Annotated in this window: 218 protein-coding genes and 2 tRNA genes (1 of these 220 only partly in view); 110 read left to right on the plus strand and 110 right to left on the minus strand. The window is 62.7% G+C overall.

What is annotated here, in order from left to right:
• Window positions 1-390: 390 nt before the first annotated feature.
• From BM413_RS05235 to BM413_RS05245, 3 genes are all read right to left on the minus strand, one after another.
• Complete coding sequence (locus BM413_RS05235; protein WP_091911155.1) at window positions 391-1,251, minus strand: C40 family peptidase; 861 nt, start codon at window positions 1,249-1,251, stop codon at window positions 391-393.
• Complete coding sequence (locus tag BM413_RS05240; protein WP_091911157.1) at window positions 1,248-1,598, minus strand: MarR family transcriptional regulator; 351 nt, start codon at window positions 1,596-1,598, stop codon at window positions 1,248-1,250. Before BM413_RS05240 ends, BM413_RS05235 begins: the two co-directional genes overlap by 4 nt.
• Window positions 1,599-1,665: 67 nt before the next feature.
• Window positions 1,666-3,039, minus strand: coding sequence for a leucyl aminopeptidase family protein (locus BM413_RS05245; protein ID WP_091911158.1), 1,374 nt, complete (start codon window positions 3,037-3,039; stop codon window positions 1,666-1,668).
• A gap of 130 nt (window positions 3,040-3,169) precedes the next feature.
• On the opposite strand from BM413_RS05245, the gene BM413_RS05250 reads away from it, so the two are divergent.
• Window positions 3,170-3,991 (plus strand): tetratricopeptide repeat protein, encoded by an 822-nt coding sequence (locus BM413_RS05250; RefSeq protein WP_091911160.1) that lies wholly within the window; start codon window positions 3,170-3,172, stop codon window positions 3,989-3,991.
• Between the two features lie 72 nt (window positions 3,992-4,063).
• Here the strand turns inward: BM413_RS05250 and BM413_RS05255 are convergent, their stop codons facing one another.
• From BM413_RS05255 to BM413_RS05295, 9 genes are all read right to left on the minus strand, one after another.
• Window positions 4,064-5,053: a type II secretion system F family protein gene (locus BM413_RS05255; RefSeq protein WP_091911161.1), complete on the minus strand. Its 990-nt coding sequence runs from the start codon at window positions 5,051-5,053 to the stop codon at window positions 4,064-4,066.
• A gap of 6 nt (window positions 5,054-5,059) precedes the next feature.
• Window positions 5,060-6,073, minus strand: a complete 1,014-nt coding sequence (locus tag BM413_RS05260) for a type II secretion system F family protein (RefSeq protein WP_091911163.1) — start codon at window positions 6,071-6,073, stop codon at window positions 5,060-5,062.
• Between the two features lie 14 nt (window positions 6,074-6,087).
• On the minus strand, window positions 6,088-7,575 hold the full coding sequence (locus tag BM413_RS05265) for a TadA family conjugal transfer-associated ATPase (protein ID WP_091911164.1): 1,488 nt from the start codon (window positions 7,573-7,575) through the stop codon (window positions 6,088-6,090).
• Window positions 7,576-7,603: 28 nt separating this feature from the next.
• Window positions 7,604-8,884 carry a CpaE/TadZ family protein gene (locus tag BM413_RS05270; RefSeq protein ID WP_175544263.1) on the minus strand — a complete coding sequence of 427 codons (1,281 nt, stop codon included), beginning with the start codon at window positions 8,882-8,884 and terminating at the stop codon, window positions 7,604-7,606.
• Window positions 8,885-8,907: 23 nt separating this feature from the next.
• Window positions 8,908-9,645 (minus strand): CpaD family pilus assembly protein, encoded by a 738-nt coding sequence (locus tag BM413_RS05275; protein WP_091911167.1) that lies wholly within the window; start codon window positions 9,643-9,645, stop codon window positions 8,908-8,910.
• A gap of 15 nt (window positions 9,646-9,660) precedes the next feature.
• Window positions 9,661-11,142, minus strand: a complete 1,482-nt coding sequence (locus tag BM413_RS05280) for a type II and III secretion system protein family protein (protein WP_091911703.1) — start codon at window positions 11,140-11,142, stop codon at window positions 9,661-9,663.
• 74 nt (window positions 11,143-11,216) lie between these two features.
• Window positions 11,217-12,029, minus strand: coding sequence for a Flp pilus assembly protein CpaB (gene cpaB / locus BM413_RS05285; protein ID WP_091911169.1), 813 nt, complete (start codon window positions 12,027-12,029; stop codon window positions 11,217-11,219).
• 191 nt (window positions 12,030-12,220) lie between these two features.
• Window positions 12,221-12,742, minus strand: coding sequence for an A24 family peptidase (locus BM413_RS05290; RefSeq protein ID WP_091911172.1), 522 nt, complete (start codon window positions 12,740-12,742; stop codon window positions 12,221-12,223).
• A 147-nt stretch (window positions 12,743-12,889) separates the two neighbouring features.
• Entirely contained in the window at window positions 12,890-13,060 is a 171-nt protein-coding gene (locus BM413_RS05295) for a Flp family type IVb pilin (protein ID WP_091911174.1), read from the minus strand.
• A 338-nt stretch (window positions 13,061-13,398) separates the two neighbouring features.
• Between BM413_RS05295 and BM413_RS05300 the strand changes: the two genes are divergently transcribed.
• From BM413_RS05300 to BM413_RS05360, 13 genes are all read left to right on the plus strand, one after another.
• Window positions 13,399-13,833 (plus strand): pilus assembly protein N-terminal domain-containing protein, encoded by a 435-nt coding sequence (locus tag BM413_RS05300; protein WP_091911176.1) that lies wholly within the window; start codon window positions 13,399-13,401, stop codon window positions 13,831-13,833.
• A gap of 165 nt (window positions 13,834-13,998) precedes the next feature.
• Entirely contained in the window at window positions 13,999-14,607 is a 609-nt protein-coding gene (locus BM413_RS05305) for a TadE/TadG family type IV pilus assembly protein (protein WP_091911178.1), read from the plus strand.
• Between the two features lie 52 nt (window positions 14,608-14,659).
• Window positions 14,660-15,286 (plus strand): TadE/TadG family type IV pilus assembly protein, encoded by a 627-nt coding sequence (locus BM413_RS05310; RefSeq protein WP_091911706.1) that lies wholly within the window; start codon window positions 14,660-14,662, stop codon window positions 15,284-15,286.
• 107 nt (window positions 15,287-15,393) lie between these two features.
• A complete protein-coding gene (mutM, locus tag BM413_RS05315) occupies window positions 15,394-16,284 on the plus strand; it encodes a bifunctional DNA-formamidopyrimidine glycosylase/DNA-(apurinic or apyrimidinic site) lyase (protein ID WP_091911708.1) in 891 nt (296 codons plus the stop codon).
• Between the two features lie 57 nt (window positions 16,285-16,341).
• On the plus strand, window positions 16,342-17,115 hold the full coding sequence (locus BM413_RS05320; RefSeq protein WP_091911180.1) for an enoyl-CoA hydratase: 774 nt from the start codon (window positions 16,342-16,344) through the stop codon (window positions 17,113-17,115).
• A 167-nt stretch (window positions 17,116-17,282) separates the two neighbouring features.
• Complete coding sequence (rpsT, locus tag BM413_RS05325) at window positions 17,283-17,549, plus strand: 30S ribosomal protein S20 (protein ID WP_091911182.1); 267 nt, start codon at window positions 17,283-17,285, stop codon at window positions 17,547-17,549.
• Between the two features lie 828 nt (window positions 17,550-18,377).
• Window positions 18,378-19,913: a chromosomal replication initiator protein DnaA gene (gene dnaA, locus BM413_RS05330; RefSeq protein ID WP_091911184.1), complete on the plus strand. Its 1,536-nt coding sequence runs from the start codon at window positions 18,378-18,380 to the stop codon at window positions 19,911-19,913.
• Window positions 19,914-20,122: 209 nt separating this feature from the next.
• Entirely contained in the window at window positions 20,123-21,241 is a 1,119-nt protein-coding gene (gene dnaN, locus BM413_RS05335) for a DNA polymerase III subunit beta (RefSeq protein WP_091911186.1), read from the plus strand.
• A gap of 43 nt (window positions 21,242-21,284) precedes the next feature.
• Entirely contained in the window at window positions 21,285-22,427 is a 1,143-nt protein-coding gene (recF, locus tag BM413_RS05340; protein ID WP_091911188.1) for a DNA replication/repair protein RecF, read from the plus strand.
• A gap of 31 nt (window positions 22,428-22,458) precedes the next feature.
• Window positions 22,459-23,226 (plus strand): molybdopterin-synthase adenylyltransferase MoeB, encoded by a 768-nt coding sequence (locus tag BM413_RS05345; RefSeq protein WP_091911710.1) that lies wholly within the window; start codon window positions 22,459-22,461, stop codon window positions 23,224-23,226.
• On the plus strand, window positions 23,223-23,714 hold the full coding sequence (locus tag BM413_RS05350; RefSeq protein WP_091911191.1) for a GNAT family N-acetyltransferase: 492 nt from the start codon (window positions 23,223-23,225) through the stop codon (window positions 23,712-23,714). Before BM413_RS05345 ends, BM413_RS05350 begins: the two co-directional genes overlap by 4 nt.
• On the plus strand, window positions 23,711-24,964 hold the full coding sequence (locus BM413_RS05355; protein ID WP_091911193.1) for an aconitase X: 1,254 nt from the start codon (window positions 23,711-23,713) through the stop codon (window positions 24,962-24,964). Before BM413_RS05350 ends, BM413_RS05355 begins: the two co-directional genes overlap by 4 nt.
• Complete coding sequence (locus BM413_RS05360; protein WP_091911195.1) at window positions 24,961-25,377, plus strand: aconitase X swivel domain-containing protein; 417 nt, start codon at window positions 24,961-24,963, stop codon at window positions 25,375-25,377. The genes BM413_RS05355 and BM413_RS05360 overlap by 4 nt, the downstream gene beginning before the upstream one ends.
• A 5-nt stretch (window positions 25,378-25,382) precedes the next feature.
• On the opposite strand, the gene BM413_RS05365 is transcribed toward BM413_RS05360, so the two are convergent.
• Complete coding sequence (locus BM413_RS05365) at window positions 25,383-26,384, minus strand: 2-hydroxyacid dehydrogenase (protein WP_091911197.1); 1,002 nt, start codon at window positions 26,382-26,384, stop codon at window positions 25,383-25,385.
• A gap of 167 nt (window positions 26,385-26,551) precedes the next feature.
• Between BM413_RS05365 and BM413_RS05370 the strand changes: the two genes are divergently transcribed.
• Entirely contained in the window at window positions 26,552-27,115 is a 564-nt protein-coding gene (locus tag BM413_RS05370) for an SH3 domain-containing protein (RefSeq protein WP_091911712.1), read from the plus strand.
• A gap of 3 nt (window positions 27,116-27,118) precedes the next feature.
• Here the strand turns inward: BM413_RS05370 and BM413_RS05375 are convergent, their stop codons facing one another.
• Window positions 27,119-27,496: a DUF4260 domain-containing protein gene (locus BM413_RS05375; RefSeq protein ID WP_348272886.1), complete on the minus strand. Its 378-nt coding sequence runs from the start codon at window positions 27,494-27,496 to the stop codon at window positions 27,119-27,121.
• Between the two features lie 7 nt (window positions 27,497-27,503).
• Entirely contained in the window at window positions 27,504-27,932 is a 429-nt protein-coding gene (gene irrA / locus BM413_RS05380; protein WP_091911198.1) for an iron response transcriptional regulator IrrA, read from the minus strand.
• A gap of 238 nt (window positions 27,933-28,170) precedes the next feature.
• On the opposite strand from irrA, the gene fabA reads away from it, so the two are divergent.
• The 4 genes from fabA to BM413_RS05400 all read left to right on the plus strand — a co-directional run bounded on the left by fabA (window position 28,171) and on the right by BM413_RS05400 (window position 32,392).
• Window positions 28,171-28,686 carry a 3-hydroxyacyl-[acyl-carrier-protein] dehydratase FabA gene (fabA, locus tag BM413_RS05385; protein WP_091911200.1) on the plus strand — a complete coding sequence of 172 codons (516 nt, stop codon included), beginning with the start codon at window positions 28,171-28,173 and terminating at the stop codon, window positions 28,684-28,686.
• Window positions 28,687-28,716: 30 nt separating this feature from the next.
• Window positions 28,717-29,940: a beta-ketoacyl-ACP synthase I gene (fabB, locus tag BM413_RS05390; protein WP_091911202.1), complete on the plus strand. Its 1,224-nt coding sequence runs from the start codon at window positions 28,717-28,719 to the stop codon at window positions 29,938-29,940.
• A 13-nt stretch (window positions 29,941-29,953) separates the two neighbouring features.
• On the plus strand, window positions 29,954-30,766 hold the full coding sequence (gene fabI / locus BM413_RS05395) for an enoyl-ACP reductase FabI (protein ID WP_091911203.1): 813 nt from the start codon (window positions 29,954-29,956) through the stop codon (window positions 30,764-30,766).
• Window positions 30,767-30,856: 90 nt separating this feature from the next.
• Window positions 30,857-32,392, plus strand: coding sequence for a putative bifunctional diguanylate cyclase/phosphodiesterase (locus tag BM413_RS05400; protein WP_091911205.1), 1,536 nt, complete (start codon window positions 30,857-30,859; stop codon window positions 32,390-32,392).
• A 22-nt stretch (window positions 32,393-32,414) separates the two neighbouring features.
• Here the strand turns inward: BM413_RS05400 and BM413_RS05405 are convergent, their stop codons facing one another.
• The 10 genes from BM413_RS05405 to rimP form a co-directional block, all read right to left on the minus strand.
• The gene (locus BM413_RS05405; RefSeq protein WP_091911208.1) at window positions 32,415-33,434 is read right to left on the minus strand and encodes a class I SAM-dependent methyltransferase; all 1,020 of its coding nucleotides are present in this window, start codon (window positions 33,432-33,434) and stop codon (window positions 32,415-32,417) included.
• A 93-nt stretch (window positions 33,435-33,527) separates the two neighbouring features.
• Window positions 33,528-35,675, minus strand: a complete 2,148-nt coding sequence (gene pnp, locus BM413_RS05410) for a polyribonucleotide nucleotidyltransferase (protein ID WP_091911210.1) — start codon at window positions 35,673-35,675, stop codon at window positions 33,528-33,530.
• Window positions 35,676-35,998: 323 nt separating this feature from the next.
• Window positions 35,999-36,268, minus strand: a complete 270-nt coding sequence (gene rpsO / locus BM413_RS05415) for a 30S ribosomal protein S15 (RefSeq protein WP_091911211.1) — start codon at window positions 36,266-36,268, stop codon at window positions 35,999-36,001.
• A 163-nt stretch (window positions 36,269-36,431) separates the two neighbouring features.
• Complete coding sequence (gene truB / locus BM413_RS05420; protein WP_091911213.1) at window positions 36,432-37,379, minus strand: tRNA pseudouridine(55) synthase TruB; 948 nt, start codon at window positions 37,377-37,379, stop codon at window positions 36,432-36,434.
• Entirely contained in the window at window positions 37,379-37,786 is a 408-nt protein-coding gene (rbfA, locus tag BM413_RS05425; protein ID WP_091911214.1) for a 30S ribosome-binding factor RbfA, read from the minus strand. Before rbfA ends, truB begins: the two co-directional genes overlap by 1 nt.
• A gap of 8 nt (window positions 37,787-37,794) precedes the next feature.
• Entirely contained in the window at window positions 37,795-38,433 is a 639-nt protein-coding gene (locus BM413_RS05430) for a YcxB family protein (protein ID WP_091911216.1), read from the minus strand.
• Between the two features lie 88 nt (window positions 38,434-38,521).
• Complete coding sequence (gene infB / locus BM413_RS05435; RefSeq protein WP_091911218.1) at window positions 38,522-41,140, minus strand: translation initiation factor IF-2; 2,619 nt, start codon at window positions 41,138-41,140, stop codon at window positions 38,522-38,524.
• Window positions 41,137-41,787, minus strand: a complete 651-nt coding sequence (locus BM413_RS05440) for an RNA-binding protein (RefSeq protein ID WP_091911220.1) — start codon at window positions 41,785-41,787, stop codon at window positions 41,137-41,139. Before BM413_RS05440 ends, infB begins: the two co-directional genes overlap by 4 nt.
• A 38-nt stretch (window positions 41,788-41,825) precedes the next feature.
• Window positions 41,826-43,418, minus strand: a complete 1,593-nt coding sequence (gene nusA / locus BM413_RS05445; protein ID WP_091911716.1) for a transcription termination factor NusA — start codon at window positions 43,416-43,418, stop codon at window positions 41,826-41,828.
• A 42-nt stretch (window positions 43,419-43,460) separates the two neighbouring features.
• On the minus strand, window positions 43,461-44,090 hold the full coding sequence (gene rimP / locus BM413_RS05450; RefSeq protein ID WP_091911222.1) for a ribosome maturation factor RimP: 630 nt from the start codon (window positions 44,088-44,090) through the stop codon (window positions 43,461-43,463).
• Window positions 44,091-44,380: 290 nt separating this feature from the next.
• Between rimP and BM413_RS33005 the strand changes: the two genes are divergently transcribed.
• Window positions 44,381-44,545: a hypothetical protein gene (locus tag BM413_RS33005; protein WP_162931527.1), complete on the plus strand. Its 165-nt coding sequence runs from the start codon at window positions 44,381-44,383 to the stop codon at window positions 44,543-44,545.
• 31 nt (window positions 44,546-44,576) lie between these two features.
• Here the strand turns inward: BM413_RS33005 and BM413_RS05455 are convergent, their stop codons facing one another.
• From BM413_RS05455 to BM413_RS05470, 4 genes are all read right to left on the minus strand, one after another.
• Window positions 44,577-46,094, minus strand: coding sequence for a tripartite tricarboxylate transporter permease (locus tag BM413_RS05455; protein WP_091911224.1), 1,518 nt, complete (start codon window positions 46,092-46,094; stop codon window positions 44,577-44,579).
• Window positions 46,095-46,105: 11 nt separating this feature from the next.
• Window positions 46,106-46,597, minus strand: coding sequence for a tripartite tricarboxylate transporter TctB family protein (locus tag BM413_RS05460; protein ID WP_091911226.1), 492 nt, complete (start codon window positions 46,595-46,597; stop codon window positions 46,106-46,108).
• The gene (locus tag BM413_RS05465; RefSeq protein ID WP_091911228.1) at window positions 46,594-47,538 is read right to left on the minus strand and encodes a Bug family tripartite tricarboxylate transporter substrate binding protein; all 945 of its coding nucleotides are present in this window, start codon (window positions 47,536-47,538) and stop codon (window positions 46,594-46,596) included. The genes BM413_RS05460 and BM413_RS05465 overlap by 4 nt, the downstream gene beginning before the upstream one ends.
• 329 nt (window positions 47,539-47,867) lie before the next feature.
• Window positions 47,868-48,938 (minus strand): ABC transporter substrate-binding protein, encoded by a 1,071-nt coding sequence (locus tag BM413_RS05470; protein WP_091911230.1) that lies wholly within the window; start codon window positions 48,936-48,938, stop codon window positions 47,868-47,870.
• Between the two features lie 80 nt (window positions 48,939-49,018).
• Here BM413_RS05470 and BM413_RS05475 point away from each other — a divergent pair, with 80 nt between their 5' ends.
• Window positions 49,019-49,693, plus strand: a complete 675-nt coding sequence (locus BM413_RS05475) for a response regulator transcription factor (protein WP_091911232.1) — start codon at window positions 49,019-49,021, stop codon at window positions 49,691-49,693.
• Window positions 49,693-51,099 (plus strand): sensor histidine kinase, encoded by a 1,407-nt coding sequence (locus tag BM413_RS05480; RefSeq protein WP_091911234.1) that lies wholly within the window; start codon window positions 49,693-49,695, stop codon window positions 51,097-51,099. Before BM413_RS05475 ends, BM413_RS05480 begins: the two co-directional genes overlap by 1 nt.
• Here the strand turns inward: BM413_RS05480 and BM413_RS05485 are convergent.
• The 16 genes from BM413_RS05485 to BM413_RS05560 form a co-directional block, all read right to left on the minus strand.
• The gene (locus BM413_RS05485) at window positions 51,089-51,790 is read right to left on the minus strand and encodes a tRNA (guanine(46)-N(7))-methyltransferase TrmB (RefSeq protein ID WP_091911235.1); all 702 of its coding nucleotides are present in this window, start codon (window positions 51,788-51,790) and stop codon (window positions 51,089-51,091) included. The genes BM413_RS05480 and BM413_RS05485 overlap by 11 nt on opposite strands.
• Window positions 51,791-51,810: 20 nt before the next feature.
• Window positions 51,811-53,094, minus strand: coding sequence for a methionine adenosyltransferase (gene metK / locus BM413_RS05490; RefSeq protein WP_091911237.1), 1,284 nt, complete (start codon window positions 53,092-53,094; stop codon window positions 51,811-51,813).
• Window positions 53,095-53,235: 141 nt separating this feature from the next.
• Window positions 53,236-53,658 (minus strand): helix-turn-helix domain-containing protein, encoded by a 423-nt coding sequence (locus BM413_RS05495; RefSeq protein WP_175544256.1) that lies wholly within the window; start codon window positions 53,656-53,658, stop codon window positions 53,236-53,238.
• Window positions 53,659-53,791: 133 nt separating this feature from the next.
• Window positions 53,792-55,384: an apolipoprotein N-acyltransferase gene (gene lnt / locus BM413_RS05500; RefSeq protein WP_091911239.1), complete on the minus strand. Its 1,593-nt coding sequence runs from the start codon at window positions 55,382-55,384 to the stop codon at window positions 53,792-53,794.
• 175 nt (window positions 55,385-55,559) lie between these two features.
• Window positions 55,560-56,636: a hemolysin family protein gene (locus tag BM413_RS05505; RefSeq protein WP_091911720.1), complete on the minus strand. Its 1,077-nt coding sequence runs from the start codon at window positions 56,634-56,636 to the stop codon at window positions 55,560-55,562.
• 27 nt (window positions 56,637-56,663) lie between these two features.
• Complete coding sequence (ybeY, locus tag BM413_RS05510; protein ID WP_091911241.1) at window positions 56,664-57,170, minus strand: rRNA maturation RNase YbeY; 507 nt, start codon at window positions 57,168-57,170, stop codon at window positions 56,664-56,666.
• A gap of 17 nt (window positions 57,171-57,187) precedes the next feature.
• Entirely contained in the window at window positions 57,188-58,183 is a 996-nt protein-coding gene (locus BM413_RS05515) for a PhoH family protein (RefSeq protein ID WP_091911722.1), read from the minus strand.
• 74 nt (window positions 58,184-58,257) lie between these two features.
• On the minus strand, window positions 58,258-59,655 hold the full coding sequence (miaB, locus tag BM413_RS05520; RefSeq protein ID WP_091911243.1) for a tRNA (N6-isopentenyl adenosine(37)-C2)-methylthiotransferase MiaB: 1,398 nt from the start codon (window positions 59,653-59,655) through the stop codon (window positions 58,258-58,260).
• Window positions 59,656-59,703: 48 nt separating this feature from the next.
• Complete coding sequence (locus BM413_RS05525) at window positions 59,704-60,534, minus strand: lyso-ornithine lipid O-acyltransferase (RefSeq protein WP_091911245.1); 831 nt, start codon at window positions 60,532-60,534, stop codon at window positions 59,704-59,706.
• A 7-nt stretch (window positions 60,535-60,541) separates the two neighbouring features.
• On the minus strand, window positions 60,542-61,036 hold the full coding sequence (locus BM413_RS05530; protein WP_091911247.1) for a GNAT family N-acetyltransferase: 495 nt from the start codon (window positions 61,034-61,036) through the stop codon (window positions 60,542-60,544).
• Window positions 61,036-61,713: a tRNA (adenosine(37)-N6)-threonylcarbamoyltransferase complex dimerization subunit type 1 TsaB gene (tsaB, locus tag BM413_RS05535; protein WP_091911249.1), complete on the minus strand. Its 678-nt coding sequence runs from the start codon at window positions 61,711-61,713 to the stop codon at window positions 61,036-61,038. The genes BM413_RS05530 and tsaB overlap by 1 nt, the downstream gene beginning before the upstream one ends.
• 270 nt (window positions 61,714-61,983) lie before the next feature.
• Entirely contained in the window at window positions 61,984-64,176 is a 2,193-nt protein-coding gene (locus BM413_RS05545; protein WP_091911250.1) for a malate synthase G, read from the minus strand.
• Between the two features lie 147 nt (window positions 64,177-64,323).
• Window positions 64,324-66,339 (minus strand): hydantoinase/oxoprolinase N-terminal domain-containing protein, encoded by a 2,016-nt coding sequence (locus BM413_RS05550; RefSeq protein WP_091911253.1) that lies wholly within the window; start codon window positions 66,337-66,339, stop codon window positions 64,324-64,326.
• A 103-nt stretch (window positions 66,340-66,442) separates the two neighbouring features.
• Window positions 66,443-66,991: a hypothetical protein gene (locus BM413_RS05555; RefSeq protein WP_091911255.1), complete on the minus strand. Its 549-nt coding sequence runs from the start codon at window positions 66,989-66,991 to the stop codon at window positions 66,443-66,445.
• A gap of 546 nt (window positions 66,992-67,537) precedes the next feature.
• Window positions 67,538-67,693, minus strand: a complete 156-nt coding sequence (locus BM413_RS33010) for a hypothetical protein (protein WP_175544257.1) — start codon at window positions 67,691-67,693, stop codon at window positions 67,538-67,540.
• A gap of 59 nt (window positions 67,694-67,752) precedes the next feature.
• Window positions 67,753-69,801, minus strand: coding sequence for a helix-turn-helix domain-containing protein (locus BM413_RS05560; RefSeq protein ID WP_091911257.1), 2,049 nt, complete (start codon window positions 69,799-69,801; stop codon window positions 67,753-67,755).
• Window positions 69,802-70,144: 343 nt separating this feature from the next.
• Between BM413_RS05560 and BM413_RS33015 the strand changes: the two genes are divergently transcribed.
• Window positions 70,145-70,348: a hypothetical protein gene (locus BM413_RS33015; RefSeq protein WP_091911259.1), complete on the plus strand. Its 204-nt coding sequence runs from the start codon at window positions 70,145-70,147 to the stop codon at window positions 70,346-70,348.
• Between the two features lie 21 nt (window positions 70,349-70,369).
• On the opposite strand, the gene lepA is transcribed toward BM413_RS33015, so the two are convergent.
• The 7 genes from lepA to BM413_RS05600 form a co-directional block, all read right to left on the minus strand.
• Entirely contained in the window at window positions 70,370-72,178 is a 1,809-nt protein-coding gene (gene lepA, locus BM413_RS05570) for a translation elongation factor 4 (protein ID WP_091911261.1), read from the minus strand.
• Window positions 72,179-72,231: 53 nt separating this feature from the next.
• On the minus strand, window positions 72,232-73,239 hold the full coding sequence (locus tag BM413_RS05575) for a cytochrome d ubiquinol oxidase subunit II (protein ID WP_091911263.1): 1,008 nt from the start codon (window positions 73,237-73,239) through the stop codon (window positions 72,232-72,234).
• A gap of 4 nt (window positions 73,240-73,243) precedes the next feature.
• On the minus strand, window positions 73,244-74,608 hold the full coding sequence (locus BM413_RS05580) for a cytochrome ubiquinol oxidase subunit I (RefSeq protein WP_091911265.1): 1,365 nt from the start codon (window positions 74,606-74,608) through the stop codon (window positions 73,244-73,246).
• A gap of 122 nt (window positions 74,609-74,730) precedes the next feature.
• Entirely contained in the window at window positions 74,731-75,696 is a 966-nt protein-coding gene (gene dmeF, locus BM413_RS05585) for a CDF family Co(II)/Ni(II) efflux transporter DmeF (RefSeq protein WP_091911267.1), read from the minus strand.
• 10 nt (window positions 75,697-75,706) lie between these two features.
• The gene (locus BM413_RS05590; protein WP_091911269.1) at window positions 75,707-75,973 is read right to left on the minus strand and encodes a metal-sensing transcriptional repressor; all 267 of its coding nucleotides are present in this window, start codon (window positions 75,971-75,973) and stop codon (window positions 75,707-75,709) included.
• 63 nt (window positions 75,974-76,036) lie between these two features.
• On the minus strand, window positions 76,037-76,222 hold the full coding sequence (locus BM413_RS05595) for a hypothetical protein (protein WP_091911271.1): 186 nt from the start codon (window positions 76,220-76,222) through the stop codon (window positions 76,037-76,039).
• Window positions 76,223-76,560: 338 nt separating this feature from the next.
• Window positions 76,561-77,601, minus strand: a complete 1,041-nt coding sequence (locus tag BM413_RS05600) for a phosphatidylglycerol lysyltransferase domain-containing protein (RefSeq protein WP_091911273.1) — start codon at window positions 77,599-77,601, stop codon at window positions 76,561-76,563.
• A gap of 162 nt (window positions 77,602-77,763) precedes the next feature.
• Between BM413_RS05600 and BM413_RS05605 the strand changes: the two genes are divergently transcribed.
• Window positions 77,764-78,906, plus strand: a complete 1,143-nt coding sequence (locus BM413_RS05605; RefSeq protein WP_091911275.1) for a flavin-containing monooxygenase — start codon at window positions 77,764-77,766, stop codon at window positions 78,904-78,906.
• A gap of 165 nt (window positions 78,907-79,071) precedes the next feature.
• Here BM413_RS05605 and BM413_RS05610 read toward each other — a convergent pair whose 3' ends face one another.
• Window positions 79,072-79,776: an SDR family oxidoreductase gene (locus BM413_RS05610; RefSeq protein WP_091911276.1), complete on the minus strand. Its 705-nt coding sequence runs from the start codon at window positions 79,774-79,776 to the stop codon at window positions 79,072-79,074.
• A gap of 257 nt (window positions 79,777-80,033) precedes the next feature.
• On the opposite strand from BM413_RS05610, the gene BM413_RS05615 reads away from it, so the two are divergent.
• Entirely contained in the window at window positions 80,034-80,372 is a 339-nt protein-coding gene (locus tag BM413_RS05615; protein ID WP_091911726.1) for a hypothetical protein, read from the plus strand.
• An 88-nt stretch (window positions 80,373-80,460) separates the two neighbouring features.
• On the opposite strand, the gene BM413_RS05620 is transcribed toward BM413_RS05615, so the two are convergent.
• On the minus strand, window positions 80,461-82,452 hold the full coding sequence (locus BM413_RS05620; RefSeq protein ID WP_091911278.1) for a PhoX family protein: 1,992 nt from the start codon (window positions 82,450-82,452) through the stop codon (window positions 80,461-80,463).
• Between the two features lie 246 nt (window positions 82,453-82,698).
• Here BM413_RS05620 and BM413_RS05625 point away from each other — a divergent pair, with 246 nt between their 5' ends.
• From BM413_RS05625 to BM413_RS05650, 6 genes are all read left to right on the plus strand, one after another.
• Entirely contained in the window at window positions 82,699-83,412 is a 714-nt protein-coding gene (locus tag BM413_RS05625) for a phosphatase PAP2 family protein (protein ID WP_091911280.1), read from the plus strand.
• Window positions 83,413-83,499: 87 nt separating this feature from the next.
• Window positions 83,500-83,775 carry a helix-turn-helix domain-containing protein gene (locus BM413_RS05630; RefSeq protein WP_091911282.1) on the plus strand — a complete coding sequence of 92 codons (276 nt, stop codon included), beginning with the start codon at window positions 83,500-83,502 and terminating at the stop codon, window positions 83,773-83,775.
• Window positions 83,776-83,885: 110 nt separating this feature from the next.
• The gene (locus BM413_RS05635) at window positions 83,886-85,634 is read left to right on the plus strand and encodes a SulP family inorganic anion transporter (RefSeq protein ID WP_091911284.1); all 1,749 of its coding nucleotides are present in this window, start codon (window positions 83,886-83,888) and stop codon (window positions 85,632-85,634) included.
• A 129-nt stretch (window positions 85,635-85,763) separates the two neighbouring features.
• Window positions 85,764-86,504, plus strand: coding sequence for an adenylate/guanylate cyclase domain-containing protein (locus BM413_RS05640; RefSeq protein ID WP_091911286.1), 741 nt, complete (start codon window positions 85,764-85,766; stop codon window positions 86,502-86,504).
• 26 nt (window positions 86,505-86,530) lie between these two features.
• Window positions 86,531-86,905 (plus strand): GFA family protein, encoded by a 375-nt coding sequence (locus BM413_RS05645; RefSeq protein ID WP_091911288.1) that lies wholly within the window; start codon window positions 86,531-86,533, stop codon window positions 86,903-86,905.
• A 140-nt stretch (window positions 86,906-87,045) separates the two neighbouring features.
• The gene (locus BM413_RS05650) at window positions 87,046-87,786 is read left to right on the plus strand and encodes a DUF899 domain-containing protein (protein ID WP_091911290.1); all 741 of its coding nucleotides are present in this window, start codon (window positions 87,046-87,048) and stop codon (window positions 87,784-87,786) included.
• A 228-nt stretch (window positions 87,787-88,014) separates the two neighbouring features.
• Here the strand turns inward: BM413_RS05650 and BM413_RS05655 are convergent, their stop codons facing one another.
• Window positions 88,015-88,821 carry an undecaprenyl-diphosphate phosphatase gene (locus tag BM413_RS05655; protein WP_091911292.1) on the minus strand — a complete coding sequence of 269 codons (807 nt, stop codon included), beginning with the start codon at window positions 88,819-88,821 and terminating at the stop codon, window positions 88,015-88,017.
• A 186-nt stretch (window positions 88,822-89,007) separates the two neighbouring features.
• Here BM413_RS05655 and BM413_RS05660 point away from each other — a divergent pair, with 186 nt between their 5' ends.
• The 10 genes from BM413_RS05660 to BM413_RS05705 all read left to right on the plus strand — a co-directional run bounded on the left by BM413_RS05660 (window position 89,008) and on the right by BM413_RS05705 (window position 98,278).
• On the plus strand, window positions 89,008-89,700 hold the full coding sequence (locus BM413_RS05660; protein ID WP_091911294.1) for a glutathione S-transferase family protein: 693 nt from the start codon (window positions 89,008-89,010) through the stop codon (window positions 89,698-89,700).
• Entirely contained in the window at window positions 89,681-90,871 is a 1,191-nt protein-coding gene (queG, locus tag BM413_RS05665; protein ID WP_091911296.1) for a tRNA epoxyqueuosine(34) reductase QueG, read from the plus strand. Before BM413_RS05660 ends, queG begins: the two co-directional genes overlap by 20 nt.
• Window positions 90,868-91,773: an SDR family oxidoreductase gene (locus BM413_RS05670; protein WP_091911298.1), complete on the plus strand. Its 906-nt coding sequence runs from the start codon at window positions 90,868-90,870 to the stop codon at window positions 91,771-91,773. Before queG ends, BM413_RS05670 begins: the two co-directional genes overlap by 4 nt.
• A gap of 110 nt (window positions 91,774-91,883) precedes the next feature.
• Window positions 91,884-92,963, plus strand: a complete 1,080-nt coding sequence (gene mepA, locus BM413_RS05675; protein ID WP_175544258.1) for a penicillin-insensitive murein endopeptidase — start codon at window positions 91,884-91,886, stop codon at window positions 92,961-92,963.
• 92 nt (window positions 92,964-93,055) lie between these two features.
• Window positions 93,056-93,463 carry a methylglyoxal synthase gene (locus tag BM413_RS05680; RefSeq protein WP_091911302.1) on the plus strand — a complete coding sequence of 136 codons (408 nt, stop codon included), beginning with the start codon at window positions 93,056-93,058 and terminating at the stop codon, window positions 93,461-93,463.
• Entirely contained in the window at window positions 93,464-94,492 is a 1,029-nt protein-coding gene (locus BM413_RS05685; RefSeq protein WP_091911304.1) for a glucokinase, read from the plus strand.
• 141 nt (window positions 94,493-94,633) lie between these two features.
• The gene (locus BM413_RS05690; protein WP_091911306.1) at window positions 94,634-96,496 is read left to right on the plus strand and encodes an ABC transporter ATP-binding protein; all 1,863 of its coding nucleotides are present in this window, start codon (window positions 94,634-94,636) and stop codon (window positions 96,494-96,496) included.
• The gene (dapB, locus tag BM413_RS05695) at window positions 96,493-97,305 is read left to right on the plus strand and encodes a 4-hydroxy-tetrahydrodipicolinate reductase (RefSeq protein ID WP_091911308.1); all 813 of its coding nucleotides are present in this window, start codon (window positions 96,493-96,495) and stop codon (window positions 97,303-97,305) included. The genes BM413_RS05690 and dapB overlap by 4 nt, the downstream gene beginning before the upstream one ends.
• Window positions 97,306-97,344: 39 nt before the next feature.
• Window positions 97,345-97,965 carry a 2,3-bisphosphoglycerate-dependent phosphoglycerate mutase gene (locus tag BM413_RS05700; protein WP_091911310.1) on the plus strand — a complete coding sequence of 207 codons (621 nt, stop codon included), beginning with the start codon at window positions 97,345-97,347 and terminating at the stop codon, window positions 97,963-97,965.
• 228 nt (window positions 97,966-98,193) lie between these two features.
• Window positions 98,194-98,278, plus strand: a tRNA-Leu gene (locus BM413_RS05705).
• Window positions 98,279-98,371: 93 nt separating this feature from the next.
• Here the strand turns inward: BM413_RS05705 and BM413_RS05710 are convergent.
• The 5 genes from BM413_RS05710 to BM413_RS05725 all read right to left on the minus strand — a co-directional run bounded on the left by BM413_RS05710 (window position 98,372) and on the right by BM413_RS05725 (window position 102,821).
• Window positions 98,372-98,809 carry a VOC family protein gene (locus BM413_RS05710; RefSeq protein ID WP_091911312.1) on the minus strand — a complete coding sequence of 146 codons (438 nt, stop codon included), beginning with the start codon at window positions 98,807-98,809 and terminating at the stop codon, window positions 98,372-98,374.
• Window positions 98,810-99,299: 490 nt separating this feature from the next.
• Window positions 99,300-100,790, minus strand: coding sequence for a calcium-binding protein (locus BM413_RS05715; RefSeq protein ID WP_348272889.1), 1,491 nt, complete (start codon window positions 100,788-100,790; stop codon window positions 99,300-99,302).
• Between the two features lie 497 nt (window positions 100,791-101,287).
• Window positions 101,288-101,431, minus strand: a complete 144-nt coding sequence (locus BM413_RS33020) for a hypothetical protein (RefSeq protein WP_162931530.1) — start codon at window positions 101,429-101,431, stop codon at window positions 101,288-101,290.
• A gap of 109 nt (window positions 101,432-101,540) precedes the next feature.
• Window positions 101,541-101,750 (minus strand): hypothetical protein, encoded by a 210-nt coding sequence (locus tag BM413_RS05720; protein ID WP_091911314.1) that lies wholly within the window; start codon window positions 101,748-101,750, stop codon window positions 101,541-101,543.
• Between the two features lie 180 nt (window positions 101,751-101,930).
• On the minus strand, window positions 101,931-102,821 hold the full coding sequence (locus tag BM413_RS05725) for a GntR family transcriptional regulator (protein WP_091911316.1): 891 nt from the start codon (window positions 102,819-102,821) through the stop codon (window positions 101,931-101,933).
• 119 nt (window positions 102,822-102,940) lie between these two features.
• Here BM413_RS05725 and BM413_RS05730 point away from each other — a divergent pair, with 119 nt between their 5' ends.
• The 10 genes from BM413_RS05730 to BM413_RS05775 all read left to right on the plus strand — a co-directional run bounded on the left by BM413_RS05730 (window position 102,941) and on the right by BM413_RS05775 (window position 113,855).
• A complete protein-coding gene (locus tag BM413_RS05730; protein ID WP_244537778.1) occupies window positions 102,941-104,077 on the plus strand; it encodes a mannitol dehydrogenase family protein in 1,137 nt (378 codons plus the stop codon).
• The gene (locus tag BM413_RS05735; protein ID WP_091911318.1) at window positions 104,074-105,579 is read left to right on the plus strand and encodes a UxaA family hydrolase; all 1,506 of its coding nucleotides are present in this window, start codon (window positions 104,074-104,076) and stop codon (window positions 105,577-105,579) included. Before BM413_RS05730 ends, BM413_RS05735 begins: the two co-directional genes overlap by 4 nt.
• Before the next feature lie 56 nt (window positions 105,580-105,635).
• Window positions 105,636-106,652 carry an aldo/keto reductase gene (locus BM413_RS05740; RefSeq protein WP_091911319.1) on the plus strand — a complete coding sequence of 339 codons (1,017 nt, stop codon included), beginning with the start codon at window positions 105,636-105,638 and terminating at the stop codon, window positions 106,650-106,652.
• Window positions 106,653-106,719: 67 nt separating this feature from the next.
• On the plus strand, window positions 106,720-107,169 hold the full coding sequence (locus BM413_RS05745; RefSeq protein WP_091911321.1) for an RbsD/FucU family protein: 450 nt from the start codon (window positions 106,720-106,722) through the stop codon (window positions 107,167-107,169).
• A 279-nt stretch (window positions 107,170-107,448) separates the two neighbouring features.
• A complete protein-coding gene (locus tag BM413_RS05750; RefSeq protein ID WP_091911323.1) occupies window positions 107,449-108,444 on the plus strand; it encodes an ABC transporter substrate-binding protein in 996 nt (331 codons plus the stop codon).
• A gap of 210 nt (window positions 108,445-108,654) precedes the next feature.
• Window positions 108,655-110,190 carry a sugar ABC transporter ATP-binding protein gene (locus tag BM413_RS05755; protein ID WP_091911325.1) on the plus strand — a complete coding sequence of 512 codons (1,536 nt, stop codon included), beginning with the start codon at window positions 108,655-108,657 and terminating at the stop codon, window positions 110,188-110,190.
• A 36-nt stretch (window positions 110,191-110,226) separates the two neighbouring features.
• Entirely contained in the window at window positions 110,227-111,198 is a 972-nt protein-coding gene (locus tag BM413_RS05760; protein WP_091911327.1) for an ABC transporter permease, read from the plus strand.
• A gap of 28 nt (window positions 111,199-111,226) precedes the next feature.
• Window positions 111,227-112,246 (plus strand): zinc-binding alcohol dehydrogenase family protein, encoded by a 1,020-nt coding sequence (locus BM413_RS05765; protein ID WP_091911329.1) that lies wholly within the window; start codon window positions 111,227-111,229, stop codon window positions 112,244-112,246.
• Window positions 112,247-112,267: 21 nt separating this feature from the next.
• The gene (locus tag BM413_RS05770; protein ID WP_348272887.1) at window positions 112,268-113,092 is read left to right on the plus strand and encodes an amidohydrolase family protein; all 825 of its coding nucleotides are present in this window, start codon (window positions 112,268-112,270) and stop codon (window positions 113,090-113,092) included.
• Window positions 113,093-113,207: 115 nt separating this feature from the next.
• Entirely contained in the window at window positions 113,208-113,855 is a 648-nt protein-coding gene (locus BM413_RS05775; protein WP_091911332.1) for a 5-formyltetrahydrofolate cyclo-ligase, read from the plus strand.
• Window positions 113,856-113,876: 21 nt separating this feature from the next.
• Here the strand turns inward: BM413_RS05775 and hutC are convergent, their stop codons facing one another.
• Together hutC and BM413_RS05785 are read right to left on the minus strand one after the other, a co-directional pair.
• Entirely contained in the window at window positions 113,877-114,611 is a 735-nt protein-coding gene (gene hutC, locus BM413_RS05780) for a histidine utilization repressor (RefSeq protein WP_091911334.1), read from the minus strand.
• 27 nt (window positions 114,612-114,638) lie between these two features.
• On the minus strand, window positions 114,639-115,991 hold the full coding sequence (locus BM413_RS05785; RefSeq protein ID WP_091911336.1) for a formimidoylglutamate deiminase: 1,353 nt from the start codon (window positions 115,989-115,991) through the stop codon (window positions 114,639-114,641).
• Window positions 115,992-116,092: 101 nt separating this feature from the next.
• On the opposite strand from BM413_RS05785, the gene hutI reads away from it, so the two are divergent.
• The 10 genes from hutI to BM413_RS05835 all read left to right on the plus strand — a co-directional run bounded on the left by hutI (window position 116,093) and on the right by BM413_RS05835 (window position 128,377).
• Window positions 116,093-117,328 (plus strand): imidazolonepropionase, encoded by a 1,236-nt coding sequence (hutI, locus tag BM413_RS05790; RefSeq protein WP_091911732.1) that lies wholly within the window; start codon window positions 116,093-116,095, stop codon window positions 117,326-117,328.
• 135 nt (window positions 117,329-117,463) lie between these two features.
• Entirely contained in the window at window positions 117,464-119,008 is a 1,545-nt protein-coding gene (gene hutH / locus BM413_RS05795) for a histidine ammonia-lyase (protein ID WP_091911337.1), read from the plus strand.
• Window positions 119,005-119,823 carry an N-formylglutamate deformylase gene (hutG, locus tag BM413_RS05800; RefSeq protein ID WP_091911339.1) on the plus strand — a complete coding sequence of 273 codons (819 nt, stop codon included), beginning with the start codon at window positions 119,005-119,007 and terminating at the stop codon, window positions 119,821-119,823. The genes hutH and hutG overlap by 4 nt, the downstream gene beginning before the upstream one ends.
• Before the next feature lie 26 nt (window positions 119,824-119,849).
• A complete protein-coding gene (gene hutU, locus BM413_RS05805) occupies window positions 119,850-121,526 on the plus strand; it encodes a urocanate hydratase (protein ID WP_091911341.1) in 1,677 nt (558 codons plus the stop codon).
• Complete coding sequence (locus tag BM413_RS05810; protein ID WP_091911343.1) at window positions 121,526-122,104, plus strand: HutD/Ves family protein; 579 nt, start codon at window positions 121,526-121,528, stop codon at window positions 122,102-122,104. Before hutU ends, BM413_RS05810 begins: the two co-directional genes overlap by 1 nt.
• 265 nt (window positions 122,105-122,369) lie before the next feature.
• Complete coding sequence (locus tag BM413_RS05815; protein WP_091911345.1) at window positions 122,370-122,621, plus strand: hypothetical protein; 252 nt, start codon at window positions 122,370-122,372, stop codon at window positions 122,619-122,621.
• Between the two features lie 138 nt (window positions 122,622-122,759).
• The gene (locus BM413_RS05820) at window positions 122,760-124,514 is read left to right on the plus strand and encodes an ABC transporter permease (protein WP_091911347.1); all 1,755 of its coding nucleotides are present in this window, start codon (window positions 122,760-122,762) and stop codon (window positions 124,512-124,514) included.
• Between the two features lie 26 nt (window positions 124,515-124,540).
• The gene (locus BM413_RS05825) at window positions 124,541-125,863 is read left to right on the plus strand and encodes an ABC transporter ATP-binding protein (RefSeq protein WP_091911349.1); all 1,323 of its coding nucleotides are present in this window, start codon (window positions 124,541-124,543) and stop codon (window positions 125,861-125,863) included.
• 153 nt (window positions 125,864-126,016) lie between these two features.
• Window positions 126,017-127,750 carry a SulP family inorganic anion transporter gene (locus tag BM413_RS05830; RefSeq protein ID WP_091911351.1) on the plus strand — a complete coding sequence of 578 codons (1,734 nt, stop codon included), beginning with the start codon at window positions 126,017-126,019 and terminating at the stop codon, window positions 127,748-127,750.
• Window positions 127,751-127,762: 12 nt separating this feature from the next.
• Window positions 127,763-128,377 carry a ParB-like protein gene (locus BM413_RS05835; RefSeq protein WP_091911734.1) on the plus strand — a complete coding sequence of 205 codons (615 nt, stop codon included), beginning with the start codon at window positions 127,763-127,765 and terminating at the stop codon, window positions 128,375-128,377.
• Here the strand turns inward: BM413_RS05835 and BM413_RS05840 are convergent.
• Window positions 128,374-129,276: a LysR family transcriptional regulator gene (locus BM413_RS05840; RefSeq protein WP_091911353.1), complete on the minus strand. Its 903-nt coding sequence runs from the start codon at window positions 129,274-129,276 to the stop codon at window positions 128,374-128,376. The two genes, BM413_RS05835 and BM413_RS05840, sit on opposite strands and share 4 nt — an antisense overlap.
• A gap of 106 nt (window positions 129,277-129,382) precedes the next feature.
• On the opposite strand from BM413_RS05840, the gene BM413_RS05845 reads away from it, so the two are divergent.
• On the plus strand, window positions 129,383-130,570 hold the full coding sequence (locus BM413_RS05845) for an MFS transporter (protein ID WP_091911355.1): 1,188 nt from the start codon (window positions 129,383-129,385) through the stop codon (window positions 130,568-130,570).
• Between the two features lie 24 nt (window positions 130,571-130,594).
• Here the strand turns inward: BM413_RS05845 and BM413_RS05850 are convergent, their stop codons facing one another.
• The 4 genes from BM413_RS05850 to BM413_RS05865 form a co-directional block, all read right to left on the minus strand.
• The gene (locus BM413_RS05850) at window positions 130,595-131,065 is read right to left on the minus strand and encodes a CAP domain-containing protein (protein WP_091911357.1); all 471 of its coding nucleotides are present in this window, start codon (window positions 131,063-131,065) and stop codon (window positions 130,595-130,597) included.
• A 120-nt stretch (window positions 131,066-131,185) separates the two neighbouring features.
• A complete protein-coding gene (locus BM413_RS05855; RefSeq protein WP_091911359.1) occupies window positions 131,186-134,248 on the minus strand; it encodes an efflux RND transporter permease subunit in 3,063 nt (1,020 codons plus the stop codon).
• Window positions 134,245-135,327 (minus strand): efflux RND transporter periplasmic adaptor subunit, encoded by a 1,083-nt coding sequence (locus BM413_RS05860; RefSeq protein WP_091911361.1) that lies wholly within the window; start codon window positions 135,325-135,327, stop codon window positions 134,245-134,247. The genes BM413_RS05855 and BM413_RS05860 overlap by 4 nt, the downstream gene beginning before the upstream one ends.
• The gene (locus BM413_RS05865; RefSeq protein ID WP_091911363.1) at window positions 135,324-136,427 is read right to left on the minus strand and encodes an efflux RND transporter periplasmic adaptor subunit; all 1,104 of its coding nucleotides are present in this window, start codon (window positions 136,425-136,427) and stop codon (window positions 135,324-135,326) included. The genes BM413_RS05860 and BM413_RS05865 overlap by 4 nt, the downstream gene beginning before the upstream one ends.
• A 280-nt stretch (window positions 136,428-136,707) precedes the next feature.
• On the opposite strand from BM413_RS05865, the gene panB reads away from it, so the two are divergent.
• The 6 genes from panB to BM413_RS05895 all read left to right on the plus strand — a co-directional run bounded on the left by panB (window position 136,708) and on the right by BM413_RS05895 (window position 140,509).
• On the plus strand, window positions 136,708-137,553 hold the full coding sequence (gene panB / locus BM413_RS05870) for a 3-methyl-2-oxobutanoate hydroxymethyltransferase (protein ID WP_091911364.1): 846 nt from the start codon (window positions 136,708-136,710) through the stop codon (window positions 137,551-137,553).
• Entirely contained in the window at window positions 137,550-138,401 is an 852-nt protein-coding gene (panC, locus tag BM413_RS05875; RefSeq protein WP_091911366.1) for a pantoate--beta-alanine ligase, read from the plus strand. Before panB ends, panC begins: the two co-directional genes overlap by 4 nt.
• Window positions 138,402-138,555: 154 nt before the next feature.
• Window positions 138,556-138,780: a hypothetical protein gene (locus tag BM413_RS05880; protein WP_091911368.1), complete on the plus strand. Its 225-nt coding sequence runs from the start codon at window positions 138,556-138,558 to the stop codon at window positions 138,778-138,780.
• A 109-nt stretch (window positions 138,781-138,889) separates the two neighbouring features.
• Entirely contained in the window at window positions 138,890-139,123 is a 234-nt protein-coding gene (locus tag BM413_RS05885) for a hypothetical protein (protein WP_091911370.1), read from the plus strand.
• A 35-nt stretch (window positions 139,124-139,158) separates the two neighbouring features.
• Window positions 139,159-140,052 carry a hypothetical protein gene (locus BM413_RS33545; protein ID WP_244537779.1) on the plus strand — a complete coding sequence of 298 codons (894 nt, stop codon included), beginning with the start codon at window positions 139,159-139,161 and terminating at the stop codon, window positions 140,050-140,052.
• Entirely contained in the window at window positions 140,033-140,509 is a 477-nt protein-coding gene (locus BM413_RS05895; protein ID WP_091911371.1) for a hypothetical protein, read from the plus strand. The genes BM413_RS33545 and BM413_RS05895 overlap by 20 nt, the downstream gene beginning before the upstream one ends.
• A 19-nt stretch (window positions 140,510-140,528) precedes the next feature.
• On the opposite strand, the gene BM413_RS05900 is transcribed toward BM413_RS05895, so the two are convergent.
• From BM413_RS05900 to BM413_RS05920, 5 genes are all read right to left on the minus strand, one after another.
• On the minus strand, window positions 140,529-141,314 hold the full coding sequence (locus BM413_RS05900; RefSeq protein WP_244537781.1) for an SDR family oxidoreductase: 786 nt from the start codon (window positions 141,312-141,314) through the stop codon (window positions 140,529-140,531).
• A gap of 11 nt (window positions 141,315-141,325) precedes the next feature.
• Window positions 141,326-142,090 (minus strand): SDR family oxidoreductase, encoded by a 765-nt coding sequence (locus tag BM413_RS05905; RefSeq protein ID WP_091911374.1) that lies wholly within the window; start codon window positions 142,088-142,090, stop codon window positions 141,326-141,328.
• Between the two features lie 128 nt (window positions 142,091-142,218).
• Entirely contained in the window at window positions 142,219-143,727 is a 1,509-nt protein-coding gene (locus tag BM413_RS05910; RefSeq protein ID WP_091911376.1) for a sugar ABC transporter ATP-binding protein, read from the minus strand.
• A gap of 18 nt (window positions 143,728-143,745) precedes the next feature.
• Entirely contained in the window at window positions 143,746-144,684 is a 939-nt protein-coding gene (locus tag BM413_RS05915; RefSeq protein ID WP_091911378.1) for a sugar ABC transporter substrate-binding protein, read from the minus strand.
• A 75-nt stretch (window positions 144,685-144,759) separates the two neighbouring features.
• Window positions 144,760-145,776 (minus strand): ABC transporter permease, encoded by a 1,017-nt coding sequence (locus tag BM413_RS05920; protein WP_091911380.1) that lies wholly within the window; start codon window positions 145,774-145,776, stop codon window positions 144,760-144,762.
• A 280-nt stretch (window positions 145,777-146,056) separates the two neighbouring features.
• On the opposite strand from BM413_RS05920, the gene BM413_RS05925 reads away from it, so the two are divergent.
• On the plus strand, window positions 146,057-147,019 hold the full coding sequence (locus tag BM413_RS05925) for a sugar-binding transcriptional regulator (RefSeq protein ID WP_091911382.1): 963 nt from the start codon (window positions 146,057-146,059) through the stop codon (window positions 147,017-147,019).
• On the opposite strand, the gene BM413_RS05930 is transcribed toward BM413_RS05925, so the two are convergent.
• From BM413_RS05930 to BM413_RS05970, 9 genes are all read right to left on the minus strand, one after another.
• Complete coding sequence (locus BM413_RS05930; RefSeq protein ID WP_091911384.1) at window positions 147,016-148,512, minus strand: xylulokinase; 1,497 nt, start codon at window positions 148,510-148,512, stop codon at window positions 147,016-147,018. The genes BM413_RS05925 and BM413_RS05930 overlap by 4 nt on opposite strands.
• A 7-nt stretch (window positions 148,513-148,519) precedes the next feature.
• Entirely contained in the window at window positions 148,520-149,845 is a 1,326-nt protein-coding gene (locus BM413_RS05935) for an NAD(P)H-dependent oxidoreductase (RefSeq protein WP_091911386.1), read from the minus strand.
• 163 nt (window positions 149,846-150,008) lie between these two features.
• Window positions 150,009-151,376, minus strand: a complete 1,368-nt coding sequence (locus BM413_RS05940; protein ID WP_091911387.1) for an FGGY-family carbohydrate kinase — start codon at window positions 151,374-151,376, stop codon at window positions 150,009-150,011.
• Between the two features lie 3 nt (window positions 151,377-151,379).
• Window positions 151,380-151,697 (minus strand): L-rhamnose mutarotase, encoded by a 318-nt coding sequence (gene rhaM / locus BM413_RS05945; protein WP_091911389.1) that lies wholly within the window; start codon window positions 151,695-151,697, stop codon window positions 151,380-151,382.
• Window positions 151,697-152,704 carry an ABC transporter permease gene (locus BM413_RS05950; RefSeq protein ID WP_091911391.1) on the minus strand — a complete coding sequence of 336 codons (1,008 nt, stop codon included), beginning with the start codon at window positions 152,702-152,704 and terminating at the stop codon, window positions 151,697-151,699. Before BM413_RS05950 ends, rhaM begins: the two co-directional genes overlap by 1 nt.
• Entirely contained in the window at window positions 152,701-153,678 is a 978-nt protein-coding gene (locus BM413_RS05955; RefSeq protein ID WP_091911393.1) for an ABC transporter permease, read from the minus strand. The genes BM413_RS05950 and BM413_RS05955 overlap by 4 nt, the downstream gene beginning before the upstream one ends.
• Complete coding sequence (locus BM413_RS05960) at window positions 153,675-155,231, minus strand: sugar ABC transporter ATP-binding protein (protein ID WP_091911395.1); 1,557 nt, start codon at window positions 155,229-155,231, stop codon at window positions 153,675-153,677. The genes BM413_RS05955 and BM413_RS05960 overlap by 4 nt, the downstream gene beginning before the upstream one ends.
• A gap of 254 nt (window positions 155,232-155,485) precedes the next feature.
• Window positions 155,486-156,481 carry a rhamnose ABC transporter substrate-binding protein gene (rhaS, locus tag BM413_RS05965; RefSeq protein WP_091911397.1) on the minus strand — a complete coding sequence of 332 codons (996 nt, stop codon included), beginning with the start codon at window positions 156,479-156,481 and terminating at the stop codon, window positions 155,486-155,488.
• Between the two features lie 53 nt (window positions 156,482-156,534).
• Window positions 156,535-157,344, minus strand: a complete 810-nt coding sequence (locus tag BM413_RS05970) for a DeoR/GlpR family DNA-binding transcription regulator (RefSeq protein WP_091911399.1) — start codon at window positions 157,342-157,344, stop codon at window positions 156,535-156,537.
• A gap of 185 nt (window positions 157,345-157,529) precedes the next feature.
• On the opposite strand from BM413_RS05970, the gene BM413_RS05975 reads away from it, so the two are divergent.
• Window positions 157,530-159,632: a bifunctional rhamnulose-1-phosphate aldolase/short-chain dehydrogenase gene (locus BM413_RS05975; RefSeq protein ID WP_091911401.1), complete on the plus strand. Its 2,103-nt coding sequence runs from the start codon at window positions 157,530-157,532 to the stop codon at window positions 159,630-159,632.
• A 181-nt stretch (window positions 159,633-159,813) separates the two neighbouring features.
• Entirely contained in the window at window positions 159,814-161,106 is a 1,293-nt protein-coding gene (rhaI, locus tag BM413_RS05980) for an L-rhamnose catabolism isomerase (RefSeq protein WP_091911403.1), read from the plus strand.
• A 22-nt stretch (window positions 161,107-161,128) separates the two neighbouring features.
• Here rhaI and BM413_RS05985 read toward each other — a convergent pair whose 3' ends face one another.
• Together BM413_RS05985 and BM413_RS05990 are read right to left on the minus strand one after the other, a co-directional pair.
• Window positions 161,129-162,124 (minus strand): acrylyl-CoA reductase (NADPH), encoded by a 996-nt coding sequence (locus BM413_RS05985; protein WP_091911405.1) that lies wholly within the window; start codon window positions 162,122-162,124, stop codon window positions 161,129-161,131.
• A 46-nt stretch (window positions 162,125-162,170) separates the two neighbouring features.
• Complete coding sequence (locus BM413_RS05990; RefSeq protein ID WP_091911406.1) at window positions 162,171-162,920, minus strand: FadR/GntR family transcriptional regulator; 750 nt, start codon at window positions 162,918-162,920, stop codon at window positions 162,171-162,173.
• A gap of 244 nt (window positions 162,921-163,164) precedes the next feature.
• On the opposite strand from BM413_RS05990, the gene BM413_RS05995 reads away from it, so the two are divergent.
• Together BM413_RS05995 and BM413_RS06000 are read left to right on the plus strand one after the other, a co-directional pair.
• Window positions 163,165-164,568 (plus strand): FAD-binding oxidoreductase, encoded by a 1,404-nt coding sequence (locus BM413_RS05995; RefSeq protein ID WP_091911408.1) that lies wholly within the window; start codon window positions 163,165-163,167, stop codon window positions 164,566-164,568.
• Between the two features lie 11 nt (window positions 164,569-164,579).
• Window positions 164,580-168,056, plus strand: coding sequence for an indolepyruvate ferredoxin oxidoreductase family protein (locus BM413_RS06000; protein ID WP_091911410.1), 3,477 nt, complete (start codon window positions 164,580-164,582; stop codon window positions 168,054-168,056).
• Between the two features lie 630 nt (window positions 168,057-168,686).
• Here BM413_RS06000 and BM413_RS06005 read toward each other — a convergent pair.
• From BM413_RS06005 to BM413_RS06020, 4 genes are all read right to left on the minus strand, one after another.
• Window positions 168,687-170,795, minus strand: coding sequence for an acetate--CoA ligase family protein (locus BM413_RS06005; protein ID WP_244537782.1), 2,109 nt, complete (start codon window positions 170,793-170,795; stop codon window positions 168,687-168,689).
• 248 nt (window positions 170,796-171,043) lie between these two features.
• Window positions 171,044-171,862, minus strand: coding sequence for an enoyl-CoA hydratase/isomerase family protein (locus BM413_RS06010; RefSeq protein WP_091911413.1), 819 nt, complete (start codon window positions 171,860-171,862; stop codon window positions 171,044-171,046).
• Between the two features lie 66 nt (window positions 171,863-171,928).
• Window positions 171,929-172,858 carry a pseudouridine-5'-phosphate glycosidase gene (locus tag BM413_RS06015; protein ID WP_091911415.1) on the minus strand — a complete coding sequence of 310 codons (930 nt, stop codon included), beginning with the start codon at window positions 172,856-172,858 and terminating at the stop codon, window positions 171,929-171,931.
• Window positions 172,859-172,871: 13 nt separating this feature from the next.
• Window positions 172,872-173,981: a carbohydrate kinase gene (locus BM413_RS06020; protein ID WP_091911417.1), complete on the minus strand. Its 1,110-nt coding sequence runs from the start codon at window positions 173,979-173,981 to the stop codon at window positions 172,872-172,874.
• A gap of 283 nt (window positions 173,982-174,264) precedes the next feature.
• On the opposite strand from BM413_RS06020, the gene BM413_RS06025 reads away from it, so the two are divergent.
• The 7 genes from BM413_RS06025 to BM413_RS06055 all read left to right on the plus strand — a co-directional run bounded on the left by BM413_RS06025 (window position 174,265) and on the right by BM413_RS06055 (window position 181,042).
• A complete protein-coding gene (locus BM413_RS06025; protein ID WP_091911419.1) occupies window positions 174,265-175,230 on the plus strand; it encodes an isopenicillin N synthase family dioxygenase in 966 nt (321 codons plus the stop codon).
• Between the two features lie 89 nt (window positions 175,231-175,319).
• Window positions 175,320-176,357: an ABC transporter substrate-binding protein gene (locus BM413_RS06030; RefSeq protein ID WP_091911738.1), complete on the plus strand. Its 1,038-nt coding sequence runs from the start codon at window positions 175,320-175,322 to the stop codon at window positions 176,355-176,357.
• A gap of 115 nt (window positions 176,358-176,472) precedes the next feature.
• Window positions 176,473-177,531 (plus strand): ABC transporter ATP-binding protein, encoded by a 1,059-nt coding sequence (locus BM413_RS06035; RefSeq protein WP_091911421.1) that lies wholly within the window; start codon window positions 176,473-176,475, stop codon window positions 177,529-177,531.
• The gene (locus BM413_RS06040) at window positions 177,528-178,388 is read left to right on the plus strand and encodes an ABC transporter permease (RefSeq protein WP_091911423.1); all 861 of its coding nucleotides are present in this window, start codon (window positions 177,528-177,530) and stop codon (window positions 178,386-178,388) included. The genes BM413_RS06035 and BM413_RS06040 overlap by 4 nt, the downstream gene beginning before the upstream one ends.
• A gap of 1 nt (window position 178,389) precedes the next feature.
• Window positions 178,390-179,172, plus strand: a complete 783-nt coding sequence (locus BM413_RS06045; RefSeq protein ID WP_091911425.1) for an ABC transporter permease — start codon at window positions 178,390-178,392, stop codon at window positions 179,170-179,172.
• Between the two features lie 299 nt (window positions 179,173-179,471).
• Entirely contained in the window at window positions 179,472-179,651 is a 180-nt protein-coding gene (locus tag BM413_RS06050) for a hypothetical protein (protein WP_119813757.1), read from the plus strand.
• Window positions 179,652-179,764: 113 nt separating this feature from the next.
• On the plus strand, window positions 179,765-181,042 hold the full coding sequence (locus tag BM413_RS06055; RefSeq protein WP_091911428.1) for a hypothetical protein: 1,278 nt from the start codon (window positions 179,765-179,767) through the stop codon (window positions 181,040-181,042).
• Here BM413_RS06055 and BM413_RS06060 read toward each other — a convergent pair whose 3' ends face one another.
• The 12 genes from BM413_RS06060 to BM413_RS06115 all read right to left on the minus strand — a co-directional run bounded on the left by BM413_RS06060 (window position 181,043) and on the right by BM413_RS06115 (window position 194,850).
• Entirely contained in the window at window positions 181,043-181,618 is a 576-nt protein-coding gene (locus BM413_RS06060) for a hypothetical protein (protein ID WP_139238556.1), read from the minus strand.
• 11 nt (window positions 181,619-181,629) lie between these two features.
• A complete protein-coding gene (locus tag BM413_RS06065; RefSeq protein WP_091911432.1) occupies window positions 181,630-182,208 on the minus strand; it encodes a hypothetical protein in 579 nt (192 codons plus the stop codon).
• Entirely contained in the window at window positions 182,205-182,792 is a 588-nt protein-coding gene (locus BM413_RS06070) for a hypothetical protein (protein ID WP_091911434.1), read from the minus strand. The genes BM413_RS06065 and BM413_RS06070 overlap by 4 nt, the downstream gene beginning before the upstream one ends.
• A 122-nt stretch (window positions 182,793-182,914) precedes the next feature.
• On the minus strand, window positions 182,915-184,027 hold the full coding sequence (locus tag BM413_RS06075) for an SAM-dependent methyltransferase (protein ID WP_091911435.1): 1,113 nt from the start codon (window positions 184,025-184,027) through the stop codon (window positions 182,915-182,917).
• A complete protein-coding gene (locus BM413_RS06080; protein WP_091911437.1) occupies window positions 183,999-186,665 on the minus strand; it encodes a nitrate reductase in 2,667 nt (888 codons plus the stop codon). The genes BM413_RS06075 and BM413_RS06080 overlap by 29 nt, the downstream gene beginning before the upstream one ends.
• Before the next feature lie 3 nt (window positions 186,666-186,668).
• Window positions 186,669-186,998: a nitrite reductase small subunit NirD gene (nirD, locus tag BM413_RS06085; protein WP_091911439.1), complete on the minus strand. Its 330-nt coding sequence runs from the start codon at window positions 186,996-186,998 to the stop codon at window positions 186,669-186,671.
• Between the two features lie 130 nt (window positions 186,999-187,128).
• Entirely contained in the window at window positions 187,129-189,579 is a 2,451-nt protein-coding gene (gene nirB, locus BM413_RS06090; protein WP_091911441.1) for a nitrite reductase large subunit NirB, read from the minus strand.
• 4 nt (window positions 189,580-189,583) lie between these two features.
• Complete coding sequence (locus tag BM413_RS06095) at window positions 189,584-190,381, minus strand: ABC transporter ATP-binding protein (RefSeq protein WP_091911442.1); 798 nt, start codon at window positions 190,379-190,381, stop codon at window positions 189,584-189,586.
• A gap of 9 nt (window positions 190,382-190,390) precedes the next feature.
• A complete protein-coding gene (ntrB, locus tag BM413_RS06100; RefSeq protein ID WP_091911444.1) occupies window positions 190,391-191,284 on the minus strand; it encodes a nitrate ABC transporter permease in 894 nt (297 codons plus the stop codon).
• Between the two features lie 53 nt (window positions 191,285-191,337).
• Window positions 191,338-192,654, minus strand: coding sequence for a CmpA/NrtA family ABC transporter substrate-binding protein (locus BM413_RS06105; RefSeq protein ID WP_091911445.1), 1,317 nt, complete (start codon window positions 192,652-192,654; stop codon window positions 191,338-191,340).
• 355 nt (window positions 192,655-193,009) lie between these two features.
• Window positions 193,010-194,248: a CmpA/NrtA family ABC transporter substrate-binding protein gene (locus BM413_RS06110; RefSeq protein WP_175544259.1), complete on the minus strand. Its 1,239-nt coding sequence runs from the start codon at window positions 194,246-194,248 to the stop codon at window positions 193,010-193,012.
• A 2-nt stretch (window positions 194,249-194,250) separates the two neighbouring features.
• Window positions 194,251-194,850: an ANTAR domain-containing response regulator gene (locus BM413_RS06115; protein WP_091911448.1), complete on the minus strand. Its 600-nt coding sequence runs from the start codon at window positions 194,848-194,850 to the stop codon at window positions 194,251-194,253.
• 32 nt (window positions 194,851-194,882) lie between these two features.
• Here BM413_RS06115 and BM413_RS06120 point away from each other — a divergent pair, with 32 nt between their 5' ends.
• On the plus strand, window positions 194,883-195,974 hold the full coding sequence (locus BM413_RS06120; RefSeq protein ID WP_091911449.1) for a sensor domain-containing diguanylate cyclase: 1,092 nt from the start codon (window positions 194,883-194,885) through the stop codon (window positions 195,972-195,974).
• A 141-nt stretch (window positions 195,975-196,115) separates the two neighbouring features.
• On the opposite strand, the gene BM413_RS06125 is transcribed toward BM413_RS06120, so the two are convergent.
• Window positions 196,116-196,192: transfer RNA gene (locus tag BM413_RS06125), tRNA-Arg, on the minus strand.
• A 290-nt stretch (window positions 196,193-196,482) separates the two neighbouring features.
• Between BM413_RS06125 and BM413_RS06130 the strand changes: the two genes are divergently transcribed.
• Genes BM413_RS06130 through BM413_RS06145 form a run of 4 tightly spaced genes read left to right on the plus strand, consistent with a single transcriptional unit; the run spans window position 196,483 to window position 199,121 of the window.
• Complete coding sequence (locus tag BM413_RS06130) at window positions 196,483-197,127, plus strand: lysophospholipid acyltransferase family protein (protein WP_091911450.1); 645 nt, start codon at window positions 196,483-196,485, stop codon at window positions 197,125-197,127.
• Window positions 197,124-198,071 (plus strand): phosphatidate cytidylyltransferase, encoded by a 948-nt coding sequence (locus BM413_RS06135; RefSeq protein WP_091911451.1) that lies wholly within the window; start codon window positions 197,124-197,126, stop codon window positions 198,069-198,071. Before BM413_RS06130 ends, BM413_RS06135 begins: the two co-directional genes overlap by 4 nt.
• The gene (locus BM413_RS06140; protein ID WP_091911740.1) at window positions 198,071-198,475 is read left to right on the plus strand and encodes a hypothetical protein; all 405 of its coding nucleotides are present in this window, start codon (window positions 198,071-198,073) and stop codon (window positions 198,473-198,475) included. The genes BM413_RS06135 and BM413_RS06140 overlap by 1 nt, the downstream gene beginning before the upstream one ends.
• Window positions 198,414-199,121, plus strand: coding sequence for a CDP-alcohol phosphatidyltransferase family protein (locus BM413_RS06145; protein ID WP_091911453.1), 708 nt, complete (start codon window positions 198,414-198,416; stop codon window positions 199,119-199,121). The genes BM413_RS06140 and BM413_RS06145 overlap by 62 nt, the downstream gene beginning before the upstream one ends.
• Window positions 199,122-199,133: 12 nt before the next feature.
• Here BM413_RS06145 and BM413_RS06150 read toward each other — a convergent pair whose 3' ends face one another.
• Window positions 199,134-199,976, minus strand: coding sequence for a D-alanyl-D-alanine carboxypeptidase family protein (locus BM413_RS06150; protein ID WP_091911455.1), 843 nt, complete (start codon window positions 199,974-199,976; stop codon window positions 199,134-199,136).
• 240 nt (window positions 199,977-200,216) lie between these two features.
• Between BM413_RS06150 and BM413_RS06155 the strand changes: the two genes are divergently transcribed.
• Entirely contained in the window at window positions 200,217-200,825 is a 609-nt protein-coding gene (locus BM413_RS06155; protein ID WP_091911741.1) for a nucleoside triphosphate hydrolase, read from the plus strand.
• An 81-nt stretch (window positions 200,826-200,906) separates the two neighbouring features.
• Window positions 200,907-201,515: a histone gene (locus tag BM413_RS06160; protein ID WP_139238557.1), complete on the plus strand. Its 609-nt coding sequence runs from the start codon at window positions 200,907-200,909 to the stop codon at window positions 201,513-201,515.
• A gap of 94 nt (window positions 201,516-201,609) precedes the next feature.
• Here the strand turns inward: BM413_RS06160 and BM413_RS06165 are convergent, their stop codons facing one another.
• From BM413_RS06165 to BM413_RS06175, 3 genes are all read right to left on the minus strand, one after another.
• Window positions 201,610-202,314: a glutathione S-transferase N-terminal domain-containing protein gene (locus BM413_RS06165; protein WP_091911459.1), complete on the minus strand. Its 705-nt coding sequence runs from the start codon at window positions 202,312-202,314 to the stop codon at window positions 201,610-201,612.
• 104 nt (window positions 202,315-202,418) lie between these two features.
• Window positions 202,419-203,630 (minus strand): beta-ketoacyl-[acyl-carrier-protein] synthase family protein, encoded by a 1,212-nt coding sequence (locus tag BM413_RS06170; protein WP_091911460.1) that lies wholly within the window; start codon window positions 203,628-203,630, stop codon window positions 202,419-202,421.
• 1 nt (window position 203,631) lies between these two features.
• On the minus strand, window positions 203,632-203,886 hold the full coding sequence (locus BM413_RS06175) for an acyl carrier protein (RefSeq protein WP_091911462.1): 255 nt from the start codon (window positions 203,884-203,886) through the stop codon (window positions 203,632-203,634).
• 219 nt (window positions 203,887-204,105) lie between these two features.
• On the opposite strand from BM413_RS06175, the gene BM413_RS06180 reads away from it, so the two are divergent.
• The 5 genes from BM413_RS06180 to BM413_RS06200 are packed head-to-tail and all read left to right on the plus strand — an operon-like array spanning window position 204,106 to window position 206,498.
• Window positions 204,106-204,945, plus strand: coding sequence for an urease accessory protein UreD (locus BM413_RS06180; RefSeq protein WP_091911463.1), 840 nt, complete (start codon window positions 204,106-204,108; stop codon window positions 204,943-204,945).
• Window positions 204,946-204,961: 16 nt separating this feature from the next.
• Complete coding sequence (locus tag BM413_RS06185) at window positions 204,962-205,264, plus strand: urease subunit gamma (RefSeq protein WP_091911465.1); 303 nt, start codon at window positions 204,962-204,964, stop codon at window positions 205,262-205,264.
• Window positions 205,265-205,285: 21 nt separating this feature from the next.
• Window positions 205,286-205,543 carry a DUF1272 domain-containing protein gene (locus BM413_RS06190; protein ID WP_091911467.1) on the plus strand — a complete coding sequence of 86 codons (258 nt, stop codon included), beginning with the start codon at window positions 205,286-205,288 and terminating at the stop codon, window positions 205,541-205,543.
• 32 nt (window positions 205,544-205,575) lie between these two features.
• Entirely contained in the window at window positions 205,576-206,181 is a 606-nt protein-coding gene (locus BM413_RS06195; RefSeq protein ID WP_091911743.1) for a HupE/UreJ family protein, read from the plus strand.
• Between the two features lie 11 nt (window positions 206,182-206,192).
• Window positions 206,193-206,498 carry an urease subunit beta gene (locus BM413_RS06200; RefSeq protein WP_091911468.1) on the plus strand — a complete coding sequence of 102 codons (306 nt, stop codon included), beginning with the start codon at window positions 206,193-206,195 and terminating at the stop codon, window positions 206,496-206,498.
• Window positions 206,499-206,547: 49 nt separating this feature from the next.
• Here the strand turns inward: BM413_RS06200 and BM413_RS06205 are convergent, their stop codons facing one another.
• Both BM413_RS06205 and BM413_RS06210 read right to left on the minus strand, forming a co-directional pair.
• Window positions 206,548-207,039, minus strand: a complete 492-nt coding sequence (locus BM413_RS06205) for a hypothetical protein (RefSeq protein WP_091911745.1) — start codon at window positions 207,037-207,039, stop codon at window positions 206,548-206,550.
• Window positions 207,040-207,261: 222 nt separating this feature from the next.
• The gene (locus BM413_RS06210) at window positions 207,262-207,639 is read right to left on the minus strand and encodes a hypothetical protein (protein WP_091911470.1); all 378 of its coding nucleotides are present in this window, start codon (window positions 207,637-207,639) and stop codon (window positions 207,262-207,264) included.
• 167 nt (window positions 207,640-207,806) lie between these two features.
• Between BM413_RS06210 and ureC the strand changes: the two genes are divergently transcribed.
• From ureC to BM413_RS06255, 9 genes are all read left to right on the plus strand, one after another.
• Window positions 207,807-209,516, plus strand: a complete 1,710-nt coding sequence (gene ureC / locus BM413_RS06215) for an urease subunit alpha (RefSeq protein WP_091911471.1) — start codon at window positions 207,807-207,809, stop codon at window positions 209,514-209,516.
• Between the two features lie 230 nt (window positions 209,517-209,746).
• Complete coding sequence (locus BM413_RS06220) at window positions 209,747-210,541, plus strand: PhzF family phenazine biosynthesis protein (RefSeq protein WP_091911473.1); 795 nt, start codon at window positions 209,747-209,749, stop codon at window positions 210,539-210,541.
• A gap of 215 nt (window positions 210,542-210,756) precedes the next feature.
• Window positions 210,757-211,302 carry a peroxiredoxin gene (locus BM413_RS06225; protein WP_091911474.1) on the plus strand — a complete coding sequence of 182 codons (546 nt, stop codon included), beginning with the start codon at window positions 210,757-210,759 and terminating at the stop codon, window positions 211,300-211,302.
• A gap of 126 nt (window positions 211,303-211,428) precedes the next feature.
• Window positions 211,429-212,022 carry a hypothetical protein gene (locus BM413_RS06230; RefSeq protein WP_091911476.1) on the plus strand — a complete coding sequence of 198 codons (594 nt, stop codon included), beginning with the start codon at window positions 211,429-211,431 and terminating at the stop codon, window positions 212,020-212,022.
• A 44-nt stretch (window positions 212,023-212,066) separates the two neighbouring features.
• Window positions 212,067-212,672 (plus strand): glutathione S-transferase family protein, encoded by a 606-nt coding sequence (locus BM413_RS06235; protein ID WP_091911746.1) that lies wholly within the window; start codon window positions 212,067-212,069, stop codon window positions 212,670-212,672.
• Window positions 212,669-213,220 carry an urease accessory protein UreE gene (locus BM413_RS06240; protein WP_091911477.1) on the plus strand — a complete coding sequence of 184 codons (552 nt, stop codon included), beginning with the start codon at window positions 212,669-212,671 and terminating at the stop codon, window positions 213,218-213,220. Before BM413_RS06235 ends, BM413_RS06240 begins: the two co-directional genes overlap by 4 nt.
• Window positions 213,171-213,884 (plus strand): urease accessory protein UreF, encoded by a 714-nt coding sequence (locus BM413_RS06245; protein WP_175544264.1) that lies wholly within the window; start codon window positions 213,171-213,173, stop codon window positions 213,882-213,884. The genes BM413_RS06240 and BM413_RS06245 overlap by 50 nt, the downstream gene beginning before the upstream one ends.
• A gap of 14 nt (window positions 213,885-213,898) precedes the next feature.
• Window positions 213,899-214,537 carry an urease accessory protein UreG gene (gene ureG / locus BM413_RS06250; protein WP_091911479.1) on the plus strand — a complete coding sequence of 213 codons (639 nt, stop codon included), beginning with the start codon at window positions 213,899-213,901 and terminating at the stop codon, window positions 214,535-214,537.
• A 73-nt stretch (window positions 214,538-214,610) separates the two neighbouring features.
• Entirely contained in the window at window positions 214,611-215,378 is a 768-nt protein-coding gene (locus tag BM413_RS06255; RefSeq protein ID WP_091911481.1) for a class II aldolase and adducin N-terminal domain-containing protein, read from the plus strand.
• A 257-nt stretch (window positions 215,379-215,635) separates the two neighbouring features.
• On the opposite strand, the gene BM413_RS06260 is transcribed toward BM413_RS06255, so the two are convergent.
• Entirely contained in the window at window positions 215,636-216,271 is a 636-nt protein-coding gene (locus BM413_RS06260; RefSeq protein ID WP_091911750.1) for an HAD family hydrolase, read from the minus strand.
• A 232-nt stretch (window positions 216,272-216,503) separates the two neighbouring features.
• Here BM413_RS06260 and BM413_RS06265 point away from each other — a divergent pair, with 232 nt between their 5' ends.
• Window positions 216,504-217,460 (plus strand): sugar-binding transcriptional regulator, encoded by a 957-nt coding sequence (locus BM413_RS06265; RefSeq protein WP_091911752.1) that lies wholly within the window; start codon window positions 216,504-216,506, stop codon window positions 217,458-217,460.
• Between the two features lie 15 nt (window positions 217,461-217,475).
• Here BM413_RS06265 and BM413_RS06270 read toward each other — a convergent pair whose 3' ends face one another.
• Window positions 217,476-218,177, minus strand: coding sequence for a helix-turn-helix transcriptional regulator (locus BM413_RS06270; RefSeq protein WP_091911483.1), 702 nt, complete (start codon window positions 218,175-218,177; stop codon window positions 217,476-217,478).
• A gap of 134 nt (window positions 218,178-218,311) precedes the next feature.
• Between BM413_RS06270 and BM413_RS06275 the strand changes: the two genes are divergently transcribed.
• Complete coding sequence (locus tag BM413_RS06275) at window positions 218,312-218,947, plus strand: LysE family translocator (RefSeq protein WP_091911485.1); 636 nt, start codon at window positions 218,312-218,314, stop codon at window positions 218,945-218,947.
• A 33-nt stretch (window positions 218,948-218,980) separates the two neighbouring features.
• Here the strand turns inward: BM413_RS06275 and BM413_RS06280 are convergent, their stop codons facing one another.
• The gene (locus BM413_RS06280; protein ID WP_091911487.1) at window positions 218,981-219,169 is read right to left on the minus strand and encodes a hypothetical protein; all 189 of its coding nucleotides are present in this window, start codon (window positions 219,167-219,169) and stop codon (window positions 218,981-218,983) included.
• Window positions 219,170-219,288: 119 nt separating this feature from the next.
• On the opposite strand from BM413_RS06280, the gene gcvA reads away from it, so the two are divergent.
• Window positions 219,289-220,194, plus strand: coding sequence for a transcriptional regulator GcvA (gene gcvA / locus BM413_RS06285; protein ID WP_091911489.1), 906 nt, complete (start codon window positions 219,289-219,291; stop codon window positions 220,192-220,194).
• A 4-nt stretch (window positions 220,195-220,198) separates the two neighbouring features.
• Here gcvA and BM413_RS06290 read toward each other — a convergent pair whose 3' ends face one another.
• Entirely contained in the window at window positions 220,199-221,629 is a 1,431-nt protein-coding gene (locus BM413_RS06290) for an adenylate/guanylate cyclase domain-containing protein (RefSeq protein WP_091911491.1), read from the minus strand.
• 410 nt (window positions 221,630-222,039) lie between these two features.
• Between BM413_RS06290 and BM413_RS06295 the strand changes: the two genes are divergently transcribed.
• From BM413_RS06295 to BM413_RS06320, 6 genes are all read left to right on the plus strand, one after another.
• Window positions 222,040-223,350, plus strand: a complete 1,311-nt coding sequence (locus BM413_RS06295; protein WP_091911493.1) for an ABC transporter substrate-binding protein — start codon at window positions 222,040-222,042, stop codon at window positions 223,348-223,350.
• A gap of 200 nt (window positions 223,351-223,550) precedes the next feature.
• Window positions 223,551-224,423 carry a carbohydrate ABC transporter permease gene (locus tag BM413_RS06300; protein ID WP_091911495.1) on the plus strand — a complete coding sequence of 291 codons (873 nt, stop codon included), beginning with the start codon at window positions 223,551-223,553 and terminating at the stop codon, window positions 224,421-224,423.
• A 9-nt stretch (window positions 224,424-224,432) separates the two neighbouring features.
• On the plus strand, window positions 224,433-225,257 hold the full coding sequence (locus BM413_RS06305; protein WP_091911496.1) for a carbohydrate ABC transporter permease: 825 nt from the start codon (window positions 224,433-224,435) through the stop codon (window positions 225,255-225,257).
• A 30-nt stretch (window positions 225,258-225,287) separates the two neighbouring features.
• On the plus strand, window positions 225,288-226,286 hold the full coding sequence (locus BM413_RS06310) for an ABC transporter ATP-binding protein (protein ID WP_091911498.1): 999 nt from the start codon (window positions 225,288-225,290) through the stop codon (window positions 226,284-226,286).
• Entirely contained in the window at window positions 226,283-227,059 is a 777-nt protein-coding gene (locus tag BM413_RS06315) for an L-iditol 2-dehydrogenase (protein WP_091911499.1), read from the plus strand. Before BM413_RS06310 ends, BM413_RS06315 begins: the two co-directional genes overlap by 4 nt.
• A 192-nt stretch (window positions 227,060-227,251) precedes the next feature.
• Window positions 227,252-228,519, plus strand: the 5' portion of a protein-coding gene (locus BM413_RS06320; protein WP_091911501.1) for a mannitol dehydrogenase family protein. 211 nt of this gene lie beyond the right edge of the window; the window shows 1,268 of its 1,479 coding nt (coding positions 1-1,268); the start codon lies at window positions 227,252-227,254; its stop codon lies off the right edge, out of view.

Consider the following 228,519-nt stretch of genomic DNA (forward strand, 5'->3'; position numbering starts at 1 on the left):
CGGGACAGACACCGAGACGGGCGGTCGAAAGATCGCAGAAAAATACAAAAGATGAGCGAGATTTCGGCCGCCCGTCTTTCCCGATCTTTGACAATGGCCAGACTGCGATGCAGGGCGTGGCGATGAACAGGTGCGTCCTTCGAGGCTCGCTTCGCTCGCACCTCAGGATGAGGGAGGGTGTGCCGGCAGAAGCCTACATTCTGAAATGCACTTACACCTCAGGATCAGGATCATGGGCGCTAACCTCCCTCATCCTGAGGTGCGATCCTGAGCTTGTCGAAGGGGAGCCTCGAAGGACGCACCGGAATGCACCCAGGGACAGGGCGTGGCGATGATGAAATGCGCCTCTCCTTCTCCCCTTGTGGGAGAAGGAAGGGTGCAGCCTCAGCCCTACGGCCTTCTGAATCCCGTCGGCCCGCCATAGAGATAGCCGATGCGGGCGATGGCTTCTTTGAGTCCCTCGCGCGAAACCATCATGGTGTGGCCGTTGGCGTGGATCATGTTCTCCGTGTCGGTCATGATGGCGACGTGGCCCTTCCAGAAGACTAGGTCGCCGCGCCGCAGGCCCGAAAAATCCGGCCCGACGTCAAGCGGTTCGCCGAGCCCCGCCGCCTGCATGTCGGAATCGCGCAGCACGTCCCTGCCTGTCATGCGCATGGCCAGCTGGACAAGGCCCGAGCAATCGATGCCGAAGCCGGACACGCCGCCCCAGAGATAGGGCGTGCCGATGAACATCTCGGCGACGCTGACATAGTCGGCGGCAAATTCGCCGATCGGGCGCAGGTGGCCGGCGATCATCGCCTCGCCCGACGCCAGCACCGAATAGACCGTGCCGCGCGTTTCGGCGGCCCCGGTGACCGTCACCGTCGATCCCATCGACAGGTCGGCGGTACGGGGGAAGCGCAGGTCCGGCCCCGGATAGACGAAGGTTCGCGCTACCGAAACGATATGCGTCGGCACGGCGTCGCGAGAAATCAGGGCCGTATCGGTGACGTAACCGACATAGCCGTCGCGCTTGGCCTGCACCCAGGCCCAGCCCTCGGTCTCCTCGAACACCGTAACATCGTCGCCAAGCAGCAGTTGCGTGTTGACGCCGGCGTCCGGCCGCGGCGCCTTGCGCATATCGGCAACCGGCACCGCGATACGCGCCGGCCGACCGGAAACGAAGCGCTCGGCCGAAACCTCGCCCCGCAGCCGGGCATCGGCAAGATCGGCACGGAAGGCATGCAGGCGGGCATCGTGGGCGGTCAAAGCGGCAACTCCATTGCTTTGGCAATGATAGCATCGCCCAGCCGCTCGACATAGAGCGCGCCCTCGACCGTGCGCTTGATCAGCACGTTGCGCTTGTCGAGTTCGTCGCGGTGGCGCGACACCAGCTTCATCGCGCCCATCGTGTCGAGGGCGCGGGTGATCACCGGCTTGGTGACGTTGAGCTTGGTGGCAAGGCCACGCACCGTGTGCGGCGGCGGATCGAGATAGATCGTCAAAAGGATCGCCGCCTGGCGCACGGTCAGATCAGGCGCGTCGTCGCGCACTTCGGAGAGCATGACCTGCTGCCAAAGCCGCAAAGCCTGGCTGGGACGCAAATGGACTGACATCGCGCCAGCATGAGGCCAAAACGTTTCGGTTCCGTTTCAGCCCGGCAAGAAGCGGCTCTGTTCCGGCTCAGCCGTAGCGATCCGAAATCACCTTCTCCAGCGCGCGAATCGCCTGCGCCTCGCCGCCTGCCGGGCCATAGGACCGGTCAGCCGGGTTCCAGGCGTAGATGTCGAAATGCGCCCAGCTTGCCGCCTTCTCAACGAAGCGCTGGAGGAACAGGGCCGCCGTGATCGAGCCGGCGAAACCGTCGGCGGTGACGTTGTTGATGTCGGCGACCTTGGACGACAGCTTGGCATCGTAGGGCTTCCACAGCGGCATGCGCCACAGCGGGTCCTCGACGGAGAGAGCGGCAGCGGCAAGATCGGCGGCAAGCGCATCGTCGCCGGTGTAGAAGGGTGGCAGATCCGGCCCGAGCGCGACGCGAGCAGCGCCCGTCAGTGTCGCCATGTCGATCAGAAGCTGCGGCTCTTCTTCGTCGGCCAGCGCCAGCGCATCGGCCAGCACCAGCCGGCCTTCGGCGTCGGTGTTGCCGATCTCCACCGTGATGCCCTTGCGGCTGGTCAGGATGTCGCTGGGCCGGAAGGCATTGGCCGAAATGGCGTTTTCGACGGCGGGGATGAGCACACGCAGGCGAACCTTCAAGCCGGCACTCATGATCATCGAGGCAAGGCCGAGCACGTTGGCGGCACCGCCCATGTCCTTCTTCATCAGCAGCATGCCGCTCGAAGGCTTGATGTCGAGGCCGCCGGTGTCGAAGCAGACGCCCTTGCCAACCAGCGTCACCTTGGGTGCATTCTTCTCGCCCCAGACGATGTCGATCAGGCGCGGCGCTTCCGCCGAGGCGCGCCCAACAGCGTGGATCATCGGGAAATTCTGCTTCAGCAGATCATCACCCTTGATGACCTCGATCTTTGCCTTGTGCTTCTTGGCCAGCTTGCGCGCGGCAGCCTCCAGCGCGTCCGGTCCCATGTCGTTGGTCGGCGTGTTGACCAGATCGCGGGTCAGGAAGACACCGTCTGCAATGCGGCTGACCTGTTCGAGGTCGGCCCCGGCGGGGAGTGAAAATCGCAACTCCTTGCCCGGCTTCTTGCCGTAGCGGGTGAAGACATAGCCGCCGAGAACGAGCGCGAGCGACGCAAGCGCCGGATTGCCGGGCGAAGCCGCAAAATGCCAGTCGCCTTCCGGCAGCGCCTTGGCAAGCGCGCCGATGGCGAGCGCGCCGTTGCCGTCATCCGCCTTGCCGAGGCCGAACAGCGCACCGGCGATAGCACCATCAGCACCGGGCAGCACCAGCATGCGGCCGGCCTCGCCCGAGAACCCGTTATGCTTGGCCCAGGCACTGGCCGCCGGATCAAGGCCTGCGGCTTCAAGCTCGCCCTTGGCGACGAGGTGGACGGGGTTCGAGTGCTTCAGCTTTTTCTCGGTGAGGTCGAGCGGCATGCGTGGTTCCTTGACTGTTCGACGGCGGCGCGAGCGGTTTTTTAACCGTCCGTTAGGGTTAACAGAATATTTCTCCAGAGGGGAAAGATGGCCGAAGCGTGGCCATCGATACGGATGGAGACGTGAGCCGATGTTGACCAATCACTCGCCGAACGCAACCGGGAAAAGGCTGGCGACGGCCGCTTTGCTTCTGGCACTCGCTGCAAGTGTCGCCGGCTGCGCCACCGACAGGATGACGACCGGCTCGGTGTCGCGCGCCTCCGGCAAGTCGGTCGACACCATGTCGTCAACCGAGCTTGGTTATGCCTCGGCCTCTCTCGGCCAAGCCTACACCAAGAACGTCAACGACAAGACCACGGCCCTGCGTTACGCCAGCGTGCTGCAGATGAACGGCCAGTCGGATCAGGCTTTGGCCGTCATGCGCAAGCTCGCCATCGCGCTGCCCAGGGACCGCGACGTGCTGGCCGCTTATGGCAAGGCGCTCGCCTCCGTCGGCCAGTTCGAACCGGCGCTGGACGCCGTGCGCCGCGCGCAGACGCCGGAATATCCCGACTGGAAGCTGGTTTCGGCGGAAGGTGCGATCCTCGACCAGCTCGGCCAGTCCGACCAGGCGCGCCAGCTCTATCGCAAGGCGATGGACCTGAAGCCGAACGAACCGTCGATCCTGTCCAACCTCGGCATGTCCTACGTGCTGTCCGGCGATCTCAAGACCGCCGAGACCTATATGCGTTCGGCATCCTCCGCGCCCGGCGCCGACAGCCGCGTGCGCCAGAACCTCGCTCTCGTCGTCGGCCTCCAGGGCCGCTTCCAGGAAGCCGAGCAGATCGCCCAGCAGGAACTGTCGCCCGAGCAGGCGCAGGCCAACGTCGCCTATCTGCGCAACATGCTGGCGCAGCAGAACGCCTGGAACCAGATCAAGAACGAAGACAAGAAGAAGCCGTCGACGAACTGAGCCGCGACGTCCAAACCGCCTTGCAAAGACCGCGCAGCATCTGTGCGGTCTTTAGTTTTTAGTGCGGAGTTTTCAGAAGATGCCGCGCTCGCTGACCTGAATGCCGGCGGGGCCGAGGATGACGGCAAACAGCACCGGAAGGAAGAAAAGGATCATCGGCACGGTGAGCTTCGGCGGCAGGGCTGCCGCTTTCTTTTCGGCGGCGTTCATGCGCATGTCGCGGCTTTCGCTGGCCAGAACACGCAGGGCGTGAGCGATCGGCGTACCGTAGCGCTCGGCCTGGATCAGCGCCTGTGACACCGACTTGACCGATTCAAGACCCGAGCGGCTGGCGAGGTTTTCATAGGCCTGCCTGCGTTCCTGAAGGTAGGAAAGCTCGGCATTGGTTAGGATCAGTTCCTCGGCCAGTTCCACCGACTGCGTACCGATCTCGTCGGCCACGCGGCGGATCGCGGCCTCGATGGACATGCCGGATTCGACGCAGATCAGCATCAGGTCGAGTGCGTCCGGCCATGCCATCTGGATCGACTTCTTGCGCTTGGTGGCGCGGTTGTTGACGTAAAGGATCGGCGCGTAGAAGCCGGCATAGGCCACCAGAATGCACACGAACAGCTTCACGAAAGGTGGCTGATCCGGCAGACCGCCGAGAACGAGAATATAGACGCCGGCCATTATGAAGCCGACAAATGGAAGGACCAGCCGGAAGAACAGGAACTTGGTCAGAGGATTTTGACCGCGGAAGCCGGCGATCTTCAGCTTGTTCAGCGTGCCCTCATCAACCAGAGCGCGCTTGAGATCCAGCCGCTCTACGATGTTGCGCATGCCGATCGACTGTTCTTCACGCAAGCCCTTGCGGCGGCGATCGGCTTCGGCGGCAAGGCGCATGCGCTGCTTGGCACGCAGTTCGTCGCGCTCCAGCGCCACGGACTTCATGCGCGACTTCAGCGTATTGCCGCTCAGCGCCGGCAGTGCGGTGAAAATGGTCGCAAATACCGCAACCCCCACCAGCAGGGCGATGAGGAAGGACGGATCGGTGAGGGCCTTGACGACTTGGTCGGTCATATCAGTCTAAACCTCGAAATCCATCATCTTGCGCATTACGAAAATGCCGATCGACATCCAGAAACCGGAAACACCCAGAATGAGATGGCCAGTGCTCGTGGTGAAGAGCGGCATGATATAGGCCGGGCTCGACAGGTAGACGAGGAAGGCGACGATAAACGGCAAGGCGCCGATAATGACGGCCGACGCCTTGGCTTCCATGGACAGCGCCTGCACCTTAGCCTTCATTTTCTTGCGGTCGCGCAGAACCTTCGAAAGGTTGCCCAGCGCTTCCGACAGATTGCCGCCGGCCTGGCTCTGGATCTGGATGACGATGCCGAAGAAGCCTGCTTCCGGACAGGGCATGGTTTCGCCCATGCGCAATGCGGCGTCGGGGATGGACAGGCCGACCTGCTGCGCCTCGACGATGCGGCGGAACTCGGTCTTTACCGGTTCCGGCGATTCATTGGCGATGAGGCGAATGCCGTCATTGAGCGGCAGGCCGGACTTGACTGCGCGGACGATAACGTCGAGCGCGTTGGGAAATTCATTCAGAAACGCCTTGACCCGGCGCGCCCGCAGGAAGGAAACGAACCAGCGCGGAACACCGAACGCACCGGCAAGCAGTGCGCCGGGCAGGACGAAAAGCGGAGCGCCAAGCATGTAGGTGGCGATGGTCAGCACAAGGCCGCAGATCACCGAATAGACATAGAACCTCTCGACCGTGACCTGCAGCCCCGCCTGCCGCAACTGGATGCGCAAAGGCGGCTTCTTGGTATTCTTGTTGTTGGCTTTCTGCTTTTCGTCGAGTTCCTTGAGCGAGTCCTGGACGGATTTGCGGCGCTTGGCGGCTTCGCTCACCCGATCCCGCGCAGCTTTCACGACAGACCGATCGGTCTCGGCGGCCTTGATTGTGTCGAGCCGCTTGCCGACATTCTTCTCGTTTTCGATCGACTTGAACAGAAAGGCATAAGCGACCGCGCCGGCGCTGACGCCGGCCAGAAGGATGAAGATCAATACGGTGCTGTCTATGCCGAACATGCGGTTTTCGTCTTTCAGTCAGCCCGCTTTTCCATGGCTTCCAATGCAGTTGCCAGGCGCTGCTCCTCGCCGTAATAGCGCGCGCGATCCCAGAAATGCGGGCGCCCGATTCCCGTCGAGACATGCTCGCCGAGCAGCCGTCCCGAGGCGTCCTCGCCCTTGATGTTGTAGAGGATCAGATCCTGCGTGATGATGACATCGCCTTCCATGCCGATCACTTCGGTAACGTGGGTGATACGGCGCGAACCGTCGCGCAGGCGGGCAGCCTGGATGATGATATCGACCGAGCCGACGACGATTTCGCGCACGGTCTTCTGCGGCAGCGTATAGCCGCCCATGGCGATCATCGATTCGATACGGTTGAGGCATTCTCGCGGCGAATTGGAGTGGATCGTGCCCATCGAGCCGTCATGGCCGGTGTTCATCGCCTGCAGGAGATCGAAGACCTCCGGTCCGCGCACTTCGCCGACGATGATGCGTTCGGGCCGCATGCGCAGGCAGTTCTTGACCAGGTCGCGCATGGTCACCTCGCCCTCGCCTTCGAGGTTCGGCGGGCGGGTTTCAAGGCGCACGACATGCGGCTGCTGCAATTGAAGCTCCGCCGAATCCTCGCAGGTGATGACGCGCTCGTCGCGATCGACATAGTTGGTGAGGCAATTGAGCAGCGTCGTCTTGCCGGAGCCGGTGCCGCCCGAAATGATGACATTGCAGCGGACGCGGCCGATGATCTTCAAGACCTCCGCGCCTTCCGGCGAGATCGCTCCGAAGCGAACGAGCTGGTCGAGGGTAAGCTTGTCCTTCTTGAACTTGCGGATGGTGAGCGCGGTGCCGTCGATGGACAGCGGCGGCGCGATGACGTTGACGCGCGAGCCGTCGGGAAGGCGCGCATCGCAGATCGGCGAGCTCTCGTCCACGCGACGGCCGACCTGGCTGACGATGCGCTGGCAGATGTTGAGAAGCTGCTGGTTGTCGCGGAAACGAATGCCCGTCTGCTCGACCTTGCCGTTGACTTCGATGAAGACCTGCTTGGCGCCGTTGACCATGATGTCGGCAATGTCGTCGCGGGCCAGAAGCGGCTCCAGCGGACCATAGCCCAGAACGTCGTTGCAGATGTCCTCGAGCAGCTCTTCCTGCTCGGAAATCGACATCGCGAAGTTCTTGATCGCGATGATATCGTTGACGATATCGCGGATTTCCTCGCGCGCGCTGTCGGGATCGAGCTTGGCCAGCTGCGACAGGTCGATCGTGTCGATCAGCGCGGAAAAGACCTGCGACTTGGTATCGTAGTAGCTCTCGCTGCGTTCGCGTGGCGCCTTGCGCGGCTCGGGCGCAAGTGGCGGCGCTTCGACCGGGCGGCGCGCCGGTGCGGCAGGCGTCCGTGCCTCGACGACAGGTGGCGGCGGAGCGGCAAGGATGACGCCAGCCGACGGCGCCACCGCTGCAGGTGGGCGGAACTCGGGCTTGGCCCGGCTTCCATCTTCATTGCCTCTTTTACCGAACATGCTCGACTACCGATCCGCTGCCTGACGATTATTTCTTGCGCTTGAGCCTGCCGAGAAGGCCCCCCAGACCGGCTTTTTTCCTGGACTTGATCTCGCTTCTGCCGGTCAGGACATGGGACATGTCGTTGATGATCTGCACGATCGGATTTTTTGCGTCCATCTCGCCGAGCATCCGGCCATTGTTGGAAGCGTTTCCGAAGAGCAGCGGATCAAAGGGAATGACGGCCATCGGCGTGATGCCGAGCGGCTCAGCGAAATCCGACGCCGAGATCTCCGGCCGTTTCGGCACACCTGCCTGATTGAGAACGAGCTTCGGCGGCCCGTCATTGGGGCGAAGCTTCTTCAGCATGTCGATAAGGTTCTTGGTGTTGCGCAGATTGGCCAGTTCCGGCGTCGCCGTGATGACGATATCGTCGGCCTTCATCAGCGTGTTCTTCGACCAGCCGCTCCAGATATGGGGAACGTCGAGCACCAGCAGCGGCGCGCTGCGTTGTGCGGTATCGATGATCTGGGCAAAAGCTTCCGGATCGAAATCATAGACGCGGTCGAGCGTGGACGGTGCTGCGAGAAGCGAAAGCCGCTCGGCGCATTGCGCCAGCAGGCGATCGAGATAGACCTCGTCGATGCGCTCGGGTGCGAAGACCGCTTCGGCGATGCCTTGTGCCGGGTCCTGATCGAAATTGATGTTGGCGGTGCCGAAGGCGAGGTCGAGATCGGCCACCATAACTTCCGAGCTGAACAGCGTCGACATGCTCCAGGCGATGTTGTGCGCAATGGTCGAGGAGCCGACACCGCCCTTGGCGCCGATAAAGGCGATGGAGCGTCCGATAGGCTCGGCTTCGGGATCGACGAACAGCGAGGAGATGACGCTGACGATGTCGACCATGGAGATCGGAGCGACGACATATTCGGAAATGCCCGACCGGATCAGCTCGCGATAGAGCCCGACATCGTTGTAGTGGCCGATGATCACGACCTTGGAACTTGGGTCGCAATATTCCGAAAGCTCCTGCAGCGATTGCAGCAATGCCTTGGGCTCGCTGCGCGATTCCAGGATGATGAGGTTGGGCGTCGGGGCCGTCTGGTAGAACTCGATAGCCGTCGCCACGCCACCCATGTGAACTTTGAGATGGGCCTTGGCCATGCGGCGATCCTCGCCGGCGCGCTCGATCGGGCCTGCGATGCTGTCGGTTTCGCAAAAGGCCTGGATCGAGATGCGCGGAACCGGCCGCATCGCGCTCATGGCGGCCACGTCCTGCTGAGCAGCGTCGCCACCGTCGGCGTTGGTGTCGTAAGCCAGGTTGTTCATGACCATTTTTCTTTCCAAGACCCTTACTGGCTGTATTCCACTTCGGAGTTTCTCAGGAACTCGTTCGAAATATCCCTGTCGCGATAGACATCGATCACATTGCCCCGATTTGCGGCGTCGATTTCGCTCGGCTGGCGCGGCCCGAGAAGATCGGCCGGATTGGCGATCTGCGCGGCGAGATTGTTCTGATAGGAGCAGCCGAAATTCGCGTAGTGCTTGTTATCGCTGGTATCAGCAATGTCGGCAGGCCAGCGACCACAAGGACCGGTCTGGGCCTGCATCGCCGTGTAGGTCACCCGTATCGGCGCGGAGGCCTCCATCGAAGAGGGCTGATAGGGCGAAACGATGATGCGGCTTTCATGAACACCTCTAGACCGCGCGAAGCGTGCGAAGTCTCGTGCAGCATCAGTGGCTGCCACTGCATTCGGCGTTCCGGAAGGGGTCAAAATGGTGAGAACGGGTGCTGCACTCCGGTCATAATTGGCCAGGAACCCCTGCAGAGCCACACGCTGAACACGCGTCATGCCGCGCTCGCTGGCGCCGACGGGCAAGTCGAGCACCTGCTCCTTCTCGGCAATCACGATCGGATGGTTGGTGCGGTAGTCGTCCGGGATTGCGCCGACGGTAATGCTGTCGCGCTTGGCGGCACAGCCGGCAAGCAGCGCGACCGCGATCGCGGCGAGCACCGGTCGCACTATCCACGCGCGGCGAGGGTGTCCGGCTTCAGCGGCGCTGCTGGTATCAAACGTTGCCTTTTCCATGCCCCGTTTCCCCGATCATTTGTAAATGTAGCCGACGACGCCGTGATAGCGGCCGTTCGGTCTGTTGGTCTGCATGGTGCCGTAAACGCGATTGACCTTGCCGAGGAACATCCCGGCGCCGTCGCTGGCGGCATTGAAATTGTCATCCGGCTTAGCCAGCGCGTTGCGGGCAACCGGCTTGGAAAGATAGGGCGTGATGATGATGACGAGTTCGGTCTCGTTGCGCACGAAATCCCGGCTGCGGAACAAGGTGCCGAGCACCGGGATCTTTGACAGTCCGGGCAGTCCGTTTACCGCCTGGCGGATGTCGTCGCGAACCAGACCAGCGATCATCATCGAGCCGCCGGAAGGCAATTCGACGGTCGTGTCGGCAAGGCGCTTGCGTATGGAAAGCATGTTGGTTCCAACCAGGCTGCCCGCACCTTCGAGTTGGGCCGAGCCCTCGGTGGTCGGCTCGGAAACCGAGGTTCGAACCTTCAGGCTGATGCGGCCCGGCGAAAGCACCACCGGCTGGAATTCAAGTCCAATGCCGTATTCCATCTTGTCGATCTGGTAGACGGTTTCGCCGGTCTTGTTGTCGTCAGAAACCTGATTGGTCCGGCCGGTCACAAGGTTGAACTCGCCGCCGACCTTGAAGGTCGCCTTTTCGCCGGAAACCGCCGTCAGGGTCGGTTCGGCAAGTGTCTTCATCACGCCCGACTGTTCCATCGCGTTGATGTAGGCGTCCAGCATCGACCCGCCGATCGAAAATCCGCCTTGAGAAAGCGGCTTGCCAAGGCCGTATGAGTTGTCGCCCAGAGCGCTCCAGCTGATGCCGTTGCTGCTTCCGCCGGCGATCATGTTGACGCCGAGCTGCTTCATGACATTGCGGCTGACTTCGGCCACCGTGACCTTCAGCGTGACCTGATCCTCGCCGATGATCTGGAGGAGGTTGACGATCTTGCTGACGCGGCGTTCGGAGTCCGGATTGTTGATGTCGACGCCGCCGTAGGTGGAGCCGCCCGTCGCCGTTTGCGCATACTGGCCGGTCGTGGCTTCACCGCCCGAGACGAAAATCCCGGCAAGCTCGGCCGCGCGCTTTGCGTCCAGCGGCGTTTCGACGGTGCCGGTGAGGACGACGTTGTCGTTTATCAGTTCGACCTTGATCTCTGAGCCGGGAATGAAGCGCTTGATGTAATCTTCGAGACCGGCAACGTCGCGTTCGACTGCAAGCTCCAGGCTGACGATCTGTTCGCCGTTCGCGCCGAAGACGAAGATGTTGGTTTCGCCGACTGCCTTGCCGAAGAGATAGATGCGGCGTGCGGTGCGGGTGACGGCATCGGCGACCGCCGGGTTCGCAACGAGAATGTCATAAGCATCGGCTGGCAGGTCGATGACGATCGACTTGTTGAGGCCGAGCTTGACCCGCTGGTTTTCGCGCGTGGAAGATCCGACCTGCGCCTTGCCCGCTGCCTGGGCAACCACGACGCCTTCCAGGCCCGCAGTGCCGAACAGCATCGCAAAGCTCGTGGCCAGCGTGACCGCGTGCCTCAAGGCACGCGTTCCAATGGCGGGATTTGACTTGCTCGAGCTCATTTCCTGGCTCCCACTTCGGTCACTTCGCCCGACTTGATCAGGCGTATGGTGCCGCGCCGACCATTTCCCGAAACGAGGTAGTCGGCCTCGTCGCCCGCTTTTTCCTGCGCATCGGCAACCGAGCGCAGGGAAAGGGTCAGCCGATCCGCCATCTGCTGGGCGACCGTTATGATCTCGGCCTGCTGCGGGGTCAGTTCGAGCGTTGCGGTCTCGCCAACCTTCACGCGCCGGCCTTCCTCGTCTTCCTGGATAGCCTGGTCGATCGCCAGGATCTTGATGTTCCTGAGGATGGTCTCGGTGATGAAGCCGGAGCCGGAATTGCTGGCGTCGGCGCGGCGGGTCATGATCACGTCGACGAAATCGTTGGGCAGAATGAAGCCGCCAGCCGAGGTATCGGCTGCGATGCGTGTGGCGATGGCGCGGGTGCCGGACGGCAGGATTGACGACATGAAGCTCTGGCCTTCGCCGACCAGCTTGGAGCGCCGCAGCGGCTCGCCGCTATACATGGCGACACGCGCCAGGGACGCCTTCAGCTTGTCGAGGGCGTCAGGCTCGGCTGCGCGTGTCACGAAGTTGGCATTGACGTTGTCAGCCGGCCAGGATTGCCAGGAAAGACGATCGCCCACCACCTCGCCCATCGGCACGTCGCCGGACAGGACCAGCACGTCGGCAAGCTGGATTGCAGGCTGCTGCGGGCCGGATTCGACCGCGATTTCCTGCGGCGGCGTCGCCATGTTCTTGGCAACGTAACCCGCGCCGCCTGCAGCGGCGACCGCCACGCTCAATATAATCAGTCTGGATGCAACCATTCGTCCAAACCTCGCCCTTTGCAACCCTCATAGCCAAGGCGGAGATTGCACAGCCAATCGTCAAATTAAGGTTAATGGATTGCTTATGGTCGTGATTAATTTAGTGTTTACGCAAGTAAGAGCTCTGGGCACAAACACTCCGTGCAACGGATTGTTTCGAGCCGTTGCGTCAGACAGTAGGTACAGGGAATTTACTTTGCGGCGAGCTGCCCCAACGCCCAGACCATCAGCGGGGAGCCCGGATAGGCAATCAGCCCGCCAAGCCCAAGCGCAATGCCGTAGGGGACGCCGACCGACTTATCGGCAAAGTTTCGCAGGAACATGTTCCTGGAACTGAACAGAGCCAATCCCGAGGCCCGGAAGCTCAGTATGGCTATCGTCAGCAAGCCGCCTAGAAAGGCGGATATGACGAGATATTCGACGAGATGCGTGCTCAGGCCCATCCACAAAGCGGTCGCAGCCAGCAGTTTCGCGTCGCCGCCGCCCATCCCACCCAAGGCAAACAGGCCAAAGGTTACCAACAACACGATCCCACCCGCGGCAAAGTGCAGCCCATAGGCCGACCAGTCCATGCCCGTCAGCGGCGCAACGATTGCAAAGATGACCACGAGAACGATCGACACCGTGTTGGCGATCGTCATCGACAGCATGTCGGAGATTGCCGCGAAGAGCATGCAGAAAGGAAAGACGACGAAGATCAGTGCTTCAAGCATCGGCGCCACGCACGAAGTGAGTAAAACGGTCGAAACTCATCTTAAGCCGGTCCGATTAAGGATTGGTGAGTTGAGCGTCCGGCCGAAAACAAAAAGGCCGCCAATGCGGCGGCCCTTTCGTGCATTGAAATGCAGTCTTGATGCAGCTCAGGCGCCGTTCAGCGTCGAAGCGATGCTGTTGAACTTCGCGCTGATGGTGTTGCCGAGTGCGCCGGCGCCAGCCATGATGGCGAGAGCGATAAGGGCGGCGATCAGACCGTATTCGATAGCGGTCGCGCCGGATTCGTCTTTTACGAAACGTGCAAAGATCTTGGACATATAAGAGCTCCTACTCCACGTGTTACAGCACTTCCGTCAATTTTTCTGGTGCATTGATCGGATGATCACAATCTAGCGAGCAGCTCTTTCCATCGACTTAACAAACAGCCTTACCGAATTCTTTCCAGCTTCAGACAAGTTGTGTGGTTAATCACACGCTAAAGCTCAAAAGGCTCAAAAGCCGCGTAATGACCGGCATTTCGCGATGTCCGGGAGTTTTCGAAGGCATCAAGGCATCGCCCCGGTGCCCGTACAGCAGGTGTTGTTGCAACCATTTAACCGTTGGTTCACCAATATCGTTCATTTTCCGTTGAAGACTTCATTCACCGGAGCGCCGCATGGCCAGGTCGCAGTCATACATTTGTGTTGCCGGCGCTCTTGCCGGGCTGGTCGCCGCGATAGCCCTTGCCACGCCGGCACAGGCGGGCGCGGGCATAGAAGTCATCATGAACCAGGCCAAGATCGTCAAACTGTCCCGCCCGGCCGACACCATCGTCGTCGGCAACCCGGCGATTGCCGATGCGTCGGTTCAGGATTCCACCACCATCGTGCTTACCGGCAAAGGTTTCGGCGTCACCAATCTGGTCGTGCTCGACCAGCAGGGCAGCCCGATCGTCGACGAGCAGGTTACGGTCGGCCGCCACGACGCTTCCTCCGTGCGGATATATCGGCGTGCCGACGTGCAGACGCTTTCCTGCACGCCTTACTGCGAGAGTTCCTACAAGAGCGAAGCCGAGCGGACATCGGAAGTGGAGATGAGCTCCGGCCAATAAGGCCCGACCTCAGCATCAATTTCCATTTCGGGATATTGCCGCGACCGGCATGGTTTCTGCCCGGTAAACAAGCCCCCGCGAAATTTATACGTCATCCAAACCGGGCCTCAACGGATTTGCGTTAGGGTCTTTCCGATAGCAGATGGAAATCGGCGGGGAACGGGCATGAAAGACAACTCCGAAGCGGGGAGCGGCCCAGGTCGTGCAAGACGTCGCGGCGTCTTCGGGCGGTTCTGCCGTGACCGGAGCGGCGCGACCGCGATCGAGTTCGCGATGCTCGTCATCCCGTTTTCATTGCTTGTCTTTGCTATCCTGGAGAGCTGCATCGCCTTTGCGGCCCAGCAGGTCATTTCCAACGCCACCGACGACGTCGCACGGCAATTGCGCACCGGCCAGATCAGACCGGGCGTCGGAGCGGATAAGCTGGATGAAGCCAAGCTCAAGACATTGCTCTGCGACCGCATCAAGATCATGGTGGCCAAGGACTGCCCGGGCCTCGTTGTCGATCTGCGCAAATATGACACTTTCGCCGATGCGGCTGCTGCAGGTTTCAAGATCGTCAACAAGGAAATCGTCCTGACGAAGAATGGCGTAGCCGACCCGACGACGTTTTCCGTAGATCCGGGCGCATCGAAAACCAAGAACATGCTGCGCGTCTTCTACAAATGGCCGGTCATTACAGATTTCCTGCGGGCCTCGATGTCCAACCTCAGCGATGGCAAGACGCTGCAGTTCGCCACCGTGACTTGGCAGAACGAGCCTTTCAACGACTGAGCACGAGATGACGGGAAACGGTTCCAGTCAAATGAAGGGGCAAGGAATGTTCATGGGTGCGGGGGCACATTCAGTTCTGGCAAGGCTTTGCCGCAAGGCGGCAGGCCTTTGTTCGGATCGACGGGGACTGGCTGCGGTGGAGTTTGCGCTCATCGCGCCGTTGCTTCTGTCGATGTATTTCGTGACCATGGAAGTGTCGCAAGGCATCGAGGCCAACAAGAAGGTCGGACGCATCGGCAGCATGGTCGCCGACCTCGTCACACAGCAGACTTCGGTGACAAAATCGGTGCTGGAATCGATCATGCAGATCGGCCAGTCGAGCATCCAGCCCTACAACCGTTCGAAGCCGAAGATCATCGTGACCGCAATCGAAATCACGGACGAAGACTCCCCAAAGGTGCTTGTCGCGTGGTCGCGGCAGATGATCGATGGTGCCTTTTCCGAGCCATACCCGCCCAAGCCGGCGAAACAAGAGACCACGGTCCCGGCCGAACTCAAGATCAGGAATACGTTCCTTGTTCGGGTCGAAAGCGACCTCGGCTATAAACCACTCATCGTCTGGACGGCGGAGCAAAAGCCCGTGCTTGGCCTCGCGGCCGCCTTCGACGGCATCTCGATGAGCGAAACCTACTACCTGCGGCCTCGCATAACCAAGACCATCACCTGCACCGACTGCTGATCCGCGGCGTGGGTCTTTATCCCACGATAAAATGCCCTGGTGTTTCCGAATTGCCATTGCGCAAGAGCGCCCCTATGTCTTGCGGGTAACCTCGGTGATTGCACAACATGCCTGAACTGCCTGAAGTAGAAACGGTCCGGCGCGGACTGCAGCCGGTTCTGGAAGGCGCGCGCATCGTCAGCGTAGAGATGCGGCGGCCGAACCTGCGCTATCCATTCCCGGAGCGCTTCGCCGAACGACTGCAGGGCCGGACGGTAACCGCGCTCGGCAGGCGGGCGAAATACCTGACTGCCCATATAGAAGACGGCCCGGTCCTCATCTGCCATCTCGGCATGTCCGGTTCGTTCCGGATCGAGACGGACGGCGATCTCGATATACCCGGCGTCTTCCATCATGAGCGTTCCAAGGCTTCCGCGCATGATCACGTCGTCTTCAACCTGACCACGTCGAAAGGCGACCCGGCCCGCATCGTTTTCAACGATCCCCGGCGCTTCGGCTTCATGCTTTTTGCCGAAGGCCTGGCTGAAGACCATCCGATGCTGGCCGGCCTCGGCGTAGAGCCCACCGGGAACGCGCTGGATGGCAAGCTGCTTGCCGATCTGTTTCGGGACAAGAAAACGCCGCTGAAGGCAGCCCTTCTGGACCAGCGCCTTATCGCAGGGCTCGGCAACATATACGTCTCTGAAGCGCTGTGGCGCGCCGGCTTGTCTCCCCTGAGGGCTGCCGGAACGATTGCCGTGCGCGGCAAGAAAGCCGCCGAGACAAGCGAAAAGCTGGCCGATGCGATCCGTTCGGTGATCGCCGATGCGATCGCGGCCGGCGGCTCCTCGCTTCGCGACTATGTCCACACCGACGGATCACTGGGCTACTTCCAGCATTCCTTTTCAGTCTACGACCGGGAAGGTGTCGCCTGCCCGACGCCTGGATGTGCCGGACATATCGAACGGGTTGTGCAGAGCGGCAGGTCCACCTTCTATTGCCCCTCCTGCCAGCGCTAGGTAAATCGGTACAAGGCCGTCTTCGGCTATCCGAAACAACCAGGAGGACTTCGCCAGATGGCTTATGAAACGATCGTCGTCGAAACGCGCGGCAAGGTCGGTCTTATCACGCTGAACAGGCCCAAGGCATTGAATGCGCTGAACACGCAAGTGCTGACCGAGTTGCTCGCGGCAAGCCAGGCATTCGAGGAAAATCCCAGGATCGGAGCCATCGTCGTCACCGGTTCCGAAAAGGCTTTCGCCGCCGGCGCCGACATCAAGGAGATGCAGTCCAAAAGCTACATCGACGCCTATATGGAGGACTTCTTTTCCGGCTGGGAGGCTTTCACCCGCATCCGCAAGCCGGTTATTGCCGCAGTGTCGGGCTACGCCCTGGGCGGCGGCTGCGAGCTTGCGATGATGTGCGACTTCATCATTGCCGGCGACAATGCCAAATTCGGCCAGCCCGAGATCACGCTCGGCGTCATGCCTGGCATGGGCGGTTCCCAGCGGCTGACGCGTTTCGTCGGCAAATCCAAGGCGATGGACATGTGCCTTACCGGCCGCATGATGGACGCGGCAGAGGCTGAGCGTTCGGGCCTAGTATCGCGGGTGGTGCCGGCAGGCGAGCTTCTGGAAGAGGCGCTGAAAGCCGCGACGAAGGTTGCGGATTTCTCGCTGCCGGCCGTCATGATGGCCAAGGAAGCCGTCAATCGTTCCTATGAAACGACGCTGTCGGAAGGCCTTCGTTTCGAGCGCCGGCTGTTCCATTCGATGTTCGCGCTCGACGACCAGAAGGAAGGCATGGCGGCGTTCGCAGAAAAGCGCACGGCTAACTTCAAGAACCGTTGAGCGAGTGCGTGTCGCGGTCCGCAAAATCAGAGTCGAAACTGCGTTGACTGGCGAGAAAAGCTGCACTATAAGCCGCACCAACCGAGGTGGCCCCGTGGCTGCCCGATTGTTTTTTGCGCTCTGAGAATATTCTCCAGACGCTTTCACTGAGACACGAGAGAGGCATCATGGCCAATACATCCTCGGCCAAAAAGGCAACGCGTAAGATCGCCCGCCGCGCCGCGGTCAACAAGAACCGCCGGTCGCGCGTTCGCACCTACGTCCGCAAGGTCGAAGAGGCACTGGCCGCTGGCGACAAGACGGCAGCCGAAGCCGCCTTCCTGGCCGCACAGCCGGAGTTGATGCGCGCCGCCACCAAGGGCGTCCTGCACAAGAATACCGCATCGCGGAAAGTTTCCCGCCTTGCACAGCGGCTGAAGACGCTTTCTGCCTAACAGCCATTGTTAGCATCGAATATCGAAACCCGGCCTAACCCGCCGGGTTTTTTCGTTTGCCGAACAACGGTTTGGAAAATCCATTCAGCAATGCCCCAGGGTAAGCTTTGGCAAGACGGAAATACTTTGCCGGCATATGCGCCTTTTCTTATGTTCAGGATCGGTGTTAGCGCCCGCAGCAAAAAATGCCCTGTCACAAATTATTGTTTTTTATCATAAGCTTACAGATGGTCATCCACAGCTTGTTCACGAGGGCGCCGGGCGCCGGTGAACAATTAGCTGTCAAGGGAAATATTTAAAATATTTTCCCAACAAGGGCCGAAATTCGTATGCGCCGGAAAAGGGATTGAATCGAAAGACTTTTGTCGATTCTCGCCTGCGAGCGGGGATGTGAGTCAAGCGTTTCCCTGATCAGATTCGTTAAAAAAGGGTTAGATGCGGCCTTGCCCTGTCCACAGCGTTTTTTGTAATGTCGCTTCATCAAAAGGGACGGGCCAACGGCCTGAAAGACCTAGCTGGAAATCTGAGGATTTTGGCGCAGACGAGTGTCTGCGGACGCGTATGGTTTGTCCTTTTGGACGTGAATAGCGAGTGGGGTAAGGCAGATTAAAACTGTGGAATTGCGTTCTGGCGTGTGCGCCGGAAAGGTTTTGTTTTGCCGCTTTGATTAAAGCGGCGGTCGCAGTTAATTGCGGCCTGCGTGTTTGAGTAGGCACGGTGCCAAGTGCGGTGGCAACGGTGTTTGAGTGTGGACTGCCATAGAGGGGGGTGCGGAATTACGCGTTCTCGGCAGGCCGAGTGAGTATGGAAGACGAGGGATTGTGAAAAATGCATAGCGGCATCGAGAAGGAAGCCAAATCTGGCTTTCTGTTTCCAGCAAATGTGATCGAGGGGAACGACATGGCGGCTTCAGGCGGCGCGGAGAAGGCATTCGACCGGGTCAAGGCACAACTGAAGGCACGCCTGGGAAGCGAAGTCTATTCGAGCTGGTTCGGCCGTATGAAGCTGACGGAGGCATCCAAGGGCCTGGTGCGGATCTCCGTGCCCACGGCCTTCCTGCGGTCTTGGATCAACAGCCACTATCTCGACCTCATCGCTGAGCTCTGGAAGCAGGAAGACCCTGAAATCCTGAAGATCGACATCGTCGTGCGCACGGCGACGCGGCTTGCCCCGATTTCCGACGAAATCGAACAGTCAACGGCACGCAAGCCCGTCCGGCAGACGCACAGCGCCCTTTCGAATGGCACGACCGTCAGCGCACCCGGAATGGAGCGCTCGGCCTCGCCCCGCCCGCATACGGCGGACACCGATTTCCGCCAGAGCGTGCTCGGCTCACCGCTTGATGCGCGTTATACGTTCCAGTCCTTCATAGAGGGCCCGTCCAATCGCGTGGCGCTCGCGGCATCACGCGCAGTTGCTGAATCGACATCGCGTTTCAACCCGCTCTTCCTTCACGCCACCGTCGGCCTCGGCAAGACCCACCTTTTGCAGGCGATTGCGGCCGAGTCGCTGAAGCAGAACCCGAAATCCCGCGTGGTCTATCTCACCGCCGAGTATTTCATGTGGCGCTTCGCAACGGCGATCCGCGACAACAACGCCCTGACCCTCAAGGAGCAGCTGCGCGACATCGACCTGCTCATCATCGACGACATGCAGTTCCTGCAGGGCAAGTCGATCCAGCATGAATTCTGCCACCTTATCAACATGCTGCTGGACAGCGCCAAGCAGGTCGTCGTTGCTGCCGACCGGCCGCCGGCAGAACTGGAATCGCTCGAGCCGCGCGTTCGCTCGCGCCTCAATGGCGGTGTGGCGCTCGAAATGTCGGCGCCCGACTACGGCATGCGACTCGGCATGCTTCAGTCGCGGCTGGCCAGCGCCAAGACAGACGATGCAAACCTGCATATCGACGAAGAGGTTCTGTCCCATGTCGCCCGCACCGTCACCGGCAGCGGCCGCGAGCTGGAAGGCGCCTTCAACCAGCTTCTCTTCCGTCAATCCTTCGAGCCGCAGATCAGCATTGAGCGGATCGACGAGATTCTCGGCCATATCTACCGCTCGGGCGAGCCGAAGCGGGTGCGTATCGAGGACATCCAGAGGATCGTCGCGCGCCACTACAACGTGTCGAAGACCGAGCTTCTGTCGAACCGCCGCACGCGCACCATCGTCAAGCCGCGCCAGATCGCCATGTATCTGGCAAAGGTAATGACGCCGCGCTCGCTGCCCGAAATCGGGCGGCGCTTCGGCGGGCGTGATCACACCACCGTCCTTCATGCAGTGCGCAAGATCGAGGACCTCTCCGGCGGCGACAACACGCTGGCGCAGGAACTCGAATTGCTCCGCCGGCTCATTACCGACCAGGCCTGAACAGGACAAATTGGCCGCTTTGCACAGGCGGCCACCTGTCGCAGCAAGGTTATCCCCAAAAAGCCCGCGGAACTGCTTTTGAGCAGCGTCGCGGGCTTGCCTTTCGCGACTTTTTCCTGTCAGTTTGACCGAAATCCGGCCCTGTTGGGACTTTCGCGGGAATCCGAGCCCGGAATTCCGTTTCTTCATTCAAGCGAGCTTGTTTCGTCATGCGTGTTATCCTGGAACGCTCAAACCTCCTGAAGTCTCTCAACCACGTTCACCGCGTGGTGGAACGGCGCAACACGATACCGATTCTGTCGAACGTGCTGTTGAGCGCTGACGGGGCGAGCCTGGAAATGAAGGCCACCGACCTTGACCTCGAGGTGACGGAAGCCACTGCTGCAAAGGTCGAGCAAGGCGGTGCAACGACGGTTCCGGCGCATCTTCTCTATGATATCGTGCGCAAATTGCCCGATGGCGCTGAGGTCATGCTGAAGACCGACGAAGACGGAAATGCGATGTCCGTCATCTCCGGGCGTTCAAGCTTCCGCCTGCAGTGCCTGCCGCAATCGGACTTCCCCGAACTCTCGGCCGGCTCTTTCTCGCATATCTTCCGCCTCGAATCGGCTGCCATGAAGGGCCTGATCGAGAAGACCCAATTCGCCATCTCCACCGAGGAGACGCGCTACTATCTCAACGGCATTTACTTCCACGCCATCGAATCCGCTGGAAAGCTGAAGCTGCGCTCCGTCGCGACCGACGGCCACCGCCTCGCGCGCGCCGAAATGGATGCGCCAGCGGGTTCGGAAGGCATGCCGGGCATCATCATCCCGCGCAAGACCGTCAGCGAATTGCAGAAACTGGTCGACGACCCGGACGTTGCCGTGACCACCGAACTGTCCGACACGAAGATCCGTTTCACCATCGGCAGCGTGATTTTGACGTCGAAGCTGATCGACGGAACCTTCCCGGACTACCAGCGCGTCATCCCGACCGGAAACGACAAGAAGCTGGTCATCGACCGCGAAAGCTTTGCCCGCGCGGTCGATCGCGTCTCGACGATCTCGTCCGAGCGCGGACGTGCCGTGAAACTCTCGATTTCGGAAGGCCAGGTGACGCTCGCCGTCAACAATCCGGATTCGGGCAGCGCCACCGAAGAGCTCGCGGCCGATTATTCGTCGGACCCGATCGAGATCGGCTTCAATGCGAAGTACCTTCTCGACGTGGCGGCCCAGCTTTCAGGCAGCGAAGCACGGTTCATGCTGGCCGATGCCGGCTCCCCCACGCTGATCCACGATATGTCCGATGAGGATGCGCTCTACGTGCTCATGCCGATGCGCGTCTAGCAGCGCGGCGGCTGAAACCGGGTCGGCAGGCAGGTAGACGGATTTGACGTCGACCCACATAAGTAAGCTAACGCTTACGAATTTCCGCAATTACGCCGCGCTTTCGCTCGATCTCAGACCGGGCGCGGTGGTTTTTACCGGCGATAACGGCGCAGGCAAGACCAACCTGCTGGAAGCTATCTCCTTCCTCACACCCGGCCGCGGCTTGCGCCGTGCGCCTTATGGTGACGTTGCGCGCGAGGGCAGCGAGAGCGGCTTCACCGTCCATGCCCGTGTCGAGGGGGAAAACGGCGAGGCGGAAATCGGCACCGGGACGGCAGGCAGCGATGCACCCGGAGAAGCGGGACGGCGCGTGCGCATCAATGGCGCCAATGCAAAATCGGCCGAGGACATGCTCGAATGGCTGCGCGTGATCTGGCTGACACCGGCCATGGATGCGCTGTTCACCGGTCCCGCCGGAGATCGCCGGCGCTTCCTTGACCGTCTCGTGCTGGCGATCGATGCCAGCCATGGCCAGCGCGCGCTGGATTACGAGAAAGCGATGCGCGGCCGAAACCGGCTTCTGTCGGAGGAATCGCGCGACCGCGGCTGGTTCGAGGCGATCGAGACGCAGATGGCCGAAACCGGCGTCGCGATTGCTGCCGCGCGCGCCGAGATGGTGCGCCTGCTGGCCGCCATGATCGAGAAACTGCCGGCGACCGGCCCCTTTCCGCAGGCCGATATCAGCCTTGCCGGCACACTGGAAAACCAGATCGGCCTGCAGCCTGCCGTCGAAATCGAAGAGAATTTTCGCCGCATGCTGGCCGATGGCCGTGAGCGCGATCGCGCCGCCGGCCGCACGTTGGAAGGGCCGCATCGCAGCGACCTGATCGTCAGCCACCGGCCCAAGGCAATGCCCGCAGAGCTCTGTTCGACCGGCGAGCAGAAGGCCTTGCTTGTCGGCATCATTATTTCGCATGCGCGGCTTTGCGGAGAAATGTCCGGCACTGTGCCGATCTTGTTGCTGGACGAGATCGCCGCGCATCTTGATGCCGGACGGCGGGCCGCGCTGTTTGCGATCCTAGAAGAACTGGATTGCCAGGCCTTTATGACCGGCACGGAAGCAGCACTTTTTTCGAGCCTGCGCGGCAAGGCACAGTTTCTGACCGTCGATCATGGCTCGGTGCACCCGACGGAAGACGCCTGACAAGCTGATTGCCGGCCGATATGATCGCCTCATGAACGTTTCCAGCCCGCCCCCACTTAACGACGAAGAACTCGAACGCTACGCGCGGCATATCGTGCTGCCGGAGATCGGCGGCGCGGGTCAGCAGAAGCTGAAGCGCGCGCGCGTGCTGGTCATCGGCGCCGGGGGGCTGGGGGCGCCCGTGCTGCAATATCTGGCGGCCGCAGGCGTCGGCACGCTCGGCATCGTCGACGACGACACGGTCTCACTCTCCAACCTGCAAAGACAGGTCATTCACGATACCGGGGCGATCGGGATATCGAAGCTGGACAGTGCGAAGTCATCACTCCATCGCATCAACCCGAATGTTAGCGTTGAATTACACAATCTTCGCATGACCGAGGAAAACGCACCGAGCCTCGTTGCCGGTTACGATATGGTCGCAGACGGGTCCGACAATTTCGAGACGCGTTATGCGGTTGCCGATGCCTGCGCGGCGACAGGCCGGCCGCTGGTCCATGCCGCTGTCGGGCGGTTCGACGGCTCTATCACCGTGCTGAAACCCTTCGAGACCAACGCAAAGGGCGTGCAAAACCCGAGTTACCGCGACCTCTTCCCCGAAGCGCCGCCGGCGGGGCTGGTGCCATCCTGCGCCGAGGCAGGCATCGTCGGCGCGCTGACAGGCGTGATCGGCACGCTGCAGGCGATGGAGGTGATCAAGCTCATCACCGGGATCGGCGAACCACTTGTCGGACGGCTGCTGCTTTACGACGCGCTCGCCGCGCGCTTCGAAACCATGCGCTACAAGAGGCCTGCATGACCGGGCACGCGGATGAATTGACCATCGAGCGGATTTCGCCGGATTTTCAGGACTGGGACGAATTGCTGGCGCTTATCCTGAACGCCTTCGCTTACATGAACGGCGTCATCGACCCGCCCTCTTCGGCACTGGCGCTGACACCGGAAAGCCTGCGTGCGAAGGCAGCGCAGGAAACCGTCTTTCTTGCCACTAACGGCGAGCGGTTGCTGGGCTGCATCTTCGTGGCGGAGAAGACGGATCACTTCTATGTCGGCAAGCTTGCGGTCGATCCGGCAGCGCAGGGAAAGGGCATCGGCAGGCGCCTGCTCGAAACTGCCGAGCAGCACGCCCGGAAACACGGCAAGGCCACGATCGAGTTGCAGACACGCATAGAGCTGACCGGCAACCACAAAGCCTTTCAGCAACTGGGTTTCCAGGAAACTGCGCGCACGGCCCATCCCGGCTATAGCCACCCAACCTCCCTGACCATGCGAAAGGCGCTGGCTTGAGTCTCCAACTCTCCGATGCGGAGCGCGAACTTGCCGCAGGCAGCGATGGTCGCGCCATGGCCATGCGCATCGTCGTCGAGAGCGCCCGCTTGCTCGGCGCGCCGCGCCTTATCCCGGTAGCCTCGACCCACATCGACGGCGCGCTTTATCACGGCGATTCCGGCACGCTTTTTGCGGAAAAGCTTGTCGAAGGCGGCGCAAAGGTGGCGGTGCGCTCGACGTTGAATGTCGGAGCGCTCGACCTGATGGGCTGCTCGCGGGTGCGGCTGGAAGAGCCGGCGCGTGGCATGGCACGGCGCATGATGGACGCCTACCGCAAGCTCGGCTGCGAACAGAGCTGGACGTGCGCGCCCTACCAGGCCGGGCACCGGCCGGCCCTCGGCTCCGATGTGGCCTGGGGCGAGTCCAATGCCGTCGTGTTCTGCAACTCCGTGCTCGGCGCGCGCACGAACCGCTATGGTGATTTTCTCGACATCGCCTGCGCCATCACCGGAAGAGCACCGGATTACGGCCTGCACCGGCCGGAAAACCGGCGAGCAACGCTTGCGTTCGATGTGTCCGCTTTGCCCGCCGCCTTCCTCGCCTCCGAAATCGCCTGGCCGGTTCTCGGCAGTCTTTATGGTCGCGAAGTCGGGAACGCCGTCGGTGTTGTGACCGGCGTATCGAAGCACCCCGGCGAGGATGCACTGAAGGCCTTTGGTGCCGCAGCCGCATCCTCCGGCGCAGTGGGTCTGTTTCATATCGCCGGCGTCACGCCCGAAGCGCCTGATCTGGCAGCCGCACTCCACGACGAAGCACCGGAAACGACGATCATTGTGACACCGGAGATGGCTCTGGATGCTCAACGACGACTATCGACAACGGAAGCCGCAAGCTCGATCGACGCCGTCGCCATCGGCAGCCCTCATCTATCCCTGTCCGAATTCGCAGCATTGGAGAGGCTGGTTGCGGGACGCCGGCTGGCGATACCCGTCTACGCCTGCACCGGACGGCATGTTCTCTCCGAATTGGAAAAGAACGGACAACGCAAGGCACTGGAAGCCTGTGGCGTCGTCATTGTTGCCGATACATGCGTGGTCGTCACGCCCATCCTGCCGGAATTGCGGAATGGTGTCCTGATGACCAATTCTGGAAAATTCGCCCAGTATGCGCCGGGCAATACCGGCTATGCAGTGCTTTACGGCTCGCTTGCAGACTGCGTTGAAAGTGCCGTCATAGGTAAGCCAATACCTACGGAATTAGCATCGTGAGTGCGCTGCAAGGCGACATTCTTGTTGCGGGCGATGCCGGCAAGGGTGAGGCACTGGTACTTACCGCGCCGATCTCTTTCTGGGGCGGCGTCGATCCGAAAACGGGGAAAATTGCGGATGTCCGTCATCCGCAACACGGCATGACGATTTCGGGCAAAGTGCTTTGCCTGCCCGGAACGATCGGCTCATCATCAGCCTCCGCGGTGCTTATGGAACTCGTGCACAACGGCCACGCACCTGCAGCGCTCGTTCTTCACGAACCCGATGCGATCCTGCTTCTCGGATTGATCGTCGCCCGCGAAATGGGCTGGCAGACGCCGATCGCAGTGAAACTTGACCGGGAAGGTTTCGACGCTTTCGCCAGCCGCTTTGTCGAGATTTCCGAAGAAGGCGCAATCACCGCCCTGCCCTAAGCGTATCAGACCCGGTTCGGCAGTACCCGGTCCGGCGGGCGATGGCCGTCGATGAAGGTGCGGATGTTGATGATGACCTTCTCGCCCATGTCGATGCGGCCTTCTATCGTCGCTGAGCCCATATGGGGCAGGATGACGACCTTGCCCTTGGCGGCGAGCTTGACCAGCTTGGGATTGACCGCCGGCTCATGCTCGAAGACGTCGAGGCCGGCGCCGGCAAGTTTCCCATCCTGCAGCAGCTTGACCAAAGCGTCCTCGTCGATCAGGTCGCCGCGCGCCGTATTGACCAGATAGGCCGAGGGCTGCAGCAGAGCGAGGCGGCGCGCCGACAGAAGATGGAAGGTCGCCGGCGTCGAGGGGCAATTGACCGAAATGATGTCCATGCGGGCAAGCATCTGGTCGAGGCTTTCCCAATAGGTCGCTTCCAGCTCGTCCTCGACGCTTTTCAGCACGCGGTTGCGGTTGTGATAGTGAATCGACAGGCCGAAGGCCTTGGCGCGGCGCGCTACCGCTGTGCCTATACGGCCCATGCCGACGATGCCGAGGCGCTTGCCCCAGATACGGCGGCCGAGCATCCAGGTCGGCGACCAGCCGGCCCATTTCGTCCCGTTCTCAAGCACATTGGCGCCTTCAGCCAAACGCCGCGGCACCGCCAGCATCAGCGCCATCGTCATGTCGGCGGTGTCTTCGGTCAGCACATTGGGCGTGTTGGTGACGGTGATTCCTTTTTTCGCCGCAGCCGCCACATCGATCTTGTCTACCCCGTTGCCGAAATTGGCGATCAGCTTGAGCTTTTCGCCGGCCTGCTCGATGAGTGCAGCGTCAATGCGGTCGGTCACCGTCGGCACCAGCACGTCCGCCTCTTTCACCGCCGCGACCAGCTCCGGTTGGCTCATCGGGCGGTCTTCGAGGTTCAGCCGCGCGTCGAAAAGCTCGCGCATGCGGGTTTCCACCTGATCCGGAAGCTTGCGCGTGATCACCACGAGGGGCTTCTTTTTAGCGGCCATTGTTTCCTCGAATCCGGATCCTGTTGAGACCTCTTTAACCAAGACGAGCGAAACTGAAAACCAGTCTTGGCGAGACTGACTGTGTATCAAGCAGTGTCGTCGAAGACAAAGAAAAAGGGCGCGGCCGCCAATGAGTGAGGTGCCGCAGAGCTTGCAAAGGAATGGCAGTGTTTGGGTTCGTGTCGCTTCGTATGTCGTTTGGTGCAGCCGTGCTCGGCCTCGCCCTCGTCTCGACGGGGGCCTTGATAACGGCTGGCCAGGCCGCAGCACCCGGCCAGGAGATCACCAGGGGGCCGAGCGGCCTGCCTTTGCCGCGCTTCGTCAGCCTAAAGTCGGGCAAGGTCAATTCGCGCATAGGCCCCGGCCTGAATTATGGCGTGGACTGGCTCTATATGAAGCCCGGCCTGCCGATGGAGATCATTCAGGAATACGACACATGGCGCCGGGTGCGCGATGCCGAGGGCTCGGAAGGCTGGATCAACCAGTCGCTGCTGTCCGGCCGGCGCACGGCGATAGCCGCACCATGGCAGCGCGGCAAGGATGCCAGGATCTCACTCATGGCCAAGCCGGACAACGAGGCGCGAGCGGTTGCCATCATCGAGCCGGGCGTGGTCGGAACGATCAAGTCCTGCAATGGCGATTGGTGCGAAATGACCTTCGACGGTCATACCGGCTGGATCAACCAGACGCAGGTCTGGGGCGCCTATCCCGGCGAGCAGGTCAAGGATTAGAGGTCAGGATTTATCGTGGCCAATGCGGCCAAGATGCGTGTCCTGAAAACCGGTCGCGAGCTTCAGCCCATAACCGAGCGCCCTGTCTATGGCGATATGGGCGATCCAGATGAACGCGATCTGCGTGACCAGGGCATGGCCGGCGGATAGGCCGATCGCCAGCATCACCAGCGGCCAGACCAGGACATGCAGCATGTTGTAGGCGAAGGCGCCGAAGCGCGGCCCTGCCAGATAACCCAGCATCGCAAGATCAGGCGCCAGAATCAGCAGCACAAAGAGCGGCCAAGAGCCGCCGGCAAAGGCATAGGCCGCTATCGCTCCAACAGCGACGGCAATCCATTCCGCTCTTACTATGAGATCAACGGGCCGCAACGAGCCCATGCGCGGGTCAGCCGCCCCGCTTGGGACGAAGGCGCACGACGATATCGACGTTGGCGATTTCCATGCCTTCGGGCGGTTCGGGCAGGTTTAGCACCTTCACCGGACCAGATGCGATGTCGAAGACCTTGTTCTCGCCTTCGATGAAGAAGTGATGATGGTCCGAGGTGTTGGTGTCGAAATAGGTCTTTGCACCTTCGACAGCCAGAATGCGGAGCAGGCCAGCCTCGGTGAACTGATGAAGAGCATTGTAGACGGTCGCCAGCGACACCGGCACGCCGGCTGCAACGGCTTCTTCGTGCAGTTCCTCAGCGGAGAGATGACGGTCGCCCTTGGCGAAAAGCAGATTGGCGAGCGCGACACGCTGCCGCGTCGGGCGCAGACCCGCCTCGCGTACACGTTCGTCGACTGCAATCTTGTTCGGGACGGTCAAATCCATCAATCCGCCAAATCCAATTCATCTCATCTTGAAATTCACCACACGATTTTCGCGTGATAAAAGCCATACGTTCCTTGACATATATTCTGTCGGGGCAAACCGATCAATAGGCGCACATTGACCCAGGGAGACCGGCAGGCTAATCGCAAACGGCGGTTTCCGAGCGGAAACAGACTGTGTTAGTGAACTAGGACAAGCGGAGCGGAAGCTCCCGGAAGTCATACGGGGACGAGATTTCATGGCGGTTGCAAAATCCAGCTACGAATATGAGGAACTGCTCGCCTGCGCTCGCGGCGAACTGTTCGGGCCAGGAAACGCGCAGCTGCCGGCCCCGCCGATGCTGATGTTCGATCGGATCACCGAAATTTCCGAAACGGGCGGCGAGTTCGACAAGGGCTTCGTGCGCGCCGAACTCGATATCAAGCCGGACCTGTGGTTCTTCCCCTGCCACTTCATCGGCAATCCCGTCATGCCCGGTTGCCTCGGCCTCGATGCCATGTGGCAGTTGACCGGGTTCTTCCTCGGCTGGCTCGGCGAGCCAGGCAAGGGCATGGCGCTGTCCACCGGCGAGGTCAAGTTCAAGGGCATGGTGACGCCGAAGGTCAAAAAGGTCGAATACGGCATCGATTTCAAGCGTGTCATGCGCGGCCGGCTGGTGCTCGGCACGGCCGATGGCTGGCTAAAGGCCGACGGCGAGACTATCTACAGGGCAACGGACCTGCGGGTCGGTCTCGCCAAGCAGGAAGCAGCCTGACCGCGGGCACGCAGTCACGAAGGAGTACTTATGAGACGCGTCGTTGTCACGGGCCTTGGAATCGTATCGTCCATCGGAAACAATGCCGAGGAGGTCCAGGCCTCGCTGCATGATGCCAAATCCGGCATCAGTTTCTCCGATTCTTTCGCCGAACACGGCTTCCGCTGTCAGGTCTGGGGCGCGCCAACGCTCGACACCACCGAGCTCGTCGACCGTCGTGCCGCGCGTTTCCTGTCGCAGGGCGGCATGTGGAATCATGTGGCCATGAAGCAGGCGATTGCCGACAGCGGCCTTGAAGAGACCGACATATCCGGCAACCCACGCACCGGCATCATCATGGGCTCCGGCGGACCTTCGACGAAAACCATCGTGGAAGCATCGGAAATTACGCTGAAGAACAGCAGCCCGAAGCGCATCGGACCCTTCGCCGTGCCAAAGGCCATGTCCTCGACCGCCTCGGCGACGCTCGCAACCTGGTTCAAGATTCACGGCGTCAACTATTCGATCTCGTCGGCCTGCTCGACGTCGGCGCATTGCATCGGCAACGCTGCCGAGATGATCCAGTGGGGCAAGCAGGACGTCATGTTCGCCGGTGGCCATGAAGATCTGGACTGGACCATGTCGAACCTGTTCGACGCGATGGGCGCAATGTCTTCCAAGTTCAACGACCGCGCATCCGTTGCCTCGCGCGCCTATGACGTGAACCGCGACGGTTTCGTCATTGCCGGCGGTGCCGGTGTGCTGGTTCTGGAAGAACTGGAGCGCGCAAAGGCGCGCGGCGCCAAGATCTACTGCGAACTGGTCGGCTACGGTGCCACGTCCGACGGCTACGACATGGTCGCCCCGTCCGGCGAAGGCGCGATACGCTGCATGAAGCAGGCGCTGGCGACGGTTTCTGCTCCGGTCGACTATATCAACACGCACGGCACATCGACGCCGGTCGGCGATTCCAAGGAGATGGGTGCCATCCGCGAGACGTTCGGCGATAAAATCCCGAACATCACCTCGACCAAGTCTCTTACCGGCCACTCGCTGGGGGCTGCCGGCGTGCAGGAATCGATCTATTCGATCCTGATGATGCAGGGCGGCTTCATCGGCGAGAGCGCTCATATCGAAGAACTCGACCCGGAATTCGAAGGCATGCCGATCGTGCGCAAGCGCATCGACAACGCCAAGATCGACACGGTGCTGTCGAACTCGTTCGGCTTCGGCGGCACAAACGCCACGCTCGTTTTCCAGCGTCACAACGGCTAAGGATATTCTTCCGATGGAAGGTTTGATGAAGGGCAAGCGCGGCCTCGTCATGGGCGTCGCCAACGATCACTCTATTGCCTGGGGTATAGCCAAGCAGCTCTCCGCCCATGGCGCGGAGATGGCATTCACCTATCAGGGCGAGGCTTTCGGCCGCCGCGTGAAGCCGCTGGCCGAAAAGGTCAACGCTTCTCTGGTGCTGCCCTGCGATGTCGAGGACAGCGCATCCATCGCGTCGGTTTTCGAGACGCTGGGCAATGAATGGGGCGGCATCGACTTCATCGTGCACGCCATCGGTTTTTCCGACAAGAACGAGCTGAAAGGCCTCTACGCCAACACGACGCGCGAAAACTTCGTCCGCACCATGGTGATCTCCTGCTATTCGTTCACCGAGGTTGCGCGCCATGCCGCCGGCCTGATGAAGGAAGGCGGCTCGATGATCACGCTGACCTACGCCGGCTCGACCCGCGTCATGCCGAACTACAACGTCATGGGCGTCGCCAAGGCCGGCTTGGAGGCCAGCGTGCGCTATCTCGCCGACGATTACGGGCCGCGCGGCATTCGCGTGAATGCGATTTCGGCCGGACCTGTGCGCACGCTCGCCGGCGCAGGCATTGCCGATGCGCGGCACATGTTTTCCTACCAGCAACGCAATTCGCCGCTGCGCCGCACCGTCACCATCGACGAGGTCGGCGGCTCGGCGCTCTATCTCCTGTCGGACCTGTCGTCGGGCGTCACCGGCGAAATCCACTATGTCGATTCCGGCTACCACATCGTCTCGATGCCGACCCTTGAGGAACTGAAGCAGTCGGACGGCGGCAGCGAATAATTCCGGTTTCCTGTAAAATTAAACAGTTTAAGCGAAACCGATTTTAAGGGGATGTGTGCGAAAAGGCCCTGTAACTTAGGGACTTAGTGCATGCCAGCGGCCACAGATCCGAACCGCAGCCCGGTTTTCCGGCTCATTACCATTGCCGCCTCCGGCATGGGCAGCTTCATGCTGGGGATCTGGGGCCTGAAATTCGGCTTCGGTGACGGCCTCGCCGGCATGAATGCCGAAATGGTCATGGCCATCATCGCAGCACTCTGTGCACTGGCTGCCGCCGGATCGGCGATGTCCTTCTATGCCGGCGTCGATGAATCGGCCAGCTATGTCTACAATGAGACGCAATTCGACAAACTGACCGGCCTGCACGCCCGCACCGCCATGATGAGCAGGATCGGCGAAGCGGCGTCTTCCACGGTGAAGAGCGGAAAGCCGGTCTTCCTTATCGATATCGACATCGATCGCTTCAAGCAGATCAACGATTCGATCGGCTACAGCCAGGGTGACGAGCTTATCAAGCGCTTCACCGAGCGCTTGAAGACCAATCTTCCGCGCGGCGTGGTGATCGGCAGGATCGGTGCCGGCGAATTCGCCATCCTCTACCCGGACCGTCCCGGCGTGATGTCGGTGGAAAAGCTGGTCGAGATGATGATCGATCGGCTGATGGAGCCCTATCACCTGAAAACGCATCTCCAGTCGATCAATCTCTCGGTTGGCATCGTTGCCCTGCCGAAAGACGGGCTGGACCCAGCGGTCATCCTGCGCCGGTCAAACCTTGCCCTTCAGCATTCGCGCGCCAGCGGCATCGGCAGCTGGTCGGTGTTCCACCCGGATATGGGCCTCGTGGCAGACCATCGCCAATGGGTCGAGGCCGAACTCCAGATCGCGTTCGACCGCGGCGATTTCGATCTCCACTACCAGCCGCAACTCGACCTTCCGACCGGGCGTATCGTCGGCTACGAAGCGCTCATCCGCTGGAAGCATCCCGAGCGTGGGATGATCCCGCCGATGGAATTCATCCCCATCGCAGAAGAGACGGGCATGATCGTGCCCATAGGCGAATGGGTTCTGCGCAGGGCCTGCAGCGACGCGCGGCATCTTCCAGATGATTGCTTCGTCGCGGTGAATATCTCGCCGGTCCAGTTCATGACCAAGGATTTCGTCGGCACCGTCCAGTCCGTGATGGAAAGCACGGGGATCAAGCCGCAGCGGCTTGAGCTGGAGGTCACCGAAACGGCGATGATGCAGGATCGCGACCGCGCCGGCGTCATCCTCAAGCAGCTTTCCGAGATGGGCATCTCGGTTGCCGTCGATGATTTCGGCACCGGCTATTCCAATCTCAGCTACCTGATGGATTTCCCCTTCGACAAGCTGAAGATCGATCGTTCCTTCGTCAGCCGCATCGACACGGAAAACAGCTCGGGCGCGGTCGTTTCGACGATCGTAGGACTGTCCCGCGCTCTGGGCGTGCGCACCATCGCCGAAGGCGTGGAAACCGAAAGCCAGGCAACCCTTCTGCGGGCTGCCGGCTGCGAGGTGGTTCAGGGCTATCTGTTCGGACGCCCGGCACCGCTGAAGATCGTCGGCGGCGGCAAGCTCGGCGTCGTCAGCGAGCGGCACGTCGCATAAGGCGGTATCCGCCTGCCAATCTTCAACGGCGTGCGCCAAGCACCTTGAACATGCCCGTGCGACAAATTTCTTCCTGCATCGAGAAAGCTTCCGACAGCGTCTTTTCATAAGGAAGCTGCCGATTGGCGACCATCAGCAATCGTCCGCCGGGCTTCAGCGCAGCCGCAGCAGCGCGGATCATGCCCTGCCCGATATCCGGCTCGGCGGTCCGGCGCTGATGAAAGGGCGGGTTCATGACGATCAGGTCGTAACGATGGGCCACCTGCTCGGCAGAGAGGTCGTGCCAGAAGAAACGCGGTGTAAGCCCTTCTCTGCTCGCGACATTGCGCCTGGCTGCCTCCAGTGAGGCAGAATCTGCCTCGTAAAGGTCGAGCGTCGATATCTTGGGGTAGCGAGCTGCGAGTTCGGCCGCGATGTAACCCCAACCGGCGCAGAAATCGGCAACGGCGCCTGTGATCTTTTTGGGCAGGTTCTCGACCAACAGCCTCGAGCCCACATCGATCTCGCCTGCCGAAAACATGCCGGGGGCGGTGTGGAAGCGCCCGTCCACGATCGTTTCGCCATTGCCTGCGCGCAGCAACTCGACTGCCTGCGCCACATCCGCAGGCCGGCGGAACCAGAATGCCACGCCATGGTGCTTTGGAGCATGTCCGTCGATGGAAACGATCTCGTCCAGCCGCTTGCGCAGGCTGGCGATACCGTCGTCCTTGCTGCCGGCAACCACGATCAGCCCATCAACGTGAACGCGCTCAAGGGCGTCAGCAACCAGCAACTCGTTCGCACCGCGATGACGGCCGCAGAGCACCAGCGCCGCATCGAAGTTTTCGCCTTCCGCACGCGGCGAAACGGTGTAGCCGCCAGCTTCCAGACCCCGAACATAGGGGCGAAATCCCTGCACCATCGACAGATCGGCGTCAAGGTCTTCGGGCCGCTGAGACCCTGGCTCGGCGCCGAGAAACAGCACCCTTTCGCCCTTGCCCGGTGCTGCGAGCAGCTCCGCCTCAAAGGGATGGAAAAGGGTCTTCAGTGCATCTCGGGACATGGCCTGCCTTGATATCGTGAGCGGGGCGTCAACGGCAAAAGAAAACGGGCGCGACCTTGCGGCGCGCCCGTCTCGTTTGAATTATCGCGTCGATCAGGCGGCGTTTTCTTCGCCGTCAGCCTTCTTGTCACGCGCGATTTCCTTGCCGGTTTCCTGGTCGACGACCTTCATCGACAGGCGAACCTTGCCGCGCTCGTCAAAGCCCATGAGCTTGACGAAGACCTTCTGGCCTTCCTTGACGACGTCCGACGTCTTGGCGACGCGGTCGTTGGCAAGCTGCGAGATGTGAACCAGGCCATCCTTGGGGCCGAAGAAGTTCACGAAAGCGCCGAAATCGGCGGTCTTGACGACCGTGCCTTCGTAGATCTCGCCGACTTCCGGCTCGGCTACGATGGTGTGGATCCACTTCTTGGCCGCCTCGATCTCCTTGGCGTTCGACGAAGCGATCTTCACCGTGCCGTCGTCCTCGATGTTGATCTTGGCGCCGGTCTTTTCCACGATCTCGCGGATGACCTTGCCGCCGGAGCCGATGACGTCACGGATCTTGTCGGTCGGGATGTGCATGACCTCGATACGCGGCGCGAACTCGCCGAGTTCCGAACGGCCCTCGGTGATGGCCTTGGACATCTCGCCCAGGATGTGCAGGCGGCCGTCCTTGGCCTGGCCGAGAGCGACCTTCATGATCTCTTCGGTGATGCCGTCGATCTTGATGTCCATCTGCAGTGCGGTGATGCCGCCCTGCGTGCCGGCCACCTTGAAATCCATGTCGCCGAGGTGATCCTCGTCGCCAAGAATGTCGGAGAGAACGGCGAAGCGCTCGCCTTCCTTGATCAGGCCCATGGCAATGCCGGCAACCGGCTTGGCCAGCGGAACGCCGGCATCCATGAGCGCCAGCGAAGTGCCGCAGACGGTCGCCATCGAGGACGAACCGTTGGACTCGGTGATTTCCGAGACGACGCGCAGCGTGTAGGGGAACTGCTCGGCAGCCGGCAGCATCGGGCGAATGGCGCGCCAGGCGAGCTTGCCGTGGCCGATTTCGCGGCGGCCGGGCGAACCCATGCGGCCGGTTTCACCGACGGAATAGGGCGGGAAGTTGTAATGGAGAAGGAACTTCTCCTTGTACATGCCCGTCAGCGAGTCGACATACTGCTCGTCTTCGCCGGTACCCAGCGTGGCAACCACGATCGCCTGGGTCTCGCCGCGGGTGAACAGCGACGAACCATGGGTACGCGGCAGCACGCCGACTTCCGACACGATCTGGCGAACGGTCGAGAGGTCACGGCCGTCGATGCGCGAACCGGTGTCGAGGATGTTCCAGCGCACGATCTTGGCCTGGAGTTCCTTGAACACCGTTGCGACCTGCTCGGAGGAATACTTCGCTTCCTCGCCCTCGGCCGGAGCGAACGCAGCCTTGACCTTGGCCTTGGCGGCGTCGACAGCGGCGTAACGGGCCTGCTTGTCGATGATCTTGTAAGCTTCGCGCAGATCGCCTTCGACGATCTTCAGCATCTCGGCTTCGAGATCGGCATAGCTCGGCGAGGTGAAATCGCGGGGGTCCTTGGCGGCAACTTCAGCGAGCTTGATGATCGCGTCGATGACCGGCTGGAAGCCCTTGTGGCCGAACATGACGGCGCCGAGCATGATGTCTTCGGACAGTTCCTTGGCTTCGGACTCGACCATCAGAACGGCGTCGCCGGTGCCGGCAACGACGAGGTCGAGCAGCGATTCAGGCATCTCGTCGACATGCGGGTTGAGCTTGTATTCGCCGTTGATGTAGCCGACGCGCGCGCCGCCGATCGGGCCCATGAAGGGCACGCCCGAGAGCGTCAAGGCAGCGGAGGTGGCGACGATCGACAGGATGTCCGGATCGTTCTCGAGATCGTGCTGGACGACGGTGACGACAACCTGGGTGTCGTTCTTGTAGCCGTCAGCGAAAAGCGGGCGGATCGGGCGGTCGATGAGGCGGGAAACCAGGGTTTCCTTCTCGCTCGGACGGCCTTCACGCTTGAAATAGCCGCCCGGGATCTTGCCGGCGGCATAGGTCTTTTCCTGGTAGTTGACGGTCAGCGGGAAGAAGTCGAAGCCCGGCTTCGGCTCTTTCGCGGAGACGACGGTGGCCAGCACCATGGTCTCGCCGTAGGTGGCGAGCACTGCGCCGTCAGCCTGACGGGCGATCTTGCCGGTTTCGAGGATGAGCGGGCGTCCTGCCCACTCGATTTCCACTCTGTGTTGTTTGAACATGTCTTGTCCTTCAAATGCGGAAAGGCGGCGCAATGCATGCGCGCAGCGTTTCCTGGCTTGTTTCAGACGAGCCACGGGCAAGACAACGGGAGGTCTGGATTAACGGCGTTCGACAACGCCCCAGGCATCCTGCAATCCTGCCCCATGACTGGTCCCATGGGTGGTCTCGGCGCTGCCCTCTGCTGCAGCCGAAACCCTGCTTTGGCATCTGATCTGCCGGACAGGCGCAAGGCCCTCGGCATCTGGATGCATGGACCTGCAGTGGGCAGGCCCGAATAAGAAGACCGGCGAACTTTCAGGACGAAAATCCGCCGGTCAGGAGTTTAGCGACGCAGGCCGAGCTTCTCGATCAGCGTCTGGTAGCGGGCCTCATCCTTGCCCTTGAGATAATCAAGGAGGCTGCGGCGCTGCGAAACCAGGGCCAGAAGACCACGGCGGGAATGGTTATCCTTCTTGTGGTCCTTGAAGTGCTCGGTCAGGTTCTTGATCCGCTCCGAGAGGATCGCTACCTGGACTTCCGGCGAACCGGTGTCACCCTTGGCGGTAGCGAATTCGGAAAGCAATTCGGTCTTGCGTTCAGCAGTAATCGACATCGTGTTTTTCCTTTCAATTTGAGGAAACGGGACGCCCACGGCCGGGATGTCGTCCAGCAGGGGCCGGTGTACATGGCGCAATCTTGCGCGATGCTGCGGCGCATATAGTGCAAAAAGCCGATAAAGGCCATAGCGAATCGAAAACCGGCAAAAAGTCGGTCTTTTAACCCGCAAACACCCGCTTCGGCTTGAACATACCAGCTTCGATCGCGCCGATCGCCACCAGTTTGCCACGTGCGGTGGCACAGGCTTCCTCGGCTTCCACGGGCGCATCGCGGCCGCGAATGATGACCGGGTTGCCTAGCCTTATCTTGGCCGCCGCATCGTCGGTGATCGCCACTTGCGGCAGGCATTCGAGTGCAGCGCCGGTGTCAACGATATAGGCGTCGATCGCAGCGTAGCTCAGTACCACCTCTTCCCCTTCCCGCGCCTGCGGGACCGCGGCTTCCAGCTGTTCCAGCGTGACCAGATCCTCGGCTGTAAAAGGATCGACTTCGGTGCGCCGAAGCGTTGCTATATGGCCGAAGCATTCGAGATCGCGGCCCATGTCGCGGGCCAGCGAGCGCACATAGGTTCCCTTGCCGCATTCGATTTCGAAGACCGAATTGCCTTCCTGCGTGGTTTCGATCAGTTCCAGCCGTCCGATTTCGATTTCCCGGGCAGGAATGTCAACCGTCTCGCCTTCGCGCGCCAGATCATAGGCGCGCTCGCCGGCGATCTTGATCGCCGAGAACTGTGGCGGTGTCTGCATGATCACGCCGGTGTATTTCGGCAGCAGTGCCAGGATTTCAGCTTCGGACGGGCGCTTTTCGGAGGTCTTCGTCACCGGGCCTTCGAGATCGTCGGTCGAGCGCTCCTCGCCCCAGGCAACCGTGAAACGGTAGACCTTGGCGCCGTCCTGAACGTAAGGCACCGTCTTGGTCGCCTCGCCGAGCGCGATCGGCAGCATGCCGGAGGCCAGCGGGTCGAGCGTGCCGGCATGACCGGCTTTTTCCGCCTGGAACAGCCATTTGATCTTGGAGACCGCTTCGGTCGAGCCCATGCCGATCGGCTTGTCGAACACCAGCCAGCCGGAAATCGGCCGGCCCTTCTTCTTGCCCCTGCGCCCCACTATTCCTGCTCCTTGTCGTCGTCGGCTTCCAGATCCCGCACGACCACCGGCGATTTCAGAAGTTCATTGATCTTGGCGAAATTGTCGTAGCTCGTATCGAGCCGGAACCGGAATTCCGGCATGTATTTCATCTGCCGCAGGGCCGACGAGACACGTCCGCGAATGAAGCGCGCATGCTTGTTGAGCGTTTCGATCACCGCCGCGTCGTCGCGCGCGCCAAGCGGCGAAACGAAGGCCGTCGCGATCTTCAAATCCGGCGACATGCGCACTTCCGAGATCGATATCACCGTCGTCTCGATGACGGGGTCCAGTATCTCGCCACGCTGCAGCGTCTCGGACAGTGCATGGCGCACCTGTTCGCCGACGCGAAGCTGGCGCTGGGAGGGGCCGCTGGTTTGTTTGCTCATATCGTCTCTCAATCCGGAAGGTTGACTCGGCCATTCGCACCGAGGCGAGCCAGAACAGGTGGTGATGCTATCGGGCGACCGGACCATTTCAGCACGCTGTCGCGAAAGGTCCGCCGCTCTTCGTCCGAGATGAATATCCGGGCCGGCCAAGGATGGGCAAATGTCTTGGAAAGCCAGAAATAGAAGGTTCCCGCTTCCTCCTCGAGAGCATAGAGCGAGTTCCACGGACAACTCACCGTCTGACCCACGACCGTATAGCTGATCCCGTTCTCATCGACCGTCGCCTCGATCGGCTTGCCGAGCACGCCCATCTTCGTTAGCCGCCGGCGGTAGATACCCCGCAGCAAGCGGCGCATCGGCTGTAAAAGCAGGATCGTCAGCAACACACCTGCAATCACGCTTGCGACGACATAAATGGCGAATATGACGACGTCGCCAGCGCGCCATTTGTCGAAATTCAGGAACAGAGCACCGAACAGTACAATCAAAGCCATCGCGCCGACGGTCGGCCATAACGGCAGAAGTTGGCGCGTCGTGTACTGGATATCAAGATGATCATCCAGCTCCAACTCGAACGTCTTGTGAAAGCCGGATTGCGCAGCCGCGGGCCAGATTTTCGGAACGGAGGTACGGGACGGCCCGGACATACTATAAACCTAGCCGTTGCGGGGTGGGACCGCATCACGGTTGCAGCAAAGAGAGCGGCCGAAGCCGCCCTCCAGTTTCCATCAGCCTTTACAGCGTCCGGGTCACCATCTCGACGCGGAAGCACTCGATGACGTCGCCCTGGCGCATGTCTTCGTAGTTCTGGAAGGCCATGCCGCATTCCTGGCCGACCGGAACCTCGGATACTTCGTCCTTGAAACGCTTCAGCGTCTTCAGCGTGCCTTCGTGGATGACGACATCGTCGCGGATCAGGCGTACGCCGGCACCGCGCTCGACCTTGCCTTCCGTGACACGGCAACCGGCGACCTTGCCGGTCTTCGTGATGTTGAAGACTTCCAGGATTTCCGCATTGCCGATGAAGGTTTCGCGGCGTTCCGGCGACAGCAGACCCGACATGGCCGCCTTAACGTCATCCACGAGATTGTAGATGATGTTGTAGTAGCGGATGTCGATGCCGGCCTGCTCGGCCGCCTGACGGGCCTGAGGGTTTGCACGCACGTTGAAGCCGATCATGGCAGCACCGGACGTCTCGGCGAGCGACACGTCGCTTTCCGTGATGCCACCGGCGCCTGCATGAACGATGCGGGCACGGACTTCGTCGGTGCCCAGCTTGTCGAGTGCTGCGATGATCGCCTCGACGGAACCCTGCACGTCGGCCTTGATGACCAGCGGGAACTCCTTGAGACCACTCGACTGCAGCTGCGACATCATATGTTCGAGCGAGCCGCGCTGGCCGACATGGCGGGCAGCCGCCTTGTCGCGTGCAAGACGCTGGCGGTACTCGGTGATCTCGCGCGCCTTGGCTTCGTTGGTCACGACGGCAAAGCGGTCACCTGCCTGCGGCGTACCCTGGAGACCCAGGATTTCAACCGGAGTAGCCGGCAGCGCTTCCTTGACGTGCTCGCCATGATCGTCGACGAGGGCGCGCACACGGCCCCACTCGTTGCCGGCCACGACGATGTCGCCGACCAGCAGCGTACCGGTCTGCACCAGAACGGTAGCCACCGAACCACGGCCCTTGTCGAGCTTGGCTTCTATGACGACACCTTCCGCGGTACGGTTCGCGTTGGCCTTGAGGTCGAGCAGTTCGGCCTGCAGCAGGATCGCTTCGAGCAGCTTGTCGAGATTGGTGCCCTTGGTCGCCGAAACCTCGACGTCCAGAACTTCACCGCCCATCGATTCCACGAAAACCTCGTGCTGCAGAAGCTGCGTGCGCACCTTCTGCGGATCGGCTGACGGCTTGTCGATCTTGTTGATCGCCACGATGATCGGAACACCGGCCGCTTTGGCGTGGCTGATGGACTCGATGGTCTGCGGCATCACGCTGTCGTCGGCAGCGACCACCAGGATGGCAATGTCGGTGGCCTGCGCACCGCGGGCACGCATTGCCGTGAAGGCGGCGTGGCCGGGCGTGTCGATGAAGGTGATCTTCTGACCGTTCTTCTCGACCTGATAGGCGCCGATATGCTGGGTGATGCCGCCGGCTTCGCCGGAAACGACATTGGCATTGCGGATCGCATCGAGAAGCGAGGTCTTGCCGTGGTCGACGTGACCCATGATGGTGACGACCGGCGAACGCGACTCCATGTCCTCGGGACGGTCGGCAACGTCGAACAGGCCTTCTTCAATGTCGGATTCAGCGACGCGGCGAACCGTGTGGCCAAATTCGGCAGCGATGAGTTCGGCCGTATCAGCGTCGATCACGTCGCCCGGCTTCAGGATCTGGCCCTGCTTCATGAAGTACTTGACCACATCCACGGCGCGCTCGGACATACGCTGAGCGAGTTCCTGAATGGTGATGGTTTCAGGCAGCACCACTTCGCGCACAATTTTCTCGCGCGGTTCCTGATGCATGGCGCGCTTGAACTTTTCCTGACGGCGGCGCATCGACGACAGCGAACGACCGCGGCTGTCTTCGTCTGAAGTAGCGCTGCTGAGCGTCAGCTTGCCGCGACGGCGATCTTCCTCGCCCTTGGTCTTTGCCGGGCGGGCGACTTCAGGCGTTACGATCCGCTTGATCGGAACGGCGCTGCGCGGGGAAGCCACGCTCTTGCTCTTGGCTTCCGGTTCATCAGCTACCAGGTCGGCGTGCTGAGGCGCACGGCGGCGTGCTTCTTCCTCGGCGCGACGGCGGGCTTCGGCCTCCGTCTGGAGACGAGCCTCTTCCTCGGCCTGACGGCGAGCCGATTCATCGCGCTCACGGCGGCGACGCTCTTCTTCTTCCTGACGGCGCTTGGTTTCTTCCAGGGCGCGCTGGCGATCTTCGATCTCGCGGGCCTTGGAGCCCTCGAGCGCACGGCGGCGCGCTTCCATCTCGCTGCTCGACAGCTCGTTCAGAACCATGCCGGAACGCTCAGCCACAACCGGAGCGGGCGCAGGCGCGGGAGCGGGTGCCGGCGCAGGTGCGGCAACGGGCTTCGGCGCTTCCTGCACCACCGGTGCTGCTACTGCGACGGGCGCAGGCGCGGGCGCCGGCTTCGGCGTGAACACCGAGGCAACGGTCGGCTCCGGCTTGTCGCCAGGCATCGAGAATTTGCGCTTCTTGGTTTCGACGACGACGGCCTTGGTGCGCCCGTGCGAGAAGTTCTGCCGCACGGTGCCCTGCTCCACGCCTGGGCGCTTCAGCGTCAAGGTCTTCTTCGTGTTGACGCTCAACGTGTTGTCGTCACCCGATTTCGTATCGCTCATTCCATATCCTCTGCGGCTTCATCTTCGTCAGCAATTGCCGCAAACATTGCCCGGTCATCCGGGGATCCGCCCCGGTATCGGTCAAGCGCAACCATGCGCTTCAGCACCGCTTTTCCCGCGTCTTCCGCAAGAACGGCAGCATGTATCACATTTGTGCCCCCTAATGCCAAACTCAAATCGGCTTCCGAGAAAAGTTTGTAGGCATAGATTTCGGGGCCGCCGGCATAGGCGGTGGCGCGGCGTGCCTGGGTAATCTTGCGAAGGCCGTCTTCCGATGCTTCCACTGCGTGAAGAACGAGAAGCGCCTTGCCGCTGCGCACCGCACTTTCGACCTTTGTCGCGCCGAGTGCAATGGCACCAGCCTTGCGGGCCAGTCCGAGGACACCGAGGACAGATTTTGCCAGAAGCATATCCACCATCGCGCCAAGATCAGGCGAAACGGTGACTTCCTTCTTGAAGGCGCGGGCAAAGCTGTTCTTTGCCGCAGCCTTGTCCACATGTAGGCGGTCGCCGGTCACCCAGCAACCGCGCCCTGGAAGATTTCTTTTCAGATCGGGAACGACAGCAGAGTCCGGCCCGACAACGAAACGGATCAGTTCATCCGGCTCGGCGGTCTTGCGCGTGACGATGCAGGTGCGATCGTTCATCTCGTCGTGGGTCAGGTCCCGTGCGATGCGTGTTCACCTCACGCACCAGCGGCTTCGGCAGTCGCTTCCTCAGCAACTGCTTCGTCCTCTGTGATCCAACCGGCCTTCAGGCGTGCAGCCAGGACCATCTGTTCAGCGTCGGTGCGCGAAATGGCGTAAGTGGCGAGAACGCCCGGGAAGAACTTGGTCTCGCCGTCCTTGCGTTCCTTCCAGCCGACGAGATCGTCGACCGCGTAACCGGCAAAGTCCTCGATCGTCTTCACGCCATCCTCGCCGAGCGTCACCAGCATTGCGGTGGTGATGCCCGGGATTTCGCGCAGTTCGTCCTCGACGCCCAGAGCGCGACGCTTGTCGTCGTGCTCGGCTTCGATCTTCTCGAGATATTCGCGCGCGCGGGTCTGGATCTCGCTGGCGGTATCCTCGTCAAAGCCGTCAATCGAGGAAATCTCGTCGGCATCGACATAGGCCACTTCCTCGACGCTGGTGAAGCCTTCGGAGGCCAGCACCTGGCCGACCATCTCGTCGACATCCAGCGCTTCCATGAAGAGGTTCGAGCGCTCGACAAATTCCTTCTGGCGACGCTCGGATTCTTCCTGCTCGGTCAGGATGTCGATATCCCAGCCGGTGAGCTGCGAAGCAAGGCGAACGTTCTGGCCGCGGCGGCCGATGGCCAGCGAAAGCTGGTCGTCGGGCACAACGACTTCGATGCGCTCTGCGTCCTCATCGAGAACAACCTTGGCGACTTCAGCCGGCTGCAAGGCGTTGACGATGAAGGAAGCGGCCGAAGGCGACCACGGAATGATGTCGATCTTCTCACCCTGCAATTCGCCGACAACGGCCTGGACGCGCGAACCGCGCATACCAACGCAGGCGCCGACCGGATCGATCGATGAGTCACGCGAAATGACGGCGATCTTGGCGCGGGAACCCGGATCGCGGGCCACCGACTTGATCTCGATGATGCCGTCATAGATTTCCGGCACTTCCATGGTGAAGAGCTTGGCCATGAATTGCGGGTGCGTACGCGACAGGAAAATCTGCGGGCCGCGCTGCTCGCGGCGCACGTCGTAGACATAGGCGCGGACGCGGTCGCCATACTTATAGTTTTCGCGGGGGATCAGCTCGTCGCGGCGGATGATCGCTTCGCCACGGCCGAGATCGACGATGACGTTGCCATATTCAACGCGCTTGACCGTGCCGTTGACGATCTCGCCGATGCGATCCTTGTATTCGTCGAACTGACGATCACGCTCGGCCTCGCGCACCTTCTGTACGATGACCTGCTTGGCCGACTGCGCGGCGATACGGCCGAAATCCATCGGCGGGAGCTGCTCGGCAATGAAATCGCCGACCTGTGCGTCGGGATTGCGCTCGCGCGCCGAGGAGAGCGCGATCTGAGTCGCGTAGTCATCGACCTTTTCCACGACTTCCATCAGACGCTGCAGCTTCATCTCGCCGGTGTTCGGGTTGATGTCGGCGCGGATGTTGGTTTCCTGGCCGTAGCGCGAGCGCGCGGCCTTCTGGATCGCGTCGGCCATGGCGGCGATCACGATTGATTTGTCGATCGACTTTTCACGCGCAACCGCATCGGCGATCTGCAGCAGCTCAAGCCTGTTCGCACTGACTACCATCTTCGTCTCCCTGAACAATGCCGGCGTCGACCGGCTGCTCAATCACTCTTCTGTTTCGATCTCGTCTTCCGCGTCGTCTTCATCTTCGCCGCGGTTTTTCTTGGCTTCCTTGCGGGCCCTGTTGTCCTTGCTCAGTGCATCCCGGATCAGGTCGTCTGTCAGGATCAGGCGGGCGTCGGCAATCGTTTCGAACGGTATGCGCACGCTGGGCTCGTCGCCGTAAGCAGGCTGGTCGCGCTCTATAAGAACGCTTTCGTCGTCGGCCTCTGCGATCTTGCCGCGAAAACGCTTGCGGTCTGCGACCAGGATCGACGTTTCCATCTTCACGAGATGACCGACCCAGGCGGAGAAATCCGACTTGCGCACCAGCGGGCGATCGATGCCCGGCGATGACACTTCCAGATGATAGGCCTTATCGATCGGATCGTCGACATCAAGCGCGGGAGAAACCGCGCGGCTGACCTCTTCGCAGTCCTCGACTGTCATGGTGCCGTCTTCGCGTTCAGCCATGATCTGCAGCGTCAGGCCGTTCTGGCCCGAGAGGCGCACACGCACGAGCCGAAAGCCGATTGCACGCAATACCGGTGCAATGATCGATGCCACACGCGCATCGACACCGCTTTCGCGGATGATGCGATCGTCGCCTGCTATGCTGGATATCTCTTCCGTCATTCCCTGTCCGAGGCTGGGCCAGGTAACAAAAAAGAGCGGGACCGGGTGGACCCACTCTTCGTCATACCGACCAAGAATTTGAATGGGATATAGCCCATTGGCCAGCCGGTTTCAAGTCCACGACGGAATGCTCAGCCGCACATCCTGTCGGACTACTGATTTTCCAAGGATGCGCGGCACGCATGGCTCGCATGCAGGAAACCATCTGTCAGAAATATCAATGAGTTCCTATATATGCTGCATCGCAACAGAAAATTTGTTGCGATGCACAACTCGAAAGGAAGCTTTCAATGACCAAGCGAAGCACAATTTCGGTGATGAGCGATCTGTTCAGCGTATTCGGTAGCGCCGTGGCCGTGTCCCGTGCCGTCGATAACCGCAGGATGCCGAGCGAACATCACCTCCGCAATCTCGGCATCAACCCCGAGTCCTTCAAGAACATCCGGCACTTCTAAAGCCGGAAGTTGATGATGAGACGAGGATCTATCAATCCTCGTCGGCGGCAAGCTGCGAAAGCACCTTGCCTCGCCCGCGTGCCCGCATCACCAGCGGCACGATCACGGCAGCAGCTGCAAGCGTCAGCAGCACGATCGAAATAGGCGAGTGCACAAGCACCGTCAGATCGCCCTGACTGATCGCCAGAGCACGGCGCAATTGCTGCTCGGCCAATGGCCCCAGGATCAAGCCCACGACGACCGGTGCGATCGGATAGCCGAACTGGCGCAGCAGATAGCCCAGAATACCGAACGCCAGCAGCATTCCCAGTTCGAACACCGACGGGTTGGCGCCTATGGTGCCGAGCGTCGCGAAGACCAGAATGCCGGCATAGAGCCAATGGCGCGGGATCGACAGAAGCCTGACCCACAGGCCGATCAGCGGCAGGTTCAGCACCAGCAGCATGAAATTGGCCACCAGCAGGCTGGCGATCAGGCCCCAGACCAGCGACGAATTGTTGGCGAACAGCAACGGCCCCGGCTGCAAGCCGAATTGTTGGAAGCCCGCCAGCATGATTGCCGCAGTCGCCGTCGTCGGCAGGCCGAGCGTCAGCAGTGGCACCAGCGTACCGGCGGCAGAGGCATTGTTGGCCGCTTCCGGCCCGGCAACGCCTTCGATCGCGCCATGGCCGAATTCTTCCGGCTTCCGGGCAAGCTGCTTTTCCACCGAATAGGACAGGAAGGTGCCGATCTCGGCGCCGCCGGCCGGCATGGCACCAATCGGGAAGCCGATCGCCGTGCCGCGCAGCCATGGCTTCCACGACCGCGACCAATCCTCTTTGTTCATCCAGACGGAGCCCTTCACCGGCTCAATGCGCTCGTCGCCGCTGCTGCGTGACGCCGCGACAGTCAATGTTTCACCGATCGCAAAGAGCGCGACCGCCAGCGTCGTCACCTCGATACCGTCGAGCAGATCAGGAATGCCGAAGGCAAGCCGCGCCTGCCCCGTCTGCAGGTCGATGCCGATCAGGCCGAGCGCGAGGCCGATGAAGAGGGCCGTCAGGCCACGCAGGGACGACTCGCCGAAGGCGGCCGAAACGGTCATGAAGGCCAGCACCATCAGCGCGAAATATTCGGCCGGGCCGAAGGACAGCGCGAATTTGACGATAAAGGGCGCGATAAGCGCCAGCCCGATCGTGGCGATGAGACCGGCAACGAAGGAGCCGATGGCAGCCGTCGCCAGCGCCGGCCCGCCCCTGCCCTTGCGGGCCATCTTGTTGCCTTCCAGCGCGGTGACGATAGAGGCGCTTTCGCCCGGCGTGTTGAGCAGGATCGACGTGGTCGAGCCGCCATACATGCCGCCGTAATAGATGCCCGCGAACATGATCAGCGAGCCGGCCGGATCGAGCTTGTAGGTGACGGGCAGAAGCAGCGCCACGGTCAGCGCCGGACCGATGCCCGGCAGCACGCCGACGGCAGTGCCCAGCGTCACGCCGATCAGCGCGTAAAGAAGATTCATCGGCTCCAGCGCGACCAGGAACCCTTGTGCCAAAAGGCCGAACGTATCCATGCTCTAACCCCTTAGCCTAAAATGAGCCGCTCGAGCGGACCGGCGGGCAGCGACAGTTGCAGCCCCTTGGAGAAGATGAACCAGACGACGAAGGACAGGACGATGCCGATCGGGATCGTCATCCATAGCGGTCCACGACCGAAGCCGCGCGCAGTGGCGGCAAACAGCAGGCCGGTGGCGATGGAAAAGCCTACGAACTTTAGAAGCAGCATCTGTGCGGCAAGGCCACCGACGATCCAGATGACGGGTCCGAACTGCTGTGGTTCGCGCTCCGGAAAATCATGGCGAAGGGCGGCAAACACCGTCCACACGGCCAGAATGAAAAGGGCTGCGGCGATCGCATAGGGGAAAGCCGTCGGGCCGAGGCGGGAATAGCTGCCGGCGCCGCCCATATGCGCGGTGTTCCAGGCAATCACACCGGCGATGATCGCCAGAACGGCTGCGATAACGAACGCCGCCCGGTCAGGGCGGCGCTTGGTATCGGATGTGTTGTTTTCCGTCATTTGACGAGACCGATGTCCTTCAGGATTCCCGAGGTCGATTCAATGTCCTTGGCAAGCTGCGTCTTAAACTCGTCGCCAGCCAGGTAGGTGTCGGCCCAGCCCTTGGTGGCAAGCGCGTCCTTCCAGCTCTTCGACGTCACCATCTTTTCAACGTCAGCGCTGATCGCAGCCTTCTGCTCGTCGGTGATGCCGGGTGCTGCTGCAACCATGCGCCAGTTCTGGATGGAAACGTCAACGCCGCCTTCCTTGAAGGTCGGCGCATCGATGCCCGCGACCTTCTCGTCGCTGGAGATGCCGATGATGCGCAATTCGCCAGCCTTGATCTGCGATTCGAATTCGCCATAGCCGGAAATACCGACCGTGACCTGTCCGCCGAGGATAGCCGCAAGTGCCTCACCGCCGCCGGAGAAAGCGATGTAGTTGACCTTGGTCGGGTCGACGCCCACCGCCTTGGCGATCAGGCCCGCAGTGATGTGATCCGTACCGCCGGCCGAGCCGCCACCCCAGGACACCGAGCCCGGATCAGCCTTCAGCTTCGCGACGAGACCGGCCATGTCCTTGATGTCGGAAGTGGCGGGCACGACGATTGCTTCAAATTCGCCGGTGAGGCGGGCAATCGGCGTCACCTGATCGAGCGTGACAGGAGATGCATTGGTGAGGATCGCGCCGACCATGACATAGCCGCCGACGATGAGCTGCGAAGGATCGCCGCTCGCCTGATTGGCGAACTGGGCAAGGCCGATGGTGCCACCAGCGCCGGGAACGTTGTTGACCTGGACGCTGCTGGAAATCTTTTCGTCCTGCAGGGCCGTCTGCATGGTGCGGGCGGTCTGGTCCCAGCCACCGCCGGGCGCTGCGGGCGCCATGATCTTGTAGTCGGCAGCATGTGCCGGAAGGGCGAGCAAGCCACCCAGTATCGACGCGAGTACGAAATGCTTCACGATGTTTCCTCCTTGGTTCGGTGCGCCATCAGGAGGTGGCGCGCCAGATCTGACTGTCGAAGCCTCGTTTGCCCGGTTCATCACCGGCATCCGGGCTTTCTCTGGTTTGGAAGGTCTGGCAGGGCGTGGTCGTACCACACCGCAGTCAAAATGCCCATTTTCCCTGCCGTAAGCCTTGAGACCGCGGACAAATATTCTGGGATATGGGCTTGGTTCCTCCCGAAACTCCCCGTTCTGGCTGCCTCCAACAGCCAAACCGACCGTCACATCACCACATCAACCTGACATAAGGCTGACATCCGGCAAGATCGTGCAGGCATTCTGTCAGTTCACTCTTGTCCTCGCAAGGCATCGTTCCAGCGCTTGATCAGCCGTGTGCGCTTGACCTGATCGAGATAGACCATCAGTCCGGGGCTTACCGGCACCGGCCGCAACTGGGCGCCCAGCGTTGTCTGCATCATGCTGGCGGTATTCTCGCCGGACACGTCGGGATTGACGGCTGCGATGTGCAATTGCCTGGCCATGATCGCCTGACCCTCGGCGGACATGAAGTATTCGAGATATCTGCGTCCGAGATCGGGAGACTGTGCCGCCTTCGGCACCAGTCCGATGCGCGACATGACCACGGTGTAGTCCTTGGGCAGCATGATACCGACATCAGGATGGCGCGAAGCCCAATCGGCAGCGTAGGAGCCGAGAATGTTGTAGCCGAGCACGAAGCGGCCATCGGCGATGCGCTCCAGAATGGCCGAACTCGTCGAATAGAGCTTTACGCCCGCCGCTCCCATCGCTTGGATCACCGTCCAGATATCGCCGAACTGTTCCTGGTCGCGGGACATGAACATGAAGCCGACGCCAGAGCGCTCGATGTCATAAGTGGCGATACGGCCGAAAACGGCGTCACCCTGATGCTGCAGGTAATCCACGAACTGCTTGCGCGTGGCGGGCGGCTCCACGTCCTTGAAGCTCGGCTTGTGGTAGACGAAGACTGCCGGCTCGAATGTCAGCGCATAGGCCGTGTTGCGCCAGTTCGCCCATCGCGGCCAGCGCTCGCTCAGCGGAAGATCGCTTTGCTGCGCATAGCCGTCATTGGCAAGCTTCACCTGCAGATCCATCGCCGACGAGAATGCCATGTCGGCGGTTTTTTGTCCGGCATCGGTTTCGCGGACAATGCGGTCGTAGATGTCGGAAGTCAGCATATCCTCGTAGCGGACCGCAACGCCCGGATTGGCCTTCTGGAAACCGGCAACCATCGGCTCGACCAGCGGCGTATCGAGCGAGGAATAGACAATGAGCGTGCGCGCGCTCGCGTTGCCGTCCAATGCCGGGAAGAGCACCTCTTGTGCCGTGGCAGGGAAAGCTCCAGAGAGCAGAAGAATGAGGAATGCAAGCAGCCGCATGGTCCACTGACCATGCAACAGGCTTACCGTGTTCACAAGCTTTCGCTCCCGCTCTAAGCTGCGGTAAAAAAGGGGATTTCGTGCGCATACTGGTGGTCGAGGACAACGTCACGCTGGCAAATGGACTCGCCGCCGTCCTGCGCGGCAGCGGCTATGCAGTGGATATCGTCGGCGACGGCGCATCGGCTGTAGCGGTGCTTGCCACCGAACGTTTCGACGTGGTCGTGCTCGACCTCAATCTCCCGGAGATGGACGGTCTCGACGTGCTGCGCACCATGCGGGCGCGCCAGAACAACGCAAGCGTGCTTATCCTGACGGCGCGCAGCGCCTTCGAGGACAGGGTCAAGGGCCTCAATCTCGGCGCCGACGACTACATGATCAAGCCGTTCGACGTCGGCGAGCTCGAAGCGCGCGTTCGCGTGCTTCTGCGCCGGCAGGCAGGCTTGAAAGCGGCGACCGTCACGTTCGGCGACGTATCCTTCGACCAGAACTCGCGCAGCTTCTCAGCCGGGGGAATATCGCTCGACCTGCCGGCGCGCGAAATCAGCCTGCTGGAGACGCTGTTCCTGCGCGCCGGCAAGGTCGTCACCAAGCAGTCGATCATCGAGTCGCTTGCCGGTTTCGATGACGATCTGAGCGCCAATGCCATCGAGCAATATGTCAGCCGGCTGCGCAAGCGGCTGGCCCCGCATGGGCTGACGGTGCGCACCGCGCGCGGCATCGGCTATTACCTCGAAAAGACGCAAAGCTCCTGATGGCTGACGTATCGACCTATTCGCTGCGCCGCCGGCTCCTTCTCTGGCTGCTGCTGCCGCTGATCGCGCTTGGCCTGATAGCGCTGGTCGATACCTATGGCGAGGCCGTGCAGACGGCCAATGCCGTATCCGACCGCGTGCTTGCCGGCTCGGCGCTGGCCATCGCCGAGCGCGTGGTTGTCGCGGAAGACGGCTCGCTGGAGGTCGACATTCCCTATGTCGCGCTGGAGATGCTGACATCGGCAGCGCAGGATCGGGTCTTCTATCGCGTCGAGGGCCCGCCCGGCACATTCATCACCGGCTACCAGTCACTGCCGACAGTCGCCGTTTCCGTGCCCGAGCGGGCGGTTTATGCCGACGCGGAGTTTCGCGGCGAGCCGATCCGGCTTGCAGTGCTGGCGCGCTCGGCCTCGACCGGCGTCAACTCCGTTCCCTTTGTCGTGACGGTCGCCGAAACCACGATCGCTCGCACGCGGTTGACCGAAACGATCCTGCTGCGCTCGGCGCTGCGTCTGGCGATCCTTATTGCGGGTGCGGCAATCATCGTCTGGTTTGCCGTCACCGCGTCGCTGCGACCGCTCTACCGGCTCCGCGAAGCCATCACCGAACGCAGCCCCGATGACCTGCGGCCGATCGAGCAGTCGGTGCCCAACGAGGTGCGAGGCCTGGTCGATTCTGTCAATTCCTTCATGGTCAGGCTTGCTTCGGCGCTCGATGCGCTGCGCCATTTCACCGGCAACGCCAGCCATCAGTTGCGCACGCCGCTGACCATCATCAGGACGCAACTGGCGCTGGCGGCGCGGGCAAACTCGCTCGATCAGGCGCGAGCAGCCGCGGCGACCGGAGACGAGGCGGTCGCCCATGCCGAGCGAATGCTCGCCCAACTGCTGCTGATGGCCAAGATCGACGAGGCCGCATCCCAACGCCTCAGGGATCTTGTTGCCGTCGATCTCACAGAACTCGCGCAAAGCTGCACCGCCGATCGCATTCCCAAGGCGCAAACGGCCGGCATCGATCTTGGTTTCGAAGGCGAAGAGGCACTCGTCATCCGGGGCGAGCCGTTGCTGCTGGGTGAGTTGATCGGCAACCTCATCGAAAATGCCATCGCCTATGCCGGCTCCGGCGCGATGGTAACGGTGCGCGTGCTGAGGGATGACGGCGTCATCCTGGAAGTCGAAGACAACGGTCCCGGCCTCTCAGCTGAGCAGATTGAAACTGTCCGAAAGCGCTTTTCGCGCGGCGGCGACGGCTCGAAACCGGGCACGGGCCTTGGCCTGCCGATCGTGGAGGAAATCGCCGGGCTTTTCGGAGGAGAGCTTTCGCTGCTCTCGGCCGCAGGTGGACGCGGCTTGCGCGCGCGGGTCAGATTTCCAGAAACCGAAATGCCTGCGGTAATCAGACCCTGACGAAAGTCATGTAGGCAGGGCGACGGCCTTCGCGAACCGCTTTCGCCTCGTAGCGGGTACGAATCCAGCCCTCATAAGGCTCGTGCCAGTCACCGGCCTCGGAGGCCTGCCACTCGAACGCCTTGTGCGCGCGGCAATGCAGGAGCGTCCAGTTCACATAGGTGTCGATGTCGGAAGCGAAGCGGAATTTGGCGCCTCTTTTCAGCACTCGCGCGAAACGATCGAGATTGGCCTCGCTGACGAAGCGCCGCTTCCAGTGCTTCTTCTTCGGCCAGGGATCGGGATAGAGCAGGTCGATGCCCGACAGCGACGCCTCGGGCAGCCAGTCCAGCACGCGCGTGGCGTCATCATCGTAGACGCGCAGATTGGCGAGCGGCTTTTCGGCAAGCGACGTCATCAGGCGAGCCATGCCGTTGACGAAAGGCTCGACGCCGATGAAGCCGGTATCGGGATGAAGCGAGGCGATGTGGTGAAGATGCTCGCCGCCGCCGAAGCCAATTTCCATACGAACATCGGCAACCGGCACGGGAAACAACTGGCGCAGATCGGCGGGTGCCGCTTGCGCCAGATCGAGCCGGTGTTTCTCCAGGCCGGTCTCAAGCGACGCAGCCTGGTAAGGGCTCATGGTCTTGCCATGCCGCCGACCGAAAAAAGCTTCGGTCGAGCGGCTGCGCCTTGCTTCGGCGTTCATAGCAACATCACCCCTGACGATCAGGCCGCGACCGCTTCCTTGAGCGCCTTGACGAGATCGGTCTTCTCCCAGGAGAAGGACCCATCGCGGCCGGCCTTGCGGCCGAAATGGCCGTAGGCGGCCGTGCGTGCGTAGATCGGCTTGTTCAGGTCGAGATGCTTGCGGATGCCCGACGGAGACAGGTCCATCACGCTGCGCAAGGCGGCTTCCACCACATCTTCGCTGACCTTTCCGGTGCCGTGCAGGTCGACATAGACCGACAGCGGCTGCGCGACGCCGATGGCGTAGGAAAGCTGGATCGTGCAGCGATCGGCAAGCTTGGCAGCAACGACGTTCTTGGCGAGATAGCGCGCTGCATAGGCTGCGGAGCGATCCACCTTGGTCGTGTCCTTACCGGAGAAAGCGCCGCCGCCATGCGGAGCCGCACCGCCATAGGTGTCGACGATGATCTTGCGTCCGGTCAGGCCGGCGTCGCCATCGGGTCCGCCGATCACGAACTTGCCGGTCGGGTTGATGTACCAGTTGCAGTCGGCGGCGACCTTGAGCGAGCCGAGCGCCTCAATGATGTAAGGCTCGACGACCTTGCGCACCTTCTTGGAATCCCAGCTTGCATCAAGATGCTGGGTCGAAAGCACGATCTGGGTCACTTCGGCGGGCTTGCCGTCGATGTAGCGCACGGTCACCTGGCTCTTGGCGTCCGGGCCGAGCTTGCCGGCATCGCCCTCGCCCTTGTGGCGGGCAGCGGCCAGCAGTTCGAGGATCTTGTGGCTGTAGTAGAGCGGCGCCGGCATGAGGTCGGGCGTCTCGTTGCAGGCGTAGCCGAACATGATGCCCTGGTCGCCCGCGCCTTCCTCGCCCTGCTTGTCGGCGGCGTTGTCGACGCCCTGGGCGATATCGGCTGACTGGCCATGCAGCAGGATGTCGATCTTCGCCTTCTTCCAGTGGAAGCCGTCCTGTTCGTAGCCGATCGCCCTGATCGCCTTGCGCGCGGCGGACTTGAACTTGGACGGGTTGATGATCGGGAATTCCTTGGCGTCTTCCAGGATGTTGCCGTCCTTGTCCTGCTTCAGCAGCGACTTCGGCACACGGACCTCACCGGCGATGACGACGCGATTGGTGGTGGCCAGCGTCTCGCATGCGACGCGCACCTCCCAGGCGTCCATCTGCGCCTCGCCGTTGCCGTTTTTCTTCGCTGCTTCGCGATAAACCAGATCCACGATTTCATCGGAAATGCGATCGCAGACCTTGTCTGGATGGCCTTCGGAAACTGATTCGCTTGTAAAGAGATAATTCTGCCGCGTCACGGGTGTCCCCTCTTGAAAGAAACGAACGGCAGAATGCCGCGTTCTGGCGGCACACGTGTTACCGAAGCCGCACAGAGCCCGTCAAGCAGACATTTTGCGTGGCGCAAGGCCTTTTTGGAATTGGCGACCTAAAAAGGTCGCCTAGCTTTCCTCATCGGACGCCAGCACCTTCACCAAATCGATGATCTTACGACGCACCTTGGCGTCACTGATCTTGAAGAACGCACGGTTAAGCTGCAAACCCTCAGGACTGGTCACGAAATCGAGGGCGAAAGTTGCTGACGACTCTTCGCCAAAACCTTTGCCTCCAGCAGCATCCTGGCTCACGAAATCTTCGAAGAAAAAAGAAACGGGCACGCCAAGGATAGAAGATATGGCCTGTAGCCTGCTAGCTCCTACTCTATTCGTTCCTTTTTCATATTTTTGTATTTGCTGAAAGGTAATCCCGAGCTTTTCACCCAAGTTTTCCTGACTCATTCCCAACATGTTCCGACGCAGGCGAATTCTGCTTCCGACATATATGTCTGTCGGGTTCGGCTTCTTCTTATTTTCCTTGTCGATCATTTTTTCCTCGCCGATTAACCGGCTTCTTCTATTTGATTTTATCACGACAATGTAGTGATTGTCCCCAATTCAATCGCCCATCATTCCACTTACATTGAGGCGGGCGCACTATGAATCTCTAATATACCGGCTGTCAATTCGACCGGAGCTTTTGTCCCACCCCCATTCCAAGGCCTAATGCTCCAAAGGCGAACAGGATAACCAAACCGTTAATACCGGGATATCCGAGCGTTAATTTGTCGTAGCGACCCAACGAAATGGTCGCGTCAACTACGCCGCGCGTATCCATCGCCAATGCGTCAATTATGCGGCCACGTTGGTCAATCACCCCTGAAACCCCCGTGTTGGCGGCACGAACGACAGGTAGCCCCGCCTCAACGGCACGGAGCTGCGCTTGTCGGAAATGCTGGTAAGGACCCGGCGTATCGCCGAACCAGGCATCATTTGTGACGTTCACAATAATGTCCGTTGACGTAGCGTCAACTGCCACAAGTTCAGGAAATATAATTTCATAACATATAAATGGAAGGGCCCGGATGCCCGACGGCATGGTGATTGCGTGACGCTCGATGCCGGGCGCCAGATTCATCGGTCCGGCGACGATCTGATCGAGGCCAAATCGCGCCAGCAAATCGGCAAAAGGCATGTATTCCCCAAAAGGGACGAGATGCACTTTGTCTACGGCGTCGACGATTTCACCCGAAGCATTGATGGCAACTACCGAATTGTAGTAGCGCGCATCACCTTTGGTGGAGTTACCGCCCTCTTCGCGCATCGCGCCGGCGATCAGCGTCTGCCCTTCCTCCAGCAGGGCACCGAGCGCCGTCAGGGCGTCCGGGCGATCGGTGAAGAAAAACGGCACCGAGGTTTCCGGCCACAGGATCAATTGCGGCTTGGGCTTGTCCTTCTCGGGCGGTTCGGCCGACAAATCCAGGAGCGTGCGGAAAATCCTGTCACGCACGCTCTCATCCCACTTTTCGGTCATGTCGATATTCGGCTGAACGACACGCACCGAGATACCGCGTCCATCCGGCTTGGCGGGCGCTGCCAGCCGAACATAGCCGAAACCGATATGGGCAAGGGCGAGGACGGCAGCAAGGGAGAGCCCCAGCCGGCGATGTTGACGTGCCGCAAGAAGCGCCGGCATGGCGAAGACGAACACAGCAAGCGTGTTCATGCCGATCATGCCGGTGACCGACACGCTCTGCATCATCAGGGGAACCGGTGTCGCGGCATAACCGATAGCGTTCCAGGGGAAGCCGGTGAAGAGGAAGGTGCGCAGCCATTCGGCCAGGCCGAAACCGAAGGCAAGTGCTGCGATGCGCCCCAGACCGTTGCTCCAGAACAGGCGAGCGACGGCGCAGGCAAAACCATAAAAGAAGGCAAGGATCAGCGGAATGCCGACCACTGCAAAAGGAAGGGCCCAGGCGAAGCTGTCGGCCTCCACCAGCATGGCGCCGCCGATCCACCACAACCCCGCCAGGAAATAGCCGAAGCCGAACCACCATCCGGTGGCAAATGCCGGCACGAGCCGCCGCAGAAATCCGCGCTGGGATGCGACAGTGGCGCCGTCGAGCAGCCAGACCAGAACCGGAAAGGAAACGAAACAGACTGCGAAGAAATCGTATGGCGCCTGGGAAAGAACTGCGAGAGCGCCAGCCAGAAAAGCCGTGATCGCCCGCCGCCAGCCCCACAGCAGAATTACCCGCCCTGCAAGGCGCTCCATAGGCTGCCCCTCGTCACCAGATCGCCGTGCGTCCCTTCGGACACACAAAGGACGATCTAACCCTTTAAATGAGCATCGGAATATTCCGAAAGCCGGATTCCACCTTTCGGTCCGCTGCTAGAGAATCACGCGACAAGGTTTATCAGCATGCGCTGATCGTTCCAAACGCCGGCGATCATGCCTGCTCGGCCCGCGCTGAACGGCGGCGGCGTTCGCTTTTTTGCGTTTCGACGATACGCACCCGCTTCACGCGCCGCGGATCGGCATCGAGCACGTGGAATTCGAAGCCGGGAATGGCCTGCACGACTTCGCCCCGCGCCGGCACGCGGCCGAGCGTGTTGAAGATCATACCGCCGATCGTGTCGACATATTCGCCATGTTCGCCGGCGGCGAAATCCTCGCCGATCATCTTGGCGACATCGTCGATCTCGGCCTTTGCATCGACCACGAAAACGCCGTCGCCGGTCTGGGTGATCAGCGGCTCATCATCATCGTGCTCGTCTTCGATGTCACCGACGACCATCTCCACGATGTCTTCGAGCGATACCAGACCGTCGGTACCGCCATATTCGTCGATAACCAACGCCATCTGCGTGCGCGCCGCCTGCATGCGTGCCATCAGGTCGGACGCAAGCATCGAGGGCGGTACGAAAAGCACGGTTCGGATAAGATTGAGGTCGCCGATCGTGCGAGTCAGGTCGACATTGGCGAAATCCAGCGCCACGCCGCCGACCACCGGCTTTTTCGACTGCCGGCCTTTCTTGGTTCGGGCGAGCTTCGTTATGTGTGCGAGAACATCACGGATGTGCACCATGCCGCGCGGATCATCGAGCGTTTCGGAATAGACCGGCATACGGGAATGGCCGGACTGCTCGAACACCGCCATGAGATCGCCGAGCGTCGTGGTGATCTCCACCGCTTCGACATCGGCGCGGGGGATCATCACATCTTCGACGCGCACTTCGCGCAGGCGCAGGATGTTGTTGAGCATCGCCCGTTCGCCGGGCGAGAACGACTCGGCATCCGTCGTGCTCTCGGCGAGAGCGTCCGTCAGATCATCGCGGAGGCTCGACCCGTTGCGCGACCGGAACAGGCCGGCAAGACGCTCCAACAGCGAAGGCCGTTCATGGGAAGGTTCGGTCGCCGCACCGGAAGACGCCGAACTGTGACTAGGACCGTCTTCGGTGTTTTCGTTGGCCGCTTGGCCGCTGCCGGCATCAGTCTTGGCGGCAGTCTCTGGGTTCTCGTTCATCATCGTCCGGTTGGTTGTCACTTCCTGTTACGCGTAGGGATCGGGAATGGCAAGCCTTGCGAGCGCACGGCGCTCCACAGCCTCCATTTCTTCAGCCTCTGCGTCGGTCTCGTGATCATAACCCAGCAGGTGCAGGAAGCCATGGATCACGAGATGGGTAATATGATGATCGAGCGGCTTGGCTTCCAGTTCTGCTTCCCGCGCGACGGTCTCGGCAGCAAGGATTATGTCGCCAAGCAAGGGCGGAAGCGGCGCGCCCCGCGCGAACGGGAATGCCGGGAACGACAGGACATTGGTCGGCTTGTCCTTGTTGCGCCATTGGGCATTCAGCGTCCGGATCTGGGCGTCGTCGGCAAAGACGAGGCTGAGTTCGGTGCCGTCGGGTGCGGTATCGCCGGTCTCGGCAAGGGCGGCGGCCACAGCATCGCGAGCCAGCGCCTCCAGCTCGGCCTGCGCCGGCCAGTCGCCGGCCTCGATCATGACATCGATCTCGACAGGAAGCGTCTCAGTGCCACGCGCGGCAGCTTTTTTCATCGCGAAAATCTGGCCTATCAGCTTTCCGACGAGCCCAGGCCCTGCGCGATCTTGCCGTCGCGATCATAGGCGCGGACGATTTCGGCAACCAGCGGATGCCTGACCACGTCGGCGTCGTTGAAACGCACCGTGACCGCGCCTGGAACCCCGTCGAGAATGCGAAGCGCCTCGACCAGGCCGGACTTGGTGTTCGGCGGCAGATCGATCTGCGTCGGGTCGCCGGTAATGATCATGCGCGAATTCTCGCCGAGACGCGTCAGGAACATCTTCATCTGCATCGAGGTCGTGTTCTGGGCCTCGTCGAGAATGACGGCTGCGTGCGCCAGCGTGCGGCCACGCATGAAGGCCAGCGGCGCGATCTCGATGACCTCGGCAGCGATAGCGCGCTCGACCTTGTCGGCCGGCATCATGTCGTAGAGCGCGTCATAGAGCGGGCGCAGATAGGGATCGACCTTTTCCTTCATGTCGCCCGGCAGGAAGCCGAGCCGCTCGCCGGCCTCGACCGCCGGCCGCGACAGGATAATGCGCTCGACCATGCCGCGTTCGAGCAGCATGGCGGCGTGCGCAACCGCCAGATAGGTCTTGCCGGTGCCGGCAGGGCCGATGCCGAAGACAAGCTCCGAGCGCTCCAGCGCCCGCATATAGGCATCCTGGTTGAGCGTGCGGGCATAGATCGTGCGCTTGCGCGTGGCGATCTGGGCGGCGGCAACCTTGCCCTTGCGCTCCAGCGTCGGCAGCGTCAGCTGGTCGTCGGCGGCGATCGCCATCCTGACGGCGCCATCGACATCCGACTGGGCGATCTCGCCGCCCTTCTGCAGAATGCCGTAGAGATGGTCGAGCGCCCGGCGCGCCTGCTCGGCTGCGGTGGCGCTTCCCTTGATCTGCAGCTGGTTGCCGCGCGAATTGATATCGACGCCGAGCTTCTGCTCCAGCCGGGCCAGATTCTCGTCGAATTGCCCGTACAGCGCGCTGGCCAGCTTGTTGTTGTCGAAGGTCAGTACGATGTGCGCCATGTCCGAGGCCCCGGAGGGCACGTTCTTCAGGTCAGTCGTGGCGTTCAAACGTCTCTCCTCATCTGCCGAAGCCGTCAGGCTCGTTCGGCGAACAGGCTGGCGTGGCCCGTTCCAGTGATTCGTGCCCTGATAATGTCACCGATTTCGCCGGCAGTTTCATCAAGAATAACGGGCTGCAGCCAAGGTGATCGACCGACGATCTGTCCGGCCTGCCTGCCGGGCTTCTCGATCAGCACTTCGACGGTCTTGCTGACGAGGCTGGTGCCGAATGCGCGCTGCTGATCGAGCAGGAGCGCCTGCAGGCGCTGGAGCCGTTCGTCCTTAACATTTTCAACGACATGGTTCTTCATGTCGGCGCCCGGCGTGCCGGGACGCGGCGAATATTTGAACGAGAAGGCCAGCGCATAATCGACCGCGCGCACCAGCTCCATCGTCGCTTCAAAATCGGCGTCCGTCTCGCCGGGAAAGCCGACGATGAAGTCGCCCGACATGGCGATATCCGGGCGCACATTCCTGATGCGCTCGATGAGGCGGAGATAATCCGCCGCCGTATGCTTGCGGTTCATCGCCTTCAGGATACGGTCCGAGCCGGACTGAACCGGCAGATGCAGATAGGGCATCAGTGACGGCAGATCGCGGTGGGCGGCGATCAGTTCGTCGTCCATGTCGCGCGGGTGGCTGGTGGTGTAGCGCAGCCGCGCCAATCCCGGAATCTCGGCCAGCCGGAACAGCAGGCGGCCAAGGCCCCATTCGTTGCCGTCAGGCCCGATGCCGTGCCAGGCGTTGACGTTCTGGCCGAGCAGCGTCACCTCGCGCACGCCCGCCTCGGCCAGCTTTTCAGCCTCGGCGATGATCTGCGCGACCGATCGCGATACTTCCGAGCCGCGCGTATAGGGCACCACGCAGAAGGTGCAGAACTTGTCGCAGCCTTCCTGCACGGTCAGGAATGCCGTGACGCCACGGCTGATGACGTCGGCGCGCTTCGGCTGCGGCAGGTGGTCGAACTTGTCTTCCAGCGCATAGTCGGTCTCGACGACCTTCTCCCCGCCGCGAACCTTCCTCAGCGCCTCAGGCAGGCGATGATAGGTCTGCGGGCCGATGACCAGATCGACGGCCGGCGAGCGGCGGATGATCTCGCGGCCCTCGGCCTGCGCGACGCAGCCGGCAACGCCGATAACCATCTCGCGACCGGCCTTTGCCCGCTCGGCCTTCATATCGCGCATGCGGCCAAGCTCGGAATAAACCTTTTCGGCGGCCTTCTCGCGGATATGGCAGGTGTTGAGCAGCACCAGATCGGCGTCGTCGATGGCGTCGGTCGCGACATAGCCGTCGGCGGCCAGCGCATCGGACATGCGCTGGGAATCGTAGACGTTCATCTGGCAGCCGTAAGTCTTGAGGAAGACCTTCTTGGCCGGGCCGGTCGACGCGACGGCAATTTCTGCCGTGTCCTTAGAAATCTCGTTCAGTTCCATTGGGCGGCTTCTAGCGCTTTTCGGTGTCAAAAAACAGACGATTCTTGTTCACGATCCGCCGCGCGGATTGCGCAGTGCCGCCTGCATCATCGCGTGCACCTGCTTCTCGACCTTTCGGGCTGTCTCCTTGCGGCTGGTGCCGGCCGAAAACTCCAGCGGCTCGCCGAAATGAATCTCGACATCGATGCCGCCTTCGGCAAGCAATTCCTTCATATGCGGCACCAGATCCATGTCGCCGATCCACGCCGCAATCGTGCGATGCTGACGCCCCATCGGCAAGCCGTGAAGGCGCGTATAGGCGATCGCCACCGGCTGAATGAAAACCTTGTCGACACCGCTGTCACGAAGCGCCATTTCAGCCGCGCCGAACAGCGTGCTCTTGAACGGCAACAGCAGATTGCCGTCGCCGGTGCTGCCTTCGGCAAACAGCACCATGGCGTCGCCGGCGGCCATGCGGCTGGCGATCTCGCTCGCCTGCTCGCCGGACTTGCGCCGCTGTTCGCGCTCGATGAAGACCGTGCGCTGCAGGCGCGACAGCCCGCCGATCAGCGGCCAGCCGGCCATGTCCGACTTGGCGATGAAGGCAACGTCGTTGAACGATCCCAGCGCCATGATGTCGGTCCAGGAAATATGGTTCGAGGCAACGAGCAGCGGGCGCTGTTGCGACATCGCACCATGCGCATGAACGCGAATGCCGAGCGCGGATAGGATAATCTTGTGCCACAGGCGCAGGATGACATGCTCGCGCCAAAGCCCGGTCTTTCTGGCAAACAGCTGCAACGGCACCAGAATAGCCGTACTGACGGCGACGAGGAGAAGCGCAAGACCTGTGCGGATCCAGCCGATTACTGCTCCAAATCTTCCCTCATCAGCCTGCATGTGACGGCTAACGAAGGTCGCGGCGCATGACGAGCGCACTGGATGTGCCGGCATCGCCGGTTTTGTAGTAGCCAGGGCGCTTGCCGACCTGGATGAAGCCGAGCCGGCGATAGAGCGCGATCGCCGCGACATTCATTTCGTCGACTTCGAGGAACAGCGCATCAGCGCGCTGGCCGTGGAGTTCGCGCAGCACCGCGTCCATCAGCCGCCAGCCCAGCCCCTGCCGGCGATGCGTGCGGGCGACGGCCACGGTCAGGATTTCGCCCTCGCCAGCGACGAGCCGCGCCAGCACGAAGCCGACGGGCGGCGCCTTGCCCCGGCCGACCTCGCGCGCCGCATAGCCGAAGACCGTATTTTGCGACAGAAGATCGGCAAATTCGCCGCCGCTCCAGGGACGGACGAAATCCTCGTGATGAATAAGGGCAACGGCGTCGGCATCCTTGCCCGCAAGCGGCTCCAGCGAATAGTCACGCGAGCGCGAATGCAGGAAAGGTATGCGCATCAACTGCTCCTCGGGAGAATAAAACCCGCCTGTGGCTTGGCGTCCGGCTCGCGCAGATAGAGCGGCTTTGGTTTCTCGCCCGGTTCCTTTGCCGCGGCGAGCCGCGCATAGACGGCAATATCGGCGGTTGTCACCAGCGGACCAAGGCTGAATTCGTGCGACGGCATTGCCGATGCAATCATCTGCGCTGCCGTGCCCGCGAGCGCCGGCGAAAACTGCGCCGCCAGTTCCGTTGCGCGATTCAAATCGATCACCGCAGGCGCAAAGAGCACAGCACCGGCCTCGTCATGGACCGCCGCCTGGATTTCGCCGCGCCCGCCATCAAGAGCGGCAAGCACATTGCGGGGACCGAGCTTATCACGCGTCTCGGCAGCAAGCGCTTCCAAGGTCGTCACGCCGACCGCCGGGATGTTGAGCGCCAAGGCAAGCCCGCGCACCGCCGACACGCCAACGCGCACCCCGGTGAACGAGCCCGGGCCGATGGAAACGGCGACCCTGCCAAGGTCGGGAAATGCAATGTTGGCGGCATTCAGTGCCTCATCGATCACCGCCATGAGATGCTCGGCATGTCCCTTGCCTAGATCGAGCACCTTGCGGCCGAGTTCCCTTTCCGCAGCTGCGTCGTAGACGCAGGCGGCGCACAGGCTGGCGGAGCAGTCTATGGCGAGGATGTTCATTGGACGCTGGCGTCCTGAAAGCCGGACCATATCGAGAAGTGACGAGCCCTGCTACGACCACCCCCCTCTGCCCTCCCGGGCATCTCCCCCTCAAGGGGGGAGATCAGCCGCTTGGCCGCCCCGCTCGCTCCGTCACGCCTCCGATTGGCGAAGGTCAAGCAGCCGACCAATCTCCCCCCTTGAGAGGGGTCCAAAGGACGGACCGAGACCCGCGGCTCGGGCCAGGGCGTCCGGCAGGGCAGAGGGGGGTGGGCAAGCGCAATGGTCAAATTAATTGCCCGCCCGGTCCCGCGCCTTGAGCTCGAGCCGGCGTGCGTGCAGGACCGGTTCGGTGTAGCCGTTGGGCTGGGCGCGGCCTTGAAACACCAGGTCGCAGGCGGCGAGGAAGGCGATGGAGTTTTCGAAGTCCGGCGCCATCGGGCGATAGAGCGGGTCGGCCGCATTCTGGCGATCGACGATGCCGGCCATGCGCTTCATGGTTTCCATCACCTGCGTGTCGGTGCAGACGCCGTGATGCAGCCAGTTGGCGATGTGCTGGGAGGAAATGCGCAGCGTGGCGCGGTCTTCCATCAGGCCGACATCGTTGATATCCGGAACCTTCGAGCAGCCGACGCCCTGGTCGATCCAGCGCACGACATAGCCGAGAATGCCCTGAGCGTTGTTGTCGAGTTCGTGCTGGACTTCCTCCGGCGTCCAGTTCGGGCGCACCGCGACCGGCACCGACAATATGTCGTCCAGCTTGGCCTTGGCGCGGTTCTTCAGGCCGGCCTGGACCTCCTGCACATTGACCTTGTGGTAGTGCGTGGCATGAAGCGTTGCAGCCGTCGGCGACGGCACCCAGGCGGTGTTGGCGCCGGCCTTGGGATGGGCGATCTTCTGTTCCAGCATCGCCGCCATCAGATCGGGCATGGCCCACATGCCCTTGCCGATCTGGGCATGGCCGGAAAGGCCGCATTCAAGCCCGGTATCGACATTCCACGCCTCATAGGCGGAAATCCACGGCGCCTGCTTCATGTCGCCCTTGCGGATCATCGGGCCGGCTTCCATCGAGGTATGAATCTCGTCGCCGGTGCGGTCGAGGAAGCCGGTGTTGATGAAGACGACGCGTTCTTTCGCGGCGCGAATGCATTCCTTGAGGTTCACCGTCGTGCGGCGTTCCTCATCCATGATGCCCATCTTGATGGTATTGCGCTTCATGCCGAGCAGATCTTCGACCCGGTCGAACAGTTCGACGGCGAAGGCGACCTCTTCCGGCCCGTGCATCTTCGGCTTGACCACATACATCGAGCCAGCGCGGGAATTTTTGCGGCGACCGTTCGGACCGACGTCGTGAAGGGCGATAAGCGCGGTGATCGCCGCGTCCATAATGCCTTCCGGCACCTCATTACCGTCACGGTCGAGAATGGCCGGATTGGTCATGAGGTGGCCGACATTGCGCACAAGCATCAGCGAGCGACCGGGCAGCGTGACGTCGCCGCCATCAGGGGCCGTGTAGGTGCGGTCGGGGTTGAGCTTGCGGGTAAAGGTCTTGCCGCCCTTTTCGATTTCCTCGGCAAGGTCGCCCTTCATCAGGCCGAGCCAGTTGCGGTAGACGACGACCTTGTCCTCGGCATCGACGGCTGCAACGGAGTCTTCGCAATCCTGGATCGTCGTCAGCGCCGATTCCAAAACGACGTCGGCAATGCCGGCAGCATCGGTCTTGCCGATCTGGTGGCTGCGGTCGATGACAACTTCGATATGCAGGCCGTTGTTTTTCAATAGTATGGAATCTGGTGCAGGTGGCTCGCCATTGTAGCCGACGAGTTGAGTGGGATCCTGTAGCCTCAGATGACCCCGCGCGTGCGTTTGATCGTCAGGGAGCGCCAACATCAAACCGTCGTCAACGTAGAACCACTCAATCTCTTTCCATGAACCGCCCGCGAGTGGTGCAACCTCGTCCAGGAAATCGCGGCCCCAAGCAATGACCTTTGCGCCGCGAACCGGATTGTAGCCCTTGCCCTTCTCGGCGCCATCAGCTTCCGGAATAGCGTCGGTGCCGTAGAGTGCATCATAGAGCGAACCCCAGCGTGCATTGGCGGCATTGAGCGCATAGCGCGCATTCATGACCGGCACGACCAGCTGCGGCCCGGCGACCACCGCGATCTCGGGGTCGACATTTTCCGTCGACACCTGAAAGGCCGGGCCTTCCGGCACGAGATAGCCGATCTCCTTCAGGAAGGCCTGATAGGCGCCCATATCGACCGGCGCGCCATTGTCGCGGTACCAGCTGTCGATCCGTTCCTGGATGTCGTCGCGCTTGGCCAGAAGTGCCCTGTTCTTCGGCGCCAGATCATGGACGATCGCCGAAACACCGGACCAGAAGGCCGCAGGGTCGACACCAGTACCCGGCAGCGCTTCCCGCTCCACGAAATCATGAAGCTCACGCGCAATCCGCAGCCCCGACACGTCCAACATTTCGTTCATATTTTTCTCCAGACACCCAAGCCTTGGAACCACAATTTGCGGCCTTTGACCATGTCGGGGTGACAGGGTCAATTCACCCTAAGTTTCACAAGCCGGCTTCCTCGAAAAATAAAGCCGGAATCATGCACGGGGAAAAAGGTTTTTCGCTCAAACGGCGATGCGGGGCCGCCCCGTGGCAACGGCCATGATCTGCGCCTCGATGAACATGCGCTGGCCTTCCACCGTGGAGGTTCGGAACTCGCGGATGATCTCGATTTCGGCGGCGTCTGTGCCGGCATCCTTCGCCCTGCCGGCTGCGATTGCCCTGATGTCGGTTTCCGCCGCCAGGACGGCATCGTCCTCACTCAGGAAATCGCGCACCTGATCGCCTGACGTCACCCGGAAAAGCCCTTCCTTGGGCTGGCTGACCCGCGCCTCGACCGAAACGCGCACCTGCCCGACCACCGCGCCGAGCGCATTGGCGACGTCGGTGTCTTCCGGCACGACGCATTCATTGCCGACGAGCGGCGGCAAGCCGGCATAATGCAGCGGCGCGGAGGCGCCGAGGCCAATGACAGGCCGGTCGAGCGCCACGGTGAAGCGGGCGATGCCGGGATGCGCGTCGACGGCACGCTGCACCAACGCATGTGCCACGGTCGCCGCGCCATCAAGCCCATCTTCGGCGAAGGCGGTTTCGAGGATCACCTCGGCCGAGTTGCGGGTGAGCGTCAGAAGCACGCGCTCGGCAATCGCTTCGGGCGAGGCGGCGATCGACTGGCCGCGACCGTCGCGCTTGCGGGCGAAAAGTTCTGCGCCCAGCCGCGCAGCCTTCGCATCCCAGTTGCCCTGCCGGCCTAGCACATGGGCGGCATCAGACGGTGTAAAGCCGACAATGTGAACAAGCCCGCGCGACACCAGCCGGTTCAGCGTAGCGTTCTGCGCATTCGAGGTCAGCAGGCCATCCAGCGGCAAAGGCACGGAACCTATGCCCTCGTAGAGCTTTGCTTCAGGCGGCGTCAGCCCGGCAGCGAGGCGCTCCGGCACGCCGGTGCGGACCGCGAAACGCCCATCCATGCGGCCCGGATTGGCCGCGCGCAGCTGGCGTTCGAGCTGGCCGAGAACCGCCTCGCCATGGGCCATGCCGGCGAGCGCCAGCGGCACGACGCGGCGGGGGCCGAGCAGGATGCGCGGGTTGAGCGCGCCGTCTTCCAGCGCGACCTCGGAATCGCCGCCGAGACCGAAAGTCCGCATGGCGACCGCCTCGACCATGGTCCGGAAGCCGCCGACGGTAGCACCTTCCGGATCGAGCCTGGGCCGGCCGTTGTCGAGCACGGCGACATCCGTCGTGGTGCCGCCGATGTCCGACACGACCGCATTGTCGAGCCCGGTCATGTGACGCGCGCCGACGAGCGAGGCCGCCGGCCCCGACAGGATCGTCTCGATCGGACGGGCGCGGGCGAAGGCGGCCGAGACCAAAGCTCCATCGCCGCGCACGACCATCAGCGGCGCCTTTATCCCACGGGCGGCCAGAAAGCCTTCGGTGGCGGCGACGAGCCGGTCGATCATCGAGATCAGGCGGGCGTTGAGCAGCGTGGTCAGCGCCCGGCGCGGGCCGCCGAGTTTGGCCGAAAGCTCGTGGCTGGCGGTGACGGGCAGGCCGGTCTTTTCGCGGATGAGGTCGCGCGCGGCGATCTCATGGGCCGGGTTGCGGGTGGCGAAATAGGCGCAGACGGCAAAGCCCGACACCGATTTTGCCAGTTCCGGCAGCGCCGCCTCCAGCGCGTCCAGCTCCAGCGGCTTCGCGTTGCCGTGGACGTCGTGGCCGCCGCCGCAGAACACGACCGGGTCGGTGCCGAGCGCGGTCTTCAGCCCGTCGCGGGCGAGATCGGCCTCGGAAAAGCCGATCATGACCAGGGCCACGCGCCCGCCCTGCCCCTCGACCAGCGCGTTGGTGGCGAGCGTGGTCGACATCGACACCAGCTTTATCGCCGCCGGGTCGGCGCTCGCCTCTCCCAGCACCGCATCGACCGCGCCGGAAATGCCGACCGCCAGATCGTGCCGCGTGGTCAGCGACTTGGCCTTGGCGGCGACACCCGCCGTTTCGGACCACAGCACGGCGTCGGTGTAGGTGCCGCCGGTGTCGATACCGAGAAACAGGGGAGACGGCGCAGGCGTGGCGTTCATGGGGCGGGCTATCCGGCAAGCGTGAATTCACCTGCCGTTTAGCCCATCGACCCCGCCCGCGAAAGCCGCTGGCGCGACCTCCTCTTACGCCACGACGCCGGCCTCAGCCCTTCGCCTTGCCTGCCGCCTCCCCGCCGGCCTTCGCCTTCTCCTCCGCCTCGCGCCGCTGCAGGGCCAGGATCTTCGGGGTGATTTCCCGGATCATCTCGCGCACCGGCTCGGTGCGGTCCTTGCGGTCGCAGCAGGGCGGCATCATCGGGCCGGGAAAGATCGTCCAGTCATCCTCCAGCCGCCGCGAGATGCATTTGCCGGCGCGGCGGCAGGCCGCGATCTTGCAATCGCGAAAATGGCCGCGATGCGTCGCGGCAGCCTGCGACATGGCGAGATAGACGCCCTGGGCGCGAAAATGCTGCTCGGTCGCGCGGCGCGTGGCCTCATACTGCTTGTCGGTCTGCTCCGGGTCGCGCTTGTGGTGCGGTATCCTGAAACGCGGGCCGGGTTCGCCCGGCGGGATCGGAAAATATTCGTAAACGTCGGTGACATCGTACTTGCTCCAGTCACGCGGCACATATTCATGCTTGACCGCATAGCGGTCGATCGGCGGCGTTGGCTGTCCATGGAGCGCGCGCGGTTTTTCCCTTTCGTCTGCCATGTCTTTTATCTCCCTTCGGGGTGAAAGCGGGATGCAGCCGCGCGAAAGCGCTCTCGCGCCGCACGGCCGAGTTTTGAAAAGAAGGTCGGGAAGACGGGCGGTCGCGGGATCGCTCATCTAAGGTTTTAGTGCGATCTCGCGACCGCCCGTCCGGCGATTTCTGTTCCCGTCCGTTCCGCTGCCCCCCGCAAACCTTTCGGCAAACGGGGTCTATGTGCTCGTCCAGCACGCGCGGGCCGTAATACCCGCAGGGGAACCCTCGGACGGAACCTCCCCGGGCCCGCCGCTACGTTTGCGGAGAACCGGAAGCGCCGGCCCCTCCCCCAGACCGCCGTCGCGACCGGCCTTCCCGCAGGAGGAGCAGCCGCCATTATGCGAGCGGTGAATTGGGGTGGGGAAAAAGATTTTTGAAAAAACGCGGTGCTTTTTTTCGCGCCCTGAGGGAGAGGTAGGGATTTCAAGGGCTTGGACGGGAGCGGGGCGCGGGCCGGGTGCTGGAAATCGCAAATCAGGGGGATTTTTATCCCCGCCCTCGCAAGCATCTAGCTACTGGCCGATCTCTTCTTCCTGCTCCTGCGTCAGAGGCTTTATCTCCGGCGGCAGAGGCTCGACCGTCGGCTGAACCTCGGCCGGAGGTGCCGGGCGGGGTGAGGCGCAGGCGGTGAGGATGGCGAGCGCGAGGAGGATGGGGAGGCGGTTCATGGGGTGGCGGTAGGTGGGAGGTGTGGCGGATTCGCGATAAAATCGCGCCAGCCTAAAATCTAGACATCGATTAATTTTTCCAAGTCCTCATTTTTGGCGCTCCTTACGTCCTCTTCAATTTTCCTTACTTCTTCCGCTTTTTTCGAAAGACCTGAAAAAGACGCAACCAATACGGCCAGACCTGCAAGAGGCCCGGCAATATTCGTAACAAGACTTGCCATCGCTACCTTGACACTGGCTTTAGCAGTTTCCTCAACGCCATCTAAGGTTCCTTTGTAAGCGCGAGAACCCGCGTCTTTTGCAACTTGCGCCACCACAGCTCCAGTTGCACGAGTTGCCCCGGAACTCCTTTCCTTAAAAGCCTTTAGTACTGAAGCGGAGAAATTTCTAATGTCCAGAAGATGCAGAGATATTATCTTTGCTCTCTTCTCGATTGCGCCTGCAACTACGACGTCATTACTGGAATTCGCAATAATGACATCAGTTTCATCAATATCGGATAACGCGGCCTCCAGCGCCTCAATAGCTGATGGGGCTACGACATCAGAGTACTTTGCCTGATTGATAATCTCTTTGGCATTTTTGAATGCCGGCGATGCAACTTCATCAGCCATTCGCTGTGCGAGTCTTGCCGCTTCAATTTCCATTATTTCTGGAAACACTGCCCTCAAATCTTCAAGGCATGCTGACAGGTCCCGTAACAACGACTGTGCATCTGTAAAAAGTTCGTTTCGGGCCTCTGGGGTGTCGAAAGTCGCGACAACAGCTTCGACTGATCTGCTACGCATCAAAAGAATGCCGGGGGCGATGTCCGAAGCACTCTTTCCAAGAGCCACGACCAACCGCTCGATAGTATCAAGAACATGAGATGGAGCTTGGGTTTTTTCCAGCTTTGCAGCAGTAAGCTGCGCCTTCTCCAAGGTTTCCTTCCATATATCGTGTGCTACCGACGAATGCTGCAGGCCATTGTTTGCCCGAGTTGCAATGATTTGACCTGCACGCTCACCAAACTGGTGAGCAGCCGGACGCTGCGTTAGTACCAAACTATCTACTGATTCGTCCGTTAATGGCCTCGTATCTTCAAGGCCGCTTTGTCTAAGCCTTTGTACCTCAGCGGCAATATCGTGATTTATTTCTTCGGGAGACCGCTGCCACCATTTGACCGTCTGAGTCGCAATAAAATAGTCGATTACCTGGGCAGCCTTCGGCTCGAGATCAAAGCTCCGCCCGCCCGACAATCGATTCTCATGCAGCTGAGCCCAGACTAGCCAGTCTTTCCCTAGGGTTCGAACAAAACGTTCAAAGGATTGCCACTCTTGAACGACCCACATTGGCTGCCCGCCCAACCAAAGCTTAGAATGCAGCAAGTCCGTTGCCCTTACGGTAGATGATTTGGAAAATCTTAAATCATCAACAAAACTACAGTCGGCACTTACAGCTGCCCAAAAATCATTTGTGCTCGACTCGGGGAAGCGGCGCAGCGCACGCACCGCCCAGTCCACTGTTTCTGAAACACCCGATTTACTTCTGAGCCGCGCAGACCAAAAGATCGCACCACCCGCATCAAATGCGGTCTTAGATAAATTGCCAATGCTTTCGGCTTTCCGATCTAGGCTTCGACTCGCATTTAAAGCCAAAGAACCACTTAAACCATGATACGCAACCGTTGACCAAGCAATGTGCATAGATCGAAATAGCGATAGTAGGAACTCTTTGAGTTCTGAATCTAATTTCTTCGAAGGCGAAACATCACTGACAACAGGCAAAACCCTTAGCGCTGATCTAATCGCCAATATTCTTGCGACTTTAGAGTCCTTTCCTGCGAGCCATTTTAAAAGATCTTCGACGGACTCTACCTTGTTTCGTCTTACCTTTGGGGCATGACCCGCCACTTCTCGCAATAAATCATCTAACGACAGCCCCATAGCATCGGAAATTTTTTCTAATGTAGAGAAATGTGGGGCTACAGTACGCCCGTCTTCGATCTTAAGGTATGCCGTCACACTTATACCAATTCTACTTGAGAACCGTGCCCGGCTTAAATTATTTTCTTTTCGAAATTCTTTAAGAATCTCCCCCAATGCGCGGGTTCTCAAATCCAAAGCCATCCACAATACCCCCTAGCCCTGGTCGAAGATGCCGTGAAGAAGAGACTTCGGCAAGTGGGTAAAGGTAAAAGGAAGAACGTTAACCAACACAGCTCTGCTAGTTGAGTATGAAGCCTATTTTGCGCGTGAAATCCCAAGATTCCCGCGGCCGAAATATTCGGGGCAATGAAAAGCGCAGCATCCGTCTGAGGGAATGATAGCGCCTCCCTGCTTTCGTCATTCTCGGGCTCGACCCGAGAATCCACGCCTGAACGGCGGGGTCAGAAACCGACGCTGAAAGAAATCCGCGAAAGGTCGCGCAGGTGGCGTGCTTTCAGCGTCGTGCGGATTGAGATGTTCCGGCATGGATCCTCGGGTCAAGCCCGAGGATGACGATGCGGATATGAGTGGCGCCAAGGTGGAGCCGCTGCCTTCGGCAACGTACGCACTGCCCCTCATCCGGCCCTTCGGGCCACCTGCCCTCCGCTATGGCTCCGGGCGTTCGTCGCTCGAAAAGCCAAATCGTTGGCTTTTCGTCGCCTTCGACGACCGCTCTTCACCCCCGTGAAACGGGGAGAAGGAAGAGGGGTCAGTTATCACCCATCTTCAGCGCCTGGATGAACGCTTCCTGCGGGATATCGACCTTGCCGAACTGGCGCATGCGCTTCTTGCCCTCTTTCTGCTTTTCGAGCAGCTTGCGCTTGCGGGTGACGTCGCCGCCGTAGCATTTGGCGGTCACGTCCTTGCGCAGCGCCGAGAGCGTTTCGCGGGCGATGACCTTGCCGCCGATGGCGGCCTGGATTGGGATCTTGAACATGTGCTGCGGGATCAGTTCCTTCAGCTTCTCGACCATGACGCGGCCGCGCTTTTCGGCTGCCGTGCGGTGGACCAGCATCGACAGCGCGTCCACCGGCTCCTCGTTGACCAGGATCGACATCTTCACCAGATCGCCTTCCTTGTAGTCGGTCAGGTGGTAGTCGAAGCTGGCATAGCCCTTGGAGATCGACTTCAGCCGGTCGTAGAAATCGAACACCACCTCGTTGAGCGGCAGGTCGTAGACCAGCATGGCGCGCTTGCCGACATAGCTGAGGTCGGCCTGCACGCCGCGCCTGTCCTGGCACAGTTTCAGGATGCCGCCGAGATAGTCGTCGGGGGTGAGGATGGTGGCGCGTATCCACGGCTCCTCGATATGGGCGATCTTGACCACGTCGGGCATGTCGGCGGGGTTGTGCAGCTCCTTCATCGTGCCGTCGTTCATGACCATGCGGTAGACGACGCTGGGGGCGGTGGCGATGAGGTCGAGGTTGAACTCGCGCTCCAGCCGCTCCTGGATGATTTCGAGGTGCAGCAGGCCGAGGAAGCCGCAGCGGAAGCCGAAGCCGAGCGCGGCCGAGGTTTCCATCTCGAAGGAGAAGCTGGCGTCGTTGAGGCGCAGCTTGCCCATGGCGGCGCGCAGATCCTCGAAGTCGGCGGCGTCGACCGGGAACAGGCCGCAGAACACCACCGGCTGGGCCGGCTTGAAGCCCGGCAGCGCATGCGCGGTCGGGCGGCGGTCCTCGGTGATGGTGTCGCCGACGCGGGTGTCGGCCACTTCCTTGATCGAGCCGGTGATGAAGCCGAACTCGCCGGGGCCGAGCTCGTCGACCTGGATCATCTTGGGCGTGAAGACGCCGGTGCGCTCGACCAGATATTTTGCGCCGGTCTCCATCATGCGGATGGTCTGGCCCTTCTTGAGCCTGCCGTCGATGATGCGCACCAGCACGATGACGCCGAGATAGGTGTCGTACCAGCTATCGACCAGCATCGCCTTCAGCGGCGCGTCGATGTCGCCCTCGCGCGGCGGCGGCAGCTGGTTGACGATGGCTTCCAGCACGTCGGGTATGCCGAGGCCGGTCTTGGCCGAGATGTAGACGGCCTGGCTGGCGTCGATGCCGATGACCTCCTCGACCTGCTCCTTGATGCGTTCGGGCTCGGCAGCGGGCAGGTCGATCTTGTTCAGCACCACGACGATCTCGTGGTTGTTGTCGATGGCCTGGTAGACATTGGCCAGCGTCTGCGCCTCGACGCCTTGCGAGGCGTCGACGACCAGCAGCGAACCTTCGCAGGCCGACAGCGAGCGCGACACCTCATAGGCGAAGTCGACATGGCCGGGCGTGTCGATGAGGTTGAGGATGTAATCCTGGCCGTTGTTGGCGCGGTAGTTGAGGCGCACGGTCTGGGCCTTGATGGTGATGCCGCGCTCGCGCTCGATATCCATCGAGTCCAGCACCTGCTCCTTCATGTCGCGCAGCTCCAGCCCGCCGGTGGACTGGATCAGCCGGTCGGCCAGCGTGGATTTGCCATGGTCGATATGGGCGACGATGGAGAAATTGCGGATGTGGGACAAAGGTGTGGTCATGGCCGCGCATTTAGCAGGGGCAGCGGGGGTTAACAAGCGTGGCGGATCACTTGTCAATCATAGGTCAGGTCCGACGCCTTGCCGCCGAAAACGCGGTAGGCAAAGATCGAGTAGCCGATGATGACCGGCAGCACCACCAGCGTGCCGGCGAGGATGATGGCGAGGCTTTCGGTGGCGGATGCTGCCTGCCAGATCGTCAGCTTGTCGGGCACGACATAGGGGTAGAAGGAATAGGCCAGGCCGACGAAGCCGAGCGCGAAGACTGCGGCCAGCGTTATGAACGGGGCGAGGCTGAAGCGGTCCTTCTCGTCCGGCAGGTGGCCGCACAGCCACCACAGCGCGCCAAACAGGCCGAGCGTCACCAGCGGCAGCGGCGCCAACAGCAGGAAGTCGGGCATAGAGAACCATTTTGCGAAGATGCGCGGCGAGGCCAGCGGCGTTGCGGCGGAAATGACGGCCATGCCGAGCGCGGTGAACAAAAGCGCATAGCGCAGCCAGCGCACCGCCCGTTTCTGCAGTTCGCCCTCGGTCTTGTAGATCAGCCAGGCAGCGCCCATCGCCGCATAGGAAGCGGCAAGGCAGGCGGCGACCAGAGCGCCGAAGGCGAAGGCTGCGAGCCCTTCCTCCAGGCCAAGCACATAGACGCCGAGCATATAGCCCTGCGCCAGCGAGGCGATGAGCGAGCCGGCGAAGAAGATCCGGTTCCAGCGCGCCTTGCGATGGACCGGCACCTTGGCGCGGAAGTCGAAGGCGACGCCGCGCAGGATGAGGCCGAACAGCAGCACGAAGACGGGGATGTAGAGCGCCGTCAGGATGGTGCCGTGGGCCATGGGGAAGGCGACCAGCAGCAGGCCGACGGCCAGCACCAGCCATGTCTCGTTGGCATCCCAGAACGGACCGATGGCGGCAATCATCGTGTCCTTCTCGTGATCGTCGGCGGTGGCGAAGAGGATGCCGATGCCGAGGTCGAAACCGTCGAGCACGACATAGATGAGGATCGACAGACCCATCAGCCCGGCGAAGATGAGGGGGAGGATTACCGGCCAGTCCAAGCTAGACATGATCTCACTCCGTTCCGTGAACCGGCTGCGACAGCGGCCTGTTGAGCACGCCGGGCAGCGGCGATTCATCGCCGTCCTTGGCAGCCTTCAGCGCCAGATGCACCAGCGTGCCGAGATAGACGACGATCAGCACCGCATAGAGCGCCAGATAGATGGCGAGCGTGAAAGCAACATGGCTGCCGGGCACGGCACCCAGCGCCTCGTCGGTGCGCAATATGCCGGTTACCAGCCATGGCTGGCGGCCGATTTCGGTGGTGTACCAGCCGGCAAGTGTGGCCAGCCAGCCCGACAGCGTCATCGGCACCATGAGATAGGCGAGCGGCCTGGGCAGCGCGCGGCGGCGCAGGAGATACCACGAGGCGGCCCAGGAGACGGCGAGCATGGCGAGACCGGTGCCGACCATGATGCGGAAGCCCCAGAACACCGGCAGCACCGGCGGATGGTTGCCGACATAATCATTCAGGCCCGGCACGACGCCATCAGCGCTGTGGCGCAGGATGAGGCTGGCGCCGTTGGGTATGGTGATTTCGTATTTGTTTTCCTTCGCCGCCTCATCGGGAATGGCGAACAGAACCAGCGGCACATTGGGGCCGGTGTTCCAGTTGGCTTCCATGGCCGCGACCTTCTGCGGCTGGTGCTCCAGCGTGTTGAGGCCGTGCTGGTCGCCGGCGAATATCTGGATCGGGATGAGGATCGCGGCGGTGTAGACGCCGGTGCGCAGCGCCTTCATCATCGAATCGGAGCGGTCGCCGGCGAGATAGCGCAGCGCCGACAGGCCGGCGATGAAGAAGGACACCGTCAGCCCCGAGGCCAGCAGCATGTGGATGAGGCGGTAGGGGAAGGACGGGTTGAAGACGATCGCCCACCAGTCGGTGGCGTAGGCGACGCCGTCGCGGACCTCAAAGCCGGCGGGCGTCTGCATCCAGGAATTCAGCGCCAGGATCCAGAAGGCCGACATTGTCGTGCCGAAGGCGACGAGGAAGGTGGCCGCCGTGTGGACCTTGTTGGAGACCCGGCGGAAGCCGAACAGCATGATGCCGAGGAACACCGCCTCGAGGAAGAAGGCCGTCAGCACCTCATAGGCGAGCAGCGGGCCGGCGATGTTGCCGACCTTTTCCATGTAGCCCGGCCAGTTGGTGCCAAACTGGAAGCTCATGGTGACGCCCGAGACCACGCCGATCGCGAAGGACAGCGCGAAAACCTTCACCCAGGTGAAGTAGGCGCGCATCCAGGCGGCGTCGGAAGTGGCATTGTAGCGGAGCTTGAAGAAGAGCAGCACCCAGCCGAGCGCGATGGTGATTGTCGGAAACAGGATGTGGAACGAAATGTTCGCAGCAAACTGTATGCGCGACAGGATGAGCGGGTCCATGAAGGAAGCTCCTGCTGTTTCTTATGCAACCGAGAATAGGCCTGTCGGCGCAGGCCGTCAAAGCGGCCGCATGGCGCAGAGGCGCAGTGTCGCAGGAGACGCTGCGCAAAACGGGAGATGTGTTAGCCGGCGAACGATGCCGGATGCACTTCAACGGTAACATGCGACAGGCCCGGCAGGGTGGCGAGCCGGGCCTTGTAGCGCTCCGGCGCCTGCGGCCTGGCAGAGACCAGCGAGACGATCAGCGCCATGTGGCCGGGCCCGACCCGCCAAAGATGGAGATCGGCAACGCGGTCGCCGTCGCGTTCCAGCAGCGAGCGGACCTTGCCGGCGAGCGATGCATCGGCGCGGGCGTCGAGCAGCACCGCGCCGGAACCGCGCAGAAGGCTCCAGGACCAGCGGGCGATGACGACGGCACCGACGATGCCCATCAGCGCGTCCATCCACAGCCAGCCATAGAAACGCCCGGCGAGCAGGCCAGCAATGGCCAGGACCGAAGTCAGCGCGTCAGCAAGGACGTGAAAATAGGCGGCGCGCAGATTGTGATCGTCATGGCCGTGGTGGTGGTGATGATCCTCGTCGTGGTCGTGCGCATGAGCGTCGTGGTGATCATGCCCGTGATCGTGGTGGCCGCCATCATGCAGCAGCCAGGCGCTGGCGATGTTGACGAGCAGACCCAGGGCTGCCACCGTGATCGCCTCGTCGAAGCGGATCGGCACAGGCGCGGTCAGCCGCAGCGCGGACTCAAAGCCGATCATCAGCGCGACGACGGCCAGCACCACCGCGCTGGTATAGCCGGCGAGTTCGCCCATCTTGCCGGTGCCGAAAGCAAAACGTTCGTCGCGGGCATGGCGGCGGGCATAGGCATAGGCAACAGCTGCGATGGTCAGCGCGCCGGCATGGGTCGCCATATGGAAACCATCGGCCAGCAGCGCCATCGAGCCGTAGAGATAACCGGCGACGATTTCGCCGACCATCATGGCAGCCGTCAGGGCGATGACTGCAAAAGTGCGCCGCGCGTTGCGGTCATGAGCTTCGCCGAGGAAGACGTGCTCATGCTTGAAGCGTTCGATCGAGGCGGTGCTCATCGGCATATACTCACAAATATTTGGTGATCTCGCGGAAGACCGACAGCTTGTCCTTCATCTCGGCGGGCAGGTCGGAAGCGCCGGCGCCGAGATGATGGTCGATATGATCGATGATGAGGAGCTGCTTGGTCTTTTCCAGCGCCTTGATCACCGCCTGCATCTGCTGGGCGATGACGAGGCCGTCGCGGCCTTCGGCAACCATCTTCACGACAGTGGCAAGATGGCCTTCGGCGCGGCGCAGGCGCTTGTGGATTTCGGGATCGTTGACATGGCTCATGCCATATCCATATCCCCCGGTAGGGGATATGGCAAGATGTGTCAGACAGACGCTTGGCCGGTGTCAGGTGGAGAAGATCGTGACGAGGACAAACGCCGTGAAAATGACGCCGATGGCCAGAATGAGATGGCTGGACAGGATAGGCTTGTAGCGGCGCCCTGCATGCCGGCTCCGCTTTCCGGGGCGACTGGCGGCCGCGGCGTACTGATTGTGGTCCACCGGCGTGTGCAGGCCGTGATAGTAACGCATGGGAATGCTCCTTGAGATTCCGCCAGCCGTTTAAGCGGCAGGCGGGCAAACGGACGAAGCCATCTGCGAACCGGAATCTAGAAGTCGCGGGATTTGGATTCGAGGAGACTCGACAAGCTAAGAAATCAAAATCTCATAGGGATTTCGATGGCTCGAGGAATCATCAAATCAGTATGAGTAAGATAGATTTCCGGCAGCGCTGCCCCTCATCCGCCTGCCGGCACCTTCTCCCCGTATAGTGACGGGGAGAAGGGCGAAGCTCCAACGCTGACGCCCCCCTCTCCCCGTTTTTCACGGGGAGAGGGTAAGGGTGAGGGGCAGCACCGTCGCAGCAGCAATCACACCGCCTTGCACAACCGCAGCAGGCCGGTCATTTCCATGACGGAGCCTTTCCTGAAGGCGATGTAGGTCGGCTCTTCCTCGCCGTGGAAGCGGCGCTTGAAGGCGGCCTGGCCCTGCAGGTTGAAGATGCGGCTGTTGACGCTCTTGGAATCATAGGCGCGTGCGAACATCGTTCGCCAGAAGCCGCTTTCGGGAAAGCCGCTGGCCTTGATGTCGGCGAGCGGCGAGAGGCCGAGGGTGACGACGCTGTGGCCTTCCTTACGGAAGCGGTCGACGGCGAATTTGGTCAGGCCGACTTCAGCGTGCGGCGTGGTGCCGACGAGCTTGCGCTTGAAGGAGGTGGTGTAGCCGATGACTTCGCCGTCGCGATGCAGCGGGTCGAAATCCAGCAGCGCCACCGATTGCCCCTCGGGATCGACGAGCGTGAAGCGGCGCATGCCCTGGCCGGCAGCGGCGTCGAAGGGACGGTTGAGAAAACGCATTTCCCAGCGCTTGACGATGCGCTCGGCCAGCCACTCCGCCGACAGTTTCTTGACATGCTCGAGCGAGGCGACGCCGCCATCGTCCTCGAGGATCGAATAGCCCTTCTTGAACAGCCAGCGCTCGGAATAGCGCACGGTCTCGTTGCGCTTGCCCGAGAAATCATGGGCAGCAAGATCGAGCCTGGTGTCGATGCCCATGCGATTGACGCGGTAGCCAAGGCCGGAAAGCGTGCGGGCGGTGTCTTCGCCGACCTGGACGAACCAAGGCGTGCCTGCCGCCTTGACGAACCGCCTGATGTAATCTGCACGATCCTCCGGCGCCGCCACCGGATCGCCCAAGGCAAAATGCCCGCCCATTTTGGAGGCAAAGGCGACATAGCCATTGTCATCGCCGAAATAGGAGAGTCCGTTTTGGATCGCGGTGGAATAGGCAAGCGAGAAATCACCATGGCGGCGCAGCAACCTCAGCCGATCTTCCAGCGCAAGATCGAGGGTCGGCACCTTGGCGGCCCTGCCCTCCATGAAAACGTCGAACCTGTTGCGCAGGGAGGGCATTCGTCAGTCCTTGGTCGCTAAGCGTAACAACGTGCCCCTACCGCATCTCAAACCCACATGCGAGCCGCTTGTTCCACCGCACTCTTGCTCAAATTGCGCTGCTGCGCCACAAGGCTTGCCGATTGCACCCGCCAAGGACACCAGATTTCCGGTGAATGAGGAATGACTGCAACAAAAATCGAGGACGTGATCGTGATCGGCTCGGGAGCCGCCGGGCTGGCTGCAGCGTATGCGCTGGCCAAGGCCGGGCTTTCCCCGCTGATTCTGGAGCAGGAAGACCGAATCGGCGAGCCATGGCGGCGGCGGCACAAGAACCTGCGGCTGAACACGCACCGCGACCTGTCCCATCTTCCCAGCATAAAATTTCCACGCGGCACGCCGGCATTTCCCTCCCGGATCGAGGTGATCGACCATCTGACGGCCTTCAATGAGCGCGAGAAGCTTCCCATAGAATTCGGCATTTCGGTCGAGGAGATTTTTCGCGACGGCGATGCCTGGGCGGTGAGGACCGACAAAGGTGTGCGCCATGCGCGCGACGTGATCGTGGCTACCGGGCGCGACCGGAAACCCTTCATTCCCGCGTGGCAGGGGCTGGCGGATTACGGCGGCAGGGTGATCCATTCGGCCGATTTCGGCGAGGCGGCCGACTATACCGGCAAGAGCGTGCTGGTGATCGGCGCGGGCAATTCGGGCTTCGACGCGCTCAACCACCTGATTCGCGCCGAGACCGGGCCGCTCTGGCTGTCGGCACGCAGCGGCCCGACCGTCCTGCCCAAGCGCATCGCCAGCGTGGCGGTGCACAAGGTTTCGCCCCTGACCGCAGCACTGCCGGTGAAGCTGGCGGACATGGTGATTGCGGCGACGCAGCGGCTGGTGTTCGGCGACATGACCAGATACGGCCTGCCGAAAGCGGCAGCCGGCGGCGTGAGCCGGCTCGGCTCCGACTATACGGCGATCGCCGCCGACGACGGCGCCATGGCGGAGATCAAGAAAGGGCGCATAACGATCGTGCCCGGCGTGCGTGAGTTCACGGCGGACGGCGTGGTGCTCGCCGACGGGCGGACGATCAACCCCGACGTGGTGATCGCCGCCACCGGCTATCGCACGGGGCTTGACGACATGGTCGGCAAGCTCGGCGTGCTCGACCGCAACGGCACGCCGCTGTTCAACGGCCCGCAGGCGGCGCCCGGCCGGCCGGGGCTGTGGTTCACCGGCATGCGTCCAAGCCTGCGCGGCTGCTTCCGCAACGCGGTGATACAGGGTGAAGGTATTGCCAAGGCGGTGGCGAAGGGGCGGCGCGCCTGAGGCGTTCCCCCCTCTCCGTCTCGGCTTCGCCGAGCCACCTCTCCCCCATTTCATGGGGGCGAGGAACCCAAGTCCTGAAACGTCGCAACCTTGTAGAATCCAGGTTCCTCGCCCCCGCAACGCGGGGGAGAGGTGGCTCGGCGAAGCCGAGACGGAGAGGGGGTACTACACCGACTTCGTTATCCCGCCATCAATCCGGATGTTCTGGCCGGTGATGTAGCTGGAGCGGTCGCTGGCCAGGAAGGCGATGAGTTCCGAGACTTCCTCGACGCGGCCGTAGCGGCCCATGGGGATGCGCTCGCGCCGCTCGCCGGCTTCGGGCAAGCTGTCGATGAAGCCCGGCAGGACGTTGTTCATGCGGATGTTTTCGCCCGCGTATTTGTCGGCGAATAGCTTGGTGAAGGAGGCAAGCCCGGCGCGGAACACGCCGGAGGTGGGAAACAGCGCCTCGGGCTCGAACGCAGCGTAGGTCGAGATGTTGACGATGGAGCCGGACTTCTGCGCCTGCATGACCGGGGTGACCAGACGGGCGATGCGCACGGCGTTGAGCAGGTAGGTTTCCATGCCGAGATGCCAGTCCTCGTCGGTGATCTCCAGGATCGGTGCGCGCGGGCCGTGGCCGGCGCTGTTGACGACCGCGTCGATGCGGCCCCATTTCTCGACTGTCGCGTCGACCAGCCGCTTGAGGTCATCGTTGGAGCGGTTGGAACCGGTGACGCCGATGCCGCCGAGCTTTTCGGCCAGCGCCTCGCCCTTGCCGGACGAGGAGAGAATCGCGACCTGAAAGCCTTCTTCGGCGAGCCTGCGCGCCGCATCCGCACCCATGCCGCTACCGCCTGCGGTGACGATCGCCGTCTTCAGTTCCGACATTTTTGTCTTCCTCTCGTGACCTGGCTGTCCGTGGGCCGGTGAAAATCCACCCCAACAGCCGATGCATTGCCCAAGAGGTATCGGTGACGCCCCGGCAGGGCAAGACGCTGGTCCAACAGATGACGAGCGACGCTGGCCCATGGCCGCGGGCACGCCAGCATCTTGACGCAGCCCCAGCTTTGCCCGAGAGATCGCGAAAAGGGGCTGGATGCCGGGCGACAAGCCTCGGGCGCGACCATGTGCCCATGGAGAACGAATTGTCCCTGTCCGGCTTCGCCCAACTCATCGCCTCGACGGTGATCTTCCTGCTCGCCGCAACCGGCGCCAAATCATGGGCGCTGGCGCCGAGCATTCCCAAGCTGTTGCTGACGCTGGCGCTCTATTCGCTCGGCAATCTCATCATGCTGCGGCTGGTGCGCGAATTCGGCATGGCTTCGGCCTTCAGCCTGTCGGCCGTGATCCAGCTTGTCGCGGTCAATGTAATCGCGCTGGCGTTTTTCGGCGAGAAATTGAGCCTTGTTCAGAGCGGCGGCATCGTGCTGGCGATCGTGGCCGTTGGGCTGATCACGCTTGGGCCGGCAGCGGGCGGGCAGTAAGAATTTTTGAGGCGGGCGCTGCCCCTCATCCGGCCCTTCGGGCCACCTTCTCCCCGTAAACGGGGAGAAGGAAGAAGCTCGGGCAGCCTCAAACCGCGATCTTGCCGCCGCCCTGCTTGGTGATGGCGACGACGGCCGGACGTACCGGCATATCGTCCTTGAAGTCGGGCCAGCGGGTCGACAGGTCCTCGTAGTAGGACGGGCGGCCAAAGCCTTCCCAGTCCTCGCCGCCATCGCCCGGATGCTGGACGGCGACGAACATCGACTGCATGTCGGGCGCCAGCAGCGGGCCGCACATTTCGGCACCCACCGGCACGCGGAAGAACAGTTTCGAGGTCGCCCTCGCCTCGCCTTCGGTGTCGACCGCCCAGATGCCGTCGGTGCGGCCGGTGGCCTTCGGCGAATTGCCGTCGGTGGCGACCCAGAGGCGGCCATCGGCGTCGACGGCGCAGTTGTCCGGCATGCCGAACCAGCCATTAGCCGTCGTCGCGGTCGAGAAGGATGCGCCGACCTCGGCCACCGAAGGATCGCCGCACTTCAGCAGCACTTCCCACTTGCCCTTGGTCGCGGCGAAATCGCCGCCCTCTTCCACCAGTTCGATAAGATGGCCGAAGGCGTTTTCGGCGCGCGGGTTGGCGGCGTCGACCTGATCAGCCTTGCGCTTGGTGTTGTTGGTCAGCATGACATAGACCTTGCCGTTGACGGCATTGGGCTGGATGTCTTCAGGGCGGTCCATCTTGGTCGCGCCGAGCAGGTCGCCGGCGCGGCGGGTCTCGATCAGCACGTCGGCCTGGCTGGCAAAGCCGTTTTCGGCGGTCAGCGGGCCCTGGCCGAACACCACCGGCAGCCATTCGAACGAGCCGTCATCGGCGAATTTGGCGACATAGAGCGTGCCTTCGTCGAGCAGGTCGAGATTGGCGGCGCGATCGTCAGGATTGAACTTGCCGGCGGTAACGAATTTGTAGACGTAGTCGAAGCGCTCGTCGTCGCCGAGATAGAAGACGACCTGGCCGTCCTTGGCGACGATCGATTCGGCGCCCTCATGCTTGAAGCGGCCCATGGCGGTGCGCTTCTTCGGCAGCGAGTTCGGGTCGTTGACGTCGACCTCGACGATCCAGCCAAAACGATTCGCTTCGTTGGGCTCCTTGGACACATCGAAGCGATCGTAGAAATTGGCCCACTGATAGGTGCCTTCGGGAATGCCCATGCGCTTGTAGTTGGCAGCTTCCTTGTGGTCAGCAGGCAGCTCGCCGGCGAAATAGCCGTGGATGTTCTCCTCAGCCATCACATAGGTGCCCCATGGCGTGACGCCGCCGGCGCAGTTGTTGAAGGTGCCGAAGACTTTCGTGCCGGTTGCGTCTGCGCTGGTCTTGACGCGGTCATGGCCGGCGACCGGGCCGGAAAGCTGCATTTCGGTGGTGGAGGTGATGCGGCGGTTGAGCTTGCCGTCACGCACGACCTGCCACTTGCCGCCTTCCTTCTTGATCTCGACGATGGTGCCGCCATGGGCCGCCATTTCGATGTCGACGCGCTTCTGGTCGGCGTCGGCAACCTTGATCTTGCCTTCGGCCACCGTGACGATGCCCGGGAACATCAGGTGCTCGTTGGTATATTCGTGGTTGACGACCAGCAAGCCGTGCTCGGAAGAGCCTTCGAGTGGAATGAAGCCGACATAATCGTTGTTGTAGCCGAACTGTTTTGCCTGGGCCTCAGCCGACTGGTTCTTCGGGTCGAATTCCGGCGCATCGGCAAACAGCGGATCGCCCCAGCGCAGCAGCACGTCGGCGTCATAGCCGGCGGCAACGTGGTGCTTTTCGTCGATACCGGCCTCGATCTCGTCGAAGTTGAAGGCGGAGCCGCTTGCGGCGCGCGCATTGTCGGCGGTGATCAGCGCGAGCGGGCTGACGGTGGCGGCGATGGCCGAAACGGCGAGCGAACCTTTGAGGAAGCCGCGGCGCGAGAAACGCGAGGCGATGATTTCGCCCATGGTCGGGTTTTCCGTCGGGTTGTGGCCGGGGCCGTCATTCTCCTCGAGCTGGCTGGTGCGGAAAACGGCTTCCGGGGGAAAATGATCGTTCATCAGCGTGTCCTCTGGCTTGATCGGTGGCTTGGGGATGAAACCGACGGCTAAAGCGGCTGCGTAACAGGAAGATGACGCTATCGCGCCGTGAGTTCAAATAACAATGCGCACGGCCTCATCTGCTTGACGGACCATCGGAATTCCGAAAACCGGGCATGAAAAAAGTTGCGGCATTTGCGCCGGCCCGCTTGCCCGCCTATTGAAGGCACCGCATCTATTGTGCCGACGAAACAGCCTGGGGTTTTCATGCCGACATTTCTGGCAAATCTGCGCGGCAAGGTGGAGTTCACCGTGCTGCTTGCGGCGATCATCATCGCCGGCGGGCTGTGGGGTTTCGTCGAGCTGATGGAGGTGGCGCGCGACGCAGCCCCTCACGGCTTCGACACGCAGATCCTCCTGGCCTTTCGCACGCCGGGTGACCCAAGCACGCCGATCGGGCCGTTCTGGATGGAGGACGTGATGCGCGACATCACCAGCCTCGGCGGCGGGGCCATCCTCGTGGCCATCGTCACCGTCACGATCATCTACCTCCTGATCACACGCCGCATAGCGACGGCATTGTTCGTCTTCGTTGCCATCACCGGCGGCCAGGCGCTGAATGGTCTGCTGAAGCTTGGCATCGACCGCCCGCGCCCAGAACTGGTGTCGCATCTGGTCAATGTGCACACGCTGAGCTTTCCGAGCAGCCATGCGATGATGTCGGCGGTGACCTTCCTGACGCTGGGCACGCTGCTGGCGCGGCGGATGACCGGGCGCGTGACCAAGATCTACGTGCTGTTCGTTGCCATCCTGCTGACTTTCCTGGTGGGGCTGAGCCGCATCTATCTCGGCGTTCACTGGCCTTCGGACGTGCTGGCCGGATGGTGCGCCGGCTCGGCCTGGGCGATGCTGTGCTGGCTGGTCGGGCGCTGGTTCCTGCGGCAAGGCACTCCGGAAGACGCTGCATCCGGACCCGCCTGATGGATTTACACCTCATATTCATGCTTGAAACATCATGATAACTGTATCATACATTCATATTGCGGACTCAGACGGGAGTTCTGACCAGTGATCACAGCTGCGCAAATGCGCGCCGCACGGGCGCTGGCCGGGATAGACCAGAAGACGCTTGCCGAACGCGCCGGCGTTTCGCTTCCGACTATTCAGCGTATGGAAGCAAGCGACGGTGTGGTGCGGGGCGTGGTCGACACGCTGGTCAAGGTCATTCAGGCGCTCGAGAAATCGGGCGTCGAACTGATCGGGGAAAACCAGCCGAGCGAGGGCAGCGGCAGAGGCGTGCGCCTCAGGCAGCCGGCGCCCGACCGGAACGGTTCCAACGGCTGATCCGCAAAGAGTCGCGACGGCGACCGCCGACATGATGCGAGAGTGACCGGCCTGCCGGCACCGCTGATCCAGCCGACGATCCCGCCGCCTTCATATGCGGAAGGCAGTTCATGGATACGCTTCGTCAATCACGGCATCAGGCATCACGGCAGGCAGAGCCCAGCTTCGCGGAATTGTTCACGCCCAAGCTGATCACGGTTCTTCGCGAAGGCTATCATCTCCCGCAATTCAAGGCAGATGTGATTGCCGGATTGACCGTCGCGATCGTCGCATTGCCGCTGTCGATGGCGATCGCGATTGCCTCGGGTGTCGGGCCGGAACGCGGACTGTTCACGGCAATCGTCGGTGGCTTCATCGTTTCGCTGCTCGGCGGCAGCCGGTTCCAGATCGGCGGACCGGCGGGTGCCTTCATCGTGCTGGTGGCCGCGACCGCCGACCGTCACGGCATAGACGGGCTGATCCTTGCCACGCTGATGTCGGGCGTGTTCCTCATCGCCACGGGCTATCTGCGGCTCGGCACCTACATAAAATTCATTCCGTATCCGGTGACCGTCGGATTCACCGCCGGCATCGCCGTCATTATCTTTTCCAGCCAGTTGCACGATCTGTTCGGCCTGAAGCTTGCCGGCAAGGAGCCCGGCGAACTGGTGCCCCGGCTGATCGCGCTTGGCGAGGCCGCGAACACGACGAATGTCTCAGCACTTGTCGTCGCCGTACTGACGATCGCCATCATTATTGCCCTCAAGCGCTGGCGGCCGTCCTGGCCGGGCTTCCTGGTCGCCATCGCGGTCGCGTCGCTGGCGGCCGTCGCGCTCAACCTGCCGGTTGAGACGATCGGCACGCGCTTCGGCGGCATTCCGCGCATGCTGCCGGAGCCGGCGCTGCCCATGTTCAGCCTCGACAAGGCCTACGCCGTGCTGCCGGATGCGATCGCCTTCGCGCTGCTCGGCGCGATCGAATCGCTGCTTTCGGCCGTTGTCGCCGACGGCATGACCGGGCGCCGGCATCGCTCCAACTGCGAACTGGTGGCGCAGGGTTTCGCCAATATCGGCTCGGCGCTTTTCGGCGGCATCTGCGTGACCGGAACGATCGCGCGCACGGCAACCAATGTCCGGTCCGGCGCGCATGGGCCGGTGTCGGGGCTGCTGCACGCGGTGTTCCTGCTGCTGTTCATGCTCGTGGCGGCACCGCTGGCCGCCTATATCCCGCTTGCCGCCCTTGCCGGGCTGCTGGCTGTCGTCGCCTGGAACATGGTGGAGAAGCCCGCTTTCGCTGCGCTTTTGCGCTCCTCACCCGGCGATGCGCTGGTGCTTCTGGCGACATTCGGCCTGGTGATCTTCCGCGATCTCACCACCGGCATCGTCGTCGGCTTCGCGCTCGGCTCGGTGTTGTTCATCAACCGCATGTCCAAGGCGATCGCGGTGGAAGCGCACGCGCCGCTGGCCGTCGACGATGTCGCCGACGCGACCAATGGCGGCCGCAATGCCTATGATGCGGCTTCTGCCAGCGACCCGGACACGGTGGTCTACCGCATCTCCGGCGCATTCTTCTTCGGCGCGGCCGCGACCGTCGGGACCGTGCTCGACCGCATCGCCGACCAGCGCAAGAGTTTCGTGCTCGACTGCGCAGCAGTGCCGTTCCTCGATTCGACGGCGGCCAATGTCATCGAGGGTGCGGTGCGCAAGGCAAACCGCGCCAGCGTGCGCTTCTTCATCACCGGCGCCAACCAGCAGACCCGGCGCACCCTGATGGCGCATGGCGTGAAGCCGCCGCATGTCCGTTACAAGGCGACGATCGCCAGGGCGCTGGCGCAGATCAGGGCGGAAAGCAGGATGCCCGAGGATGTCGCGCTGCATTGAGCGGAATCACCCGTGCCGAATTCTGTCCTCGGCCAGGCTCGACTTCGAGTTGCCAAAGCCCGCCGAAAGCGACAATCTGGCTACGGCGAGGCGGCTGACGGATGGATACCGGCCGGGATGTAGCTTCAGATGGGATCGACCGCGCGGATTTGCCGGGGCTGCTGGGATCAGATGCATATGCCGATCCCTATCAGGGGTCCGCTGGCGCTTCCGTTCCGCGTCTGCGGCATCACGCAGAGCAAGATGAACCCGAACATCTGCACGATCTGCGAACGCTCGTTCCGCTATGTCAAGAAACAGCGCCAAATCTCGGTCTCCGCCACCATCCTGTTCGCAGATATAAGGGGCTACACCGACCTGTCCGAGCGGATGGACCCTGTCGTGCTGGGTGAAATCGTCAGCGTCTTCCAGGATCAATGCGCCCAAGCCATCTGGGCGCATGACGGCATCGTCAACAAACAGATGGGCGATGGCCTGATGGCGATCTTCAACTTTCCGATCAAGACCGAGCGCCACGCCGAGGCTGCGGTGACGGCGGCCATCGACATACAGCGGCGCTGTACGTCCGCACTTGCCGCGCTGGCATCGCATCGCGGCGAGGCCGACACGGTTGGCGTCGGTGTCGGCGTTCACACCGGTCAGGTCGAGATCGGGGAATTCTCGACGCTGCGCAGCGATTTCACCGCCATCGGCGGTGTCGTCAACCTGACGGCAAGGCTCGAAGCCCAGGCGGCGGCCGGCGAGATTCTTGTCTCCCCCGAGGCCGCGGTGCAGGCCCCCAATCTGCTCGCCGGCACGGCAACGCGGGCGCTGACGCTGAAAGGCATTGCGCTGCCTGTGCTCGCCCATGTTCTGAATGCAGGCAGCTGACAGGCGCGCTGCAAGGGAAGGCTTTCATGGAAAGAACAGCGACCTGCTCCTGCGAAACCCTCCGCATCGTCTGCACGGGCGAGCCGGCGAAGGTGTCGCTATGCCATTGCCTGGCGTGCCAGAAGCGGACCGGCAGCACCTATGGCATCGCTGCTTTCTTTCGCCGTGAAGACGTGCGGATCGAGGGACCGCACAAATCCTATAAGCGTCCATCCGACAGCGGCTTTCCGGTGACGTTTCATTTCTGCCCGGACTGCGGTTCGACCGTCTTCTGGGAACCGGAGCGCCGTCCCGAATTCGTTGCCGTCGGTGTCGGAGCCTTCGCCGATCCGGCCTTTCCGGCACCGACACAGGCGGTGCATTCCGAATCCCGGCATGGCTGGGTCAAGGACATCGACTGACATCCATAGGCGGCGGCGCGGCCTTCCCGGCGGGTTGACAAGGGCATGTCTGGGAGTCATACTTAACTTACAGGTTAAATACATCGCGGGCGGCAATCGACGAATCGAAACGGCATTTCCTGGCAATGAGGAGCAAGACCATGGAACCGCATAAAGTCGTATCGCAGCAGGAATGGATGAAGGCGCAGACGGCGCATCTGGTGAAGGAAAAGGAATACACCAGAATGCGCGACAGGCTGCGCGCCGAGCGGCTCGAACTGCCCTGGGTCAAGGTCGAGAAGAACTATGTTTTCGATACGCCCGACGGCAAGAAGACGCTTTCCGAATTGTTCGACGGCCGCAGCCAGCTGGCGCTCTACCACTTCATGCTCGGGCCGGACTGGGAGGAAGGCTGCACCGGCTGCTCCTTCGGCTGCGACCATTTCGACGGCGCAAACCTGCATCTGCAGCATCACGACGTGACGCTGGTGGCCGTTGCGCGCGCGCCGCTGGCCAAGATCGAAGCCTACAAGAAGCGCATGGGCTGGCAGTTCCCATGGGTGTCATCCAATGGCAGCGACTTCAATTTTGATTTCGACGTGTCGTTCAACAAGGAAGACATCAAGGCCGGCAAGGCGGTCTATAATTTCCGCCCGCTCGACTTCGAAATGGACGAGTTGCCCGGCATGACCGCCTTCTACAAGGACGAGAAAGGCGACATCTACCGCACCTTCTCGCAATATGCGCGCGGCGGCGAGGAAGGCATTGGCGCCTATATGATCCTCGACATCATGCCCAAGGGCCGCAACGAAAAGGGCACCATGGACTGGGTGAAGCGCCACGACGAATATGAGGACGATCCGCAGCTGAAGGCGATGATGGCGGGTTCGTGCTGCGGGTGAGATTGGGAAGAACCCCCTCTCCGTCGCGCTTCGCGCGCCACCTTGCCGGGGCGAGCCACGGGTCTCGCCCGTCCTTCGGACCCCCCGCTTTGCGGGGGGCGAGGAACCCAAGTCCTGAGATGCTGCGACCTCGCAGAACCCAGGTTCCTCGCCCCGCTTGCGGGGAGAGGTGGTTTTCGAAGCAAACCGGAGAGGGGCTTCTAGCCGCTTGAATACAAGCCGCTCAGATCACCCCCATACCATCAGCGCAGCCAGTCCAACCGCGCCGACGATCAGCCGCCACCAGGCAAACAGCGCAAAGCCGTGGCGCGAGACGTAGTCGAGCAGGTAGCGCACGACGATGACCGCCATGATGAAGGCTGCGACAAAGCCGACACCGATGATCGGCAGGTCCGCCGAGGACAGCACGTCGCGGTTCTTGTAGAGATCGTAGGCGAAGGCGCCGGCCATGGTGGGCATGGCGAGGAAGAAGGAAAATTCCGCCGCCGAGCGCTTGTCGGTGCCCATCAGCAGCGCGCCGACGATCGTGGCACCCGAGCGCGAGGTGCCGGGGATCATCGCCAGGCACTGGAAGAAGCCGATCTTCAGGCAGAGCGATAGCGGGAAATCCATGACGTCGTGATATTTCGGCTTCAGCGCCATCCGGTCGACGGCCAGAAGCACGAAACCGCCGATGATCAGCATGATGCAGATAAGCCGCGGCGATTCGAACAGCACCGTCTTGATGAAATCATGCGCCAGCGCGCCGATGACGGCTGCCGGCAGGAAGGCCAGCAGAATGCCGAGCACGAAACGCTGCGTCCTGGCGTCGCGCGGCAGGTCGGTCAGGATCTTCCACAGGCGGCCGAAATAGACCGACAGGATCGCCAGGATCGCGCCGAGCTGGATCAGCACCTCGAAGGCCTTGCCGGTCGACTTGAAGCCGAGGAAATGCCCCGCCAAAAGGATATGTCCGGTGGAGGAGACCGGGATGAATTCGGTCAGCCCTTCGAGCAGGCCGAGCAAAAGGGCTTCGACGATCGTCTGGTGTTCCATGGGTCTCTCGGTGACTTTTTATTAGAATGGACGGTTGAGGAGGAGCGTTGGAATGATGGGCGCTTGCTTGTCACAGCGCGGAACTATGCCTATAGGTCGGGGCGCTTGACCGCCCGGTGAATCGGGCAGAGATAGAACTACCGGCGCGGCCAAATAAAGACCAGCGCACTTTTTCATCGCAGGACCATGCTGACGCTTTTCCATCACTCCATGTTCGCCTCCTGTCGCTTCGTTCGCCTGGCATTCGGCGAGTATGGCGAGGAGCTGGCGCTGATCGAGGAAAAGCCGTGGACAAGGCGCAAGGAGTTTTTGGCGCTGAACGCCGCCGGGACCTTGCCGGTGCTTCTGGCCGAGGGCGACGTGCCGATCGTCGGCGCCGGCGTGATTGCCGAATATCTCGACGAGACGCGCGGCGTGCTGAAGCGCGACAAGCGGCTGTTTGCCGAAAACCCGATGGAGCGGGCCGAAATCCGCCGGCTGGTCGACTGGTATCTGGCCAAGATGGACAGCGAAGTGACGCGCCATCTGGTGCGCGAACGCGTGCTGAAGCCTTTGATGCCGAGCGAGATGGGCGGCGGCTCGCCCGATTCGGGTGCGATCCGCGCCGCGCGCGCCAATATCCGCCAGCATATGAAATACACCAACTGGCTCGCCGGCACCCGCCATTGGCTGGCCGGCCCGCGCATCACCTATGCCGATCTGGCGGCAGCCGCCGCCATCTCCGTGCTCGACTATCTCGGCGAGGTCGACTGGCGCGACCATAACGCGGCGCGCGACTGGTATACGCGCGTCAAATCGCGGCCGTCCTTCCGCCCGCTTCTGGGCGACCGGGTGCGCGGCCTTTCGCCGGTGTCGCATTATGCGGACCTCGATTTCTGACAAAGCCCAAAGGGGCAAGCCCGATGAGGCCGGCCGCCTGCGGCAGCTGATCGATCGCGAAGCCGCGCGTGCCGGCTTCGCTGCGGTTGCCGTGACCACGCCCGACGCGATCCCGCAGGCGCCGATGCGGCTGGCCGAATTCGTCGCCGACGGTTTTCATGGCTCGATGGCCTGGATTTCGGAAACGCTGCAACGCCGCGCCGACCCGAGCACGCTGTGGCCGGAGGTGCGCTCGATCATCGTGCTGGCGATGAATTATGGACCGGAAAGCGACCCGCGCAGCTTGCAGACGCAGCGCGATCGCGGCGCGATCTCGGTCTATGCCCAGAACCGCGACTATCACGACGTGATGAAGGGCCGGCTGAAGGAGATCGCCGGAAAGATCGTCGCCAGGGCTGGCGGCGACGTAAAGGTTTTCGTCGACACCGCGCCGGTGATGGAAAAGCCGCTGGCGGAGAGCGCCGGCATTGGCTGGCAAGGCAAGCACACCAATCTGGTCAGCCGCGAATTCGGCTCGTGGCTGTTTCTCGGCACGATTTTCTGCACCGCGGAACTGACGCCCGACAAGGCAGACGAGGATCATTGCGGCTCCTGCCGCGCCTGTCTCGACGCCTGCCCGACCGACGCATTCCCCGCACCCTACCGGCTCGATGCGCGGCGCTGCATTTCCTACCTCACAATCGAGAACAAGGGGCCTATCCCGCAGGAATTCCGCGCGGCGATCGGCAACCGCATCTATGGCTGCGACGATTGCCTGGCCGCCTGTCCTTGGAACAAATTCGCCAGCGCAGCCTCGGAAGCCAAGCTTGCCGCCCGCGATGACCTGCGCGCGCCGGCGCTGGCCGATTTCCTTGCCATGGACGACGCCGGTTTCCGCGCCTTCTTCACCGGTTCACCGGTCAAGCGCATCGGCCGCGACCGCTTTTTGCGCAACGTGCTGATTGCGGCGGGGAATTCGGGGGATGTTTCGCTTGTCGCTGCTTGCGAGAGTTTGTCGGTCGATCCCTCGCCGCTTGTGCGCGGAGCAGCCGTCTGGGCGCTGTCGCGGCTGATGGAGCCTGCGGCATTTTCCGCGCTGGCAACCAGCGCCCGACAGGACGACGATGCAGATGTGCGCCGGGAGTGGCTTATGGCCACCGGCAACCACCCAGAAATCAGGACACATGCATGACCGTGACAAAACTATTCATCTTCGGCGCCGGTTATTCCGGCAAGGCGGTCGGTCGAGCCAAGCCTGAGGGCGCACGCGTCGCGGGCACGACGCGCTCGGCGGAAAAATTCCACGCATTGCGGCAGGCCGGGATCGAGCCTTTTGCGTTCGATGGCGCGTTGACCGAAGAGGTCGCGAAAGAGCTTGCCGATACAACGCATCTGCTGGTTTCCGTCGCGCCGGATGAAGCGGGCGATCCCGTGCTGAATGCGGCGCGGGAGGTAATTACCAAAGCCATGCCCAACCTCCGCTGGATCGGCTACCTCTCCACCGTCGGCGTCTATGGCGACCATGGCGGCGCGTGGGTGGATGAAACGGGCGAGTGCAAGCCTGTCTCGCGCCGTTCGGTGATGCGGCTGAAGGCCGAGCAGGAATGGCTGGAGCTTGGCCGCGAGACCGGCCTGCCGGTGGCGGTCCTGCGGCTGTCCGGCATTTACGGGCCGGGGCGAAACGCCTTCGTCAATCTGGAGAACGGCACGGCCAAGCGCCTGATAAAGCCGGACCAGGTGTTCAACCGCATCCATGGCGAGGATATCGCGGGTGCCGTCTGGCATCTGGCGGGCCGGGATCTGGGCGGCGTCTTCAACGTCACCGACGACATGCCCGCCCCACCGCAGGATGTGGTGACCTATGCGGCCGGATTGATGGGTATCGAACCGCCGGCCGAAATTCCCTTCGAGACCGCCCAACTTTCGCCCATGGCGCGGTCTTTCTATGGCGAGAACAAGCGCGTTGCCAACGCGGGGATCAAGGCTGCGGGCTACCGCTTCCGCTATCCGGACTATCGCGCCGCATTCGATGCGATGTGGGCGGCGGGGAACTGGAAGGACGGCGAGGGACGCAGCCCGATGAAGGCCAAATGATCGAAGACCGACGCGAAGCGTGGTATGATTCGAAATCGGACCGCTCGTTTACGCTTCGGTAACCAGGGCGTCTCACCCTTGTCGTAGAGGGGCATGACCGGGAAATGCGCATGAAATCCATCTTTCAGGCAGCCGCAAGGCTGACCGGCATCGCCATTGCGGCACTGGCTTTTTCCGGACTAGCGCCGAGCGGCGCGAGCGCGGACGAACTGGCGAAGAACCTGTTCGGAGCTGAGAAACTGCCGGCGGCGGCAGCCCCGCAATCGATTGGGTTCTATTCCAAGGGCTGTTTTGCCGGCGGCGTCGCCATCGCCACCGACGGTCCGACATGGCAAGCGATGCGGCTTTCGCGCAACCGCCGCTGGGGCCATCCGGCGATGATCAACCTGATCGAGAAGTTTTCGCGCGATGCGACAGCCGATGGCTGGCCGGGCCTGCTCATCGGCGACATCTCGCAGCCGCGCGGCGGGCCGATGCTGACGGGCCATGCCTCGCATCAGATCGGGCTCGATGCCGACATCTGGTTCACGCCGATGCCCGACCGCCGGCTTTCGCCGACTGAGCGCGAGAATATGAGCGCGGTGTCGATGGTCAACGAGAAGACCCATCTGGTGAAGGACAGGCTTTGGACGGTGGCGCATACGCGGCTGCTGAAACGCGCCGCGAGCTACCCCGAGGTTGAGCGCATCCTGGTCAATCCGGGCATCAAGAAGAAGCTGTGCGACACGGTGACGGGCGACCGCACCTGGCTGCGCAAGATCCGGCCCTTCTGGGGCCATGACTATCATTTCCATGTCCGCATCGGCTGTCAGCCGGGTTCGCCGGGCTGCAAGCGGCAGGAGGCGACCGCCGCCGGCGACGGCTGCGACAAGTCTCTCGCATGGTGGTTCACGGAGGAGCCGTGGCGCCCCAACAAGAACCCGGACGCACCCAAGGCGCGCGACAAGATGACGATGGCGAGCCTGCCGGCGGCATGCAGGGCCGTGCTGAGTGCGCCCAATCCGGTTTCGGAAGCCGCCGTGACGGTCGGCGGGATGGGCTCTACGGTTGCCACGGCCCCTGCACCGGCAGCACCCGAGACGGATACGGTCGATGTCGGCGCGCCTCCAATGCCGGCCAGCGCCTTTGCGCCGACGCCGATCAAGCGTCCGCCTTTGCCCTTGGCCAGGCCCTCGGATCAGAGCCGATAGGAACGGGCGGGGCGGGTCTTGCCGCCCCTTCCCCCACAGAAGTTCCTCGGTTATAGGTTTCAACCGATTTAGCACTTTTCAACGGCTCCCTTGTGGCATCCCCCTACCGCCTAGCATTGATCGCGCATGACGAGAAGAAAGACGACATGGTCGCCTTCGCGCGCGCTCATGCCGATTTCCTCGCAGGCTGCGACATCGTCGCCACCGGCACGACCGGCCAGCGCGTTCTGGACGCCTGCCCCGAATTGAAGATTACCCGCCTGAAAAGCGGCCCGCTCGGCGGCGACCAGCAGATCGGCGCGCTGATTGCCGAGGGCAGGATCGACGGCGTGATTTTCTTCGTTGATCCGCTGACGCCGATGCCGCATGACGTGGATGTGAAAGCGCTGATGCGGCTGGCGATCGTCTACGACATTCCGCTGGCGCTGAACCATGCTACTGCCGAGATAATGCTGAACGAGAACGGCGGGCAGCCGTCGCAGACCAGGGACGCCAGATAGATGTCTGTTTCCAGCGCCGACGACGAAGCCGTCCTGCAGTTTCCGATCCTGATCGGCGATATCGGCGGCACCAATGCCCGCTTTGCCATCGTCGTCGATGCCAATTCCGAGCCCGGCGAAACGCGGATCGTGCAGACCGCAAGCTTCGCTTCGATCGACGAGGCGATCCAGCAGGCCGTGCTCGACCACACATCGCTCCGGCCACGTTCGGCCGTGCTGGCGGTCGCCGGCCCGGTCGACGGCGACGAGATCAGGCTTACCAACTGCCCCTGGGTGGTGCGGCCGAAGGCGATGTTCGACACGCTCGGCCTGCATGACGTGGTCGTGCTCAACGATTTCGAGGCGCAGGCGCTGGCCGTCGTGGCGCTCGGCGAAGAGCATATGGAAAAGATCGGCCCCGGCGAGCCGGAGGAAAATGCCGGCCGCGTCGTGCTCGGCCCCGGAACCGGGCTCGGCGTTGCCGGGCTGATCCATGCCAGCCACAAATGGATACCGGTGCCGGGCGAAGGCGGCCACATGGATATCGGTCCGCGCACGGCGCGCGACCGCGAAATCTTCCCGCATCTCGAAGCGATCGAGGGCCGCATCTCGGGCGAGCAGATCCTGTGCGGGCGCGGACTGGTGAACGCCTATCGCGCCGTCGCCAAGGCCGACGGCAAGGAACCGCGCTTCACGACGCCGGCCGAAATCACCGCCGCCGCGCTCGAAAAATCCGACGCGGTCGCCGTCGAGGCGGTGGAATTCTTCGTCACCAGCCTCGGCCGCACAGCCGGCGACCTGGCGCTGGTGTTCATGAGCCGCGGCGGCGTCTATCTCACCGGCGGCATCGCCCAGAAGATCGTGCCGGCGCTGAAGGCGGGGAATTTCCGCGCCGCCTTCGAGGATAAGGCGCCGCACACCGCCCTGCTGCGCGACATGCCGGTCTATGTCATCACCCACCCGCTGGCAGCGCTGAACGGGCTTGCGGCCTTTGCCCGCACGCCGTCGCGCTTCGGCGTCGAAACGGCGGGCCGACGCTGGCAGGCGTAGGGGCATTTCGCGGCATTGCCGCCACAGCGGCAATGTTTCGCACTCCGGCCATAGGCAAGCCGGCATGATGGCGCTATTAGGGGCGCGGAAATGCGGCAGCACGTGCCGCACCATAGCTGAAACGGACGGGCAGACCGGACTTTGAGCCTTCAGACCCAAAAGAAGAAGAAAGCCGACAGCGGCGAGATCATCGCCGTCATCCGGCGCGTTCTGGCCGAGAACGGCCGCGAATATGTCTGGTCCTATACGATCGCGGCGCTCTGCATGATCGCGGTGGCGCTGACCACGGCCTATCCGGCGTGGATCATCAGCAGCGTCATCGACGATATCTTCTATCACCAACGCAGCGACCTGATCCTGTGGCTCTGCGCCTCGATTTTCGGCGCCTTCGTCATACGCGGGGTTGCCGGCTATGCGCAGGCGGTGATCCTGGCCAAGGTCGGCAACAACCTCGTGGCGCGCTATCAGCGCCGCCTGTTCGACCACCTGATGAAGCTCGGCGTCAGCTTCTTCACCGAAATGCGCTCGGGCCACCTTGCCGCCCAGATCAACCAGAATGTCGGCGGCATACGCGACCTTCTGTCGATGACCCTGACGGCTGTGGCGCGCGACGTCGTATCGCTGGTGGCGCTGGTGACGGTTATGTTCGTGCAGGACTGGTTCCTGTCGGCGATAGCCTTCGTCATCGGCCCGCCGCTGGTCTATGCCGTCAACTACCTGATGCGCCGTTTGCGCCGCGTGACGCGCCAGTCCGTCGAGATCAATTCGCGGCTGATCGGCTCCATGCAGGAGGCGACGCAAGGGGTGGCCGTGGTGAAGGCCTTCACCATGGAAGACCAGCTTTCCCGCCGCATGGGCGAGATGATCGAGCGCGCCGAGGAACGCTCCAACAAGATCGCAAGGGTTTCGGAGCGGCTGACGCCGATCACCGAAATGCTGGCCGGCATCGCGGTTGCCGGCGTCATCGCCTATGCCGGCTATCGCTCCACCCATGGCGGCGAACTGCCGGGCGCGATCATGTCCTTCATCACCGCGCTGATGCTTGCCTACGACCCGGTGCGCCGCCTGGCGCGGCTGCAGGTCGGGCTTGAGCGCTCGCTGGTCAATGCGCGCATGATCTACGAGATTCTCGATCTCGAGCCGCAGCAGGACGATGCGCCAAACGCCACCCCGCTTAAGGTGGCCAAGGGTGAAGTGCGCTTTGAAAACGTCGCCTTCTCCTATGCCGAAAACATGCCGGTGCTGCATGGCGTGAGCTTCGTGGCGGAAGCCGGAAAGACGACGGCGATCGTCGGTGCTTCGGGTGCCGGCAAGACGACGCTGACGGCGCTGCTGGAGCGCTTCTACGACCTCGACTCCGGCGCCATCCTCATCGATGGCCAGGACATCGCCAAGGTGACCAAGCATTCGTTGCGCAATTCGATCGCCTTCGTTTCGCAGCAGCCCTATCTGTTCGAAGGCACGATTGCCGACAACATCCGCTATGGCCGTGAGAACGCGACCGACGAAGAAATCCGGCGCGCAGCCGACCAGGCCGCCGCCGACAGCTTCATCCGCCAGCAGCCGAACGGCTACGACACGCCCGTCGGCGAAAACGGCGTGACGCTTTCGGGCGGCCAGCGCCAGCGCGTCTCCATCGCGCGCGCCATCGTGCGCAATGCGCCGATCCTGCTTCTCGACGAGGCGACCTCGGCGCTCGACAACGAGTCCGAAGCGCGCGTGCAGGAAGCGCTTGCGACCGTGATGCAGGGCAAGACCACCATCGTCATCGCCCATCGCCTATCGACCGTGGTCAATGCCGACCGCATCATCGTGCTGGAGGATGGACGTCTGGTCGAGGAAGGCAATCACGAGTCGCTGCTGGCCAATCCGCACGGCGTCTATGCCCGCTTCCACCGGCTCCAGAGCCAGAAGGGGCTGGGACTGGTCGACGACACGAAAACTGTCGAAATACCGCTAAAGCCAGCCAAGCCGGCGAAGGTCGCAAGGAAGAAGAGCGCATGAGCGATATGGGTCTCGTCGTCGTCGGGGCAGCCGGCCGCATGGGCCAGACGCTGATCCGCACCATCCATTCCGTGCCGGGCGCGAAAGTGTCGGCAGCCATCGAACGCGCCGGCTCGCCGCATATCGGCCGTGACGCCGGCGAGCTTGCCGGCATCGGCATCATCAACGTACCGATCACCGACGACCCGTTGACGGCCTTCGCCAAGGCCGACGGCGTGCTCGACTTCAGCACGCCGGCAGCCAGCGTCGAATTTGCCGGCTATGCTGCGCAGGCGCGCATCGTCCATGTCATTGGCACGACGGGCTGTTCGCCCGAGGACGACGCGGCGATCGCCGCAGCGGCCCGCCACGCGACGATCGTCAAATCCGGCAATATGAGCCTCGGCGTCAATCTGCTTTCGGTGCTGGTCGAGCAGGCGGCGAAGGCGCTCGGCTCCGACGATTTCGACATCGAGGTGCTGGAAATGCACCACCGGCACAAGGTCGACGCGCCGTCCGGCACGGCGCTTCTGCTTGGCAACGCGGCAGCGGCGGGACGCGGCATCGACCTTGCCGAACACAGCGTGCGGGTGCGCGACGGCCAAACCGGCGCGCGCGAGGCCGGCTCGATCGGCTTTGCCACGCTGCGCGGCGGCTCGGTGGTGGGCGACCATTCGGTCATCCTGGCCGGCACCGGCGAGCGCATCACGCTTTCCCACAATGCCGAGGACCGCTCCATTTTCGCGCGCGGCGCGGTGAAGGCTGCACTTTGGGCGCGCGGGAAGAAGCCCGGACTGTATTCGATGCGCGATGTGCTGGGACTGAGCTAGAGGGCATCCACAAGTCCCAAATCAATCATGAGGATTGAAATGACCGGAACTCTCGTGCTTGTCCGACACGGCCAGAGCGAATGGAACCTCAAGAACCTCTTCACCGGCTGGCGCGACGTCGACCTTACCGAGCAGGGTGTGAGCGAGGCCAAGGCGGCCGGCCAGAAGCTTGCTGCGCGCGGAATGAAATTTGACATCGCCTACACCTCAGTGCTGAAGCGCGCGCAGCGGACCTGCCAGTTCATCCTCGACGCCACCGGCCAAAGCGACCTGAAGACGGTGCGCGATGCGGCGCTGAACGAGCGCGACTATGGCGACCTCAACGGCCTCAACAAGGACGACGCCCGCGCCAAATGGGGCGAGGAGCAGGTGCATATCTGGCGCCGGTCCTATGACACCCCGCCGCCCGGCGGTGAGAGCCTGAAGGACACCGGGGCGCGTGTATGGCCCTATTATATGCATGAGATGCAGCCGCATGTGCTGCGCGGCGAAACGGTGTTGGTGGCCGCCCACGGCAACTCGCTGCGGGCGCTGATCATGGCGCTGGAGGGGATTTCCGGCCCCGACATCGTCAAGTTGGAGCTCGGCACGGGCGTGCCGGTCGTCTACAAGCTCAACGCCGATTCGACCGTGGCTTCGAAGGAAGTTCTTTCAGCCTAGCCTGTCCGGCCGAGAACCTACCCAATGTGATTCGTGATGAGCCGGCGCAATGTATTTGCGTCGGCTTTTTGCGTCTTTGCCGCAGGCTTTGCAGGCAGATTCAATGCCGGCCGGCCGCGCTTTCGTGGCAAGAATGCCGACCTGAACTATCTTTTTGTTTGAACGTGTTTTTTTGCCGAAAGCGCGTTGACACCGCGACGCTGCCCGCTTACATCAGCGGCGCACCTTGCCCAGGTGGCGGAATTGGTAGACGCGCACGGTTCAGGTCCGTGTGCCGCGAGGCGTGGAGGTTCGAGTCCTCTCCTGGGCACCATCGGCTTCGATGGCACCAGTCGTTTTCGACAGGTTTTCTCGCAACATCTGAAATCATTGATCTTTTAAGAACGCCCTTACGGGCGGATTGCGCTCAGCTGAGTTCCTGGGCGAGCCCGATAAGCAGCCCTTCGGGCCCCCGGATGTAGCAGAGCCGATACACGTCTTTGTACTGGACGACTTCGCCTACGAGCTGCGCGCCGTGCGTGCGGAGCCTTTCAAGCGTATCGTCGATGTCGTCCACGGTGAACATGGCGCGGAGGTAGCCCAGGGCGTTGACCGGGGCGTTCCGGTGATCCGCGACGACAGCTGGCCTGAGGAAGCGGGAGAGCTCGAGCCGGTTGTGGCCGTCCGGCGTGCGCATCATGGCAATCTCGACATGCTGATCGCCCAGTCCAGTGACGCGTCCGGCCCATTCTCCTTCGATCGTGGCCTGCCCTTCGAGCTCGAGGCCGAGTTCGCGGAAGAAATCAATCGTCCCTGCGAGGTCTTCGACGACGATACCTATGTTGTCCATCCGCTTGAGCGCCATGTTTCCAACCTCCAAGGTGTCACCACAATCTAGAAGGTGTCGCCTGGTCCAACAACGGACGCTTGACGCACCACCTCCAACCGCCACCTCGTTTTCAAACGGTCTCTAAGCGCCGATGGGCGTTCCGCTCGGAAATTCGGTAACGAAACGGGTAACAAATGCAGCGGCTATATGTTGCGTTTGTTGTACTTTTTTCTGATGACAGCCTATCAGGAGGCCTCTGCTGGGCACCGTTGGCTTCGATGGCACCAGCCGTTTTCTGCGCTTTTCGCGCTGATTTTTCCGAGCCAAGCCATCGCAAACCGGATCACCTATGACGCTCGACCGGACCTGCCGGATATCAGCATGTCGAACGGACAAACGCTGCCCGGTGCACGGCATTGTCCAGCATGCATTCGGGTGCCCACTCTGCAACGGACAGTGAGCACCAGAATTGTTGGCTGAAATCTGCTCCGCTGCCGTTGGAGAGAGCCCGAAGACCCATCGCAAACTAGACGATGAAGAACTCGCTGGCCGTCATGGCAAGGCCGGGTGACAGCGTGGCGAATTGCACGGCGGCGGCCCCGCCAGCGCCATCCTTGTCGAACAGCAGCGCGCCGGTCGTCTTGTTGTAGATGATGCGGTCGGATGGATCTGCTGCGGCAGTGCCTATGTGGAAGGCCGATGCTTTCAGCCAGCCATCCGCGAGGCCGGTGAAGATGGCATTCTCCAGCCGGATCGTGTCCTGCGCGACATTGTAGTCGGTGATCCTGTCGATGTTGGATGCGCCAAGAGCCGTATTGAAGAAGAAGGTGTCGCTGCCGGCGCCACCAGTCAGTATATCGCTGCCGGCGCCGCCGTTCAGAACGTTGTTGCCGGCATTGCCGACGATGGTGTTGGCGAGCGCATTGCCTGTGCCGTTCAGATGGCCGGTGCCCTGCAACTCCAGACGCTCCGTATTCGCACTGAGCGTCCAGTGGACGGAGGAGCGAACGGTGTCCGTGCCGCCGTTGAGCGCCTCGACAGTTTTATCACCCACATTGTCGACGTAGTAGATGTCATTGCCAGCACCGCCGACCATATGGTCAGCACCGCCACCGCCGTTGAGGATGTTGTTGCCGGCATTGCCGATGAGGGTGTTGGCCAATGCATTGCCCGTACCGTTGAGATGGCCGGTGCCCAAAAGTTCCAGCCGCTCGATGTTGGCACTGAGCGTCCAGCTGATGGTGCTGCGGACGGTATCGGTGCCGCCGTTGGCCGCCTCGATGGTTTTATCGCCGGCATTGTCGACATAGTAGATGTCGTTGCCGGCGCCACCGGTCATGCTGTCGGCACCGGCGCCGCCGTTGAGAGTGTTGTTGCCGGCATTGCCGACGAGCGTGTTGGCGAGTGCATTGCCCGAAGCGTTCAGGTTGCCGGTGCCGAGCAGTTCCAGCCGCTCGATGTTGGCACCGAGCGTCCAGCTGACGGTGCTGCGGACGGTATCGGTGCCGCCGTTGGCCGCCTCGATGGTTTTATCGCCGGCATTGTCGACATAGTAGATGTCGTTGCCGGCACCGCCGGTCATCGTGTCGGCGCCGGCGCCGCCGTTGAGAATGTTGTTGCCAGTATTGCCGACGAGCGTGTTGGCGAGCGCATTGCCCGAAGCGTTCAGGTTGCCGGTGCCGAGCAATTCCAGCCGCTCGATGTTGGCACCGAGCGTCCAGCTGATGGTGCTGCGGACGGTATCGGTGCCTTCGTTCTCAAATTCAAAGACCACATCACGAACATCGTCGACATAGTAGATATCATTGCCCGTACCGCCGAGCATGATGTCGGCGCCGCTTCCGCCATCGATGATGTCGTTGCCGCCTTTTCCTTCAATGACATCGGAACCGGAAAAGCCGTAAAGTTCGTCATTCTCAGGAGAACCGTAAATTCGGTCATCGCCAGCAAAGATGAGACCAGGGAGGTCATTCTGCGCCTGGAATTTCCCAACGTATATGCTTATATCGCTGAGTATCCACCTCGTTCCATTGGTTATAGGTGGATCGAAACTGTAATCTTGATAATGAGTTTCATTAATTATTTTTGTAACATATCCAGATATGTTGAAAACGCTTCCATCATTTTCATAGAGATATTCGAAATTTCCGTAGTAGTTTGAGTCAATACCCTCTTCCGCGTTTCCGTACGCGTAGGATATTTGCCCGTAGGCGGTACTCATAGAGCGCTCGCTATACCACTCGTAATAAAACGAATCCGGCAGAAGGCTTTCGAAGACCAGCAAGGAATTGTTGATCGCGTTTGTCGATGAAAACGTTGCCATGATATTTCCCCAAGATTGCCTACCCTTGCCAACGTCTAGGCGTGGAACAAGCAACCGTCACCACCCAAATGGGCGGTGCAGGATAACGTACCGTCGAGCGGTTGCTGCCGGTTCAGGTCGATCACAAATGGATTTCATGGATTTCAGGCCGCTGAGCGTGCACAGGCACGCGAGGCCAACGTCTTATCGCGTTACAGCCAGATGCGGGCGACCGGCCAGAGCACCAGGGCAAAACTGCCGATCGTGATCAGCGCGCCGATGACGGCACCGACACGCTCGGGGGCGCCGTCGATCTGTTCTTCTTCGGCCCGTGCGGCCAGCGGCGGCGTGTTCATGAGCTTCCTCCGATGGTTTTCGCCTCGGGCACGCCGCGCAGACGGACGCGACCGAAGCCAGGGACAAGCCCTGGACTCAGGATACGCCATTGAGCGGCGGGATCAATCTTCAGCCGTGTTCGCTTTCGAAGCGGACAGAACCGCCAGTATTCTCATAGCTTACGCCGTCAGTAAAAGACTCGACGCTCTGCAAAGCTACCTCGTCATAGCAGAGGATGCGCTGCAACCCGTCGCATACGGCAAAAGCCTGTTCTTCGGTTGAAAATTCGTCGTCGTCCGACACTGTCACCGAAACGGTGACGCGTAGTTTTTTCTTCATTTTCCCAAGCCCCTCAAACATATTTCAGAATGCACTGTTTTAGAGATACTGCAAGTATCTTGGCCGTCAAATAACGCCCGGCTCTCAAGGTCAGTACACATGAAAAATGCGCCCCAGCGACTATTTTGCCGTCTTCTCAAAACGCATTGAAAGAAGCTTATGACAAGATAATCGTTCGCGCTACTGCCAGCTTTCGGGAATCGACTGGAGAAGCGTCTCGCGTGCCGATTTCAGGTGCCGGCGGCAGGCCTTTTCGACATGGTCGAGCTTCCCGGATTTCAGCGCGGCGATGTATTGAAGATGCTCCTGCAGCGCTATCTTGTTGCGTCCGGGCTCATTCGTCTTGTTCCACTGGTAGTGATAGTGGAAGATCATGGCGATGACGTCGTAGAAGTCGACGATGAAGCGGTTGTGCGATGCGCTGTGGATAAGCCTGTGGAAACGTTCATCCAGCTCTGAAAATTCGCCGTAACGGGTGCCTATCGCGGCAATCAGCTCGTGGTGTTCCTGTTCCATCGCATCGAGATCGGCCCAGACGGGGTTGTCCTTTTCAAGCGCTGCAAAGGCAGCGGCGGAGCGCATCTCGAACATCTCGCGGATCTCGGTCAGCTCCAGCGCGAAGGAACTCGTGAAGCCCTTCAGCACCCAATGGCTATTGCGGCGTTTTTCGATCAGGCCGAAGCGGCTGAAGCGGATCAGGAACTCGCGCACGCTGGTGGTGCCGACGCCGATTTCGCGGGCAAGCTCCAGCTCGTTGATCTGCATGCCGGCCTGGGCGCCGCCGGCAAGCAGGCGACGCATGAAGGAGCGCTCGATGATCAGCGACAGGGAATCGGTCTCGTCGTCGGGAAAGAAATCATCCGCTTCCGGTGCGCGCAGGACCAGCTTGCTGCGCTTGTTCCATTCGATCAGGCCGCGTTCTTCCATCCGTGACAGGATCGAACGCACGGTCGTGCGGCTGACGCCAAGGGTAGTGCCGAGCTCAGGCTCCGAAGGCAGGCTTTCGCCGGCCCCAAGCAGCGCCAGGCAGCGGTTATATGCGTCCTTGTAGACATTGTTCTGCTTCGCCATCGCCTGCCTTCTGCCCGTCGCACGCTTGCACGTCTGCGCCCCGGTCGACCCTTACAAGGAAAATCTATTGACGACAAAATGTCTTTTGACGATAAAAGACATTATCAAAGGAGTTGCAAGTGTCTTCGGTTCAAACGCCTGTCGTCCAGTTCGGCACCAGCCGGTTTCTTCAGGCGCATGCCGACCTGTTCCTGCACGAGGCGGGCATGGAAGGCACTGTGACCATCGTTGCAGCAAGCGGTTCCGCCGCAGGGCTGGCGCGGCTGCAGGCCTTCTCCGATCCGGCAGGGTTTCCGGTGATTATTCGCGGGCTGGAGGCGGGACAGACCGTCGACCATACAATCCAGGTGAAGAGCGTAGGGCGCGGCCTCGACGCTGAGGCGGATTGGGCGGAACTGACGCGGATTGTCGTCGATGAGGCCGAATTCATTCTCTCCAACACGACGGAATCGGGGTTTGCCGTACCGGCGGGGCTGGTGCTTGACCTCACGGGAACAACGACTTCGGCACCGCCTTCCTTTCCGGCGAAACTGCTGGCGCTGCTTGCTGCGCGTTTCGCCGCCGGTCGATCGGGGCTTACGATTTTGCCGACCGAACTCGTCGGCCGCAATGGCGATGTGCTGAAGCAGACGCTGCTTGACCTTGCTGGGCGAAGCCGCGCATCCGATGCGCTGCTTACCTGGATCGAAGAGCAATGCATCTTCGCCAATTCGCTGGTCGACCGCATCGTCTCGGCACCCTTGGACCCGGCTGGTGCGATTGCCGAACCTTACGCATTGTGGGCGGTGGAGAACCAGCCCGGCCTGAAACTGCCCTGCGCGCATCCGGCGATCCGCATTGTCGATGATCTCGAATCGGTCGAGCGGCTGAAGATCCATATCCTCAATCTCGGCCATTCATTTCTTGCAGAAACCTGGCTGACCGGGCGCATGGGCGCGGACGAGACGGTGCGCGGCATGCTGGCCAGGCCGGAAATCCGCAACGACCTGGTCTCGCTCTATCGCGACGAAGTCATCCCCGGTTTTGCCGCGCATGCCATGGGCGAGGCGGCGAGCGCCTATGCGGCGACGACATTGGAGCGGTTCGAAAATCCGTTCCTCGACCATCGCCTCGCCGACATAGCCAACGGTCACAAAACCAAGGTCGCGCGCCGCATTAGCGGCTTTATCGACTGGATAGCAGCGGCCGACGCCAACCAGAAATCACCCAGGCTTGCGGCCATCGCCGCCAGATATGCCAAGGAAATAGCAGCGTGAACCTCGCCCAGGCAATTCTTCTTTCGCCCTCCGATAATGTAGCCGTTGCCAATGGCCGCCTAGAAGCAGGCACGCCCTTGCCTGGCGGCGCGGTCACCGTGGCTGCTATCGACGGCGGTCACAAGGTTGCCGTGAAGGCCATTGCGGCAGGGTCGGCGGTGGTGAAATACGCCCAGGCGATCGGCCGAGCGACACAGGACATCGCGCCGGGCGAGCATATCCATTCGCACAATCTGGTTTTCGAGTCCGGGCGTCTTCCCGTCGTGCCGCCATCGGAAGCGGAACATGCGACAGACGATGACCGCGCCCGCACCTTCATGGGCTATCGCCGCGCAGACGGCCGCGCCGGCACGCGCAATTTCATCGGCATCATCGCCAGCGTGAACTGCTCGACCACGGTGTGCCGGGCGATCGCCGAGCAGGCCAACCAGAAGCTCCTGCCGAACTATCCCGGCATCGACGGCTTCGTTCCGATCGTGCACGACCAGGGCTGCGGCATGAGCGGCACGGGCGACGGCATGCGCGTGCTGCACCGGACATTAGCCGGCTATGCACGGCACCCGAATTTCGGCGGCGTGCTGATGGTGGGGCTCGGCTGCGAGGTCAACCAGCTGACGCTCTACGGCCAGAAGGGCGTGGCGGCGGGCAAGCGGCATTTCAACATCCAGGAGGCCGGCGGCTCGCGCAAATCGGTGGAGAAGGCGCTTGGCGTGCTTGCCGAAATCGCCGGGGAGGTGGGGCAGTTGCAGCGCGAGCCGATACCGGTGAGCGAGATCATCGTCGGCCTGCAATGCGGCGGTTCGGACGGCATGTCGGGCATCACCGCCAATCCGGCACTGGGTGCTGCGGTCGACATTCTTGCCGGCGCCGGCGGCACGGGCATCCTCTCCGAAACCTCCGAAATCTATGGCGCCGAGCATCTGCTCGGTTCGCGCGCGGCGACGCCTGAGATCGCCGAAAAGCTCGACGGTTATGTGAAGTGGTGGGAGGACTATGTCGCCCTGCACGGCGCTTCCCTCGACAACAATCCCTCGCCCGGCAACAAGAAGGGCGGGCTGACCACCATTCTCGAAAAATCGCTCGGTGCAGTCGCCAAGGGCGGGCAGACGACGCTCAACGGCGTCTATGGCTACGCCGAAAAGGTGACCGAGCACGGCCTCGTCTTCATGGATACGCCGGGCTACGATCCGGTGTCGGCGACCGGCCAGGTGGCCGGCGGAGCTAATGTGATTGCGTTCACCACCGGGCGCGGCTCATGCTTCGGCTGCCGGCCGACGCCCTCGATCAAGCTTGCCAGCAACTCGGCGCTGTTCCGCTCCATGGAGGAGGACATGGACATCGACTGCGGGCGCATCGCATCCGGGGAGATCGGCGTTGCCGAACTCGGCCGCGAAATCTTCGACCTGATCGTGGAGACGGCATCCGGCCGCAAGACCAAGAGCGAACTCTTCGGCTATGGCGACAATGAATTCGTGCCGTGGCACCTTGGCGCGACGCTTTAGAGACTGCGCCAGCATCGACAAGGCCGGGGAACGGCTTGGACTTCGGGAGGACATCGATGAAGAAACGCCGCATCGGCGAAACAGCAGTTGAGGTCACCGAATTCAGCTTCGGCGGCGCCTCTCTGGGCAATCTTTACCAAGCGGTATCGGAGGCCGATGCAGCGGCTGTGCTCGACGCAGCCTGGACGTCGGGCATACGCTATTTCGACACGGCACCGCATTACGGGTTCGGTCTCTCGGAACGCCGTTTCGGCGACTATTTGCGCCACAAGCCGCGCGATCAATATGTGCTCTCGACCAAGGTTGGCCGCCTGCTGACGCCTGCGCCCGCCGATCAGGTACCGAACCTCGGCTTTGTCGATCCGCTGCCCTTCAAGCTGCAATATGACTACAGCTATGACGGCATCATGCGATCGGTCGATTTCAGCTATGCCCGCCTTGGCCTCAACCGCATCGACATCCTCTACGTCCACGATATCGGCGTCTACACCCACGGCGTTGAGACGACCAAGGCGCATCTGCGCCAGTTTCTCGATGGCGGCGTAAACGCTCTCGAGGAATTGAAATCGGCCGGGGTGATCTCGGCCTATGGTCTCGGCGTCAACGAGGTCGAAATCTGCCTCGAGGTGATGCGGCGCGCGCCGCTCGACTGTATCCTTCTCGCCGGGCGCTATTCCCTGCTCGACAGGTCCGCAGAGGCGGAGCTCATTCCGCTGTGCCGGCAGAGGAAGACCTCGCTCGTCATCGGCGGTGCTTTCAATTCGGGCATACTGGCGACAGGCGCCAAGCCGGGGGCTAATTTCGACTATGGCCCGGCTTCGCCGGAGATCCTTGCCAAGGTCGCGGCCATGGAAGCGATTGCTTCGAAGGGCGGCTATCCGCTGGCGGCGGCGGCGATGCAGTTTCCCCTGCATGAACCGGCTGTCGCGACGGTGCTCATCGGCACCGCCAAGACATCTAGTCTCCTGCGCAACATGGAGCTGCCAAAGGTCCACGTTCCTGAAGATGACTATGAGAAATACGCGCCGCATACGACGGTTCAGCCGCCGCTGACAGGAGCCGTGCGCGAATGAGACAACGCCAATTCTCTCTAAGCGCGGCACGCCCCGTTCTGTCCGCTTTAACCCTGGAGCTTGCCTGATGCTGCGTGGAATTCACCCCTTGCTCGGACCCGAATTGCTGCACGCGCTGCGCACCATGGGCCATGGCGACGAGATCGTGATTGCCGATGCGAATTTCCCGGCCAGCACGCTCGGCTGCCCGGTCGTCCGCGCCGACGGCGTGCTTGCCGAGCCACTGCTGGAAGCGATCCTGACGCATTTTCCGCTCGACACATTCGCGCCGGCGTCGGCGTTCCGGATGGCGATGGTGGATACGCCGGATGTCGTTCCGCCGGTCTGCGTCTCGTTCCAGAAGATCATCACCCGCCTCGCCGGGAATTTTCAGATCGAACCGCTGGAGCGCTTCGCCTTTTACGAGCGCTCGCGCAAGGCCGCCTATGTGGTCGCCACGGGCGAATTGCAGCTCTACGCAAATGTCATCCTGAAGAAAGGCGTGGTGCGCAAGGAGGAGCTGGCGCAGTTCGGATGAGCCGCGCATCAAGGGAACATAAATTCCATCTTGACCTATCGATGGAATTAATATTTCATCGTTGGAACGGGAGGAGGCTAGAGCCTCCACAGACGATCGCAGGCCGAGGCACAGCATCGTTGTCGACGCCGAAGAGGGCCATGAAACGCCGCTTGCAACACCTTCAGGAATGGACTAACAAAAACGTGCATCTGTTTTTTATCTATAAAGTCCGGTTTGGAGACGCCTAGCCGAACCGTAGCGAACAGCACTGCAACAGGCGATTTAGGGAGGAACCTAATGAAATTCGTCAATGCACTGATCAACCGCCGCAGCTTCGTCGCGCTGGCGACGGCCACCGCCATGCTCGGCCTTGCGCCGACGCTGCCGGCATCGGCCGCCGACGTGACCATTCCGATCATCGTCAAGGACACGACCTCGTTCTACTGGCAGATCGTGCTGGCCGGCGCCCGCAAGGCAGGCAAGGATCTCGGCGTCAGCGTACCGGAACTCGGCGCACAGGCTGAAACCGACGTCAACGGCCAGATCTCGATCCTCGAAAACGCCGTCGCCGGCAATCCGGCGGCAATCGTCATCTCGCCCACCGAAGCCAAGGCGCTCGGCAAGCCGATCGACGAAGCGGCAAGCAAGGTGAAGATCATCGGCATCGATTCCGGCGCCGACTCCAAGGCCTTCACCTCGTTCCTGACCACTGACAACGTTCAGGGTGGACGCGTCGCAGCCGACGGTCTTGCAGCCGCGATCGGCGAAGCCAATGGCGGCAAGGTCGAGGGCAAGGTCGCCCTCATCACCGCACTTCCGGGCGCCGGTTCGCTCGAGCAGCGCGCCGAGGGCTTCAAGGAACAGCTCAAGGCCAAGTATCCGGGCCTGGAACTGGTTGCCGACAAATATGCCGACGGGCAGGCCACGACCGGCCTGAACATCGCCACCGACCTGATCACCGCCAATCCTGACCTGAAAGGCATCTTCGCCTCCAACCTGATCATGGCGCAGGGCGTCGGTCAGGCGATCGCGGAAAACAACCTTGCCGGCAAGGTGGCGCTGATCGGTTTCGACAGCGACGACAAGCTGATCAAGTTCCTCAATGACGGCGTCATTTCCGGCCTCGTCGTTCAGGACCCCTACCGGATGGGCTATGACGGCATCAAGACAGCACTTGCCGCATCCAAGGGCGAGAAGGTCGAGGCCAATGTCGACACCGGCGCCAATCTGGTGACGAAGGCCAACATGGCCGACGAGAAGATCAACGCCCTGCTGAACCCGAAGCTCGACTAACAACAGCTAAGTCGAGATGCCCCTCACCCTTACCCTCTCCCCGTGAAGAACGGGGAGAGGGAGGCGTCGGCGTAGGAGCTTCGTTCTTCTCCCGCCCTGCGGGAAGAAGGTGCCGGCAGGCGGACGAGGGGCAGACTCGACCTGCAACGGAAACGGGCTAGGATAGGCATGTCGCCGGCGTTGCCGCGCATGCCAATCGGGAGGATTGTCATGATATTATCGACACTTGACGGTCACGACCACCCGGCGCCCGACGCCGCGGTGCCCGGCCAGCCGATCCTGGAACTGAAGGGGCTGGAAAAGAAATATGTCGGCACCCATGCGCTCAAGCCTGTCGACCTCGCCTTCAAGGCCGGTGAAATCCACGCCATCGTCGGCGAGAACGGTGCGGGTAAGTCGACGCTGATAAAGCTTCTGACCGGCGTCATCCCGCGCACCTCAGGCGAGGTGCTGTGGGATGGCAAACCGGTCGCGCTGGCAACGCCCAACGAGGCGATCGCGCTCGGCATCAACGCCGTGCACCAGGAGGTGGTGCTATGCCGCCACCTGACGGTCGCCGCCAACATGTTCCTCGGCGAGGAAGACACCCGCTTCGGCATGCTGCAGGGCCGCACCATGGTGCAGCGAGCGCAGAAGATCATTGACGATCTCGGCTTTAACCTGCCGGCGCATGTCATGCTCGGCGATCTCACCATCGGCCAGCAGCAACTCATCGCGGCCGCCCGCGCCACAATACGCGGCACGCGCTTCCTGATCTTCGACGAGCCGACCGCCTACCTGACCCGCAAGGAGACCGAGCAGCTTTTCGCGCTGATCCGGCGGCTGGAGGCCGAAGGCGTCACCATCGTCTACATCAGCCACCGCATGGAAGAGGTGTTCGAGCTGGCGAGCCGCGTCTCGGTACTGCGCGACGGCACGCTGGTCGGCACCCGCAACATTTCCGAGACCGACGATGCCGAGCTGGTGCGGATGATGATCAACCGCTCGATCGAGCAGATCTACCACAAGGACAAGTTCGATCCGGGCGAGACGATCGTCGAGGCGAAGAACCTGTCCGGCAAGGGTTTCGAGAACGTTTCGCTTTCCGTGCGGGCGGGCGAGATCGTCGGGCTCTACGGTCTTATCGGTGCCGGCCGCAGCGAATTCGTGCTGACGCTCTATGGCCGCGAAAAGAAGAGCGCGGGCGAGATTTTCTGGAACGGCAAGCCGGCAAATATCCGCAACGAGCACGACGCGATGAAGCTCGGCATGGCGCTCGCGCCGGAAAGCCGGCGCGACCAGGGCCTTTGCCTCAATCTGTCGGTCGGCACAAATCTCAACCTGCCCATCTACAAGCGCATCAGCAGCAAGCTTTTGATTTCCGGCGCGCAGGAAAAGTCGCATGCCGAGCGCCAGATCGGCGGGCTGCGCATCAAGACGGCGGGCCGGCACGCGCTGGCTTCCAGCCTGTCGGGCGGCAACCAGCAGAAGATCGTGATCGGCAAATGGCTCAACCACGGCGCCAAGCTCTTCATTTTCGACGAACCGACCGTGGGCGTCGATGTCGGCACCAAGGCGGAAATCTACCGCCTGTTCTCGACCCTGCTTTCGAAGGGCGCGGGCATCATCCTGATCTCGTCCTATCTGCCGGAAGTCTATGAGCTGGCCGACACGCTGCACGTGTTCCGCCGCGGGCGGCTGGTGGCAAGCCATGCCCATGGACAGGCAAGCCACGAAGAAGTCCTGACCGAAGCAATCGGCGTGTGACGCCAACAAAACCAAAAAGAACGACAGGGAACGCCGATGACCACCAGCACCGAAACGACACCCATCGAGAAGCCGAAGCGGAATTACAACATCCTTTTCGGATTGACCCTGCTGGCGCTGCTCGTGCTCCTGTGGATCGCCCTTTCGCTGGCCACGCCGAGCTTCGCGTCGGGCATCAACATCGCAAACCTCCTGCGGCAGGGCTCGATGATCGCGATCCTCGCGGTCGGGCAGACTTTCGTCATCATCACCGGCGGCATCGACCTTTCCGTCGGCGCGATCGTCGGCTTCTGCACGGTCACCGTCGCCATGCTGATCAACGCCGGCTTCCCGGTGTGGGTGGCGATCCTCGCGACGCTTCTGCTCGGCGTGGCAATAGGCGTCTTTCACGGCTTCGGCATCGTCAAAATGGGCCTGCCGCCTTTCATCATCACGCTGGCGACGCTGACCTCGCTGCGTGGCATCGGCCTTCTGATGACCAACGGCAATTCCATCTCGATCAAGAACGACGCCTTTTCGGAATTCTCGCGCAACTCGTTCCTTGGCGTGCCGAACCTGTTCTGGATGGTGATACTGGTGGCGATTCCCGCCTATATCTTCCTGCACCACAGCCGCTGGGGGCGCTATCTGTTCTCAGTCGGCTCGAATGCCGAGGCCTCGCGCCTGTCCGGCGTCAACGTCAACCGCACCATCTATCTCGCCTACACGCTGTCGGCGCTGTGCGCGGCTTTCGTCGGCGTGCTGCTGGCCTCGCGCATCGGCATCGGCAACCCGACGCAGGCCGAGGGCTGGGAACTGCAGGCCATCGCCTCGTCGGTCATCGGCGGCACTTCGCTGTTCGGCGCCATCGGCTCCGTGCATGGGCCGCTGCTCGGCGCCTTCATCCTGGCGACGATCAACAACGGCGCCAACCTGCTGAACGTCAATTCGTTCTGGCAGCGCATCATCACCGGCGCTCTGATCATCGTCATCGTCTATTTCGACGGCCTGCGCCGGCGCGGCAAGTAGGCAGCGCATGAACCGGGCTGTGAAAACGATGCAGGCCTTGGTGTGCCGCGCGCCCGGCGAACTGGTGCTGGAAGAGCGCCCCGTTCCCGGCGAACCGCCCGCCGGCTGGGCGCTGGTGGGCGTCAGCCATGTCGGCATCTGCGGCACCGACTATCATATCTTCGAGGGCAAGCATCCCTTCCTCGAATATCCGCGCGTCATGGGGCACGAGGTTTCGGGCACGGTGCTGAAAGCCGGCGAAGGCGTTTCGCTGCCGGTCGGCGAGACGGTCGTCATCAATCCCTACATCGCCTGCGGAACCTGCATTGCCTGCCGCAAGGGCAAACCGAACTGCTGCACGAAAATCCAGGTGCTCGGCGTCCACACCGACGGCGCGATGTGCGAAGAGATTCTCGTCCCGGCCGGCAATCTTTATCCGGCGAATGGGCTCTCGGCAGCCGACGCGGCAACCGTCGAATTCCTGGCGATCGGCGCGCATGCGGTACGGCGCTCGCTGACCCCTTCAGGCTCGCGGGCGCTGGTCATCGGCGCAGGCCCGATTGGCATCGGCACGGCGATCTTTTCACGCATTGCCGGACATGAGGTGACGCTGCTCGACATGAGCGCCGAGCGGCTCGATTTCGCCGCGCGCGAGCTGGGCTTTTCCTCGACCATCGGCCCGGATGTGCCGGCAGCAGAGGGCGTTTCCCACGCCACGGGAGGCGAAGGCTTCGACGTGGTGTTCGACGCGACCGGCAACACCGCGTCGATCAAGTCCTCCTTTGCCCATGTCGCGCATGGCGGGGCGCTGGTCATCGTCAGCGTGGTCAAGGACGACATCAGTTTTTCCGACCCCGAATTCCACAAGCGCGAGATGATGGTGATCGGCAGCCGCAACGCGACGCGGGAGGATTTCGACCATGTCGCGGAGTCTATCAGGAACGGTCTCGTGCCGCTCGACCGCATCGTCACGCATCGCACCACGCTTGGCGAGGCACCAGGCGATCTCGCACGATGGGCGCACGAAAAATCCGGCCTGATCAAGGCCGTCATCGCCGTCGGCGAATAGGCGCAATCGCGGAGTTTCATCGTGAGGATCGACGCACACCAGCATTACTGGAAAATCGCGCGCGGCGACTATGACTGGATGGGACCGCCGGTCGCGCCGATCATCCGCGATTATCTGCCCGCCGATTTGCAGCCGCACCTGAAGGCTGCCGGCATCGAGAAAACCGTTCTCGTGCAGGCGGCGGCGACCTTGGCGGAAACCGAGTTCATGCTGGAACTCGCCGAGAGAGAAGCCTCGATCGGGGGTGTCGTCGGCTGGATCGACCTCGATGCGCCGGACGCGCCTGCGGTGCTGAAACGGCTGGCCGGCCACCAGAAATTCCGCGGCATAAGGCCGATGCTGCAGGATATCGACGACACGTTCTTTATCCTCGCCGAGCATCGGGTCGCGGTGCTGGAGGCGCTGCCCTCGCTCGGCCTGACTTTTGACGCACTGGTGCAACCTCGCCATCTGCCGGTTATCGCAGCACTTGCCGACCGGCTGCCGGAGCTGAAAATCGTCGTCGATCATGGCGCCAAGCCGTTCATCGCCAAGGGTGTCATCGAGCCATGGGCGAGCGACATGGCAGCGCTGGCGCAGCGGCCGAATGTATTCGCCAAGATTTCCGGGCTGTTGACCGAAGCAGGCGCGGACCGGTCGGCGGCGGCGCTGAAACCCTATGTCGACACCCTGCTGTCGGCATTCGGGCCGGAGCGCCTGATGTTCGGCAGCGACTGGCCGGTCGTGGAACTGGCGACCACCTATGACGACTGGTGGCGCGTTGCCAATGAGCTGACCGCCGGCTTGAGTGAGGCCGGGCGCGAGGCAATCTTGGGCGGAACGGCGGCGAGATTTTATCGGATTTGATCCCTTGCCCGTTTGAGGTTGGTGCCGACCTGAGGCGGCCAAACATATGGGCCAGCGGCCTTATTCGCTTGCTCGGGGCGGATCACGGCGCAATGCTGCCTTCGGAGGATTTTCGATGGACAGCGAAGATGATGCAGAAGCGCGCGGCTATGCTTCTCCGCCTTGTTTCATGCATAAGCTGACGCCGGACGGCCAGCCCGCCGATCTCGTCGCCTGGACCGATGTGGCCCGCTGGCGAAAGGCCGAGCGCAAGCGCCTGATCGACGAACGCATGGCTGTGCCGGCGGAGGAACGCAGCGCCCGGACGGAAAAGATCGCAGCGGCGCTGACCAGCGCGATTGAGAATCCCGAGAAACAACTGATCGGCATCTACTGGCCGTTCAGGGCCGAGCCCGACCTGCGCGGCTGGATGAACGAGATGATAGCGGCAGGCGCAAAGATCGCCCTGCCCGTGGTCATCGAGGCCGGCAGTCCGCTCGACTATCGTCAATGGGCTCCCGGCGAGCCGCTGGAACGCGGCGTCTGGAACATTCTCGTGCCGTCCAACGGGCCGGCGGTTTTTCCAACCGTGGTGATCGCACCGCTGGTCGGCTTCGACGGCGAAAACTATCGCCTTGGCTATGGCGGCGGCTTCTTCGACCGCACGCTGGCGGCCATGCCGAAGAAGCCGCTGGTGATCGGCATCGGCTATGCGCAAGCGCGGCTAGCCACGATCTACCCGCAGCCGCACGATATTCCGATGGACAGGATTATCACCGGCTAATCAAGCAAGCCCGATGTCGTCTTAGCCACCTTGCGACGGCGTGAAGCGCGCCACCAGCGTGTGGCTATCGGCGGCATAGGTGAAGCGGACATGGGTGACCGGATGCTCGGCGCTCCAGGTGCGGCGCTCGACAACGAGGCAGGGAGAGCCGACTTCGATGTCCAGCGCATCAGCCACTTCATCGCTGGCGGAACTTGCTCTGATGCGGTGTTCGGCGGCACTCCACGGCACGCGGGCGATCAGCCACGGCCCCGGCGCGGTATCCTCGAACATTTCATCCGCCGCTTCCGGCACGGCCGCCAGATTGATCAACCGCTCTTCCAGACAGAAGGGGCGTTGCCCGGCGAAATGCCGGCAGGTCAGGTCGAGGATAAGGCCTGATGGGCGGAGATCCATGAGGGCACGGTCCTGGACCATGCTCTTGCGCTTCTGGCGCGTGCCGAGCTCGTAGCGGTAGGGCAGGCCAAGCGCCTGAACCTCGACCTTGATGTCGTGTATCTCGAGGATGGCGGCCTGCGACTGCGGCCGGCGGACGAAACTGCCGGAACGACGCCGGCGCTCGATCAGCCCTGCCTTGGCGAGCTGCGACAGAGCCTTGTTCACCGTCATGCGCGAACAGCCATACTGCTCGGTCAGCTCGTGCTCGAATGGAATGCGGTGGCCGGGCGCCCATTCACCCGAAAGGATGCGGTCGCTGATATCGGCGAGGATGCGCTGGTGCAGCGACGTCGCTTCCTGTTCCTTCACCGCTTCCACCGTGTTTCCCCTATCCAGCTTCGCCACTCACCCGGCGGAGAGCTGCATCATCACTGTTCGGAAGTTTTGAGCAATGGTCTGGCGCTGGAAATGTCTCCCGCCCGAGACAAGCTTCCTGCCGCCGACCCAGACACTGTCGATACGCGTTCCATTGGCGAATATCCAGGCGTCGAGAATGCCATCGCCCGACTTGCCGGCAAGCGAGGGATGCCCGGCGTCGAGCGAGATGAAATCGGCTGATGCGCCGACGGCTATTTGCGCCGGACCCGCGCCGAGGGCGGTCGACCCACCGGTCAAAGCCGCATCGAACAACGCGCGACCGTTGGAGCCGCCGGCAACAGCAAGCACATTGCGCTGGCGATGGAAAAGCCGCTGCGAATATTCGAGCTGGCGCAGTTCGTCGGAAATCCCGATCAGCACATTCGAATCCGAGCCGATGCCGAAGCGGCCGCCATGTTCGATGAACCGCGGCGCAGAAAAAGTGCCATCGCCGAGATTGGCTTCGGTGACCGGGCAAAGCCCTGCGATCGCACCGCTTTTCGACATGGCAATGGTCTCGGCATCAAGCATATGGGTGGCGTGGATGAGGCACCAGCGGGCATCGACCGGCGCATGGTCGAGCAACCATTGCACCGGGCGCGCGCCCGACCAGGCGATGCAATCCTCGACCTCCTTCATTTGCTCGGCAATATGGATGTGGATGGGGCCGTCCGTCAGCGCCGTGACGGCGGCCAACTCCTCGGGCGTGACGGCGCGCAGGCTGTGGGGGGCGACGCCGACGACAGCTCCGGGCAGGCTCTTTACCGCAGCACGGGCACCCTCGAGCAGGCGGCCAAAACTGTCGAAATCGTTGATGAAACGGCGCTGGCCTTCATTGGGCGCGGCACCGCCGAAACCGGAATGGGCATAGAAGACGGGCAACAGCGTGAGACTGATGCCGGTGCTTTGCGCCGCCGCCGCAATGCGTGCGGCCATTTCGGCGATGTCGGCATAAGCCCCGCCGTCGATATCGTGATGCAGGTAATGAAACTCGCCGACGCGGGAAAACCCGGCTTCCAGCATCTCGACATAGAGTTGGGCGGCGACCGCCTCGACCTGCTCCGGCGTCATCGACAGCGCAAAGCGGTACATGACCTCGCGCCACGACCAGAAACTGTCGGCGGACGGGCCGCGCGTCTCGGCAAGTCCGGCCATGCCGCGCTGGAAGGCGTGGCTGTGCAGGTTCGGCATGCCGGGAAGGATGATCGCGTGATGCTCGTCGCCCACTTGCTGCGCAGCATCGGGCTCGATGCTGACGATGCGCCCTGCCTCGACGGCCAGCCGGACATTGTGTTTCCAGCCCCCTGCCAGCAGGACATTTTCCGCAAAGATTGCCGCCATCGGCCCCGCCCTCCAATTCGCGTATAATCCATCAGCAAGACGCTTGCGTCCATCCTCATTATGTATATACATATGCGGGCGGGATGGAAACGGAAAAGATCATGCCGGAACGGGACAGAAGCCAGTCGAACAGCGTCCGCATCTGGCGGAATGCGCGCCTTGCGACGCTCGCCGAGCGCACGCCGGGCCTGGGCATTGTCGAGAACGGCGCCGTCGCCACTCAAGGCGGCCGCATCATGTATGCCGGACCTGAGAGCGATCTTCCTGCCGCCTTGCACGAAAAGGCCGAAACCGTCGACTGCGAACGCCGCTGGATCACCCCCGGCCTGATCGACTGCCACACGCATCTGGTTCACGCCGGCAACCGCGCCAACGAGTTCGAGATGCGGCTGGCCGGCGCGACCTATGAAGAGGTGGCCAAGGCCGGCGGCGGCATCGTCTCGTCGGTGAAGTCGCTACGAGCGGCGAGCGAAGACGAACTGGTCGCACAGACCCTGCCCCGTCTCGACGCGCTGATCGCCGAAGGCGTTACCACCATCGAAATCAAATCCGGCTACGGGCTCGACCTCGAAAACGAGCGCAAGTCGCTGAAGGCTGCACGGCGCATGGGCGACGAGCGGCCAGTGACGGTGCGGACGAGTTTCCTTGGCGCGCATGCGCTGCCGGCCGAAGCGAGAGGCGACAAGGACGCGTTTATCGACCGCGTCATCAACGACATGCTGCCGGCAATCGCCGCGGAAAAACTCGCCGACGCCGTCGACGGCTTTTGCGAAGGCATCGCCTTTTCGCCGGAGCAGATTTCCCGCGTCTTCGACAAGGCCGGGGAATTCGGCCTGCCGGTAAAACTCCACGCCGACCAGCTTTCGAACCTGCATGGCGCTGCTCTTGCCGCGCACTATGGCGCGCTGTCGGCCGATCATCTCGAATATACCGACGAGGAAGGCGCTGCAGCGATGGCCAAGGCCGGCACGGTCGCGGTCATCCTGCCCGGTGCGTTCTATTTCATCCGCGAGACGAAGAAGCCGCCGGTAGCGCTGTTTCGCCAGCATGATGTGAAGATGGCAATCGCCACCGACTGCAACCCCGGCACCTCGCCCCTGACCTCGCTGCTGCTGACCATGAACATGGCGGCTACGCTGTTCGGCATGACGGTGGACGAGTGCATCGCCGGCGTGACCCGCGAGGCAGCGCATGCGCTGGGCTTGCAAGCCGAAACCGGCACATTGGAAGCCGGCAAATGGGCCGACCTCGCCATCTGGGATATCGAGCGCCCGGCCGAGCTGGTTTATCGCATGGGGTTCAACCCGCTGCATGCAAGAGTTTGGAGGGGCGAGTGAACGTGTCAGCACCCCCACCCCTTACCCCTCCCCACAAGGGGGAGGGGGTCGTCAGCGTCTCAGAAACCCCCTCCCCCTTGTGGGGAGGGGTAAGGGGTGGGGGTAAATCAGCCTCCGTCTCGCCGGAGGTTTTTCATGACTGATCTCGTTCTCAACCCCGGCCACGCGACCCTCGCCGACTGGCGCGCCATTTATCGCGGCGCCGTGCCTAAGCTGCATGAAAGCTGCAGGCCGAAGATCAAGGCCAGCGCCGACACCGTGGCCAAGATCGTGGCCAAGGGCGAGCCGGTCTATGGCATCAACACCGGCTTCGGCAAGCTTGCCAGCGTGCGCATTCCCGCGGCCGATCTCGAGACGCTGCAGCGCAACATCGTGCTTTCGCACGCGGCCGGCGTCGGCGAGCCGATGCCCGTGGCAATCGTGCGGCTGATGATGGCGCTAAAGCTTGCCAGCCTGGCGCAGGGGGCTTCGGGCGTTCAACCCAAGACCATTGCGCTGCTGGAAGCGATGCTGGCGGCGGACGTCATTCCGGTGGTGCCGGCGCAAGGTTCGGTCGGCGCTTCCGGCGACCTTGCGCCGCTGTCGCATATGACTGCGGCGATGATCGGCGTTGGCGAATGCTTTACGCCGCATGGCCGCGTGCCGGCCAAGGTGGCCTTCGTCTCGCATGGTCTGGAGCCGCTGACGCTCGGCGCCAAGGAAGGGCTGGCGCTGCTCAACGGCACGCAGTTCTCGACGGCCTATGCACTCGCCGCCCTGTTCGAGGCGGAAGTGCTCTATCATTCGGCGCTTGTTGTCGGCGCGCTTTCGACCGATGCCGCCAAGGGTTCCGATGCACCCTTCGACCCGCGCATCCACGCGCTGAGAAAGCATAAAGGCCAGATCGACAGTGCCGACGCCTTGCGCGCATTGATGGCCGGCAGTGCCATTCGCGAAAGCCATCGCATCGGCGACGAGCGCGTGCAGGACCCTTACTGCCTGCGCTGCCAGCCGCAGGTGATGGGCGCGGCCCTGACCGTGCTGCGCCAGGCGGCCGACACGCTGGGAACCGAGGCCAACGGCGTCACCGACAACCCGCTGATCTTTCCCGAGGATGGCACCGCACTTTCCGGCGGTAATTTCCATGCGGAACCCGTGGCCTTTGCCGCCGACATGATCGCGCTCGCCGTCTGCGAGATCGGCTCGCTGTCGGAGCGGCGCATCGCCATGCTGGTCGACCCGGCGTTGTCGGGCATGCCGGCGTTCCTGACGCCGAAGCCGGGCCTGAATTCGGGCTTCATGATTCCGCAGGTGACTGCGGCGGCTCTCGTTTCCGAAAACAAGCAGAAAGCCTATCCGGCAAGCGTCGATTCCATTCCGACCTCGGCCAATCAGGAAGACCATGTCTCGATGGCTGCGCATGGCGCGCGCCGGCTGATCGGCATGGTGGAAAACGCTACCGCCGTCATAGGCATCGAGCTTTTGGCGGCAGCGCAAGGCTGCGATTTCCATGCGCCGCTGGCTTCCAGCGGGCCGCTTGAAGCGGTGCGCAAGGCGATCCGGGCCAAGGTGCCGCATCTCGACGAAGACCGGCATTTCCATCCCGACATGGAAAAGGCGATCGCGCTGGTGCGCAGCGGGGCGGTGATTGAGGCGGCAGGCGCGGTGAAGCTGCCGGAGATTGGGGGAGATGCAGCATGACCACGCCATCCTGGCTCACAGTCACGCGCGGCAACGCTCCATTGCTCGTCAGCCTGCCGCATACCGGCATCGACCTGGTCGACATTGAACCGCAACTCACGTCGCGCTGGCTCGGGCAACGCGATTGCGACTGGTGGATCGACAGGCTCTATGATTTCGCCGCCGGGCTCGGTGCGACGGTCGTGCACACGGCGATCTCGCGCACGGTCATCGACGTCAACCGCGACCCGTCCGGCGTCTCGCTCTATCCGGGCCAAACGACGACCGGTCTCTGCCCAACCGAGACATTCGACGGCGATCCGCTCTACCGCGTCGGCGAAGAGCCTACGCCGGCAGACATCGACCGCCGGCGTCAAACCTATTTCGAGCCCTATCATGCGGCGCTGGCTGCGGAACTCAAGCGGCTGCGCGCGCTTCACCCCAAGGTCGTGCTCTATGACTGCCACTCGATCCGCTCGGTCATTCCGCGCCTGTTCGACGGTGAACTGCCGGTGTTCAATTTCGGAACAAACGACGGCAAAAGCGCCGATCCCGCTTTGCAAAAGCTGGTGACAGACATCATCGCCGGCGGCGGCAAAAGCTGGGTCGTCAACGGCCGCTTCAAGGGCGGCTGGATCACGCGCCACTACGGCAACCCGGCTGACGGCGTCCATGCCCTGCAGATGGAGCTTTCCAACCGCGGTTACATGCGCGAGCCGATCGGGCCGGTCGGACCGGACAATTGGCCGGTGCCTTACGATCCCGACTTCGCCGCACCCATGCGCAAGACGCTGACCAACATTCTCGAAACCGCACTTGGCTGGGCGCGCACCTGAAGCGCGGCCATTCTTTCGGAGGCCACATGACCCAACACAGCCGCATCGACAATTCACGCACCATCCGCGCTGCCACCGGCACCGAGCTTTCGGCGAAAAGCTGGCTGACCGAAGCGCCTTTGCGCATGCTGATGAACAATCTCGATCCGAACGTCGCCGAAAAGCCCGGCGAACTGGTGGTTTATGGCGGCATCGGCCGCGCCGCGCGCGACTGGGACAGTTTCGACCGCATTGTCGGCGCGCTGAAGCAGCTCGAAAACGACGAGACGCTGCTGGTGCAGTCGGGCAAGCCGGTGGGCGTGTTCCGCACTCATGCGGACGCACCACGCGTGCTGATCGCCAACTCCAACCTCGTGCCGCACTGGGCCAACTGGGATCATTTCAACGCCCTCGATAGGAAGGGGCTGATGATGTACGGCCAGATGACGGCCGGCTCCTGGATCTATATCGGCAGCCAGGGCATCGTTCAGGGCACCTACGAAACCTTCGTCGAGCTCGGCCGACAGCACTACAATGGTGACCTTTCCGGCCGCTGGATCCTGACCGCCGGGCTCGGCGGCATGGGCGGCGCGCAGCCGCTGGCCGCGACCATGGCCGGCGCTTCCTGCCTTGCCGTCGAGTGCCAGCCGAGCCGCATCGAGATGCGGCTGAAGACCGGCTATGTCGATGTACAGGCGAAGGACCTCGACGACGCCCTGGCGATCATCGACAAGGCCACCAAGGACAAGAAGGCGATTTCCGTCGCGCTGCTCGGCAACGCCGCCGACGTGTTTCCCGAACTGGTGCGGCGCGGCGTTCGACCGGACGCGGTGACCGACCAGACATCGGCGCATGATCCGATCAACGGCTATCTGCCGCAGGGCTGGACGGTCGCCGAGTGGGAAGAGAAGCGCGAGCGTGACCCGAAGGCGGTGAACAAGGCGGCACGCGCCTCGATGGCCGGGCATGTTCGCGCCATGCTCGAATTCCACAAGCAGGGCGTTCCCACCGTCGACTACGGCAACAACATCCGCCAGATGGCGCTGGAGGAAGGCGTGGAGAACGCCTTCGATTTTCCGGGTTTCGTGCCGGCCTATATCCGCCCGCTGTTTTGCCGCGGCATCGGTCCGTTCCGCTGGGCAGCACTCTCGGGCGATCCGGAGGATATCTACAAGACCGATGCCAAGGTGAAGGAGCTGACGCCCGGCAATCATCATCTGCACAACTGGCTCGACATGGCGCGCGAGCGCATCCACTTCCAGGGCCTGCCGGCGCGCATCTGCTGGGTCGGCCTCGGCGACCGCCACCGGCTCGGCCTCGCCTTTAACGAGATGGTGGCTAAGGGCGAGCTGAAAGCGCCGGTGGTGATCGGCCGCGACCATCTCGATTCCGGCTCGGTCGCCTCGCCCAACCGCGAGACCGAGGCGATGAAGGACGGCTCGGACGCCGTTTCCGACTGGCCGCTGCTCAACGCGCTGCTCAACTGCGCCTCGGGCGCGACCTGGGTGTCACTGCATCATGGCGGCGGCGTCGGCATGGGCTTTTCGCAGCATTCGGGCATGGTCATCGTCGCCGACGGGACACAGGATGCGGCACGACGCCTGGAGCGCGTGTTGTGGAACGACCCGGCCACCGGCGTCATGCGCCATGCGGATGCCGGCTACGATATCGCCATCGAATGCGCGAAGGAGCATGGCCTCAATCTGCCCGGCATTCTCGGCTGATGCGCATCATCCGCGCTACCGAGCATCGCCGCATGCCGTGGAAGAATGGCGGCGGTGAAACGACGGAGATTGCGATCTCGCCGGAGGGATCAACCACCGGCGATTTCGACTGGCGGCTGTCGATGGCGCGGGTGGAGAGCGGCGGGCCGTTCTCGGTATTTCCGGGCATCGACCGGACGCTTGCCGTGCTCGACGGCGACGGCTTGCTGCTGACGATCGAAGGCATGGAGCCGGCAGAACTGACCGCTCGCTCCGAGCCGCTGCCTTTCCCCGGCGATGCGCCGACCAATGCCGAGCTGATCGGCGGGGGTGTTACCGACCTCAACATCATGACGCGGCGGGGCAAGCTTACACACTCGATGAGACGGCTAAGAGCCTCCGGTTCGACCAAGCTGCCGCTAGAGGATTCGGAAGCCTTGCTGTTCTGTCACTCGGGGCATGCCCGCATTGTGACCGATGGCCAAACAGCGGAACTGGGTCCTCTGGACACGCTTCATCTCACTGAAACATCGTCGCATCTGCGCATCGAGGCAGACGACGCGGGGCTCTTTGTCATCTCACTAAAACGCACGCCCTGATCACGTTCCGGCGACTGGCCCTTTCGTGCTTGACACGCCAATTGCCACGGGCGTATGCCACCCCCGCTTCGAGCAATCGAGGCCGTCAACAACAGATCGAACAGGTTATGGACAGTTACCCTAGTCGCTGTTCGGACAAGGCCACCGGCCCGGTTCGAACAACATCGTCAGTCAAGATTGTGTCCGGCATGTCCCGCCGGGTGAGCGCCAGGGCCTAACGGTCTGTCCGCTTGCTTCCGGGTCCTGCTGGACCAGGAGGTGAGCCATGAACACCATCATCCTCTTTTTCCGTGATCGTCCCGCCGTGCGCTTTTCCATGGGTGCCACGCCGGTCGTCCGCAAGCGCATTCTGCCAGTTAAGCCGCCCGCCAACGCGGCTATCGGCCAGACCGCGCTGACCTGCCGCTGGCAGCGCAGCCCGGCCAACGGGCATCTCGAATGCCGCTGGACGCGCGAGAAAAACACCGTTTCCGAAGAGGGCGTCAGTCGAAGCGTCAGACTGCTTCTCGCCGCCTGACCTTTCGGTACGCATCAGAAATTCCTTCTTCCTGATCGCCAGGAGGATGCGCCCGCCGCGAACGACCATGTTCGCGGCGCGGACTTTCGCGCGTCCATTCGACCTTACTCCGCAGCATCAGGAATTTGAGGGATCATCATGGTCTTCCTGCCTCACAATCGCGCGTCGCTGAGCGACGCCACCCGGCTGGCACGCAACCGCATCGTGCCAAACATCCACGACATCGTCGCGCTGTCGATCATGGCGGCACTGCTGGTGCTTCTCGCCCATGGCGCAGCCGCTATGCGTGGATCGGCCGAACTGCTCACCACCCAGCCGGTGACGCTCGACCCGGCCAACCTGCCGGAATATGCGCTGCGCACCACGCTGCGCATGTTCGCGGCCATCATCGCCTCACTGGTCTTCACCTTCGTCGTCGCCACGCTCGCCGCCAAGAGCCGCCGCGCCGAAAAGGTGATCATCCCGGCGCTCGACATATTGCAGTCGGTGCCGGTGCTGGGCTTCCTCACCTTCACCGTAACCTTCTTCATGGGCCTGTTTCCCGGCAGCCAGATGGGCGCGGAATGCGCGTCGATCTTCGCCATCTTCACCAGCCAGGCCTGGAACATGACGTTTTCCTTCTACCAGTCGCTGCGCACGGTGCCGCACGATCTCGACGAGGTCAGCCGCGGCTTCGGCCTTTCGGCATGGCAGCGCTTCTGGCGGCTGGAGGCACCTTTCGCGGCCCCCGGGCTGATCTGGAACACGATGATGTCGATGTCGGGCGGCTGGTTCTTCGTGGTCGCCTCGGAGGCGATAACCGTCGGCAACACTACGGTGGAACTGCCGGGCATCGGCTCGTGGCTGGCGCTGGCAATCGACAGCCGAGATTTCGTTGCCGTCGGCTGGGCCGTGCTGGCGATGGGCATACTGATCCTGATCTACGACCAGCTGCTGTTCCGGCCGGTCGTCGCCTGGGCCGACAAGTTTCGCTCCGAGCAGACCGCCAGCCAGCAAAAGCCGCGCTCCTGGGTCTACGACCTCCTGCGCCGGACGCGCCTCGTCAAGTCGCTCGGCGCACCCCTGGCATGGGTTTGGCAGCGGCTGATGCTGGTGCGTCTGAGCCGCCCGCGTCTCAAGGCACAAACCGCCGAATCGCAAAAGCTTAGCCGGCTCGGCGACAGGCTGTGGCTTGCCCTCATTGCCGTGCTGGCTACGGCGGGCGCCATCTTCACCGCACACTATATTCATAGCGAGCTGGGCTGGGACGACGTTGCGCAGGCCTTCGGCGGCGGGTTCGCTACACTGCTGCGGGTGATCGTGCTGATCGCCCTCGCCAGTGTGATCTGGGTGCCGATCGGCGTATGGATCGGGCTTCGGCCGAAGGTCGCGGAACGGGTGCAGCCGCTGGCGCAGTTTCTCGCCGCGTTTCCGGCGAATGTGCTGTTTCCATTCGCAGTGCTCGCCATCGTCGCCACCGGCGCCAGCCCCAACATCTGGCTGTCGCCGCTGATGATCCTGGGTACGCAATGGTACATCCTCTTCAACGTCATTGCCGGCGCCAGCGCCTTCCCGTCCGACCTCAAGGAGGTTGCCTCGGTGTTCAAGCTGCGCTCGTGGAGCTGGTGGCGAAACGTGATGCTGCCGGGGATTTTTCCCTATTACGTCACTGGCGCACTGACGGCTTCGGGCGGTTCCTGGAACGCCTCCATCGTTGCCGAGCTGGCGAGTTGGGGCAACACGAAGCTCGAGGCCTACGGCCTCGGCTCCTACATCGCCAAGGCGACGGAAGCGGGCGATTTTCCTCGCGTCGTGCTCGGCATCGCCGTGATGTCGCTCTTCGTCACCCTGTTCAACCGCCTGCTGTGGCGCCCGCTCTACGTTTTCGCCGAGCGCCGTCTGCGCCTTGACTGAATCCATTCCAATTCGGGAGACCGATCATGAACAACCTTGCAATCACCACCAACGAAACCGCCCTCATCGACGTCAAGGGCGTGTGCCAGACCTATGACAATGGCGGCGCGGATCGCCTCGTCGTGCTCGACGATGTCGCACTGACCTTGCGGCCGTCGGAAATAGTCGGCCTGCTCGGCCGCTCCGGCTCGGGCAAGTCGACGCTGCTGCGCTCGATCGCCGGGCTGATCAAGCCGACCGGAGGCACCATCACCTTCGAGGGTGTGCCCGTCACCGGCACACCCGACGGCGTTGCCATGGTGTTCCAGAGTTTTGCGCTGTTTCCCTGGCTGACCGTGCTGCAGAATGTCGAGCTTGGGCTCGAGGCGCGTGGCGTGGCACCGGCCGAGCGGCGCAAGCGCGCGCTGGAGGCCATCGATCTTATCGGCCTCGACGGCTTCGAAAGCGCCTATCCGAAGGAGCTTTCGGGCGGCATGCGCCAGCGTGTCGGGCTTGCCCGCGCGCTGGTCGTGCATCCGAAGGTGCTGCTGATGGACGAGCCGTTTTCGGCGCTCGACGTGCTGACGGCGGAGACGCTGCGCACCGACCTGCTCGACCTGTGGTCGGAAGGCCGCATGCCGATCGAGTCGATCCTGATGGTGACGCACAATATCGAGGAGGCCGTGCTCATGTGCGACCGCGTGCTGATCTTCTCGTCCAATCCTGGCCGCGTGGCAGCCGAAATCCGCATCGACCTGCCACAGCCGCGCGACCGACTCGATCCGGCATTCCGGGCGCTGGTGGACGACATCTACGCCCGCATGACTGCGCGCAAGGGCGTGGCCGAACCGGCGCGCGGCGGCATCTTCCCCGGCACCGGGATAGCAATGGTGCTGCCACGCGTTTCGACCAACCTGCTCGCCGGCCTGATGGAAGCAATCGCCGCCGAGCCCTATCGCGGACAGGCCGACCTGCCGCCGCTGGCAGCCAGCCTGCAGCTTGAGATCGACGACCTGTTTCCGATCGCCGAGACGCTGCAATTGCTGCACTTCGCCGAACTGGCCGAAGGCGACATCCGCCTGAAGCCGGCAGGCAAGCGCTTTGCCGACGGCGACGTCGATGAGCGCAAGCGGCTGTTTGCGATGCAGCTGGCGACGCATGTGCCGCTGGCAGCACATATCCGCCGGGTACTGGACGAGCGGTCAGGTCATGTGGCCCCTGCGCGCCGTTTCCGCGACGAGCTGGAGGACCATATGTCGGAGGAAAACGCCGAGCAGACCGTGCGGGCGGTGACGAGCTGGGCGCGTTATGCCGAGCTGTTCGCCTATGACGAGGCGTCCGACATGTTCACGCTGGAGAACCCGGCCTGACAAGACAAGCGCGCGGCTGCATGGGTCGCGCGCTCGCGGTTAGTCTAACACTTTGAATCCATGCACATCCTTCCCGTGTTTCGGCTTATGCGCTAGGCTCTTGCTCGCCGGCATGCGAGCCGTGCAAGGAAGCCACGATCCGGGAAGCGGCGCATGCAGGCGGACGGCGATATCCGAACCGGGTCGAGCTGGAAGTCCTGGCTTCCATTCCGCTCGATGCAAGGCTGGAGCCCGAAATATCTCGGCGGCGATGTCACTGCCGGACTGACGCTGGCCGCGATCGCCATACCCGAACAGATGGCGACTGCGCGTCTCGGCGATTTTTCACCGGAGATCGGTTTCTTCGCCTTCATGGCAGGTTCGCTGGCCTTCGCGCTGTTCGGCGCAAGCCGCTTTCTCTCGTCGGGCTCGGATTCGACGATCACGCCGATCTTTGCCGGTGGGCTAGCGCTGATCGCCACATCCGGCTCGCCGCAATATGCGGTTTACGCTGCCATGCTGGCGCTGATGGTGGGCGCGATCGTAACGGCCGGCGGCCTGCTCAAGATGGGCTGGATCGCCGATCTCCTGTCGGTGCCGGTGACCGCCGGCTTCCTTGCCGGCATCGCCATCCACATCGTCATCTCGCAATTGCCGGCGCTGCTCGGCCTGCCGGGCGGCAGCGGCAGCGTATTCGATCGTGTCAGCGCCATCGCTGCCGACTGGGACATGATCAATCCCTACAGCATCGCCCTGGGAATAGGCGTCTTCCTGATCGTCTTCTTCTCGGAGCGGATCAGCGCGCGCATACCCGGCGCATTGATCGCGCTTGCGCTGGCAACGCTGGCGGTGACGCTGTTCGGCCTGACCGGCCGCGGCGTTCATGTGCTTGGGGTGCTGCCGGAGGGGCTGCCAAAATTGTCGGTGCCCGCGGTGGGGCTTGAGGATCTGCGCACGCTGGTGCCGATGGCGCTGCTGATCGCGATGATCGTGATGGTGCAGACCGCGGCGACGACGCGCTCTTTTGCCGGTCAGGACGGCAGCGGCCCCGACGTCAACCGCGATTTCGTCGGCGTCGGCGCCGGCAGCCTGCTTGCCGGGTTGATCGGTGCATTCCCGGTGAATGCCAGCCCGCCACGCACGGCCATCGTGTCAGAGACCGGCGGCCGCTCGCAGATCAGCGGGCTGCTGGCCGTGGCGATCGTGCTGATGCTGGTGCTGTTCGGCGGCGGACTTCTGGCGAATGTGCCAGACGCCGCACTTGCCGGCATCCTGCTCTTCGTCGCCCAGCGCATCCTGCGCTGGCAGACCTTTGCCGGTACCTTCCCGCAGGCGCCGATCGAATTCCTGCTGATTGCCATCACCGCCATTGCCATCGTCGCACTGCCGATCGAGATCGGCGTGGCCATCGGCATCGGCCTTTCGCTGCTGCACGGCATCTGGAGCACCACGCAGGCACGTGCGATCGAGTTCGAGAATGTTCCGGGCACGTCGATCTGGTGGCCGCCGAGTTCCGGCTCGAAGGGCGAGCGGGTTCCGGGTGTACTGGTCGCTGCCTTCCAGGCGCCGCTTTCCTTCGTCAATGCCGATCAGTTCGGCCGCGGTTTTCGCGCCATGATCGATGCCCGCGCTGGCAGCGTGAAGCATGTGATATTCGAGGCGAGCAGCGTCATCGATATCGATTACACCGCCGCACAGGCGCTTTCGGGCCTGATCGCATATTGCCGCAATCGGGGCATTACCTTCTGCATCGCCCGCATGGAATCGGTGCGGGCGCAGGCAGCACTTGCCCGGTTCGGGATCGCCGGCGAGCTTGGCCCGAACATGATCTTCCACAGCGTCGACAACGCCATCGACGCGCTGACACGGCAAGGAACGCCTAAGCCCGTGGTGAACACGACTGGATAGAGAGGCAACATGATGGCCGACGACGTAAAACCCAATCTGAAACCGGTCCCGATCGAGGTGTTGCGGCCGACACAGATGACCGTGGGCTTGCGCGAAGTGGCGTTCAAACGCCACGAACTGCGCGCGTTGCCGAACAGCAAGAAGGGCAAATTCCTCGGCCATCATTTTATCCCTGCCGTTCTCGGGCCTAAGGGATTTTACCATATCGTCGATCACCACCATCTTGCCCGCGCCTTGCAGGAAGAGGGCATCAGGGAAGTCTTCGTGACGGTGATTTCCGATCTTTCCGCGCTCGACAAGGAGGCGTTCCTGATCGTGCTCGACAATCGTTCCTGGATGCATCCCTTCGACAAGTCTGGTGCGCGCAGGACTTATGCCGACATCCCGAAGACGGTCAGTGGCTTGACGGACGATCCGTTCCGCAGCCTCGCCGGCGACGTGCTGCGGAACGGCGGCTATGCCAAGAGCATCGTTCCGTTCAGCGAGTTTCTCTGGGCCGATTTCTTCCGCCGTCGCTTCGACGCCGCGCGTCTGGACGACGATTTCGACAAGATCGCCAGGCAGGCGCTTAAGCTCGCAAAGACCAGGGAAGCGAACTATCTGCCGGGCTGGTGCGGCCCCAACTAAATCTTGAGGCGCCGCACGAGAAAGTCGAGAAACGCGCGGACGCGGGCCGGCAGATGACCGCCCTGCCCGAGGAACACGGCATGCACCGGCTCGATGTCGCCGGGGTTGCAGTCTTCCAGCACCGGCACCAGCCGGCCCGCCGCCACCTCGGCGCGCGCATGATAATCGGAAAGGCGCGCAAGTCCGAGCCCTTCAAGCGTCAGCTGCATCAGCGCATCGCCGTCGCTGATCTGCATGTTGCCGGAAACCGGAACGCGGATTTCCGTGCCATCCTCCATGAGGGGCCAGCCGTCGAGATAGCGTGCGAAAGAGAAGCCGAGGAGATTGTGCCCGGCGAGATCGGCCGGTGTGCGTGGCGTGCCGCGACGGGCGAGATAATCCGGGCTCGCTACGATCACCATGCGCGATCCTCCCAGTTTGCGCGCGATCAGCTGCGAGTTCTTGAGCTCCCCGCTGCGGATGGCGACGTCGGTGCGTTCCTCCATGAGGTCGACGACCGTGTCGGTGAGTGCGATATCGAGCGTGACGGCCGGGTTCTCGGCGAGAAAGTCCGGGAGCAGCGGCAGCAAATAGTGCCGGCCCAGCGCGAAATTGGTGTTGACGCGAAGGCGGCCAGCTGGAATCTCGTTTGCCGAGGCGCATCGCTCGGCCTCGTCTAGATCGGCGAGCAGGCGCACGCTGCGCTCGTAGAAAACGCCGCCTTCCGGTGTGAGCTGGAGACGCCGCGTCGAGCGGTTGACCAGCCGCGTGCCGAGCCGCGCCTCAAGCCGCGCCACCAGCTTGCTGACCGCCGACGGCGTCATGCGGAAAGCGCGGGCGGCGGCCGAAAATCCGCCGAGTTCGACGACCCTGACGAAGACTTCCATCTCGCCCGAGCGGTTGACATCCAGTCGTGCCATGGTGACTTCAATTCATAAATGATTTTCCCAAAAGCATTCTACCTCACAGGTGGATCGAGGTCCATATAGGGTCGATCTTTCACCCGCGCTGACAAGGAATTCGACCATGCCCAGGGCGCTTTACGCATTGACCGTTGGGGCCTTCGGCATCGGCTCCACGGAATTCGTCATCATGGGACTGCTGCTGCAAGTGGCGGCGGACCTCAACGTAACCATTGCCGCCGCCGGGTTGCTAATCAGCGGCTACGCGCTCGGCGTTTTCGTCGGCGCACCCATCCTCACCATCCTCACCCTCAGGCTGCCGCGCAAGGCGGTGCTGCTGACGCTGATGGTGATTTTCATCGTCGGTAACGCGGCGAGTGCGCTGGCGCCGGACTACACCTGGCTGATGGTGGCGCGGGTCATCACGGCACTCACCCATGGCACCTTCTTCGGCGTCGGCGCGGTCGTCGCGACCGGCCTGGTGCCGCAGGATCGCAAGGCCTCCGCCATTTCGATCATGTTCACCGGCCTGACGCTTGCGACCCTGCTCGGCGTGCCCTTCGGCGCGTGGCTCGGCCTGCATTTCGGCTGGCGCTCGACCTTCTGGGCGGTCGCTGCCATCGGCGTCATCGGCTTTGCTGCTATCGCCCTGCTGGTGCCCGGCGACAAGGCGACCGACGAGCCGGTGCGGCTGCGTGAGGAATTTGCGGCGGTCGCACGACCGCAGGTGCTGCTCGGCCTGCTTATCACCGTGATTGGCTATGCAGGCGTGTTTGCCGTCTTCACCTATATCCAGCCGCTGCTGACGCAGGTGACCGGCTTTCCCGAAACAGCGGTTTCGCCGATCCTGCTGGTGTTCGGCGGCGGTATGATCGCCGGCAATCTCATCGGCGGACGCCTTGCCGACCGCAAGCTGATGGCGACCTTGCTCGGAACCCTGACCGCGCTGGCGGTGGTGATGGGCCTGATGACCTTCGCGTTCCACAACCAGATCGCGGCGGTGCTGTTCGTCGGCCTGCTCGGTGCTGCCGCCTTCGCCACGGTTGCGCCCTTGCAGCTTCGCGTTCTCCAGAAGGCGGAAGGTGGCGGCCAGACGCTTGCATCGAGCCTCAACATCGCGGCCTTCAATCTCGGCAATGCGATCGGTGCCTGGCTCGGCGGCGTGGTGATCGAGCATGGCCCCGGCCTCGGCGCGGTGACCTGGGTGGCGGCGCTGGTAACGGTCGCGGGTCTTCTGCTCGCCCTGCTCAGCCGGGCACTTGAGCGCAAGCAGGACCGCGTGAGCGCAGCACTGGCGAATGCTGCCTGCTAAATGTGAGAACAGTGCTCGGCGGTTTTACCTGCCGAGCACAAGCGCCCAGTATTTGCGGTCGCTGCCGGCCTCGTCGCGGACATAGGCGAGGCCATAACGGCTGAAACGCGCGTCGAGCATGTTGCGGCGGTGGCCTTGCGAATTCATCCACATGGAAAAGAGCTTGGCCATGTCCATGCCGCCATGGGCGACATTTTCCGCCGCCGCCCCCTCGACGCCATTGTCCTTCATGCGCGCCGAAAAGTCCTTGCCCCAGCCGGTCGTGTGCGTCATGCGACCAGAACGCGCCATATAGCCGGCCTGCTGAAGGGCTGCTTTCTCCAGGCGGGAGTCCGCCACCAGCGTGCCCAGCCCGTTTGCCGAGCGTATCTCGGCGAGATAGCTATAGGCTGAACTGGAGGCGCCGGCGCCCTCGCCCGGAGCGCGCGCCGTCTGGCAGGCGGCAAGAAACAGCAGGGCACACAGGGCTGCGCCCGCGAAAATTCTCGTCTTCATGTTCAATCTGGTCTTCCGTCACGCTTCCGGCAGTCGATATGCCGGCGTGCATCGCGATCCGGCGGAACGGATGTGGCGCGCAATCACGTCAAGAATATGCCGCCGCCCAAGCCGCGGCCGCTATTCTTCCGCGACCGCCGGCTCGGCTTCAGGCTCGCGGACCCGGAACCAGGCGACATAGAGCGCGGGCAGGAAGATCAGCGTGATCAGCGTGCCGACGATGATACCGCCCATCATCGCATAGGCCATCGGGCCCCAGAAGATCTCGCGCGAAATCGGAATGAGCGCGAGGCTGGCGGCGGCAGCCGTCAGCAGGATCGGGCGGGCGCGATGGTCGCTTGCCTCATAGACGGCTTCCCATAGCGGTTTGCCCTCCGCCTTCAACGCATCGATCTGCGTGACCAGAATGACCGAGTTGCGGATCAATATGCCGATCAGCGCCAGCACACCCAATATGGCGACGAACCCAAGCGGCGCGCCGGACGGCACCAGCGCCGCGACGACACCTATCAGGCCGAGTGGTGCTACGCTGACCACGAGAACCATGCTGTTGAAACTCTGGAGCTGAAGCATCAGCAGAGTGAGCATCGTCAGCAGCATCAGCGGCACGACCGCAACGATGGGTGCCTGGCTCTTGCCGCTGTCTTCGACGGTGCCGCCGACCTCTACCTTGTAATCGAGCGGCAGCTTGCCGGAGAATTCGGCAACAGCCGGCGCGAGGCTCGTCACGATCGTCGCCGGCTGGGCGGGACCTACGATGCTGGCCTTCAAGGTAATAGTCGGCTGACGCGAACGCCGCCACACCACCGGCTGCTCAAGCCCGTATTCGAATGTGGCGATGGCGCCGAGCGGGACAGAGCTTCCACTGCCGCTTGGCAGTTGCAAGCCCTGCAACGCCTCTACCGAGTTCCGGTCGACCGCCTGCGCGCGACCCACCACATTCACGAGATAGATGCTGTCGCGTATCTGCGTGACGGTGACACCAGCCACGATGCTGTTGAGGCTCGACGCGATCTGCTCGGAACTGACGCCAAGCTGCCGTGCCTTGTCCTGCAATATGTCGACCTTGATCACGCGCGACGGTTCGTTCCAGTCATAGACGACCGCACCCACCCGCGTGTCCTTGCCCAGCACGTCGGCCAGTTGCAGCGAAAACGCGCGCACTTTTTCGACGTCGGGCCCACTGAGGCGATACTGGATCGGTCGGCCCACCGGCGGCCCGAGTTCAAGGCCCTTCACCAGCACGTCGATGCCCTGGAACTCTTTCTGCGCCTTCTCCACGAGCTTGGCACGGAGGCGCTCGCGCGCCTCGACGCTCTTGGTCAGGATCACCACCTGGCCGAAATAGGGGTTGGGCGGCTGGACGTCATAAGAGAGGATGAAGCGGGCGGCACCGGCGCCGACATAGGATGTCCAGCGCACGATGTCGTCGTCGCCGACGAGGCTCGCCTCCAGCCGGTCCATCTGCACCTGCGTTTCGCGGATCGTGCTGTTCTGGCGCAAGGTCATGTCGACGATGAGCTCGGGGCGGTCCGAGGGCGGGAAGAACTGCTGCTGCACGAAGCGGAAGCCGAGAAGTGCTCCGACAAACAGCACCAGCGTGGCGGCAATCGTTATCCAGCGGTAGCGCATGGCAGCGTGCAGCACCTGGCGGAATTTCTTGCGCACCCAGCCGACATGGTCCTCATGCTTCTTCATGTTCTTGGGCAGGAAGGTCGCGCCGAGCAATGGCGCGAACAGCACCGCGACCACCCAGGAAAGAAGCAGCGAAATGGCGATCACCTCGAACAGCGAGAAGGTGTATTCGCCGGCACTGCTGCTGTTCAGGCCGATCGGGATGAAGCCGGCGACGGTCACCAGCGTGCCGGTCAGCATCGGGAAGGCGATCGACGTCCAGGCATAGCCGGCCGCTTTCTCGCGGGTGTCGCCGGCCTCCAGCCGCGTCACCATGGTTTCGATGGCGATCATCGCGTCGTCGACCAGAAGCCCGAGCGAGATGATGAGCGCGCCCAGCGAAATGCGCTGAAGATTGATGCCGAGATATTCCATGAAGACGAAGGTCATCGCCAGAACCAGCGGGATCGACAGCGAGACGACGATGCCGGCGCGGAAGCCGAGGCTGATGAAGCTGACGGCAAGCACGATGGCAATCGCTTCGAACAGCGCCCGCGTGAAGCCGCCGACCGCTTCCTCGACCACCGCCGGCTGATCCGCCACCAGATGCACGTTGACGCCGATCGGCAATTCCTGCTCGACGCGCGCCATGGTCTCCTTCAGCTTCTCGCCAAAATGGAGAATGTTGGAGCCGTCCTTCATGCCGATCGCCAGGCCGATGGCCGGCTTGCCGCCATAGCGGAACAGCGACTGTGGCGGGTCTTCATAACCGCGGCTGATAGTGGCGACATCGCTCAGGCGGAAGAAGCGGTCGTTGACGCGCAGATTGACGTTGCGCAGGCTTTCCTGGGAGGTGAACTGCCCGCTGACGCGGACGGCGATCCGCTCGGGCCCCGCCTGGATGACGCCGGACGGCGTGATCGCATTCTGGCTCTGCAGCGTGTCGATGACCGCCTGCTGGTCCAGGCCGAGCGCAGCGATGCGCTGGGTCGAGAATTCGAGATAGACGACCTCGTCCTGCGCGCCGAGTATGTCGATCTTGCCCGCTTCGGGAATGGCAAGAACGCGGCGGCGGACCTCTTCCACGTAATCGCGCAGCTGGCGCGGCGTCAGGCCGTCTGTGGTGAAGGCATAGATGTTGCCGAACACATCGCCGAACTGGTCGTTGAAGGCAAAGCCGGCGAAGCCATCCGGGAAATCGCCGCGAATGTCGGCCATCATGTTGCGGACGCGCGTCCAGCTGTCGGTGATGCGCACGCCGCGCACCGATTCGGCCAGATTGACGAATACGGTGGTCTGGCCCGGCGTCGTGACGCTCTTGGTGTAGTCGAGCGTGTCGAGTTCCTCGAGCTTGCGTTCGATGCGTTCGGTGACCTGCGACAGCGTCTCGTCGAGCGAAGCACCCGGCCAGGAAGCGCTGACCGTCATCGTCTTGATGGCGAAGGCCGGATCTTCCTCACGCCCGAGATTGAGATAGGAAAGCACACCCGCCACCAGCGCGATGACCATCAGGTACCAGATCAGCGATCGGTGGCGCAGCGCCCAGTCGGACAGGTTGAAACCGTTCATTCTTCGATACCGCCATCGATGTTCACGCGCTGGCCGTCCTTGAGCTCATGCACGCCGGCCGTCACCACGCGGTCGCCGACGGCGAGACCGCTGTTGATCTCGATGCCATAGCCTGAGAGCGTCTTGCCTGTTTCGACAGGTTTTTCGGACACGGTTTTCGCCGTCTGGTCGACCACCCATACCGAAGATTTGCCGTCCTTTTCGAACACTGCCGAAACCGGCAGAACGATCTGGGTGAAGGGCGCCTCCTTTGGAAAGGCGGTGACGAGCGAGCCGAGACGGAAGGCTTCCGGCGGATTATCGAGAAGAATCTTGACGTGCCGCGTGCGGGTGGCGGCATCGGCCTGCGGCCCGATCTCGCGGATGCGGCCACTGGCGCGGGTGCGCGGATCGACGGCAAGGACGACATCGAACTCGGCGTCCGGGCGCATTCCGGCCGCGATTTCGTTGGGAATATCCACGACCGCTTCACGCACGTCGGTTCGCGCAACGGTGATGACCGCCGTTCCAGCCGAGACGACCTGCCCGACATCGGAATCGACCGCGGTCACCACGCCATCGGTTTCGGCGCGAAGCTCCAGATAGCTCACCCGGTCCTTGGCCTTGTCGAGCTCGGCCTGTGCCTGCCTTACCTGCGCCTGCGCCGTTGCGGTGGCGAGCGTGGCCGAATCGAAATCGGCTTGCGAAATGCTCTTCTCGGCAAGCAGCGTTCGCAGCCGCCCTTCACTCGCCTGCGCATTGGCAAGCTGCGCGGCGGCCACCGTGGCCTGCGATTCGGCGGAACGCGCGGCAAGCATGATCTGCTCGCCGTCGATGGTGGCCAGAAGCTCGCCCTTGGTAACGAGGCTGCCAAGCTCGACGTCGCGCGAGACGATACGGCCGGTGGTCTGGAAGCCGAGGGCGGCCTCATAGCGCGGTTGCACCAGACCGGTGAAGCCGGTCGACTTTATATCCGGCACAGCGGCTATCACCGAGCGCACCGTTCTTGGCACCGGCTCGGCGGATTTTTCTTCGCTGGGCTTGCATCCGGCGGACAGGGCGGCGAGCAGCAGGATCGAAACGACGCCGGCCCGTCTCATTGGGCACCCTCCAGCGACATGTTGACCTTCGCGCCGGCGCGCAGAAGCTGGGCGCCCTCCGTCACGACGAGATCGCCGTCCTTCAACCCGTCGCGGACGATGATCCGGCCGGTTTCGTAGCGGTCCACCGTGATCGGCGCGAGGCTGGCGGTGTTCGACGCAGCATCGACCGTCCAAACGGCAGGCTTTCCGTTGTCGATCATCATAGCCGACCAGGGGATGATGAAAGCTTGAATGCCCGGCACCGGGGCGGTTCCCAGCACCACCTCGCCGAGCGTCATGCGTGCCGGCGTCTGGTCGAGCGCGACCTTGACCTGGACGGTGCCGGTGGTCGGATCGATGGAGGGCGCGACCTCCCTGACATGCCCTGTCGTCTTGACCTCGGGGTCGGAAAGCAATCCGATCTGGATAAGCGGGTCTTCGGGCATGTGGGCTACGACCTGCTCCTGAACCTGGAAGACGGCATCGCGCGGACCATCCACTGCGACGATGAAAACGGTCTGTGTCGCCTGCACCACCTGCCCGACCTCGATGTTGCGGGTGCTGACGATACCAGCCTGCTGGGCTTTCAGCTCCGTGTCGGCAACGCTTTTGCGGGCAATCGAGAGCTGCGCCTTGGCGGTTTCCAGCGTGCCCTTCGCAACGTCGATGGCTTCGGCCGCGTTGTCGTAGGTGCTTTTGGTCGTGAAGCCACCGGCAAGCAGCGATTTCTGCCGCTCGAAGGCGGCGGTGGATTGTGCAAGCTGTGCCTGCGCGGAGTCGACGCTGGCTTCGGCGGAAGCCACGTCGGAATTCTGCTGCTTGGGGTCCAGCCGGGCGAGAAGCGCGCCGGCCTCGACATGGACGCCGACATCGGCAAGGACTTCCGTAACCTGCCCGCCGACCTCGAAGGAAAGCCTGGCTTCGTTGCGGGCGGTGACCTGGCCGGTCAGCGAGAAGCGAGGGCGGTAGTCGACCGTCTCGGCCTTGATCGCCTTCACATTGAGGATGGTTTCAGGCGTGCTCTGCTTCTGTTCGCTGCAGGCTTGCAGCAATATCAGGGCAACGGCCAAGGCGACCGTCGGAAAGAGGCGGCTGCTATCGTCCCCTCGAAGCGCCATGCAAGTGTCCCTCGCAAATGCTGTCGCCGTGCACGCTCTTCCACCCGAAGATGCAAAGCGATGGCTCAAGGTGCCATCATTGTCGGATCAGCGCAACGACGAAAACTGTGCCGGATCAAGGCACTACCATCGAAATTCCTAGCCGGCGAAAAGGTCCTGGCGGGCGGTTTCCTTTCCGGCAGTGTTCCGCCGCAGCGCAACAATTTCCTTCGCATTTGCACAAAACCATGTAAAACCGCGCGCGGGGCGGGAGAGAGTACCCCTAGGGAAGGAGAGGCCGATGAGTGCAACGGCAGAGACAAAAGCGCTGACACCCCCGGATATCGCGGACAGGAAAGGCCGGACACCCATCGTCTGCCTTACAGCCTATACGACGCCTGTGGCGCGCATCGTCGACCGTCATTGCGACGTGGTTCTCGTCGGCGACAGCGTCGGCATGGTCCTGCACGGCCTGCCTTCGACGCTGGGCGTGACGTTGGAGATGATGATCATGCACGGACAGGCCGTGCGGCGCGGCGTCGAGCGCGCGCTGCTGGTGGTGGACATGCCCTTCGGTTCCTATGAGGAAGGCCCGGCGCAGGCATTTCGCAACGCCGCGCGCCTGATGATGGAAACCGGCTGCGCGGCGGTGAAGCTGGAAGGCGGCGAGAGCATGGCCGAGACGATCCACTTCCTGACCGGCCGTGGCATTCCGGTCATGGCCCATGTCGGGCTGACGCCGCAGGCCGTCAACACATTCGGTGGCTACAAGGTGCAAGGCCGTGGCGAGGCCGGCGAGCGGATCCTTCGCGATGCGGTCGCCGTTGCAGAGGCCGGCGCGTTTTCGGTGGTGCTGGAAAAGGTCGTGGAACCGCTCGCCCGCTCGATCACGCAGAAGATCGCCATCCCCACCATCGGCATCGGCGCGTCCACCGCCTGCGACGGGCAGATCCTCGTCGTCGACGACGTGCTCGGGCAGTTCGCGGATTTCCGACCGAAATTCGTCAAGCGCTACGCCGAACTCGGCCGCGATGCCGAGACCGCGATTGCAGCCTATGCCGCCGATGTGCGCGAGCATCGCTTTCCAGCCAGCGAACATGTTTTCGGCGACAATCCGAAGGCGATCCAGGGCGGGGCCGCCGCATGAGCGTGCCGATCGTCAGAACGCTTGCCGAACTCCGCTCCACCGTTGCCGAATGGCGGCGCGAAGGTTTGAAAGTCGGCGTCGTGCCAACCATGGGGGCGCTGCATGAAGGGCATCTGAGCCTGGTGCGCACTGCCCTGGAGCAGGCAGACCGCGTTATCGTCACGCTGTTCGTCAATCCCAAGCAGTTCAACAATCCCGCCGACCTCGCCGCCTATCCGCGCACCGAGAAGGAAGACGCAGCCAAGCTTTCGCCGGTCGGCGCGCATATGCTCTATGTGCCGGATGCCTCAGAAATCTACCCGCAGGGCTTCTCGACGACCGTCTCGGTAAGCGGCGTCAGCGAGGGGCTGTGCGGGGCGCATCGGCCCGGACATTTCGATGGTGTCGCCACCGTCGTCGCCAAGCTCTTCCTCCAGACCGGGGCCGACATGGCTTTCTTCGGCGAGAAGGATTTCCAGCAATTGCATGTCGTTAAGCGCATGGCGCGCGATCTCGACATCCCGATCACGGTCGTGCCTTGCCCGACCGTGCGCGAGGCCGACGGGCTGGCGCTCTCCTCGCGCAATGTGCGGCTCTCGCCGCAAGATCGCGCAATCGCGCCGAGACTGGCCCAGGCATTGTTCGCAGCGGCGGAAAAGCTGCGTGACGGCAGGCTTGCGAAGCCGGTGCTGGATCACGCGATTACGTCCATTCAGGCGGCCGGTTTCAGCGAGGTCGAGTATCTCGAACTTCGAGCCGAGGACGATCTGCAGCCGATGGACAGTCTCGACCGTCCGGCGCGGCTGCTTGTCGCCGCTTTCCTCGGTGGCGTACGTCTGATCGACAATATCCCTGCTCAACCGAGCTAGACAAAGCAGAGGATCGCCCGGCGAACTCCCTACACCAAAGAGATGCGTCACCTACCCGCAGGCAAAGGAATATTCTTCCCGTGTGGCTTGAACATCATGGGGGTTTATCATGCATGGCATTCGATCAACCGTCTGCGCGGCAGCACTCTGTCTTATGGCAATATCTCCAGCATCTGCTCTGACGATCGACCTCGGCATCATTAAGATCGATCTCGGCGGTGGCGGCTATGGCGGCGGCGGCGGTGGCGGCGGCGGAACGAGCTACGGCGTACCTGGTCCGCTTGCCGGCGTCGGCCTGCCGGTTCTGGCCGCATTCGGCGGCTATGTCTGGCTGAAGAAGCGCAACCGTCGCGGCAAAGACGGCAAGAGCCAGGAGTAATCCGGCTCTCAAGCGCCCTGGTGAGGCCGAATTACATCGAACGGATGCCTCACCTACCCGCCGTCAAAGGCATAATCTTCTGTTCAAACCAATTTGACAGGAGGTAGCCATGTCTGGCTTCCGATCATTCCTTTTCGTGGCCATCCTCGGGCTGATGACAGCAGCGCCGGCACTTGCCGAGCAGCCGCCTGATCGCGGCCCCACACCTGGCCTGGGTTGGGGACCTGGAGGCTCGAAAGGTTATGCCGTGCCGGGACCGTTGGCCGGCGCAGGATTGCCGATCGTCGTGGCTGTCGGCGGACTTGTCTGGCTGAGAAAGCGTAATCGCAAGAACAAAGAATAGCTTGATCCGAGCCGAAGATGCGAGGTGGTGGGCAGGTGGCAAGATCCAGTTCCGGCGTGGCAGGGGGCGAAGACCATCACGCGCCATTGCTTCGGCCGGCCGCTCTTCCGTGGCTCGGAACCATTGCCCTGACACGGCAGTCTTTCTTTGCCGGCTTGGTGGCTGTCGGCTTCGCAAACGGCATCAGTGAAAAAGTCTACAGGTCCGTGACCGACAGTGGGTTTGCCGCCGCCATATTCAACACCTTCGAGATCAGCATCATTCTCTGGGGCGCCTGTTTCGCTGCCCTGGCGATGCTTCTGCGACCATCCGCCGAGCAGGTTTTTCGGCGGGGCGATGTGCTGGTGAGTTTCCTCGCCGGCCTTGCGTTCCTTGCACCTGTGCCTGCCCTGAGCTGGCTCGGCATCGGCCTGATCGCCGTTCACCTTCGGCGCACGGCCAACGACGAGACAACCAGGCGCGCCGCGGCGATCGTCTTTGCGCTGACCATTCCGTTGTTCTGGACGCGCCTTGCCTTTGCGGCATTCAGCGGGACGATCCTGCATATCGACGCCAGGCTTGTCGGCTGGATGATTGGAACGGTGCCGGTCGCCAATGTCGTGCCGCTTGCCGACGGTTCCGGGTCGCTGTTCATCGCACCGGCCTGCTCTTCGCTGGCGAACCTTTCGCTCGTCTTCGTCAGTGCGGCGGTCTTCGTCAACCTGCGCAGCGGGCGCTGGACCTTGCCCGCGATCGGCTGGACCGCTGCGAGTGCCGCCGCCGTCGTCGCGATCAACATCACGCGTATCAGCCTGATCGGGCTTTACCCCTGGGAGTACGAGCTTCTGCACGGGCCGATCGGCGCAAGCGTAGCCGGCTGGCTCACCTTCGGTGTGATTGCCTTCATCGGCTACAACAGGATCGGTTTCGATGCGCCCGTCACTCGCTAGCCTCGCCCTGGGATTGCTGCTCTGCGCCACCCTTGCGGGCAAGGTAGCGAGCCTCGCGCGGACGCCGGATGTCGCTTCCGATGAAGGTGCAGCGGCCGTCGCGCTGATGAACCAGCGCGGCCTTGCGGTTCAGCCTTTCAATCCGGTCGGTGCTCCTGCCTGGATCGTGGGAACCCTCGATGATTGCCGCGTGCGCATCGCCGAGGTCGCACCGGAGGGTTGGTCGCGCGCCATCGTCGCCCAGCAGGCCACCAACGAGCGGCTGCTTTATGCCTTCGACGGCCGCTTCTACGACCAGCAGCCGGTGACGAGCACGTGGATCGAAAACTATCGCCGCCGGCTCGCCCGCTATATCGGCTTTGACGAGCCAGCCCTGCGCTTGTTCGCCGTGACCGTCGCGCCGGCCTGCCCCGCGGACATCGTGCGCCCGGAAGATGCCATAGCGCTGACGCAGTGAGCGCCAGCGCTGCTTGGGCTCACGACATAATGAGGCCGCCATCCACATTGATGGTCTGGCCGGTGATGTAGGCAGCGTCGTTGCTAGCGAGAAACGCAACCAGCCCGGAAACGTCAGCGCCGCTGCCGGCGCGGCCCATGGGAATGCCTTTCACCCACTCGGCCATCAGTTCGCCCGGCTTGTAATCTCCAAGCAGCTTGCCCCAGGCGTTGTCGTTGTAGGCCCACATGTCCGTGTCGATGATGCCGGGGCAGATCGCGTTGACGGTGATGTTTTCCTTGGCGACTTCCTTGGCAAGGCTCTGGGTGATGCCGACGACGCCGAACTTCGACGCGGCGTAATGCGGCGTATAGATGAAACCCTGGCGCGCCTGACCGGAGGCCGTGTTGATCAGCCGCCCGCCTTCGCCATGCTTGCGAAAGCGCGCGATGGCTTCCTGGCAGCACAGGAACACGCCCTTGGTGTTGACGGCCAGAACCTTGTCCCACTCGGCCTCAGTCATGTCCTCGATTTTCGCAATGGTGATGACACCGGCATTCTGGATCGAGATATCGACGCGGCCGAATTCGCGCTCGGCAAGATCGTATAGCGCTGCAACGGCCTTGCTGTCGGTCACGTCCATGATTTGGGAGACCACCTTGGCGCCGTCCTTGCGCAATGCGTCGGCGACCTGCTCGACACGCGCGTCGATGGCACTGACGACGATGGCCGCACCTTCATCGGCGAAACGCTTCGCCATGGCAGCACCAATGCCGCCGCTCGCGCCTGTTACGACGACGGTCTTTCCTTCAAAGCGCTTCTGCACTTGCTTCTCCCTTACCAGCATACAAAGCCGCCATCGACGATGAGGTCGATGCCGGTGACAAACGAGGATGCGCGGCTCGCCAGGAACACCGCCGGGCCGACCATCTCGTCGACGCTGGCCATGCGCCCCATCGGCGTATCGCGCTCGAAAATCTTGACCTGATCGGCCACTTCCGGCCGGCGGTTCATCGGCGTCAGCGTGTAACCGGGGCTGATGACATTGACCCGGAGGCCGCGATCGGCCCACTCCATCGCCAGGCTCTTCGACATGTGGATGACGGCTGCCTTGGACGAATTGTAATGCGCCTGGGTGAGGCCGCGATTGACGATGGAGCCGGACATCGAGGCGATGTTGATGATCGATCCCTTGCGGCGCGGCAGCATCACGCGAGCCTGCGCCTGGCAGGACAGAAACACGCCGTTGACATTGACCTCATAGAGCTTCTGCCACTGCTCCAGCGGCAGCGTCTCGGCAGGCGCGGCATTGGCGATGCCAGCATTGTTGACGGCAATCGTCAGCGCTCCGAGTTCCTTTTCGACGCGTTCAACCGCCGAAACCAGATCGGCTTCCGAGGTCACCGTCCCGTTGAGCACCAGCGCCTTGCGGCCGAGTGCTGCGATGCTGTTCGCCGTCTCGTCGAGACCGCCTTTGGAAGCATGGCCGAAACAGGCGACATCCGCGCCAGCCTCGGCAAGGCCGATGGCGATGCGCTGGCCGATGCCGCTGCCCGCACCGGTGACGAAGGCGATTTCGCCGCTCAGATCGAAGAGTTCCACGGTTGTGTCTCCATCCCTCGAAAGACTGCCTGCCCGAATGAGCGGGCGCCAGCACTTGGCGCTGGCGCCCGGCGCGGTCGGGTGCTTGGGAGGCTTACCCTGTTGCGCTATGTCCGCACCGCGCTGGTCTAGCTCGTCGCCAGTTCCATCACCGCCACATTGTTCGCTTCCGCCCTCGGCAGGATACCACGCTGGCGGCCCCGGCTCAGCACCATGACGCGATGCGACAGGCCGAGCACTTCCTCAAGATCCGAGCTGACCACAACGACCGCCATGCCGGAACGCGCGAGGTCGGCGATGACATCGTAGATCGCAGCGCGCGCGCCGACATCGATACCGCGCGTCGGCTCGTCTAGGATGAAGATCTTCGGCGGCCGCGCGATCCATTTGGCGATCACCACCTTTTGCTGGTTGCCGCCGGAGAGCTTGCGCACAGCCTGACCCGGCTGGCCCTTGACGCCGAGCTTGCGGATGCCCGTCTCGGCGAATTTCTGTACCGCCTTCGGAAACACCCAGCCGCCCGGTGCGACATGGTCGAAATTGCCGAGCGCCAGATTCTCGCCGATGGTCTGGTCAAGCACGACGCCCTGCCCCTTGCGGTCTTCCGGGACCAGCACGACGCCCGCCTTGATGGCGGCGGCCGGACCATCGAGATGCACCGGCTTGCCGGCAACGGTGACCTTACCGCTGGAGATCGGGTCAGCACCTGCGATGGCGCGGACGAGTTCGGTGCGGCCGGCGCCAATCAGGCCGGCAATGCCGAGGATTTCACCGGCGCGCACGGAGAAGCTGACATCGTTGAAAGTGCGGTCGGGCGAGGAAAGGTTATCGACCTCGAGCAGCACTTCGGGGCGCGGCTCGTCGAGTGTCGGGAACATGCGGTCGACACTGCGGCCGACCATCTGCTCGACGACCGTGCGGATGGGTATATCGCCCTGGTCATGGCGCGCGACCACCCGCCCGTCGCGCATCACCACAATGCGGTCGGCGATCTGCACGATCTCCTCGAGGCGGTGGCTGATATAGATGAAGCCCATGCCCTCGGCCTTGAGCTTGCGGATCTGCTCGAACAGAAGTGCCGTCTCGTCACCGCCAAGGGCAGCCGTCGGCTCATCGAAGATCAGGAGCTTGGCATCAAGCGTCAGCGCCTTGGCGATCTCGACCTGCTGCTGGGCGGCGACGCGGAGGTCGCGAACCTTGGTATCGGGGGAAACGTTGAGGCCGAGCCGCCTGAGCTGAGCGGAGGCGCGTTCGTTCATCCTGGCGCGGTCGATGGCGCCGCCGCGCGTCAGCATGCGCCCGACGAAGACATTCTCAGCAACCGAAAGATCGGGAAGAAGCTTCAGTTCCTGATGGATCATGCCGATGCCGGCATCGATCGCCTGTGCCGGACTGGCAGGGGAATAGGGCTTCCCCTGCCAGGTGATCGCGCCGCGGTCTGCGTGAAGCGATCCGGCGATGATGTTGGAAACGGTCGACTTGCCGGCGCCGTTCTCACCGAGCAGCGCCACGACCTCGCCTGGCCTGACGTCGAAGCTCGCTTCGGTCAGCACCTGGATCGGCCCGAAACTCTTGCACAGGCCGCGCACGGAAAGCCCCTGATGGGAGCCTTCCTGAGGCAAGGTTGTCATCGACATCGTTTCGCCCGACACAGCTTACGGATGCTTCTCGATGAACTGCGCGACATTGTCCTTGGTGGTCAAAGTCGCGTCCTGAAGCTGCTCCGGCTCGACCTTCTCGCCGGCGACCAGCTTGATCGCCGAATCGACGGCCAGACGGCCCATGCCTTGTGTCTGCTGCGTGGCGGTGACGTCGAAGACGCCGTCCTTCAGCGCCTTGAGTGCTGCCACGTCGCCGTCGAAGCCGGCAATCCAGACCTTGTGCCCGAGATTGGCGACCTTGACCGCCTGTGCCGCGCCCAGCGCGAGCGCATCGGCCTGGCCGACGACGATCGAGACGTTCGGATGGGACTGCAGCAGGTCCTGTGTCAGCTTGAAGCCTTCGTCCTGATGCCAGCCTTCGCTCCAGAGTTCGCCGACGACCTTGATGTCGGGATAGCCTGCGAGGGCTTCGCCGCAGCCCTTGGAACGGTCGACTTCAGGCGTCGTGCCCTTCTGGCCATGGATGATGATCAGCTCGCCCTTGCCGCCGGCCTGCTTGGCGATGTAGTCGCAGACGCTCTTGGCGGAGGCAACGCTGTTGGTGGCGATGAAGGTGTCGCCCGGCGCGCCGTCGGCATTGCGGTCGACATTGATGACGGGAATGCCGGCAGCCTTGGCCGTCTTGGTCGGCACGGTCGCGGCAGTGGCACCGGCCGGAATGTAGATCAGCGCATCGATGTTCTGCGTGATCAGGTCCTGCACCTGGCTGACCTGTGTCGCGGAATCGCCCTTGGCGTCGACGGTGACGACCTCCAGGCCCTTCTCCTTGGCGTAGGCTTCGACCGACTGCTTGATCTGGTTGAAGAAGTCGGCCTGCAGATTGGCGACGGCAAGGCCGAGCTTCTTGGCTTCGGCGGCCGAGGCCCCGTTGGCAAGACCGAGCAGCGGAACGATGGCCGCGGCAGCAAGCAGGAATGAACGTTTCGTCAGCATGTATTTCTCCTCCGTTGAACTGATGAAATTCGAGTGTCAGTAAAGTCCGTTCCGACCGGGCGAACCCAGCCGGAATTATTTGGCCCGGCGCCTCCAGGTGTCGGCCGCAACGGCCAGGGCAATGACCACGCCGATGACGATCTGCTGGATGAAGGGCGACACGCCGAGCAAATTGAGCCCATTGCGCAGCACGCCGATGATGAGGACGCCGATGGCCGTTCCGCCGATCGAGCCAACGCCGCCGCTGAGGCTGGCGCCCCCGATGACGACGGCTGCGATGGTGTCGAGCTCATAGCCGAAGCCGGAACTTGGCTGCACCGAATCGAGCCGTGCGGCAAGCACCACGCCGGCAAGAGCTGCCAGCACGCCGCAGACGGCATAGACCCAGTTGGTCAGCCGGTTGACCGGAATGCCGGACAGCCGCGCCACTTCCGGGCTGCCGCCGATCGCATAGAGATTGCGGCCGGTGGCGCGGTAATTGAGGAAGATCGCGAAGATCACACCGAGCACGATCATGACGCCAACCGTCACCGAGATGAAGCCGAAATGGCGAACGATCGACAGGTTGGTGAACCAGTCGGGGAAACCGACGATCTGCGAGCCGTCGGTGATGATGTTGGCGAGGCCGCGCGCCACCGACATCATGGCCAGCGTGGCGATGAAAGGCGGCAGCTTGGCCACCGTCACCAGCAGGCCGGAAACCAACCCGCAAAGCCCGCCGACGAGCAAGGCCGCGGCAACGCCGGCCAGGATCGGCAGGCCGAGATAATCGGGGTTCACGACGTAGCCGAGGACCATGGCGCCAAGCGCCAGGATGGAGCCGACCGACAGATCGATACCGCCGATCAGGATCACCAGCGTCATGCCGATCGCCATGATGCCGAGAACGGTGATCTGGTCGAGCACGTTCAGGATGTTGCGGACGGTCAGGAAGGTATCGGTGGAAACCGACAGCACCAGGCACAGGAGAATGAGGCCGATAAGCGGACCCTTGGCGCCGGCGAAAAGCGTCGCGAACAGCGGCTTCAGGCCACCTGCACGCGGCTCTCCTGCCGAGACGGAAAGATCGGCGCTGCCGGGTTTGGAACTCATCGGCACACCGTCCCTGCGCAATGCGCGGACGCCAGCCGAAATGACGTGCGTTCAAAAGCCAAGTTACACCTCCCTAGGATGAACATTTTAACTTTGCTTTGTAATTTTGTTCAAAGTAACTTCCGACTGAACGAATTGTCAAGAGGGAGCGTGGAAAGCGGCTAATGAAAGACATGGCTTACAGAACGCTCCCGATAATGGGGTTTCGTGACACGCGAAAACTGGCATTATGAACGGTATCGGGTTCGGACGTATCCGGCAGGGAAGGAACAGGCGCACGATGACCAATGCAGACAATGACAGCGCCGCGCGCTTTCCCGACGCTGAGCTCAAGGCGCGCGCGGCCTGGCATTACTATGTCGAGGGCCTGACCCAGGAGAAGATATCCGAACTGCTCGGAATCGGGCGCATCAAGGTGCACCGCATCCTGGCCGCCGCCCGCGAGGAAGGCGTGGTCCAGTTCCGCATCAGCGACACCGTGGTCGATTGCGTGGTGCTGGAGCAGAAGCTGAAAGAGCGTTTCGGCCTCGGCCAGGCAATCGTGGTTCCGGCAGCGGCCGACAGCCGCAACAGCCCGATGATGATCGGCCATGCCGCAGCCGCCTATATCGGCGACAATGTGAATGCCGGCGATGTCATCGCGCTGGGCTGGGGGCGAACGCTGAAATTCGCCATCAACCAGCTGCCGCACCGCCAGATCAGCAGGACGACGGTCGTTTCCATGCTCGGGGGCCTGACGCATGCGCAGCCGCTGAACCCGACCGAAAGTGCGTGGGATTTCGCCGAGAAAATCGGCGCCGAATGCTATCTTCTGCCGGTTCCGGTCTATGCCGACAAGCCGGAACAGCGTGATGCCTTCATGAGCCAGCGCAGCGTTCAGGACGTGGTTTTCCGGGCGCGGCGGGCCAATATCGCACTGCTCAGCGTCGGCTCGTTCTCACTGGACAGCCCGATCGCCAATTATGGCTTCATCAAGCCGAGCGAGCTGGAGGAACTGAAAGCGCTCGGCGCCGTCGGTGATATTCTGTGCCATTTCGTCGACGCCAACGGCAAAACCATTGACCATGACGTCAACCACCGTGTCTGCGCCTTCCCGATGGATGAACTCGCCGATATCCCGAACACCATCCTGGTTTCGGGCGGGCGCGAGAAGGTCGCGGTGATGAACGCGATGCTGGCGCGCACCAAGGTTTCGGTGCTCATCACCGATGAGGAAGCGGCCAAGGGATTGTTAGGCCTTTAGCCGCTCTTCAGAGCATCAAGCCTGGCATGGATGTCTCGCGTCGCGTGATAGAGGTCGCGGTAGATCTCCTTGCGAACTGCGTAGTTCGCCGACAGTTCCGCCACCGGATCGACGCGATTGTCCGGCTGGGCCGTCATGGCCCTGCTTGCTTCCGCAACCGAGGGAAACCAGCCCGCCGCATAGGCCGCAAGCATGCCGGCGCCGAGTGCCGCAGCCTCGTTGACCGGCGAAACCGACAGCGGCCGCTCGAGCACGCTCGCCATGATCTGCATCAGCAGGCGCGAATTGGTGCCGCCGCCGGCCGCGATCATCGATGGCGATTTGTGGCCGATGCTGGTTTCCATGGCTTCCGTGGCAATCGCCTGCTCGAAGCCGATACCCTCCAGAACCGCGCGGAACAGATGCGCCGGCTTGTGATCGAGCGAGAGGCCGACGATGGAACCGCGCGCAGCGCCATCCCAATAGGGGCTCATGACCCCCGCCCAATAGGGCATGACGAGCAGGCCGTCGCTGCCCGCAGCCACATCTTTCGCCAGCACTTCCAGCGCCGGGGCCGACTGCGCACCCGTCGTCCTGACAATCCAGTCGACCAGTTGCATGCCGGAGCGCAGAACGGTTTCGAGCATGAAGCCGGAGCCGGTCGGCGACGCCAGCGTGCGGAAGCCTTCCGACGTCCTGTACTCTCCTGAATAAGCGCCGCTGACGACGCCGGAACCCAGCGAAAGGTAGGTCTTTCCTGCCTCCACCACGCCCATACCGAGGCCCATGGCCTGACCGTCGCCGGCGCCGGCAACGACCGGCAGGCCGGCCTTCAGGCCGGTGAGTTTGGCGACTTCAGGCGTCAGCCCACCGCATACCGTGCCGGGCGCAATGATTTCGGGAAGCTGCTCGAGCTTCAGGCCAGCCGCCTCGACAAGGGTCTGGTGCCAGGTCGATGTTTCGAGCGAGAGCAGGCCTAGCGGATCGGCACTTGGCGTGCTGGTGGCGAGCCTGCCGGTCAGGCGATGCATCAGGAAGCCGTCGACATCAACGATGGCGCGTGCAGCGCGCACCGCTTCCGGCCTGTGTTCGAAAAGCCATGCGATGGCGTAAAGCGCCGGCGTCGGGTCCGGCGGCTTGCCGCTCCATGCCGTGATATTATCGCGGCCGAGTTCTTTCGACAGACGCGCCACCTGCGGGCGGGCGCGCTCGTCCAGCCAGAGAATGGCCGGGTTGAGCGCCTTGCCGTGGCCGTCGATGAGTGTGAAGGTTTCGCGCTGATGGGCTATCGACAGGGCAGCAAAGCGCGAAGGATCGATGCGGCCTGCAAGCTCTTTCAGAGCCTGCAGCAGTGCCGCCCACCAATCTTCTGGATCCTGCTCGAAATGGCCAGGCAGCGGGTTGGAAAGCGGATAGGCAACGCGCGACTGCGCCAATTCACGGCCGTCGCGGGTGAAGGCGATCGCCTTCACCGCGGTGGTCGACGCATCGATACCGATTACGACATCGGACATGAAACTCTCAGGCGACGGCGCTGGTCACAAACCGGCCGTCCGACTGGTCGAGACGGCGGCGAATCTGGGTTACCACCATCGAGTCGTCAGGTACACAGTTGTCGTAGGTCAGGAACTCGCCGACCTTGAGCGGCTTGACCACCTTGGCGCGTTCGGCAAGTCCGAGCGGCAGCGCGCCTTTTTTGCGCGCATCTTCCCAGGTCATGGCAAAGCCGCGGTAATCCGTCTCGCCGATCATGCCGAGCGACTGGCCGACGCCGAGATCGCGCTTGGCGACAGCCACTGCTTCGGCCACCGGATGGTCGAGCGGCTCCATGTCAGCGCGCTTGTAAAGCACGGCGCGGGCTGCCGACAGCGGCACTTCCAGGCTGGTGAGGTGATAGGGCCGGAAGATGGTGAAATACGGGCCCTTGCCGACCTTCAGGTCGATCATGCGCTCCAGCACGCGAGGATGCTTGGTCTCGATAACGCAGAACACGCCGGGCGCGACACCCTTGCCGATGGAATAATCGACGACGCCCTTGCGATGGAGAACGCCGCCATCTTCCTTCGGGCAGAGCACGTCGGCAAGCTGTTCCAGCGTCGCCGTCGGGCCATGCATGCCGGGAACATCAGGCACGAGGCCGGTTGCGTTGGCGATGGCGACCATTTCAATCGCGGTCTTGGAGCCGTCGACGAACTCGACCAGCATGCGCGCATTCATCTTGCGCTCGGCAGCTTCCTTCTCGTAATCGGCCGGCATGGCATCGATCTTGAGGGGGTTGTTCTTGCCCTTGCCGGCAGCGACGATGCCAAAGCCGAGGCTCTTGGCAAAGCCGATGATTTCCAGCGTGCAGGCAGGCTCGTCACCGGCAGCACCCGTATAGACGACGCCGGCCTTGCGGGCCTCCTCCTTGAGGAAACGACCGATGGTGATGTCGGCCTCGACATTGAGCATGACGATGTGCTTGCCGTTTTTCATCACTTCAAGCGCAAACAGCGTGCCGATATTGGGATTGCCGGTGGCGTCGATGATGACGTCGATGCGGCCTGCAGCGGCAAGCGCATGAAGGTCTTCGGTAACCGCGACCTTACCGGCCTCAATGACGCGGTCGATATCCGAGGCGGAACTGGCCTGCACGATGTCGGAGCGGTCATGCCCGGCCAAAAGTGCGGCATCGATGGCCGCCTGCGGCCTGACTTCGGAGATCGCGCCGATGCGGAGGCCCGGCATGAGCGCCACCTGCACGACAATGTCCGTGCCCATCTGCCCGGCCCCTGCGAGACCGATGGTGATAGGCCCCTGCCGTTCGGCGCGCTCAAGAAGCTCTGCAGCGAACTGCGGATTAGACATTGCCGGTCCTCCCATGCATTTGGTATTCGGGCGTCAAAAACGTTTGAACATTTCTATTTCCCAATGAAAAATATTTCAATACCGAAAATCACAAAATCCTGCCTGCCGTTTCGGCCGGATCGAGTTTTTTTCAGAATGGGAGCATTTGAGAGGGAGAGCGTTCTCAGGAAATGCGCGAGCGCCAGGTCTCGGCATAGGATGCCAGAAGATCGCCATCTGACGGCCGGCGATGGGCAACATTGCTGCACGCACGTCCTGAAAAGGCCAGTTCGGCGGCCCCCAGGCTGGTGCCGGTGGCATTGGCCGCGCTGACGAAGACCGGTCTTCGGGTCGCGGCAGCGAGCATATCGAGAAAGAGCCGATTGTCGGCAAAGCCGCCCTCAACGATCGTCTCGCCGGAAGCGCCGATCAGGTCGAGGCAGGTCGCGGTCATCAAGGCGAGATAGAACGAAACGATGGCGGATCGTTCGCCGGCCTTGAGGTTGCGCGGCGCGATCCATTCGGCCGTTCGTTGCGGAAAAGGACCGGAGCCCTGCTGGACCGAAGGCAGGAGCATGAGTTTTTCGGCGAGGACGCGGGCGATGTCCTCGTCGGACGCCGGCGAAACATCGTTTCCGATCAGCATCTCGTATTCGCGCCCGCCCATGAAACGCGCCGAAGGGACCGGGTCGCCAAGCGCGTTGACATTGACCAGCGTGTCGCGCGCCGGATCGAGGCCACGCGGCGCACCGCCGACCGCCATTGCCACCACCCATGTACCGGTCGAGATGACGGCGAAGGGCGGCTTGCGGTGGAGGATATGCGGCAGCAGCGAGGCGTTGGAATCGTGGATGCCGCAATGGACCGGCGTTTGCGGTGACAGCCCGGTTCGCGCCGCGATCTCGGGCAGGATCGGTCCGAGCCGATCGCTTGCGGATCGCAGTGGCGGCATGAGGCGACGCCAACCTAGGCGGTCGACCATTGTCGAGAAATCGCGCCTGGCCGGATTCCAGAGATCGGTATGGCACCCCAGCGAGGTGACTTCCGTTGCCTGCACGCCTGTCAGCCGATGAGCCCAGTATTGTGGATAAGGAAGGATCGCGCGGACGGCAGGGAACTGATCCGGAAACGCTTTCGACTGCCAGAAAATTTGCGCGCCGAGATTGAGGCCGACCGGAAGCCTTGGCGTGCCGCTTTCAGCAAAAGGTGGGCGGGCGGCATCGTAGTCGGCAGTGAGGCTGTCGGGGCCGTCATGCTCATAGTCGAGGATCGGCAGTGCGAGTTCACCGCGCTCATTGAGCAGTGCCGCCGTCGCCCCATGCGCGGTCACCGAAATGGCGTCTATTTCGTGCCTACGCGCAAGGTCGGCCAGGCTGGCTATGATGAAATCCCAGAGCCGCTCCGTGTCATGATGCGGGTAAAGCCCGTCATTCGACGCGCTATTTGGCATCTTGCGAGCGTCGATCTCGGCCATGGCGTCGAGATCGACCACCACCACCTTGGCGTTGGTCTTGCCTATATCGATGACGGCGACGTGGCGCGGTTCGGCCATCGCTTATTCCATATGAAAAACGGTTTCGAGCGGCACCGCCACCGGTTCGTTATCCGGCTTCGCTTCCATGATGTCGGCCATATGCGCCCACCAGCGCTTCATCACCGGGTGGTTCGGCAGGTCGGCCATGCCGTGATCCTGCCTGCGCCACAGCACACCGAACAGAGTGTTGGTCTCCTCGTCCAGATGGATCGAATAATCAGAGACGCCGGCGTCCTTCAAAAGTGCGGTCAGTTCCGGCCAGATCGCATCGTGACGCCTTTTGTACTCGGCCTTCATGCCGGGATTGAGTCGCATGCGGAACGCGTATTTCTCGACCATCAGGCGGGGCGCTCCTTCATGAGACGCCGCCAGACGATCGGCAGCGCGATGACCAGAATAAGTAGCAGGCCGATGAAGATCGACATGACGATGCCGGGCACATTAAGCAGGCCGAGGCCGAAGGTGACCAGTCCCATGATGAGCGCTGCCAGCACCACGCCCGGAATGCTGCCGGCGCCGCCAAGGATGCTGACGCCGCCGAGCACGACCATGGTGATGACTTCGAGCTCGTACCCCTGGGCGATCGACGGGCGCGTGGAGCCGAGCCGCGAGGTTATCAGCACGGCGGCGATGCCCGACATCAGCCCGGTGAGGCAGAACAGGATGAACTTTATGCGCTCGACGCGCACGCCCGAGAACTGCGCCGCGACCGGATTGTTGCCGATGGCGAAGACGCGCCGCCCGAAGCTGGTGCGGTGAAGGATGACGTAATAGATGACCGCCGCGACCAGAAACAGCACAAGCTCGAACGACACCACCCACCAGACATAGCCCTGGCCGAAGAACGCGAAACTTTCGGGATAGCCCTTGTAGGCCTGGTCGCCGAGAATGATGAAGGCGACGCCGCGAAATAGGCTCATCGTGCCGATGGTGACGACTATGGAAGGCAGGCCGAGCCGCGTGACGAGCAGGCCGTTGAACGCGCCGCAGGCGAGCCCGACGCCGATGCCGATGGCGACGAGCCCGGGCGTGCCGACGCCGAATTGCACGGCCATGCCCATCATGGTCGAGGCGAGCGCGATGATGGCGGCAACCGAGAGGTCGATCTCGCCCGAGATGATCAGCAGCGCCATGGCCAGCGCGATCAGCGCCTTTTCGGTGAAGTTGAAGGTGAGGTCGGACAGCGACCACGGATCGAGGAAATAGGGAGAGGCAAAGCTGTTGATGGCGAAGATCGCGACGGCAACCGCGATCAGCAGCGCCTCCCAGCTGAACAGCGCCGACCGCAACGGCCGGTCAAGACGGTCGGGGATATGGCGGCCATGCGGGGCTTCGGTCGCGCTCATACTGCTTCCGCCTTCTTGAGGATAATGCGGCCTTGCCGGCGTTCGCCGCGCGCATTGAGCACGACAGCCAGGATGATGGCGCTGCCGGAAATCGCCATCTGCCAGAAAGGCGATATGTTGACCAGCGGCAGGGCCGAGCTGATGATGCCGAGGAACAGCGCGCCGAGCACCGCGCCGCCGACCGAGCCGATGCCGCCGGCAATCGATATGCCACCAATGACGCAGGCGGCGATGATGTTGAGCTCGTAGCCATTGGCGATCTCGACCGAGGCAATGACGTAGCGCGACACCCAGAGATAACCGCAGATGCCGGCCACCAGCCCCGAGATGCAGAAGGCGACGAATTTGGTGCGGCCGACATCGATGCCGGCATAGACCGAGGCGGTCGGGTTGACCCCGATGGCATAGAGCGAACGGCCGAGCGGCGTGCGCGTCAACAATACGAAGAACAGTGCGATGACGGCGACCGCGATCCATGACAGCAGCGGAATGCCGAGCATCTGCGCGCGCTGGAGGCCGATGAAGGCCGGGCTCATCTTGTCGGCATTGACCCAGGCGCCGCCCGATATCACGAAGGTCGCGCCGCGATAGATGGTGAGCGTGCCGAGCGTCACGACGATGGACGGAATGCCGAGCTTCCAGACCAGCGCACCGTTAATAGCGCCGAGCGCCAGACCCACGGCGGCGGCAACCAGTATGAGAAGCGGAACGGGGACGGCCGGAAAGGCCGCGTTGATCATCGCCACGACCATGCCGGTGAAGGCGAGGTTGGAAGCCATGGAAAGATCGATGGAGCGCGTGAGGATGACGACCATCTGGCCGAGCGCGAGGATCATCAGGATCGACGTGTCATTGAAGACATTGGCGAGGTTACGCGGGCTGGCGAAAGCGCCATAGCGAGTCGAGATCAGGCCGATCAGCAACAGGATCGCGGCGAGCAGCCAGATTTCACGATTTTTCAGGAGGGCGTTCATTGGTCAGCAATCCCCGCAGCCGTGCGCACCAAGGTCTCGGCGTCGAGCCCCTTGTTTTCGTGAACCGCTGCAATGCGTCCCTCGCGCATGACGACGACGCGGTCAGACATGCCGAGGATTTCAGGTAGTTCGGAGGAAACCATGATGACCGACAGCCCTTGCGCGACCAGTTCGGCCATGAAGCCGTGAACGGCTGCCTTGGAACCGATGTCGATACCCTTGGTCGGCTCGTCGAGAATGATGACCTTGGGCGCGGTGGCGAGCCATTTGGCGATCACCACCTTCTGCTGGTTGCCGCCCGACAGCGTGCCGACATCCTGGCTGAGTGAGGCGGCGCGCAGGTCGAGCCGCTCGGTGTATTTGCGCGCCAGCGCGAATTCGTCGGCCAGACGCAGGAGGCCGGATTTTGAGGTGCGCTTCAGCGACGGCAGCGACACGTTCTGGAAGATCGGCATGCCGATGACGACGCCCTGCTTGCCGCGTTCCTCGGGCACATAGACGATGCCCTTTTCGATGGAATCCGCGGCCGACCTTGGCGTGATCGCCTCGCCTTCCAGCGTGATCGTGCCGCGGTTCGTGCGGGTGATGCCGGCGATCGCCTGCATGACCTCGCTGCGCCCGGCGCCGACCAGCCCGTAGAAGCCGAGGATTTCGCCCTTGCGCAATTCGAAGCCGATGTCGTCGAACTCGGTCGGGTGCGACAGGCCGGAAATTTTCAGCACCGGCGCGCCGATATGGGCCTCGCGCTGCGGAAAAATGTGATCGACGGAGCGGCCGACCATCAGCCTGACGATGTCGCCCTGGCTGGTGTCTTTCAGCAGGCCCTCGCCCACCATCTCACCGTCGCGGAACACTGTGTAGCGGTCGGCGATGCGGTAGATCTCATCGAATTTGTGACTGATGAACAGCACCGCCTTGCCGTCGCCTTTCAGGAACTCGATGAGCAGGAAAAGCTCTTCGATCTCCTTGGCCGAAAGAGCGGCGGTCGGCTCGTCCATGATGACGATGCGTGCGTCGATCGACATTGCGCGCCCGACGGCCACCAGATGCTTGTTGGCAATGCCGAGATCCTTCAGCCGCGTATCGGGATCGATATGGGCAGCACCCATCGCGTCCAGCACCTCGCGAGCCTGGCTGCGCATGGTGCCCCAGTCGATGGTGCCGAAACGCGTCTTTGGCGCATGGCCGAGAAAGATGTTTTCGGCGACGGACAGTTCGTCGAACAGCACCGTTTCCTGATGGATCGCGGTGATGCCGCGCTCGAAAGCGGCGTGGGCGGTCGGCAAGGTCACGGCGTCGCCGGCAACGGTGATTGCGCCGGCGTCGGGCTGGTAGATGCCGGTGAGGATCTTCACCAGCGTCGATTTTCCGGCACCATTCTCGCCGATCAACGCGGTCACCTGTCCGGGATAAAGCGACAGCGCCACATCGTGGAGCGCACGCACGCCGGGAAAGCTCTTGCTGATGCCCGAAAGCGTCAGAAGCGGCGTCTCACCCTCCCCATTATTGGAAGGGTCACGAACTATGCGAACGGCGTGAGGGTCGGCAAGCATTACGGTATCCTGCTTTGCGTTCTCGAAACTCTACCCCACCCGAAGGGCAATCGCATACGCCACTGCCCACCCCCACTCCGTCTCGGCTTCGCCGATCCACCTCTCCCCCTCAAAAGGGGAGAGGAAGGGCGCCAGCTTTCCAGACGTTTCCTCTCCCCCGTCGATCGGGGGAGAGGTGGCTCGGCGAAGCCGAGACGGAGTGGGGGTCGGCTTCTATCTGCGATCACCCTCCCCACGGCGGGGAGTGCCGAAGATCAATAGATCTTCGAGAACTTCTCGATGTTCGACTTGTCGAAGGTGAAGGGATCGGCCATCGGCGCGGAATTGTCGTCGTCGAGCGTGATCTTGCCGACGCGGCCGATCGAAAGTTCGGCACCCGGCTTGGCCTCGTCCTTCTTCACCGCGAGGTCATAGGCAAGATAGGTAGCCGAATAACCAAGGTCGATCGGGTTCCACAAAGCCACGGCCTGTGAAGCGCCATTGTCGATGAACTTCTTGAACTCCGACGGCAGCGCCAGGCCGGTGACATTGACCTTGCCGATCAGGTTCTCGTCGGTCACGACCTGCGCGGCGGCAACAACACCTACCGTCGTCGGCGCGATGATCGCCTTCAGGCCCGGATAGCTTTTCAGCAGGCCTTTGGCCTCGTCGGTGCTCTTGGCCGAATCGTCATCGCCATAGACGGTGGCGACGAGATTGATCTTGGGAAAGTCGGTCGGCAGAGCCTTCTTGGCCGCTTCGATCCAGGCGTTCTGGTTGGTGGCCGTCGACGATGCCGACAGGATTGCCACGTCGCCGCCTTCAGGCAGATAATCGGCGGCGAGCTTGATGATCGTCTTGCCGATCAGGTCGGTGGCCGACGGGTTGAGGTGAAGCTGACGGCCTTCCTTGGCAACGCCCGAATCCCACGAGATGACCGTGATGCCGCGTTCCATCGCCTTCTTCAGCACTGGCACGAGTGCGTCCGGGTCATTGGCCGAAATGGCGATGGCATTGACCTTCTGGGCGATCAGCGAATTGATCACTTCGATCTGAGCCTCGGCGGTCGCCTTGGTCGGGCCGGTGTAGATGATCTCGACATCGCCGAGCTCCTTGGCGGCTTCCTGCGCGCCGGTGTGGGCGGCGTCGAAGAAGCCGTTGCCGAGCGACTTGACGACCAGTGCGATCTTGGTGCTTTCGGCATGTGCGGCGGTTGCGAACATGGCGGCCGAAAGTGCTGCGGTCACCATCAGTTTCTTCAAGATGTTCATCGAGTTCCTCCCTTTGACGTTGTATTCCATCAGCGCTGCGACCGGGAATTCCCTCACGCCTGCAGCGAAGATTCCTCCATTTTCGATGCCGTGTTTTTCGCCACGATCAGATTGACGCCTGCGTCCTCCAGCATCTTGGCTTCGCGGTCCTCGACGCCGTCGTCGGTGATGACGGTGGTGATGCGCGCCAGGCCGCACAAGATCAGGCTTGAGCGCTGCCGGAATTTCGAAGAATCGACCAGCACGACCAACTCGTCGGCCTGATCAATCAGTTTCTGCTCGGCCTGGATCAGCAGCGGGTCGCCTTCCATCAGGCCGAGCGGCCCCAGCCCCTGCGCGCCCATGAACATCCGCCGCGCATAGAAATTGCGGGTCACGTCATTGTCGAAGGGCGACAGGATGATGTTCTGCTCGCGGTAGATGGTGCCGCCCGACAGCATCACCGTGTTTTTGGAATGCTTGAGCAGATGCTCGGCAATGGGAAACGAATTGGTGAAGATCGGCATGCGCCGGTTGGTGAGAAAATGCACCATCTGGAAAGTGGTGGTGCCGCCATTGATGATGATCGGCTCGCCATCGGCGCAAAGCTCGACCGCCTCGCGGGCAATGGCGCGCTTCTTGGAGGCGTTGAGCGTTTCGTTGACGGAAAAGGGCCGGCCGGCAAGGCCGATGAACTGCGGCGGGTTGATCGCCTCGGCACCGCCACGCACGCGGCGCAGCCGCTTCTGCACATGGAGTGCTGCGATATCGCGCCGGATCGTCGCCTCCGACGATTCCGTCAGATCGACCATTTCCTGCACGGTCACCACAGGCTTTTCCTGGATGGCCGACAGAATGATCCGATGGCGTTCCTTTTCGTGCATGGTTCCTCCGTTGCTGGTCATTAGGTCATTCATACCGGTCACTGTCAATCAACTTCAGTCATTTTATTTCATTGTGCAGCGCAGTATGATCGAACATGATCGTTTTTGATTGACAGTAATGCCCCGATCATGAAAGCCTTGGGCAAATTCCGCGCTGCCCTCGCGCGGCTCTGGGAGGATGGAAAATGCTCGAAACGCGCACGGCCAAGCGCCTCGCCAACCTTTGGGATGAGGCCAAGGCGGCATCCATGTCGGAAGCGCAGCGCCTGCTCTACCGCTCCAACCTTCTCGGCTCCGACAAGCGCATCACCAACTATGGCGGCGGCAACACCTCGGCCAAGGCGATGGAGAAGGACCCGCTGACCGGCAATCAGGTCGAGGTGCTGTGGGTGAAGGGCTCGGGCGGCGATGTCGGCACCATCAAGCTCGACGGCTTCGCCACGCTCTACATGGAAAAGCTCGAAGCGCTGAAAGGTCTCTACCGCGGCGTCGAATTCGAGGACGAGATGGTGGGCTACCTGCCCCACTGCACCTTCTATCTCAACCCGCGCGCCGCCTCCATCGACACGCCGCTGCATGCCTATGTGCCGCAAAAGCATGTCGACCACATGCACCCGGACGCGGTGATCGCCATTGCGGCGGCGAAGAACAGCCGGGAATTGACGCAGCAGATTTTCGGCGGCGAGATCGGCTGGCTGCCCTGGAAGCGGCCGGGCTTTGAGCTCGGCCTCTGGCTGGAAAAATTCTGCCGCGAAAACCCGAAGGCAACCGGCGTCGTGCTGGAAAGCCACGGCCTGTTCACCTGGGGCGACACGGCAAAGGAATGCTACGAGACGACGATCCGCATCATCAACCGGGCGATCGAGTGGTTCGAGGAAAAGAGCGTCGGCAAAGCGGCCTTCGGCGGCGAAGTACGCCCTACCCTTCCCGCAGCCGAGCGCAAGGTGATCGCGGCAAGGCTGATGCCGGCGATACGCGGCATGATCTCGGCTGCCGAGCGCAAGGTCGGGCATTTCGACGATTCGCCCGCCGTGCTGGAATTCGTCGCCGCGCGCGACATGCAGCCGCTGGCCGCCCTCGGTACCAGCTGCCCGGACCATTTCCTGCGCACCAAGATCAGCCCGCTGGTGGTCGATTTCGACCCGGCAAAGCCCGACCTCGACAAGACGCTGGCTGGCCTCGGCGCAGCGGTCGAGGAATATCGCAAGGGCCATGCCGCGTATTACGAGCGCTGCAAGCGGCCTGAGAGCCCGCCGATGCGCGACCCGAATGCGGTCGTCTATCTGGTGCCCGGCGTCGGCATGATCACCTTCGCCAAGGACAAGGCCACCGCGCGCATCTCGGCGGAATTCTACGTCAACGCCATCAATGTCATGCGCGGGGCGTCGAGCGTTTCATCCTATATGGGCCTGCCCGAGCAGGAGGCCTTCGACATCGAATACTGGGTTCTGGAAGAGGCAAAACTCCAGCGCATGCCCAAGCCGAAGCCGCTGGCCGGCAAGGTGGCGCTGGTGACCGGCGGCGCTGGCGGCATCGGCAAGGCCACCGCTGAGCGCCTGCTTCGTGACGGCGCCTGCGTGGTGCTGGCCGATATCGACGAAAGCGCACTAGCCGCTGCCAATGACGATCTCGCCAGCCGGCACACGGCCGATGCCGTGCGCAGCGTGCGGCTCGACGTGACCCGCGAACAGGACGTCATCGACGCCTTCACTTCCGCCGCGCAGCAATTCGGCGGCATCGATATCCTGATCTCAAATGCCGGGATTTCGTCTTCCGCGCCCATCGACGAGACGGAATTGTCGATGTGGAACCGCAACATGGATATCCTGTCGACCGGCTATTTCCTCGTTGCCCGCGAAGCCTTTCGCCTGATGAAAAAGCAGAAGACCGGCGGCGCCATCGTCTTCATCGCCTCCAAGAACGGCCTCGCCGCCTCGCCCAACGCGTCGGCCTATTGCACCGCCAAGGCCGCCGAAATCCACCTCGCCCGCTGCCTGGCGCTGGAGGGCGCGGAGTTCGGCATTAGGGTCAACACGGTCAACCCCGATGCTGTCCTGCGCGGCTCGAAAATCTGGACCGGCGAGTGGCGCGAACAGCGCGCCGCCGCCTACAATATGAGCCCGGACGAACTCGAGGAGCATTACCGCAAGCGCTCGATGCTGAAGCTCAGCGTGTATCCGGAAGACATTGCGGAGGCGGTGTTCTTCTTCGTGTCGGACATGTCGGCGAAGTCCACGGGTAACATCGTCAATGTCGATGCGGGCAATGCGCAGAGTTTTACGCGGTAAATGCGGTAAACTTCAACCTTTGCGCTGCCCTCACCTGCCTGCCGGCATCCTCTCCCCGTATAGAGGATGGCTGGCTGCAACCTTGCCGCTTCTCCCTTCTCCCCGTCACTATACGGGGAGAAGGTGCCGGCAGGCGGATGAGGGGCAGCGCCAGCATGACAAGGCTTGGGAGGAATTATTAGTGACGGAAACCATCATCTCCGCCGACATCGTCGAAAGCGAAAACGAAAAGCGCCGCGCAGAACTCGCGCGCGACTACGCCTCGCTCGGCGAGCGCCTCGACCGGCGCGGCATTGCCATCGACGCGATCCGCGACAAGGTGGCGGCGTTCAAGGTCGCCGTGCCGTCATGGGGCGTCGGGACCGGCGGCACGCGCTTCGCGCGCTTTCCGGGCGCCGGCGAGCCACGCGACATTTTCGACAAGATCGAGGACTGCGCCGTCATCCAGCAGCTGACGCAGGCAACCCCAAAGGTCTCGCTGCATATTCCATGGGACAAGGCCGATGCCAACCGGCTGAAGCAGGCGGCGAGCCGCTTCGGGCTCGGCTTCGATGCGATGAACTCCAACACCTTTTCGGACGCGGCGGACCAGAAGCTCAGCTACAAATTCGGCTCGCTGTCGCATGCCGATGCCGCTACGCGCCAGCAGGCGGTGGAGCACAATCTGGAATGCATCGAGATCGGCAAGACGATCGGCTCGAAGGCCTTGACGGTGTGGATCGGCGACGGCTCGAACTTTCCGGGGCAGGTCAATTTCACCAAGCAGTTCGAGCGCTATCTCGACGCAATGAAGGCCGTCTATGCCGAGCTGCCGGACGACTGGCGGCTGTTCACCGAGCACAAGATGTACGAGCCGGCCTTCTATTCGACGGTCGTGCAGGACTGGGGCACCAACTATCTCATCGCGCAGGAGCTCGGGCCGAAAGCCCACTGCCTCGTCGACCTCGGCCACCATGCGCCCAACGTCAATATCGAGATGATCGTCGCCCGGCTGATCCAGTTCGGCAAGCTCGGCGGTTTCCACTTCAACGATTCGAAATATGGCGACGACGATCTCGACGCCGGCTCGATCGATCCTTACCGGCTGTTCCTGATCTTCAACGAACTGGTCGATGCCGAGCTGAACAACACCAAGGGATTCGACCCCGCCCATATGCTCGACCAGAGCCACAATGTGACCGACCCGATCGAGAGCCTGATGCTGTCGGCGATCGAAGTCCAGCGCGCCTACGCCGCCGCCTTGCTGGTGGATCGCAAGGCGCTGGAGGGCTTTCAGGATGACAATGATGCACTGATGGCAACGCAGACGCTGAAGGTCGCGTACCGGACCGACGTCGAGCCGATCCTTGCCATGGCGCGTCTCGATTCAGGCGGCGCAATCGACCCGGTTGCCGCCTGCCGGGCTGCCGGCTACCGCGCCAAGGTCGCCGCAGAACGGCCGGCGGTTGTGGGCGGAAGCGGCGGCATCGTCTAACGACACCGCCGCCTGCCAGAAACTACTTGCCGATCTCGATCACAACGCGGCCGCGCACCTGACCGGCCAGGATCTCGTTGGCGAGTTCCGGCAGCCTGGACATCGGCTCGACGCGGGTGATGCTGGAGAGCGCTTCGCGGTCGAGATCGCGGGCCAGCCGCTCCCACGCCTTTTCGCGCTTGGCAATCGGCGCCATGACGGAATCGACGCCCAGAAGGGCAACGCTGCGCAGGATATGCGGCAGCACGGTCGCCGGCAGATCGGCACCACCGGCGAGGCCGCAGGCAGCCACCGCACCGCCATAGACGGTCTGCGACAGGACATTAGCCAGCGTGGTCGAGCCGACGGAATCGACGGCACCGGCCCAGCGTTCCTTCTGCAGGGGGCCGCCCTTTTCGGAGAGCGAGGCACGATCGACAAAAGCGGTCGCTCCGAGCTTGGCCAGATAATCATGCGTTTCCGGCCGGCCGGTGGCGGCGGTCACCTTGTAGCCGCGCTTGGAGAGCAGCGCGATCGCTGTCGAGCCGACGCCACCGGCCGCACCCGTCACCAGAATTTCGCGCTGGTCGGCAGCGATCGTGCCCCAGGCTTCGAGCGCATCGACGCAAAGGGCTGCCGTGTAGCCGGCGGTGCCGATGGCCATCGCGTCCTGCAGGCTGAAGGCGTCGGGCAGGCGGATCAGCCATTCCGGCTTGACGCGCTGGAAGCGCGTGTAGCCGCCCCACTCCGTTTCCGAGAGGCCCCAGCCGTTGAGCACGACCTTGTCGCCGGCCTTCCACTTGTCGGAGCGCGACTCGACCACCGTGCCGGCGATATCGATGCCGGCAACCATCGGCAGTTTGCGGGCGATGCGGCCCTTGCCGGAAACGGCAAGACCGTCCTTGTAGTTGAGCGTCGAGAAGGCGACCTCGACCAGCACGTCATGGTCCGGCAGATCGGCAACGGTGATCTGCTTGAACGCAGCCTTGGGCTTGCCGCCTTCGTCTTCGATCATGAGTGCGGTGAACGTATCGGACATGGTACCTCCAAATTATCCGGTGGTTGTTACGAGGGCTATCGTGCCCTCAGGCGCGGGCGGCCAAGGCGCGCTCGCGCCGTTCGAGACTGGTGGAATAGTTGTCGCGCAGATAGGCGAGCATGGCGGCAAGCGCCTCCGTTGCCTTTACCGCATCACGGTTTTTGATGGCCGACGCCAGCTGCTTGTGGAAGCCGGCGACGGCGCGGCGATCGCGCACCCGCGAAACGATCATGTTGGTGATCGGCATGAAGGCCTCGACCACCGTGTACATCATCAGATTGAGCGGGCCGTTGCCGGCCGAATTCACCAGCGCGCGGTGGAAGCGCACGTCGGAAGCGCAGAAGGCTTCATCGGAAATGGTCTCATCGAGCTGGACGCGGATTTCCGATTCGAGCGCCTCGATATCGGCATCCGTGCGATTGGCAGCAGCCAGCCGGCAGCAGATCGTCTCGGTTTCGAGGCGTGCGGTGATGATCTCGTCGATGTCGAAAGCGCCGATGCCGACCAGCAGCGTGGCAGCGCCGGTTATGGCTGCGGAAAGCCCTTCGGGATCGGGCCGCGTGACGAAATTGCCGCCGGTCGGGCCACGCCTTGAGCGGATGAGGTTTTCTGCGGCAAGGCGCTTCAGTGCTTCGCGCACTGTCGGCCGGGAAATGCCGAAGCTCTTTGCGAGTTCTTCCTCGGTCGGCAGGCGCTCGTCGATCTTGAGCCTGCCGTCCAGAATGGCCGAGCGGATGTTGTCGGCGACCTGCTTGGCCACCCCCGACCGCACGACTTCATCGTATTTGAGGATCATAGGCTCCGTCCCTTGGCTATGTGATGGATGCCACGAAGCGGCGCGGAAAGCCATATCTTTTTAATGAATATAGGTTTGACAAATAGCCGCCCGGGAATATGGTTGATCGACAGCGGTTTCAACAGGTGGCAAGCGTGTCCAGTCAGGCATTTCGTCGGGTCTTTTTGGCGCGTGGTTACGAACGTTCGCAGGGCGGCAGCCGGCCGGTCGAAACCTTCTCCCTTCAGCGCGGTTCCTGACGTTCATGAGTCTCGAAGGCGATCGGCTTCTGTCCGAACTAGACGGCAAGCTCGACGCGGGCGGCATTCTTGCCGGCCCGACAGTCGACGAACGCTACCGTGACGACCCGGATGGCAAGCTTGGCGCATTGCCGGAAATTGTCCTGCGTCCGCGCGACACCGAGGGCGTTGCGGCGGCACTTGCCGCCTGCAACCGCCTCGGCCAGCCTGTGGTCGTGCAGGGCGGACGCACCGGGCTTGCGGGTTCGGCACGCGTGCAGCCCGGCGAAGTAGTGCTGTCGCTCGAGCGCATGACGGGGCTCGGCAACCCGGATCGCGAAGCGGCAACCATCACCGTCCAGGCGGGTGCGACAATGCAGGCCGTCCAAGAGGCCGCCGACAATGCCGGCCTGATGTTCGGCGTCGATATCGGCGCGCGCGGCTCGGCCACTGTCGGCGGCAACATCGCCACCAATGCCGGCGGCATTCGCGTGCTGCGCTACGGCATGTATCGCGCCCAGGTTCTGGGGCTGGAGGCAGTGCTGGCCGACGGCAGCGTGCTGACCTCGCTGAAAGGCCTGCCGAAAGACAATTCCGGCTACGACCTCAACCAGCTTTTCATCGGCACCGAAGGCACGCTCGGCGTCGTCACCCGCGCCGCACTCAGGCTGCATCCCAAGCCGCTTTCGGAGGTCAATGCGTTTTGCGCGCTGCCCTCATTCGAGGCCGCAATCGCACTGCTTGGCCTGCTGCGCCAGAAGTTGGGGCCGTTGCTTTCGGCCTATGAGGTGAATTTCGCACCGCTTTACGACGATATGATCGGCAGCATGACAGCACCCGCGCCATTGCCCGCCGGCTCGCCGGTCTATGTGCTGACCGAAATCCAGGGCAACGAGCCGGATCGCGACGGCGAGCGCTTCGCCGAGGTGCTGATGCAGGCCGTGGAAGACGGCATCGTCAGTGACGTGGTCGTTTCGCAATCGCCGCGCGAATTCCATGCGCTTTGGGCGGTACGCGAAAGCGTCAATCCCTTCCTGTTCGCAATGAAGGGGCTGATTGGCGTCGATGTCAGCCTGCCGCTGGCGCGTATGAAGGCGTTTCTCGCGCAAACCGAAAGCGCGATCCGCGCCATCGATGCCAGCGCCGCCATCTATGTCTTCGGCCATCTCGGCGACGGCAATCTGCACTATCAGGTGCTCACCACTGAGCCGGCCGCCGCATACGACATCATCTATCGCGGCGTCGCCGCTGCCGGCGGCGGCGTGTCGGCCGAGCACGGCATCGGCCTCGACAAGAAGCGCTGGCTGCCACTCGTTCGCAGCGACGCCGAACTCGCAGCGATGCGGCGGCTGAAGACCGCGTTCGACCCGAACAACATCCTCAATCGCGGGCGCGTCTTCGACATCGCGCCACCCGATCCTTCCGCCTGACGGAGCAGACCATGTCCGTAGCCACCGTTTCAGCCACGCAACATGACAAAGCGCCCTCGCCATCAAGGGAAGGGGTAAGCCTCGACGACCGCTACGCGCTGGAGCGCGGACGCATCCTCGTTTCGGGCACGCAGGCGCTGGTGCGCCTGCCGATGATGCAGCGCCAGCGCGACCTTGCCGCCGGTCTCAACACCGCCGGCTATGTCTCCGGCTATCGCGGCTCGCCGCTGGCCGGTTTCGATCGCGAAATGGCGCGCGCCGGCAAATATCTGAAGGCCAACCACGTCGTCTTCCATCCCGGCCTGAACGAGGACATGGCCGCAACCGCCGTCTGGGGCACGCAGCAGACCGGCATGTTTCCCGGCGCGCGCTACGACGGCGTCTTTTCCATGTGGTACGGCAAGGGACCCGGCGTCGACCGCTCGATAGACGTCATCCGCCACGCCAACGCCGTCGGCACCGACCGCCATGGCGGCGTGCTGCTTCTGGCCGGCGACGACCACGGCGCCGTCTCCTCCACGCTGGCGCATCAGAGCGAGCACAATCTGATCTCGGCGATGGTGCCGATGCTGTCGCCGGGCGGCGTCGGGGAATATATCGACTACGGTCTCTACGGCTGGGCGATGAGCCGCTATTCCGGCGCCTGGGTCGGCTTCAAATGCCAGACCGAAATCGTCGAATGCACGGCGACCGTGGACGTCTCGCCGGACGGGCTTTCGATCGTCATGCCCGACCTCGTGCTGCCCGGCGACGGGCTGTCGCTGCGCTGGCCGGACGGCCCGCATGCGATGGAGCGGCGACTCGAGCACAAGCTGGAGGCCGTGCACGCCTTCGCCCGCGCCAACGGCATCGATCGCATCCAAGGAGGCAAGGCACGGCTCGGTATCGTCTCGACCGGCAAGTCGTGGCTCGACCTGCTCGGCGCGCTGGCCGTACTCGGCATCGACGAAAAGCGCGCTTCGGCTCTCGGCATCCGCCTTTACAAGGTCGGGCTGGTCTGGCCACTGGAGCCGGAAGGTCTTCGCGCCTTTGCCGACGGCTTGGACGAGATTCTCGTGGTCGAGGAAAAACGGCCGGTGATCGAGGAGCAGATCAAGTCGCTGCTGTTCAACATGCCGACTGAGCGCCGCCCGCGCGTCATCGGCAAGGCCGACGAGAAGGGTGCGCCGCTGCTGCCATCGATCGGCGAGATCAATTCTGTCGCGGTCGCACGGGCGGTGATGTCGCGCCTCGGCAAGCCGGACAAGGCGCTGGCCGCCAATGCCAGCCGCATCGAAGAGATCGCGGCAGCCGTTCCCGCAGAGGCGATCGCGCTGAAGCGCGAGGCCTATTTCTGCTCGGGCTGCCCGCATTCGATTTCCACCGTCGTGCCCAAGGGCAGCCGCGCCTCGACCGGCATCGGCTGCCACATGATGGTGATCGGCGTCGAGGATCGCAACACCTCGACCTTCACGCAGATGGGCGGGGAAGGCGGCGCCTGGATCGGCCTGTCGCCCTTCACCGACGAGAAGCACATTTTCGTCAATATGGGCGACGGCACCTATTTCCATTCCGGCCTGCTGGCGATCCGCGCGGCGATCGCGGCAAAGGTCAATGCCACCTACAAGATCCTCTACAACGATGCCGTCGCCATGACCGGCGGCCAGCGCCACGACGGCGAGGTGACGGTGCCGGGTATCGTCGATCAGGTGCTGGCGGAAGGCGCGAAACGCGTCGTCGTCGTCTCCGAAAAGCCGGAAGCCTGGGAGGGCGTGCTGCCGCGCGGCGTCGCCATCTATCACCGCGACGAACTCGATGCTGCACAGCGCGAGTTGCGCGAGATCGAGGGCGTCACCGTGCTGGTCTTCGACCAGGTCTGTGCTGCTGAAAAGCGCCGCCGGCGCAAGCGCGGCGCCTTTCCCGTTTCGCCCAAGCGCGCCTTCATCAACGAGCTTGTCTGCGAGGGCTGCGGCGATTGCTCGGCCGTTTCCAACTGCATCTCGATCGAGCCCAAGGAAACCGAATTCGGCCGCAAGCGCGCCATCAATCAGTCGAGCTGCAACACCGACCTCTCCTGCATCAAGGGCTTTTGCCCAAGCTTCGTGACGGTCGAGGGCGGGCAGGTGCGCAAGCCGAAAGGCAAGGCAAAAGAGGCTGATTTCTCCGACCTGCCGATGCCCGCTTTGCCGGCTATCGACCGGCCCTACAACATGCTGCTCGCCGGCATCGGCGGCACCGGTGTCATCACCGTCAGCGCCATTCTCTCGCAGGCGGCACATCTCGACGGGCTTGGCCTGCTCACGCTCGACCAGACCGGTCTGGCGCAGAAGAACGGCGCGGTGACCTCGCATATCAGGCTGGCGCGCGATCCCGCATCGCTCAACACCATCCGCATCGGCCCCGGCGAATCCGACCTGATCCTCGGCTTCGACATCGTCGTGGCGGCGTCGGCCGGCTCACTCGCCACCGTCGCCAATGGCCGCACCAAACTGGTGCTGGACGACCATTTCGCGCCGACCGCCTCCTTCGTGAAGAACACCACCATCGACTTCCGGCAGGAAGCGACGCTGAAGCAGCTTCGGCAGGCAGCCGGCGAGAACGCGCTGTCGCTGGTCTCGGCCACCAAGCTTGGCACGGCGCTGCTTGGCGACGCGATTGCCGCCAACATGTTCCTGCTCGGCAATGCCTGGCAGCGCGGGCTGGTGCCGATCAGCCTCGCCGCGATCGACAAGGCGATCGAGATGAACGGCGCGGGCGTTGCCATGAACCGCGCCGCCTTCGGCTGGGGCCGGCGCGCGGCGGTCGATGCGGACGCGGTGTCGAAGGCCGCGCATGTCGGGCCGGAAGCGGCAAAGCCGGAGACGCTCGAGGAAGTCGTGGCGCGGCGCGCCGAATTCCTCACCGCCTATCAGGACACCGCCTATGCCGGGCGCTACCGGGCGCTGGTCGAAAAGGCGCGCAAGGCTGATGCCGATTTCGGCCTGGCGGTCGCGCATGGCGCGTTCAAGCTGATGGCCTACAAGGACGAATACGAGGTCGCCCGGCTGCACCGCGACCGCTCCTTCGCCCAAAAACTGGCCGAACAGTTCGAAGGCGACTTCAAGCTGAAATACCACCTGGCCCCGCCGATGATCTCGCGCATCGATCCGCGCACCGGCCATCCCGGCAAGATCGCCTTCGGGGCGTGGATGGGGCCGGTGTTCGGCCTGCTGGCGCGCTTCAAGGGGCTGCGCGGGACGCGGCTGGACCCGTTCGGCCGCACCGAGGAACGCCGCATGGAACGGCAGCTGATCGCGGATTATTTTGCCATGGTGGAGGATTTGGCGGGAAAGTTGTCCGCGGACAACCGCACCGTTGCTATCGAGCTCGCAAAGCTGCCGGAAGAGGTTCGCGGCTTCGGCCATGTGAAGCTTGCGGCGGTCGAGCGTTATGAGAAGAAGCGCGCGGCGCTGGTGGTGAAAGTCGATGCTGCTGCAGCTTCGCCTTCCGTTGGAGAGGTCGCCGCTTAGGTGCGTCCTTCGAGGCTCGCTAGTGCTCGCACCTCAGGATGAGGGAGGCTGGCGCCCATGATCCTGATCCTGAGGTGTAAGTGCATTTCAGAATGTAGGCTTCTGCCGGCACACCCTCCCTCATCCTGAGGTGCGAGCGTCAGCGAGCCTCGAAGGACGCACCTGTTCATCGCCACGCCCGGTTTTCACCGTCTGGCCATTGTCAAAGATCGGGAAGCGGGGCGCATGGCCGTGCCTTCCTAATGTTTAGTACGTGGCGCGACTTCCGCGCCCCGCTCGGTGTCTGTCCCGAAGTCGGCCAGTCACAACGCCCGCTCCATGTACATTCCATGGACAAGACGCCGCGGGTTCTCCGCATGGTTTTGGGCAGTGGCATTTGCGCCGTGCTCGTTCCACGCCGGCCTGTGTCGGGCCCTCGGGTCCCTGGCTACCACACCAGGGCGGGAGGTCACCGCCACTCCCCCTTGATCCCGGTTCCAGACCCGGTCCCGCAGGAGCGATGGGAGGATTATGTGCGAGGTGTCTTGGGGTGTGGAAAGATTGGGGGTGAAAAAATGTGTGGGGTGAATGGAAACAATGGGTTGACGGGAATCGGATAAAATTCTTTCCCCCAAAATCCAAGGCTGCCGCCTACCGTGCAATCACCAGTGCATCGAGCGCGCAAGCGCCCCTGCCCTTCTCAAACACCACAACCGGATTGAGGTCCACCGCCTCGACCAGATGGCCGTAGCGATCGGCGAAGCGGGACAGCGCCAGCATGGCATCCACCAGCGCTTCGCGGTCGGCTGGCAGCGCGCCGCGATGGCCGGCGAGCAGATGGCCAAGGCGCGTGCGGTCGATCAGCGCTTCGGCGGCAGTCCGGTCAATGGGCAGCAGGTCGAACGCGGCGTCCTTGACCAGTTCGACCAGCACGCCGCCGACACCGACGACGATGCCAAGCCCAAAGGGTTCATGCCGCACCAGCCCGACCAGCGCCTCGACGCCGCGACCGGCCATTTCCTGCACCACGACGCCGCGCAGTTCAGCCTTGGGCGCATAGGCGCGCGCCGACGCCATGATGGTCTCGAAAGCCTGCCTCGCTTCGGCTTCGGAAGCGATGTTCAGCCGCACGCCGCCGGCCTCGGTCTTGTGCAGAATGTCCGGCGACTCGATCTTCAGCACGACCGGGAAGCCGATTTCCAGCGCGGCACCCGCCGCTTCATCTGCCGTGGTCGCGAGCCGTTCCTTCGTGACCCGCAGGCCGCAGGAGGCGAGCAGTTCCTTGGCTTCGCGCTCGGTCAGTTTTTCGCCGGCGGCGAGACGCTTCGCCCATGGATCGTCTGCGGGAGCCGGTTCGATGGCGGGCGATATGGCGGCGCGAAGAACCGGCGGCTCGACCGTGTTGCGGATGGCCGTCAGGGCTGCGCGCGTCCCGTTGAGCACCGGGACGCCGTCAAGCACCGCGCGCACTGAGGGATGATGGCCCGATGAGAGATTGCTCATGAAGACAGCCGGAACTGCAGCGCTGCGCGCATAGCCTGCAACGGCCTCGGCGATGCCGACATATTCGGCGGCCCCGTCCGCATCGAGGCCGACCGGCGCATCCTGGGACGCGACGATCAGGCCTATAGAGGGATCCCCGGCCAGCGTTTCCAGCGCCCGGGCGTAGATTGAGCCGTCGGCGAAGACGATGCCGGTGGTGTCGACCGGGTTCTGCGGCGTGGCGAAGGCCGGCAGCAAGGTTTTCAGGTCGGCTTTCGTCTGGGTGGCCAGTTCGGGCAATTCCAGGCCGATCTCGGAGGCGATGTCGGAAACATGGGCGACGCCGCCGCCGCTGACGCCAACCACCGCAACGCCCCTGGCGCGCGGTTTTGCTTTCAGCGACAGGCAGAGCGAGGCCGTCTCGACGAAAGCATCCATGTCGGACACTTCGATGACGCCGCTGTTGCGGAAGAAGGCTTCATAGGCTTCGTTGGCGGCGGCGAGCGCGCCAGTGTGGGCGGCGGTCGCGGCAGACCCCTTCGCCGAGCGGCCGGCGCGCAGCGCGATAACCGGCTTGCCGGCGGCGTGCATGGCCTGCATTGACGCTAAGAAGGCTTTTGGATCGCGGATCGCCTCGATGACGACGCCGGCAACGCGGGTCGCCTCGTCGGAAGCGAGAAAATTGAGATAATCCGGGATGTCGGTCGCGGCACTGTTGCCGGACGAGACGATGTGGCTGAGGCCGAAGCGGCCGGTGTTGGCGAGCGCGATGGCGCTGGCGCCGGAATGGGAAAGCAGGGCCAGGCTGCCCTTCTTCAGGTTCGGCGACAGGGTGGACGAATACAGTGCCGCGCCACTGGAAAGGTTGAACAGGCCGAGGCAGTTCGGGCCGCAGATCGCCATGCCGTATTTTTCAGCGATGTCGACCAGCGCCTGCTGGCGCGCCTTGCCCTCGTCGTCAGTCTCGGCGAAGCCGCTGGCCAGCACGACGGCGGCCTTCGTGCCGGCCTTGGCTGCCGCTTCGAGCGCGCCCAGAACATGCGCTGCGCCGATGCCGATCACGGCGACGTCGGCGGGCTTGTCGAGCCGGTCGAGGGCGGGAATGGCCGGGATGCCGAAGACCTGCTCGGCCTTGGGGTGCACCGGGATGATCGTGCCGGAAAAGCCGAACGCCATCAGGTTGCGCATGACATAGCTCGAAGAAGCGTCCGCTCGCTCGGTGGCGCCGATGACGGCAACGGAGCGCGGGTTCATCAGGGCCTGCATTGCGGCGGTCATGTCAGGTGATTTCATCGCCATCGTATTTCAGTTCCCCCAACCTCAGCGCCCACAAGCGCACGCCGGCCGCATATGAAGCACCCCCACCCCTAGCCCCTCCCCACAAGGGGGAGGGGAACTTCGGTGTCGCTTGCGCCGAATTCCGACAGGCTGGGTCGAGAACACTTGACAGTATTCCCCTCCCCCTTGTGGGGAGGGGTTAGGGGTGGGGGTATTGCGCCTGAAGCAGGAATACCCCCCACTTCACCTCAGTCCAGATCCTTGAACGGTCCGTCGCGGAAGGCGAGGTATTCCTTCAGGCTCATCTTGGCGAGGTTGGCCATCCATTCGCGGCCCTGCTTGGTGACATGCAGCGCGGCGATCGCTTCGATGTTGTACTGGAAGGACGGCAGCAGCCCGGCCACCATCTGCTGGTTGTTGATCGACGCCTTGGTGAATTTCAGCGCCGGCACCGGCATGCGTGCCAGTTTGCGGGCGAGGTTTTCGGTCTTCAGCTTGAGCTGGTCGGCGGGCACGATCTTGTTGATGAGGTGCATGCGCAGCGCTTCCTCGGCATCGACGAGATCGCCGGTATACATGAGCCAGCGCACGTCGCGGGTGGCGAGCAGCCAGGGCATCATCAGCGCGGGCGGGCCGGAATTGTGGCGCACTTCCGGTTCGCCGAACTTGGCGTTGTCGGCGGCGATCGCCAGGTCGCAGCACATCATCAATTCGAGCGCGCCGGCCAGCGCATAGCCGTTGATGGAGGCGATGACGGGGATGGGCGCCTTCCAGATGTTGAGCAGCGCCTCGGCATTCTCGCCCATGTCGGAGCGCCAGAAATCGATGTCGACATCGAAATCGCCGCCCTGCAGGTCATAGCCGGAAGAGAAGGCGCGGCCGGCGCCGGTGATGACCAGCGCGTTGACGTCCGGGTCGGCAACGGCAGCGGCCAGCGCCTTGTCGATCTCGCGGATCACCGTCTTGTTCATCGCGTTGAGCTTGTCGGGGCGATTGATGGTGATGGTGGCGAATTTGTCGGTGGCATCCTTTTCGTAAAGGATCGTCTCGAAGGTCTGGTCGCTCATGCTGTCTCCTGGGCAGGCGGTTCGCAGGACCGCCCGCAGGGACGGAACCGGCGGGATTGAATGGAATTACTTAGCCGACTTCTTCAGCCGCGCATGTTCGACGGCGATCCTTGCCGCGAGGGCTGCGTTGTTGCGCACCAGCGCGATGTTGGCCTTGAGGCTGCGGCCCTGCGAAAGCTCGTTGATGCGGGCGAGCAGGAAAGGCGTCAGTTCTTTACGCGAAATGCCTTTCTCGTCGGCTTCCTTCACGGCAGCAGAAATCGTGCCGTCGATGAAGGCGGGATCGAGCGCATCGGCTTCGGGGATGGGATTGGCGATGAGGATGCCGGTGCCGGACGCCATGTCCTCATGCAGGACCATCGCCTCGGCGATCTCGGCGGGGGTGTCGAGACGGTGGTCGGCCTTCTCGCCGCTGGAACGGGTGAAGAAGGCGGGGAAATCGTCGGTGCCATAGGCGATAACCGGCACGCGCTGTGTTTCCAGAAACTCCAGCGTCTTCGGGATGTCTAGGATCGACTTGACGCCGGCGCAGACGACCGTCGTGCCGGTGTGGCCGAGTTCGGTGAGATCGGCGGAAATGTCGAAGGTGGCTTCCGCGCCGCGATGCACGCCGCCGACGCCGCCGGTGGCGAAGATCGAGATGCCGGCAAGGTCGGCCAGCCGCATCGTGGCAGAGACGGTCGTGCCGGCCGAACCCTTGCGCACCATGACGGCGGCTAGGTCGCGCCCCGAGGCCTTCACCACGCCCTTGGCCTGGGCGAGGCTTTCCAGTTCGGCGTCGGTGAGGCCGACGCGGAGTTCGCCATCGATGACAGCGATCGTCGCCGGCACCGCGCCGTTGTCACGCACGACGGACTCGACGCCGCGTGCCGTTTCCAGATTGGCGGGATAGGGCATGCCATGGGTGATGATGGTCGATTCCAGCGCCACGACCGGCCTGCCCTCCCTAAGGGCGGCGGCGACTTCTTCGCTGAGGCGGATGAGTTCTTGGGTCATTCTGGTCTCCCTGTCAGGCGGGGATGCGATACATGCCGGCGGCAAGAAAGCGCGCCGACAGATCGGGGTGAACGCTGGATTCGCTTTCGGTGGTCAGCGTGGCGAGCAGCGCGCCGGTGCGTGCTGCGTTCTGCGTCGGATCGCCCGAAAGCACGCGGTACATGGTGCCGGCGATCATGGCATCGCCCGCGCCGGTGATGTCGACCGGCCGCGCCGGCACCGAGCGCATGGTGACGACACCTTCCTCGGTGGCGACGGCATAGCCATGCGCGCCCATGGTGACGATGACCTCGCCGGCGCCGGCCGCACGCAGTGCTGCGGCTGCATCCTTGGGCTTCAGCCGCTTTTCCGGCTCGGTGATGCCAAGGATCGTGTTGGCTTCGTCATGATTGGTGAAGAGCAGGTCGATGCCGCTCAAATCCTTGGGAAGCTTGGCTGATTTCGGTGACGAAACGGTATCGACCGCCAGCTTGAAGCGGGCGCCCTGCTTGCGCGCGATCAGCGATTCGATGGTTGCGGCGGGCAGGTTGCAGTCGATGAACACCCAGGTCGCGGCGGCCAGATGCGGCCAGAAACGGTCGAGATAGGACGGCGAGAAGAGATCGAAAATCTCCATGTCGGCAATGCCGAGGGCAAGGTCGTTCTTGGGATCCAGGATCGCGGCATATTCCGCCGTCGGCCGTTCCGTGGTGGTGATGACCTGGCTGACATCGGCGCCGAGATCGCGCAGATGGCGGACCAGGGAGCGGCCCGTCTCGTCGTCGCCGACGATGGAGACGAAGGAGATATCGACGCCGAGGCGGACGAGATTTTCGGCAACGTTGCGGGCGACGCCGCCGAAGCTGCGATAGCCGTCGACGGGGTTCGACGTCTCGAAGATCAGTTCTTTCTTGGCGTGGTACTTGCGGTCGAGAACCGCGCCGCCGATGCAGATCATGCGCTTGGAGGCTGGCAGCACATAGCCGCGGCCGAGGATGTAACCCTTGTTGACGAGCTGCACGATGTGGGCCGCCACCGTCGAACGGGCGAGGCCGAGTGCGGTGGCGATGTCCTGCTGACCGGCGAAGGGGTTCGCCGCGATGAGCTCGAGAACCGCTTGCTCCTGTGCTCCAAGGTCGTCCATCGCACCACCCGCAGGGTTGAAATCGCCGTTGAATAATTTCGATATGGACAACAACAGATGATCTTGTCAACATGTGTTTGTGCATATAACGTTTGGTCAACCGGCGTTTCCGCTTCCTGTTTGAAAGCGGAGAACAAGGCACAGAGGAAGGCATCGTGACGCATATGCAAGGTCATCCGCCCTGTCCGTTTTCGCTGCTTCAGCACACTGAAGCGGCCATGCATCGCCTTCGCTTCCTCGCCCTCTCCCATTTCACACCATCAGCAGGAAGGTGACAGCGATCATGCAGTCCGCGCCGCAGACCCAGACAGTGGATCAGGAAATTCCGGTAATCGATATCGGGCCTTTCATCCGAAACGAGGCGGGCGCGAAAACAGTCGTCGCCGAGATCGAAGCGGCTGCCCGCGACACCGGCTTCTTCCTCGTCACCGGCCACGGCGTTTCGCCGGAAAAGACGATGAAGCTCTACAATCTGGCGCGCGCCTATTTCGACCTGTCGGAAGACTATAAGCGCAGCCACGGACGCGGCACCGGCGTGCTCGGCGGCGTTTCCTTCTCGCCGATCGCCGATGAGGCGCTGGCCGCCACCAAGGGCATCAAGACGCCCGGCGACTACAAGGAAAGCCTGAACTTCGGCCTGCGCCTGCCCGGCGATGTCTGGCCCGGACAGCCCGAAGGCATCGAAGCGGCCTTCCACGACTATTTCGCCGAGATGGAAACGCTGGCGCGGCACCTGCGCCGCATCTTCTGCCAGGCGATCGGCCTTGATGCCGACTATTTCGAACCGGCTTTCGACAACCATCTCTCGGCGCTGCGCGTCATCAACTATCCCGAGCAGGAAGAAGACCCCCTGCCCGGCCAGCTGCGCGCCGGCGTCCACACCGACTACGGTTTCATGACCATCCTGCGCTCGGAAGCCTCGTCCGGCGGCCTGCAGGTGCAGAGCCGCGACGGCCGCTGGCTCGACGCGCCTTCGATCGACGGCGCCTATGTCATCAACATCGCTGACGCCTTCATGCGCTGGAGCAATGACGAGTGGGTGTCGACGCCGCACCGCGTCGCCAATCCGCCGCGCGAGAAGAAAGTCTCTTCGCGCCGGCAGTCGATCCCGTTCTTCGTCAATCCGAGCAAGGACACGCTGATCAAGTGCCTGGAGCCCTTCTGCGCCGACGGCAAGCAGGCCAAATACGAGCCGATCAGCTATGGAGACTATATCGACCTGAAGACCAAGCAGGCTTTCGGCCGCTGACGAAATACGGGGCGAGGGCAAGGCGGGGCACAAACGCAACCTTCTCCATCGACTGCAAGACGCACATGAACAACAAAGGGGAACTGGACATGACGAAACTGACGAGACGACAGACATTGGCCGGAATGGGCGCGCTTGGTGCTGCCGGCGTACTCGGAATGCCGGCGATCGCGCAGGCACGCACGCTGATCGTGCCGACGCTTGGCGGCGTGTGGGAACAGTTCTGGCGCTCCACCGTCGCGCCCGATTTCGAGAAGGCATCCGGCGCCAAGGTGACGCTGGATGTCGGCAACGGCCGCGTCTTCGGCGCCAATCTTCGTGCCGCCGGCGCCGACAAGCCGCCCTACTCGGTCATCATGACCAATGAGGTCTTTGCATCGGGCCTGCGCAAGGAAGGTTTCTTCGAGAAGCTCGATCTCGCCAAGATGCCCAACTACAACGACCTCTACCCGCTGGCGCAGGTCGCCGACGGTTTTGGCGCCACCGGCGCGATCTCGCCGATCGGCATCGGCTACCGCACCGACATGGTGAAGACGCCGCCAAAGGCCTGGAAGGATCTCTGGACCAACGAGGAATTCAAGGGCCGCATCGGCCTCTACAATTTCGCCAACAGCGCCGGCAAGATGGAGCTTCTGCTCGCTTCCAAGCTGTTCGGCAAGGACCAGTACGATGTCGATGCCGGCTTCGATGCGCTGGCCAAGCTCGGCCAGGTCGTGCAGGTCGACTTCAACCTCTCGACGGCGCTTTCAGCCGGAGAGATCGTGGTAGCGCCCTTCGATTTCGGCGAGATCGCGCGCCTGCGCAAGCAGGGACTGCCGGTCGACTGCATCGTGCCGGAAGAAGGCATGATCATGTTCGACCAGACCATCAGCATCCTGAAGAACGGCCCGGAAAAGGAGCTCGCCTATGAATATGCGAATTACCTCCTGTCGCCGGAAGTCCAGACGCTGATGGCCAAGGAATTCTTTGTGTCACCGACCAATTCGAAGGTTGTCATTCCGGACGACCTGAAGGCCGATGTTCCGGTATCGGGCGAGGCCATGTCCAAGATCCTGACATGGGACTGGGATTTTGTGAACGAAAAGCAGGGCGATCTCGCCGAACGCTGGGCAAAGACCATCCAGTAGGACGTCCGGAGCATAGCCGGCGCATTCCGTCTGGCGACGGGATGCGCCGACTGCCTTATTCGCCGGGCGCAGCCAAGCCGCGCGCCGGCAGCATAGCGATGTGGAGAATTGATCAATGACAGAGGTTAGCATCGAGAAGCTGACCAAGACCTTCGGCAGCGCGCGCGCCGTCGACGGCATTTCCGTCCGCATTGCAAACGGTGAATTCATCTCGCTGCTCGGCCCTTCCGGCTGCGGCAAGACGACGACGCTGAAGATGATCGCCGGCTTCGAGGATGTCAGCGGCGGCGCGATCCGCTTCGACGGGCAGGACGTGGTCAACGTGCCGGCCGAAAAGCGCGATATCGGCATGGTGTTCCAGAACTATGCGCTGTTTCCGCATATGACGGTGGAGCAGAACCTCGCTTTCGGGCTGGAGATGCGCAAGGTCGCCAAGCCCGAGATGCGCAGCCGCATTTCCCGCGTGCTGGAGATGGTGCAGCTTACCGGCTATGCCGAGCGCTATCCGCGCCAGCTTTCCGGCGGCCAGCAGCAGCGCGTGGCGCTGGGCCGCGCGCTGGTGATTGAGCCCAAGATCCTGCTGCTCGACGAGCCGCTCGCCAATCTCGACGCCAAGCTGCGCGAGGAAATGCGCGTCTTCATCCGCGACCTGCAGCGCCGCGTCGGCATCACCACCGTCTATGTCACCCATGATCAGGCCGAGGCCATGACCATGTCCGATCGCGTCGTCGTCATGTTCGGCGGCCGCATCGCCCAGATCGGCGTGCCCGCCGACATCTATGAGCGGCCTGAGAATCTCGATGTCGCGCAGTTCGTCGGCCAGGTGAATCTGGTCAAGGGCACCGTGCGCGAAGGCGGCAGCGACGGCCGCTGCGCCGTGGAAACGACTTTCGGCGTCATCGAGGTCCACAGCGCCCGGATGCATGCGCCGGGAACCACGGTCACGCTCACCTTGCGGCCGGAAGCCATCGAGCTTGGCGAACCTGGCAAGGGTGCGAAGGGCACGGTGCTTTCCAGCTATTACTCCGGCAGCCTGATCGATTATCGCATCGAACTCGAGGGCGGCGAGATCATCCACACGCAGGCATTTCCCCACAACCGCTTCGCCGACAAGGCACCGGTCGGCGTGTCCGCACCCGCCGACCGCTTCTGGCTGCTGGGAGCCGCGGCATGACACCGGGTAGAACAAAGGGCATCGGCCCTTATCTGCTGATCCTGCCGGCGGTGCTGCTGCTCGGCATCTTTCTCGTCCTGCCCTATCTCAACATCGTCTTGATGAGCTTTCGCGTGCCGGGCCAGGGCACGCCCTATGGCGTGGGCTTTACCGCCGGCAATTACATAAAGTTCTTCACCGACAGTTTTTACATCATGCAGGTGGTCAACACGCTGTGGATCGGCCTGCTGACGACCGCCATCTGCCTCGTCGTCGGCTTTCCCGTCGCCTGGCAGCTCGCCAGGGCCGACATGAAATTTCGCGGGCTGGCCTATGGGCTGGTGCTGTCGCCGCTGCTGGTCGGCATCGTCATCCGCAGCTATGGCTGGACGATCCTGCTCGGCAACAATGGCCTGATCAACCGCACGCTGATGAATATCGGCCTGATCGAGCGGCCGCTGCCGCTGATGTACAATGCGCTCGGCATCGTCATTGCGCTGGTGCATGTCTTCCTGCCCTTCATGATCCTGCCGATCATGGCGGCGATCCAGGGCGTCGATCCCTCGCTGCATGCCGCGGCGCGCTCGCTTGGTGCCTCGAAGACAACGGCCTTCCGCCGCATCATCCTGCCGCTGTCGCTTCCGGGCATACAGGCCGGCTGCATCCTCGTCTTCGTGCTGTCGCTCAGCGCCTATGTGACGCCGTCGCTGATCGGCGGCCTGCGCGTCAAGACCATGGCCGTGACGGTGGTCGACGCGCTGATCGACACGTTCCAGTGGCCATTCGGCTCGGCACTGGCGCTCTGCCTGTCGGTGACGGGCGCGATCGCGGTGGTCATCTTCGCCCGCCTGACGCGCATGAAATGGAAGGCATCCTGACATGTCGAGAAAAGTTCTCACGGTCTACTGCCTTCTCGTCTACGCCTTCCTGCTGGCGCCGATCCTCGTGGTGGTCGGGGCTTCGTTCAATGCGGGCTCGTTCCTGACCTTCCCGCCACAGGGCCTGTCGCTGCGCTGGTACGTGACCTTCTTCAACAATGAAGTGTTCATGCGGGCGATCCGGACATCGCTGTGGGTGGCGGCGGTCTCTACCGTCATTTCTACGCTCATCGGCACGGCCGCGGCGCTCTACTATGTGCAGCATGCGGGCCGTGGCAAGGAAGCGATCCGCATCGCCATGCTTTCGCCGCTGCTCTTACCCGAAGTGCTGACGGCGATCTCGCTGCTGTTCTTCGTCTATTCGGTCGGCATCGGCACGCAGACGATGTTCGCCATGATCGTCGGCCATGTGCTGATCACGCTGCCCTTCGTCTTCATCAACGTCTCGGCCTCGCTGGAAACCTTCGATCCGGCGTGGGACATGGCCGCGCGCAGCCTGGGTGCCGGGCGCTTCACGCGCTTTCGCCGCATCATGCTGCCGCTTATCAAGCCCGGCGTCATCGGCGGCGCGCTGTTTGCCTTCATCATCTCCTTCGACATCTTCACCATCTCCTTCATGCTGAAGGGGATCGGAACGTCGACATTGCCGATCCAGCTGTTCGACTATCTGCGCACCAACTTCACGCCGGAGGCGGCAGCCGTCTCGACCGTGTCGATCGTGCTGACGCTGGTGGTGGTGATCGTGTCGGAAAAGGTGCTCGGCCTGCGCATTCACCGCTTCTGACGGGCTTTTCGCCGGCAAAACAGTATCGCCGCAGGCCAATGCGGCGAACCCCCGCCAAACCATCTAGCTCGTCCGGTGCAAAAAAGCGCCTGCGGACAGTCAGTTCGTAGGAGGCACATGCTACCGCCAACGGGCGAATGCATAACCACCTTTTCCCATCTGCCAATAAGCACCGTCCATGACTGATGGTGGGCTCTGGCCAATAACAGGCAACAGGTCAGCAAGAGGCTCGGCGACACTTTTTGAATCCACTCGTGAAGCTCGCCGAGCCTCATGAACCGTGAAAGATGGGCGAAAGAATGGACATCGTTGACGAAATGCTGGGCATGGCGCGGGACCCGGCCACCTTCACCAAGGACGATCTGGCCGAGATGGTGCTCGTTGCCGCGACCGAGATCATCAAGCTTCGGCAGTTTCCGCCGGTCTGGGTGAAGCAGGCTGGCACAACCGGCTCGCGCCGGGTAAAGCGCGCGGCCTGACCGCAGCAACCAGAGCGGACGCAGCAACCTGCAGGGGTAAAAAACCTCGCCGGCACTTCAATCCTCGCGCGAAAGCCCCTAAAATGCTTGCGGGGGCGTCGTGAGAGATTCGCATGCTTGCAGACGTCGCAGCGCCGTTTGCGCTGACCTTCCGCCTGTTGTGGCGTTTCTGGCCGCAGCTTGTCGCACTCGTGCTCATAGGCATCATCGCCGGCGACCTGCTTATGCTGCTCGCCGCCAAGGCCGCCTTTCTCAACCACATGCTGGGGCTGGCGCTGCTGACTTTCGTGGCGCTCACCCAACTGATCGTCACCGTCGCGATGTTCCAGGTTCTGCGGCCGGGACTGCCGGAAATCAGTGCTGCGCAGGAAGAGGCCGAAAGCGAAGCGGCAGGGCCGGCGAAAGACCGCGGCAAGACGCGCTTTGCCTCGATGATCACCATCGCGCTCCTGCCCTTCTTCGCCTACTACGCCACATGGGGTTTTCTCGGCGATACGGTGCGGCAGTATTCGCGCATGGCGCTCGACATGGCGCCGTTCGGCGAGCGCGCCAACGTTCTCGACGTTCTGGATTCGCGCTGGCTGCTGGTGTCGGTGGCCATTTCCTGGGCGGTGCGAAAGCTGGCCCAGACCATGCAGAAAAGGTCGGCCTACTCCTTCTGGCAGATCGTCGTCGTGATCTGCGAGACCAACTGGATCTTCGTCGGTCTCTATGTGCTCAGCCGCTGGAAGGACGATTGGCTGGCCTGGGTCATGAGCCGCAATTTCTGGAGCTATTTCCAGGCCATGAACGATGCGGTCGTCTCTTCGGCGCACGCGGCCTCCATGGTGCCGGTGGAAGTATCGTCGATCGGGCTGGCGACGACCCTGAACAATCTGTTCTGGTACATGATGCTACCGGTGATCTGGCTGGTGATGACCGCGCTGGTCTATGGCTACGACGTGCGTGACGACAAGGAACTGATGCGCATCCACAGCCGCGTCGAGCGCTTCGGCGAGCGCTACAAGGCGGTGCCGGCTTTCCTGCGCGACTTCGTCGAACACTTCATCAGCGGCTATCGCTCGCGCTATCTGCCGATCGCCAATGGCGTGCGCATCACCTTGAACTCGGGCGTTATCCTGATCGTCACGCTGATCGTCGGCTATCGCTTCATCGACTGGGCCGCCGCGTGGCTCTGGCTCGGCTCGGCGCGGCTGATCGGCCCGCACGACCTCGATCTCTGGCAGATCCTTTCGAAGGGCGTGTCGCTGCTGTTCGGCAGTCCCTTCCAGGATTCGTCCACCGGCATCCTCATCGAGCCGCTACGCATCTGCTTTCTCGCAGCAATCCTCGAAACAGCCTTCTCGCTGCCGAAACGCGCGCAGGCAGCGGTGCCGCAACCGGCGGAATGATCAGGAGCGTTTGAAGCGCAGATAATACGGCCGCTCGCTGCCCAGGCCGACCGTCGGCACGACGGTGGCGAGTGCTTCCTTCGGGATGACGAAGGTTTCGCGAATCTTCACGGTGTCGCCCGTCTTGGCGCCCGAAAAGACCGTCGAATTGCAGGTCGCCATGTCGTCCACACGCGAATTGCTGACATAGGACGGCAGCCACGAGCGCCCTGATGCATCGACAAGGCTGATCTTGCAGCCAAGCCAGGCCTGTTCGAGATTGGCATCGCCGATCCTGACGGTGAAATCGACGAAGACCGGTGCCGATCCGGGCGGGATGCGCAGCGCACTCGTGTCCTTCATCGTCTGCATGTTTTCCAGCCGCCAATCGCTGCCGCCGAAATGCACATCCTTGAGCGGCTCCGCCTCGCGCGCAACGAGGTCGTTCAGCGTGAGATAGTCGACCACCTGGCTGTAGGCCGAAACACCCAGCGTGGCCGGCACAAGAACCAAAAGCATCCACAGAGCCCGGCGACGCCACTTCCGCTCCGCCCCGTCGTACTCGGGCTCGTCAACGGCGGTGTCTGAAACGGTCATCGGGCCCTTCCTCAGATTGGCTGATCGAGATCAAGGATGTCGACGACGCCCTGCGGCACGCCGTCAGGTCCGAGCTGCAGCCGGTCCAGCGCGATGTTCGCCTGCGAGTCGAGGGCGGAGAAGACGGCATGCTGAAACACCAGCGTCGCATTTCCAATCTCGCCCGGCGGCAGCTCGAACAGGAACAGGCCGCGTTGCGGAAGACCGGGGGCGACGGAGATCGGCGGCAGGTCGGAGCGGGAAGAGAACCGTTCCGTCTGATGATACTTCAATCCAGTCGGCCCCAGCCAGGTGGCTGCACCAACCCCGGTCGTCCTCTCGCGGGCGGCAACATCCGCAGCCACCACCGCCCACAGCCCGCCGGTGGTCAAGGTTCTCTGCTTGCCGAATTCGGTTGCTTTCAGCTCGCGCGCAAAAACGACCTTGCCGATCTGCACATTAAAGAGACGCGTCTCGACCTTGTCCGCCATCGAGCCATGGACAGGTATCGGCGCGATGAGGTCCTTGTAACGCGGCTTGGTGGATTGCATGCCGTAGCAGACGACCGCCGCCGCACCGAGCGCTGCGATGTTGAAGACCCAGCGCATCATGACTGGCTCTCAGCGGCTTTCGCCTCGACCGGCATTTCAACGCGGCCCAGCTCACGCTCGTTGAACCAGCCAGGCGTGCCGTAGAGATTGTCCTGCGGCTTGTAGGTCTTGGTGTTCACGACGAGAGGAAGCTCATCCGGCAAGGCAACCGCCTTGGGGAAGGTCCAGACATAGGCCATGCGTTCCATCATGCCGGGATGGAGCGCCGGCGTCATGCTGCCGTCGCGGGTCAGGATGACGGCCGGCTGCTCGCTCTGCCCGCCAAGCGGCGGCGCAAGCTGGAACAGCGTGAAATAGTCCTTCGCCGATTCGGCGGTGCGGTTGGTCATCTCGACCTCGAGCACAAGGGCCTGCTGATCCTGCTTGACCGGCAGGTTATAGACTCGGTCGGTGCCGACATAGGCCCGCAATGGCCGCACGAGCCACTGGCCCGTCTCGATCTGGCTGTCGCGTGCCAGCACCGGTGTTTCCGGCTGCGGCAGCGCGCCGAAGGCGCCGAGCAGGCCTGCTACCGTGACTGCCGCCAGGGTTCCCGCACCGACGGTGAACCACGTTTTCACTTTGCCACGTATCGCGCCGAACATGGGTTCCGTTCCCCTATTTCGAATCGATAAGCGCCCCGCCGACTATAACTTAAGAGCTAAATCCTTTGGATGGAACCGCCAGCGCGAGCACAACCGCCGCGATTGGAGCGGAACGCGGTGAATCAGGCCACCGAACGCATGGATTCTGGGCGCATTCGCTCAGCCGAAGCAGCATTGAATGCAAGCTTTGCAGCCATGTCGATCACTACGCCGGGGACGAGATCGACCTGAATGCCCTCGCTTTCGATCCGGTCGATCGCAGCATCCGCGTGTCTATCGTGCGTCGGATCACCTGCGATGAGCCAGACGACATGCTTGCCGGATCTGGCGAGCGCGATCATCTGTTCGCATATGCTCTGACGTTCACTGCCCTCGACGCGGATGCGCTGCGCTTCGCGGCGGGCAAGCTCCAGCGCTTCGCCTGTCACGACATCGTCGAACAGGATGATGTCAGCCGCCTGCAGGACGCGGACGGCCTTGATCGTCAGCAGCTCCGCCTCGCCCGGCCCGGCGCCGACCAGCGTGATCCGGCCAGCCATCTGATCAGGATTTGCGGCGATGCTGTTTGCCTCGCGAAAGAGGCCGCTCGCCTCGCGCTGCGTGAACGGCCTGTCGAAAGCACGCCGGACAAAGCGCTCCCAGAAGTCGCGCCGCGGCGTACCGGCGACCAGCCGCGCGTTGATGGAAGCGCGCATCATCTGCGCCCAATGCGCCCATGCCGAAAGCGATGCCGGCAGCAGCGTCTCGATCCGGCGACGAATGGACTGAGCAAGAATGGGTGCAGCGCCGGCCGTCGAGATGCCGATAACGACGGGCGAACGATTGACGATCGAGCCGAACTGGAACTGACAGAACTCAGGCTTGTCTATGACATTGACCGGGACACCGGCCGCGATTGCCGCCGCATGAAACGCCTTTGCCTCATCTTCGCAGGCAGCATCGGCCACCGCGATCGCCATATCTTCGAGAACCTCTGCGCTCCAGCCCTCGTCGTGATGGACGACGCTTCCGTTCTCGATAAGTGGAACGAAATCGGCGCACAACTCGCTGGCCGGTGCAAAGACATGCACTTGCGCACCGGCGGCAGCAAGAAGCTCGGCCTTCCAAAGTGCCGCCTTCGAGCCGCCGGCGACCAGGACGCGCTTGTCATCGAGGCTGAAGAAGACCGGCAGGACGGACAGCCTGCCCATGCGCGCCGGAGCGCGCTCACTCCGCCGCTTGAAGACGCCGTGCATCGATGATCCCCTTGATTTCGGCGCGGCAGGAGCCGCAATTCGTGCCGGCCTGGAGGGCGGCACCGATGGCCTCGACGCTGGCGCAGCCGCCCTGCACTGCCTGCGCGATCTGGTTGGCGCCGACACTGAAGCATGAGCAGACTATGGCGCCGCGATCGGCCTGGTTGCCGCCCGGCCGTCCCGCAACCACCGCCAGGCGCATGCGGCGGTCGGCATGGGTCGTGCTCAGCTGCTCCACCGCCCAGCCGCGCGACACGGCCACCGGCTCGCGGGCGAGATAGAGTGCGTCTGTGAGCCGTTCACCGACGAAGCGGGCAAAACGGTGCTGGCCGTTTGCGGTATCGTGATAGGCGAGCGTCTCGCCGTTCTCCTCATGGCCGAAAAGCTTGGCGGCAAAAGCCGTCCAGTCCCGGCTCTCGCTCAAAGCCAGTTCGACGCGCCAGCCGCCATTGCTGCGGGCGATGCTCCAATAGTCGGCGTCGATGGCTGCGGGGCGTTCAGCCAGCACGGCAAAGCCGAAGGCATGGGCGGCGAAGCGCTCCATGCGCACCGGGACATTCTTGGACGCCGGCTGGCCGGACACCGGGTCGGTGACGGGTGCGACCAGTGCATCGACGCGCGCCTTGGATGCGAACTGATCGGTCCAGTGCATCGGCACGAAGACCGAGCCGGGCTGCTGGCGCGGCGTTACCAATGCGCGCAGCAGCGCTTCGCCATGGACGGTCATGACGCGGACGATGTCGGCATCGCTTATACTGTTGCGGCGGGCATCCGATGGATGGATTTCGGCAAACGGCTCGGCCAGATGCTGCGACAGGCGCTGGCTTTTGCCGGTGCGCGTCATGGTGTGCCAATGGTCACGCACGCGGCCCGTGTTGAGGGTGAGTGGGTAAGCGTTGTCAGCCCGCTTTAGGGGCGCGGGCATGACCGGCACGAACCACGCCTTGCGGTCGGGCGTGAAGAAATTGCCATGGGCGAAGAAGCGGGTTTCCTTCCCACCAGAGTAATCAGGTGCTGGCCACTGAAACGGCGTGAGCGCCTCATAATTTTCGTCGTCGACCCCCGCATAAGCGCCGATATCGAAATCGCGCGCGCCATTATTCTCGAAAGCCGACAGAGTGGCATGTTCGGCGAAAATCTCAGCCGGCGCGTCATAAGAAAACGCCTCGGCAAAACCCATGCGCTTGGCCACCTCAGCCATCGCCCACCAGTCCGGTCGCGCCTCGCCGGGTGGTGGCAGAAAGGCGCGCTGGCGCGAGATGCGGCGCTCCGAATTGGTGACCGTGCCGTCCTTCTCGCCCCAGCCCGTGGCCGGCAGTTTTACATGGGCGTGGCGGATCGTATCGGTATTCGCTGCAATGTCGGAGACGACGACGAAGGGACAGGCGCGCAGCGCGGCTTCCACGGCGTCGGCATCGGGCATGGAGTCGGCCGGGTTGGTGGCCATGATCCACAGCGCCTTGATGCGGCCGTCTGCAATGGCGCGAAACATTTCGACCGCTTTCAGGCCGGGCTTTTCGGCGATTGCCGGTGCGTGCCAGAAACGCTGGACGCGGTCGCGGTGCTGCGGGTTCTCGATCTCCATATGGGCGGCCAGCATGTTGGCGAGCCCGCCAACCTCGCGCCCGCCCATGGCATTGGGCTGGCCGGTGACAGAGAACGGCCCCATGCCCGGCCTGCCGATGCGGCCCGTCGCCAGATGGCAATTGATGATGGCGTTGACCTTGTCGGTGCCGGAGGCGGACTGGTTGACGCCCTGGCTGTAGACGGTGACCGCGCGCTGCGTTTGCGCAAACAAGGAATAGAACCGTGCGAGCATTTCTTGCGCGATGCCCGTGCGATTGGAAACGGCGGCGAGATCGGGAGCCCCGGCCACCGAAAGCGCGTCGTCAAAACCATTCGTGTGCCGGCTAATATAATCTCGATCCAGATGCCCATTATCGGCCAGATAGGTGAGCAGGCCGGTGAAGAGCGCAGTATCGCCGTCCGGGGCGATGGCGAGATGCAGGTCGGCGATGTCGGCGGTCATGGTGCGGCGCGGGTCGATCACAACGATCTTCATATCGGGCCGCTTTTCCCTCGCAGCGACGATGCGCTGATAGAGCACTGGGTGGCACCAGGCGAGGTTGGAGCCGACCAGCACGATCAGGTCGGCAAGTTCCAGATCCTCATAGGTGCCGGGCACCGTGTCCGAGCCGAAGGCGCGGCGGTGGCCGGCAACGGACGAGGCCATGCAAAGCCGCGAATTGGTGTCGATATTGGCCGAGCCGAAAAAACCCTTCATCAGCTTGTTGGCGACGTAGTAATCCTCTGTCAGCAACTGTCCCGAGACGTAGAACGCTACCGAATCCGGCCCGTGCTCGGCGATTGCCTGCGAGAATTTCGTGGCGACGAGATCGAGCGCCTCATCCCAGCCGGCGCGGTGGCCCTGGATTTCGGGATAGAGCAGGCGATCGTCGAGGTCGATGGTCTCGGCCAGTGCCGAGCCCTTGGAGCAGAGTCGTCCGAAATTGGCCGGATGGTCGGGGTCGCCGCGAACGGTTATCTTCCCGTTCGCGGCGACCTCGGCCAGCACGCCGCAACCCACCCCGCAATAGGGGCAGGTGGTCCTCACCTCGCGCGCTTCCTCCGTTTGCATGCCTCACGCCGCCCGGTCAGCCGGCGCTTCCAGCGCGATGAACAGCCGTTCGCCATCGACCCGCACCGGAATGGTTTTCACCGCGCCTTCATCCGCACCGAGCGCCTTGCCGGTTTCAAGCGAAATCACCCAGTTGTGCAGCGGGCAGGTGACCGCCGCGCCATGGACGATGCCCTGGCTGAGCGGGCCGCCCTTGTGCGGGCAATGGTCCTCGATGGCGAAGACCTGATCGTCGGCCGTGCGAAACACCGCGATCTTGCCTTGCGGCGTCGCCACGCAGCGCGCACCGCGCCGGGGGATATCGGTGATGGTGCCGATGGCGATCCAGTTCATTGGGACAATCTCCTTGAAATGAATCGTGCGGTGGCTTTACCCCCACCCCACAAGGGGGAGGGGGATTCGAAAACGCTGCTGCCAAGTCCCCCTCCCCCTTGTGGGGAGGGGTTGGGGGTGGGGGTCTCTTTCACTCCGCCGCCTCCGCAAAACCCACCATCGCCATCGGCCGGAACTCGTGCTTGTCCTTGCCGGAAACGCGTTCCGACCATGGATCGACCTGGGCGAATTTCTGGGAGAAGACGAAGCGCTCGTAATAGGCGCGGCGCTTTTCGCCGTCGTCCATGATCTGGCGGCGGATTTCGTCGAGGCCGACGCGCTTGGCCCATTTGTAGATGCGCTCGAGATAGCGCGCCTGCTCGCGGTACATCTGTGTCAGCGCCACGATGTGCTCCAGCGCCTCGTCCTCGGTCTTGACCTGCCCCAGAACCTCGGTGCCCTTGATGTCGAGACCGGCAGCGCCGGCGAAATGGATTTCGAAGCCTGAATCCACGCAGATGACGCCGACATCCTTGCAGGTCGCCTCGGCGCAGTTTCGCGGGCAGCCGGACACCGCCATCTTCAGCTTGGCCGGCGTCCACGAGCCCCACATGAATTTCTCGATGCGGATGCCGAGGCCCGTCGAATCCTGCGTGCCGAATCGGCACCAGTCGGAGCCGACGCAGGTCTTCACCGTGCGCAGGCCCTTGGCATAGGCATGACCGGAGACGAAGCCCGCCTGCCCCAGATCGGCCCAGACGGCGGGCAGGTCCTCCTTGCGGATGCCGAGCATGTCGATGCGCTGGCCGCCGGTGACCTTGACCATCGGGATGTCGAACTTGTCGACCACATCGGCAATGGCGCGCAGCTCGTGGGAGTTGGTGACGCCGCCCCACATGCGCGGCACCACCGAATAGGTGCCGTCCTTCTGGATGTTGGCGTGGACGCGCTCGTTGATAAAGCGCGACTGATAGTCGTCGGCATATTCGTCCGGCCAGTCGGCGACGAGATAGTAGTTCAGCGCCGGGCGGCACTTGGCGCAGCCGCAGGAGGTCTGCCATTCCAGCTCCTGCATCACCGCCGGAATGGTCTTCAGGCCCTTCACCTTGATCAGCCTGCGCACCTCGTCATGGCCGAGTGCGGTGCAGGAACACATGGGCTGCACGGCGGCGGGGTTGTATGTGTCGCCCAGCGTCAGCACCATCAGCTTCTCGACCAGCCCGGTGCAGGAGCCGCAGGAAGCGGAAGCCTTGGTGTGGGCGCGCACATCATCGAGAGAGGTCAGCCCCCTGGCCGTGATCGTGCCGGTGATCTTGCCCTTGCAGACGCCGTTGCAGCCGCAGATTTCCGCATCATCCGGCAAGGCTGCAACGGCCGCCATAGGGTCCAGCGGCGACCCTCCCTGATACGCCTGGCCGAAGATGAGCGTTTCGCGCATCTCCGAGATGTCGGTGCCCTTCTTCTTCAGGTCGTTGAACCAGGCACCGTCGGCCGTCTCGCCATAAAGCACGGTGCCGATGATGCGGTTATCCTTCAGCACGAGGCGCTTGTAGACGCCGGCGGAGGCGTCGCGCAGCACGATCTCCTGCCGGTCGTCGCCGTCGGCGAAATCGCCGAGCGAGAACAGGTCGATGCCGGTGACTTTCAGCTTGGTCGGCGTGTCGGAATGGACGAAGCCGGCTCCCTCCTCGCCGGCAAGCCGTGCCGCCGTCACGCGCGCCATCTCGTAGAGCGGCGCGACGAGGCCATAGACCTGCCCGCCGACCTCAGCGCATTCGCCCAACGCATAGATATCTGGATCGGAGGTCTGCATGCCGGCATCGACGACAATGCCGCGATTGACCGCCAGCCCGGCATCCTTCGCCAGGGCCGCGTTCGGCCTTATGCCGACAGCCATCACCACCAGCGTGGCCGGAACGATGGTGCCGTCGGCCAGTTCGACGCCGTCGACCTTGCCGTTGCCAACGATCGCCTTGGTGTTGGCCTTGGTCATCACCTTGATGCCGCGTTCCTCCACCGCCTTCTGCAAGAGGTAGCCGGCGGCAGGGTCGAGCTGGCGTTCCATCAGCGTGGGCATGACATGCAGCACGGTGACGTCCATGCCCTGCATGCTCAGCCCCGCCGCCGCTTCCAGCCCGAGCAGGCCGCCGCCGATCACCACCGCCTTCGCCCGCGATTGGGCGGCGAGCAGCATGGCCTGCACGTCGTCAAGGTCGCGGTAGGACAGAACGCCCGGCAGATCGTGGCCGGGAACAGGAATGATGAAGGGCACCGAGCCGGTGGCGATGACCAGCCGGTCGTAGCGTTCGGTGACGCCGTGATCCGAGGTCACGGTTTTCGCCGCGCGGTCGAGGGCGACGATCTTGTGGCCCTTGTAAAGCGTCACCCCATTGGCGACGTACCAGCCATCGCCGTGGATGACGATTTCCTCGAAGGTCTTCTCGCCCGACAGAACGGGCGAAAGCATTATGCGGTCGTAATTGACGCGCGGCTCGGCGTTGAAGATCTTGACGTCGAAGCGGCCGGGCGCCTTCTCGAACAGATGCTCCAGCATCCTGCCCGGCGCCATGCCGTTGCCAATGATGACGAGTTTCTCGGTCATGGTGCTACTCCGCCGCTTCCACGAAGCGGTGACGCTCGTAGAGGAATTTCAGCACCGCCTCGCGGCAACGCAGATAGGTTCGATCGGAAGCGAGCTCGACGCGCTTGCGCGGCCGGTCGAGCGGCACGTCGAGCACCTCGCCAATGCGCGCGGCGGGACCGTTGGTCATCATGACGATGCGGTCGGAGAGCAGCACGGCCTCGTCGACATCATGGGTGATCATGATCATCGTGTTGCCGAGCCTTGCATGGATATCCATCACCGCATCCTGGAGATGCGCCCGCGTCAGCGCGTCGAGCGCGCCGAAAGGTTCGTCGAGCAGCAGGATCTTCGGTTCCATGGCGAGTGCACGGGCAATGCCGACGCGCTGCTTCATGCCGCCGGAAATCTCGGCCGGACGCTTGTCCGAGGCGTGCGCCATCTGGACGAGGTCGAGATTGCGCATGATCCAGTCGTGCCGCTCGGCTTTGGTCCTGGTCGAACCGAACACCTTGGCAACCGCGAGATTGACGTTTTCGTAGACGGTGAGCCAGGGCAGCAGGCTGTGGTTCTGGAACACCACGGCGCGCTCCGGACCGGGGCTGTCGACCTCCTTGTCCTCAAGCAGCACCGCGCCGGCCGAAACCTTGGTCAGGCCGGCGATGAGGTTGAGCAGCGTGGACTTGCCGCAGCCGGAATGGCCGATGATGGACACGAACTCGCCCTGGTCAATGCCGAGCGTGATGCCCTTCAGCACTTCGGTGCGGGTACCGCCGCGGGTGAAGGACTTGTCGATGTGATCGAGCTTCAGATAGGGCTTCATGATGTTTCCTCAGCTCGCGGACGTGCCGCGTGTGACGAAGGCGCCGACCGCCGCAACCAGCCGGTCGAGCATGAAGCCGACCACGCCGATATAGACGAGCGCCACGATGATGTCCGGCAGGCGCGAGGAGTTCCACGCGTCCCAGATGAAGAAGCCGATGCCGACGCCGCCGGTCAGCATTTCCGCCGCCACGATCGCCAGCCAGGACAGGCCGATGCCGATCCTCAAGCCGGTGAAGATGTAGGGAGCGGCGGCCGGCACCATGATCTTGAAGAAGAATTCGAGCGGGTTGAGCCGCAGGATCTGCGCGACATTGCGGTAGTCCTGCGGGATGTTCCTGACGCCGACCGCCGTGTTGATGATCACCGGCCAGATGGCGGTGATGAAGATGACGAAAAGGGCTGCCGGATTGGAATCGCGGAAAGCGGCGAGCGCAAGCGGCAGCCAGGCAAGCGGCGGCACCGTGCGCAATATCTGGAACACCGGGTCCAGCCCGCGCATGGCCCAGACCGACTGGCCGATCAAGGCACCGATGGCCACGCCGACGACGGCAGCGAGCCCGAAACCAACCGCCACGCGCTGCAGCGACGCAAGGATGCGCCAACCGAGGCCGACATCCTGCGGCCCGAAGTTGAAGAAGGGATGCACGATCAGATCATAAGCCTCGCTCCAGACCTGTGTGGGCGGCGGCAGGCTGGCGCCGGGCGACGAACAAGCCGCCTCCCAGACCAGGAGGATGACGAGAACGACGACGGCCGGCGGCAGAACGGCGGATGCGACGCGGCGGGTGAGTGCGACCACGTCGAAACGCGACGATGGTTTTGCCGGCAAAGCGACGACTTCGGACGGCCGGGACGGCGCGGCCATTTCGGCGGCATGCTCCTTGAGAGCGTGTACGGTCATACAAAAAACTCCAGGGGATCGTTGCGGCGCGGCGGGCAGCCGCGCCGGCGGGATCAGGACGCGACCTTGATCGAAAGCGATTCGAGATAGGCGGACGGGTTTTCTGGATCGAAGACCTTGCCGTCGAAGAAGGTTTCCGGCCCACGCGACGCCGAGGCCGGAATATCGGCTTCGGCGACGCCGAGTTCCTTGGCCGCCTCCCGCCACAGATCCTCGCGATTGACCTGCCCGACCAGTGCCTTGATGTCTGTGTCAGGCGCGAACTTGCCCCAGCGGATGTTCTCGGCGAGGAACCAGCTTTCGTGGCTGCGGAACGGGTAGGAGACGCCGCCCTTCCAGAACTTCATGTACAGATCGGTGCCGGTGGCGACGCGGCCATTGCCATAATTAATATCGCCCTTGAGGCGGCCGATGATGTCGGCGGGCGGCACGTTGAACCATTGCCGCTTGCCGAGGATGGCGCTCATCTCCTCCTTGTTTTCCATGGCGTCGCACCATTGCTGGGCTTCCATGACGGCCATCAGCATGGCCTTCACCGCATTCGGGTTCTTCTCGATAAAGTCTGCGCGCAGGCCGAAGGTCTTTTCGGGATGGCCCTTCCACAGCTCGCCCGTCGTGGCGGCGGTGAAGCCGATGCCCTGATGCACGAGTTGCTCGTTCCACGGTTCGCCGACGCAGAAGGCATCCATGTTGCCGACCTTCATGTTGGCGACCATCTGCGGCGGCGGCACGACGATGGTGGAGACATCCTTGTCCGGATCGATGCCGCCGGCGGCGAGCCAGTAGCGAATCCACAGGTCGTGGGTGCCGCCGGGGAAGGTCATGGCGACCTTCACGTCCTTGCCTTCGGCCTTCTTTTTCGCGAATGCTTCCCTCAGTTTCGAGGAGTCCAGCGTCACGCCGGTTTCGGCATATTCCTGCGCGACCGAGATGCCCTGGCAGTCGTAGTTGAGCCGTGCCACGATCGCCATCGGCAGCGGCTGGTTGTTCTGCGTCACCTTGCCGGTGTGCATGAGGTAGGGCATCGGCGTCAGGATATGCGCGCCGTCGATGCCGTTGGCCTCGCCACCGAGAACGAGATTGTCACGCGTTGCACCCCATGAGGCCTGCTTCAGCACTTCGACATCGGGCATGCCGTGCTTTTCGAAAAAACCCTTTTCCTTGGCGACGACCAGCGGCGCGGCATCCGTCAGCGCGATGAAGCCGAGCTTGGCGCCGGTCACTTCCGGGGCCGAGGTCGCGGCATAGGCGCCCGACGGGAAAAGCTTGCGCGCCGCCACGAACATGGCCGCCGTGGTTGCGCTGCTGACGAGGAAGTCGCGGCGCGTCAGCGCCTTCAGGGATGATCCAGTCTCGATCCGTTTCGTCATCGGTGTCTCCGGCTGGGCGCAGGGAGGATCGCGCCATCGATTGCGTGTTCGGTTCGGTCAAAAACAAAAAAGCTGCCGGCCAGGTCGTCGCGTCCGTACATCCGGGATCGCGTCTTCCTGATCGGCAGCTTTGCCTGTGGCGCCCGTCATTGGACGCCTGTTCCGTGACCCGAGGGCCTGTTGTTAGTGAAGCAGGAACCGTGCCAGTTTTGAGAACCGGCTAATTCATCAATGGAATCAATGAAATTTCTTCAGCGCGCGAATGCGGCGGCAAATTGCACCGTTCACGCATTAGCCATACGGAATGTGCAGTCGCACAAAAATTGTGCAATGCATCATCGTGCGCAATAAATGCTCAAGCGTGCGCGACCGTAAATTTCTGCGTCGCCAGATAGTCGTCGATGCGATCGGGATCGAAGATGCCGCCATCGAAGAAGCCATCCGGGCCAAGGATGAGACTGGCGCCGGCCGAGCCAACCGGCGTGGCAGTCGTCAGCGCACCCTCGACCTTGGCATTCGCCCCCGGCAGCGCGACGCCAAGCGGCTTGAGAGCGGCGCGGTAGAGATCGGGGCGATAACAATTGCGGGCGATCTCGGCATTTTCGGGCGTATGGGCGATATCGCCCCAGCGCACCATCTGCGTGTAGAACCACAGCGCGTGGCTCTTCCACGGAAAGCTTGCCGCCTTGTCGAAGGGCAGAAAAAAGTCGTCGACGGCCAGTTCCGCACCGCCGCCCAGCGCCAGACGCCCGGTCAGCACCGGCATCTGCAATTCCGGCGAGAGGCCGAGGAATGCCGGCTGCGCCATCAGGGCGGCCAGTTCGCCGCGATTTGCCGGGTCCTGGCACCAGCGCGCCGCGTGATGCAAGGCGCGCAACAGGGCCGCAAGCGCCTGCGGATGCTTTTCGGCCCAGGCCTTGCGCACGCCCAGAACCTTTTCCGGGCTGTTGCGCCAGATCCTGGCCTTGACGGTGGCGATATGGCCGGTGCCGGCGACAACCGAGGCGCTGTTCCAGGGTTCACCGACGCAATAACCGTCGATGCGGCCGGCGGCGAGCGCATCGGCCATGAAGGGCGGCGGCACGATGACGATCTCGATATCGCGCGAGGGATCGATGCCGCAGGCGGCAAGCCAGTAGCGCAGTTCGTAATTGTGCCCCGAATGCGGATGCACGACCGCGAAGCGCAGCGGATCGCGTCCAGCCTGCGCCCGCTCGCGGATCAGCGCGCCCAATGCCTTGCCGGTTCGCGCCGGGTCAAGATTGGGCTCTGCGCCATGCGCTGCCATGCCCGCCCACACTTCATTCGAAACCGTCACGCAATTGCCGCCGAGCCCAAGCGCGAAGGGCACGATGGTGTCGGAGGCCAGCGGCGACAAGCCCAGATTGCAGGCGACCGGCATCGGCCCCAGCATATGGGCGAGGTCGAAATGGCCGATCGCGATGCGGTCGCGGATATTGGCCCATGAGGTTTCGCGGTTCAGCGTCAGGTCGACGCCTTCGCGCGCCGCGAAGCCCATCTCCTTGGCGGTGACGAGCACGGCGCTGTCGAAGAGCGGCATGAAGCCGGCGTTGATCTGGTGTTCGAAACCCATCTTCAACTCTCCCCCGGACCCAAGAGGTCGGCAGCGGTGACAAGGCTTTGGGCGATGTCGCTGATCTTGCGGTTCTGGTTCATGGCGGTCTTGCGCAGCAGGGTGTAGGCGGCGTCTTCCGACAGGCCGCGCGACTTCATCAGAATGCCCTTGGCGCGGTCGATCACCTTGCGGTTCTCGAGTTCGTTGCGCGCTTCCTCCAGCTCGCGCGCCATGCGCGAAAAGGCGTTGAAGCGGCTGATCGCCATATCGAGGATCGGCTTCACCCGCTCCTGCCGCAACCCGTCGACGACATAGGCGGACACGCCGGCGTCGACCGCGGCCTCGATCGAAGCCTGGTCGGAGCGATCGACGAACATGGCGATGGGCCGCTTCACCACGCGCGAAAGCTGGAACATGTTTTCCAGCATGTCGCGGTTGGGGTTTTCGAGATCGATGACGATGACGTCGGGTTCGATCTCGGCGATCCGCCGCGCAATGCCCGTCACGTCATGGACGACCGTCACCTGCTCATGCCCGGCCTCCCGCAGTCCCGCCTCGATGATGGAAGCGCGGATGCGGTTTTCGTCGATCACAAGGACGGCGAGGGGTTTTCGAACCATGCCGCATTTTGCTCAGATGCCGCGATTGTGCAATGCGGCATCATCAACGGACATGCGCCGTCCGTCGTGGAGCCTTTGGTTCCAATGATGCGCGCCATACCCAACTCATTCAACGATATTTAACAGGCTTGCGGTATCCGTTCAGCAGAGTGGGGTGTGAGCGGGCGATGATTTCCGAAAATGTTCTAGACGCGGCATTGCGAGATCTGTTCGATCTGTCTCCGGTGCCATTCTCGATTTCCACGACCGACCACGATTCTCGCTACATCAAAGTGAATCCGGCCTATCTCCATCTGATAGGGCGGACCTGGGGCGAGATCGACGGTAAGCCCCTCGGGGCCGATCTGCCCTATTCGATCGACGATCCGGGGCGCCTCGCGCGGATGAACCTGCTTGAAACGCAGGGCTTCTACAAACTCGCCGAAGTGGAAATGCAGCACATCAGCGGGCGCATCATACCGACGCTCATAACCGCGCAGCGACGGCGAATTGCCGGCGAAAGCTTCGATATCGAGATCATGCTCGACAACTCGGAGCGGAAAGCGTTCGAGCAGGCAATTTTGCATGCCGCTCAAGTTGATGCGATGACGGGAATTCAGAACCGGTCGTCCTTCGAAACGCATCTACGCGGAGCCTTGGCCAATCTATCGTCGGAATCCCGGCTGTTCCTGGCTTACATCGACCTCAACCGCTTCAAGCGCGTCAATGATAATTTCGGGCATTCAGTGGGCGATCAGCTGCTTCGGTCTATCGCCAAGCGGCTGGTCGAATGGGGGGACACGCGAGATTTCATCGCCCGCCTCGGTGGCGACGAGTTCGGCATCGTGTCCGTGTACCAAGCGGATGACGCTTTCTCGCTTTCCCGCTTCTTCGATCTGGCAAAGACGATCGCAGAACTCACCGTGATCGATGAAAACCTGATCCAGGTCGGCGCAGCGATAGGGCTGGCCGAAGCATCGGCTGGCGTGTCGTTCGACGCACTTCTAGACCGGGCTGACAGGCTGATGTACGCGGCGAAATCCAGCGGCGATCTCATCGATGTGCGATCAGAATTGATGGGTCATCATCTGTTGGGCGCCGATGAAAAAATCGTGCATCGCCACAAGAGAGCCGCGAGGTTCTAAAATGCGTTCAGACTGCGCTCGCCGGATGATCAGGACGGCGCGGAACGTCTTCGGCTAATGGCAGCACCCCGTTGCTTGACGGGTTTGGTTCATCTGAACCTGTAGCTCCTGCCTCGCCAGAGCTCAACACTTTGAATTTATTGGCGCACCCGACAGGATTCGAACCTGTGACCTCTGCCTTCGGAGGGCAGCGCTCTATCCAGCTGAGCTACGGGTGCATGGCTGAAACGATGATTATCGTCCCAGAAATTCCCGGCCAGGCAACGCCCGGCTGACCGCTTCATAGCCGAAGCGCTGGCAGGCTTCAACGGGCAAATGAAACTGCGCGCCTTCCGATTGCAGAAGTCACAGCTTCGATGTTGTCGGCCGATACGCGCTGGTCTTTGCAGTTCGTGTGCCGCCAGATTGCACTGAGCCTTATGATGGAGGGGCGCAACACGTATGGGAGGGTGTTCACCGCCCGCCGCTTCGGCTATTCGGATTGGACTGAAGTGCAGGGGGAGGCTGAATGAGGGCGCTGATCGCGAAGTTTGCGGCGGAGATCGTTCTCCTGTTTGCCCGTGCGGTCACCGCGGTCAGGGCGACCTGGCATGAAAGCGGGTTGCCGCGTCGCCGCTCCGTCTATTTCGCCAACCATTCCAGCCATGGCGATTTCGTCCTGATCTGGACCGTGTTGCCGCCGCGCCTGCGCCGGCGGGTGCGGCCGGTCGCCGGGGCCGATTACTGGCTCAAGTCGAAGCTCACCAGCTTCATCGGCCGCGACGTCTTCAACGCCGTGCTGATCCAGCGCGACCGCGAGCTGCGCGAGGCCGACCCGGTCGAGACCATGGCGCAGGCCCTGGATGAGGGTTCGTCGCTGATCTTCTTTCCCGAAGGCACGCGCAACCAGACGGAGGCGCAGTTGCTGCCCTTCAAGAGCGGCCTGTTCCATCTGGCAACGGCACGGCCGGATGTCGACCTGGTGCCGGTCTGGATCGCCAATCTCAACCGGGTGATGCCGAAGGGCGAATTCGTGCCCATACCGCTGATATGCACCGTGACATTCGGCGCTCCGATGCACCTGGCGAGCGGCGAGGCGAAGGAAGCATTTATCGAGCGGGCGCATGCGGCGCTGCTTGCGCTCTCCCCGAAACAGGCAGGCGGCAGCGAATGAGCGCGACCCAATACGACATGTTCCTTCTGGTCCTCGGCATATTCGGGGTCCTGCTCGTCGCGTCGCTCGTCGGCTACGTCCTGCAACGGCGGCTGTCGCCGGATGGATCGAATGCGGCCATCGAAAACCTCAATTCCCGCATCAATGCCTGGTGGGTCATGGCGATCCTGATCGCCATCGCTTTCGTTGCCGGACGCATCGGCGTGCTCATCCTGTTTGCGTTCTGCTCGTTTGCGGCGCTGCGCGAATTCGTGACCCTGACCAACACGCGGCGCGCCGACCACTGGGCGCTGGCCACCGCCTTCTTCGTCGTGCTGCCGGTGCAGTATTTTCTGCTGTGGACCGAGGATTACGGCATCTTCTCCATATTCATCCCCGTCTATGCCTTCCTCTTGATGCCCATCATCGCCGTCATGCGTGGTGACACCCAGCATTTCCTCATCCGCATCTCGGAGGTGCAATGGGCGCTGATGATCTGCGTCTTCTGCGCCTCGCATGTGCCGGCGCTGCTGACCTTGCATATCCCCGGCTATGAAGGCCGCAACGTGCTGCTGATCGCCTTCCTCGTCATCGTCGTGCAGCTCAGCGACGTCCTGCAATATGTCTGGGGCAAGCTGTTCGGGCGCACCAAGATCGCGCCCAACCTCTCGCCGTCGAAGACCGTCGAGGGCTTCGTCGGCGGCGTTGCCAGCGCGACGCTGATCGGCGCTGGCCTGTGGTGGATAACGCCGTTCACACCCATTCAGGCCGGCGTGATGGCGCTAGTCATCACCCTGATGGGTTTCTTCGGCGGGCTGGTCATGTCGGCGATCAAGCGGGATCGCGGCGTCAAGGACTGGGGAAATCTGATCGAGGGCCATGGCGGCCTCATCGACCGGCTGGATTCGGTCGTCTTTTCCGCCCCGATCTTCTTCCATCTCACTCGCTACTGGTGGTCGGCGTGATGATGGCGCGGCTGCGCGCGCTTGCCGGCAGCGGTGTGGTTCACGTCATCTTCGCCTTCGTGGCGATGGGCGGCTGGGCCGTTTTCGCCAATCGTGCCCACCCCATGCCGCGCCCGCTTTTCGCCGGCGTCGTGCAGGGCACGCTTTCGGCCATCCTGACGCTCTGCCTCAAATCGATCATCGATGCGCTCTCGCGGCGGTTCGGTGGCGTCACCGGCCTGTGGGCGCCGCCGCTCATCGCCTGTCTCGCCTCGACCGGCATTCTCGTCACCATCCACGCCTTGAGCGGCACGCCCGAAATCCTGCGCACCATCGCCGTGCCGCTGATCGTCTCCACGATCTATGCGGCGACCTACAATTATTCGATCTTCCGGCAGAGAGGAGATAACCTTGGACAAGGGTGACCGCAGGCCGCTGGCGAGCCGCAACACGCGCTGGGCACAAACGATCGCCAAGCGCATGGCAGCACTTTCAATCACCCCCAACGCCATTTCGCAGGCAAGCATCGCCGCTGCCGCGGTGGCCGGCTTGGCGTTCTGGATTGCCGGGGAAACCAGCGGCACCGCTCGCAGCCTGCTGCTGGTCGCGGCGGCGCTGTTTTGCCAGCTTCGCCTGCTGTGCAATCTGTTCGACGGAATGGTCGCCGTGGAAGGCGGCAAGGCCGCGGCGGACGGGCCGTTCTGGAACGAGTTTCCCGACAGGATCGCCGACATACTTATCCTGGCCGGGGTCGGCTACGGCATCGGCGCACCGAGCCTCGGCTGGGCAGCGGCGGCCTTTGCGGTGCTGACTGCCTATGTGCGCGAACTTGGCCGCGCCAATGGCGCACCGAGCGATTTTTCGGGGCCGATGGCCAAGCAGCACCGCATGGCCGTCATCACCGCCGCAGCCCTGTTTTCCGCCGTGGAATTCCTCTGGCACGGCCGGAACGAGGTGTTGACGCTCGCCCTCTCGATCGTGGCGATCGGTGCTTCACTGACCGCGTTTCGCCGGGCCCGACGGCAGGTGCGATGGCTGAAGGAACGCAAGGCGTGGCAATCGACGCCTTGACGTTGCCTTGCGCTATTGCGTTGCGACGCCCAGGCTTGCCTGCGGCAGGTAGCGGTCGATCAGCTGCTCGACTTCGGCATTGCGGCTGCGCGCCGTGTCGCCGCCCATCACGACAACCACCAGCTTGCGGCCACCGGAGTTCACCGAGGTCACGATGTTGAAGCCGGAAGCGCGGATATAGCCGGTCTTGATGCCGTCGACGCCGCTGACCCGGCCGAGCAGGTCGTTATGGCCGCGGATGGTCTTGCCGTTGTAGGCAAAAGAGGTAGCGGAGAAATAGCCATAATGCTGCGGGAAACGCTTGCGCAGGGCGATGCCGAGCAGCGCCATGTCGCGCGCCGTGCTGCGCTGCGCCTCGTCGGGCAGGCCCGATGCGTTGTTGAAGAAGGTTCCGCGCATGCCAAGCTGGCGCGCCTTGGCGGTCATCATCGAGGCGAAACGCTCTTCCGTGCCACCGAGCGCTTCGGCGACGGCCACGGCCACATCGTTGGCCGATTTGGTGCAAAGCGCGCTGATCGCCGATTCCACATCGATCGACTGCCCCGGCTTCAGGCCGATCTTCGACGGCGGGCGCGAGGCGGCATAGGCCGACACCGGTATCTGCGATGATTTCGACAGCTTGCCGCTCTCCAGCGCCTCGAACAGCATATAGAGCGTCATCATCTTGGTGAGCGAGGCCGGATAGCGGGCGGCCTCCGAATTCTGCTCGTAGAGAACCTTGCCGGTGCTGCCGTCGACGACGATCGCCGCGTGCTTTGGCGAAAGGTTCTGCTGCGGCGTCTGGACCGTATTCAGCGTGCCGGTGGTGGAACAGCCGGCGAGCAGGCCCAGTGCGAGGAAAAGGACTGCCACCATGCGCAGAGGCGATGAAAGATGATGAGATGCGATCGGCAAGAAGGCTACCTGATTGAACGCGAGGACGACTGAGACGACGAACCCCTCGCGTTACAGCCTTGTCCAAATTATCGCAATCAAGGTTTCCGGTCCATTAACCGCGGGCGGACCTGTCGCCGCAGGCATATTGCATCACGCGAAGGTTTGAAATTTTGCCAATAACGCAGCAGAATAGGACCCTTGCAGGCAAATGGAGGCAAGATGTCCGAAATAGCGACGATAGCCGCCACGATCTTCAAGCGCGCGGCCAAGGGCAAACGGTTCGTCGTGGCCATCGCCGGTGCGCCGGGTGCGGGCAAATCGACGATCTCGGAACAGTTGCGCGATCTTCTGCCCGAGGGTTCGGCGGTCGTGGTGCCGATGGACGGCTTCCACTATGACGATGTCGTTCTGCACCAGCGCGGGTTGCGGTCGCGCAAGGGCGCGCCGGAAACCTTCGACTATGCCGGTTTCGAGGTGCTGCTGCGTCGCATTCACGCTGCAGAACCGGACATCGCCATTCCCGTCTTCGACCGCAGCATGGAGCTTTCGCGCGCCGCCGCGTCCATCATCGGCACGGACGTCAAGTTCGTGCTGGTGGAAGGCAATTATCTTCTGCTCGATGAAGCGCCGTGGAGCGGCCTTGCCCCGCTTTTCGATTTCGGCATCTTCATCGACGTGGCGCGCGAGGAGCTGGAACGCCGCCTGCTGCAGCGCTGGCATGAGCACGGCAAATCCGACGAAGACGCACGGGCGTGGGTCGCCTCCAACGACATGCCCAATGTCGATCGCGTGCTGAAAAGCCGCCGCAGCGCCGATCTGGTGATCTAGAGAAAACTGCCTACTGGAACAAAAGCCGGCTTCGTTCATTCTGCGTTCGCGGCAACCGTGCCGTGTGAGAGGACTGGAATGATGGCGACCAAGAAGGCATCTCCAAAGACCGGCAAGCAAGCAGCGGCCAAGACGGGCGCGGCGGCAGCCCTTGCCGAACGCACGAAGGACACCAAGAAGTCGGCCAAGGCGCCTGCTGCGAAAGCGGCAGCCAAGGCTCCCGCAGCGCCAAAGGCGGCGGCGAAGAAGCCTGCAGCAGCCAAGGCGGCACCTGCCAAAGCTGCAACTGCCAAGACCACAGGCAGCAAGGCTGCCAAGGCAGTGACGGCAACCAAGGCGGCGGCCAAGAAAGCGACCGCCAAGGCCAGCAAGGCAGCAAGCGTCAAGGCACCGGCGGCGGTAAAGGCTGCTCCAGCCAAAGCGGCTGCGAAAACGAAGGCAGCAGCTACTAAATCCGCAAGCGCAAAGACCGCTGCGGCGAGAGCTGCGCCGGCCAAGGCACCAGCGGCTGCGAAAGCCAAGGCCTCCACTGCAAAGGCGAAGTCGACCGTTGCGAAGGCCAAGGCGGGTGCCGAATCCATCGGCACGAAAGTGCTGCGCGGGGTCAAGGACACGGCAACAGTTGCCGTCGGGCTTGCAACCGTCGTGGCTGGCAAGGTTGCCGGAAAGACGAAGGCAAAAGCCAGGTAGCTTTCCGCTTCGCGTCGGAACCGGCCGGCACCGACGCTTCAATCGATTTCACGAGCGGCTTTCGAAAGAAAAGCCGCAGCAGTTGTTTTGTTGCCTAGCTTCTGGCGGGTATTTCAAGACCTGCCTTCACCGCAGGACGCGCAAGGCCGCGCTCCAGCCAGGCCGCGACATTCGCAAAATCGTCGAAGCCGACGAGTTCGCGCGCTTCGTAGAAGCCTATCAGGTTGCGCACCCAGCCAAGCATCGAGATATCGGCGATGGTGTAATCGTTGCCCATGACCCATTTGCGGCCGACCAGGCGCCTGTCGAGCACGCCGAGCAGGCGCTTGGATTCGTCGCGGTAGCGCTCCAGCGGGCGCTTGTCCTCGATCGCCCGGCCGGCGAATTTGTGGAAGAAGCCGAGCTGGCCGAACATAGGCCCGATGCCCGCCATCTGGAAAAACACCCACTCGATCGTCTCGTAGCGCCCGGCCGCATCGGCGGGGATCAGCTTGCCGGTCTTTTCGGCGAGATAGAGCAGGATCGCGCCGGATTCGAACAGGCCGATCGGCTTCCCGTCCGGGCCGTTCGGATCGATGATCGCCGGGATCTTGCCGTTCGGATTGAGCGACAGGAACTCAGGCGTCCAGCTCTCGTCCTTGCCGATGTTGATGGCGTGGGGCTCGTAGGGAAGCCCCAGCTCCTCGAGCGCGATGGAAACCTTCACGCCGTTCGGCGTCGGGAAGGAATAAAGCTGGATGCGGTCCGGGTGCTTGGCCGGCCAGCGGGCGGTGATCGGGAAAGCGGAAAGATCGGTCATGGGAGATCCTTGGGAGGGTGGCTTAGGAGACGGAGTTTGGCAAATAGGCCTTCGCGATCACTTCATCAATGATGACTGTGAGGTTGATTTCGGGCCGCAAGCCTTCACGCGGCCTTGAACGCCAGAACAGCGTTGGTGCCGCCAAAGGCAAATCCGTTGCTGATTGCCGCGCGCACTTCGCGTTCCTTCGCTACGTTGGGCGTCACGTCGAGATCGCAGGCTGCATCCTTCTCGCGATAGTTGGCGGTCGGCGGCACGATGCCTTCGCGAATGGCCATGACGCAGGCAATCATTTCAAGCCCGCCCGAGGCGCCCATGCAATGGGCGTGCATGGATTTGGTCGACGACACCGAAAGCCGGTTGGCATGCACGCCGAATACCCGGCGGATGGCGGTCGTTTCGATCTCGTCATTGGCCTTGGTGCCGGTGCCATGGGCGTTGACGTAGTCGACATCTTCAGGCTTCAAGCCGGCATCGGCAAGGCAGGCCCGCATCGCTGCGGCCGGCCCTTCGACGGTCGGTGCGACGATATCGCTCGCGTCACCAGACATGCCGGCACCGGCGAGCTCGGCCAGAATGGTCGCGCCCCGCGCCACGGCATGTTCATAGGTTTCCAGAACGGCCATGCCGGAGCCTTCGCCGATCACCAGCCCATCGCGGTCGGCCGAAAAGGGCCGGCAGGTTTCGCGGGCCAGCGCGCGCAGCGCCTCCCAACCCTTGAGAACGCCATAGACCAGCGGTGCATCGGTGCCGCCGGCGATCATGACATCGGCACGGCCGAGGCGAAGCTGGTCGGCGGCGAGCGCCAAAGCGTGATTGGAAGACGCACAAGCCGAAGTGACGCCGAATACCGGGCCGCGCAGGCCGTAGGACATGCTGACCTGGCCGGCCGGCGCACCCGGCATGACGCGCGGGACGGTAAACACGCTGGCGCGCGGGCGACCCTCGATGAACAGGCCGCGATAATTGTCCTCCGCGGTCTCGGCGCCGAAAATGCCGGTGCCGATCGTCGCGCCGATACGCGCGGTATTGCTTTCGTCGACGCTCAGTCCCGCCTGGCGGATGGCTTCGCCAGCGGCAATCACCGCCAGCAGGCTGAAGCGGTCCATCGTCACGAGGCGCTTCTTGTCGAGCCCGTGATCGGGCAGTTCCTTGATTTCCGCGCCGATGCGTACCTTCAGCTCGTGAAGCGGCGCCGTGGTGATCTCGCCGATGCCCGAGCGGCCAGCCCGCATCGCGTCCCATATTGCCGGCACGCTGGTGCCAAGCGCGCAGAGCCCGCCCATGCCGGTGATGACGATACGTGGGCGCGCCATGTCAGGCTTTTTTTGCGATCAGTTCGCGCACGGCCTCGACCATGTCGCCGACATTCTTGAGATTGCTCCAGGCTTCCACCGTGTTCATCTCGATGTCGATGCCATAGGCTTCCTCGAGATCGAAGATGATTTCCGTCAGTTCGAGCGAATGGATGCCCAGCGCGGTGAGTTCGGTCTGGGGCGTTACTTCGCCACCGTCCGGCTCCGCATGAACCTTGATCTTGTCGATAATGTCCTGGGCCAGCTGATCCGCCAACACGCCTCTCCCCAATTCCCGACGTTTGCCCAAGTCAAAACGCCTATTTATATCGTTGCGCTTCGAAACGAGCGACTGCAAAGCATCTGCAAGTGCCAAAACAGGCAAAAACGGCAAGAAGCTGCTTCTCTCTATAGAAAGCGAAAGCCCATCAGGCAACAAGTCATATCTCGACAAACCCATTGCGACCGTTAGGCTGTACTGCGAAAGAGCAACCTCATGTCATCACAAACGATAGAAACCGTCGATCGTTCCCTTCAGCGCGTCTCAGCCAGCGCGCGATTGTCGGCCAGTTTTATCGACGGGCGCACGCGCCTGGCCCGGCTCTATCAGGACGGAGCGGCCAAGATACGCATGCCGCAGACAGACGGCGGCCCGCTCGAAGCGATCCTGATCAACACGGCCGGTGGACTGACCGGCGGCGACCGGATCGGCTGGGAGATCGGCGTTGGCGCGGGTGCCAGCGCCACCATCACCACGCAGGCCTGCGAGAAGGTTTACAAGGCCAATTCCGGCCGTGCCGAGGCCTCGGTGCAACTCTCGGTCGCCACTGGCGGCAGAATCGCCTGGCTGCCGCAGGAAACGATCGTCTTCGAACGTGCGGCCTTCATGCGCAGGCTCGACGTCGAGCTTGCCCACGACGCCGAGGCGTTGATCGTCGAAGCGACGATCTTCGGGCGGCTGGCCATGGGCGAAAGCGCTGTAAACGGCAGTTTTCATGACCGCTGGCGCATCAGAAGCGGCGGACGAATGGTCCATGCCGAAGATTTTTCGATCGGCCCGAAAATCGCCGGCACGCTGGCGCGTTCGGCGGTGACGGGCGGGGACATCGCTGTCGCCACCGTGCTGTTCATCGCGCCGGAACCGGAACGGCTCGTGGATGCCGCCCGCGCCATCATCGGCGATCAGGGTGGGGTCAGCGCATGGCGGGTCGGCAGAACTGGCAAGCTTCTTGCGAGGCTCCACGCTGGAGACGGCTACAGCCTGCGCAAGCGGCTGGTGCCGCTCATCGAATTGCTCAACGGGCAGGCAGGCTTGCCAAAAGTTTGGTCACTTTAGGGAATTTCGAAATAGCATGAACCTGACGCCGCGCGAAAAAGACAAGCTGCTGATCGCCATGGCGGCGATCGTGGCCCGCAAAAGACTGGAACGCGGCGTCAAGCTCAACCATCCCGAAGCCATCGCCCTGATCACCGATTTCGTCGTCGAAGGCGCGCGCGACGGGCGCTCGGTTGCCGAGCTGATGGACGCCGGCGCCCATGTCATAAGCCGGGCGCAGGTCATGGAAGGCATTGCCGAGATGATCCATGACGTGCAGGTCGAGGCAACCTTTCCCGACGGCACCAAGCTGGTGACCGTGCACGAACCGATACGCTGAAACCACGGCAGGGAGGCCGCCATGCTGGAACTTCGCCCCAGTTGCGAATGCTGCGACAAGGATCTGCCGCCGGAGAGCGGTGAGGCCATGATCTGCACCTTCGAATGCACCTTCTGCGCCGATTGCGCGCAAAACGTGCTCGGCGGCACCTGCCCGAACTGTGGCGGCAACTTTTCCGCCCGCCCCATTCGCCCCGCCGCGATGCTGAAAAAGTACCCGGCTTCGGCCAAGCGCGTGCTGAAAGCCGAAGGCTGTTTGCCGGCTCGCAAGGTCGCGTGAAATTTTATCGAGAACGATCAGGAACCAAAATGATGCTCAGGAAGATTTCCCTCGCCGCGCTGGCGCTGGCTGCCAGTGCCGCCCCAGCCTTCGCACATCTCAACCCGGCGGAGCATGGCTCCTTCATGGCCGGCGTCTCGCATCCGCTGTTTGGTATCGATCATATCCTGGCGATGGTGGCGGTCGGTCTCTGGGCGGCGCAGCTCGGCACGCGCAAAGGCTTTGAAAGCGCGCTCTGGCTGGTTCCCGCAGCCTTCGTCGGCACGATGACGATCGGCTTTGCGGCAGCAATTAGCGGTGCCCCCCTCCCCTTCGTCGAGCCGGTGATCCTGGCCTCGGTCGTGGTCATCGGCCTGCTCGCGGCGATGTCGCTGAACGTGCCGACCTGGGCCGGCATGGTCATGGTCGGCTTCTTTGCCTTCTTCCACGGCCATGCGCATGGCGGCGAGCTCGGTTCGGCGGGCGCCGCTTCCTTCGGCATCGGCTTTGCGCTCTCGACGGCACTGCTGCACGCGGCAGGCATAGCCATCGGCCTGGGCTTCGGCCGCCTGCTTGGCGGTGAGACCGGCCGCGTCGTCACCCGTCTGGCCGGGGCTGCCACCGCACTTGGCGGCGTGTGGCTGGCGGTTGCCGGCTAGGGGGACAGTCCATGATACCCGGCGAGATTATCACGGCCGAAGGCGATATCGAGCTGAACAAGGGCCTGCCGACGGTGACGCTGAAAGTGGCGAACACCGGCGACCGGCCCATTCAGGTCGGCAGCCACTATCATTTCTTCGAAACCAACGAAGGGCTGCGTTTCGAGCGTGAAAAGGCGCGCGGCATGCGGCTCGACATCGCCGCCGGCACCGCCGTGCGCTTCGAGCCTGGCCAGGAACGCGACGTCACGCTGATCCCGCTCGGCGGCAAGCGCGAAGTTTACGGGTTTCGGCAGAAGATCATGGGTGCGCTCTGACATGCAGCGCGCCGCCGCCTCTAGCCTTGATGGAAGAGGATCCCGGCCGTTAGCGGCTCGGCTTGGCGGCTGCGTAGATGATCACGCTCTTGCCGCCGTCGAACTCGACCGCGACCACGTCGCGCATCAGGACGGCGCGCGAATCGATGGCGTGGAACAGCATTGCGTTGCCTTCCAGTTCCTTGCGCAGGTCGACGACTTCCTTCTCGTGTTCCTTGAACTTGGCGTCGATTTCCGGCGGCAGACCGTTTTCGGCGGCATCCGGCAGGAAGACGATATCGACCTTTTCGAGGTTGGAGGTCTTGCGCACTTCGCTGGTGGTGGCGAGCGTGTTCTCGATCGCGGCAATGATCCGCTCCGGCTGCGCTTCGGCGCTGGCCTGTTCTTCCTGGACGTCGGAACCGATGATCGTGTCGATGGCCTTCTGGCTTTCGAGCCCTTGCGCCATCAGCGCCATGTTGGGCGCGCAGGCGGCAAGAAAAAATGCGAAGACCGCGATAACATGCATCCATTTCGCGTCGCGAGTCATCGTAAGCGTCATTCGGTGCTCCTTGAATTCCATTTCGAGCCCGATCCTCCACGGGCCCTGCCGTCCAAACGGCTAGTCTACGGCAGCGGTTCCGTGAATGCGACGGTTTGTTGCGCTTCGTTCTTTTCAGGCATCCCCGATCGCCGCGGATCGCGCAATCATAAGCCTGTTTGCGGCAACACCGAGGTGCCCCCCGCCGCAATATGTGGCGGGCATGCCCGCCGGCAGAAGGCGTCAGCTCGCCTTTTTGGTGATCAGCGTCAGCGCGCCGTCCTTGGCCATGCTGGCGGCAATCACCTGAGCCGAGGTAAGCCCCTTGGCTTCGAGCGCCGACTTGATCTGCGGCGTGGCGTCGATCGAACTGCGCAACTGCTTGAGATCGTCGTCGCTGCGCTGCGCCACGACGGTGTTGACCTGCGTCTGGGTTTCCTTCGGCAGTTCGTTGATGTCGACGACGGTGACGCTCTGGATCGTCGGAGCAGCCGACTGGCCTTCGGGTGCGGCCGGCGCTGCGGGAGCCGCAGCCGGCGGCTGGGCAGGCTGCTGCTGCGCGCTCGCAGCGGTGGCGACCATCATCGCAGCACTCGCCGCAAGAATCATTATTTTCCGCATGGATTTCCCTTTCCATCGTTTTGCAAAACGTCATCTCACGATGACTCGGCCACCTCACCTGCCGAATGGGCCCAGAACCTGCCGCTTATCGGGTCATTGCGAGGCGATATGGTGGCAGGAATGTGGACCGTGCCCTTCGCCAGCTCTCTCGCCTGCAGGAATTTCCGATGACAAAAATCTCCCGCGCCGCCTATGCCCGCATGTTCGGCCCGACTGTCGGCGACAAGGTGCGGCTTGCCGACACCGAGCTTTTCATCGAAGTCGAGAAGGACCTCACCACCTATGGCGAGGAGGTCAAATTCGGCGGCGGCAAGGTCATTCGCGACGGCATGGGCCAGAGCCAGGTTTCGCGCGCGCAGGGCGCCGTCGACACCGTCATCACCAATGCGCTGGTGGTCGACCACACCGGCATCTTCAAGGCCGATATCGGCCTGAAGAGCGGGCGCATCGCGGCAGTCGGCAAGGCCGGCAACCCGGACACGCAGGCCGGCGTCACCATCATCATCGGGCCCGGCACGGAAATCATAGCCGGCGAAGGAAAGATCCTCACCGCCGGCGGCATGGACGCGCATATCCACTTCATCTGCCCGCAGCAGATCGAGGAAGCTCTGATGAGCGGCATCACCACCATGCTCGGCGGCGGCACCGGCCCGGCGCACGGCACGCTGGCGACGACCTGCACGCCCGGCCCGTGGCACCTCGCCCGCATGATCCAGTCTTTCGATGCCTTCCCGATGAATATCGGCCTGTCGGCCAAGGGCAATGCCTCGCTTCCGGCGGCGATCGAGGAAATGGTGCTGGGCGGCGCCTGCTCGCTGAAGCTTCACGAGGACTGGGGCACGACACCTGCCGCGATCGACTGCTGCCTGTCCGTTGCCGACGAATATGACGTGCAGGTGATGATCCATACCGATACGCTTAACGAGAGCGGCTTCGTCGAGGACACGGTCGGCGCCTTCAAGGGCCGCACCATCCACGCCTTCCACACCGAGGGTGCCGGCGGCGGCCACGCACCCGACATCATAAAAGTCTGCGGCCTGCCCAACGTCATCCCGTCATCGACCAATCCGACACGGCCCTACACGGTCAACACCATTGCCGAGCATCTCGACATGCTGATGGTCTGCCACCATCTGTCGCCGTCGATCCCGGAAGACATCGCCTTCGCAGAAAGCCGCATCCGCAAGGAGACGATCGCGGCGGAAGACATTTTGCACGACATCGGCGCCTTCTCGATCATCTCGTCGGACAGCCAGGCGATGGGCCGCGTCGGCGAGGTGGCGATCCGCACCTGGCAGACCGCCGACAAGATGAAGCGCCAGCGCGGCAGCCTGCCCCAGGAAACCGGCGACAACGACAATTTCCGGGTGCGCCGCTACATCGCCAAATACACGATCAACCCGGCCATCGCGCATGGCCTGTCGAAAGAAGTCGGCTCGATCGAGGTCGGCAAGCGCGCCGACCTGGTGTTGTGGAGCCCGGCCTTTTTCGGCATCAAGCCCGACATGGTGCTGATCGGCGGCATGATCGCGGCCGCCCCCATGGGCGACCCCAACGCCTCGATCCCGACGCCGCAGCCGGTGCACTATCGCGCGATGTTCGGCGCCTACGGCAAGGCGATGACGAATTCCTCAGTCACTTTCGTTTCAAAAGCCTCGCTGGAGACCGGGCTTCGCGAAAAGCTCGGCGTGGACAAGCAGATGATCGCGGTGGAAAACACGCGTGGCGGCATCGGCAAGCATTCCATGGTGCTGAACGACGCAACCCCGCATGTCGAAGTCGACCCCGAAACCTATGAAGTGCGCGCCGACGGTGAATTGCTGACCTGCCAGCCGGCAACGGTGCTGCCGATGGCGCAGAGGTATTTCCTGTTTTGACTCTGCAGACCACCCCCCAAGAGGCATGGCAATCGCATATGAAGCACTCCCACCCCTAACCCCTCCCCACAAGGGGGAGGGGGACCTGATGGCATTCACACAGCGTCAATCATTGATAGTTTCGTGTGGCATAATCGCAGAGAAATTCCCCTCCCCCTTGTGGGGAGGGGTTAGGGGTGGGGGTGTTACTTGGCACGGTCGGCTATCACCAAATACTACTCGGAGACATCATGAAGCTTGAAATGGTCCAGGTGGACGCCTTCACCGACACGGTGTTTTCCGGCAATTCGGCTGCCGTCGTGTTTCTCGACGACTGGTTGCCCGATGCGGTGCTGCAAGGGATCGCGCTGGAAAACAACCTGGCCGAAACGGCATTCCTGAAGCCACGCGACGACCAGTGGGATATCCGCTGGTTCACGCCGACCGACGAAGTGCCCTTTTGCGGCCATGCCACGCTCGCCTCGGCCTGCGCCCTGCATCGGCGCAAGGGCATCGAGCGTCCTATGCGCTTTTCTACGCGCCAAGTCGGTGACATCGTGGTGACGCCCGAAGGCGGCGGCTATCGCATGGACATTCCGCGCTTCGATCCGGATTTCGACATTCCCGAAGATGCCCTCGTCAACAGCCTGCGCGGCGATGTGTGGGTCAACACCTTCCGCAATCAGGAAAATTTCTTCGCCGAACTGAAGTCGGAGGCGGATGTGCTCGCCTACCAGCCTGATCTGCCGGTGATCGCCAAACTCGGCTCCTTCGGCTTCTGCGTTACCGCGCGCGGCACCGCGAGCGATTTCGTTTCGCGCTATTTCGCACCTGGCGCCGGCATCCCCGAAGACCCGGTGACCGGCTCGACCCATGCGACGCTCGCGCCCTATTGGGCGGAAAAACTCGGCAAGACGCACCTCACCGCAAGGCAGCTTTCCGCACGCGGCGGAGTTCTTGCCTGCGAGGTCGCACCGGGGCGCGTCTATCTGACGGGCGATGCCGTGATCTTCATGGACGCGCAGATCGACATTTCCCAGGCCTGATTCAACCCGGCAAAACATCTCGGGATGCCCGCTTTGCAGGCAGCTGCACGGCTGGCGGGCAGTGCCGATTTTCTGCCTGTGGACCGCGACGGCTTGCCACGCGGTCAAGGCTGGACAGGTCTCGATCAATCGGTATTTTGTGCACCGCACAATGGCCTTTGAGTCCCCTTTTCCTCCCAAAAGGCGCGGGCTCGCTATCAACAAGGAGCACAGTCATGATCGGGAAGAAAGTTCCTTCCGTCACCTTCCGCACCCGCGTCCGCGACGAATCCGTCGGCGGTCCGAATCCCTTCCGCTGGGAAGACAAGGCCTCGTCCGACTATTTCGATGGCAAGCGCGTCGTTCTCTTCTCGCTGCCGGGCGCCTTCACGCCGACCTGCTCGACCTACCAGCTTCCCGACTTCGAGAAGCTGCATGGCGAATTCCAGGCGCAGGGCATCGACGCAATCTACTGCATCTCGGTCAACGACGCCTTCGTCATGAACGCCTGGGGCAAGTCGCAGAACCTCGAAAACGTCAAGCTCATCCCGGACGGCTCGGGCGAATTCACCCGCAAGATGGGCATGCTGGTTGCCAAGGACAATCTCGGCTTCGGCATGCGCTCCTGGCGTTATGCCGCCGTCATCAACAACGGCCGCATCGAAACGTGGTTCGAGGAAGAAGGCTTCTCCGACAACTGCGACACCGATCCTTACGGCCTGTCCTCGCCGCAGAACATTCTCGAAGCGCTCAAGGCCGACGACGTGGCCGAAGCCGCCTGAGCCTGACGGCAGCGAGCTCGAATATGATCAGCCCCGGCAGCGTCCGCGCGCCGGGGCTTTTTGTTGCCGGTAGCAAAGCGGTGCTCTAGGCTGCCTCCAACCGATATCGCTTCAGACGACAGGCTCATGAATCCAGACACACACACCGTCGCGGAAGTTTTTCCCCATATCCGCATCATCATGGGCATGGTCATCGGCCTCGGCGTGACCCGTCTGCTGTCGGGGGTGGCGCGCATCGTCCAGCATCCGCGCGGCTACCAGCTCTACCCCGTGCATCTCGCCTGGGTGGCGATGCTGCTGTTAATGCTGATCCATTTCTGGTGGTGGGAATTCGGCCTGTTCCAGATCCAGCACTGGACCTTCGGCAAATACCTCTTCCTCATCGGCTATGCCGTCATTCTCTTTCTCATGTGCGCGCTGCTGTTTCCCGACAGCATGCTCGACTACAAGAGCTACGAGGATTTCTTCATTTCGCGGCGCGCCTGGTTCTTCGGCCTGCTGGCCTCGACCTATCTGCTCGATGTCATCGACACATTGCTAAAGGGGCAGGAACATTTCGCGCGTTTCGGCAACGAATATATGATCCGAACGCCGATTTTCTTCGCGCTATCCATCATCGCCATCTTCACGACGAACCGGACGTTTCATATGCTGTTTGTGGCTGCCGCATTGATCTATCAGGCGTCGTGGATTCTGCGCCTGTTCGACGACATCGTGTGATCTGGCAGGCGACCGACAATCGAGTTCAAAAGGGCATTCTGCGCATGTACAAAGCCGTCGGTTCGCGCGGGTCGCGGGTCAGCCGCGTCCTCTGGATGCTGGAGGAACTCGGGCAGCCTTACGAATTCGTCGAGGTCGCCCTGCGCTCGCCCGAAGCCTATGCGCTGAACCCGTCGGGCAAGGTGCCGGTGCTGATCGACGATGATCTGGTGGTGACTGATTCGGCGGCGATCTGCGTCTATCTCGGTGACAAGCATGCGGATAAAGGCATGGGCGCAAATCCCGGCGTCACTGGGCGCGCCGAGATGGATTCCTGGATGCATTTCGCACAGTCCGAACTCGAAGCGCCGCTGTGGAACAAGCTGCGCCACCGTTTTTTGCTCCCCAAGGACGTGCGGGTGGATGTCGGGCCAGCGGCCGCCCATGATTTCGCCTGCGAGATCGAAGCGCTCGACCGTCGCCTCACCGGCAGGGAATTCGCTTTGGGCGATCGTTTCAGCGCCGTCGACGTGCTGCTTGGCGATATCGGCGGGTGGGCGCGCGGCGGCAAGTTCAAGATCGCATCCGACACCGTCAACGCCTATTTCGACCGCGTCCTGTCACGGCCCGCCCGAGCGCGCGCCGACGCCAATGGAGGATCATTCCGATGAAGCTCGACATCCGCACCGACTTCACCAAGCTGCCGCGCGCCGTCTCGGTTCTTGCCGCCGGCGAGGCGTCGGGAGAGCCGTTTGGCAGCGCCGCGCTCGCCCATGACGAACGGCATCTGCGCCGCAGGGTCATCGAACTTACGGGTGGCGACAAGATGCTGGTCGACCTGCCTATGCCAATCGCGCTCGGCGACCGCGACCGCCTGGTGCTGGAAGACGGACGCCAGATCGAAATCATCGCTGCCGATGAGCCGCTCTACGACATCCGCGCCCGCGACGCAGTACATCTGTCTGAGCTTGCCTGGCACATCGGCAACCGTCATCTGGCCGCCGGCATCGAGGCCGCCCGCATCCTCATCCTGCGCGACCATGTCATCAAGGCGATGCTGGAAGGGCTGGGCGCGACGGTGACGGATGTCTCCGAACCCTTCAAGCCGGTGCGCGGTGCCTATGCGGGCGAGGCCGGCCATGGCCATTCGCACGGCCACGATCATGCCCATGATCACGATCACCATCATCATGACGGGCATCATCACCATCATGACTGAGCAGCCGCGACAGATGGCGCTGCTGCGCCTGATGACATGGCTTTCGCCGGCCTTTCCGGTCGGCGGCTTTTCCTACAGCCACGGGCTGGAGCAGGCGGTTCATGCCGGGCTGGTCCCCAACCGCGAGACGCTGCTCGACTGGCTGTCGCAACTGATGGAAATCGGTTCCGGCTGGAACGATGCCGTGCTTTTCGCCGAAAGCTGGCGGCGAGCGCGCAACGGCGGTGATCTTGCGGAACTGGCCGAACTCGCCGAAGCTCTGGCCGGCTCGCAGGAACGGCACATGGAGACCATGCTGCAGGGCCAGGCCTTCGTCTCCGCCGCCAAATCATGGCCGCATCCGCTTCTGGAAACCCTGCCGGAAAATTCTCCTTACTGCGTCGCCGTCGGCGCGGTTGCCGGCGCGCACGGCATACCGCTCGAAGACGCGCTTGGCGCATGGCTGCAAACCTTTGCGTCCAATCTCGTCCAGGCGTCGATCCGCCTCGGCGTCACCGGGCAGAGCGGGGGTGTCGAGATTATCGCCGCGCTTGAAGCGCTGACCACCGCGACCGCCACACGCGCCAAAAATTCGACGCTGGACGATCTTGGCACGGCCACGCTTCTGTCCGACGTCATGGCCATGCGGCACGAAACCATGCATTCGCGGCTGTTCCGCTCCTGAAAGGATTTTGTCCCATGAAATCGCAAAACGGCCCGCTTCGCATCGGCATTGGCGGCCCGGTCGGCTCCGGAAAAACGACGCTGACGGAAAAGCTGTGCAAGGCGCTGCGCGACCACTATTCCATCGCGGTCGTCACCAACGACATCTACACGCGTGAGGACGCGATGATGCTGGCGCGGCTACAGGCCCTGCCGGAAGAACGCATCATCGGCGTCGAGACCGGCGGCTGCCCGCACACTGCGATCCGCGAGGACGCCTCGATCAACCTCGCGGCCATCGCCGAGATGAACAAGCGCTTCCCCGACCTCGACATCATCTTCATCGAGTCCGGCGGCGACAATCTGGCGGCGACCTTCTCGCCCGATCTTGCCGATCTCAGCCTCTATGTCATCTCGGTCTGCCAGGGCGGCGACATTCCGCGCAAGGGCGGGCCGGCGATCACCCGATCCGACTTCCTTATCATCAACAAGAGCGATCTGGCGCCTTACGTGAATGTCGATCTCGAGCTGATGGAAGAGGATGCTGCCAAGGCGCGCGGCAAACGGCCATTCGGCTTCACCGACCTGTCGCGCGGCACCGGCTTGCAGACGGTCATCGACTTCATCGTCGAAAATGGCGGGCTTCAAATGGACCAGCAGCGCCGCAGCGCTTGAGGCAGGGCCGGATTCAGGTTGCCGCGCAGGGCGCGTAAAGGCATCCTCAGGCAAAATCAGAAAGGGGAAAGCCATGAGCGTGACGCAACTGACCGCGAAGAGCCGCACCAACCTGCCCTTCTATGAAGAGCGCGTCGATCTTGCCTGCGCCTTCCGCTGGACGGCGCGGCTCAATATGCACGAGGCGGTGGCCAATCATTTCTCGCTGGCCGTCAACGATGACGGCTCGCAGTTCCTGATGAACCCGAACCAGGTTCATTTCTCGCGCATCAAGGCGAGCGACCTTCTGCTGATCGACGCCAACGACCCCGAAACCATGAACGGCCCCGACGCGCCCGACCCGACCGCCTGGGGCCTGCATGGCGCGGTGCATCGCAACTGCGCCCATGCGCGCTGCGTGCTGCATGTGCATTCGATCCATGCCACCGTTCTGGCGTCGCTTGCCGATTCGAAGCTGCCGCCGATCGACCAGAATTCGGCGATGTTTTTCAACCGCCATGTCGTCGACGAGCATTATGGCGGACTGGCCTTCGAGGAAGAGGGCGAGCGCTGCTCGCAGCTTCTGGCCGACCCCAAGGTCAAGGTGATGGTCATGGGCAATCACGGCGTTCTGGTCATCGGCCACAGCGTGGCGGATGCCTTCAACCAGCTCTATTATTTCGAGCGCGCCGCCGAGACCTACATCAAGGCTCTGTGGACCGGGCGGCCGTTGCGGGTGCTTTCAGACGAGATCGCGGAAAAGGCGGCGAGCGAAATGGACGACTATCCCGGCCAGGCCGAGCGCCATCTTGCCGAGCTGAAGGCAATTCTGGACGAGCAGGAACCTGTCTATCGGAGCTGATGGACGCCAGCTCCCGGTGCGTCCTTCGAGGCTCGCTGCGCTCGCACCTCAGGATGAGGAAGGTTGGTGCTGTTTCGGCCTCCAAGTCTGCCGCGTTGGAGGACCAGATGACGGGGCATTTACCCTCTCATCCTGAGGAGCAAGCACGAACCTCCCTCATCCTGAGGTGCGAGCCCGCGGGGCTATGAAGTGTGCACGGTAAACGCCAATGGGCGAGCCTCGAAGGGCGCACCAACAAAGCCAATCCTCGGAGACAATCAATCCAGGCCGAGATGGCCGCGCAGTTCTTCCGCGCTGGCGACATAGATCGCGCCGGGCGGCGCTTCGGCCGGCTGCTGCGGCCAGAACAGAGTGCGCATGCCGGCGGCGACGCCGGCGGATGCACCGGTCCAGCTGTCTTCGACCACGCAAGCCCCTGACGGATCGACCTCGGCCAGCCATGCGGCGCGCAGGAAGGGCTCGGGATCTGGCTTGCCCAGCCGCACATCGTTGCGGGTGACCGTCTTCATGCCCGGCCGGTCGATGCCGATGACGCGCATATTGGCCTCGACAACCAGCCGGTCGGAATTCGACACCACCGCCTGCTGCGTGCCTTGCGCGCGCAGGTCGCGGAAGACCTCGACGGCCCCGGGGCGCGGCTTCAGGGTGCCGACATGCTCCATGTAATAGACATATTTGCGCACGATCCAGTCGTCGAAGGCGAGCTTCAGCCCGAACTCATCATGCAGCATCTCGTAGACCGGGAAGGCGGCGATGCCGAGCACGCGGTCATGCAGGTCGGCCGGCGGCGTGATGCCGAGGCTCTTCAGGACGGCGACCAACGCCTGCTCGTGCAGCGGTTCACTGTCGATCAGCGTTCCATCCATGTCCCAGAATACGGCTTGCGGCATCATCATAAAAATCCTTCCAAAACGGTCATAGAGCGTTTGCCGCCGGAGATAAACCGGTTGAAGGCGATATCTCCCCGCGGCTCGGCGTCACGGGCACGAACGCGCTGAAACGGCAGAGACCGGCCAACGCCACATGCGAGCAATTGACGCCACCAATAGACAATTGCGCCCGGACAAATTCCCTGCGAAAGTGATCGCTTCGGCCAAGAATGGCCCGGGAGGCACGGCAGGCATCATGAACACCCGGCAGGAAACCGGCGGCGGACGGCTCGACGATGCGGCACGCGCCGGCTGGCTCTATTATGTCGCCGGCAACACGCAGGACCAGATCGCCGGCAAGCTCGGCGTATCACGCCAGACCGCGCAGCGGCTGGTTTCGCTGGCCGTTTCCGAAGGACTGATAAAGGTCCGGGTCGATCATCCCATCGCCAACTGCCTCGATCTCGCGGCCAGGCTGAAGTCACGCTTCGCGCTCGATCTGGTCGAGGTCGTGCCGAGCGATCCGGATTCGACCTCGACGACGATCGGCATCGCCGGTGCTGCGGCCGCCGAAATCGAGAAATGGCTGCGCAAGACCGAGCCCATTGTGATGGCGATCGGAACGGGGCGCACGCTGAAGGCTTCGATCGAGCAATTGCCGCCGATGGAGTGTTCCCAGCACAAGGTGGTGTCGCTGACCGGCAACATTTCGCCGGACGGTTCGGCCGCTTTCTACAACGTCATCTTCACCATGGCCGACCGGATCAAGGCGCGCAGCTTTCCGATGCCGCTGCCGGTCATCGCTTCGTCGCCCGAGGAACGCGAGATGCTGCTCGGCCAGCCGATGATCCAGCCGACCCTGGCTCTTGCTGCGCGCGCCGACGTGACCTTCGTCGGCATCGGCGACCTCGGCCCCAGGGCGCCACTCTATGAAGACGGTTTTATCTCGGAGAGCGAACTGAAAGCCCTGCAGAAGGCGGGCGGCGTCGCCGAGATCGTCGGCTGGGTGTTCGACCGCGACGGCAAGCAGATCGACGGCATCACCAACGACCGCGTCGCCTCCGCACCGCTGCCGTCGCGCGAAAAATCACTCGTCGTGGCGCTCGCCATGGGCGACCGCAAGCTGCCCGGCATATTGGCCGCCGTCACCCGCCGGCTGGTCAACGGGCTGATCACCGACGAGCGCACGGCAGCGGCGCTGCTGGCGGGGTGAACCTGAAATAGCCGCTCAGCCGACTGCGGCTTCTTCCTTGATCTTCCAGCCGGCGACCCAGCGCCTGCGCAACGTCTCGCCTTCGCCGTGGAAAAAATCGTCGAGCAGCGCGCTGTCTTCGACGCGATTGGTGCGGAAGTTGCGGAGGTCCTGCCGCAACTCGCACCAGGCCACGATGTTGGCGACTTCCGAATAATAGATCAGCGCGATCGGCCGGATGATCCTCTCGGTTGCGCGGCCATATTCGTCGCGGTAGCGGATTTCTATCTTCTGCTCATCGCGGATTGCCCGCCTGACCAGCGCGAAATCGACGCCCTCGGGCGGCGGCGCGACCGTGCCCCAGGCGTGGAGGGCATTGCCGGCGAGCGTCTGGCGCAGCGGTGCCGGCATGGCGGCGGCGATCTTCTGGTTCACGCGCTTTGCCGCCTGTTTGAGCTCGACGTCGCCGGTGCGCTCGAGAAGCGCCAGCGCCAGCACGATCGCCTCGGTCTCCTCGATGGAAAACATCAGCGGCGGCAGGTCGAAACCGGGGCGCAGGATGTAGCCGATGCCGCGCCCACCCTCGATCGGCACGCGCATGGCCTGAAGGGCGGCCACGTCGCGGTAGATGGAACGCTGCGTGACCTCAAGCTGCTCAGCGATCTGGGCCGCCGTAACAGGCTTTCGTGCGAGCCTGAGTATCTGGATGATCTCGAATAGACGGGACGCCTTGCGCATGCCGATTTCCTGTCGCGCTTCTCATCGCAACTGACAATACCCTGGCCATTGGCCTTCTGTATACGGCCCGTCATCGACTTGAAAAACAACGATATCCACGCGGGAAGCCGCGGCATGCGGGCGGGGCAACTGACATGACTTACACGGAAAATCTCTGGCTGTTCCTGACGCTGCTTTTCGGCATCATCATCATACCGGGCATGGACATGCTGTTCGTGCTGGCGAACTCGTTGACGCGGGGACGCAATGCCGGGCTTTCGGCAACCGCAGGCATCATGGCCGGCGGTGCGATCCACACGCTGTTCGGCGCCCTTGCCGTCGGCATCCTGACGACGCTGGCGCCTTCGGTGTTCACGGTCATGCTTTTCTTCGGGGCGGGCTATATGGCGTGGATCGGCATAACGCTGATGCGCAGTTCCATTGCCATCGACGCAGTGGGAACCGCTACGGCAAGGTCGCTATGGGTGGCGTTCCGCCAGGGCGCGGTGACCTGCCTGCTCAACCCGAAGGCCTATCTGTTCGTGCTGGCGGTCTATCCGCAATTCCTGAAGCCGCAATATGGCGCGATCTGGTCGCAGGCGCTGGTCATGGGCGTCATGACCGTGCTGATGCAGCTTGGGATCTATGGCGGGCTGGCGCTTGCCGCCGGAAGGAGCCGCGACTTTCTCGTCTCAAGCCCTCAGGCAACCATGCTGGCGGGACGCGCTGCCGGCGTCATCTTCATCGTCGTGGCAGGGCTCACCGCCTGGCACGGCTGGGCGGCGAGCTGAAGGTCAGAGGTTCCTGGGAGGCTGCGCAAGGTGTTACTTGCGTCGGCCGCTCGGGTCGTTGCCGTCGAGGATGCCCATGTCGCGCTTGAGGTGATCAGGCAGGGTCCGGATGTCGAGCGAGGCGGTATGGCTGGTGGTGCGTGGCCAGGAAAACTGCAGGAATGCTCGCAGGAACTGGCTGGACGAATATGCGTGGTTCGACTTGGCGTGAACGTGTGACATGTTGGTCCGGTCTTTCTCGAGACCGCTCCTGTTTGATGCGTCGACCCTTTATTTGCGCCTGAAATGCGCTATTTTCCAATCGAACGTCGATCATCACGCATAAGGTGGCTTTATCCATCATGGCTGCTCAACTTCCGCCGCTCCAGGCGATCCGCGTCTTCGAGGCCGCCGCCCGCCACGCCAGCTTCACCAAGGCTGCGGGCGAGCTTGGCATGACGCAGGCCGCCGTCAGCTACCAGATCAAGCTGCTGGAGGAGCGCGTCGGCGCGCCGCTTTTCCTGCGCAAGCCGCGCCAGGTGACACTCACCGAAGCCGGCCAGCGGTTGGCGCCATCTATCACCGAAGCGTTCGGCATCATCAGCGAAGCCTATGCGGCCGCGCGCACCGGGGCGGAAGGCGTGCTGTGCGTCACCACCATCCTGACCTTCGCCTCAAACTGGCTGGCCCGGCATCTTGGCGCATTCCAGATCGCACATCCCAATCTCGCCGTGCGCCTAGACACCTCGACCCGGCTGATCGATTTCACCCGCGAGGATGTCGACGTCGCCATACGGGCAGGCCCCGGCGACTGGCCGGGGCTTGCCAAGCACTTCCTGTTCAAGGCCGACTTCACCCCCATGCTCAGCCCCAAGCTTGCCGAAAGCATCAGCGGCCTGAAGGAGCCTGCCGACCTCTTGCGCCTGCCGGTGCTCGACCCGGGTGACTACTGGTGGAAGGAGTGGTTCACCGCCGCAGGCCTGCCGACCGACTCGCTGGAATCGCGGCCGCGCAACAGCCTCGGCGCACAGGCTTACGAAGCAAGCGCGGCGATGGCCGGGAACGGTGTCGCCATACTGACGCGCGCCCTGTTCAAGGCGGAACTCGCTGACGGAAGGCTGTTTCAGCCGTTCGATGTGACTGCCTGGGACGGCAACGCCTATTGGCTGGTCTATCCCGAAGCGCGCCGCAACGTGCCCAAGATCCGCGCCTTCCGCGAATGGCTGCTTACCGCGGTGGAAGCCACGCTCGGCAAGCCCGAGCAGTAGACAATCAGGCCTTGCCGGCTCTGGGGATCGCCCAGACATTGACCGGTTCGTCGCGCCCGCGCAGCGTGACGAGGCCATGGTCGACCAGTCCCGACAGCGCGTCGATCCCGTCCTCGCGCCCGACCGCCTTGACGAGCGATGCGCCAACGCAGATGCCGGCCTCCAGTTCGCGGCACAGGGCCTGGAGGCGGCTGGCGACGTTGCAGGTGTCGCCCACCACCGCGATCGACAGGTTGCGCTCGCTGCCGACGGCGCCGAGAACGACGGGGCCGTACTGGCAGCCGATGCCAACCTCTATCGGATCTTCGCCCGCAGCAATGCGCCGGGCGTTCCATTCGTTCATCGAATTCATCATCGCCCATGCGCAGCGCATGGCCCGCGTCGCGTCGGTCTCGGTCGGGCGCGGCACGCCGAACGTCGCCATGATGCAGTCGCCGATATAGTTGTCGACCGTGCCGCCATGATCGAACACGACCTGTTCCATGCGCCGGTGGAATTGCCGCAGCAGTTCGAACACTTCTTCGGCCGGGTGGTCTTCGGAATAATTGGTGAAGCCGACGATATCGGCAAACACCACCGCAACCTCCTGACGCCGGACGGGGCCGAACGGCTCATCGGCCGATGCCAGTTCGTCGACGACATTGGGCGAGAAATGGCGCGCCAGATTTATGCGCGACCGCTCCGCGGCGATGTAGTCGTCAGCCAGCCTTCGGGAGCGCGAAACGACGATCGCCAGTATGCCGGTGATGATCAGGATGAGCACCACATTTGCCGACTGGGCGATGATGTCGACGTAGTTTGGATCCTGGGCAAAATGCAGCCGGTCAACAAGCTCCATGTCGGATCGTATCTTGCTGGCGATATAGGTGCCCGGCCGCGAGATGACCCAGACTATCGCCGCTGTCCAGGACAGTGCCGCCGAAAGGCCGAGCCACAGGGCAAGGCGCGGCGAAAGCGTCAACGCGCCAAGGCTAACGAAGATCAGCAGATAGGCGAATGTGCCCTCGCGCAGATGCATTGCCGGTGGAATTATGTCTGTGCCGAATGGATTCCGGCCGACGATCAGGAAGGTGAGCAGCACGATGTCCAGCGTTCCGATCACCGCGCTTAGCCAGGGTGGGCTCAGCCGCCGTTTCACCAGCCGGTAATTGACCAGGCCGATAATGTAGAAAAGGCCCAGGCTCGAAAGCGTGAAGACGAGAGCCGCACCCCATTTGGCAAAGGCCAGAAAGAACAGGGCGATGGCGACGAGGGCGGCCGAACGCGCCCAGTATTGCAGCCGCGCACCCTCGCGCTCCGCGCGCGCCAGCATGGCCGACAGCCGAAACCGCCGCCGCTTGCTCAGGCTCGTCGCGGCCTGAATCGCCTCAAGCGAAATGGTCGGCACATTTGCCTTCGGCTCTGTCTGACTATCGATCGACGGCAAGAGCGTCATCTTTCCCACCGTTTCAGAAGCAGGCGCGGAACCTATCGAGCGCGGCTGCTTGGCGCCCGCACGGTCCGTTGATTCCTGCCAGTTTTAGCAAAACCCTCGATTACAGGCGTGAAAAACTTTCAACCGTCTTTCCCTCATCGAAACCTGTTCACGCAACTGGCGCCGAATTTGGGGAGCCGGATCGAAACCTGCAAGGGCCCAGAGCATCGGACCGAAAAGTGGAATCCGGTTTTCGGAATAATCCGATGCTCATTCTCAGCGCTGAATCGTTCCCTTGTGCGTCCGAATGGACGCACGGCGATCCAGGTGCTGCGGCGCAGCATCGAAACCGGCTTGACATAAATCACAGTAAGTGAATAATTGCCCACAGCCAAGGCAAATGCTCATCTTGGTTCTAGGGAGGAATATCGATGAAATTGACCACGCTCATTCTGGGCCTGTGTTCGGCCAGCGCGCTTGCGTTCTCCGCCCATGCCGAATCCATCACCATCGCCACCGTCAACAATGGCGACATGGTCCGCATGCAGAAGCTGACGGAAGACTTCACGTCCAAGAACCCCGACATCCAGCTCGAATGGGTCACGCTCGAAGAGAACGTGCTGCGCGAGCGCGTCACCACCGACATCGCCACCAAGGGCGGCCAGTACGACGTCATGACCATCGGCACCTACGAGGTTCCGATCTGGGCCAAGCAGGGCTGGCTCCTGCCGCTCGACAATCTCGGCGCCGACTATGACGCCAAGGACATCATTCCGGCGATCGCCGGCGGCCTGTCGGCCGACGGCAAGCTCTATGCCGCACCCTTCTACGGCGAGAGCTCCTTCGTCATGTACCGCAAGGACCTGATCGAAAAGGCCGGGCTCAAGATGCCCGACGCACCGACATGGGACTTCATCGCCGACGCAGCCCGCAAGATGACCGACCGCGCCAACGACATCAACGGCATCTGCCTGCGCGGCAAGGCCGGCTGGGGCGAGAACATGGCTTTCCTGACCGCCATGTCGAACTCATTCGGCGCGCGCTGGTTCGACGAGAAGTGGCAGCCCCAGTTCGACCAGCCAGAATGGAAGAAGACGCTTCAGTTCTATGTCGACCTGATGAAGGATGCCGGCCCGGCCGGCGCTTCCTCCAACGGCTTCAACGAGAACCTGGCGCTGTTCCAGCAGGGCAAGTGCGGCATGTGGATCGACGCCACGGTCGCCGCCTCCTTCGTCTCGAACCCGAAGGACTCCACCGTTGCCGACAAGGTCGGTTATGCGCTGGCGCCCGATACCGGCCTCGGCAAGCGCGGCAACTGGCTGTGGGCATGGTCGCTCGGCATTCCTGCCGGCACGCAGAAGGCTGCCTCGGCTGAAAAGTTCGTCGCCTGGGCAACCGGCAAGGGCTATCTCGACCTCGTCGCCTCGAAGGAAGGCTGGGCCAACGTTCCCCCGGGAACGCGCACCTCGCTCTATGAGAACCCCGAGTACCAGAAGGCCGCGCCCTTCGCCAAGATGACGCTCGACTCGATCAACTCGGCCGATCCGACCAAGCCGACCGTCAAGCCGGTGCCTTATGTCGGCGTGCAGTTCGTCGCCATTCCTGAATTCCAGGGCCTCGGCACGACGGTGGGCCAGTTGTTCTCGGCAGCACTTGCCGGCCAGTCCAGCGTCGATGACGCGCTTGCCGCCGCACAGACCGCCTCGGTCCGTGAAATGACCCGGGCCGGCTACATCAAATAAGGCATCATTTCGATGCCTTGGGCCGTCCGGTTCCCAGTCCGGGCGGCCCGCCCCAACCCTGTTGGCGTCCGCGTACAGACAGCGTGACTGCCGAGTTCGCCCTGTTTTCCTGTGGGCTACTCAACTCAATCGACCGGCGCGCCAGGCGCCGCCTGTGGTGAAGACAACCGGAACGGTTCTTTCAAACCGAGGGTGAAACCATGGCTACTCAACAAACCCGAACGCTTGCGCGCTTCATGATGGCGCCGTCGGTGATCCTGCTCCTGATCTGGATGGTCGTGCCGCTGGCGATGACGCTGTGGTTCTCGTTCCAGAACTACAATCTGCTCAACCCGGCCAATGTCAGTTTTGCCGGACTGTTCAACTACCAGTTCTTCTACACCGACCCGGCCTTCTTCCAGTCGATCTGGAACACGCTGCTGATCGTCGGCGGCGTTCTGCTGATCACCGTCATCGGCGGTACAGCGCTGGCGCTGCTGCTCGACCAGCCGATGTTCGGCCAGGGCATCGTGCGCATCCTGGTGATCTCGCCCTTCTTCGTCATGCCGCCGGTGGCAGCACTGGTGTGGAAGAACATGATCATGCATCCGGGCTACGGCGTCTTTGCCGGCATCTCGAAATCGCTCGGCCTTCAGCCGGTCGACTGGTTCGCGCAATATCCGCTGTTTTCGATCATCATCATCGTCGCCTGGCAGTGGCTGCCCTTCGCCACGCTGATCCTGCTCACCGCGCTGCAATCGCTGGACGGCGAGCAGAAGGAGGCTGCAGAGATGGACGGCGCCGGCTTCGTCAGCCGCTTCATCCACCTGACGATCCCGCATATGTCGCGGGCGATCACCGTGGTCATCCTGATCCAGACCATCTTCCTGCTTGGCGTCTATGCCGAAATCCTCGTCACCACCAATGGCGGCCCGGGCTACGCATCGACCAACCTGCCCTTCCTGATCTACCGCACCGCGCTCCTCGGCTACGACGTCGGCGGGGCATCGGCGGGCGGCATCATCGCGGTCATCCTCGCCAACATCGTCGCCTTCTTCCTGATGCGCGCCGTTGGCAAGAACCTCGACAAATAGGAGAGACCCATGGCACGCGCAGTTTCGACACAGACCAAGGTCGGATGGACCATCGCCGCCTGGGTGATCGCCCTGCTGATCTTCTTTCCGATCCTCTACACGATCATCACCTCGTTCAAATCCGAGACCGAGGCGATCGCCGGCTTCAAGCTGATCCCGTCGGGAACGCTGGAGAGCTATGCCGAGGTTCAGTCGCAGAGCAACTACTTCAAGTTCTTCATGAACTCGGTGGTGATCTCCGTCGGCTCGACCATCCTCGCCTTGCTCATTGCGATACCGGCGGCCTGGTCGATGGCGTTCTCGCCGACCAAGCGAACCAAGGACATCCTGATGTGGATGCTCTCCACCAAGATGATGCCGGCGGTCGCGGTTCTGGTTCCGATGTATCTGATCTTCCGCGACTGGGGGCTTCTCGATAGCCGCATCGGCCTGACCGTGATGCTGATGCTGATCAACCTGCCGATCGTGGTGTGGATGCTCTACACCTACTTCCGCGAAATTCCCGGCGAAATCCTGGAAGCCGCGCGCATGGATGGCGCCACGCTGTGGGGTGAAATCTTCTATGTGCTGACGCCGATGGCAGTGCCCGGCATTGCCTCGACCATGCTGCTCAACATCATCCTCGCATGGAACGAAGCGTTCTGGACGATCCGCCTGTCGACGACCAACGCAGCACCGCTCACCGCCTTCATCGCCTCGTTCTCCAGCCCGCAAGGGCTGTTCTGGGCCAAGCTTTCGGCAGCCTCGACGCTGGCGATCGCGCCGATCCTGATCATGGGCTGGTTCAGCCAGAAACAGCTGGTCCGCGGCCTGACATTCGGTGCTGTGAAGTAACGAAGCAAAAGCCCTTCGGGGGAGGAAATCATGGGAAACATCACGCTCAAGCAAGTGTCGAAGTCCTTCGGGGCGACGGTCATCATTCCGAAAATCGACCTCGTCATCGAAGACGGCGAGTTCGTCGTCTTCGTCGGCCCCTCGGGTTGCGGCAAGTCCACGCTGCTCAGGCTGATCGCCGGGCTGGAAGACACCAGCGGCGGCACCATCAACATCGACGGTCGCGACGTGACCGGCGAGGCGCCGGCCAAGCGCAAGCTCGCCATGGTGTTCCAGTCCTACGCGCTCTACCCGCATATGACTGTGGCCAAGAACATCGCCTTCCCGCTCAAGATGGCCGGCGAGAGCCAGGCCAGCATCGACAAGAAGGTCCAGGATGCAGCCCGCGTGCTCAACCTCACCAACTATCTCGAGCGCCGGCCGGGCCAGCTTTCCGGCGGCCAGCGCCAGCGCGTCGCCATCGGCCGCGCCATCGTGCGCCAGCCTTCCGCCTTCCTGTTCGACGAGCCGCTGTCCAACCTTGACGCTGCCCTTCGCGGCACGATGCGGCTGGAGATCAGCGAACTCCACCACCAACTCAAGACGACGATGATCTACGTCACCCACGACCAGGTCGAGGCGATGACCATGGCTGACAAGATCGTGGTGCTGAACGCCGGCAATATCGAGCAGGTCGGCTCGCCGATGGAACTCTACAAGACGCCGAAGAACCTGTTCGTCGCCGGCTTCATCGGCTCGCCGAAGATGAACCTCATCACCGGCGCACCGGCGGCGAAAGTGGGCGCAACGACCGTCGGCGTCCGCCCCGAGCACCTCGCCATCTCGAAAACCTCCGGCGACTGGAAGGCAACCGTCGGCGTTGCCGAGCATCTCGGCTCCGACACCTTCCTGCACGTCCATTCCGACGGCGTCGGGCCGCTCACCGTTCGCGGCGACGGCGAAATCTCGGTCAAGCACGGCGACACGATCTTCCTGACGCCTGACGCATCGAAACTGCACCGCTTCGGTGCCGACGGGAGAGCAATTTGACACAAAGACTGAAGGGCAAGTCCGCCCTGATCACGGGTGCTGCGCGCGGCATCGGCCGCGCCTTTGCGGAGGCCTATATCCGCGAGGGTGCGACGGTGGCGATCGGCGACATCAATCTCGATGCGGCGATGAAGACCGCCGACGAGATCGGCGCTTCGGCCTATGCCGTCAGCCTCGACGTGACCAACCAGAACTCGATCGAGGCGGCGATAAAGGCTGTCGAGCAGAAGACCGGCGGGCTCGACATTCTGATCAACAATGCAGCACTTTTCGACCTGGCGCCGATCGTCGAGATTACGCCGGCAAGCTATGACAGGCTGTTTTCCGTCAATGTCGCCGGCACGCTGTTCACCATGCAGGCTGCCGCCCGCTCGATGATCGCGCGGGGCAAGGGCGGCAAGATCATCAACATGGCAAGCCAGGCCGGGCGTCGCGGCGAAGCGCTGGTCGCCGTCTACTGCGCCACCAAGGCCGCCGTCATCAGCCTGACCCAGTCGGCCGGGCTCGACCTGATCAAGCATGGCATCAACGTCAACGCCATCGCGCCGGGCGTCGTCGATGGCGAGCACTGGGACGGCGTCGACGCGCTGTTTGCCAAGCATGAAAAACTGGCAAAGGGCGAGAAGAAAAAGCTCGTCGGCGAGGCGGTGCCGTTCGGCCGCATGGGCACGGCGCAGGATCTCACCGGCATGGCGATCTTCCTCGCCAGCGCGGAAGCCGAATACATCGTCGCCCAGACCTACAATGTCGATGGCGGCAACTGGATGAGTTGAGTGCGCGACGCGGTTTCCCTCCCCCTTGAGGGGAGGGTGCCGAGCGAAGCGAGGCGGGTGGGGTCATCGCGGCAGCGCGCGGCACAAAGGAACGTCGAGCACTGCCGCAGCGACCCCACCCGGCCCTACGGGCCACCCTCCCCTCAAGGGGGAGGGGGACGCCGCACCAAGCATAGGAAAAGGCGAGCCGAAATGACCACGAAACTCTCCTCTGCAGCGCTCGGGCACCTCCCCGCCAAAGTCGCCGGCCCGAAATACGACCGCGCTTCCCTCACGCCCGGCATCCTGCATTTCGGCGTCGGCAATTTCCATCGCGCCCATCAGGCCGTCTATCTCGACGACCTCTTCAATGAAGGCCGCGACCATGATTGGGCGCTGATCGGCGCGGGCGTTTTCGAGGGCGAGAAGGTCGGGCGCGAAAAGCTCGCCGAGCAGGATTTCCTCACCACCGTGGTCGAGCAGGACGACGGCCACATGCAGGCGCGCGTGACCGCCGCGATGACGGATTTTCTTGTCCCCGGCGACACCAGGACGATCATTAGCCGGCTTGCAGACCCCAAGATCCGCATCGTCTCGCTGACCATCACGGAAGGCGGCTATTTCATCGATCCGGCCTCGGGAAAATTCAATCCCGCGCATCCCGACATCGTCAGCGACGCCGGCAATCCGGAAACGCCGAAAACCGTCTTCGGACTGATCCTGGCCGGGCTGGCACGGCGGCGCGTGGAAGGCACGCCGGCCTTCACGGTCATGTCCTGCGACAATATCCCTCATAACGGCCACGTCACCGCCGACGCGGTGATCGGACTGGCGCAGCTCAGCGATCCCGACTTCGCCCGCTGGGTGGCGGAGAACGTCGCCTTCCCCAATGGCATGGTCGATCGCATCACACCGGCGACGACCGACCGCGAGCGCAAACTCCTGGCCGACGACTTCGGCCTGGAAGACAACTGGCCGGTGTTCTGCGAGCCGTTCCGGCAATGGGTGCTGGAGGACAATTTCCCGACCGGCAGGCCAGCGCTGGAACAGGTCGGCGTGACCTTCGTCAAGGACGTGTCGCCGTTCGAGCTGATGAAAATCCGCATCCTCAATGGCGGTCACGCGACGATCGCCTATCCCGCCGGGCTGATGGACATCCATTTCGTGCATGAGGCGATGCAGGAGCCGCTGGTGCGCGATTTCCTCGCCAAGCTGGAGCGCGATGAGATCATCCCGACCGTGCCGCCTGTTCCGGGCGTGGTGCTGGAAGACTATTTCAAGCTGATCGAGAAGCGCTTCTCCAATCCCAAGATCGGCGACACCGTGCGGCGGCTCTGCCTCGACGGCTCCAACCGCCAGCCGAAATTCATCATCCCGACCATCGGCGACCGGCTGAAGGCAGGCAAGGACGTTTCCGGTCTCGCGCTCGAATCGGCGCTGTGGTGCCGCTACTGCTTCGGCACGACCGATTCAGGCGCAGT

Origin of the sequence: Mesorhizobium sp. YR577, assembly GCF_900116595.1 — a bacterium.
Lineage (GTDB): Bacteria > Pseudomonadota > Alphaproteobacteria > Rhizobiales > Rhizobiaceae > Mesorhizobium_M.

Bases quoted from the DNA above. Each gene is read 5' to 3' on its own strand.
- BM413_RS05240 (WP_091911157.1), bottom strand. From the start codon at position 1,598: ATGTCAGTCCATTTGCGTCCCAGCCAGGCTTTGCGGCTTTGGCAGCAG.
- BM413_RS05245 (WP_091911158.1), bottom strand. From the start codon at position 3,039: ATGCCGCTCGACCTCACCGAGAAAAAGCTGAAGCACTCGAACCCCGTC.
- BM413_RS05250 (WP_091911160.1), top strand. From the start codon at position 3,170: ATGTTGACCAATCACTCGCCGAACGCAACCGGGAAAAGGCTGGCGACG.
- BM413_RS05255 (WP_091911161.1), bottom strand. From the start codon at position 5,053: ATGACCGACCAAGTCGTCAAGGCCCTCACCGATCCGTCCTTCCTCATC.
- BM413_RS05260 (WP_091911163.1), bottom strand. From the start codon at position 6,073: ATGTTCGGCATAGACAGCACCGTATTGATCTTCATCCTTCTGGCCGGC.
- BM413_RS05265 (WP_091911164.1), bottom strand. From the start codon at position 7,575: ATGTTCGGTAAAAGAGGCAATGAAGATGGAAGCCGGGCCAAGCCCGAG.
- BM413_RS05270 (WP_175544263.1), bottom strand. From the start codon at position 8,884: ATGAACAACCTGGCTTACGACACCAACGCCGACGGTGGCGACGCTGCT.
- BM413_RS05275 (WP_091911167.1), bottom strand. From the start codon at position 9,645: ATGGAAAAGGCAACGTTTGATACCAGCAGCGCCGCTGAAGCCGGACAC.
- BM413_RS05280 (WP_091911703.1), bottom strand. From the start codon at position 11,142: ATGCTGTTCGGCACTGCGGGCCTGGAAGGCGTCGTGGTTGCCCAGGCA.
- cpaB (WP_091911169.1), bottom strand. From the start codon at position 12,029: ATGGTTGCATCCAGACTGATTATATTGAGCGTGGCGGTCGCCGCTGCA.
- BM413_RS05290 (WP_091911172.1), bottom strand. From the start codon at position 12,742: ATGCTTGAAGCACTGATCTTCGTCGTCTTTCCTTTCTGCATGCTCTTC.
- BM413_RS05295 (WP_091911174.1), bottom strand. From the start codon at position 13,060: ATGTCCAAGATCTTTGCACGTTTCGTAAAAGACGAATCCGGCGCGACC.
- BM413_RS05300 (WP_091911176.1), top strand. From the start codon at position 13,399: ATGGCCAGGTCGCAGTCATACATTTGTGTTGCCGGCGCTCTTGCCGGG.
- BM413_RS05305 (WP_091911178.1), top strand. From the start codon at position 13,999: ATGAAAGACAACTCCGAAGCGGGGAGCGGCCCAGGTCGTGCAAGACGT.
- BM413_RS05310 (WP_091911706.1), top strand. From the start codon at position 14,660: ATGGGTGCGGGGGCACATTCAGTTCTGGCAAGGCTTTGCCGCAAGGCG.
- mutM (WP_091911708.1), top strand. From the start codon at position 15,394: ATGCCTGAACTGCCTGAAGTAGAAACGGTCCGGCGCGGACTGCAGCCG.
- BM413_RS05320 (WP_091911180.1), top strand. From the start codon at position 16,342: ATGGCTTATGAAACGATCGTCGTCGAAACGCGCGGCAAGGTCGGTCTT.
- rpsT (WP_091911182.1), top strand. From the start codon at position 17,283: ATGGCCAATACATCCTCGGCCAAAAAGGCAACGCGTAAGATCGCCCGC.
- dnaA (WP_091911184.1), top strand. From the start codon at position 18,378: ATGCATAGCGGCATCGAGAAGGAAGCCAAATCTGGCTTTCTGTTTCCA.
- dnaN (WP_091911186.1), top strand. From the start codon at position 20,123: ATGCGTGTTATCCTGGAACGCTCAAACCTCCTGAAGTCTCTCAACCAC.
- BM413_RS05345 (WP_091911710.1), top strand. From the start codon at position 22,459: ATGAACGTTTCCAGCCCGCCCCCACTTAACGACGAAGAACTCGAACGC.
- BM413_RS05350 (WP_091911191.1), top strand. From the start codon at position 23,223: ATGACCGGGCACGCGGATGAATTGACCATCGAGCGGATTTCGCCGGAT.
- BM413_RS05365 (WP_091911197.1), bottom strand. From the start codon at position 26,384: ATGGCCGCTAAAAAGAAGCCCCTCGTGGTGATCACGCGCAAGCTTCCG.
- BM413_RS05375 (WP_348272886.1), bottom strand. From the start codon at position 27,496: ATGGGCTCGTTGCGGCCCGTTGATCTCATAGTAAGAGCGGAATGGATT.
- irrA (WP_091911198.1), bottom strand. From the start codon at position 27,932: ATGGATTTGACCGTCCCGAACAAGATTGCAGTCGACGAACGTGTACGC.
- fabA (WP_091911200.1), top strand. From the start codon at position 28,171: ATGGCGGTTGCAAAATCCAGCTACGAATATGAGGAACTGCTCGCCTGC.
- fabB (WP_091911202.1), top strand. From the start codon at position 28,717: ATGAGACGCGTCGTTGTCACGGGCCTTGGAATCGTATCGTCCATCGGA.
- fabI (WP_091911203.1), top strand. From the start codon at position 29,954: ATGGAAGGTTTGATGAAGGGCAAGCGCGGCCTCGTCATGGGCGTCGCC.
- BM413_RS05400 (WP_091911205.1), top strand. From the start codon at position 30,857: ATGCCAGCGGCCACAGATCCGAACCGCAGCCCGGTTTTCCGGCTCATT.
- BM413_RS05405 (WP_091911208.1), bottom strand. From the start codon at position 33,434: ATGTCCCGAGATGCACTGAAGACCCTTTTCCATCCCTTTGAGGCGGAG.
- pnp (WP_091911210.1), bottom strand. From the start codon at position 35,675: ATGTTCAAACAACACAGAGTGGAAATCGAGTGGGCAGGACGCCCGCTC.
- rpsO (WP_091911211.1), bottom strand. From the start codon at position 36,268: ATGTCGATTACTGCTGAACGCAAGACCGAATTGCTTTCCGAATTCGCT.
- rbfA (WP_091911214.1), bottom strand. From the start codon at position 37,786: ATGAGCAAACAAACCAGCGGCCCCTCCCAGCGCCAGCTTCGCGTCGGC.
- BM413_RS05430 (WP_091911216.1), bottom strand. From the start codon at position 38,433: ATGTCCGGGCCGTCCCGTACCTCCGTTCCGAAAATCTGGCCCGCGGCT.
- infB (WP_091911218.1), bottom strand. From the start codon at position 41,140: ATGAGCGATACGAAATCGGGTGACGACAACACGTTGAGCGTCAACACG.
- BM413_RS05440 (WP_091911220.1), bottom strand. From the start codon at position 41,787: ATGAACGATCGCACCTGCATCGTCACGCGCAAGACCGCCGAGCCGGAT.
- nusA (WP_091911716.1), bottom strand. From the start codon at position 43,418: ATGGTAGTCAGTGCGAACAGGCTTGAGCTGCTGCAGATCGCCGATGCG.
- rimP (WP_091911222.1), bottom strand. From the start codon at position 44,090: ATGACGGAAGAGATATCCAGCATAGCAGGCGACGATCGCATCATCCGC.
- BM413_RS33005 (WP_162931527.1), top strand. From the start codon at position 44,381: ATGACCAAGCGAAGCACAATTTCGGTGATGAGCGATCTGTTCAGCGTA.
- BM413_RS05455 (WP_091911224.1), bottom strand. From the start codon at position 46,094: ATGGATACGTTCGGCCTTTTGGCACAAGGGTTCCTGGTCGCGCTGGAG.
- BM413_RS05460 (WP_091911226.1), bottom strand. From the start codon at position 46,597: ATGACGGAAAACAACACATCCGATACCAAGCGCCGCCCTGACCGGGCG.
- BM413_RS05470 (WP_091911230.1), bottom strand. From the start codon at position 48,938: ATGCGGCTGCTTGCATTCCTCATTCTTCTGCTCTCTGGAGCTTTCCCT.
- BM413_RS05480 (WP_091911234.1), top strand. From the start codon at position 49,693: ATGGCTGACGTATCGACCTATTCGCTGCGCCGCCGGCTCCTTCTCTGG.
- BM413_RS05485 (WP_091911235.1), bottom strand. From the start codon at position 51,790: ATGAACGCCGAAGCAAGGCGCAGCCGCTCGACCGAAGCTTTTTTCGGT.
- BM413_RS05495 (WP_175544256.1), bottom strand. From the start codon at position 53,658: ATGATCGACAAGGAAAATAAGAAGAAGCCGAACCCGACAGACATATAT.
- lnt (WP_091911239.1), bottom strand. From the start codon at position 55,384: ATGGAGCGCCTTGCAGGGCGGGTAATTCTGCTGTGGGGCTGGCGGCGG.
- BM413_RS05505 (WP_091911720.1), bottom strand. From the start codon at position 56,636: ATGAACGAGAACCCAGAGACTGCCGCCAAGACTGATGCCGGCAGCGGC.
- ybeY (WP_091911241.1), bottom strand. From the start codon at position 57,170: ATGAAAAAAGCTGCCGCGCGTGGCACTGAGACGCTTCCTGTCGAGATC.
- BM413_RS05515 (WP_091911722.1), bottom strand. From the start codon at position 58,183: ATGGCGCACATCGTACTGACCTTCGACAACAACAAGCTGGCCAGCGCG.
- miaB (WP_091911243.1), bottom strand. From the start codon at position 59,655: ATGGAACTGAACGAGATTTCTAAGGACACGGCAGAAATTGCCGTCGCG.
- BM413_RS05525 (WP_091911245.1), bottom strand. From the start codon at position 60,534: ATGCAGGCTGATGAGGGAAGATTTGGAGCAGTAATCGGCTGGATCCGC.
- BM413_RS05530 (WP_091911247.1), bottom strand. From the start codon at position 61,036: ATGCGCATACCTTTCCTGCATTCGCGCTCGCGTGACTATTCGCTGGAG.
- tsaB (WP_091911249.1), bottom strand. From the start codon at position 61,713: ATGAACATCCTCGCCATAGACTGCTCCGCCAGCCTGTGCGCCGCCTGC.
- BM413_RS05545 (WP_091911250.1), bottom strand. From the start codon at position 64,176: ATGAACGAAATGTTGGACGTGTCGGGGCTGCGGATTGCGCGTGAGCTT.
- BM413_RS05550 (WP_091911253.1), bottom strand. From the start codon at position 66,339: ATGAACGCCACGCCTGCGCCGTCTCCCCTGTTTCTCGGTATCGACACC.
- BM413_RS05555 (WP_091911255.1), bottom strand. From the start codon at position 66,991: ATGGCAGACGAAAGGGAAAAACCGCGCGCGCTCCATGGACAGCCAACG.
- BM413_RS33010 (WP_175544257.1), bottom strand. From the start codon at position 67,693: ATGAACCGCCTCCCCATCCTCCTCGCGCTCGCCATCCTCACCGCCTGC.
- BM413_RS05560 (WP_091911257.1), bottom strand. From the start codon at position 69,801: ATGGCTTTGGATTTGAGAACCCGCGCATTGGGGGAGATTCTTAAAGAA.
- BM413_RS33015 (WP_091911259.1), top strand. From the start codon at position 70,145: ATGGATCCTCGGGTCAAGCCCGAGGATGACGATGCGGATATGAGTGGC.
- lepA (WP_091911261.1), bottom strand. From the start codon at position 72,178: ATGACCACACCTTTGTCCCACATCCGCAATTTCTCCATCGTCGCCCAT.
- BM413_RS05575 (WP_091911263.1), bottom strand. From the start codon at position 73,239: ATGTCTAGCTTGGACTGGCCGGTAATCCTCCCCCTCATCTTCGCCGGG.
- BM413_RS05580 (WP_091911265.1), bottom strand. From the start codon at position 74,608: ATGGACCCGCTCATCCTGTCGCGCATACAGTTTGCTGCGAACATTTCG.
- dmeF (WP_091911267.1), bottom strand. From the start codon at position 75,696: ATGAGCACCGCCTCGATCGAACGCTTCAAGCATGAGCACGTCTTCCTC.
- BM413_RS05590 (WP_091911269.1), bottom strand. From the start codon at position 75,973: ATGAGCCATGTCAACGATCCCGAAATCCACAAGCGCCTGCGCCGCGCC.
- BM413_RS05595 (WP_091911271.1), bottom strand. From the start codon at position 76,222: ATGCGTTACTATCACGGCCTGCACACGCCGGTGGACCACAATCAGTAC.
- BM413_RS05600 (WP_091911273.1), bottom strand. From the start codon at position 77,601: ATGCCCTCCCTGCGCAACAGGTTCGACGTTTTCATGGAGGGCAGGGCC.
- BM413_RS05605 (WP_091911275.1), top strand. From the start codon at position 77,764: ATGACTGCAACAAAAATCGAGGACGTGATCGTGATCGGCTCGGGAGCC.
- BM413_RS05610 (WP_091911276.1), bottom strand. From the start codon at position 79,776: ATGTCGGAACTGAAGACGGCGATCGTCACCGCAGGCGGTAGCGGCATG.
- BM413_RS05620 (WP_091911278.1), bottom strand. From the start codon at position 82,452: ATGAACGATCATTTTCCCCCGGAAGCCGTTTTCCGCACCAGCCAGCTC.
- BM413_RS05625 (WP_091911280.1), top strand. From the start codon at position 82,699: ATGCCGACATTTCTGGCAAATCTGCGCGGCAAGGTGGAGTTCACCGTG.
- BM413_RS05635 (WP_091911284.1), top strand. From the start codon at position 83,886: ATGGATACGCTTCGTCAATCACGGCATCAGGCATCACGGCAGGCAGAG.
- BM413_RS05640 (WP_091911286.1), top strand. From the start codon at position 85,764: ATGGGATCGACCGCGCGGATTTGCCGGGGCTGCTGGGATCAGATGCAT.
- BM413_RS05645 (WP_091911288.1), top strand. From the start codon at position 86,531: ATGGAAAGAACAGCGACCTGCTCCTGCGAAACCCTCCGCATCGTCTGC.
- BM413_RS05650 (WP_091911290.1), top strand. From the start codon at position 87,046: ATGGAACCGCATAAAGTCGTATCGCAGCAGGAATGGATGAAGGCGCAG.
- BM413_RS05655 (WP_091911292.1), bottom strand. From the start codon at position 88,821: ATGGAACACCAGACGATCGTCGAAGCCCTTTTGCTCGGCCTGCTCGAA.
- BM413_RS05660 (WP_091911294.1), top strand. From the start codon at position 89,008: ATGCTGACGCTTTTCCATCACTCCATGTTCGCCTCCTGTCGCTTCGTT.
- queG (WP_091911296.1), top strand. From the start codon at position 89,681: ATGCGGACCTCGATTTCTGACAAAGCCCAAAGGGGCAAGCCCGATGAG.
- BM413_RS05670 (WP_091911298.1), top strand. From the start codon at position 90,868: ATGACCGTGACAAAACTATTCATCTTCGGCGCCGGTTATTCCGGCAAG.
- mepA (WP_175544258.1), top strand. From the start codon at position 91,884: ATGAAATCCATCTTTCAGGCAGCCGCAAGGCTGACCGGCATCGCCATT.
- BM413_RS05685 (WP_091911304.1), top strand. From the start codon at position 93,464: ATGTCTGTTTCCAGCGCCGACGACGAAGCCGTCCTGCAGTTTCCGATC.
- dapB (WP_091911308.1), top strand. From the start codon at position 96,493: ATGAGCGATATGGGTCTCGTCGTCGTCGGGGCAGCCGGCCGCATGGGC.
- BM413_RS05700 (WP_091911310.1), top strand. From the start codon at position 97,345: ATGACCGGAACTCTCGTGCTTGTCCGACACGGCCAGAGCGAATGGAAC.
- BM413_RS05710 (WP_091911312.1), bottom strand. From the start codon at position 98,809: ATGGCGCTCAAGCGGATGGACAACATAGGTATCGTCGTCGAAGACCTC.
- BM413_RS33020 (WP_162931530.1), bottom strand. From the start codon at position 101,431: ATGAACACGCCGCCGCTGGCCGCACGGGCCGAAGAAGAACAGATCGAC.
- BM413_RS05720 (WP_091911314.1), bottom strand. From the start codon at position 101,750: ATGAAGAAAAAACTACGCGTCACCGTTTCGGTGACAGTGTCGGACGAC.
- BM413_RS05725 (WP_091911316.1), bottom strand. From the start codon at position 102,821: ATGGCGAAGCAGAACAATGTCTACAAGGACGCATATAACCGCTGCCTG.
- BM413_RS05740 (WP_091911319.1), top strand. From the start codon at position 105,636: ATGAAGAAACGCCGCATCGGCGAAACAGCAGTTGAGGTCACCGAATTC.
- BM413_RS05745 (WP_091911321.1), top strand. From the start codon at position 106,720: ATGCTGCGTGGAATTCACCCCTTGCTCGGACCCGAATTGCTGCACGCG.
- BM413_RS05750 (WP_091911323.1), top strand. From the start codon at position 107,449: ATGAAATTCGTCAATGCACTGATCAACCGCCGCAGCTTCGTCGCGCTG.
- BM413_RS05755 (WP_091911325.1), top strand. From the start codon at position 108,655: ATGATATTATCGACACTTGACGGTCACGACCACCCGGCGCCCGACGCC.
- BM413_RS05760 (WP_091911327.1), top strand. From the start codon at position 110,227: ATGACCACCAGCACCGAAACGACACCCATCGAGAAGCCGAAGCGGAAT.
- BM413_RS05765 (WP_091911329.1), top strand. From the start codon at position 111,227: ATGCAGGCCTTGGTGTGCCGCGCGCCCGGCGAACTGGTGCTGGAAGAG.
- BM413_RS05775 (WP_091911332.1), top strand. From the start codon at position 113,208: ATGGACAGCGAAGATGATGCAGAAGCGCGCGGCTATGCTTCTCCGCCT.
- BM413_RS05785 (WP_091911336.1), bottom strand. From the start codon at position 115,991: ATGGCGGCAATCTTTGCGGAAAATGTCCTGCTGGCAGGGGGCTGGAAA.
- hutI (WP_091911732.1), top strand. From the start codon at position 116,093: ATGCCGGAACGGGACAGAAGCCAGTCGAACAGCGTCCGCATCTGGCGG.
- hutH (WP_091911337.1), top strand. From the start codon at position 117,464: ATGACTGATCTCGTTCTCAACCCCGGCCACGCGACCCTCGCCGACTGG.
- hutG (WP_091911339.1), top strand. From the start codon at position 119,005: ATGACCACGCCATCCTGGCTCACAGTCACGCGCGGCAACGCTCCATTG.
- hutU (WP_091911341.1), top strand. From the start codon at position 119,850: ATGACCCAACACAGCCGCATCGACAATTCACGCACCATCCGCGCTGCC.
- BM413_RS05810 (WP_091911343.1), top strand. From the start codon at position 121,526: ATGCGCATCATCCGCGCTACCGAGCATCGCCGCATGCCGTGGAAGAAT.
- BM413_RS05815 (WP_091911345.1), top strand. From the start codon at position 122,370: ATGAACACCATCATCCTCTTTTTCCGTGATCGTCCCGCCGTGCGCTTT.
- BM413_RS05820 (WP_091911347.1), top strand. From the start codon at position 122,760: ATGGTCTTCCTGCCTCACAATCGCGCGTCGCTGAGCGACGCCACCCGG.
- BM413_RS05825 (WP_091911349.1), top strand. From the start codon at position 124,541: ATGAACAACCTTGCAATCACCACCAACGAAACCGCCCTCATCGACGTC.
- BM413_RS05830 (WP_091911351.1), top strand. From the start codon at position 126,017: ATGCAGGCGGACGGCGATATCCGAACCGGGTCGAGCTGGAAGTCCTGG.
- BM413_RS05835 (WP_091911734.1), top strand. From the start codon at position 127,763: ATGGCCGACGACGTAAAACCCAATCTGAAACCGGTCCCGATCGAGGTG.
- BM413_RS05840 (WP_091911353.1), bottom strand. From the start codon at position 129,276: ATGGCACGACTGGATGTCAACCGCTCGGGCGAGATGGAAGTCTTCGTC.
- BM413_RS05845 (WP_091911355.1), top strand. From the start codon at position 129,383: ATGCCCAGGGCGCTTTACGCATTGACCGTTGGGGCCTTCGGCATCGGC.
- BM413_RS05850 (WP_091911357.1), bottom strand. From the start codon at position 131,065: ATGAAGACGAGAATTTTCGCGGGCGCAGCCCTGTGTGCCCTGCTGTTT.
- BM413_RS05855 (WP_091911359.1), bottom strand. From the start codon at position 134,248: ATGAACGGTTTCAACCTGTCCGACTGGGCGCTGCGCCACCGATCGCTG.
- BM413_RS05860 (WP_091911361.1), bottom strand. From the start codon at position 135,327: ATGAGACGGGCCGGCGTCGTTTCGATCCTGCTGCTCGCCGCCCTGTCC.
- BM413_RS05865 (WP_091911363.1), bottom strand. From the start codon at position 136,427: ATGGCGCTTCGAGGGGACGATAGCAGCCGCCTCTTTCCGACGGTCGCC.
- panB (WP_091911364.1), top strand. From the start codon at position 136,708: ATGAGTGCAACGGCAGAGACAAAAGCGCTGACACCCCCGGATATCGCG.
- panC (WP_091911366.1), top strand. From the start codon at position 137,550: ATGAGCGTGCCGATCGTCAGAACGCTTGCCGAACTCCGCTCCACCGTT.
- BM413_RS05880 (WP_091911368.1), top strand. From the start codon at position 138,556: ATGGCAATATCTCCAGCATCTGCTCTGACGATCGACCTCGGCATCATT.
- BM413_RS05885 (WP_091911370.1), top strand. From the start codon at position 138,890: ATGTCTGGCTTCCGATCATTCCTTTTCGTGGCCATCCTCGGGCTGATG.
- BM413_RS05895 (WP_091911371.1), top strand. From the start codon at position 140,033: ATGCGCCCGTCACTCGCTAGCCTCGCCCTGGGATTGCTGCTCTGCGCC.
- BM413_RS05910 (WP_091911376.1), bottom strand. From the start codon at position 143,727: ATGTCGATGACAACCTTGCCTCAGGAAGGCTCCCATCAGGGGCTTTCC.
- BM413_RS05915 (WP_091911378.1), bottom strand. From the start codon at position 144,684: ATGCTGACGAAACGTTCATTCCTGCTTGCTGCCGCGGCCATCGTTCCG.
- BM413_RS05920 (WP_091911380.1), bottom strand. From the start codon at position 145,776: ATGAGTTCCAAACCCGGCAGCGCCGATCTTTCCGTCTCGGCAGGAGAG.
- BM413_RS05925 (WP_091911382.1), top strand. From the start codon at position 146,057: ATGACCAATGCAGACAATGACAGCGCCGCGCGCTTTCCCGACGCTGAG.
- BM413_RS05930 (WP_091911384.1), bottom strand. From the start codon at position 148,512: ATGTCCGATGTCGTAATCGGTATCGATGCGTCGACCACCGCGGTGAAG.
- BM413_RS05935 (WP_091911386.1), bottom strand. From the start codon at position 149,845: ATGTCTAATCCGCAGTTCGCTGCAGAGCTTCTTGAGCGCGCCGAACGG.
- BM413_RS05940 (WP_091911387.1), bottom strand. From the start codon at position 151,376: ATGGCCGAACCGCGCCACGTCGCCGTCATCGATATAGGCAAGACCAAC.
- rhaM (WP_091911389.1), bottom strand. From the start codon at position 151,697: ATGGTCGAGAAATACGCGTTCCGCATGCGACTCAATCCCGGCATGAAG.
- BM413_RS05950 (WP_091911391.1), bottom strand. From the start codon at position 152,704: ATGAGCGCGACCGAAGCCCCGCATGGCCGCCATATCCCCGACCGTCTT.
- BM413_RS05955 (WP_091911393.1), bottom strand. From the start codon at position 153,678: ATGAACGCCCTCCTGAAAAATCGTGAAATCTGGCTGCTCGCCGCGATC.
- BM413_RS05960 (WP_091911395.1), bottom strand. From the start codon at position 155,231: ATGCTTGCCGACCCTCACGCCGTTCGCATAGTTCGTGACCCTTCCAAT.
- rhaS (WP_091911397.1), bottom strand. From the start codon at position 156,481: ATGAACATCTTGAAGAAACTGATGGTGACCGCAGCACTTTCGGCCGCC.
- BM413_RS05970 (WP_091911399.1), bottom strand. From the start codon at position 157,344: ATGCACGAAAAGGAACGCCATCGGATCATTCTGTCGGCCATCCAGGAA.
- BM413_RS05975 (WP_091911401.1), top strand. From the start codon at position 157,530: ATGCTCGAAACGCGCACGGCCAAGCGCCTCGCCAACCTTTGGGATGAG.
- BM413_RS05985 (WP_091911405.1), bottom strand. From the start codon at position 162,124: ATGTCCGATACGTTCACCGCACTCATGATCGAAGACGAAGGCGGCAAG.
- BM413_RS05990 (WP_091911406.1), bottom strand. From the start codon at position 162,920: ATGATCCTCAAATACGATGAAGTCGTGCGGTCGGGGGTGGCCAAGCAG.
- BM413_RS05995 (WP_091911408.1), top strand. From the start codon at position 163,165: ATGAGTCTCGAAGGCGATCGGCTTCTGTCCGAACTAGACGGCAAGCTC.
- BM413_RS06000 (WP_091911410.1), top strand. From the start codon at position 164,580: ATGTCCGTAGCCACCGTTTCAGCCACGCAACATGACAAAGCGCCCTCG.
- BM413_RS06005 (WP_244537782.1), bottom strand. From the start codon at position 170,795: ATGACCGCCGCAATGCAGGCCCTGATGAACCCGCGCTCCGTTGCCGTC.
- BM413_RS06010 (WP_091911413.1), bottom strand. From the start codon at position 171,862: ATGAGCGACCAGACCTTCGAGACGATCCTTTACGAAAAGGATGCCACC.
- BM413_RS06015 (WP_091911415.1), bottom strand. From the start codon at position 172,858: ATGACCCAAGAACTCATCCGCCTCAGCGAAGAAGTCGCCGCCGCCCTT.
- BM413_RS06020 (WP_091911417.1), bottom strand. From the start codon at position 173,981: ATGGACGACCTTGGAGCACAGGAGCAAGCGGTTCTCGAGCTCATCGCG.
- BM413_RS06025 (WP_091911419.1), top strand. From the start codon at position 174,265: ATGCAGTCCGCGCCGCAGACCCAGACAGTGGATCAGGAAATTCCGGTA.
- BM413_RS06030 (WP_091911738.1), top strand. From the start codon at position 175,320: ATGACGAAACTGACGAGACGACAGACATTGGCCGGAATGGGCGCGCTT.
- BM413_RS06035 (WP_091911421.1), top strand. From the start codon at position 176,473: ATGACAGAGGTTAGCATCGAGAAGCTGACCAAGACCTTCGGCAGCGCG.
- BM413_RS06040 (WP_091911423.1), top strand. From the start codon at position 177,528: ATGACACCGGGTAGAACAAAGGGCATCGGCCCTTATCTGCTGATCCTG.
- BM413_RS06045 (WP_091911425.1), top strand. From the start codon at position 178,390: ATGTCGAGAAAAGTTCTCACGGTCTACTGCCTTCTCGTCTACGCCTTC.
- BM413_RS06050 (WP_119813757.1), top strand. From the start codon at position 179,472: ATGGACATCGTTGACGAAATGCTGGGCATGGCGCGGGACCCGGCCACC.
- BM413_RS06055 (WP_091911428.1), top strand. From the start codon at position 179,765: ATGCTTGCAGACGTCGCAGCGCCGTTTGCGCTGACCTTCCGCCTGTTG.
- BM413_RS06060 (WP_139238556.1), bottom strand. From the start codon at position 181,618: ATGACCGTTTCAGACACCGCCGTTGACGAGCCCGAGTACGACGGGGCG.
- BM413_RS06065 (WP_091911432.1), bottom strand. From the start codon at position 182,208: ATGATGCGCTGGGTCTTCAACATCGCAGCGCTCGGTGCGGCGGCGGTC.
- BM413_RS06070 (WP_091911434.1), bottom strand. From the start codon at position 182,792: ATGTTCGGCGCGATACGTGGCAAAGTGAAAACGTGGTTCACCGTCGGT.
- BM413_RS06075 (WP_091911435.1), bottom strand. From the start codon at position 184,027: ATGCACGGCGTCTTCAAGCGGCGGAGTGAGCGCGCTCCGGCGCGCATG.
- BM413_RS06080 (WP_091911437.1), bottom strand. From the start codon at position 186,665: ATGCAAACGGAGGAAGCGCGCGAGGTGAGGACCACCTGCCCCTATTGC.
- nirD (WP_091911439.1), bottom strand. From the start codon at position 186,998: ATGAACTGGATCGCCATCGGCACCATCACCGATATCCCCCGGCGCGGT.
- nirB (WP_091911441.1), bottom strand. From the start codon at position 189,579: ATGACCGAGAAACTCGTCATCATTGGCAACGGCATGGCGCCGGGCAGG.
- BM413_RS06095 (WP_091911442.1), bottom strand. From the start codon at position 190,381: ATGAAGCCCTATCTGAAGCTCGATCACATCGACAAGTCCTTCACCCGC.
- ntrB (WP_091911444.1), bottom strand. From the start codon at position 191,284: ATGACCGTACACGCTCTCAAGGAGCATGCCGCCGAAATGGCCGCGCCG.
- BM413_RS06105 (WP_091911445.1), bottom strand. From the start codon at position 192,654: ATGACGAAACGGATCGAGACTGGATCATCCCTGAAGGCGCTGACGCGC.
- BM413_RS06110 (WP_175544259.1), bottom strand. From the start codon at position 194,248: ATGGGTTTCGAACACCAGATCAACGCCGGCTTCATGCCGCTCTTCGAC.
- BM413_RS06115 (WP_091911448.1), bottom strand. From the start codon at position 194,850: ATGGTTCGAAAACCCCTCGCCGTCCTTGTGATCGACGAAAACCGCATC.
- BM413_RS06120 (WP_091911449.1), top strand. From the start codon at position 194,883: ATGCGGCATCATCAACGGACATGCGCCGTCCGTCGTGGAGCCTTTGGT.
- BM413_RS06130 (WP_091911450.1), top strand. From the start codon at position 196,483: ATGAGGGCGCTGATCGCGAAGTTTGCGGCGGAGATCGTTCTCCTGTTT.
- BM413_RS06135 (WP_091911451.1), top strand. From the start codon at position 197,124: ATGAGCGCGACCCAATACGACATGTTCCTTCTGGTCCTCGGCATATTC.
- BM413_RS06140 (WP_091911740.1), top strand. From the start codon at position 198,071: ATGATGGCGCGGCTGCGCGCGCTTGCCGGCAGCGGTGTGGTTCACGTC.
- BM413_RS06145 (WP_091911453.1), top strand. From the start codon at position 198,414: ATGCGGCGACCTACAATTATTCGATCTTCCGGCAGAGAGGAGATAACC.
- BM413_RS06150 (WP_091911455.1), bottom strand. From the start codon at position 199,976: ATGGTGGCAGTCCTTTTCCTCGCACTGGGCCTGCTCGCCGGCTGTTCC.
- BM413_RS06155 (WP_091911741.1), top strand. From the start codon at position 200,217: ATGTCCGAAATAGCGACGATAGCCGCCACGATCTTCAAGCGCGCGGCC.
- BM413_RS06160 (WP_139238557.1), top strand. From the start codon at position 200,907: ATGGCGACCAAGAAGGCATCTCCAAAGACCGGCAAGCAAGCAGCGGCC.
- BM413_RS06165 (WP_091911459.1), bottom strand. From the start codon at position 202,314: ATGACCGATCTTTCCGCTTTCCCGATCACCGCCCGCTGGCCGGCCAAG.
- BM413_RS06170 (WP_091911460.1), bottom strand. From the start codon at position 203,630: ATGGCGCGCCCACGTATCGTCATCACCGGCATGGGCGGGCTCTGCGCG.
- BM413_RS06180 (WP_091911463.1), top strand. From the start codon at position 204,106: ATGTCATCACAAACGATAGAAACCGTCGATCGTTCCCTTCAGCGCGTC.
- BM413_RS06185 (WP_091911465.1), top strand. From the start codon at position 204,962: ATGAACCTGACGCCGCGCGAAAAAGACAAGCTGCTGATCGCCATGGCG.
- BM413_RS06190 (WP_091911467.1), top strand. From the start codon at position 205,286: ATGCTGGAACTTCGCCCCAGTTGCGAATGCTGCGACAAGGATCTGCCG.
- BM413_RS06195 (WP_091911743.1), top strand. From the start codon at position 205,576: ATGCTCAGGAAGATTTCCCTCGCCGCGCTGGCGCTGGCTGCCAGTGCC.
- BM413_RS06200 (WP_091911468.1), top strand. From the start codon at position 206,193: ATGATACCCGGCGAGATTATCACGGCCGAAGGCGATATCGAGCTGAAC.
- BM413_RS06205 (WP_091911745.1), bottom strand. From the start codon at position 207,039: ATGACGCTTACGATGACTCGCGACGCGAAATGGATGCATGTTATCGCG.
- BM413_RS06210 (WP_091911470.1), bottom strand. From the start codon at position 207,639: ATGCGGAAAATAATGATTCTTGCGGCGAGTGCTGCGATGATGGTCGCC.
- ureC (WP_091911471.1), top strand. From the start codon at position 207,807: ATGACAAAAATCTCCCGCGCCGCCTATGCCCGCATGTTCGGCCCGACT.
- BM413_RS06220 (WP_091911473.1), top strand. From the start codon at position 209,747: ATGAAGCTTGAAATGGTCCAGGTGGACGCCTTCACCGACACGGTGTTT.
- BM413_RS06225 (WP_091911474.1), top strand. From the start codon at position 210,757: ATGATCGGGAAGAAAGTTCCTTCCGTCACCTTCCGCACCCGCGTCCGC.
- BM413_RS06230 (WP_091911476.1), top strand. From the start codon at position 211,429: ATGAATCCAGACACACACACCGTCGCGGAAGTTTTTCCCCATATCCGC.
- BM413_RS06235 (WP_091911746.1), top strand. From the start codon at position 212,067: ATGTACAAAGCCGTCGGTTCGCGCGGGTCGCGGGTCAGCCGCGTCCTC.
- BM413_RS06240 (WP_091911477.1), top strand. From the start codon at position 212,669: ATGAAGCTCGACATCCGCACCGACTTCACCAAGCTGCCGCGCGCCGTC.
- BM413_RS06245 (WP_175544264.1), top strand. From the start codon at position 213,171: ATGATCACGATCACCATCATCATGACGGGCATCATCACCATCATGACT.
- ureG (WP_091911479.1), top strand. From the start codon at position 213,899: ATGAAATCGCAAAACGGCCCGCTTCGCATCGGCATTGGCGGCCCGGTC.
- BM413_RS06255 (WP_091911481.1), top strand. From the start codon at position 214,611: ATGAGCGTGACGCAACTGACCGCGAAGAGCCGCACCAACCTGCCCTTC.
- BM413_RS06260 (WP_091911750.1), bottom strand. From the start codon at position 216,271: ATGATGCCGCAAGCCGTATTCTGGGACATGGATGGAACGCTGATCGAC.
- BM413_RS06265 (WP_091911752.1), top strand. From the start codon at position 216,504: ATGAACACCCGGCAGGAAACCGGCGGCGGACGGCTCGACGATGCGGCA.
- BM413_RS06270 (WP_091911483.1), bottom strand. From the start codon at position 218,177: ATGCGCAAGGCGTCCCGTCTATTCGAGATCATCCAGATACTCAGGCTC.
- BM413_RS06275 (WP_091911485.1), top strand. From the start codon at position 218,312: ATGACTTACACGGAAAATCTCTGGCTGTTCCTGACGCTGCTTTTCGGC.
- BM413_RS06280 (WP_091911487.1), bottom strand. From the start codon at position 219,169: ATGTCACACGTTCACGCCAAGTCGAACCACGCATATTCGTCCAGCCAG.
- gcvA (WP_091911489.1), top strand. From the start codon at position 219,289: ATGGCTGCTCAACTTCCGCCGCTCCAGGCGATCCGCGTCTTCGAGGCC.
- BM413_RS06290 (WP_091911491.1), bottom strand. From the start codon at position 221,629: ATGACGCTCTTGCCGTCGATCGATAGTCAGACAGAGCCGAAGGCAAAT.
- BM413_RS06295 (WP_091911493.1), top strand. From the start codon at position 222,040: ATGAAATTGACCACGCTCATTCTGGGCCTGTGTTCGGCCAGCGCGCTT.
- BM413_RS06300 (WP_091911495.1), top strand. From the start codon at position 223,551: ATGGCTACTCAACAAACCCGAACGCTTGCGCGCTTCATGATGGCGCCG.
- BM413_RS06305 (WP_091911496.1), top strand. From the start codon at position 224,433: ATGGCACGCGCAGTTTCGACACAGACCAAGGTCGGATGGACCATCGCC.
- BM413_RS06310 (WP_091911498.1), top strand. From the start codon at position 225,288: ATGGGAAACATCACGCTCAAGCAAGTGTCGAAGTCCTTCGGGGCGACG.